Genomic DNA, 218406 nt, shown 5'->3' on the forward strand with positions numbered 1-218406 from the left:
TCCTGGACGAACAGGTGCTGACCGGCGGCATAGCGTTCTACCTTGCAGCCGCCGAACAGCAGATCGAACTGGCGCGGATCGATCCGCGCCAGACGCGGCAGGGTGCTCCTGTCGTCTGCGCTGGCCGTGGACATGGTGCGATTCCGCCTCTCGTTAAGCGGAAATTGTATGACAAGTGCATGCTCGATCAAGGCCTGGTCTCCTTTCGTGGCGACTACGGCAACACACGACGGCCTTTGGGAGATCGAGCGCCAGACGTGCGCTGCCGGCATCGAATTTAGCCGGCAACTTTCCTTGCAACGGGATCGGAGCACGCTGGCGGACGCGAACCGATCTGCGAAACGCCGTCCGCGCGCGTGGCGGGAGGTGACCGACGCGCGCGAACAGCAAATCTGAAAATGGCTAGGTGATCGAAACTCCCTGCCGAGGACCGACCCACTTTCAGGCCCGGAAGCCATTCGAGCCCGTGCATTTGAAGCAGAAGCCAGTGCCACCCGGTGCGATATCTGTGCGCGAAGTCGGCCCGGCGTATGTGAAGGCGATCACAGAAGCGCTTGCCGGCCGGCGCGATTGTCATTTGCCGAATGTATGTTGCAGCCGCCAAGCATATTGGCGCGGAAATACAATCGGCCCAGTTTCCTAGTTGGCAAACAGATCGATCGAAGCATGGTTTGGGACTTGGCTTGACTGAGGTTGACAGTCCACGCCATGGTTTCCACTTCCGAGGAGGGGCACGCCATGGCGAGGAGACTCCTTATCAAGGTTCGTGGTGATGGCGCCGGGATCGCAGCCCGAAGGCGGTCGCTCGGTATCGGAGGAATCGATGCCGAACCGATCCTGACGGTGCCGCCCGGTGCTGCCGGCGCCGACTTCGGGGCCGCGGCGGACCGTGGCGCGACGTGGCTGCGGCTTTCCCCCAAGGCAGCGGACTCGGACAATCCCTGGGACGATGCCCACGAACTCTTCGCCCGCGGCGGAGATTCAGCGGCTGGCGATATCCTGGCGATCGAACCCGACATGGTTCAGCAATGGGACTATAGGAACGGCGGCGGCGACCGCGGCATGGCGGCGAGCGCCAGCCCGGTCTGCGCATTCGACGACCAGGACCCAAGCGGCAGGCAGGCGACGGTGCCGGGCGTGGTTGCCTGGAACGCTGGCCCGACCTTCAGCCAGTTCGCGGCTGCCCGCAGCAAGGTCGGCGCCAAGCAGTCCAACATTATCATCGCCCATCTCGATACCGGTTTCGATCCTGGCCACCGCACCTTGCCGAGCGGGCTTCTCGCAGCCAAGCAGCGCAATTTCGTCGACGACGGCACCGGGCCGAACAACGCGACCGATCATGCGCCTGCCGGCACGCTCACCAGCAATCGCGGCCATGGAACCGGCACGCTCAGCCTGCTTGCCGGCAACAAGCTCGACGGCACGTCGCCGCATTGGCCGGGCTTCACCGATTTCGTCGGCGGCGCCCCGCAGACCAATATCCTGCCGGTCCGCATCGCCGACTGGGTGGTGCGGCTGACGACGGGCACGATGGTGCAAGGCATCGACTATGCGCGCCAGCAAGGCGCCCAGCTATTGTCGATGAGCATGGGCGGCCTCGCTTCGCAGGCTCTCGTCGATGCCGTCAACCTCGCTTACGACAGCGGCGTGGTGATGGTCACGGCGGCCGGCAACAATTTTACCATCACGCCGCGCAGCATCGTCTATCCAGCCCGCTATAACCGCGTGCTGGCGGCTTGCGGCGTGATGGGAGACGGCCGCGCCTATGCCGGCCTCGACCTTGGCACCATGCAAGGCAATTACGGTCCCGCCTCGAAGATGAAGACGGCGCTCGGCGCCTATACGCCGAATGTGCCCTGGGCGGAGATCGACTGCGCCAAGGTCGTCGACATGGACGGCAACGGCACATCGGCGGCGACGCCCCAGGTCGCCGCAGCGGCGGCGCTTTGGCTGGCCGAGCACTGGGACGTCGTTAAGAATTATTCGCAGCCCTGGATGCGCGTCGAGGCCGTGCGCTTCGCGCTGTTCAAGGCGGCGCAGAAATCGACGCCGAAGATGAGCGCAGCCGAGACGCTGGAGAAGATCGGGCAAGGGGTGGTGCGCGCCTTCGATGCGCTGGCAATCGCCCCGCCGGCGGAGAACCAGCTGCAGAAACTGCCGCCGGCGACCTATACGTGGAGCTGGCTCGATCTCTTGACCGGCGGCAACTCGCTTGCGGCCCAGTCGCCCGCTGCGTTGCAACGGCAGAGGATGCTGGGGCTGGAGCTGATGCAGATGGCGCAGAGCACGGTCGCCGTCGACCAGGCAATCGCCGATCCCGACGGCGACCCGGCCGCCATTTCGGCCGCGGCGCGCAACCGCTATCTCGAAGCCGCTCTCGACGAAGGCAATCCGTCGAAACCGCTCAGAGCCTTTCTCGAAGGGCTGCTGGGCAGGGCCGGCGCCAGGCCGGTGCCGGTCGCCGCTCCCGCGGCAAGCCCGGCGCCGATCAAGCGCAAGCCGCGTCCGTTGCCGCCGCCGCAGCGGCGCCTGCGCATCTACGCGCTCGACCCTTCGGTCGCCAAGCGGCTGGACTCGGTGTCGGTCTACCAGGCGACGCTTTCGGTTCCCTGGGACGACGAACCGTCGGCCGTCAAGCCGTTGGCGCCGGGCCCTATCGGCGAATATCTCGAAGTGGTCGATGTCGATCCGGCCTCCGACCGCGTCTACGACCCGGTCGACCTCAACGACAAGGTGCTTCTGGCGCAGGACGGCCTGGCGCCTTCGGAAGGCAATCCCAAGTTCCACCAGCAGATGGTCTATGCGGTCGCCATGACCACGATCGGCCATTTCGAGCGCGCGCTCGGGCGGCGGGCGCTGTGGGCGCCGCATTATTCGCAAAGCCCCGGCCGCAACGGCGACATGGCGGTGAAAGCGCATTATGTGCCGCGCTTGCGCATCTATCCGCACGCGCTGCGCGCCGAGAACGCTTATTACAGCCCGGAAAAGAAGGCGCTGCTGTTCGGCTATTTCCCGGCGACCGGCAATGAGGGCGACGTCACCACGCCCGGGACGACGGTGTTTTCCTGCCTGTCCAGCGATATCATTGCGCACGAGATGTCGCATGCGCTGCTCGACGGGCTGCATCGCCGCTTCCAGGAAGCGTCCAATCCGGACGTTCCTGCCTTTCATGAGGCCTTTGCCGACATCGTCGCGCTGTTCCAGCATTTTACGCTGAAGGAGCTGGTGAATTTCGAGATCGGCAAGGCAAGGGGCGATGTGTCGGCGGCCTCGCTGCTTTCCGGCATCGCCAGGCAGTTCGGCGAGGGCAGCGGAAGGGCAGGGCCGTTGCGTGAATATGGCGGCGCCGGCATGGCCGACCTCGACTATGACAAGACGTTCGAGGCGCATGACCGCGGCTCCATCCTCGTCTTCGCCGTCTACCAGGCGTTCATCGCCATCGCCGACCGCCGCACCGACGATCTGATCCAGCTTGCCACCGGCGGCACAGGCATACTGCCGGCGGGCACCTTGCATCCGAGCCTTGTCGAGCGGCTGACCGACGAGGTCGCCAAGACCGCCAGGCAGATGCTGACCATGTGCATCCGCGCGCTCGATTATTGCCCGGCCGTCGATATCACCTTCGGCGAGTATCTGCGGGCGCTGATCACCGCCGACCGCGATGCCTATCCCGACGATCCGCTGCACTATCGCCTGGCGTTCCTGGAATCCTTCCGCAAATGGAAGCTCCTGCCGCGCGACGTGCGCACCATTTCGGAAGAGACGCTCGCCTGGAGCGCGCCGGAAGATCCTTCGCCTCCCTGGCTGAAGGGCTTGCTTGCCAAGATCGATCTCGGCTGGAACCAGAAGCTGAAGCGCTCCGAGATCTTCGCCCTCAACGACAGGAACCGCTACGCGCTGTGGAAGGCGATGCACAAGGCCTTCGCCTCCAATCCGGACCTCTACAAGCAGTTCGGCCTGCTGCCCGATCTGCCGCGCTACAACGAGGACGGCACGGTCATGCACCAGCCGAAGAAAGGCGAGACGACCTTCGACATCTACAGCGTGCGCCCGACGCGGCGCGTCGAGCCGGACGGCTCATTCCGCGTCGAGGTGGTCGCCGTCATCCAGCAGCGGATACCCATCGCCTTCGACGGCACGCCGGCGCCGCAAGGCGTCAACAGGGGCGACGGCTTCTTCTGGTTCCGCGGCGGTGCCACGATCATCATCGATCCGCGCGAAGGCTTTGAGGAGATCCGCTACTCGATCATCAAGAACACCGGCAGCGCGGACCGGCAGAAGCGGCAGGCCGGGACGATGGCGGCAAACTACCTGTCGCCCTTGCGAGCACTCTATTTCGGTGGCGAGGTGTCGGAACCCTTCGCTCTGCTGCACGCCAGCGACGGAGACGATGATCATGTCTAGAAGGCCAGCGACAAGGAGAAGGCCTGCGGGGGCGGCTCCCGCGGCAGCGCTCGCATCGGCCGTCACGGTCCGGCACTATTGCCAGGGCATCGGCGACTGCCACCTGCTTACTTTCACGAAGCCGGACGGCTCGCCCTTTCGCATGCTGATCGACTGCGGCATCCACGTCTCGATCGCCGGCGGCCCGGCGCTTGTCGCAGACATCGTTGCCGATCTCAAGAAACAGACCGGCGGCAGGATCGATGTGCTTGTCATCACCCATGAGCACTGGGACCATGTTTCGGGGTTCCTGACGGCAAAGGACCTGTTCAAGGACTTTGTCGTCGGCGACGTCTGGATGGCGTGGAGCGAAAATCCCGCGGACACTGAGGCCGTTGAACTCGACAAGTTCAAGGGCCAGGCGCTGGCGGCGCTGCAGGGCGTCGGCCAAAAGCTGGACGGCATCCAGGGGCTCAGTCCTTACATGGCGGGCGTCCGCGACGGGCTGCAGTCCGTGCTCGGCTTCCAATTCGGCGCCGCCGGTGAGCGGGTGCGCTCGGCGCGCGATGCCGCGGCAAAGTTGTCCGCAAAACCATCGCCCACCTATTTCGAGCCCGGCGGTCCGCCGCAATCGATCGCGGAACTGCCCAATCTTCGGATTTATGTGCTCGGGCCGCCGCGCGACAAGGCGGCGCTCCGGCTGGAGGAAAAGGCGAGCGAGATGTTTCCGCTTGCGAGCGGCGGACCGTTCGCGCGGGCGCTCGCATCCGGGCTCAGGATGAATCAAGACGACGATCCAACCTTTGTGGACGAACTCAGTCCCTTCGAACGCAATATCGGCACGCCGCTGTCGGCGGCGCTGAACGGCGACAAAGGCAGCGATCCGGCCGTCGATATCGGCGCCTTTACACGCAAGCATTATTCCGGACCGGTCTCCGGCGCGGCCTCGATGGAGGATCGCGACCAGTCGTGGCGCCGCATCGACGCAGACTGGATGGGGATCGCCGCCGACCTTGCCATGCAGCTCGATCGCGGCGTCAACAACACCAGCCTGGTGCTCGCCTTCGAGTTCATCGACAGCGGCCGGGTGGTCCTGTTTCCGGGTGACGCCCAGATCGGCAATTGGCTGAGCTGGAAGGACCTGAAATGGCCGGTGGGGCAGGGCACCGTCACGTCGGCCGACCTTCTGGCTCGCACGGTCTATCTCAAGGTCGCGCATCACGGCAGCCAGAACGCCACGCCGGAAAAACAGGGGTTCGACCTGCTGACCAGCGCCGACCTGTCGGCCTTCATCCCCACCAACAAGGTGGATGCGGTAAAAGTGCACTGGGGCGAGATGCCCTATGACGGCATCCTGACCGCGCTCGAGACAAGGACGAAGGGCCGCGTCATCCGCGCCGATGATCCGTGGCTGGCCGACGCCAACGGCAAGCCGGCTTTTGCCGCGCCGTTCGGCTCGATCCAGGCCGTGCGCAGCGCACCGCGCGATCCGGCCCGGGGACCGGGTGGGCTGTGGGTCGAGGTGGATCTGGTCTGAGGCGTGGGCTTCGCTACTCGGCCGATTGCGAAAAGTCGAAACCCGGTCTATGGAGCGAGCGGCTGAATGAGGGCGGCCACCCAACGCATTCCTTTGCTACAAGGTCGCCCCATGCCCGATGAATTCTCGCGCATCATCGCCTTTCTTGCCGTGGTCATGGCCCTGCTGTTTGCCGGGCTGCATTTCCACCAAGGCCATATCATTGCCACGCTCTATTTCATGACCGGCGCTATTCTGGTGACGGCCGTGACGCGCATGAATGTGAGGAGAGGGCTGATTTGAGCAGCCATCCGGGCGCCGGTTATCCGCTGGTGCGCATTCAGGGAGTTCGTCGAGGCCAGATCATCCAACTCCATCAGAGAGTTGGATGGTGGGCGATGCAGGGATTGAACCTGCGACCCCACCCGTGTGAAGGGTGTGCTCTCCCGCTGAGCTAATCGCCCGCCTGTGGCCCGAAGGCCGAAGCGAGCCGCGATATAAGGGAGGCGGGTGCGCGAAGTCAAGGCAATGTGCCGACGTTCTCTTGGGGATCGATTTCGTGGCTCCGATCGCGTTGCGCCAAGGCTCAGCGCGCCGCCGCAATCAGTCGCTCAGCCAGATCGGGCGTCAGCGTGTCGAAATGCGAGATCACCAGCGTCGGCTCGAACTCGCGCACATGGCGGTCGGTGTAGCCGAAATCGACGGCTACGACGGGAATGCCGGCCGCTTTGGCGGTGTCGATGTCGGTTTGCGAATCGCCGACCATCAGGGCGTTGTGCGGGTCGCCGCCGGCCAGCCTGATCGTCTCGGTCAGGTGACGCGGGTCGGGCTTGCGGAAGGCGAAAGTGTCCTGGCCGCAGATCGCCGCGAAGTACTTTTCCAGGCCGAGCGCGCCGATCAGCGCCACCGAATTGGCTTCATATTTGTTGGTGCAGACCGCCATCATGTAGCCGGCGGCCTGCAAGCGGTCGAGCGCCGCGACGACGCCGGGGTAGGGGCGCGACTTGCCTGGAATGTTGATCGTGTAGTGGTCGAGGAAAAGCTTCAGCAGCCGGTCATGCTCTTCCGCCACCAGCGCCTTGTTCTGCGCCGCATGCGCGCGCTCGATCATGACGCGGCCGCCATGGCCGACGAAGCGCCTGAAGCCGGTCTCGTCGACTGCCGCAAGTTCGCCGGCCGCCAGGCTGTGGTTGAGGCTGTCGAGCAGGTCCGGCGCGGTGTCGATGAGCGTCCCGTCGAGGTCGAACACGATGATCGGTCGAGTCATGGTCAATTCCTGCGGCGATTGAAATGCCGCAGCCGATACAAGCTGCGCGGTGGTCAAGCAAGCAGCCTCTATCGGTCCACAGGCAGAGCCTTTGACGGGGCAGGCAAAAATGCTAGGAGGCGCGCCAAACCAGCGAAATCGGGATAACAGCGGCATGGATGCAAGGCAGTTGAAGGTCGAGGCCGCGCGCGCGGCGCTCGCCCATGTCGGCAGCGGCATGCGGCTCGGCATCGGCACCGGCACGACCGCCGACGAGTTCGTCCGGCTGCTGGCCGAGAAGGTCGCGACCGGGCTTGCCGTCATCGGCGTGCCCACGTCCGAGCGCACCGCGGCACTCTGCCGCGAGCTCGGCGTGCCGCTGTCGACGCTGGAGGAAACGCCCGAGCTCGACCTCACCATTGACGGCGCCGACGAGATCGACCCGGCACTGACGCTGATCAAGGGCGGCGGCGGGGCGCTCCTGCGCGAAAAGATCGTCGCGGCGGCGTCCCAGCGCATGATCGTGATCGCCGACCAGTCCAAGATGGTCGAGACCCTCGGCCGTTTCCCGCTGCCGATCGAGGTCAACAAGTTCGGCCTGCGCGCCACCGAGATCGCGGTCGCAGCGGCGGCGGCAAGCCTCGGCCTTGCCGGCCCGGTGACATTGAGGATGACGGGGGGGCAGCCATTTGTTACAGACGGCGGCCACTTTATCCTCGATGCATCTTTTGGCCGCATTCCGGATACAAGAGCGCTTTCGAATGCTCTCTTCGCCATTCCAGGTGTTGTCGAGCACGGTCTATTCATCGGGCTGGCGTCAACGGCCATCATCGCCGGCGGCGACGGCATCCAAACCGTCCATGCCGCCCGAAAACCAGGGAGTTCTATCGACCATGATGTTGCATAAACGGGTTCGCCGCCTTTCGACGCTTCTGGCAGCCTCAGCCGTCCTTGCGCTGTCCTCGCCGGCGTTTTCGCAGGATATCAGCGAATCGCACCTCAAGGCCGCGCGGGCCGCAGTTGTGGCTATCCACGCCACGGACCCGTTCGACAACATCCTGCCGCAGGCGGCGGCCGCGCTTGAGAATCAGCTGATCCAGAAGAACCCCGACATGCAGGAACTGATCGGCAAGACCGTCACCGAGAAGGCGATCGGCCTCGCTTCGCGGCGCGCCGACCTCGAGAAGGAGGCGGCGCTTGCCTACGCCAAGGTATTCTCCGAGAAGGACCTCAACGACATCGCCGCGTTCTACAGCTCGGATGCCGGCAAGAAGCTGCTCGATAGCGGCCCGGCGGTCACGCGCGACCTCGTGAAGGCGGCCGACATCTGGCAGAACGGCGTCGCCCGCGACCTCGCCCAGCAGGTCGGTGAAACGCTTGCCGCCGCAGCCAAGGCCGCGGCTCCGGCCAAGCCCGCGCAGGATGCGACCGCTCCCGCCGACGGCTCCGCTCCGGCCGACAACCAGGCACCTGCCGACGGTTCGGCTCCGGCCGACAATTCGCAGAACTGATCGCTTCAGCCGGTCACGGCCGCTGGACCAGAAGAGCCCGGGTTTCCCGGGCTTTTCTTTTGGCCCCTGGCAGCCTACCTCTGGCTCGTTCTTCTCATGCTACAGGAGCCCATCCGATGGCCGGTTACGACTACGATCTCTTCGTCATCGGCGGCGGCTCCGGCGGGGTGAGGGCGGCTCGCGTGGCTGCCTCGCTCGGCAAGCGCGTCGCCATCGCCGAGGAGTATCGCTACGGCGGCACCTGCGTCATCCGCGGCTGCGTGCCGAAGAAGCTCTATGTCTATGCCTCCCAGTTCCCCGAACATTTCGCCGATGCCGCCGGCTATGGCTGGACGGTGCCCGAGGCAAGCTTCGACTGGCCGACGCTGGTCGCCAACAAGGACAAGGAGATCGCCAGGCTGGAGGCGATCTACAAGAAGAATGTCGAGGGCGCGGGCGGCGAGGCCTTCCACTCGCGCGCCGTGCTCGTGGACAAGCACGCCGTCTATCTGACTGCCGAGGACCGCACCGTCACCGCCGACCAGATCCTGATCGCCACCGGCGGCAGGCCGGCGCCGCATCCGGCGCTTTCCGGCCATGAATATTGCATCTTCTCCAACGAAGCTTTCGACCTCAAGGAGCTGCCAAAGGCGATCATGATCGAGGGCGGCGGCTACATTGCCGTCGAATTCGCCAATATTTTCCATGGGCTCGGCGTGGAAACCACGCTTGTCTATCGCGGCCAGGAAATCCTCAGCCGTTTCGACATGGACCTTCGCCGTTCGCTGCACGAGACCATGGAGAAGAAGGGGATCAGGATCATCTGCCACGCGGTTTCCGAGTGGGTGCGCAAGAACCCGGCCGGCCGGCTGGACGTATTGCTCTCCGGCGGCCAGACGCTGACGGTCGACCAGGTCATGCTGGCCATCGGCCGCATCCCGAATACCGAGAACATGGGGCTTGAAGGTGTCGGCGTGGAACTCGGCAAGACCGGCGCGATCGTTGTCGATAAATATTCCCGCACCAATATCGACAACATCTGGGCGATCGGCGACGTCACCCACCGCGTGCAACTGACGCCGGTGGCCATCCACGAGGCGATGTGTTTCATCGAGACCGCCTTCAAGGGCAACCCGACATCGCCGGACCACGACACCATCCCGACAGCCGTGTTCTCGCAGCCGGAGATCGGCACCGTCGGCCTGTCCGAGGATGAGGCGGTCAAGCGGTTCCCGGACATCGAGGTCTATCGTGCCTCCTTCCGCCCGATGCGGCACACGCTTTCGGGCCGCGACGAGAAGATGCTGATGAAGCTGGTAGTCGACGGCGCCACGAGAAAGGTGCTCGGCGCCCACATTCTGGGGCCGGACGCCGGCGAGATGGCGCAGCTTCTCGGCATTCCGCTGAAGGCAGGGCTGACCAAGGAGGATTTCGACCGCACCATGGCCGTCCATCCGACCGCGGCGGAGGAGCTCGTCACCATGTATAAGCCGACCTACCGCGTGAAGGACGGCGAGCGGGTTTAAGGCCAAGTCGAGAAGCGCGCCGCCGGCGATACCCGCGGCGGTGAAGTTATTGGTTAGAGCAAGGTGCCGCGCAGGATCACCAGCGCCACCGAGAAGTAGATGACCAGCCCCGTGACGTCGACGAGCGTGGCGACGAACGGCGCCGAGGCGCTGGCCGGATCGAAGCCGATGCGCTTCAACGCGAAAGGCAGCATCGAGCCCGACAGCGAGCCGAAGGTGACGATGCCGATCAGCGCCGCGCCCACGGTCGCCGCGATCAGCATCCAGTGCGGGCCGTAGTCGTGGAAGCCGAAATATTGCCAGAGCGCGATGCGGCAGATGCCGACCATGCCGAGGATGGAGCCGAGCACCAGCCCGGTCGGCAGCTCGCGCAGCGCCACCCGCCACCAGTCGCGCAGGCCGATCTCGCGCAGCGCCAGCGCGCGGATCACCAGCGAGGTGGCCTGCGAGCCGGAATTGCCACCCGAGCTCATGATCAGCGGGATGAAGAGGGTGAGCACGATCGCCTTCTCCAGCTCGCCTTCATAGCTCTGCATGGCGTTCGCCGTCAGCATCTCGCTGAGGAACAGCGCGCAGAGCCATCCGGCCCGCTTCTGGATCATGGCGAGGAAGCCCATCTTCATATAGGGCTCGTCCAGCGCCTCCATGCCGCCGAAACGATGCACGTGCTCGGTCGTTTCCTCGACCATGGTGTCGATGATGTCGTCGATGGTGACGATGCCGAGGATCTTGCCGTGATCCACAACCGGCACGGCGAGCAGGTCGTATTTGGAGATCGTCTGCGCCAGCGTTTCGCGATCGGTCAGCGGCGTGACCGTCACCGGCATGCGGTCCGGCGCCACGGACAGGATCGAGTCCTCCGGCTCGCCGGTGATCAGCCTGCGCAGACCCGTCGCCCGCAGCAGGAGCTGCGTCTCCGGATCGGTGATGTAGATGGCATAGACGGTCTCGCGGGTGCGCTCGACCTTGCGGATGTAGTCGAGCGTGCGGCCGACGGTCCAGTCCGACGGCACGCTGACGAACTCCGTCGTCATGATCGAGGCGGCGCTCTCTTCGGGATAGCCGAGAATGGAGAGCAGCGTTGCGCGCAGCGACGGAGCAAGCGCGCCAAGCAATTCCGAACGCGCAGGCTCGTCGAGCTCGCGCAGAATGTCGGCGGCGCGGTCGACCGACATGGCGGTCAACAGCTTGCCCGCCTTGGCGCGCGGCAGGGCTTCGGCGAGCTCAGGCGCGCTTTCGAGCTCCGGCTGGTCGAAGATTTCGACCAGCCGCTCGAACGGAACCGCGCAGAGCAGCTCGATGGCCGTCTCACGGGGTTCGCGGTTGAGGGCTTCGACGACGTCGGCGACGTGATCGTTGGCAAGAACACGGGCGACGGCGATCGCTTCGTCGTCCAATACGGGTACGAATTCGTTCATGGCTCACTCCTTGCCGTCCGGCAGGACGTGAGCCGTCAGGTCACGTCAAGGCGGACGGCGGTTGCGTTCGACTGCGACTGTCGCCAGGCATGGCGGGTTGACCTTTCTGCTCGCGGGTTAGAGTGCTGCGAGCGGGCGCAACATAAGTGCGCGTCTTGCCGAGTCAATCGTGGAGAGCGCTGAAAGTAAGCGAACGGATGCCGGATCGCGAGACTGTGATCGATCACGGCCGGTGCCGCCACCAGCGGACCGCACAAAGGCTTGGTATGACTGCTATTTCTGCTTCAGCCGCCGGAAGCGCAGCCATCTGTCCTCGGCCGGCCGAGGCTGCTGCGCGAGGATGGTCGTGAGCTCGCGCGGCAGGCTTGGGGCGAGAGGCTTCTTGGTCGCGACGCCGTCGGTGATCGCGACGACGCTGTGGTAGAACTCCTCCCCGGAGAGCGAGCGCGGCGGCACGGCCTCGTGCATCACGCTGATCACCGTCACATGGGGGCAATTGGCCTTGATGGCTTCATGGAAGGCGATCTTGCCCTCGGGATCGAGCGCGCCGGTTGCCTCGTCGAGGAACAGCAGCCCGGGCTGCCGAAGGATGATGCGGGCGACCACCAGCTTCTGCTTCTGGCCGCCGGACAGGACCTGATCCCAGATCTTGCCCTCGCGGGTCTCATCGGTCAGGTGCCCGATGAATTCGCCGAGGCCCGCCTTGTGCAGCGCCGCCGCCACCTGCATGTCGCTGTGCTCGTTTTCCGACCCCGGCAGGCAGACTAGCTGCTTCAGCGAAACCTGCTGCAGCTTGACCTCCTGGGCGGCATAGAAGCTCGTCACCCCTTCCGGGAACACGATAGTGCCGCGGCCATAGGGCCACAGGCCGTTGATCGCCTTGATCAGCGAGGTCTTGCCGCAACCGGACTCACCCTTGAGGAAGGTCCATTCGCCACGACGGAAGCGCAGGTTGGCGGCGCTGAGGAAGGGCGTTGCGTCCTCGCCCTGGTGCGCCAGCTCGAGCTTCTGGATGGTCAGGCCGAACACCGGATTCTGCGTGGCATAGCTGAAGTCGGAGCGGCCGGTCTGGCGATAGAACTCCTGCGGCTGCTGGACATTCTCGATGGCGTTGGCGAGCTCGGTCACGCGCTGGCTGTTGGCTCTGAGCGTGGCGATCGCGGGCATCACATGGATGAACCACGAACATTGGCTGATCAGCTGCGCGACCATTTCCGAGCCGGTTATGTAGCCTTTGAGGTCGAAGCCGTTGTGGATGAACGGCACGAGACCGGGGCCGTAAGAGACGATGCGGGCGCCGATGAAATTGTAGATCAGCTCGAACGACATGTAGCTGGTGTTGACGACGTTCAGCCGACCCCATGTCTTGTCGATGTCGACGTAGAGCTTGTCGTGCATTGCCTTCTGCACATCCTCGCCGTGCGAGGCGGCAACATGGAAGCTGCGGCGCAGGAAGGTCGTCAATTCGCCGCGATAGCTGCCCTCGGCCTGCTGCATGCGGATGTTGAGACGTTCGAGCAGTCCGCCGAGCTTCACCGCGATCCAGGTGTTGAGCGGCACGTAGGTGGCGACCGCCAGGAAGGCGAGCACGGCGCTGCCATAGCCGCCGAGAAACTCCAGCCCTTTGACCTCCACGGAGGCCCCAATGAGATTCTCGCCGACGAAATAGAGCGAGGTCGCGACGCCCAGCACGCCCATGGCGAGGCCGATCGCGCCGCCGGTCATGTCCTTGATCGATTCCTGGATGCGCTGGTCGATGTTGTCGGGAGCGACGATACCGCCGGCTACCGAGCCGTGCTGAGCATGGAAATGGGTATGGTTGCCGTCGAGCAGCGCCTGGTTGAACTGGTTGTTCAGCCAGCCACGCCATTTGCGATGCAATGTGGCGGAGACGAGATTGCGCACGCCGGTGAAACCGGCGTCCTTGAGCACCACCAGCAGCATCAATATGCCGGCATTGGTCAGAAGCGACTGCAGCGGATTGGTGTTGGCTGCGTCGTGGAAGAAGGCGATCGAATTGACCAGCTCGCCCGATGCCATGGCAAACCACACGCCGGCCTTGCTGGAGAGCGCCGTCAGCAGCGCGATGACGAGGGTGAGGGTCCAGGCTTCCTTCCACCGGTCGGAGAACCAGTAGGCTCGCATCAGCCCCCAGAATGTACGCATCGACGATACCGGCGTCAGGTACGAGGGCCTTGCCGCCTCGCTGAATGTTTGCTCCGGTACTGTACGTCGCGGTCTACCGACCCGAATCACGATCCCGCCCAAACCTTTCTTGTTTTGTTACATATGGTAACACCAATTGATCATTTTCCATTAATTTTCTGCCCCCGAATGTGAACAGGGTTACCCGCCGTGGCATGAGGGCAACAGAACGGAGCCGCGAGAGGGACACCTCGGGTGCGAATTTTGTGTTTTATTCCAGCGGGTTGAGTGGGCATTTCAAGGATGGCGCCAGCTTTCCCTTAGGGAAAGTGAAAACACGGTTTCGTGAACGAAAATGCCGTGCGGGCCGGGCGGTTTCACGACCGGCAACGATCGAAAAAGGCTGAAAAGCGTCGTGCCTTCATCCTCTTTCCGGCTTGTCCGATCCCCCCTCGCGAAGCTCGTGAACGCTCGGGAATGAACTCGGCGACGGCATTGGTTTTTCCTGTCGCCACCGCCGCGCGGCCGAACGGCATTTGACAATTCTTGCCCCTCGGGATGGACTCTCAGCAGCGATTTGGCTCGCATCGAGGGGGATCGGAATGTCTGCACGCATATTTTCAGCCGCGGTGCTCGCGGCCTTCGCCTGGCTGCCGCAGGCACATGCCGGCAATCGGCTGCATCTACACGCCGAAAGGCGGCACCAGCACCTACCAGCCGCGGGACGGCGGACCAGAGCTTTCCTGTTCCCGTGTCGAGCCGAGCTATGTAACGGTGATCCTGGGGCCGAAGGGACCGGCGACGCTTATCAAGAACCCCGGCGAGCAGGGCTGCTGCAGTGACGCCACCAAGCTTGGCTACGGCAACAGCTGGAGCAAGGGGTCATTCACTTGCCTCTCTTCGACGAAAGGATTGACCTGCACGAGCAGCAGCGGCCACGGTTTCTTCGTCAGCAAGGCGAGGGTGACGGTAAAATAGGAGCGCTGTTTTAACGCAATTCCGGACGGAAAACCGTTTCACACTTTTTCTGGAATTGCTTTAGCCCGCCGTTTCCAATTCGCCGCGTGCCTTGGCCTGGGCGACTTGGCGGATGGCGTCGGCAAGCGTGTCGGCGTCTTGCGCGCCCATCACGGCATATTTGCCTTCGAGCAGGAAGCAAGGCACGCCGGTGATGCCCATGCGCGAGGCGGTGGCGATCTCGTTGCGCACGGCCTCGACATCGGCGTCGGTGGGCAGCAGCGTCTCGACCACCGAAGCGTCCATGCCGGCCTCGCGGGCCGCCTCGACCAGCACGGCATGGTCGCCGAGATTGGCGCCTTCCTCGAAATTCAGCTGGAAGAGCCGGCGCACCAGCCGGTTCTGCACGTCCTCGCCGGCCGCACCCGCCCAGCGTATGGCGCGGTGCGCGTCCAGCGTGTTGGCCGCGACCTTGATGGCGCCGAAGGCGAAACGGATACCTTCCGCCTCGCCGAGCGGTTCTATGCGCGCATGGATCTGACGGATGCGCTCCTCGCTGCCGAACTTGCCCAGCATGTATTCGCGGCGATCCATGCCGCCTTGCGGGATGGTCGGATCGAGCTGGAAGGGCCGCCAGCGCACGTGCACGTCGACATCGCCGACGGCGGCAATCGCCGTATCCAGCCGCTTCTGGCCGATGAAGCACCAGGGGCAGACGACGTCGGACACCACATCGACGGTGATGGAGTTCTCGGCGCTCATACTCGTCTCCTTGCTTGATCCGTGTCGGGCAGGGTTTCGTCAGTTGGGCTTTCGCCACCATGTCGGCAGCTGATAGCCGAATATGGGGGTCTTTTGCGGATGTTCCAGGTAGCTCCAGTAAGCGAGCCACTGCTGCGTGTTGTATTGCATGGGGACGATGTAGTTGCCGGAGATCAGCAGCCGGTCGAGAACGCGCACCGCAGCGACATAGTCTTCCTTGGCGCGGGCGTTCAGCATCGCTTTGATCGCCGCGTCGACGGCGGGATCGGCAACACCGGCGAGATTGAATGACCCTTCCTGCCTGGCGGCAACCGATCCCCAGCGCCCGACCTGCTCGCTGCCGGGCGACAGCGAATTGTTGAAGCCGCTTGTGCCGATCAGGACTTCGAAGTCGAACCGCTGCTTGCGCGACTGGATCTGGTCGCCGTCGAGGCTGCGGATGGTGACATCGATGCCGATCTTCTCCAGCGTGCGCTGATAGAGGGCCGCAAGCCGCTCCTCGTCCTGCGACGACGTCATGATCTCGAAGCCGAAGGGATTGCCTTCAGGATCGAGCATCCGCCCATCCTCCACGTGATAGCCGGCACCTTTCAGGAGCTCGAAGGCTGCCCGCAGCACCTTGCGATCCTGGCCGGAGCCGTCGGTGACCGGCGGCCGCCAGGTGCCGTCCATCACCTCGGCTGGCACGCGGCCGGGGTAAGGGGCAAGCAGCGCCTTCTCGCGGTCGTCAGCCTGATGGCCGAGCGCGGACAGCTCGGAGTTCTGCCAAAAGCTCATGGTGCGGTTGAACTTCCCGGCGAACAGGTTCTTGTTCGCCCACTCGAAGTCGTAGAGCATGCCGAGCGCGCGCCGCACGACCGGATTGGAAAACTTCAGCAGCCTGGTGTTGAACAGGAAGCCCGTCACCACGGGCGGGATGCCGGTGTCGAAAAATTCCTGCTTCACCTCACCCTTGCGGAACGCCGGGAAGTCGATATCGCGGTCGCGCTTGACCGGATCGGTCTCGTCGTCGAGCGCGCAGATGCCCTTCTTGAACGCCTCCGTCTTGGCGTTGGCGTTGAGAAAATACTCGATGGTGATCTGATCGAAATTGTCGAAGCCGCGCTTCGAGGGGACATCCTTGCCCCAGTAATCGGGATTGCGCTTAAAGACGATGCGCTGTCCGGGCTGTACCTTGTCCACGGTATAGGGGCCGCTGCCGACCAGCGGCTTCAGCGTGGTCTTGTCGAAGGTGTCCTTGTCGAAGGCGTGCTTCGGGATGATCGGCGTCAGCGCGATGATCAGCGGGAATTCGCGATTGGCCTTGTCGTTGAAGGTAAACTTCACGCTGTGGTCGCCGGTCTTTTCCAGCTTGGCGATCATGCTCATGCGATCGCTGTAGGGTGGGCGGCCCTTGTCGGTGAAGACATCGTAGGTGAACAGCACGTCCTCCGGCGTCACCGGCTGGCCGTCCGACCATTTGGCCTTGGGATTGAGATGGAACTCGATGCTCTTGCGCTCGGGATCCATGTCGGCGCTGTCGGCGAGCAGGCCGTAGAGGCTGAACGGCTCGTTGTAATTGCGCTGCATCAGCGGCTCGAAGACAAGGTTGCCGTAGACCGTGTCGATCATGCCGCGCGCTGTGGTGCGCAGGCTCTTCAGGATGAAGGGATTGAGATTGTCGAAACTGCCGACGACGCAATAGGTGACGCTGCCGCCCTTCGGCGCATCGGGATTGACGTAGTCGAAATGCGAATAGTCGGCAGGCAGCGCCGGCTCGCCCTGCATGGCGATGCCGTGCTTCGGTTCCGACAAGGCCGGAAGCAGCGAGAGGGCCAGTAACGAGGTCGCGGCAATCAGCCGAACGAGAACGCGGTCCATGACCGTCTCCTTGCCGGGCGGTTTTGTGATTCGGCACGCACCCTAGAGCATTTCGCCCGCCGATTGAATCGGCGCGCGCCGGTGGAAATGGGTTCAACCAATGCATCGCCGATCGAGGCTCGTCCAGGGAGGAGAAACCAGGAAGAAATCGCGGAAACCGGGCTGGATTCGGCGTCGCTGGCAGTGTAACACGCGCTCCGAAGTCATGCTGTTGCCTCATTTGGGCAACAGGTAGCGGGACCACGCGGCACGAAGAAGCCGGTTCCCCGGGATCATTTGAGAGGAAAGTGCACCATATGACGAGCAACGCGTATCGCCTTTCGGTGCTGGCCGCAGGCGTGGTCGGCGTTCTGGGCGCCGGGCTTTTCACCGCCTCGGCGCAGCAGCAGCCGCAGATTCCGCAAGGCTGGTTCAAGGCCTGCACCAAGCAGGAAGACGTCGACATCTGCAACGTGCAGAACATCGTCACCGCCGGCAACGGCCAGCTCGTCACCGGCGTCAGCCTGATCGAGCTCAAGGGCAAGGTGAACCGCAAGGTGTTCCAGGTGACGGTGCCGACCGGCCGCCTCATTCCCCCAGGCATCGGCCTGCAGATCGACGGCGGCAAGGCGCAGAAGCTCGACTATGTGATCTGCTTCCCTGATCGTTGCGTGGCCGAAGTGCCGCTGAGCGACCAACTCGTCGCGTCCTTCAAGAAGGGCCAGGCGATCAGCCTCACTTCGATCAACTTCCAGAACCAGCCGAACCCGATCAAGGTCGCGCTGACCGGCTTCAGCGGCGCCTATGACGGCCCGCCGCTGCAGCAGTCCGACATCGAGGACCGGCAGAAGAAGCTGCAGGACTTCGTCGCCAAGAACAACCAGGACTTCGCCAAGAAGCTCAAGGAAGAGCAGGACAAGGCGAAGACCGCCAACTGATCGCCGGAGCGTTTTCTCCAGCACACAAAAAAGCGGGGCATGCGCCCCGCTTTTTTGTTGCCGCCCGTCCGGCCGTCAGTGCTTCGAATGGCGTTTCGGCTCGTAGCGCCCGTCGGGCAGCTTGTCGAACATCTCGCCGATCTGCGGATGCCGCACCGGCTCGCCCGACCGGTCCTCGAGCAGGTTCTGCTCGGACACGTAGGCGATGTACTCGGTCTCGGAATTCTCTGCGAGAAGGTGATAGAAAGGCTGGTCCTTGCGCGGACGCATATCCGCTGGGATCGCTTCATACCATTCTTCGGTGTTGGCGAATTGCGGATCGACGTCGAAGATCACGCCGCGGAAGGGAAACAGCCGGTGGCGAACCACCTGTCCGATCGCGAATTTGGCCGTTTTCATCGCATTCACCATCTACAGCGCCGCGCGTCCTTTTGGACGCGCAAAGGACGCTGTAGCGCTTTGCTTTGCGCATGATCCTTTCCGAAAATCGATTCCGATTTTCGGGGTCATGCGCTGGACCCGAGGCGCCGTCAGTGGCTTGCGCGCAGGGCGCCTAAGGTCTTGAATTTACACGTCGCGCAGCCAAAAAACGACCCCGACTTTCGGCTTGGTACCATTGGCGCAGACGTTGCCCCAATTCAATGCCGCAGCGCTGCCTTATAGCCAAGCTACGAACCGGCAAACGCAATGGTTTCGCGACTGGAAACCGCGAAGTCCAAATGTATCGCCTTAGCGCGCGGCCTGTTTCCTGAAGCCGCCGGCGAGCGCGCGAAAACCGCTGCCCGGCCGCAGGCCTTCGCGCATGAAGAAGGCGCGCAGCGGCGCGAAGCTGCCCAGCACGTTGAGGCCGGCGCTGCGCGCCAGCTGCGCCGGCAGCATGTCCGACAGCAGCGACATGTTGAGCAGGTTCACCGCGCTGCTGCGCGCCAGGATGTCGGGACGGCGCCTCGTATCATAGGCGGCGAGGCTCAGCCTTGACCCAGGATCGTCGCGGTTTTCGCTGGCGATTCCAACCAGATCGTCGATATCCCTGATGCCGAGATTGAGGCCCTGCGCTCCGATTGGCGGGAAAACATGCGCCGCTTCGCCGACCAGCGCCACACGGTTTTGCGCGAAGCGGCCGGGCGAGGCCGCCGACAGCGGGTAGACCTGGCGGCCGGGCTCGACCGAAACGCGGCCGAGCATCGACTGCATCTGTTCCTCGACACGGACGGAGAGCGTGGCGTCGTCGAGCGCCGCGAGTTCCTGCGCGGTTTCCGGCTTTACCACCCAGACCAGGCTGGAACGCCTGCCCGGCAGCGGCACCTGCGTGAACGGCCCGGTCTCGGTGTGGAATTCGGTCGAGATGAAGCCATGCTCGCTGCGATGGCTGAAATTGAGAACGAGCGCTGACTGAGGATAGGGGCGAGCGGAGGCTTTGATGCCGGCTGCGTCGCGTGCCGGCGACAGGCGACCGTCGGCGGCGACCGCCAGCAACGCGGAGATCTCGCTGCCGTCGCCAAGTATGGCATGCGCCTTGTCGGCCTCGAGCCGCCACGTATCGACCATCGACTTTCGCCACTCGATGCCGGCATGAGCGGCAACAGCCTTGGCTAATGCCGCGATCAGGACCTTGTTGGGCAGATTGAGTCCGAACTGCTCCTCGCCGATCTCGCTGGCGCGGAAGGTGACGGTCGGGCTGCGGATCAGCCGGCGCGTCGCGTCGACGATGCGCATCACTTTCAGCGGCGCGGCCTGCGGCCTTAGCTCGTCCAGCACGCCCAGCCGGTCGAGCACCTTGAGGGCAGGGTTCATGAGAGCGGTGGTGCGGCCATCGCTGGTCGTGGCCTCGGGGCCGGCCAATGTCACGGCAAAGCCTGCCTCGGCGAAGCCGAGTGCCGCGATCAGTCCGGCCGGGCCGCTGCCGGCAACCAATATGCGGGCTTTGTCGTTCTGCTCCACGCCAGGCTTCCACGATGATGGGCGGCCATCGGCCTCTATGCGATATAGGGCAGGTCGGCGGGGTTGATCAACGCGGCGATTCGGCCCATTCGATTGCCATGACCGGCAAGGAGCACGATTTCAGCCATCTCGATCGCGCCGGCCGCGCCACGGCGGGACTCGCGCGCAGCCCGCGCCTTGCCGTGACGCTCACCATTGGCGCGGGCATCGCGCTGGCCTGGTTCGTCCTCGCGGCCATGGCGATTCGCGGCGCCGAAAGCCGCCTCGCCGGCGGTGCTCCGGGCGATGCGCTGCTCAAAGACCTGCCGCGATTGCCGCTGCCGGATTTCCTCGATCGCTTTTTCGCTTTGTGCCTTGCGCCGGCACCGCTCTCAGGCTCGGTGGGTGTACAGGCGCCGGCGCTCGTCCTGATGTGGTTCCTGATGGCGGTGGCGGCGATGCTGCCTTCGGCGGCGCCTATGATCCGCACCTATTGCGAGATTGCCGATACCGCCCGGGTCAAGGGCGAGTCCGTCGTCCATCCGCTGGTTCTGGTGGCGGGATACCTTGCGACCTGGCTTGCCGCCTCGGCGGCTTTTGCCGCGCTGACGCTCGCGGTCTATGGCTTTGCCGCCTCGGGGCGGATGCTCGATCCCGTCGTCGGGTTTGCCGGGGCCGGGGCACTCACGATCGCCGGCCTCTATCAGTTCAGTGGCTTGAAGCAGGCATGCCTGAAGAAATGCCGGAACCCGTTCTCGATCCTGTTCGCCAACTGGAGCGCGAAACCGGGCCGCATCTTTCACCTCGGGATGGAGCAGGGCGTCTGGTGCCTCGGCTGCTGCTGGGCGCTGATGCTGGTGATGTTTGCCGTTGGTGCCATGAACATCTTCTGGATGGCGCTGATCGGCCTGTTCACTTTGATCGAAAAACAGACCGCCGGCAGGGTGGTCAGCCGGGTTGCCGGTGCGATACTGCTTGTCTGGGCCGCTGCCCTGCTATTAGTTTCCGCGTAAGGGGAGAATTCGATGACCGACCAAAGCTGGGCGATGAAGGGAGAGCTGGTGCTCTCCTGCAATTGCACGGTTTTCTGCCCTTGCGTGCTGTCGCTCGGCAGCCACCCGCCGACCGAGGGCTATTGCCAGACCTGGGCTGGATTCCGCATCGATGCCGGCCATTTCGGCGAGGTCGACCTTTCCGGCCTCAATCTCGGCCTGATCATGGAAATCCCCGGCTATATGAGCCGCGGCAACTGGACCGCCGGCCTGTTCATCGACAAGCGCGCCTCGGTCTATGCGGTGAAGGCGCTGACCAAGATCTTCACCGGCAAAGCCGGCGGCACCACATCGCTGCTGTCGATCCTGGTCGGCAAATTCCTCGGCGTCGAGCAGGTGCCGATCACCTATGAGACGCGTGACAGGACGCGTATATTCCAGATACCGAAGATCATCGACGGCGCGGTGACGCCGATACCCGGCAAGGACCGCGAGAAGGACACCGTCATCACCAATTCCGAATACTGGATCGCGCCGGAAATCATCGTGGCGAAATCCGACAAGAGCAAGATGCGCGCCTTCGGCCGCAACTGGAATTTCGCCGGCCGTTCGGCCGAAATCTGCAAGCTGGATTGGCGAGGCCCGTGAGCAAGAACACAGCGGCCCGGAAAGCGGCCAAGAAGATCGCGGAGCACATACCGCTGCCGAAGAAGAAAGTGACGTGGCCGCAGGCGCGCGCTTTTTCCGTGCACCTGCTCACCGCGTCCGGGTCGTTCCTCGCCTTTCTGTCGCTGGTCGCGGCCAGCGAGGAGCGCTGGACGGCGATGTTCTGGTGGCTGGGGCTGGCGCTTTTTGTCGACGGCATCGACGGCCCGATCGCCAGGAAGCTCGAGGTCAAGGAGATCCTGCCGACATGGTCGGGCGAGCTCCTCGACAACATCATCGACTACGTGACCTACGTGCTCATTCCGGCCTTCGCGCTCTACCAGCGCGGCTTGATGGGCGAGAGGTTGTCGTTCCTGTCGGCGGCCATCATCGTGGTCTCCAGCGCGATCTATTATGCCGACACCGGCATGAAGACGAAGGAGAACTTCTTCAAGGGGTTCCCGGTCGTCTGGAACATGGTGGTGTTCACGCTCTTCATCATCGAGCCTGGGCAATGGGTTTCCTTCGCCGTGGTCGTGGTCGCTGGCGTCCTCACTTTCCTGCCGATCAACTTCATCCATCCGGTACGGGTCGTGCGGCTGAGGCCGATCAATCTCGGCATGACGCTGCTATGGTGCGCCTTCGGCGCGCTTGCATTGGCCCAGGCCGCACTTGCTTCGTTCTATGACAAGATCGGGGTTCTGAGCGAGCAGGTCAGTATCTTCACCAAGGCCGGCATTACGGTGACTGGGCTCTATCTCGCCTGCATCGGGGGCATCATGCAGATGTTCCCCAATCTTGGCGCCAAGAAATCCTGACCCTAGATCTAGCTTCCGTCCCTTCCCGAGAAAGTCGAGCGATGTCCAAGGCAATCCGCATTCACGCCCATGGCGGCCCCGAGGTCCTGACCTATGAGGATACCGATCCCGGCCAGCCGGGCGCCGGGCAGATCCTGATGAGGCACACCGCGATCGGCCTCAACTTCATCGACGTCTATCACCGCTCGGGTCTCTATCCGCCGCCCGGCGGGTTCCCGCTGATCCCGGGCGGCGAGGCGGCTGGCGTGGTTCTGGCCGTCGGCGCCGGCGTCGATTGGCTGAAGCCCGGCGACCGCATCGCCTATGCCGTCAATGTCGGCGCTTATTCCGAGGAACGCGTGATCGCCGCCGACCGCGTGGTGAAGGTGCCTGACGGGATCAGCAACGAGCAGGCGGCCGCCATGATGCTGAAAGGCATGACGGCGGAATATCTGCTGCGCCGCACTTATAAAGTGAAGGCCGGCGACACGATCCTCTACCATGCCGCAGCCGGCGGCGTCGGCCTGATCCTCGGCCAATGGGCGAAGCATCTCGGCGCAACCGTGATCGGCACGGCGAGCTCCGCCGACAAGATCGAGCTCGCCAAAGCGCATGGTTTCGACCATGTCATCAATTACAAGGAGCAGGATTTCGTCGCCGGCGTCGCGGCCATCACAGGCGGCCGGAAATGCGATGTCGTCTACGATTCCGTCGGCAACGACACGTTTCCCGCTTCGCTCGATTGCCTGAGGCCGCTCGGCATGTTCGTCAGCTTCGGCCAGTCGTCGGGGCCGATCCCGCCCTTCTCGATGTCGCTTCTGGCGCAGAAGGGCTCGCTCTTCGCAACCCGACCGACGATCTTCGTCTACAACGCCAGGCGAGAGGATCTGGTGGCGTCGGCTGAGGCGCTCTTCGATGTGGTGCTGAGCGGCGCCGTCGAGATCAAGATCAACCAGCGCTATGCGCTGAAGGACGCGGCCAAGGCGCAGTCCGATCTTGAGGGCCGCAAGACGACCGGCACAACCATCCTCATCCCCTAGAGCGCGTCGCGATCTTTCAGATTCGCTCCATGCGCTTTAGTTTTTGATTTCAAGCATGTCTTTATCCCGAAACCGGTTCCTACTTTCGGGAGACATGCTTTGAGCCGGCTGCCTTGTTTTTCAGCGCCTTGCCGCGCGCAAAGGCACGAGTTTGGCCGAAATGCCAAACAGTCTTTTCTGCACTCTCAATAGGTCTATCTTAGGTCTTGAGTTTCCGCTGGAATTCTTGAAGCTCTTTCAAGTTGGGTGCCGCTTTCCGGCGGGAGCCGGCCGCGCATACCATGCTTGCGGGAACACAGAACATATCCGGGTAACTGGATGGGAGGCACTGTGAGTGCAAATCATGACAGGGCGAACCTGCTCGAGGTTCGTGGCCTTACGAAGATTTTCGGCACGCTGACGGCGTGCGATCATATCGACCTCAACATCGCCAAGGGCGAGATCCACGCGCTGCTCGGCGAGAACGGCGCCGGCAAGTCGACGCTGGTCAAGATGCTGTTCGGTTCGCTGGAACCCAACTCGGGCGAGATTTTCTGGGACGGCAAGGCCGTCAGGATCACCAGCCCCGGTGTCGCCAAGAAGCTCGGCATCGGCATGGTCTTCCAGCATTTCTCGCTGTTCGAGGCGCTGACGGCGGCCGAGAACATCGCGCTCTCGCTGAACGACGGCTCGCCGATCAGCACCATTGCGGCGAAGGCGCGGGCGCTCTCCTACAGCTACGGCCTGCCGCTCGATCCGGAATCGCTGGTCGGCGATCTTTCCGTCGGCGAACGTCAGCGCATCGAGATCATCCGCTGCCTCTTGCAGACGCCGCAGCTCATCATCCTCGACGAGCCGACCTCGGTGCTGACGCCGCAGGAAGCCGACAAGCTGTTCGAGACGCTGGAGCGGCTTCGCGCTGAAGGCAAGTCGATCCTCTACATCTCGCACCGGCTGGAGGAGGTCAAACGCATCTGCGACCGCGCCACCGTGCTGCGCCACGGCAAGGTGGTCGGCCACTGCAATCCGCGCCAGGAGACGGCCGCATCGCTTGCCCGCATGATGGTCGGCAACGAGGTCAAGGCGGTGGTGCGCGCGCCGGCCGAAGGCATCGAGACCGCGCCGGCGCTGCTCGAAATCCGCGGCCTTACCCGCAAGCCGGCAACGCCTTTCGCCATTCCGCTCAAGAACGTCAATCTTTCCGTGCGCGCTGGCGAGGTGATCGGCATCGCCGGTGTCGCCGGCAACGGCCAGGGCGAGTTCTTCGAAGCCGTCTCCGGCGAGGTGCTGCAGCAGGATCCCGGTTCGGTGCGCATCCGCGGCAAGGATGCCGGCGCGCTCTCGATCACGGGCCGTCGGCTGATGGGCGCCGCCTTCGTGCCGGAGGAACGCCTCGGCCATGGCGCGGCGCCCCGGATGAAGCTTTCGGAGAACCTGCTTTTGTCGCGCCATGCCACCGACGGCAAGTCCTTCGTCGGCTCCGGCGGCATGGTCAAGAACGCCTCCGTCTACAGCGCCGCCCAACGCATCATCGCGGCGATGGACGTGCGCAAGAGCGCGCCGGACCCTGAGGCGGCGGCGCTTTCCGGCGGCAACCTGCAGAAATTCATCGTCGGCCGCGAGCTCGACCGCAAGCCGAGCGTCATGGTCGTCAACCAGCCGACCTGGGGTGTCGATGCCGGTGCTGCCGCCAATATCCGCCAGGCGCTGATCGAGCTTGCCCGCAGCGGCTCGGCGGTTCTCGTCATCAGCCAGGACCTCGACGAGTTGTTCGAACTGTCGGACGCGATCGCGGTCATGCACAACGGCGAATTGTCTGCGCCGCTGCCTATCGCCGAAGCCACCTTCGAAAAGATCGGCTTGCTGATGGGCGGTGCCGAGCCCGGCCACGCCGAACACACCATGGAGACGGCATGATGCGCCTCGAACTGGTCAAACGCCCGCAGCGCTCGGCGCTGTTTTCGGTGCTCTCGCCCTTCATCGCCTTCGCGATGACGATGATTGCCGGCGCCATCATGTTCGCCTTGCTCGGCGTCAATCCGTTCAACGCCTTCAATGTCTACTTTATTCAGCCGGTCAGCGAGGTCTGGCAGTTGCATGAACTGGCGATCAAGGCGGCGCCGCTCATCCTGATCGCGGTCGGCCTGTCGGTTTGCTACAAGGCCAACATCTGGAATATCGGGGCCGAGGGACAGTTTATCCTAGGCGGCATCTTCGGCTCGATCGTCCCGGTGCTGTTCCCCGACTTCGAAGGTCCGCTGGTGCTGCCGCTGATGCTGTTGCTCGGCATGCTCGGTGGTGCGCTCTACGCGGCCATCCCGGCGCTGCTCAAGACCCGCTTCAGCACCAACGAGATCCTGACCAGCCTTATGCTGGTCTATGTCGCGCGGTTATTCCTCGATTGGCTGGTGCGCGGACCCTGGCGCGACCCGCAGGGCCACGGCTTCCCGCAGACCATCCAGTTCGGCGATTCGGCCGTCCTGCCGGAACTGATGCCCGATGCCGGGCGCGCCAATTGGGGCTTCGTCTTCGCGCTGGTCGCGGCGATAGCGATCTGGCTGATGATGAGCCGCATGCTCAAGGGTTTCGAGGTCCGCGTGCTGGGCTCGAGCCCCAGGGCAGGGCGCTTCGCCGGCTTCGGCTTCAACAAGATGGTATTCTTCACCTTCCTGCTGTCCGGCGCATTAGCTGGTCTTGCCGGCATCTCGGAAGTGTCCGGCGCCATCGGCCAGCTGCAGCCGGTGATCTCGCCCGGCTATGGCTTCACCGCCATCATCGTCGCCTTCCTCGGACGGCTCAATCCGCTGGGCATCGTCGCCGCAGGCCTGGTGCTGGCGCTGACCTATCTCGGCGGCGAGGCGGTGCAGACCGCGCTCGGCATCTCCGACAAGATGGCGCAGGTGTTCCAGGGCATGCTTTTGTTCTTCGTGCTCGGCTGCGACACGCTCATTCAATACCGCATTCGTCTGGTCGGCTTTGCCGCGCCGAAACTCGAGGCAGCGCCCAAGCTGGAGGAGGCACGCTGATGGACATCACCGTCAACATCCTTTTAACCATCGCCACCGCGGCGACGCCCCTCCTGATCGCGGCGATCGGCGAACTGGTGGTCGAGCGTTCTGGCGTGCTCAACCTCGGCGTCGAAGGCATGATGATCATGGGCGCCGTCGGCGGCTTCGGCGCCGGCTATCTCACCGGATCGCCCTGGATCGGCCTGCTTGCCGCGATCATCGTCGGCGCGCTGTTCTCGCTGCTCTTCGCCGTCATGACGCTGTCCCTGGCTACCAACCAGGTGGCGACCGGCCTGTCGCTTACGCTGCTCGGCCTCGGTCTCTCCGGCATGATCGGCACCAGCTTCGTCGGCCAGCCGGGCGGCAGGCTGCCGAACCTCGACATCCCTGGCCTCAGCTCGACCCCGGTCGTCGGCAAGCTGATCTTCGGCCAGGATCCGGTGTTTTACATCTCGATCGCGCTCACTGCCGCGGTGATGTGGTTCCTGTTCAAGACGCGTACCGGCCTTACGCTCCGCTCGATCGGCGACAGCCACTCGTCGGCGCATGCGCTGGGCATCAAGGTCATCCGCTACCGCTATCTTGCGGTGATCTTCGGCGGCGCCTGTGCCGGTCTCGCCGGCGGACATCTGTCGCTGGTCTACACGCCGCAATGGGTCGAGAACATGAGCGCGGGACGCGGCTGGATCGCGTTGGCGTTGGTCGTCTTCGCTTCCTGGCGTCCGTGGAGGGTGCTGGCAGGCGCCTACATCTTCGGCGCCATCTGGGTTGGACAGCTTCACGTGCAAGCAATCAACCTTCAGGACTTCGTCAATGCACCGTGGGTGATCTACCAAGTTATCGCCTTCATAAAATCGTTCCCATCCCAACTGCTTTCTTCGCTGCCCTATCTGGCAACCATCGTGGTTCTCGTTCTAATCTCGCGCAACAAGCGGCTGACGATGATGAACACGCCGGCTTCGTTGGGGCAGCCATTCGTTCCGGATCGTTGACGACAATAAAAAAGACGGGAAGCTCCAAGGCTTAATTCAGAGAGGTAACACGATGAAAAAACTGCTTATTGCGCTGATGACCACAACCGCGGCCCTGTCGCTGGCGGCGACCGCCGAGGCGGCCGACAAGCTGAAGGCCTGCTGGGTTTATACCGGGCCGATCGGCGACTTCGGCTACTCCTACCAGCACGACCAGGGACGCCTCGAGGTGGAGAAGGCGCTCGGCGACAAAGTCCAGACCGCCTATCTCGAGAACGTCTCGGAAGGCCCCGACGCCGACCGCGCCTTCGAGCGCCTGGCGCGCGAGAAGTGCAAGATCATCTTCGGCACCTCGTTCGGCTTCATGGACGCCGAGGTGAAGGTCGCCAAGAAGTTCCCGAAGGTGATGTTCGAGCATGCCACCGGCTACAAGACCGGCGCCAATCTCGGCATCTACAACGCGCGCTTCTATGAAGGCCGTTATGTGCTCGGCCAGATCGCGGCCAAGGAATCGAAGAAGGGGCTGGCCGGCTACATCGTCTCGTTCCCGATCCCGGAAGTGGTGATGGGCATCAACTCCTTCATACTCGGCGCGCAGTCGGTCAATCCGGACTTCAAGGTCAAGATCGTGTGGGTGAACTCCTGGTTCGATCCGGGCAAGGAAGCCGACGCCGCCAAGGCGCTGTTCGACCAGGGCGCTGACATCATCGTCCAGCATACCGACTCCACCGCTGCCCTGCAGGTCGCCGAGGAGCGCAAGCTGCACGGCTTCGGCCAGTCCTCCGACATGATCAAGTTCGCGCCGAATGCGGCCTTGACCTCGCTCACCGACGAATGGGGCCCGTATTACATCAGCCGCGTCCAGGCCGCGCTCGACGGCACCTGGAAGCCGGACAATGTGTGGCTCGGCATCAAGGACGGCGCCGTGAAGCTCGCGCCATTCACCAACATGCCTGACGATGTCAAGGCCATGGCCGAGGCGACCTCGAAGAAGATCGCCGGCGGCTGGAACCCCTTCACCGGCCCGGTGTCCAAGCAGGACGGCTCGCCCTGGCTAAAGGACGGCGAGGTCGCCGACGACGGCACGCTGCTCGGCATGAATTTCTATGTCAAAGGCATCGACGACAAGCTGCCGCAGTAAGCGGCAACGAGTTTCGAACCGGAGAGGGCGCCTCGTGGGCGCCCTCATTCGTTTGCAAGGTCGATTGGCGAGATTTCCCTGCCCAAGGCCGAAGCTGATCTGGCGTTTTGCCAGTCGGCTAAAGATTGTTGTACGATCCTGCATGCCAAGTATTTAAGATAAGTCTCGCTCTATCTTTTTCCGAACTATAGTTTTTAATGGAACCGTCACAGCATTTGAACCCGGGTCCGTGACCGCTTTCACATACGTCGACGGCGTCTACTTCCATGTTTATCGCGCAAATCAGACGAAACCAGCTGGCGTGACAAGCGCCCGCAGAAGGGGGTCTTATGCAATTGAATAAAAAGCTTCTGGCAATCATCGGGAAACGATTTCCCGCCATCTACGATGTCATCCCGCGCGGACCGCAGGGTGGGCTTGCGCGGATTGCACTCAATCCGCAGCCGCTGCCGCCGCATGAACTGGGCGCAGCGGTTGCTGAGGAATTTGTCCGCCATGCTTGGGTGGCCGAACGAGGTGGGCTCGATATGAAGGCGCTGATAAGCGACCTTGACGACTGGTGTCCCACACGGCCGAAGATCCCGAAACTTCCCCCGTGGTGGGGACCGTTTCCGGAGCCGGAGCCGCGCCCCGAGTGGTTCGTCGACTACCATTTGGGATTTGCCGCACGGCTGTCTGCGGTCGCAACCGAGGGCACGCGCCTCGGTGAGACACTCGATCAGGTGATCGATCGTTCCCTGGCTGCAATCCAAACGGTGAAGCTCTGACGAAAGCCGCTGAAGCCGAGGGGCTGTCAAGAGCCTAAGGGCGCCGCAGGGCGCCCTTTCCATTCAAGACGTCTGCTTTCGCGCGGCTATCAGACCGCTGAGCCGTAGAGGTCGTAAGCGTCGGCGCGATCGACCTTGACGGTGACGATGTCACCGGCGCGCAGCGGGCGGCGTGACTGGATATGCACCGAGCCGTCGATCTCGGGCGCGTCGTATTTGGTGCGGCCCTTAGCCGAAGTGCCATGCGCTTCGTCGATCAGCACCGGCAGGCGCTTGCCTACCTTCTTGGCCAATTGCGTGGCCGAGATCTTCTGCTGGCGCTGCATGAAGCGGTGCCAGCGCGCTTCCTTGGTCTCCTGCGGTACTTGCTCCAGGCCGAGATCGTTGGAGCGCGCGCCTTTGACCGGCTCGTATTTGAAGCAGCCGGCGCGGTCGATTTTTGCTTCGTCCAGCCAGTCGAGCAGCATCTGGAAATCGTCTTCGGTTTCGCCCGGAAAGCCGACGATGAAGGTCGAACGGATGGCAAGGTCAGGGCAGACCTCGCGCCAGCCGCGGATGCGCTCCAGCGTCTTTTCGCCATGGGCGGGACGGCGCATGTTCTTCAGCACCTGCGGCGAGGCATGCTGGAAGGGGATATCGAGATAGGGGAGGATTTTTCCCTCCGCCATCAGCGGAATGACGTCGGCGACGTGCGGGTAAGGATACACATAATGCATGCGTATCCAGATGCCGAGCTTGCCGAGCTCCTCGGCGAGGTCGAGGAATTTCGCGCGCACCTCGCGGTCGCCGAACAGGCTCGTCTGGTATTTGATGTCGATGCCGTAGGCGCTGGTGTCCTGCGAGATGACGAGGATCTCCTTGACGCTGGCCTTGGCGAGCTTTTCGGCTTCGCGCAAAACGTCCGCCGCCGGCCGCGAGACGAGATCGCCACGCAGCGCCGGGATGATGCAGAAGGTGCAGCGGTTGTTGCAGCCTTCCGAAATCTTCAGATAGGCGTAGTGGCGCGGCGTGAGCTTCACGCCCTGTGGCGGCAGCAGATCGATATAGGGGTCGTGGCTGGGCGGCGCGGCCTCATGCACGGCCGCCATCACGCTCTCATAGGCCTGAGGCCCGGTGATCGCCAGCACATTGGGGTGCTTCTCGCGGATGACCTCCGGCTCGGCACCGAGGCAGCCGGTAACGATGACACGGCCGTTTTCGGAAAGGGCGGAGCCGATGGCGTTGAGCGACTCGTCGCGTGCGGAATCAAGGAAGCCGCAGGTGTTGACGACGACGAGGTCGGCCCCGTCATGCTTGCGGGCGATCTCGTAGCCTTCGGCGCGCAGCCGCGTGATGATGCGCTCGGAATCGACGAGCGCCTTCGGGCATCCAAGGCTGACGAAACTGACACGAGGGGCAGACATAAGGTTTTCCAGGCTTTTCGGGATCGGCGGCGCAATATCACACTAATTGCGGCATTGGTATGGGCTGGTCCTCGCTGCGGCAAAACGCGATGCGAAGGGCCGGCTCGTCGGCCGGCCGAAGCCGCTTCAGATGGCGGTGTCAGCTCACCGCATTGTTGACGTGCGGCCAGACTTCCATAGCACCGCGGTAGACCATGTCGAGAGCGACGTAGAGGATGATCGCCAGGCCGACATAGGCGATCCAGCGGTAACGGTGCAGCAGCCTGGCAATGAAGCTCGCGGCAAGGCCCATCAAGCCGATCGACAATACGAGCCCGATGACCAGCACCCAGAAATGATCCCGCGCCGCGCCTGCGACGGCCAGCACGTTGTCCAGCGACATCGACACGTCGGCGACGACGATCTGCAGCGCGGCCTGGCCAAGCGTCTTGCGCGGCGCCTTGCCGGCAATAGCCTTGTCGCTGTCGAGGTCGGAATTGGCCAGCGCCTCCGTGGCTTCTTGCTCGTCGGCTTGCGAGGTTCGCAGCTCGCGATACATCTTCCAGCAGACCCAAAGCAGCAGGATGCCGCCGGCCAGCAGCAGGCCGACGATGGCAAGCAGCTTGACCGTTACCGCCGCAAACAGGATGCGCAGCACCGTCGCCGCCAGCACGCCGATCAAGATTGCTCTCTTGCGCTGCTCGGCGGGCAGGCCAGCGGCCGCCAGCCCGATGACGATGGCATTGTCGCCCGCAAGCACCAGGTCGATGGCGATGACCTGAAGAAGAGCGCTCAGGCTTGCAGCGCTGAAAATATCCATCGTCTGGAAGCCCTTTGCTGTCCGCTGAGTGCTGATCGTCGAATGTCCCGACGCCCTAACGTGTATGGTTCCCGCGCGTCAAGAGAACAGCCGGAACAAGCCGTCGCAAGGCATCTGCTCCAGCGAAAATCTATTTGGACTTTTGCAAGCGAAGGCCGGCGCTGGGCCGCTAATCGAGGGCAATCCGTCAGTCGTAAAGATTGTATTTTGCCCAATCGGTTTCCGGGATCTCGTCACCGATCTTGTAGCGGAACTGCAGCACCTGCATGTGGTCGGGGGCGGTCTGGCATTTGAACTTCAGCCGGTACCATTGGCCCTTGCTGCGAAAGGCGGCGCCGGAGCTCTTGATCGCATCGGCGCTCATCTGCGGCGTGGCGAAGGCATAGGCCACCACACGGTCGGCCTTGAAGTTGTGATCGTCGTGGCTGATCCGGTCGAGAACCTCGGCGTCGCAACGCTGCTCGAGACGAGTCTGCGGATCAAGTTTCAGCAGGCCGGCGCGAAGCGCATTGTCCATCGCCTTGGCCGGCCAGGCCAGCGTCAGGGACGCCAAGACCATCAGGCAGAGCTTTTTCATGGGCGCGACAAGCACCATATTTTGTCTGAGAAATCAACCAAACGCACGCGCTTGTGAGATTGCTGCCGGCTTCGGCAGCGCCCGAGCTTGTCCCTTTGTCATCAAGGCGCGGCGGCTGTTGAGGACGCCATCATTGCCGACAGGAAGATGCTGCTTCGGCTTCCGGTACTACCCGAGAGCGCTCTCTGTAGGGTCCACGTCCGCTGCGGTCGCTTCGCCGGTTCCTGCATCCGGCGCCTGGCCATCGTCGGAACCGGTCGGAGGAAGCACCGTTACGTCCATTCGAGCGATCCGGGAAGCCGCTCGCCCTTGCGCATCCGGCTCACTGTCCCCCGTTTCCAAAACGGAGGCCTTCGCAAGATGGCCAACGCTTTCGGCGCTCTTGCCGGGAAAGGTTCCTTCGGATGGCGCCTGAGGTCTGAGATTACGCTGCACGGCGCCGGCATTTTGCTGGTTTCCAATGGGAGAGGTCATGGCTGCGCTCCAAGGTAGATGATCGCTGCCATTAGCACGGCTGGCTGGCGCCAGCCTTGCGGGCTTCAGCAATTGCTAATGAATTCGAGGCGCGCTGTATCTGGCGGAGGGAGTGGGATTCGAACCCACGGTGAACTTGCGCCCACGCCGGTTTTCAAGACCGGTGCCTTAAACCGCTCGGCCATCCCTCCATCGTGGTATTTCAACCACTTGGGATCATCGCTATCGGTCGCTTTTCAATTGGTGGGCGCCAAATTGGCGCCGCAGGCGTTCCCGACCGGTTCGCGCTTCTCCTGTAGTGCGGCGGTCAGGGTTGCGTCAACCGCTGCGGCGATGCCTTGCCGCTGTCAGGCGGAAGATGCGCATGGCCGGCTGCTTAGTCGGCCGGGTGTTCTTATGTCTGTGGCAGAAAAGTCACGCAGCTTGAATATGCAGCGCTTCAACTGCTGCGCGCTTACTACCCGGCTAAGCGAGGCGTACCGTCTTCCTCGGGTAAAGGGGACGCCCTGACCGCACACGTCTCATTTCCTCCCGAACTGCGCCCGCTACGGAAAACGTGGTGGGCGTCTTCTTGTCCCGCGACGGCGAGCCCGACGGGCAACGCCTCCGGCAGGGATCGAAAGCGCCTCCACTGTCGCGGCCAAGGTCCATCAAGCGATAGATAGTCAAGCGATGGATAATATGGATGAACCGAGTCATCCGTTCGGTCTAGGAAGTCCTTGAGAACGCTCATGCTAGACTCTGATTGGCGCAGGGAGTTCCGGCGCTGTGAGCGCCGGCTGGAAAATGGAAGTCCCCCCTCCAAAAAGCTGCCCCTCCATCCGGCGCTCATCTATGCAAGGCTCGCCTTCCTGGCAGGCCTCGCCATAATCTCGCCCGGTTCCGGCCATAATCGATTAACATCGTGATAAGCAATTCCTGCGCACAAAGGGATTGGGGATCAAGGTGTTGCTGGCATTCGCGGGCGCTTGGCTCCGAGTGATGGCGACGAGACTTTAGGGGACAATCGAAAACATGCAGACTTCGGCGCGCCCGCGTCTTCGTCGCGCTCCTGCCTTCGCGCTGTGCGCCCTCTCAGCGGTGCTGCTTGCCGCCTGCACCTCCACGCCGCAGCCGAAGTCAATGATCGACAAACGCCCGCGCTCCAAGGAGTATTTCGCCGAATCCGAATATGGCGTGAAGGCGAGCCCGCGCGTCGCCTTCATGCGGCGCGGCGGCGGCCGCGACCAGCTCGGCAAGCCCTATCAGGTTCGCGGCAAGTGGTACTATCCCAAGGAAGACAGGCACTACGCCAAGGTGGGGCTGGCCTCCTGGTATGGCGACGCCTTCCACGGCCGCCTGACCGCCAATGGCGAAGTCTACGACACGGCGCAACTGACGGCGGCGCACCCGACCATGCCGCTGCCGAGCTATGCCCGTGTTACCAATCTCGACACCGGCAGTTCGGTCATCGTGCGCGTCAACGACCGGGGCCCATACCATGAGGGCCGCATCATCGACGTCTCGGAACGCGCCGCGCAGATGCTCGACTATGGCAAGGTCGGCACCGCAAGGGTGAAGGTTGAATATGTCGGCCGGGCGCCGCTCGACGGCAATGACGACCAGTATCTGATGGCCTCCTACCATCCCGGGAACAGGCGGCCCGATCCGTCCGACGGTCTGCCGACCGGCGTGATGGTGGCCATGAACGGCCCGTCGCCCAGCCTGTCGATGAGTGATGCACCTCCAGCGGCGGTGCCGTTCCCCGGCCAGCTGACCAATTCGGGGCAGGCTTTTGCCGCGCAGCCCGGTCGGTCGGAGCAGCCGGTGCCTGCGGAGCAGCCGTCCATGTCAGCGCAGGTACCGGGCGCCAGCGACGTCGCTTTGCCGGATTTCGGGCCGATCGTGCCGGAGCGGCCGGAGTTCAGGCTGCCGCCGAACTCGCCCTTTGCCATGGCCTCGCTGTCCTACGCGGATGAGCGCATCAAGCGTGCCGACGTCTTCGCGGCCCTCGACGGCAGCGGCATGTCGCCGGCCGACATCCTGCAGTCGTGGAAGAAATCGAACCGCCAGGAACAGGCGCCGGCCGTGGACTATGTCGCGGCAGGCTCCTTCGACGATGCCGGTGAGGCAAAGCGCGTGGCGACGGCTCTCGAGCCGTTCGGCAGGACCGAAATCCAGCGCACCGAGCTCGACGGCAACGACTGGTACGCGGTCAACGTCTATCCGGATGGCCATGGCAGCATCGACGACCTGCTGCAGGCGGCCTGGTCGCACGGGGCACCGGACGCGTTAGTTGTGCGAAACTGATCAATTTCGCGAGCGCCGTTGATCCGGCGGAACGAACCCTGATAGCTTGGCCGGGCCAGTCCGGCTAATGGGTCGATACTTCATGCAGTTCCGCATTTTTCAGCCTTTCGCCGGATTCCTGGGATTGGTGCTGGTGCTGCTTTGCGTCGTCCAGGCGAGCGCGCAGCTTTTCGAGACCAAGGCGGCCCAGGCCTTCATGATCGATGCCGATACCGGCACCGTGCTTTTCGCCAAGGATGCCGACAAGCCGATTCCGCCGGCTTCCATGGCCAAGCTGATGACGATGGAGGTGGTCTTCAACGCCATCAAATCGAAGCGGATCACGCTCGACGACACTTTCGTGGTCAGCGAAAACGCCTGGCGCACCGGCGGCGCGCCGTCCGGAACCTCGACCATGTTCGCCAAGCTCAAGTCGGCAGTCCGCGTCGAGGATCTGATCCAGGGCGTGACCGTCCAGGCCGCCAATGACGGCTGCATCGTGCTTGCCGAAGGCATGGCGGGCTCGGAGGCGAATTTCGCCGCCCAGATGACGGAACGCGCCCGCGAGATCGGCCTCTCGAAATCGACCTTCGTCAATTCGACCGGGCTGCCGGCCGACGGCCAGCAGACGACGGTGCGGGAACTCACGATGCTGGCGCTGCACATCTGGCGCGACTATCCCGAGTTCTTCCGCTATTACGGCCAGCCCGATTTCACCTGGAACAAGATCTCCCAGAGGAACCGTAATCCGCTGCTCGTCATGGGCATCGATGCCGACGGCTTCGTGGCCGGGGCGAGCGAGTCCGCCGGCTTCGGCATTGTCGGCACGGTAAGCCACAACGGCATCCGCGTGATCGCGGCGATGAGCGGGCTGACGAGCGACCGGGAACGCTCCGAGGAGGCGCGCAAGCTGCTCGACTGGGGGTCGCGCTCCTTCCAGAAGACGGAGATTTTCGCCAAGGACGAGGTTGTCGGCGAAGCCGAGGTTTTTGGGGGCGCCAAATCCGGCGTGGCCTTGAAAGCCAAGGGGCCGGTGGACATCTTTTTGCCGATAGCCAATCGCGACAAGCTGACCGCCAGGATCGTCTATGAGGGTCCTGTGGCGGCGCCGGTGGAGGAGGGGCAACCGGTCGGGGAGCTGCGCGTTTGGATAGGCGACACGCTCAGCCAGCGGACGCCGCTTTTCGCCGCCGAGCCGGTGAAGGTCGGCACGCTGCCGCAGCGTGCGCTCGACGCCGCCAAGGAACTGGCTGTCGGCTGGCTGCGTCAGAAACATTTGTGATCGGGCAGGCTCGTGGACCTTTTGTCGGACGGGAGCTATGACAGCGGCCAGCACGGGCGAAGGCATTCTCGATTGGCGAGCGGATTTTTCATCACCTTCGAAGGCGGCGAAGGAGCCGGCAAGTCGACGCAGATCGAGCGGCTGGCGCGGCGCATGCGCGCCAAGAAGTACGAGGTTCTGGTGACGCGCGAGCCGGGCGGCTCGCCGGGCGCCGAGGCGGTGAGACATGTGCTTCTGTCCGGCGCCGCCGAACCCTTCGGCCCGAAGATGGAGGCCATCCTCTTCGCCGCCGCGCGCTCCGATCATGTCGAGCAGGTGATCCGGCCGGCGGTCGAACGCGGCACGATCGTGCTCTGCGACCGGTTCATCGATTCCTCGCGCGTCTATCAGGGCGTCACAGGCGGGCTCGATCCGGATTTCATGGAGGCGCTGGAAGCGGTCGCCATCAACGGCATGGTTCCCGACATGACGCTGATCTTCGATATCGATGCGGCCGAAGGGCTGAAACGCGCCGCGGCGCGCCGCGGCGCCGGCGACAGCGCCGATCGCTTCGAGAAGGAGACTTTAGCCATCCACCAGCGCCGGCGGGAGGCTTACCTGGCGATCGCCGAGGCGGAACCGGATCGCTGCATCGTCATCGATGCGTCGGCCGATCCCGAAACGGTGGAAAACGTCGTCACCGCGGCCGTGTTCGCGGTGCTGGAAAAGCGGATGCCGGCGCAAAGGAAGCAGACGGCGCCGGTATGATCTTCGAACGCATCGCCCCCGAACAGCATGACACGCTGGACGGCGTCCCCGAGCCGTCGGAGACACCGCGGCTTATCGGCCATGCGCAGGCAGCCGGCATGCTTGCCGCAGCCTACCGCGCCGGCAAGCTCCCGCACGCGTTGATCCTGGCCGGGCCGCACGGCATCGGCAAGGCGACGCTTGCCTTCCACCTGGCGCATCACCTTCTCAAACATCCGGATTTCGCGGCCGCGCCAGAAGCGCTTGCAATCCCCGATCCGGCATCGTCGCTGTTTCGCCAGATCGCCACCGGCGCGCATCCTTCGGTGCTGCATCTCACCCGTCCGGCTAACGACAAGACCAAGAGCTTCAAGACGGTGCTCACCGTCGACGAGATCCGCAAGGTCAGCCGCTTCCTGTCGATGACCTCGCATGACGGCAGCTACCGCGTCGTCATCGTCGACCCGGCCGACGACATGAACACCAATGCCGCCAATGCCTTGCTCAAGAATCTCGAGGAGCCGCCGGCGCGTACCTTGTTCATCCTCATCGTGCACGCGCCGGGCAGCCTTTTGCCGACGATACGGTCGCGTTGCCAGATGGTCCGGCTGACGCCGCTTGCGCCGGACGAATTGATGGCCGTGCTGGAAGGCATCGAGCCGCCACCGCCGGAGGATCCGGCGGCGCGCGCGGCACTGGCCGAGCGGGCAGGGGGCAGCGCCCGCAATGCGATCCTGCTTACCCAATATGGCGGGCTGGAAATCGCCGGCGCGCTCGATGCCCTGGTGGCTGCGCAGAAGCCCGACATTGCCGGCGCCCATCGCCTTGCCGAAGCCGTGGCCGGGCGCGACCAGGGGATCCAGTTCGATATCTTCAACCGCCGCGCGCTTGATCTTCTGTCGGCCGCCGCTAGCGAAGCGGCTATAGCCGGCGACCTCGCCAGGGCCAAAACGCTGTCCGAGGCTTGGCAGGAGGCGCTGAACACGGTATCTGAAGCCGAGACTTACAATCTCGACAAGAAGCAGCACGCCCTGACCATGATCGACCGCCTGAATTCTGTGATGCGAATGTGACGGCTTCTCTGGTGCATGCCGTTGCCCCAAAACCGGGGCCACTTTTGGGCGGCATGCAGCGGGATGGCAATCGCGATGCCGATAGTTTATCCACCGCCACAACTCACATTCAGACATTCATGACGGTTCATTCATGTCACGCGACACATTCTACATCACGACCGCGATCTCCTACCCGAACGGCAAGCCGCATATCGGCCATGCCTACGAACTGATCGCCACCGATGCACTTGCCCGCTTCCAGCGGCTCGAGGGGAAGGATGTCTACTTCCTGACTGGCACCGACGAGCACGGCATCAAGATGCTGCAGACGGCGCGCAAGGAAGGCATTTCGCCTCGCGAGCTCGCCAACCGCAACGCGGCCGAGTTCAAGCGCATGGCGAGCGCGCTCAACGCCTCCAACGACGATTTCATCCGCACCACCGAGGAGCGGCACTATGCTTCCTCGCAGGCGATATGGAAGGCGATGGCCGCCAATGGCGACATCTACAAGGGCGGCTATGCCGGCTGGTACTCGGTGCGCGACGAAGCCTATTACGACGAGGAGGAGACCGAGGTCCGGGCCGACAACGTCCGCTACGGGCCGCAGGGAACGCCCGTCGAATGGGTCGAGGAAGAGAGCTACTTCTTCCGGCTTTCGGCCTATCAGGACAAGCTCCTCGCGCTTTATGAAAGCCAGCCCGATTTCATTGGCCCGGCCGAGCGCCGCAACGAGGTGATGAGGTTCGTCAAGTCGGGCCTGAAGGACCTGTCGATCTCGCGCACCACCTTCGACTGGGGCGTGCCGGTGCCGGGCGACGAGAAGCATGTGATGTATGTGTGGGTCGACGCCTTGACAAATTACATCACCGGTATCGGCTATCCCGATGAAAATGCTGAGAAATGGCGTTTCTGGCCAGCGGACGCGCACATCATCGGCAAGGACATTGTGCGCTTCCACGCGATTTACTGGCCTGCCTTCCTGATGTCGGCGGGGATCCCGCTGCCGAAGCGCGTCTTCTGTCACGGCTTCCTGTTCAACCGCGGCGAGAAGATGTCGAAGTCGGTCGGCAACGTCATCGACCCGTTCACCATGGTCGAGCACTACGGCGTCGACCAGGTGCGCTACTTCTTCCTGCGCGAGGTGCCGTTCGGCCAGGACGGCAACTACAGCCACGAGGCGATCGTCAACCGCACCAATGCCGATCTTGCCAACGGGCTCGGCAATCTGGCGCAGCGCTCGCTGTCGATGATCGCCAAGAACTGCGGTGGCGCTGTGCCTAGGCGCGGCGAACTGGCCGAAGCCGACCGGTCGATCCTCGACCAGGCAGTGGAGGCGCTTGTCGTGGCGCGCAAGGCGATGGCGGAGCAGGGCATCCATCTGGCGCTGGCGGCGATCTTCGGCGTGGTGGCCGAAGCCGACCGCTACTTCGCGTCCCAGGAGCCATGGGCGCTGCGCAAGACCGATCCCGAGCGCATGGAAACGGTGCTGTGGACGACGGCCGAAATCGTGCGGCGGGTGGCGGTGCTCGGCCAGCCCTTTATTCCGGGATCGGCCGCGAAGCTGCTCGACCTATTGGCCGTGCCTGCGGACAAGCGCAATTTCGCGCATGTCCACGCGGAACATGCGCTCGTGCCCGGCACCGCCTTGCCGGCACCCGAGGGCGTGTTTCCGCGTTACGTCGAGCAGGACGCAAAAGCCTGATGCTTGTCGACAGCCACTGCCATCTCGACTTTCCGGACTTCGCCGAGGAGCGGGCGGCCATCGTCGCCCGCGCTCTCGCCGCCGGGGTCGGCCGCATGGTGACGATCTCGACACGCGTGAAGCGCTTTCAGCAAATCCTTGAAATCGCCGAAACTTTCAGCGAGGTCTATTGCTCGGTCGGCACGCACCCGCACCAGGCAGCGGAAGAACTCGACGTGACCGCCGACGAACTGGTGCGGCTTTCCGGCCATGCGAAGGTGGTGGCGATCGGCGAAGCCGGACTGGACTATTTCTATGACCGCGCGCCGCGCGAGGCGCAGGCGCAAGGCTTCCGCACCCACATCGCCGCCGCGCGACGCACCGGCCTTCCGCTGGTCATCCATTCGCGCGACGCCGACGACGACATGGCGGCGATCCTCGAGGAAGAGACAGGGAAGGGCGTCTTTCCCTTCATCCTGCATTGTTTTTCGTCAGGGCGCAGGCTGGCCGAGGTCGGCGTGGCGCTGGGCGGTTATGTCTCCTTCTCGGGCATCCTGACCTTCAAGAACTCGACCGAGCTGCGGGCGATTGCCGCCGACGTGCCGCGCGAGCGGCTGCTGGTCGAGACCGACGCGCCGTACCTTGCGCCGATCCCGCATCGCGGCAAACGCAACGAGCCAGCCTATGTCGCGAATACGGCCAAGGTGCTGGCGGAGACGATCGGCGTCAGCGAGGCGGAGATCGCCGACATCACCACCGAAAACGTCTTCCGGCTGTTCACCAAGATGCCGCGTCCGGACATGGCGGCCGCCTGAGACATGAGCGACCGGCTGCGCCTCACCATTCTTGGCTGCGGCTCGTCGCCCGGCACGCCGCGCATCACCGGTGATTGGGGCAATTGCGATCCAAGCAATCCGAGGAACCGGCGCATGCGCACGGCGGCCCTGGTCGAGCGGATCGCCTCCGATGGCACCCGCACTACGGTCGTCATCGACACCGGACCGGATTTCCGCGAGCAGATGCTGCTCGCTTCGGTCAAACGCATCGACGCAGTGGTCTATACGCATCCGCATGCCGACCATATCCACGGCATCGACGATCTGCGCGGCTTCGTGCTCGAGCAGCGCCGCCGCATCGACATCCACGCCGACCAGCCGACCATGCTGCGGCTGCGCCACGCATTCGGCTATTGCTTCGAGACGCCGCCCGGCAGTTCCTATCCGCCGATCGTCGACGCCCATATCATCGATCATGGCAGACCGGTGACGATCGAAGGCGAGGGGGGTCCCCTCACCCTTGAGCCGCTGCCGCAGATCCACGGCGATATCATCTCGCTGGGCTTCCGCATCGGCGGGCTCGCTTATTGCCCAGATATCAGCGACTTCCCGGCTGCCACCGCCGAGCGGCTGCGCGACCTCGACACGCTGGTGATCGACGCGCTGCAGTACAACACCCATCCGAGCCATCTGTCGCTCGGCGAGGCGCTGGACTGGATCGAGAAGCTTGCGCCGAAAAACGCCGTGCTGACGCATATGCACGTGCCGCTGGATTATGCCGCCGTGATGGCCGAGACGCCGGACCATGTGGTGCCGGCCTATGACGGCATGGTGATCGAAATTCCTTGTGAATCAGGGCAATAGGCGCGCCTTTTCATCAAGAGACTGTCTTGGTTCCGAGCAGCGTCACCAACGTCCCGATCGGCACCATTGAAGTGCGCCCGGTTATCCTGCAGCGTCGCCGAACAGCGGCGCGATGCCATAGCGTTCGACGTTGGCGCCGGCATGCAGATCTGCGGCTGGCATTTCAGTTCCATAATCTATCTTATGCGACTTTTTGCTGCAGCATCTATGTCTCAACCGGCACAAACGGATGACGGGCCTCATCTCGTTGGGCGATGTCGCGCTGAAGGCCGAAAGTGCGATCCTCGCGCCGCTTGCCAAAATCGCCGCACGCGACGCTGAACGGCACTTGCGAGCCGCCTGAGGTTTTCAGGGGCGCTTTGCGACGAATGGGCTGGAGTGGCATGCGTGAACGGAACCCGGCATGCCGCCCCAAATATCTGCGATCGCATCGCAAAGCTTGGCTTTCGTACCCCTGTCCGCGCGATATGACAGCTTGTTCCCTCGGACTCGGATTAGCTTGAACAATCAGGCGGCCTTGAGATTCTGCAGCACCTTCTCGAAGGCATCTTTGACCGGCTTGGAAACGTCGGTCGCCGCTTTGGTAGTGAGTTCCTGAAATTCCTTAGCTTGCTCGACACCCATTTCGACGCGCTTGCGCAGGAAGGTTGTCTGCAACTCAAAAACTTCCGGCAGCGACTTCGCACGGACCAGAGCTTCGGCGTGCGAGAAATCAGCTTCGGCATTGGCGCGCAATGCGGCGATCATCTTCAGCGACAGCTCGTTGCCGACCGATTTCGCGGTTTCGGCGGTCGACTCAAGCGCCTTCCGGGCGTCTTCAGCGCCCGATTGGAATTTCGCAAGAGCTTCTTTCGACTGCTCCACGCCCTTTTCGGCGACTGCACGAAGTTGATCGGTGGCCTTGCCAGCGTCGACTGCCGGAAATTCGGCGGTTTCGGTGGGCTTGTCGGTGGTCTTGGACATTTCCTATCCTTCCGGTTGACGATGTGTCTCGCCCGCGCCCCAGAACAGCGAGCCTAGTATGTGGCAGCATTACCTGCAGTGCAACATTTTGTTGCGGCGCAATATATTTATATTTGAAACTGGGCTTTCCTACACCCTCCAGAAGAAAACAGGGCACGAGGGGAGCCAATCATCTGGCAACGCAGCGAAGGGATATGGCTAGGACGTCCGTGATGCGCGTCGAGATCATGCAGGAGGCAATCTCCCTGCCCCATGGCACTTTCGGCAAGCGTTACGCCGACGCATCGGTGGCGACACGGCGTCCTTACGGCATTCACATCATCGCTGCCAGAACGGCAACTTGGCGATCTCTTCCTCCACCTGCCGTCTCGTCAAACCGATATCGTCGATCAGATGCGGATTGTCCCTTGATATGCGCTTGAGTTCCCAGCGAAAGTGCGTCTGTTCGCGCCAGCTTGCGACAGCGCTTCGCAAGGCCGCGAGGCTGTAGCGCCGAGGCGACGTTCGCGACCTTACGGCCCTTCCCGCGCACGCTGACTGATGCGGCGCCGAGGCAAAGGTATCGTTCATGACAACCTCCTGATGGTTGAGTGCCCGGAGGCCTTCGACCTGAAAGAGGTTGAATTGTGCAGGATGCGAACAGCGCCGTAATTAAGGCCGTCCAAATAGTTCTCAAAACTTCCAAATGGGCTTCAGCGGTTCATCGTTTCACGCAAACGACGAACCGCCTTATCTCTTTGTTTTCACGCAATTCCAGGCGGAAAACCGTTTCGCACTTTTCCTGGAATTGCTCTATAGATGCGCCGCATGCAGGGATCGCGCTTTGCCTTTGGCCCGTACGTGCTTGATTCATCCGCGGGAACGCTTCTTCGGAACGATGTCCCCGTGGCCGCGGGCTATCGCGGGCTGAAGCTCCTTGCCGCGCTCGTAGAACGTCCCGGCGAAATCTTGGCCAAGGCCGAGCTGATGGACGCGGCATGGCCGGGCACCGCCGTCGAGGAAGGCAACCTCACCGTCCAGATCGCGCAGCTCAGAAAACTGCTCGGACCGGCCGCCGACGGCAGTGAATGGATCGCCACGGTTCCGCGCGTCGGCTACCGCTTCACTGGCGCCATCGAGCAGCTCGGCGACGCGAAGCGAAAATCTTTACCGCTACCCGGCAAGCCATCGATAGCCGTGCTGCCCTTCGTCAATTTCAGCAACGATCCCGAACAGGCATCCTTCGCGGACGGGTTGACCGAAGACCTGATCACCGACCTGTCCAGGAATGCGGGCCTGTTCGTCATCGCGCGCAACTCGGTCTTCGCCTACAAGGGAAAGGCGATGGACGTGCGGGCGATCGCCGAGGATCTCGGCGTGCGCTATTTGCTCGAAGGCAGCGCGCGCCGCGCCGCGGGGCGCGTGCGCATCAACGCGCAGCTGGTCGACGCGGTGAGCGGCGAACATCTGTGGGCGGAACGCTTCGATCGCAGCCTGGAAGATATCTTCGCCGTCCAGGACGAGGTGACGGCCAAGATCGTCGAGGCGTTGCTCGGCAGGCTGCGCGCATCGCCGCCACGCAACCGGCCCAAAAATCTCGAGGCCTATGATCTGTGCGTGCGGGCGCGCAAGCTGATCGACGATTCGCCACAGACGGCGCGGGAAGCGCATCTGATGCTGACGCGCGCGGTCTCGCTCGATCCGGACTACGCCGAGGCCCATCGCTGGCTTGCCATGAACCACTGGATGGGCTGGGTGCATTGGGGTGAACCCATTGAGACCAACCGTAGCGTCGCCCTGGAACTGGCGCACAAGGCCGTGGCGATCGATCCCAACGATGCAGGCTGCCGCTGGGTGCTGGCCAACTTGCTTGCCTATGAGCGTCGCTTCGACGAGGCCGATGCGGAATTCGCCAGGGCAATCGAGCTCGACCCGAACGATGCCGACATCTGGGCGACGATATCAGACATTGAGGTTCTGGCCGGCCAGATCGAGGAAAGCCTCGAGCACATTCGCAAGGCGTTCCGGCTGAACCCTTATCCGCCAAGCTGGTACTATCTGACACTCGGCCAGGCGCAGTATGCGGCCGGCGAATACGAAGCTGCCGTCGAGACCCTACGCCGGGACGAGACCTATCGCACCAGCTCACGCCGTTTCCTGGCGGCGAGCCTTGCCCAACTCGGCCGGCTCGACGAGGCGCGCTCGGAGGTCGACCTGTTCCTTGTCGCCAACCCGCACTTCACAACCAGCCACTGGGTCTGGACCGAACCGTTTCGTGACGACGCGACGCTTGAGCATTTCGTCGACGGCTTTCGCAAGGCAGGACTTCCGGAGTGACGGCCGGCTTGACCTGGCAGTAGGTCATTCGATCCGAAAGCTGCCGGTGCCCCCTACTCCTCAGAGCGACCCGTGACTTCACGATCGCGTTCGTATCGTCTCGTGAGCGGAAACGGCGGCAGCCAGGATTCGCGGCGGATGGTCCAGAGTTCGTAGGTTGGCGTCAGTTGGTCAGGCGCGTCCAGAGATCCCAGGTGCACTTCGATCTCGTCCGCCGTGCGCGCAAAAACCGAGGAGCCGCAACGCGGACAGAAAAACCGTCCGGCATAGTCGCGTGTCTCGCCCCCGATGGTCACCGCTTCCTGAGGGAACACCGCGGCAGCGTAAAAGAGCGCACCATGATGCTTGCGGCAGTCGAGGCAATGGCAGACGCCGACCCGGTATGGACGACCCGACGCCACAAATCGGACATTGCCGCACAGGCAACCGCCCGGGAACCGGTCCATGCTGCGTCTCCTTCCAAAATCAATCGGTTGGAACGTCTACAACGAACCGCGTCGAGCCGTCCATGAAAGCCGCCCCGCTTGCGTGGCTCGCAAACCGAGTTGCATAACTCGTCTCATGGCTGCCGGAATCTCTGAGCGGATATCCGCTTTCGTCGAAGCGCTTCCGTTGAAACCGGGACTTCGTGTCCTGGAGATCGGATGCGGCCCCGGCGTTGCCGCTCGCGCTGTCGCTCGCCGTATCGGCGACGGCTTCATTCTGGCGATCGATCGTTCCGAAAAAGCAATCCGATTGGCGCGCGCGGGATCGGCCGACGAGATGGCTTTGGGCTGTCTCGATTTCAGGCATGCAGCAATCGAGAACTTCGCATTGAGGTCCGGCGATGCCCTCTTCGATATCGCCTTTGCCATGCGGGTCGGCGCGCTCGACGGGCGTCATCCCGAGGCTGGCCGGGCGGCACTGACGCGCATCAAGGCTGCCCTGAAGCCAGGTGGCCGGCTCTTCATCGACGGCGGCGATCCATTGAAGGAGATCGATTTGGTCCGTGGCTTGCCGTCCTAGAAAAATCCATCGAGAAACGCCGCCGTCCTATCCGAGACGCCGACGATCTTGTTCGTCGCCTGGCGATAGAATTTGAAGTTGAGCTCGGTCTCGGGCCGACCGTCCTTCCAATCCTTGAACCGCTTGAGCTCGTCTCTGCCCAATCGCCGCGCGGCCAATGCGGTGCGGCGGATGGAAACGCTGACGCGCGGCGTCTGCCGTTCGAGATCAGGCCTTCTGGGAATGATCTCGGATGACGTGACGATGCCGCGCGCGACAAGCCCCTGCCCGCCTTCATTCTCGCTGGCGAAAACGAAGATGGTGTCGCCTTCGGCGATTTGCTTGCCGCCATACATGGTTTTCTGGGCGACGAATGAGAACGTCTCGGCCTGCGGATCCTGGACCTCGGCCTTGATCGCAAAGGCCATGCCTCACGGCTCCTGGCCGATGCCGATCCGGTAGGACAGCATGCGCTTCGCGCCCGGCTCGATCAGCATCACGCCCGGCTTGTCGGCAAAATCGCCGTCGAAATCGATCGGGCTTGCGATGCCGTGCCAGGGCTCGATGCACAGAAACGGCGCGCCGCCGGGCTTGGACCAGATGCCCAATTCGTTGAATCCCTGCCACGACATCTCGATCGCTGGCCCCCGCCCGGCGGCATAACGCACGCTGGTGCTGGTCGGCCGGTCCAGGATGACGGCGTCGTCATCGAACAGCCGCTCGGAGAGCGCAAGCGTCTTGCCTTCCACGGGCGTTGGCTGCGGGGTCGGCAGCACCAGCCCGTCTTTCAGGCGGCGGATCGGCGCGGGCTCATTGTCGGCAAAGGTCAGCCGATAGGCTTCCTTGGGCAATTCCGGCAGCAGCGGCCAGTTGAAGGCCGGGTGAGCGCCGATCGAGGCCGGCAGCATCTCATGGCCTGTGTTGGTGACCTCGAAAGTCACGCCAAGCCGGCGAGATGCCAGGCTGTAGCTTATCGCCAGCCGGAAAGCGAAGGGGTAGTGGATGCGGGTTTCGGCATCGTCGGTCAGGACCAGCGTGCAGGAGGAAGGCCCCTGCTCCGTCCAGTCAAAGCGCCTGTCGCGGGCGAAGCCGTGCTGCGTCATCGGGTAGTTTTGCCCGCGATAGCGCAACTGGTCGCCCTTGAGCCGGCCGACGATCGGAAACAGAACCGGAGAATGACGGCGCCAGGCGGGGCCCGCCTGCCACAGAAGCTCTGTTCCCTCAGCGTCGCGCAAGGAGACCAGCTCGGCCCCCTGCCCGACGACGGTTGCCGAGATGCCGTCACCGTGGAGTGTCAGGCTATCCTGTTCCATGCGACCTCGCGGCTGGCTCGTGTGCCCGGCAGGCTAGCAAAAGGCCGCGCGCGAACTCAAGGGCAGCGAGCTATCCCGCGCTTCACGCTTTCAAGACGAACGATCTACGTCCCCGCCCTGTCCAAAAAAAGTGGCCGGAGATTGCCCTCCGGCCACGCCAAGGTCACCAGCGTTGCCTGCTGCGGTCTGGACTATTCACGCTCGCCGGTGAAGTTCAGCAGCTGGAAGATGTTGATGAAGTTCAGGGCGGAACGCTGCTCTTCCGGCAGCGCCAGGAAGGCTTCGCGCACCTGCGAAAGGTGCACCGAATGGTCCTGAGATGCCGCCACACTTTGATCGGCGAGACGGCCGGCCTGCTCTATGCGCGCCGCCTCGGACCGGCGCGAGCGCAAGCGGTCGATGAAGATGTTGTGGACGATCGCCAAGAGCCAGGCGCGCAGGTTGCCGCCCGCGCGAAAGGTGCTGCGCCGCTCGTAAGCGCGCACCAGCGCATCGTGGACCAGATCCTCGGCATCGGCGCTGTCGCGAGTCAGCGAGCGCGCGTAGCGCCGCAGCGACCCCAACTGCCCGACGATATCGAAGCGTGCCATCGACCGTTTCATGCCCTGCTTACGGAGCATGTGGGGATTTTAATCCCTGCCTGCCGTTTCTTTTGCGATCCGGCAGACGTCGCCTTGTCCAAGCGAGTGGGCATCCGGAGGAAACCGCTGGCTAAGCGCGGCCGATTTGCGTATCACTCCGCCGCCATTGGAGCCTGATCGATGTTCGAGACCCTGCAGCCCGCGCCCGCCGACAAGATCCTTGCCTTGATCGGCCTCTATCGCGCCGATACGCGCCCCGGCAAGGTCGATCTCGGCGTCGGTGTCTATAAGGACCGCGACGGCAGGACGCCGGTGATGCGCGCCGTGCGCGAGGCCGAGAAGCGGCTGCTCGCCAGCCAGGACACCAAGACCTATCTCGGCCTTGCCGGCGATACCGGCTTCAATACCGCGATGATCAAGCTCGCCTTCGGCGAGAAGGCCGACCTTTCGCGCATCCGCGCGGCGCAAGCGCCGGGCGGTTCGGGCGCGCTCCGGCTGGTGGCTGAGCTTCTGCAGCGTACCCGTCCCGACTCGACGGTCTGGCTCTCCGACCCGACCTGGCCGAACCATCTGCCGGTTATGCGCGCCGCCGGCCTTAAGGTGCGCGACTATCCCTATTTCGACGCCGCTTCCGGCGCCGTCCGCTTCGACGACATGCTGGCGGCGCTCAAGACAGCCAACAGCGGCGATGCCGTGCTGTTGCATGGCTGCTGCCATAACCCGACCGGCGCTAATCTCGACGTCGCGCAGTGGGCCAAGGTCGCTGGCGTGGTTGTGGAGCGCGGCCTGCTGCCCTTCGTCGATATCGCCTATCAGGGTTTTGGCGAAGGCCTCGACGCCGACGCTGCCGGCCTGCGGCTGCTGGCAGACAAGGTGCCGGAGATGGTCGTCGCCTCGAGCTGTTCGAAGAATTTTGCCGTCTATCGCGACCGCGTCGGCGCGGCGATGATCGTGGCCAAGGACGGCGCGCAGGCGGATGTGGCGATGAGCCAGATGCTGGCCGCGGCGCGCGCGCTCTACTCGATGCCGCCGGACCATGGCGCTGCCGCCGTGCGCATCGTGCTCGAAGACGCCGCCCTGAAGAAGGATTGGGAGACCGAACTCGAGGAAATGCGGCTGCGCATGCTGAGGCTGCGCGTCGCCTTCGCCGAAGCGTTGCGCCGGCAGTCCAACTCCGACCGCTTCGATTTCGTCGCCAGCCATCGCGGCATGTTCTCCCGCCTTGGGTTGACGGAAGCGCAGGTCGAGCGGCTGCGCACCGACCACGCCGTCTACATGGTGGGCGACAGCCGCATCAACGTCGCCGGTCTGCCCGAGGACGGATTGGACGATCTCGCCAAGGCGATCGTCTCGGTTCTCGACTGAGCGTCCGCGCAACTGTGGACAATAGGCTTTTGCCCGTTGGCGGGATTGGTCGCCTGCCGCTGCGCGCGCTAGGGTTTGTTGCATGAAACCCTCGAAGGACATTTCGCGGCTGATCGAGATCATGGCGGCGCTGCGGGCACCGAAAACCGGTTGCCCCTGGGACATCGAGCAGAATTTTTCCACCATCGCGCCCTACACGATCGAGGAAGCCTATGAGGTGGCGGACGCGATCGCGCGCGGCGATTTCGACGATCTGCGCGAAGAACTGGGCGACCTCTTGCTGCAGGTCGTCTACCACGCGCAAATGGCCGAGGAAGCCGGCGAGTTCGCCTTCGGCGATGTCGTCGAAGCCATCACCACCAAGATGATCCGCCGCCATCCGCACGTCTTCGGCGACGAGAAGGCGCGCAGCGCCGGCATGGCCAAGGGCATGTGGGAGAAGATCAAGGCGGCTGAGAAGGCAGACAAGCGCAGCGCCCGCATCGCGCGCGGCCTCGACCCGGAAGATCACGGCAAAGGCTATCTAGACAGCGTGCCGGTGGCGCTCCCTGCCCTGACCCGCGCGCTGAAGCTGCAGGAGAAGGCTGCCCGCGTCGGCTTCGACTGGAGCGAGGCGGCACCGATCCTCGACAAGATAGAGGAAGAGATCGGCGAATTGCGCGAGGCGCTCGCCAAGGGCGACGCTGCACCCATCAGGGACGAGTTCGGCGACATGCTGTTTGCCATCGTCAATCTCGGTCGCCACCTCAAGCTCGATTCCGAAGCCTCGCTCAGCGGCACCAACGAGAAATTCCGCTCGCGCTTCCACTATGTCGAGCAGGCGCTCGAGGCTTCCGGCCGTTCTCTGGAGAAGGCGACGCTGGATGAGATGGAAGCGCTCTGGCAGCAGGCCAAAAGCGCAAAATAAGTGTCTGTTCTACGCAATTCCGGACGGAAAACCGCTACACACTTTTCCTGGAATTGCTTCGTGGCTTAGCCGTGGCTTCTGCGGTGCAGTCGGCTCTCGATCTCCTGGCGGGCGCTGTGCGTCGCCGTCAGCGAGATGGTGACGCTGCCGTCTTCATTGTCGGTTCGCGAAACGACATCGCCGTTGCGGTATAGCCAATTGACCTGGCCGAGTTCTGCGGGCCTCAGCGTCACCGTCATGGTTTCCAGCTCGCCCGATACCCTGGTCTCGATAAGCGCCTTCAGCGCGTCGATCCCCTCGCCGGTCGCAGCCGATATCGCGATCGGCGGCGCCTTGCCGCCGGCGCTCTCGGCAAGCAGGCGCTCGCGATTGCCTTCGTCGAGCAGGTCGATCTTGTTCCACACCTCGATCACGCGGCTGGTGTCCGCGGCATCGACGCCGAGATCGCCGAGGATGCGCTCGACATCCTCGGCTTGCGCGGCAGTGTCGGGATCGGAAATGTCGCGCAGATGCAGCACCAGATCGGCCTCGACGACCTCTTCGAGCGTCGCCCGGAAGGCTGCGACCAGATGCGTCGGCAGGTCCGAGATGAAGCCGACCGTGTCCGACAGGATGATAGGCGTGCCGTGCGGCAGGCGCACGCGGCGCAATGTCGGGTCGAGCGTGGCGAACAGCATGTCCTCGGCCAGCACCCCTGCCCCGGTCAGCCGGTTGAACAGCGTCGACTTTCCGGCATTGGTGTAGCCGACGATCGCCACAACCGGGAACGGTACCTTCTTGCGCTTGGCGCGATGCAGGTCGCGGGTTCGGCGAACCGTCTCCAGCTCGTGCTTCAGCTTGGTGATCTTGTCCTGCAGGATGCGCCGGTCCGATTCGATCTGCGTTTCGCCGGGACCGCCGAGGAAACCGGCGCCGCCGCGTTGCCGTTCGAGGTGGGTCCAGCTCCGTACCAGCCGGCCCTTCTGGTAGTTGAGATGCGCCAGCTCGACCTGGAGGGTACCTTCCTTGGTCCTGGCGCGCTCGCCGAAGATCTCGAGGATCAGCCCGGTGCGATCGAGCACCTTGGCGTTCAGTTCCTTTTCGAGATTGCGCTGCTGCACGGGCGTCAGCGGATGGTCGACGATGACCAGCTCCGCCTTGCGCTCCTTCACGATGTCGGCGAACTCCGCCACCTTGCCGCTGCCGAGCAGCGTTGCCGGCCGCGGATCGGCAACCGTCACCACCGCGGTATGGACCGGATCGAGATCGATGGCGCTGGCAAGCCCGACCGCCTCGTCGTGGCGGGCATCCGCCGAGCGACTCAGGCGCGGGCGGCTCGAATCATCGTCGCCGCGCGGCTGACGCGTAAGCACCGGCACAATGACAACAGCCCGGGTCGGATCCTTGGCTTCCGGCCCGAGTTGGTGTCCTTGTTTCCCGCGAACGCTGCGGTCCGCGTCCTTCTCACGTGCCAATCAGGCGCCCTGGCTTTCCTCGCCATCGAACATCTGAACCGGCTGGCTCGGCATGATCGTGGAAATGGCGTGCTTATAGACGAGCTGGGAATGCCCGTCGCGCCGCAACAATACACAGAAATTGTCGAACGAAGTGACGACGCCGGTCAGCTTCACGCCGTTGATGAGGAAGATGGTAAGTGGATTTTTGCTCTTGCGAACTGAATTCAGGAACAGGTCCTGAAGGTTTTGCGATCGTTCCGCCATTGTTTTTGTCTTTCGCCGATCCCCTTCGGTCTGCGGGCCAGTGCGCCAAATTACGCGGCACCTGTCAAGCGCGCAAACCCCCTCTTGCCGCCTAAACGACAAGCAGAACGAGATAGTTGAGGTTCATTCCACCTTTGCGGTTATCAGGCTGGACTTTTTTCCGCAATGTCAAAAAATGCCTGCCGCAACGAAAGTGTCATAGAGCCGGGGTGGCCATTTGCGATCGGAGCGCCGTCGATTTCGACGACGGGCATGGCGATTGTGGTCGCGGAACTGATGAAAGCCTCGCGCGCGGCCTTGGCCTCGGCAACCGAAAACCCGCGCTCCTCGATCTTCAAACCGAGCTTGGCGGCGACATCGAACAAGGTGGTGCGCGTGATGCCGCGCAGGATGCCGTGCTCGGCTGGCCGCGTCACCAGAACGCCGTCGCGGGTGATGATCCATGCGTTGGACGAACCACCTTCCTTGACTGTGCCATCAGCGTCAACGAACCAGGCCTCCTGGGCACCGGCCTCCTTGGCCTTCTGCTTGGCGAGCACATTGGGCAAAAGACCCGTGCTCTTGATGTCGACGCGCTCCCAGCGGTTCTCCGCGACGGTGATGACCTTGATGCCGGTCTCGACCCGCTTGGCGGCAGCAGCGGGGTCGGCCTTGCGGGCGGTTATTACCAGCGACGATTTGATGTCGGCCGATGGGAAAAAGAATTCACGGCTGGCGACGCCGCGCGTCACCTGGACATAGACCAGGCCGTTGACGACATGGTTGCGGCGTACGACCTCGCGCAGAAGCATCGGCAGGACGCCTTCCGAGACGGGCCAAGCGATCGACAATTCCTTCAGCGAGCGCTTGAGCCGGGCCAGATGGCGCGGCATGTCGACGATATAGCCGCGCGCCACCTCGCAGACCTCGTAGACGCCGTCGGCGAACTGGTAGCCGCGATCCTCGATATGGACGCTGGCTTCGGCATGGGCGACGTAGCGCCCGTTGACATAGGCAATGCGCGGCATGGGCTACCTCAGGGAAATGTCCGGCTTTCTTAGGCGATTCCCGCCGCTGCCGTAATGAACAATCGCGTGGGCCAACCGGCCCTGGGAGTTTTACGCAATTCCGGGCGGAAGGCACGGCGAAGCCGCCGAGCCTAACCGCGGCGCACTTTTGCTGGAATTGCTTTTAAACACCGAGCGACTTCAGCTTGCGGTGCAAGGCGGAGCGCTCCATGCCGATGAATTCGGCCGTCTTCGAGATGTTGCCGCCGAAGCGGTTGATCTGGGCGATCAGATAGTCCTTCTCGAACTGCTCGCGCGCCTCGCGCAGCGGCAGCGCCATGATGTGCTGGTCCGACTGGTTCGGCGTGCGCGGCATGACGTCGCCGATCTCGGAGGGCAGAAGGTCGGCGGTGATTGGCGCGTCGGCTTCACCGCCGCGCGCCAGGATCATCAGCCGCTCGACATTGTTGCGCAGCTGGCGCACGTTCCCCGGCCAGTTGTGCGCCTGCAGCACGGCTAAAGCGTCGTCACCGATGCGGCGCGGCTTGATTCCGGCCTGGCGGGCGATCTGCTTCATGAAATTGTCGACGAGATAGGGAATATCCTCGCGCCGCTCGGCGAGACCCGGCACCATGACGGGAACCACCGCCAGGCGATGATAGAGGTCCTCGCGGAAACGGCCGTCGGCAATCATCGCCTCCAGGTTTTGCGCCGTCGAGGAGATGATGCGGACGTCGACCTTGACCCGCTTGGTGCCGCCTACCCGCTCGAACTGTTGCTCGACCAGCACGCGCAGGATCTTGTTCTGGGTCTCGCGCGGCATGTCGGCCACTTCATCGATGTAGAGGATGCCGCGATGCGCCTCCTCCAGCGCGCCGACCTTGCGCTCGGTGCCGTTCGATTCGGTGCCGAACAGCTCGATCTCCATGCGTTCCGGCGTGATAGTAGCGGCGCTCAGCGTCACGAACGGTCCCGTTTTGCGCGCCGACAAGGCGTGAATGGCGCGCGCCGTCAGTTCCTTGCCGGAGCCGGACGGACCGATGATCATGATGCGGCTGTTGGTCGGCGCGACGCGCTCGATGGTTTGCCGCAACTGGCTCATGGCCGACGACATGCCAATCAGGTCGAAAGTCTCGCCGCTGCGCAGCTTGAGGTCGGAGACCTCGCGCCGCAGTTTGGAGGTTTCCAGCGCGCGCTCGGCGACCAGGATGAGACGGTCGGCTTTGAACGGCTTCTCGATGAAGTCATAGGCGCCGCGCCGAATGGCCGACACCGCCGTTTCGATATTGCCGTGGCCGGAGATCATCACCACCGGCATGTTCGGATGCATCGTCTTGATCTCGTCGAGCAGCGCCAAGCCGTCGAGACGCGAGCCCTGCAGCCAGATGTCGAGGAAAATCAGCCGAGGCGCGCGATCGGCAATCGCCGCAAGCGCGCTGTCGGCATCGTGTGCCGTGCGGGTTTCGTGACCTTCGTCGCTCAGGATACCAGCGACCAGTTCGCGGATGTCTTCCTCGTCATCGACGATGAGAATGTCAGACGCCATTACCGACCTTTTCAGCTTCTCGTTCGTGTTCATTGCGGCCTTCGCCGCGTGGCGGCGCGGCAACGACCGCCGCCGGCGGCAGGATGATCGAGATCATCGCGCCCCGGCCGCCGTGGAAATCCGGCGGCGCGTCGTGCAATTCGAGCCGGCCGCCATGGTCCTCCACGATCTTCTTGACGATAGCGAGGCCAAGGCCGGTGCCTTTTTCGCGCGTCGTCATATAGGGCTCGAGCAATCTCTGCCGATTCTCTCGCGGCAGCCCTTTGCCATTGTCGATTACGTCGATTCTTATGGCGCCATCTTGGCGCCCGGCTTGAATCCGGATTGTGCCGTCGGAACGGTCTCGCGCATCAAGTCCGTCGATAGCCTCGGCGGCGTTCTTGATGACGTTGCCGAAGGCTTGCGCCATCAGGCGGCTGTCGAACGTGCCCTTGAGCGGCTCGTTGCCGAAATCGCGCTGGAAAGCAATGTCGGAACGGCTGACTTCTACCAGGAACGAGGCCTCGCGCAGCGATTCGCGCAGGTCTATCAGCTTCATCTCCGGCTTCGGCATGCGGGCGAAGGCCGAGAATTCGTCGACCATGCGGCCGATGTCCTCGACCTGGCGGATGATGGTGTCGGTGCACTGGTCGAAGACCTCGCGATCCTCGGTGATGACCTTGCCGTAACGGCGTCTGATGCGCTCGGCCGAGAGCTGGATCGGCGTCAGGGGATTCTTGATCTCGTGGGCAATGCGCCGCGCCACATCCGCCCAGGCCGAAGAGCGCTGCGCCTGCACGAGATCGGTGATGTCGTCGACGGTGACGACATAGGATTTTTCCTCCGAGCCATCGTCTCCGGCCTCGACGGTGATCTGGACATTGAAAGTCCGTTCCATGCCGGCGCGGAAGAAAGTCACCTGCTCGCGATAGACCGGCTTGCCGGATTGGCGCCCGATCTCGAAGACGCGGCCGACATGCGGCAGGACGGCCGACAGGTTCTGTCCGAGCGCGGCACTTGCCGAGATCGCCAGCATCGTTTCGGCCGAGCGATTGGCGATGGTGATGATGCCGTAAGGATCGACGCCGATGACGCCCGCGGTCACGCCGGCCAGCACCGCCTCCGAGAATCGCCGCCGCTCGTCGATCAGGTCTTTGGCCGACAACAGCTCATTACGCTGCGACTTGAGCTCGAGGATCATGTTGTTGAAGGTGTCGCCGAGCGAAGCGACGTCTCCGTCGGACTGGCGCACAGGGACGGCGACGTCCAGATTGCCGGTCGCCACCTCGTCGGCCGCGCCGATCAGCTGGCGGATCGGCCGGACAATGCGGTCCGCCACGGCAATGCCGGTCCAGATCGCCGACAGGATGACAATAAGGGTCAGCGACAGATAGGGCAGCGCGAAGGCTACCTGGGACGTCCGACGGTTGTCCTCGAGGTTGCGGTATTCGTCGGTGTTGGATTTGACGATCTGGCGCGCCCTGATCACCTCGGGGTCGACCAAGCGGATCGTATAAAGGTAAAGGCCCTCGATCTCGCGCAGCTTGACGATGGCGCCCATGATGTTGCGCGTGCGCGGCTCGATCAGCACCGGCTTGCCGTCGGCGGCCGTCTCGACAGCGCCCGGCGGCGGCTCCGGCATTGCGAAGTCGGCGTCGGTCTTGGCGCTCATGACAAAGGAGCCGTCAGGCTTGATCAGCGCCGCGTGCGCCAGTCCGCGGCCAACAGCCTCCTTGTTCATGAGATCGAGGAAGCCGGTCCGATCGAGGCCGTAGAGCGTGCGTGAGGCATCGAGGTCGTAGGCCATCGACAGGGTCGTGCCCTGCAGGTTGCGGGCATTTTCCTGGACATAGGCATCGGCGATCGACAGCGACGAATTGACGATCGTCTTGGTGCGAATCTCGAACCAGCGGTCGAGGCCGACATCGAGCGTGATCGAGGCGATGATCGCCACCATGATCGCCGGGATGGCGGCGACCAGCGCAAACATGGCGACGATTCGCACATGCAGGCGCGAGGCCGCACGGCCGTGCTTGCGGGCCATGACGATACGGCGGATCTCGCGGCTGATCAGGGCGATCAGGAACAGGACGAAGACGGCATTGAGCGCGATCAGCGCCCAAGTGGCGTCGGCGTTCGGCGCGATGGGGGTCGCGCCGACAAGGATGGCGAACGAGATCGCAGCCGTGATCATCGCGCCGACTATCGCGACCACGCCAGGCAGTGCGAGCAGCCGGCGGCCGTCGCGAACGCCGGCCCGGCTGAAAAGCGGTTGGTTCAATGTCGGAGCCTCAGCAGCCATATCGCCGTCTAGAGTCGGTCATTGCGCCGGATGTATGCAACGCATTGTGGCGATTATGCAACAAGTGTGGCCAGGACGGAAATCTTCCCCGGCTCATTCACGCAAAAGCACAAAGCCGGCGACCCAATGCCGCGGAAACGAGGCGGCCCGGCGACGCGATGGCTCGCGTCACTTCCCCGGTCGCGTCCGTCGCAAGCTGCGCGGCGTCTGCCCAATCTCGCGGCGCATCCAATGCGCCAGATGCGACTGATGCGCGAAACCTGTCAGGTAGGCCACTTCGCTGGTGCTGAGGTCGCTTTCCAGAATCAGGGAGCGGGCGCGCTCAACGCGGCGTCGCAGCACATAGCGGTGAAGGGTCGTGCCGGTCGCCGCCTTGAACCATGTCCTGAGATGCGAGCTGCTGGCGTTGGCGATGCGGCTCAGCGTGTCGATCGTGAGCGGTTCGGAAAGATGGGCGTCGACATAGTCCAGGACGCGCTTAAGCTGCGCGTCCGACAGCCGGACCGTTCGATCCGTCTCCAAATCGTCGAGACCAAGCAGCCGCACCGCAAGTGCGACGCCGACACTTTCGGCGAACAGCGTTCCGCCCGGCGAGCCTGCCTTTTGGTCGGTCTCAAGTGCCCGGACGAGGTATTCGATACGTTCGTCCCGAAGCAGGTGCCGTGTGTCGAAACGGCGCGCCCTTATATCGCCTTCGATCTCCGAAGCCACGCCCTCAAGCATGGCGGGCGACAGGCGAACCTCCTTTGTATCGAATGAGGTTTCGGCCTCGAACCCGCCCTCCTGTCCCGCGGGCACGAAATCAATGTCACCGGTGCGCCGTAAGAAATATCGTCCGGCGTCATTGCAATAGGAACGCGTCGCCGCGCTGGCATGGACCATGATGCGGTGATGATCCATTCGCGGCAGCCGGTGGGTGCCTGCTTCGATATGCCGGGAAGCGATCGATATGCCAGCCGAGGCCCGGGCCGAAGCAAACTGCGGATACATGCGAAACATGCCTCGAAATCATGGCAGAACCTGCCCAACATTTGGCGGTTCCTGCGCGATTTTCAATGCCGAAGCCCCTTAGACCTGCGCCTCGTTTGCCAACGCAAAGAGGTTCATATGAGTTACTATGTCGTCGTCGGAGCAGGCCCGGTCGGCCGGGAGACGGCTCGCCTGCTTGGGGAGCAAGGGCATGACGTCGTCCTCACAAGCAGGAGCGTCAGCGATATCGATTTGCCCGGCGTCCGCGCGATGCAGGCGGACGCCACCGATGCCGCCGCACTCTCGCGCATCAGCCGGGGCGCGGATGCCATCTTCATGTGTGCCATGGCGCCCTACCACCGGTGGCCGACCGACTTCTTTCCGATCGTCGACGGCACAGTGCGCGCGGCGGAAGCCGTCGATGCGAAGATCATCCTGCTTGGAAATCTCTACAGCTATGGTGAGAACGCCGACAGTCCCCTCCGTTCAGACCTGCCTCTCGACCCGACATCGAGGAAGGGCACTGTCCGGACGATAATGTGGCAGCGTGTATCTCGCGCCAATGTGCCGGCCATCGAGGTGCGCTCCAGCGACTATCTGGGGTATGGCGCGGTCACCTACTTCTCGCTTCTCGCGCTGCCGTCCGTCGTTGAAGGAAAGCCTGTCGCCTTCTTGGGAGACCTCGATGCCGATCATGCCTGGGCTTTCATCAAGGACGCCGCCCGGACGCTCGTCGCGTCAGCCTTCTACACGGGCGAATGGGGGCGAGCCTTCCATGTCCCGTCGCAATACGCTTCGCCCCGCGACCTTGTCCGCCGAACCGCGGCAATGCTCGGAAGAGAGGTCGCGCCAATGCGCTGCTACTCCGTTGCCGAGATGGAAGCCCTCGGCATGCATGAGCTCGTGGAAATGCAATATCTCTTCGATCGCCCGCTGCTGGTCGATTCTTCCGACACCGAGCATCTCCTTGGCGTGAAGGCCAGCAGCCTTGACGTGATGATCGCGGATACCGTCAGAGACTATCTCTGAACCAATTATATGGAATGGGAATGAAGCGTTCCGCCCGTCGACCGGCGGGCGGAACAAACGAGACGGGCCGGCAAAGCACCTGGCCGGTATCGAAGGCCTAGACCTGTCTAGAGGATTTGTAGACGTTGACGCCGAGCTCGCGGATCTTCTTGCGCAGCGTGTTGCGGTTCAGGCCCAGAAGCTCGGCCGCCTTGATCTGATTGCCGCGCGTCGCGGTCATCGAGGCCAGCACCAGCGGATATTCGACCTCTGCGAGGATGCGCTGGTAGAGTCCGGAGGGCGGGAGTTCGCCGGCAAAAGATGCAAAATAGCGCTGCAGGAAATGCTCGACCGCCTGGCCGATCGACAGATCGTCGGGCATCAGCGCGCCGCCGTCCGGCACGACAGGCCTTTCGCCGGTCTTGAGCTCTGCCTCGATGATCTCGGCCGAAATCTCGTCCTGCGAATAGAGCGCGGCCAGCCTGCGCACCAGGTTTTCCAGCTCGCGCACGTTGCCGGGCCAGGGATAGCGCTTCATCAGCTCGATGCCGCCCGCGGAAATGCGCTTGGTCTGCAGGCCTTCGCTGGCACCCTGCTTGAAGAAGTGCCTGACGAGGTCTGGAACGTCCTCGGAGCGCTCGCGCAGCGCCGGGAGTCTCAGTGGCACGACATTCAGGCGGTAGAACAGGTCCTCGCGAAACAGCCCCTGGTTGATCAGCGTCCGCAAATCCTTGTTGGTGGCGGCGACGATGCGCACGTCGGTCTTGATCGGCGTGCGGCCGCCGACGGTCGTGTATTCGCCCTGCTGCAGGACGCGCAGCAGGCGCGTCTGCGCCTCCATCGGCATGTCGCCGATCTCGTCGAGGAACAGCGTGCCGCCTTCGGCCTGCTCGAAGCGGCCGGTGGAGCGGTTCTGGGCGCCGGTGAAAGCGCCCTTCTCATGGCCGAACAGCTCCGATTCAATCAGGTCGCGCGGGATCGCCGCCATGTTGATGGCCACGAACGGCCCGCCGCGGCGGCGTCCGTATTCGTGCAACGCGCGCGCCACCAGTTCCTTGCCGGTGCCGGACTCGCCGCTGATCATCACCGTCAGGTCGGTCTGCATCATGCGCGCCAGCATGCGGTAGATGTCCTGCATGGCGGCCGAGCGGCCGACCAACGGCATCGTCTCCGGCTGCTCGTCGGCGCGCGAATCGAGCTTCGGCCGCTTCGGCTCGGCCAGCGCCCGGTTGACGATGTTGAGCAGCTCGGTGAGGTCGAAGGGCTTCGGCAGGTATTCGTAGGCGCCCGTCTCGGAAGCGCGGATGGCGGTCATGAAGGTGTTCTGCGCGCTCATGACGATAACCGGCAGCTCCGGCCGCGCCTTCTTGATGCGCGGCAGCATGTCGAAGGCGTTCTCGTCCGGCATCACCACATCGGTGATAACGAGATCGCCCTCGCCGGCCGCCACCCAGCGCCACAGCGTCGAGGCGTTCGAAGTCACGCGCACCTCATGGCCGACGCGCGACAGCGCCTGGTTGAGCACGGTGCGGATGGCCGCATCGTCGTCGGCGACGAGAATATTGCCGCGAGCGGTCATTTGCGGTCTCCTTCTGCTTCGTCGCCGGCGCCGGGCGAAGTCTCCTTCCAGGCCGGCATCAGGACGCGGAACGTGGTTCCGCGCGGCGTCGCATCGCATTCGATGATGCCGCCGTGCTCGCCGACGATCTTGGCGACCAGCGCCAGCCCAAGGCCCGAGCCGTTCGGCTTGGTGGTGATGAACGGATCGAACAGGATCGGCAGGATGTCCTCGGAAACGCCAGGACCGTTGTCATGCACGCAGAATTCGAGCGGCAGCGAGACTCGGTCCTGCGTTCCCGGCACGGAAACGCGGATGCCCGGCCGGAACGCCGTCGAGAGCACGATCTCGCCCTGCGGGTCGGCACCGATCGCCTCGGCGGCATTCTTGACCAGATTGAGGAACACCTGGATCAGCTGGTCTCGGTTGGCAAAGACCGGAGGCAATGAAGGATCATACTCCTCCAAGATCTTGATTTTTTTCGCAAATCCGTTCTTTGCGATCGCCTTCACATGGTCGAGCACAACGTGGATGTTGACGGGGAAGCGCTCGATCGGCCGCTCATCGGAAAACACTTCCATGCGGTCGACCAGCGAGACGATACGGTCGGTCTCGTCGGTGATCAGGCGGGTGAGTGCCCGGTCCTCGTCGGAAGCCGACAGCTCGAGCAACTGCGCGGCGCCGCGGATGCCCGAGAGCGGGTTCTTGATCTCGTGCGCCAGCATGGCCGCAAGGCCGGTGACCGAGCGCGCGGCGCCCCGGTGCGTCATCTGGCGGTCGATCTTGTCGGCCATCGACCGTTCCTGGAACATCACCACGACCGAGCCCGGAAACTCGGTCACCGGCGCGACATAGAGGTCGACCATCTTCTCGATGCCGAGGCGCGGCGAGGAGATATCGACGCGGTATTCGTTGACCGGCGCGTGGCGCTCGCGCACCTGATCGACCAGCGTCAGCAGTGGACTGCCGAATGGCACCAGCTTGGACAGCGTGTTGCGGGCAAGCATGGTCGCGCTGGAGCGGAAGAAATCCTCGGCATCGGCATTGGCGAAAGTGATGAAGCCGTCGGGATCGACCATGATCACCGGGCGGCGGATGGTGTTCAGCACGATGTTGGCGGCGTCCGCCATGTCGGCTGCCTGGGGGACGCTCGCCGTCATGCCGCGCTCCGCAATTCGGGCGATGTCACGCCGTCGTAGAACGCGCCACGCAGCCCTGCGATGACCTTGGCCGGTTCGAACGAAGTGAGAATTTGCTTGCGCTGCTCGGTGGAAACACCGGCCGCGTGGCGGTCGAGATACCAGCCGAGATGCTTGCGCGCCTGGCGCAGTCCGCTTTCGATGCCGTAGAGCGAGAGCATGTCTTCGTAGTGGCCGACGACGTAGTCGGCGAGAGCTTGCGACGTTTGGGGAATGTCGTGCGCCGATGTACCGGCGGCGATGCTGCCGGCGATCCACGGCGCGCCGTAATGGGCGCGGCCGATCATCACCGCATCGGCGCCGGACTGATCGAGGATGGTCGCCGCTTCTTCCGGCGAACCGACATCGCCATTGGCCACCACCGGGATCGAGACCGCCTGCTTGACGCGCGCGATGGCGCGCCAGTCGGCCTTGCCCTGGTAGAATTGGCAGCGCGTGCGGCCATGCACGGTCACCATCTTCACGCCGGCCTGCTCGGCGCGGCGCGCCAGCATCGGCGCGTTGAGCGCGCTTTCGTCCCAGCCAAGCCGCATTTTTACCGTCACCGGAACCTCGACCGCGCCGACCACCGCTTCAACCAGCGACAGCGCGTGATCGAGATCGCGCATCAGCGCCGAGCCGGCATAACCGCCCGTCACCTTCTTCGCCGGGCAGCCCATGTTGATGTCGATGATGTCGGCGCCCTCGCCCGCCGCGATTCGCGCGCCTTCGGCCATGTGCACGGCCTCGCGGCCGGCAAGCTGCACCATATGGACGGGCAGGCCTGAATGGCGGATGCGCAGGTCGCAGCCCGCCCTGCCCCTGGCCAATTCACCGCTCGCCACCATTTCCGACACGACCAGCCCGGCGCCATGCGCATGGGCGCGCTGCCGGAACGGCTCGTCGGTGATGCCCGACATCGGCGCGAGGAACACGCGGTTGCGAATCCTCACGCCGCCGAGATCGAGCGGCGAAGCCAATGTGGTCAACTCAGGCATGCACAAAAACCAAGCATGTTCGATTGCTGCACATTGTCTAGCCAGATGCAAGCCGTTGTGCAACGCGCAATGACGTCACATTAAGGCGCATTTTGGAAAATGCTGGCCTTCCCTTCGAGCCGCGACTAAGCCTCTCGGCATGACTGATGCAAGTGCAAATCGGGCTTCGGATGAGGACGGCAAGGTCGGCGTGGTTATCGTCGCCGCCGGACGCGGCGCGCGCGCCGGACAGGCCGACGGGCCGAAGCAGTATCAGCGCATCGGCGGCCGCGCGGTGATCGCGCATACGCTGGAGACGTTTCTTTCACATCCAAGAATTGGCCCCGTGGTCGTGGCGATCCACGCCGACGACGCCGAGCTCTTCGAGCGCGCGGCGGGAGCGCATGCCAAGCGTGTTTTCGCGGTCACCGGCGGCTCGTCCCGTCAGGCTTCCGTCCGGCTCGGGCTGCTGGCGCTTAGAGAGAGAGCGCCGGCAAAGGTGCTGGTGCATGATGCGGTGCGCCCATTCCTGGATGTCGGGCTCATCGATCGCACCATCGATGCCATCGGCGAGCGCCAGGGCGCGCTGCCCGCGCTGCCCGTGGCCGACACGCTCAAACGGGAATCCGCAACCGGCATGATCGAGGAGACCGTATCGAGAGCCGGCCTGCACGCCGCGCAGACGCCGCAAGGCTTTCCGTTCTGGCCGCTGCTGGCGGCGCACGAGAAGGCGCATCACCTCGGCAAAACCGACGAGTTCACCGACGACGCGGCCATCGCCGAATGGGCGCATATTCCGGTCAAGATCGTCACCGGCTCGCCGGACAACGTCAAACTCACCTGGGCAAGGGATATAGCGATGGCCGACCAGCGGCTCTCCAATGCGCTGCCGCGCTTTCCGGACATCCGCACCGGCAATGGCTACGATGTGCACGCTTTCGAGCCCGGCGACCATGTCACGCTGTGCGGTGTCGCCATCCCCTACGATCGGAAACTGTCCGGCCATTCGGACGCCGATGTCGGGCTTCATGCTCTTACCGATGCGCTGCTCGCCACCTGCGGCGCCGGCGACATCGGCACGCATTTCCCGCCATCGGACCCACAATGGAAGGGTGCAGCCTCGAAGATCTTCGTCGAGCATGCGGCGAAGCTGGTGCGCGAGCGCGGCGGGCGCATCGCCAATGCCGACATCACGCTGATCTGCGAGGCGCCGCGCGTCGGGCCGCATCGCGAGGCGATGACGGCGGCGCTGGCGGCGATGCTCGGCATCGCGCCGGAGCGTATTTCGATCAAGGCGACGACCAACGAGAAGCTCGGCTTTGTCGGGCGCGGTGAAGGCATTGCGGCGATCGCCACTGCCAGCGTCGTCTATCCGGGAGACGTGCCGGCATGAGCAACGCAGAACTCGCCAACGCCCTGCTCCAGGCCTGCCAGCAGCGCGGCATCATGCTGGCGACCGCTGAAAGCTGCACCGGCGGCATGATCATTGCAGCGCTCACCGACATTGCCGGCTCTTCCGCCGTGGTCGACCGTGGCTTCATCACCTATTCCAACGCAGCCAAGATGGACATGCTCGGCGTCTCTGCCGCGACGCTTGAGGCGCATGGCGCGGTCTCGCGCGAGACGGTCAACGAAATGGCGGCGGGGGCGCTGACGCATTCGCGCGCGAGCCTTTCGCTTGCCGTCACCGGCATTGCCGGTCCAAGCGGCGGCTCGCCGGAGAAGCCGGTCGGACTCGTCTGGTTCGGGATAGCACTTGCCGGCCAACCAGTTGCCGTCGAGCACCAGCTGTTCGGCCATAAGGGTCGTGAATTCATCCGCCACGAGACGGTTCGGCATGCATTGCAGCTAGCGCTGCGCGCGCTTGGGGAAAGTTAGGCCGGCTTCGCGCGGTAGATCACGTCGGCGCGCTTCTCGAAGGCCTCCGAGAACATGCGGAAGGCGCGGTCGAACATCGTGCCCATCAACGCGCCGAGGATGCGGCTCTTGAACTCGTAGTCGATGAAGAAGTGGACCTCGCAGCCCCCTTCGGCCGGGTCGAAGCGCCAGATATTGCTCAGATATTTGAATGGGCCGTCGATGTATTTGACGTCGATGGCGTTCTGGTCGGGCTTGAGCAGCACCTGCGTCGTGAACGTCTCGCGGATCGCCTTGTAGCCGATGCTCATGTCGGCGACGAGGATGGTGCGGCCGTCGCGCTGCTTGCGCGAGCGCACCGTCAGCGCCTCGCAAAGCGGCAGGAATTGCGGGTAAGCCTCGATGTCCGCCACCAGCGCGAACATCTTTTCCGGCGGATGAGCGACGCGGCGGGTGGCTTCGAATTTCGGCATTTAGACGTCAGTTGGCTTTCTTGAGCTGCGCCTCGCGCGCCGCGCGCAGCCTGGCGAAATCCTCGCCGGCATGATGCGAGGAGCGCGTCAGCGGGCTCGACGCCACCAGCAGGAAGCCTTTGGTCTTGCCGATCGTCTCATAGGACTTGAACTCGTCCGGCGTGATGAAGCGGATCACCGGGTGGTGCTTCTTCGAAGGCTGCAGATACTGGCCGATGGTCATGAAGTCGACATTGGCCGAGCGCAGATCGTCCATCAGCTGGAGCACCTCGTTCCGCTCCTCGCCGAGGCCGACCATGATACCGGACTTGGTGAAGATCGACGGATCGAGTTCCTTCACGCGCTGCAGCAGCCGGATCGAATGGAAATAGCGGGCGCCCGGCCGAACCGTCAGGTAGTTCGACGGCACGGTTTCCAGATTGTGGTTGAAGACGTCGGGCTTGGCCGCCACGACGACCTCCAGCGCGCCGTCCTTGCGCAGGAAGTCGGGTGTCAGGATCTCGATGGTCGTCGACGGTGTCGCCGCGCGGATGGCGTGTATGACGTCGGCAAAATGCTGAGCGCCGCCGTCGGCAAGGTCGTCGCGGTCGACCGAGGTGATGACGACATGGCTGAGACCCATCTGCTTGACCGCATGAGCGACGCGCGCCGGCTCGTCCGGATCGAGCGCGGTCGGGATGCCGGTGGCGACATTGCAAAAGGCGCAGGCGCGCGTGCAGATCTCGCCCATGATCATGAAGGTGGCGTGCTTCTTGTCCCAGCATTCGCCGATATTCGGGCAGCCGGCCTCCTCGCACACCGTCACCAGCTTGTGCGACTTCACGATCTCGCGCGTCTCGGCATAGCCCTTCGAAACCGGCGCCTTGACGCGGATCCAGTCCGGCTTGCGCAGCACTTCCTGGTCCGGCCTGTGCGCCTTTTCGGGATGCCGCGGGCGCGGCGCGTTGGCGATCGTGTCGAGAACAGTGACCATTTCAAACCCTTCGCGGCCGCCGCGTCGCGGCCGCCTGTCTGCGTCATCTAGGACTTTTCGGGACAAAGAAAAAGGCCGCGCCGGCGCATGCCGCCACGGCCATTTTCGCATAGCGATGTTCGCTGGGTCTCAGCGCCTTACCAGCCGGCCGACAAAGATCAGCAGGCAGGCGCCGATGAAACCGGTGATCAGATAGGCGAACCAGCCGACGCCGAAGGCCTCGATATTGAGGGCGCGCAGGATTGCGTTCAGCACCACCGCGCCGGCGATGCCCAGGATGATGTTCATGAAGATACCGGTGTTGCTCTTCATGACCATCTCGGCAAGCCATCCGGCCAAGCCGCCGATGATGATGGCTGCAATCCAGCCCACGCCATTCACGTCCATATGCCAATTCCTCCTCGATAAGGTGAAAATGCATCCGGATACGAACCGCCTTGACCTCAAAGTCTTCCGGCTGCCGCGTCTGAGTCTCGCCCACCCAATCTATCATGCGTTCAAAGCGCGGCCATAGGCGTCGAGCACGCTTTCCTTCATCATCTCCGACAGCGTCGGATGCGGGAAGATCGTGTGCATCAGCTCTTCCTCGGTGGTCTCGAGATTCATCGCCACGACGAAGCCCTGGATGAGCTCGGTCACCTCGGCGCCGATCATATGCGCGCCGAGAAGCTGCCCGGTCTTCTTGTCGAAGATGGTCTTGATGAAGCCCTGGTCCTCGCCGAGCGCGATGGCCTTGCCGTTGGCGCCGAACTGGAAGCGGCCGACACGGATGTCCTTGCCTTCGGCCTTGGCCTTGGCTTCGGTCAGGCCGACCGAGGCGACCTGCGGGCTGCAATAGGTGCAGCCGGGGATCTTCAATTTGTCGATGGCATGCACGCCCGGGAAATTGGCGATCTTCTCGATGCAGATCACGCCCTCATGCTCGGCCTTGTGCGCGAGCATGGGCGGCCCGGCGACGTCGCCGATGGCATAGATGCCCGGCACATTGGTCTTGCCGTAGCCGTCGACGACGACGCAGCCGCGATCCGTCTTCACGCCGAGCGCCTCGAGGCCGAGGCCCTCGATGTTGCCCTGGACGCCGACGGCCGAGATCATGCGATCTGCGGTGAACTTCTCGACCTTGCCGTCCTTCATCTCGACATGGGCGGTGACCGAGTTGGCGCCCTTCTCGACCTTGGTCACCTTGGCTTCGAGCAGGATCTTCATACCCTGCTTCTCGAACTGTTTTTGCGCGAATTTCGAGACCTCGGCGTCCTCGACCGGTATCACCGCCGGCAGCAATTCGACGACGGTCACCTCGGCGCCCATGGTGCGGTAGAAGGAGGCGAACTCGATGCCGATGGCGCCCGAGCCCATCACGAGCAGCGACTTCGGCATCTCCTTCGGAACCATCGCCTCGAAATAGGTCCAGATCAGCTTGCCGTCCGGCTCGATTCCGGGCAGCGCGCGCGGCCTGGCGCCAGTCGCCAGGATGATGTGCTTGGCGGTATAGGTGCCCTCGCCCTTGACGCCTTTCGGCACGGGCGGCTGCGGCTCCATCGGCTTCTTGGCGGTCTTGGACACGACGATCTCGCCCGGTTTCGAGAGTTTCGCTTCACCCCAGATGACGTCGACCTTGTTCTTCTTCATCAGGAAGGCGACGCCGCCATTCAGCCTGAGCGATACTTTTCGCGAGCGGTCGACGACAGCGGCCGTGTCGGGGCTGACCTTGCCGTCGAGCTTCAGGCCGTAATCCTTGAGGTGATCCGAATTGTGCATGATCTCGGCCGAGCGCAGCAGCGCCTTGGTCGGGATGCAGCCCCAGTTTAGGCAGATGCCGCCCAGATGCTCGCGCTCGACGATCGCCGTCTTGAAGCCGAGCTGGGCGGAACGCACCGCGGTGACATAGCCGCCGGGGCCTGAGCCGATGATGATGACGTCGTAGTTCTCAGCCACGGGTTTCTCCCTGATCTTTCCGGGGGTTAGAGTGAGAGCATCACGCGCACGAGCGGGGCCAGCGCGTGGCCGATCCGCCGCGTGTTTTCGGCATCGAGATGGACACCGTCGAGCGGCGTGGTCGTCGCTACGCTACCGGCATCGAAGAAGCCGCAGCCGGCTTCGTCGGCAAGCGCGGAATATTGCGGCGCCAGCCGCTTCGAGGCGTCGTCGCCGCCGGCGAACATTTCCTTGAACTCGGCATTGTCGGTGCGCGTCACCGCGGGCGGCGCGACAACGAGGATCTGCGGCGCCGGCCAGTCGAACGGATAGTCGTGGCCGCGCACGATATCGATCAGGCGCTGTATGCCCTGCTTGGCGGCGACCGGATTGCCGTGGATCCACGGCTTCATGTCGTTGGCGCCGAGCATGAAAATGATCAGGTCGAGCGGGGCGTGTGTCGTGAGGATCGTCGGCAGCATTCTCGCGCCGTTGCGGTCGGCTCCGGCGAGGTGATCGTCAAAGGCGGTGGTGCGGCCGTTCAGCCCCTCGGCAATGACCTCGATACCGTCGCCCAGCGCCGCCTTGAGCACGCTCGGCCAGCGGTCCTCCAGCGCATGGCGGCCGAGGCTGGCGGCGTCGTAGCCCCAGGTCAGCGAGTCGCCATAGCAGAGAATTGTCTTCATGCGCTTGCCCCACCCCTGCCGAACCCTGCCGCTGAGCGCTTGAGCCGCCAGCGCACGAACAGCCATTGCACGATGATCGCCACGATGCCCGGCAGGATCAGCCCGGCAACGATCGAAAGGTCGCTCGCGGTCGCCCGGTTCTCGGCCGGCACCGAAAACGTCCAGCCGGCCAGCGCGATCAGGAGGGCCCCGAAAATCGCTAGCAGCCACCACAGCATCCGGTCGACCGCCCGGACCGGCTCGGCACGGAACTGGACCAGGAAGAAGGCGACCGTCACGACGATGATGATCATCACCGTCGCGGCGAAGACCAGAATGTATTCCTCGGTCGCGCCGGTAAGCACGGCCAGTTCTTGAACGACCAGCCCGCCGGCCAGACCGGAAAGAATGAAGGCGAAAAGGCTGGTGAAGAATTTCCGCACCGCCTTTTCCCTTCCTTACACCAGCATGCCCATCGGGTTTTCGATGATGCGCTTGAAGGCGCCGAGCAGTTCCGCGCCAAGCGCGCCGTCGACGGCGCGGTGATCGGTCGACAGCGTCACCGACATCACGGTGGCTATCTTGATCTCGCCTTTCTTCACCACCGCGCGCTCTTCGCCCGCGCCGACCGCAAGGATCGTCGCATGCGGCGGGTTGATGACGGCGGCAAAGTCCTTGACGCCGAACATGCCAAGATTGGAGACCGCCGTCGTGCCGCCCTGATATTCCTCGGGCTTCAGCTTGCGGCTGCGGGCGCGGCTCGCCAGATCCTTCATCTCGTTGGAGATGGTGGACAGCGTCTTTTCGTCGGCGCGGCGGATGATCGGCGTGATCAGGCCGCCGGGGATCGAGACGGCAACGCCGACATCGGCGTGCTTGTGCTTGACCATGGCGTTGTCGGTCCAGGAGGCGTTGGCGTCCGGCACCGCCATCAGCGCCATCGCCATCGCCTTGATCACCATGTCGTTGACCGAGAGCTTGTAGGCGGGAACCTCGCCCTTCTCGGTCTTCTTCATTGGCGCCGCCGCATTGAGCTGCGTGCGCAGCGCCAAGAGCGCGTCGAGCTCGCAGTCGAGCGTCAGGTAGAAATGCGGAATGGTGCTCTTGGCTTCGACCAGGCGGCGCGCGATGGTCTTGCGCATATTGTCGTGCGGGACGAGCTCATAGGAACCCTCGGCGAACAGTTTCAGCACCTGATCGTCAGACATCGGCTTCGGCGCGGGGGCCGGAGCGGCCGGCGGCGCACCTGGCGCCTTGGCGGCGGCAGGAGCCTTCGCTCCGCCGGACGAGATTGCCGCCTCGACATCGGCCTTCACCACGCGGCCATGCGGGCCGGAACCGGTCAGCGCCCCGACGTCGACGCCGGCATCCTTGGCGATGCGGCGGGCAAGCGGCGAGGCGAACACGCGCTCGCCGCCGGCATGGCCGTTGGCGACCGGAGCTGGTTCGGCTTTCGCCGGCGCAGGCGCCGCGGTTGCCGCCGGCTTCGGCGCTTCCTTGGGCGCTTCTGCCTTCGGAGCCTCCGCTTTCGGAGCTTCCGCCTTGGGCACAGCACCGCCGTCGGCTTTTGCCGCGGCACTGGCATCCTCGCCTTCACCGGCCAGGACGGCGATCACCGCGTTGACCTTGACGCCTTCGGTGCCCGCCGGAACGACCAGCTTGGCAACCGTGCCCTCATCGACGGCCTCGACTTCCATCGTCGCCTTGTCGGTCTCGATCTCGGCGATCACATCGCCAGGCGAAACCTTGTCACCCTCCTTGACCAGCCATTTGGCGAGATTGCCCTCCTCCATCGTGGGCGACAGGGCCGGCATGGTGATGTTGATTGGCATGTTGTCCTCCCGACCGGCTCAGCGATAGGTGACGGCTTTGACCGCCTCGACGACCTCGCCGACATTGGGCAGGGCAAGCTTTTCGAGGTTGGCCGCATAAGGCATCGGCACGTCCTTGCCGGCGATGGTGATGACCGGCGCATCGAGGAAGTCGAAGGCGCGCTGCGACACCTGGCTGGCGATATGGTCGCCGACCGAGCTCTGCGGGAAACCTTCTTCCACCACCACCAGCCGGTTGGTCTTCTTCACCGAGGCAATGATGGTGTCGAAGTCGAGCGGGCGGACGGTCCTGAGATCGATGATCTCGGCATCGATGCCCATGCCGCGCAGCTCGGCTTCCGCCTTGACCGCATAGGTCATGCCGATGCCGAAGGAGACGATGGTGACGTCCTTGCCCTGCTTGTGGACCCGCGCCTTGCCGATCGGCAGCACGAAATCATCGAGCTTCGGCACGTCGAAGGACTGGCCGTAGAGGATCTCGTTCTCCAGGAAGATGACCGGGTTGGGGTCGCGGATCGCCGCCTTGAGCAGGCCCTTGGCGTCGGCTGCCGTGTAAGGCATCACCACCTTCAGACCAGGAATGTGGCTGTACCAGGCGGCATAGCACTGCGAGTGCTGCGCGGCGACTCGTGCGGCTGCCCCGTTCGGGCCGCGGAACACGATCGGCGCGCCCATCTGGCCGCCGGACATATAGAGCGTCTTGGCGGCCGAGTTGATGATCTGGTCGATCGCCTGCATGGCGAAGTTGAAGGTCATGAACTCGACGATCGGCTTCAGGCCGGCCATCGCGGCACCGACGCCGACGCCGGCAAAGCCGTGCTCGGTGATCGGCGTGTCGACGACGCGCCGGGGACCGAATTCCTGCAGCAGGCCTTGCGTGATCTTGTAGGCGCCCTGGTATTCGGCCACCTCCTCGCCCATGACGAAGACGTCGCCGTCGCGGCGCATTTCCTCGGCCATTGCGTCGCGGAGCGCCTCGCGTACGGTGGTCGAAACCATCTCGGTGCCGGCGGGGATATCCGGATCGGCAGGGACTTCCGTCTTCGGGGCGGCAGCGACGGGTGCCGGAGCCTCGTCCTTGGCCGCAGCGGGCGCCGGTGCCGGCGCTGCCGCCTCAGCCTTGGCAGGCTCTTCGCCGATGCCTTCGCCGGCCTTGTCGACGTCTTCGCCGTCGACGGCAAGCACCGCGATCACCGCGTTGACCTTGACACCTTCGGTGCCGGCGGGGACCACGATCTTGGCGAGCGTGCCTTCGTCCACGGCCTCGACTTCCATCGTTGCCTTGTCGGTTTCGATCTCGGCGATGACGTCACCGGCGACGACCTTGTCGCCTTCGTTCTTCAACCACTTGGAAAGATTGCCCTCTTCCATCGTCGGCGAGAGCGCGGGCATGAGAATTTCGATCGGCATGTCCTTGCCTCCCCTTAAAGCAGCACGTCGGTCCAGAGCTCGGACGGATCCGGCTCGGCGTCGTTCTGGGCGAATTCGGCGGCATCGGCGACGACGTCGCGGACCTCCTTGTCGATGGCCTTGAGCTCTTCTTCGCTCGCCCACTTCTTGTCCATCAGACGGACCCTGACCTGCTCGATCGGATCGTGCTCGGAGCGCATCTTCTGCACTTCTTCCTTGGACCGGTATTTTGCCGGATCGGACATCGAGTGGCCGCGATAGCGGTAGGTCTGCATCTCGAGGATCAGCGGGCCGTTGCCGGCGCGGCACCATTCGGTGGCGACATCGCCGGCGGCCTTGACGGCGCGCACATCCATGCCGTCGACCTGGATGCCGGGAATCTTGAAGGAAGCGCCGCGGTTGGAGAAGTCGGTCTCGGCGGACGAACGCGACACCGACGTGCCCATGGCGTAGCGGTTGTTCTCGATGATGTAGATCACCGGCAGCTTCCACAGCGAGGCCATGTTGAAGCTTTCGTAGACCTGGCCCTGGTTGGCGGCGCCGTCACCGAAATAGGTCAGCGAAACGTTCTTGTTGTCGCGGTAGCGGTTGGCGAAGGCAAGACCGGTGCCGAGCGACACCTGCGCGCCGACGATGCCGTGGCCACCGTAGAAATGCTTCTCCTTGGAGAACATGTGCATGGAGCCGCCTTTGCCCTTCGACAGGCCGCCGCGGCGCCCGGTGAGCTCGGCCATGACGCCGCGCGGCGACAATTCCATCGCCAGCATGTGGCCGTGGTCGCGATAGGCGGTGATCATCTGGTCGCCCTCGATGAGCGCCATCTTCATGCCTGTGACGACGGCCTCCTGGCCGATATAGAGGTGGCAGAAGCCGCCGATGAAGCCCATGCCGTAGAGCTGGCCGGCCTTCTCCTCGAAGCGGCGGATGAGCAGCATGTGCCGGTAGGCGGCAAGCTCTTCTTCCTTGGTGAATTCGGCTGGCTTGGGGGTGGAGAGGCCCGACGATTTGCCGTCGGATTTGGATTTTGATCTGGCAGGCGCTTTTCTGGCGGCGGTGGCCATGCATCACTCCCTGTTGGCGTCTCTTTGCGGACATTCAGGGAGAGCGACCGTCTCCCCACCGATTTGAGGAAGGCTAACACGCAGGGATGCATTGCGCCATGCTGAAAAATGCATGGCTGGCATGCATCTAAGCGATTAGAATCATTGCAAATAAGTACGATTAACCGAAATTCGGTTATTTTGCCGAGGCGGGCAGCATGATGGTGATTTCGTCTGGCTGGGACAGATTGAGCGCCTTTCGGGCCTGCTCGTCAAGCATGTCCTTCTCCAGCGTGCCTTCATGCATGAGCTCAACACGGCGTTCGAAGTCGATCCGGCGCGCCTTGACAGCGTCGAGTTGAGCCTGGAGTTCGGCCGCCTGGGCCTGCAGTCGATATTTGGAGTAGATGCCGAACTCGCCGTGATAGGCATGAAAGCCGAAATAGGTGAGAAACAGCACGCAGAGCGACGGTACGATCAGCCTGCCGGTGTTTCTCTGCTTGTGCTGACGTGTCCACATGACCCGAACCCTTTAAGGCCGCGAGCGTAAGCGGCTATGAGTCGTATTTCGCCCGATTGTGCTTAATGGACGGTTACGGACCGTGGACTTGGCGAGCGGGAACGGCCAGGCCCGGCAGATCGCATCCCGTCGTCAACGCGTTTGTGATCCCGGCGTGCGAGAAAGAAGTTGATCCTGGCCAAAATTGATATATGCATACGCTATGCAACAATTGGAAGCCAACAAGCTCGGCGCGCTCGGCGCCATGATTCGCGATAGGACGGAAGCGTCCTTGCGAGAGCTTTCACCGAGCGCAGCGGCGGTGCTGTCGATGCTGCATTTCAAGCCGGGGCTGACGACGACGGAACTCGCTGAAATTGTCGGCGTCAGTCAACCGACCGCTGTGCGTTTGATCGACGGGCTGGAACGGCAAGCGCTGATTGTGCGTGGCAAACCGAAAGGTCGTGTCACGCCGCTGACGCTGACGGAGAGCGGCCGCGCCCAGGTCAGGCAGATGCAAGCTCTCCGGCTCGCCATGCTCGACGGACTGCTGTCCGCACTGCATCCGGACGAGCGGCAGCGCTTTGTTTCCATGCTGGATAAGATCCTTGCCGGCGCGACGACTTCCCGCGCCTTCGCCAGGACAACGTGTCGTCTCTGCGAGCATGACCTTTGCGGCGCTGAGGTTTGCCCGATCGGCTGTCGCGCTGCCGAAATCGAGAAAGAGGAGAGCGAGCGATGATCATTTCTTACGCTGGGCATTCGCCGGCGATCGATGCCGATGCGTGGGTCGCCCCGGACGCCACTGTCTGCGGCGATGTCGTCATCGGTGCCGGCAGCCGGGTCATGCATGGCGCCCGCCTTGTGGCGGAGGCCGGCGGCTCGATCCGCATTGGCCGCAACTGTATCGTGTTGGAGAATGCGGTGATCCGCGCCACAGCACGCCACCCTTGCACGATAGGGAACTATTGCGTCGTGGGCCCCAATAGCCACGTGGTTGGCGCAGAAGTCGCAGATGAGGTTTTCATCGCTACCGGCGCGGCGGTTTTCCATGGTGCGCACATTGAGCGCGGATCGGAGGTTCGCATCAATGGCACCGTTCACCTGCGTACCCGCCTCGAGACTGGCACGGTCGTGCCAATCGGTTGGATCGCGGTTGGCGATCCGGCCCGGATCCTGCCTCCGGACCAGCACGAGGCGATCTGGTCACAGCAGAAACCGCTCGATTTCCCAGGCTTCGTCTACGGCGTCGACCGAAGCCTTCCCGATGTGATGCAGAAAATAACGGGAAGCCTCTCGGCGGCGCTGGGCGTGCATCGTGCGGAAAGCGTGTGAGCGGCGGCAGGTCTTCCACAGGACCGGTGCATGCCGCCAAAAGCCTGGCGGCGACATGCATCTGACCTCAAGGTGCGCCGCCTGAGGTCGTGCGACGCTTCCTGGCGGGCTGGACGAATGATCTGCCCGTTACGTTCCCTGGAAATTGCTCAGGATCAGCCTTTGATCACCGAATTGCCGGCGTAGCGCGCCTGCTTGCCGAGCTCCTCCTCGATGCGGATGAGCTGGTTGTACTTGGCCATGCGGTCGGAGCGCGACAGTGAGCCGGTCTTGATCTGCCCGCAATTGGTGGCGACAGCGAGGTCGGCAATGGTCGAATCCTCGGTTTCGCCCGAACGGTGCGACATGACGGCCGTGTAGCCTGCCTTGTGCGCGGTCTCGACGGCGTCGAGTGTCTCGGTCAGCGAGCCGATCTGGTTGACCTTGACCAGGATCGAGTTGGCGACGCCCATCCGGATGCCGTCACGCAGCCGCGCCGTGTTGGTGACGAAGAGATCGTCGCCGACGAGCTGGGTCTTCTTGCCGATCAGGTCGGTCAGGATCTTCCAACCCTCCCAGTCGTCCTCGGCAAGGCCGTCCTCGATGGTGATGATCGGATAGTCGGAAGCGAGCTTGGCGAGGTATTTTGCCTGCGCTTTCGGATCGCGCGTCTTCTTCTCGCCCTCATAGACATAATTGCCGTCCTTGAAGAACTCGGTCGCGGCGCAGTCGAGGCCGAGCGCCACGTCCTCGCCCGGCTTGAAGCCAGCCTTCTCGATCGATTCCATGATGAAATCGAGGGCCGACGGCGCGCTCTTCAGGTTGGGGGCGAAGCCGCCCTCGTCGCCGACATTGGTGTTGTGGCCGGCGTCCTTCAGCTTCTTACGAAGCGTGTGGAAGATCTCCGAGCCCCAGCGCACGCCGTCGCGCAGCGTCGGCGCGCCGACCGGCAGGATCATGAATTCCTGAAAGTCGATCGGGTTGTCGGCATGCGCGCCGCCATTGATGATGTTCATCATCGGCACCGGCAGGATGTGCGCCTTGGTGCCGCCGACATAGCGGTAGAGCGGCAGGCCGGCGGCTTCCGCGGCAGCCTTGGCGACGGCCAGCGACACGCCGAGGATGGCGTTGGCGCCGAGGCGGCTCTTGTTCGGCGTGCCGTCGAGCTCGATCATCGTCTGGTCGATATGGATCTGGTTCTCGGCTTCCATGCCGCCGATCGCCTCGAACAGTTCGCCGTTCACAGCTTCTACGGCCCGCTGGACACCCTTGCCGAGATAGCGCGGCCCGCCGTCACGCAGCTCGACCGCCTCATGCGCGCCGGTCGAGGCGCCTGACGGCACCGCGGCGCGGCCCATCGAGCCGTCTTCCAGCACCACGTCGACCTCGACGGTCGGATTTCCACGGCTGTCCAGGATTTCACGCCCGACAATGTCGATGATTGCGGTCATTTGCGATGTCCCCGATTGATCGATTGAAGCGTCGCGCCCCTCTTAGCCAAAGCACCGCAAAAGGCAATCGGGCCCTCCGCAATTATTGCTGGCGACAAGAGTCACGAAGCGCAAATTTCTGTCATCATAAGTCATGCGCATGACCGGCCCTTCTGATCTATGGTCGTGTTCGCGCGGGGCGAAACAGGAGGAGTTTCGCCATGTCCCAGTTGAGCGGTATCGTGAGTTTGTTCCTGATCGCGGCGGCGTTCCTGACGTCCTGTGACAGCCAGAAGCCCCAGCAAAGCTCGATGGAGCTTTCTACTCTCCGCGCGGCGGAGTAGAGGTCCAGAAACACAAAGGCCCCCAGAATTTCCGGGGGCCTTTCGATTCCGACCTGCTGACTTGCCGATCAATGCCAGTAGGGCTTTACGTGGTAGTACTGGAAGGACGCATCGCGTGCCGCCTCGCCGTCGGCGCCGGTCAGCTCGTCGATTGAATAGGCCGGGGCGGCCTTGAGCTGTTCCTTGGTGAAAGGCACGACGTAGCCGCCCTTGTCCACGTCATAGTCGAGGGTAGCCCACGGGATGGCGTGATATTTCTCGCCCATGCCGAGGAAACCGCCGAAACCGATGACAGCGAACATGATGCCGTTAGACATCTTGTCGAGCATGACATCCTCGACGCTGCCGATGCTGTCGCCTGCGGTATTGTAGACCGACGTGCCGATGACGCGCGAGGCGGCAATGGCTTCGGTATGCCCAGACGGGGTAGTCATGGTGGTGCTCCTCTCGGTTGATGCCTGTTTGGACAATGAGGGGAGCGGGCGAAGGTTCCAGACTTTCGGCCGGCAGGCTGAACCTAGTCGGTGAGGATGAAGGTCACCTTCATATTGACCCGGTAGGCAGCGATCTTGCCGTCCTCGACGACGATCTTCTGGTCCTGGATCCAAGCGCCCTCCAAATTCTTCAGGGTCTTTGCGGCACGCGCAATGCCCTGCTCGATCGCGTCCTGAAAGCTTTTCGTGGACGACGACGTGATTTCGGTGACGCGGGCGACAGACATAGCTTCCTCCTGCCAAGACGCTCAGTTGCGGAAGCGAGCGTACAGCCGGCGGTTGACAGCGACAAGCCAGAGAGGTTGCGGGCATGTTGCCATTGTCAGCCGGCCGCACTGCATGGCAGTGTCGTGTCAGGGGAGACAGGAATGAGCGCAAGGCGCGGTCGGCGGCAGGCTACGGTGCAAACACCGGCGCCAATGGCTGACGCCAACGCCGCCAATGCCTTCAGCGCCTATTTCTTTGCCGGCGCCATGGGCCTGATCGGCCTATCGATCGTCTGGTATTTCGAGCTTCCGCTCAATTTCGACGTCACCGATCGCGAATTCAACCCGCTGACCTTCATCCCGGTCGTCTTCGTGCTCATCGCGCTCTACTCGCTGCTGAAGGCGATCCGCGACACGTTGCGGGTTCGCAAGTTCGGCACGACGACATTGGTCTGCGGGCCCGCAATCGCCGGCAGGAGCTTCGCAGGTTCGCTGCGATCAAGCCGCGATCTGGCCCCGGACGGCGACTACAGGGTGCAACTAAGATGCATCCGCACCTATCGGGTCGGCGGGCCGGTCGTAGTCGCCAGCGGCACGCAAAGGTCGACCTACAAGGACGAGCTCAGGTGGCAGGAAACGGTCGTCGTGCCGAGCGTGTCGATCCAGTCGAGCGTAGGCATTCCCTTCGCCTTCCAGATACCGCCCGATGCGCTGGCCTCCAAAGGACCGCCGATCTATGAGCGGGTGCATGGCAATGTGCGATGGATCCTGACCGTCAGCGCCCCCATGCGAGGGCTGGACTACTATGCCGCCTTCGCAATCGACATGCATGGTGCCGGCCGCAGCGAATGACGGGGACTTTGACTAGCGCCCCTTGGCGACGCGGTCGAAAGCCATCAGCTTTTCCAGCAAGGCCGGCATGTCCTTGAGAGGCACCATGTTGGGGCCGTCGGAAGAGGTCGAGTTGTCCGGATCATGGTGGGTCTCGATGAACACCCCGGCAACGCCGACGGCGACGGCAGCACAAGCCAGCGTCGCGACGAAGCGCCGTTCACCGCCGGAGGAGCCGCCCTGCCCGCCCGGCTGCTGCACGGAATGGGTGGCGTCGAAAATCACCGGCGCGCCGATCTCGGCCATGATCGGCAGCGCGCGCATGTCCGACACAAGCGTGTTGTAGCCGAACGAGGCGCCACGTTCGGTGGTCAGCACGTTGAGGTTGCCGGAGCCGGTGATCTTGGCGACGACATTCTTCATGTCCCATGGCGCCAGGAACTGGCCCTTCTTGACATTGACGACCTTGCCGGTTCGTGCCGCGGCGACAAGCATGTCGGTCTGTCGCGACAGAAAAGCCGGGATCTGCAGGACGTCGACATGCGGTGCAACGATCGCGCATTGCTCCTCGGTGTGGACGTCCGTCAGCACGGGGATGGAAAACGTCTTGCGCAGATCGTCGAAAATGGGCATCGCCGCATCGAGGCCGGCGCCGCGCGTCGCCGACAGCGAGGTGCGGTTGGCCTTGTCGTAGCTGGTCTTATAGACGAGGCCGATGCCCAGCCGTTCGGTCAGGTCCTTCAGCGCGCCGGCCATGTCGAAGGCGTGCTGGCGCGATTCGAGCTGGCAGGGGCCGGCGATCAGCGACAGGGGCCCATTGTTGGCGAAGACGACCTTGCCGACGGTTACCGATGCATTAGGCGCCAGGGGCTCGCTCATGGGATCTCCCGAAAGATGAAGGCCGCGCCCTGACCGGGCGCCGGCGGCACGACGATATCGTTGCCGCTCATGTTGTGTTCGATTGCGTTGGCTGCAAGCAGATGCGCGGCATCGGCTGTGCTGCGGGTCGACAAAACGATGGCTGCAAAACGCAGGTCCGAAGCGCCCCCTGCCGGAATACCGAAGCGGAAGGCAAATGAATCAGGTGTCAGGATGGTGAGGGTCGCGTTGGGCAATTCAATCTTGTCGCTTTGCTTTGCATCCTCGCCGGCAGCGGTCGACACCAGCCCGGCCTGGCTCGAAGGCCTGTCGCTGACAGCGACGATCTCGACGATGCCGGTCACCCCGTTGGCATGCGCCTGCAAGGCGGTGCGGTCGATCTTCGGCGCGTTGATGCGCTGGCAGGCGAACAGGAATGCATCCGTTGCCTTTCTATCGGCCACGAACGCCAGTTTGAACGACGCCGTGTCACTTTTGCCCGCGGTGTCGGTGAAGGCGCGCGAAAAGCTCAGCATATTCCCGGCCGACAGCCCGGCTTCGACATAGCGCGCGTGGTCGGCATCGGCATCGGCCGTCCCGAACACGGCAGCGGAAAAGCCCTCGTCGCCAAGCCTGCTGCGGTAAAGGCGGTCGCGCGCGACGAAGACGTTGCCTTCGCTTATCGCCAGATCCGCCGTTTTTTCATCGCCGACCGCCAACGGCTCCAGATAGGTGCCGTCGGCGAAAAAGACGCAGGCGTTCTCGGTCCCGAATGGATGGACGCCGGTCGGCGCGACGACGAAGCCGAGCGATGAGAGGCGCTGCCTTGCGACATCGAGGCTCCGCGTGGGCAGAACGAGATGGTCGAGCGGATGGGGCGAAGTTTTGATCATACCGGCGCGGTGTGCCCCATTCCGGAAGCTGGTTCAAGGCCCGGCAGCCAAGGCATCGATGGAGGAGCGGACTGCCGTTGGTTCAGGCGGCGGCCACGACGTCGGCCGAATAGCGCAGCTCGCGCAATGGTTTCACCTTGCTGGTGGTCTCCGCATAGGTCGGATGCGCCTTGTAGGCGGCGAGTGCTGCTTCGTCCTCGAACTCGGCATAGACGACCACGTCGATCGCGTTGGAGAACAGATCGACCTTGGTGTTGAGCGTCACCTCGAAGTGTTTCGAGTGCGGAATCTTGCCCAGCGCCTGCAGGCCGCACCGCACGGCCTCCACATCTTCCTTGCGCTTTACGCTGAAGAAAACGATGTGCCGGATCAATCCAGCCTCCTTGATCGACGGATGAGCGCGTTTTTTGTGGGAGCAGGGTCGTCGCGTCAACCCGCAACGATGTCGCGCCCGCCGTCCAGGCGGTGTCGGACCTCAGGCCGCGCCGGTGACGTAGCGCACGATGCGCGACATCTCCCTGACGGTCGCATCGAGATAGTAGCCGTGGTTGTAGAGGCCATCCCAGATCAGGAAGAAGGTGATGGCGACGATGACGATCACATAACGCATGGCTAAAACTAACGCATGTCACCAGCCGGAACCAGAGCGCCTCGGCGGCAATTCCCCGGGGTCACCGTTTTTTGCGCTGTCATGTGTTCCCAGCGGTTCGATGCATCAGCCGCGGCAGGCGCTGCCGGCGGAATCGAACCTTCGCCGGCTTCGCACTGACCGCAGGCCGAGCTTCAAAGGGTGATGCGGCATTTGGCAAATCCCGCCTCGCCCTCGCCGGCCGGCTCGATTTTCAGGGACTTCACCTCGGTGATAAAATCCTTCGCCCTGGGCCCGGTCTCGAAGACGACGCTGGTACCTGCCAGTGGCGCGAATGACCAGTTGCCGTCCGCCGACGGGTTGATCGTGCCTTCGCTGACGACGTAACGCACGATCACGTCGCGGTTGGTATCCGGCGCCTCGTAGATGATCTTGGAAGCGTTGATGTCGGGGAAATTGCCGCCGCCGCCGGCGCGGTAATTGTTGGTGGCGACGACGAATTTCGCCGCCGGATCAATCGGTTTGCCGTCGAACCTCAGGTCCACGATGCGGCTGGAGCCGGCATTGGCGATGCCGCCCTTGGAATCGTATTTGGGTGGCTGCGACAGGTCGATCCGGTAGGTGACGCCGTCGATGACGTCGAAATTATAGGACGGGAAATCGGTGTTGATCAGCGGCTGGTCCGCCTTGCCCGGCTCGATCCTGTTGAAGATGCCGGCCGACATTTCCAACCATTCCTTCACCTGCGCGCCGGTGATCTCCACCGCCCGCACCGTGTTCGGATAGAGGTAGAGGTCAGCGACGTTCTTTATGGCGATGTCGCCGATCGGAACGTCGGTGTAATAGTCGGCGCCGTTGCGGCCGCCGGCCTTGAAGGGCGCAGCCGCCAAAAGCAACGGCACATCCTTCCACTCAGTGCTCTTCAATATGTCCTTGAGGTACCAGCTCTGCGCCTGATTGACGATCTGCACCGACGGATCATCGGCGACCAAGGCGAAATAGGAGTAGAGCGGCGCGGACGTCTTGCCGACGGGGCGGCGGACATAGGCGAGCGTCGCCTCATGATCCTGTTCGAGCGCGGCTATGATGCGCTTGTCGTCGCCGACTGTCGCCTTGTTCTTGTTGTCGACGCGCTCGTAGATCGGCCGCGCTTCGGAGGTGGCCGAGACGACCCGCCATTTCGAGCCGTCGCGCTCCAGCAAAAGATCGATCACGCCCATATGCGAGCCCCAGAAGCCACCCATCACCGCCGGCTTGCCTTGCAGCGTGCCCTTCCCGGTATCCACGCCGTCCAGCGCCTGGAAGTCCTTCTTGCCGGGGAAGACGAGGTGCTGGTGCCCGGTGAAGACCGCGTCGATGCCTTCGACGCCGGCGACGAAGAAGGAGGCGTTCTCCATCATGTCGCCCTGATTGATATCGATGCCGGAATGCGAGAGCGCAATGACGATGTCGGCGCCCTCCTCCCTGATCTGCGGCACCCAGGCCTTGGCCGCCTCGACGATGTCGCGCGTCTTCACATTGCCTTCGAGGTTCTTCAGGTCCCAGACCATGATCTGGGGCGGCACGAAGCCGATGACGCCGATCCTGATCGGCTGCTCGGCGCCCGCGCCGTCCTTGATCTTCTTGTCAAGGATGACATAGGGCTTGAGATAGAGCTTGTCGTCGCGCGGGCTGGCGGCAAGCGTGGTGCCGCGGATCAGGTTCGCGCACACGAAGGGGAAATTGGCGCCGGCCAGCACCTTGTCCAAGAAGGACAGGCCGTAGTTGAATTCGTGGTTGCCGAGCGTCGAGCATTCATAGCCGAGCAGGTTCATGCCCTTCATGACCGGATGCAGGTCGCCGTCTTTCATGCCCTTCTCATAGCGATGTAATCGCCCATCGGATTGCCCTGCAGCAAGTCGCCATTGTCGATCAGCATCGCATTGGTGGCTTCCTTGCGCACCGCGTCGATCAGCGAGGCCGTGCGCGACAGGCCCATCGTGTCGTTCGCTTTGTCGGCGTAGTAATCATAAGGCAGCAGGTTCACATGGATGTCGGTGGTTTCCATGATCCTGAGATGCGCTTGATTGGCCGCGGCGCGGGCTGAGAAAGGATGCAGCATGATCAGCGCCCCGGTGGCGGCGGTACCGGCCAGGAACGAGCGGCGAGTAACGAGCGGTTGTGACATTGCTTTCCTGCTCTATGACAACGCGACAACCCCTGCCCCTGGGCGCCCGAGCATGGCGTCGAAGGCGCTGTGAGTCCACCGTCTGCCGAGAGCCAGTTGATCACGACAAGGTGACGCGTCGATGAAAGAGATGCGGCGAGCAATCAGCCTTTGTCGTTATCGCCTTGGGTGATCAGCCGAGCGCTGCGCTGTCCTGTGAAATATATCCATAGCCAGCTAAGCGACACCGCGAGACGGTTGCGGAAATCGATCAGGAAATAGATGTGGGCGATGCCCCAAAGCCACCAGGCGAGCCAGCCGGTGAGCTTGATCCAGCCGAAATCGATCGCGGCGGCGCGCTTGCCGATGGTTGCGAGATCGCCGTCATGCCGGTAGCGGAACGGACGCGGTGCTGTCTCGCCGCCAAGCCGCGCCCTGATGGTCGCGGCGACATGCTTGCCCTGCTGCTTGGCCGCGGGTGCGACGCCCGGCACCGGTTTTCCATCTGGCCGCAACAAATGCGCCGTGTCGCCGATGACGAAGATCTCGGGGCTGCCCGGCACCGTGAGATCGGGCTCGACCAGCACCCTGCCCGCCCGGTCGGCCGACGCTCCCAGCCATTCCGCCGCAGGCGAAGCGGCAACGCCGGCCGCCCATAGGATCGTCTTTGCCCGCAGATGCGCGCCGCCGAAGACGACGCCCTCGGCATCGAGTTGCGTGACGGCGCGGCCAAGCTCGACCGATACGCCAAGCCGCTCCAGCGCTTTCTGGGCGTAGGCCGAGAGCTCCGGCGCGAAATTGGCGAGGATCCGGTCTCCGGCTTCGATCAGCACAACGCGCGCCTGCCGCGTGTCGATGTTGCGGAATTCGCCGCGCAGCGTGTCATGCGCAAGCTCGACAATGGTGCCGGCGAGCTCCACGCCGGTTGGTCCGCCGCCGACTATGACCAGCGTCAGCAAGGCCTGGCGTTTGGCAGGATCGGTCTCGCGCTCAGCCCCTTCGAAAGCGAGCAGGATGCGGCGCCGGATCGTGGTGGCATCCTCGAGCGTCTTCAACCCGGGTGCGAAAGGCTCCCATTCGTCATGGCCGAAATAGGCATGGCGCGCGCCGGTGGCGAGCACCAGCGTGTCGTAGGCGACCGAGCTGCCATCCTCCAGCAGAACACGCTTGCCGGCGCGGTCGACGCCGGTGACTGTGCCCAGAAGCGTCGTCACGTCCTTGCGCTTGCGCAGCAGATGACGGATTGGCCAGGCAATCTCCGAAGTCGCCAGCGAGGTGGTCGCCACCTGGTAAAGCAGCGGCTGGAACAGATGATGGTTGCGCCTGTCGATCATGGTGATGCGCACCGGTGCGCCGGCCAGCGCACGGGTGAGTTCGAGACCGCCGAACCCCGCGCCGATGACAACGACATGATGCTTGGCTTCGTCCATTTTCAGTCACCTCGCCAAACCAACTCGACTGCCTGGATGTAAGCATTTTTGTGCACTGCAACAATATCACTGCTGGCCACACCCCTGCCCGGGAGTCGTCGCCTAGTGTCGTGAATGCACATGTTGCTCCGGAAACGCCGGGTATAGCGTGGAGCAAAATGATAGGAGCGGAGCATGACTGACAACAGCGATGACGAAGGCCCGGCCCAATACGCCTCGCCGCCTTGTTTCATGCACGAGCTCGACCCGACCTATCAGATGCCGCTGTCCGACTGGACCGATGTCAGGCGCTGGCGCAAGGCGGAGCGCGAACGGCTCATCGGCGCGCGGCTTGCGGTTTCGGCCGATGCGCGCGCGGCAATGTCACAGCGGATTGCAGAGAGCCTCGACGCTCTGATCGGCGACGTTTCCGGTCGCATGGTCAGCCTCTACTGGCCGTTCCGCGGCGAGCCCGACCTGCGCGGCTGGATGGCGTCGATCAATGCGCGCGGCGGCCGCACGGCGCTGCCCGTCGTCATAGAGAAAGGCCGGCCTCTGATCTTCCGCGCCTACGCGCCTGGCGATCGGCTCGAGAAAGGCGTCTGGAACATCCCGATCCCGGCCGAGGGCGATCCGGTACTGCCGGACATCGTCATCTCCCCGATGGTCGGCATCGCTCCCGGCAACTACCGGCTAGGCTATGGCGGTGGCTTCTACGATCGCACGCTGGCCGCCATGCCGTTCAGGCCGCTGGTGATCGGCGTTGGCTACGAATTGCAGCGCATCCCCACCATCTACCCGCAGCCGCATGATATCCCGATGACGACCGTGGTGACGGAGGCCGTTGCAGGCAAGTGATGGTTAGGCCATTTCCGGCCTCAACCCGACCGCCGTCCGGTCGATGATCTCGCGCAGCGCAAAGGACGAATTGATCTTCGTCACATGCGGCATGGCCGACAGCCATTCCTTGTGAATGCGCTCATAGTCGGCGAGGTCTTTTGCCGCGATGCGCAGGATATAGTCGTATTCGCCCGACATCAGATGGCAGGAAAGCACGTTCGGGCAGCGTTTGATCGCCGCCTCGAAATCCGACAGCGTCTTCTCGAATTGCCCCGACAGCGATATATGGACGATCGCCGTCATCTGATGGCCGAGCGCGGCATTCGACAGCCGCGCGTGGTAGCCGCGGATGGTTCCGGATTTCTCCAGATTGTCCAGCCTGCGCGAGCACGCCGACTGCGACAGCCCAACCTTCTCGGCCAGCGCCGCATTGGGTATCCGGCCATCCTTCTGCAAAGTCTCCAGAATGGCGATATCAATCCTGTCGAGCGGCATTTTTCGTGATTCCTGCGAATTTTTTTGGAATTTGCGCAACAATTATCGAAGATTGCGGCCTGCCGCAAGCGCATTCGCAAACACATACGGAACGATTCATGCTTCACTGCGTCTCATGCATGTCGCACTAGACCGCGCGGCGGTTTTGAGGCTGGCGGCATGCCCGGAAATGTCAGGGAGAGCGCCCTTTCAAGGGCCGGACAGGAGAAGAAAATGCGCGTCGGCTGCCCCAAGGAAATCAAGAACCATGAATACCGCGTCGGCCTGACGCCCGGCTCGGTCCGCGAATATGTCGCGCACGGCCACGAAGTGCTGGTCGAGACCGGCGCCGGCGCCGGCATCGGCGCCGACGACAACGCCTATCGCGCCGCCGGCGCCACCATCGCCAAGACGGCCGCCGACGTGTTCGCCAAGTCGGACATGATCGTCAAGGTCAAGGAGCCGCAGCCCAGTGAGTGGGTGCAGCTGCGCGACGGCCAGATCCTCTACACCTACCTCCATCTCGCTCCCGATCCGGAGCAGACCAAGGGCCTGCTCGCTTCGGGCGTCACCGCTGTCGCCTATGAGACGGTGACCGACGACCGTGGCGGTCTGCCGTTGCTGGCGCCGATGTCGGAAGTCGCCGGCCGCCTGTCGATCCAGGCCGGCGCGACCGCGCTGCAGAAGGCCAATGGCGGCCGCGGCGTGCTGCTCGGCGGCGTGCCCGGCGTGCTGCCCGGCAAGGTCACCGTGCTCGGCGGCGGCGTTGTCGGCCTGCATGCGGCCAAGATGGCTGCCGGCCTCGGCGCCGACGTCACCATAATCGACCGCTCTATCCCGCGCCTGCGCCAGCTCGACGACATTTTTGGCGGCCGCGTGCACACCCGTTACTCGACCGTCGAGGCGCTGGAGGAGGAATGCTTCTCCGCCGACATCGTCGTCGGCGCCGTGCTGATCCCGGGCGCCGCAGCGCCCAAGCTCGTCACCCGCGAAATGCTCTCGGGTATGAAGAAGGGCTCGGTGCTTGTCGACGTCGCCATCGACCAGGGCGGCTGCTTCGAGACCTCGCATGCCACGACGCATGCCGACCCGACCTACGAGGTCGATGGCGTCATCCACTACTGCGTCGCCAACATGCCGGGCGCGGTGCCGGTCACCTCGGCGCACGCGCTCAACAACGCCACCCTGCATCATGGCCTGCAACTCGCCGACAAGGGCCTGAAGGCGCTGGTCGACGACCACCACCTGCGCAATGGCCTCAATGTCCACAAGGGCAAGATCACCAACCGCGCCGTCGCCGAAGCGCTCGGCTACGAAATGGTCGAGCCGAAAGCGGTGCTTGCCGCCTGATAGCAGTTATTTATTTTACGCAATTCCGGACGGAAAACCGCCACACACTTTTCCTGGAATTGCTCTGGACAAGAGTTTCCTCCTGTCGCGCCCGCCGGCTCTCCGGCGGGCGCTTTCTTTTCTTGTGTGGGGAAGCTGGTTCTTGCGCGAGAAATCCGGGCAACAAAAAAGCGGAGCCAGAGCCCCGCTTCCTCGGTGTTGCGATGTGCCGCCGGTCCATCCGCGGTCGACAATCGATCAACGACTACCTTTTAGCGCGGTTATACGACGGGAATACGACAGCGTTACTGCCGCTCACGCGAATTCGTGATGCTGGCCGCCACCAAAATGTGCTGTGTGAAGCGTTTCACATTCGACGCTCGGGAAAAATGCCTAGACACCACCGGCCTGCTTGGCGATTTCGCCAATGGCTTCTGTCGCAGGCTTTTTCCCAACTGCCCGCCAGACTATCGGCGGGCATCTTTTTTTCCCGTCATGCGCGCTCGATGCGGCACTGGTAGCAATTGTTTCGCGCCGAGCGGACATGGATGTAGGCGATGTCCTTGCGTTCGAACAAAGTCTTTGCGCGGGCCGCGATATCGCCGGTGGGGATGACGGCGCCGCTGCCGTAGACGATGCGGTCGTCCTTGCCATAGCCGCGCACGATGTAGTCGCTGCTTGCGAGCATCTCCGGCAGCGCATCGACTTCAGCGGCGCGCTTGCATTCGTCCGCATGCAGGAAGATCGGCCCGGTCTCGGCGTAAGGCTGGAGCTCCGGGAATGGGCGATAGGCGAGGATGAGATAACCCTCGCCGGCGGCAACGTTCTTCATGCAATGCCGGCACGGCACGCCGTCGCCGTCGGAAATCCGTCGTTCGGGCGTGTGGCCGTAGGCGTCGGGCCCGCCCCGCTGCAGGGCGCGCACGGCTTCGGTCGGCAAGGCTTTGAACTGGATGCTCATGGCGAAATCTCCGGTGTCGTTGACCGGAAACTATGCGCGCACGATCGCGCCTCCCACCCGATTCCTGCCAAGCGGTCCGTGCGCGTCGCTGCATGGAAAGAGCCCGGCTTCACTGAAACCCGCGCTCTTCAAACCGTCGACCGGTTTGCGTCAGCGCACGAAATCGTCGAAGCGGCGCAGCGTCACGCGGCGGTTGCGCCAGTTCTCCTGCTGGGTCGGCACCAGCAGAATTCCTCGCCGTAGCCGACCGTCTCCATCGCATAGGCCGGCACGCCGAACTCCCGCGCCAGCGTGCGCTTCAGCGACGCGGCGCGGCGCTCGGACAGGATCTGGTTCGATTCGAACGAGCCGACCGCGTCGGTATGGCCCTCGATCAGGATGCGGGCGCCGCGGTCGCGTCGCAGGATGCGATGGAGCGCGTCGGCGATGATCTCGACCTTGCCGTATTGCGAAGGGGAAATGGCGGCCGAGCCGAATTCGAAATTGATCGACTGGATGTCGATCGAACGCGCCATGCGTCTCAGGTCCGGCCGCCGCTTGAACTCGCGGATGGTGACGCGCTCGTTGGGGCGCAGCTTCACCTTGGGAGCCGCCTCGAGCTGCCGCTCGATGGTCGCGGCCGAAGGCGTGGTCGCCTGCGCAAAGCCAAGGCTCGGCATGGCAAATGCCGCAATCATCGCCACGGCAAATGTACGTCGGGTCAGCATGTCTTCGTCTCCTTCAGGCCTCGGCCGTTGTTGCTGGCCGAACCATGACAAAGACAGTCTGAAGCGCTGATGAACGGCCAATTCATTCAAGAAGAACAAGAAGACTATGGCCGCATGACGCTTGCCGAGCGCTCGGCGAAGGTCATCGGGTGCACGACTTCCTTCTTCTGCGCAACCGGCGTGAAGCCGAGCTTCTGGTAAAGCGGTAGCGCTGCCGGATGGTCCAGCGTGCAGGTCTGCACCGTGACGCGCTTCGGCTCATACGACCACGCAGCCGAGATAGCCGCCCCCAGGAACCAGCGGCCAATGCCTTGGCCGTGCGCATGTTCCATCATGCCGAAATAGGCGAGTTCCACTTCCTCCGGCAGGTGCGGCTTGAGGTCGAAGAAGCCGGCCGGAGAGCCGTCGAGGTAAAGCACCCTGATATCGCGGTCCTCACGATGCAGGCCGGCGGCCAGTTCCTCGTCGCTCAGTCTCAGCACATTGACCCAGTGCCATTTGCGCCCGACGCGATCCATCAGGTAGCGGTAGAAATGCAGCGGGATGTCCTTGGTCTTCAGCAGCGCGATCTGGCGGTTGTACGGCAGCGGCGGCGAGGCGGCCGGCGGCGCATGCATTTCGAGGAATGTGACCGTGACGTCGATATCCTTCGGCACACCGTTTTCCATCGTCGTCATTCCTTGCCCGTCACCACGGGGGTATCGCTGAGCCCGCCCCATTCGGTCCATGAGCCGTCGTAAAGCCTGTTGTCGGTATGGCCAAGCGTCTCCAGCGCCAGCGTGATCGCCGCCGCGGTGATGCCCGATCCGCATGAGGTCACGACCGGTTTCGAAAGATCGATGCCGGCACCCTCGATGACCTTGCGCAAGCGGTCTTTGGGCAGCAATTCGCCATTCTCGGCAAGCGCGGCGATCGGAACATTGTGAGCGCCCGGCATATGGCCGGAACGGACGCCGGGACGCGGCTCCGGATCGGTTCCGGCGAAACGCCCGGGAGAGCGCGCATCGGCGATCTGGCTTTCCCCGCTTCCGGCGATCCTGCGCATTTCGTCGAGGCTGACGACCCGCCCTGCATCGAAATCGGTATAAAAGACGCAAGGCGCCGTTCTGGTCGGCTCCGCCGTCACCGGCCGGCCTTCCGCCTTCCAGCGGTCGAAGCCGCCGCCCAAGATGTAGACCTGGAAGACGCCCATGACGCGGAACATCCACCAGGCGCGCGGCGCTGAAAACAGGCCAGGGCCGTCATAGACGACGATGGTGTCGTCGGCCGAAACGCCCATGGAGCCGACATATTGGGCGAAGTACTGGGGCGACGCCAATGTGTGCGGCAGCGTGGAATCCGGATCCGAAACGGCGTCCTGATCGAGAAAGCGGGCACCGGGAATATGGGCGGCGGCGTATTCGGCCTGCGCGTTGCGCTGCTGCGCCGGCAGGTACCACGAGGCGTCGATGATGGTGAGTCCTGGCGTTCCCAGCCGCTTCTCGAGCCAGTCCGCGTCAACGATGAAAGGGCTGTCTTCGGCCATTTTCCTGCTCCTGCCCGCCTCTCGCGACGCTTGCTCGTCTTGCCCGTCAATTCGCCGGCATCGGTCCGAAGCGGATGCGGAAGCGCCGGTTCTCGCGCCCCTTCTTCTCGATCTTGCCGATATGGATCTCGCCGACCTCGCCGGTGCTCTTCACGTGAGTGCCGCCGCAGGGCTGGCTGTCGATCGAGGCATTCTCGCCGATGCAGACGAGGCGGATCTTGCCGGTGCCGACGGGCGGCCGCACGTTCTTCGATTTCACAAGCCCGGGATTGGCCGAAAGTTCCTCGTCGGTGATCAGCCGCGTGAAGATCGGATGGTCGGCGCGCACAAGCTCCATCAACCGCGCCGTCACGTCCTCCTTGGTGAAGCCGGCATCGGGAATGTCGAAATCGACGCGGCTGTCATCCTCGGCGACCGCTGCCCCGGTAATCGGAAACGGACAGACGACAGTGAGCAGATGGCAAGCGGCGTGCATGCGCATCAGAAGATGCCGCCGCTCCCAGTCGATGGCGAGCTTCAGCGTTTCGCCGACTGTCGGCAACGCCTGTTCGGGCGTCGGCACATGGATGATCTCGTCCTTGGTCTCGCCGGTGATGGTCGCGGTGATCGCGATGCGGTTGCCGTCGGCGCGTTCGAACAGGCCGGTATCGCCGGGTTGCCCGCCCGACGTGGCGTAGAAGATGGTCCGATCAAGAAGGATGCCGCCGCGGTCGTTGATGGCGACGACTTGCGCATCCGCCGTCTTCAGATAGGCGTCGTCGCGAAACAGCGCTTCTGTCCTCTGCGCCATCACGCCACCTTTTCGAACGGCACCGAGATGTCGGCCTTTTCTTCCATCCAGCCCGGCACCGGCAGGTTCTTGCCGCGCAGGAACTCGGGATTGAACAGCTTGGATTGATAGCGCGTGCCGTAGTCGGCGAGGATTGTCACGATGGTATGGCCGGGGCCAAGTTCGCGCGCCAGCCGGATCGCGCCGGCGATGTTGATGCCCGTCGAGCCGCCGACGCAGAGCCCCTCTTCCTGGATCAGATCGAAGATAATCGGCAGCGCCTCCTCATCCGGGATCTGGTAGGAGAAGTCCGGCGTGAAGCCTTCGAGATTGGCGGTGATGCGCCCCTGGCCGATGCCTTCGGTGATCGAGCTGCCGTCGGATTTCAGCTCGCCGCTGGTGTAGAAGCTGTAGAGCGCTGCGCCGAGCGGATCGGCGAGCGCGATCTTGACGTCTTTGCTCTTGGCCTTGAGCCCGATCGCAACGCCGGCGAGCGTGCCGCCGGAGCCGACGGCCGACACGAAGCCGTCGACCTTGCCGCCGGTCTGGGTCCAGATCTCCTCAGCCGTCGTGCGGATATGGCCGTCGCGGTTTGCGACATTGTCGAACTGGTTCGCCCAGATCGCGCCGTTCGGTTCCGAGCGCGCCAGCTGCTCTGCGAGCCGCCCCGACAGCTTCACGTAGTTGTTGGGGTTCTTGTAAGGCACGGCCGGTACTTCGATCAGCTCGGCTCCCAGGATCTTGATCGTGTCCTTCTTCTCCTGGCTCTGCGTATCCGGGATGACGATGACGGTCCGGTAGCCGAGCGCCTTGGCGACCAAGGTCAGGCCGATACCGGTGTTGCCGGCGGTCCCTTCGACGATGACGCCGCCCGGCCGCAGCAACCCCCGCTGTTCGGCGTCCCTGATGATGAAGAGGCCTGCACGATCCTTGACTGACTGCCCCGGATTCATGAATTCGGCCTTGCCCAGGATCTCGCAGCCGGTCGCGTCCGAAGCCTTGTTGAGCCGGATCAAGGGGGTGTTGCCGATCGCTTCGATCACATTACGGGGCATGAGGATTCCTTTATGCGTGCGGCGAGACCCTAGAAACCGGAAGCCGCGGTTTCAAGGCAAGATTTTGCCTGGTCCAGTCGCATTCCGGACGCTGCAATGCTCGCGACCATTTCAACCATGCACCCAAAAGCGCTCTTTTCATCCCATTTCTTCGCCGCTAGAGCACTAATGCTTTGCGCGTCCGACCGGACGCGCAAAGCTGTAGGATTATAATCTGGCGCATGATTCCTTTCCGAAAACCGGTACCGGTTTTCGGGGTCATGCGCCGACCCAGACAATTCGCAGGGCTTTCAATGACACTCTACCGGGCCAACCCGAAAGACGGTGTCGCCTGGATCACGGGCGGCAGCAGCGGCCTCGGCCGGGCGCTGGCCAAGGACCTCGCACGGCAGGGCTATACCGTGGCGGTGACGGCGCTGCCGAGTGACCCAGCCGACACGCTGCTGGTCGAGACGGCCCAGATGACCGGCCATGTGAAATCATTCCCCTGCGACGTGACCGACGAAGAAGGGATGGCGCGGACGGCCGCCGCGATCGAGAACGAGATGGGGCCGATCGTGCTCGCCGTCTTCAACGCCGGCAACTACATCGCCACTCCCGGCGAGCACCTGGTGGTGCGCGATTTTCATCGTTCCTTCGCCGTCAATTATTTCGGCATCGTCAACGGCCTGGTGCCCGTGGTCGACTACATGCGCACACGGGGGCGCGGGCATGTTGTCCTGGTCGGATCGGTCACGGCCTATTCCGGCTGGCCGACCACCGCGGCTTATGGCGGCACCAAGGCGGCGATCAACATCCTGGCGGAATCGCTGAAATACGATTTCGACAAGATGAACATCCGTATCCAGGTGATCAATCCGGGATTCGTCGACACGCCGCTGACGGAAAAGAATACGTTGCCCATGCCAAGCCTGATGCCTGTGCAACGTGCATCGCGCCGCATGGCGCGCGGCATCAGGAAAGGCGGCTTCGAAGTCACTTTCCCCTATCACATTAGCTGGCCTTTGAAGCTGCTTAGTCTGCTGCCGCGTCCGATTGGTCGCCTCGTCATCAGCCTGACGACCAGCTGGAAGGCGCGGCCGCTGTTTTTCGATCGCAAGACACCGAGCGAGACGAGCGCATCATCGGACAATGCGAAATAAGCCCGGCGAACTGCGATTGCCTGCCGGCGGATGCGGCCATAGGTTGAGAATTGTTGCTTGGAGTCGGCGATGGGGCGACGGATCTTGCTTGCGGTATTGGGTCTCGCCCTCATCTTGGTCGCCGGTTTCGTTCTCGGCCCACGCGTGGCCGTCGACACGACGATCCGTTTCGATCCTTCGGTGATCGGCGACGATCCGCAGGCCTATCTGGCGCATGAAGAAGCGGCTGTGCCCAATATCCGCGACGGGCTGGACAAGGAGATCATCTGGGCGAACCCGATGGTTCACGCCAAGACGAAGCTTGCGATCGTCTACATCCACGGCTTTTCGGCGTCGAAGGGAGAGGTCCGCCCGCTGCCGGACGACGTCGCCGACGCGCTCGACGCCAATCTCTTCTACACGCGCCTGACCGGCCACGGGCAGGACGGTGCGGCCATGGCCAAAGGCAGCGTCAATGCCTGGATCAACGACTATGAGGAGGCGCTGGCGATCGGCCGCGCCATCGGTGACAAGGTGATCGTCATCGCCACCTCGACCGGCGGCTCGCTGGCGACATGGGCCGCAACCCAGCCGGGCGCCTCTGACGGCGTCGCAGCAATCGCATTCATCTCGCCGAATTTCGGCGTCAAGGCGTCCGGCGCCGAGTTGCTCACCATGCCCTGGGGCAGAGAGATCGCCGAGCTTGTCGGCGGCAAGGAGCGCAGCTTTCCGCCGCGCAACGCGCTGCACGAAAAATTCTGGACCACGAAATATCCGATGGCGGCGACGCTGCCGATGGCCGCACTCACCGATCTCGCCTATGGCGCGCAGGTCGAGAAAGCGACCGTCCCTGCCCTGTTCATCTTCTCCGATGCCGACAAGGTGGTGCGGCCCGACCGCACGCGCGAGATCGCCGGCCGCTGGGGAGGCGCCCACGAGCTGGTGCCGGTCGACGATACGGGCGACCGGGACAATCACGTCATTGCCGGCGATGCGCTGTCGCCGCAGACCACGGCCTTTCTTACCGAGCGGATCGTGGTGTGGGTGAAGGCGTTGATGCAGCAACAATCAGGCCAGTGAAACGAGAAACGGCCGGAGCGCTGCCCCGGCCGTGTCGTCTTTCGGTTCCTGGTGAAACTCAAAGATGGAACTTAAGCGGCCCGGTTCGCCGGCCGCTTGCCGCCGAAGCGGCGCTTGTTGTTGCCCTTGAAGCGCTTGAAGCCGTCAGGCTTGCGCTCGCCATTCGGCTTGGCGGCCATGGGGCGTTCGCCCTGCGGCTTCGGCGCGAATTGGCGCTCGCCATTGGGCTTGCCGCCGAAACGCTTCTTGCCGCTGTCGCCGCTGCCGGGCCGGCGGCCGTCACGGCGCCCGCCATGATGCTCGCGGTCATTGGCCGGCTCGAAATGACGCTCGGTCCTTTCCTTCGGATCGCGCTGCGGATCGGGGCTGCCGAGATGATCTGCGACAACCGGCAGCTTCATGCGGATGATGCGCTCGACCTGCCTCAGCTTGCCGTTTTCCGAGGGATCGCAAAGCGTGATCGCAATGCCGTCCCTGCCGTTGCGGCCGGTGCGGCCGATGCGGTGGACATAGCTTTCCGCCTCGTCCGGCAGGTCGAAGTTCACGACATGGCTGATACCGGGCACGTCGATGCCGCGCGCGGCGATATCGGTTGCGACCAGGATGCGCACCGAACCGTCGCGGAAATCGTTGAGCGCCTTCTGGCGGGCGTTTTGCGACTTGTTGCCGTGGATGACGGCGGCGTTGAAACCGTCGCGGGCAAGGTCCTTGGTGACGCGGTCTGCGCCGTGCTTGGTGCGCGAAAACACGATCACCGAGCGCATCGCCTCGTCGGCCAGCATTTTCGACAGCACCTGGCGCTTCTGCTTGGTGCGCGCGAGCACCACGCTCTGCACGATCTCGGCCGCCGTTGTGCTCTGCGGCGAGACCTCGATGCGGACCGGATCCTTCAGCAGGCCCTTGGCGAGCTCAGCGATCTCGTTCGGCATGGTAGCCGAGAACAGCGCGGTCTGGCGGTCCGGCGCGGTCGCCTTGGCGATGCGCTTGACGTCGTTGATGAAGCCCATGTCGAGCATGCGGTCGCCCTCGTCGAGCACCAGCCATTTGGTGTCGGCAAGGATGAGGTCGCCCTCGCGCACGAGATCGGTCAGGCGACCCGGCGTAGCGATCAGGATGTCGACGCCGGGGCCGATCTTCTTCACCTGGCTGTAACGGGAGACACCGCCGAGCACGAGCGCGGTCGAGATATGCGCGCCCTTGGCGAGCAGCTTGATCGTCTCCTCGATCTGCACGGCGAGCTCGCGCGTCGGCGCCAGGATCAGCGCGCGCGCCGTCTTCGGCCGGCGCTTGGTGCCGAGCCCGATGATCTTCGACAGGATCGGCAGCGCGAAGGCCGCCGTCTTGCCCGAACCGGTCTGGGCGATGCCGAATATGTCGCGGCCTTCGAGCTGCGGCGGGATCGCTTGAGACTGGATCGGCTTCGGTTCGGTGAAGCCTGCGATGTTGGCGGCCTTGAGCAGCGCGCCGGTGATTCCGAGGGCGGCGAAACCGTTCTGTTCCGCCTGGTTTTCGTTGGTCAAAATAATCTTCTTTCACGCGGCCCTGTGGCCGCAAACAGCGACGGCGGCAGGGCGCAACCTGCCGTCGAAAAATTGTGAGGAAACGACAAGGCGGCGGACCGGATGTCCGCGCGGCTGCGCTGTCGTGCCCGCGAGCTTCATGCCGCGGGGCTTTTTCGCCACCTTGTCGACTGCCGGACAGAGGGGCCGACTTGCCGTAAAGAGGGAAAACAGACGCAACCAGTCTCAATGCATGGAGAAAGCCGGTCAGTTCCGGCCCAAGCGCCTATGCCGCAGCATATGGCCGAGTCCGGCCCGAAATGCAAGAGGTCATGTTGCAATGCAGCATAACAGCGACCGAAAAGCGCCGCTTGCGCTCGGCTCCCCTCGCGATTACCACAAATCACCTTTCCTTTTTGGGGGTAGCGATGAAAGACGTGCTGAAGGAACTCGAGCGCCGCCGCGAGATCGCCCGCATGGGCGGCGGCAAGGAGCGGATCGAGGCTCAGCACAAGAAAGGCAAGCTCACCGCCCGCGAGCGCATCGAGGTGTTCCTCGACGAGGGCTCGTTCGAGGAGTTCGACATGTATGTCGAGCACCGCTCGACTGATTTCGGCATGGAGAAGACCAAGATCGCCGGCGACGGGGTCGTCACCGGCTGGGGCACCGTCAATGGGCGTCCTGTCTATCTGTTCGCCAAGGATTTCACCGTGTTCGGCGGCTCGCTGTCGGAGGCTCATGCCGAGAAGGTGGTCAAGGTTCAGGAGATGGCGCTGCGCAACCGCGCGCCGATCATCGGCCTCTACGATGCCGGCGGCGCCCGCATCCAGGAGGGCGTGGCGGCGCTCGGCGGCTATGCCGAGATTTTCCAGCGCAACGTGCTTGCCTCCGGCGTCATTCCGCAGATTTCGCTGATCATGGGCCCTTGCGCAGGCGGCGACGTCTATTCGCCGGCGATGACCGATTTCATCTTCATGGTGCGCGACACCTCCTACATGTTCGTCACCGGGCCGGATGTAGTGAAGACGGTGACCAACGAGACCGTGACGGCCGAAAGCCTCGGCGGCGCCACGGTGCACACGACAAGGTCCTCGATCGCCGACGGCGCCTATGACAACGACGTCGAGGCGCTGCTGCAGATGCGGCGGCTGGTGGATCTGTTGCCGGCATCCAACACCGCCGAGATCCCCGAGATCGAATGCTATCAGTCGGTGACGGATCACGACATGTCGCTCGATCGGCTGATCCCCGACAACGCCAACAAGCCCTACGACATCAAGGAACTGATCCTGAAGGTCGTCGACGAGGGCGACTTCTTCGAGATCCAGGCGAGCTTCGCCAAGAACATCGTCACCGGCTTCGGCCGCGTCGATGGTCGCACCGTCGGCTTCGTCGCCAACCAGCCGATGGTGCTGGCCGGCGTGCTCGATTCCGACGCCAGCCGCAAGGCGGCGCGCTTCGTTCGCTTCTGTGATTGCTTCTCGATCCCGATCGTCACTTTCGTCGACGTTCCGGGCTTCCTGCCCGGCACTGCGCAGGAATATGGCGGGCTGATCAAGCATGGCGCGAAACTGCTCTTCGCCTATGCCGAGGCCACCGTGCCGAAGATCACCGTGATCACCCGCAAGGCCTATGGCGGGGCCTATGACGTCATGGCGTCAAAGCACCTGCGCGGCGACATGAACTATGCCTGGCCGACCGCGCAGATCGCGGTGATGGGCGCAAGGGGCGCGGTCGAAATCATCTACCGCAAGGATATCGGCAACGCGGAAAAGATCGCGGCCCACACAAAGGCTTACGAGGATCGCTTCCTGTCGCCCTTCGTCGCGGCCGAGCGCGGCTATGTCGATGAAGTCATCATGCCGCACTCGACCCGCCGCCGTGTCGCGCGTGCACTGCGCATGCTGCGCAACAAGGATATGCAGAACCCCTGGAAGAAGCACGACAACATTCCGCTGTGAGGCGGCGATGTCACGACTGATCCTTCTGGCCGGTGAGCGTTTCGGCAGGTTTGCCGTCCTTATTTTTGCCTTTCCCCTCTTCATCCCGCTTCTCATCTGGCGCAGCGAGTTGGTTGCAGAGCGAGTCCGCCACTTCGACGGCGAATGGACGTCGAGGGTTGCCGACCACCTGGATCGGTAGAACTTGTTGGCCAAGCCGGCCGCCGGCACTTGGAACTCTGCCCCACCCAACCCGTCGCAGGAGGTTGACAACTAGCAACCTCTAATCACATTAATGTGATGGGCAGTAATGAAATGCTAATAACCCTTGCAACAAAGGGCGTTATTCCGTGCAAAGGCTATGGCGGGATAGAGCGTCAAGTCGACTGGCTGGCCACTGAACTGGTCAGGCAGGGCCACCGTGTCGTCCTCGTGGCTGGCCCTGGATCGTCACATCCATTGTGCGAGGTGCGGCATGCGGCGAGCGATGCCGAATGCCGCGCGGCGATCCCGCCGGAAACCCAGATCGTCCACCTTCACGCGTGGAAGATCGAGGTTCCTTTCCCAACCCTCAACACCGAACGCGGCCATTTGCCGAACTATCCGCGGCCGCAACCGAACTGGAGCTTCATCAGCGCCCGGCACGCCCAACTGCATGGTCGCAAGACTTTCGTCCACAACGGATTTCCGGTGGATGACTATCGGCTTGGCAAATCGAAGAACGATCGCCTCCTTTTCATGGCGGCCATTGCGCGCGCCGGAAAGGGCCTGAACCGCGCCGTCGACCTTGCCAGCAAATTCGACTTTGCCCTCGATATCGCCGGCGGCTCGCGGTGGAAGCTGCTGGGCCGAAGCCAGACCCGCCGCGAGGGTGTCTTCTTCAAAAGCCTTTCGCGCCGCTATCGCTTCAACGGCGTCGTCGACGGCGAGGAGAAGCTGCGTCTGCTCGGCGCGGCGAAGGCCTTCCTCAATCCGATCGCCTGGGAAGAGCCCTTCGGCAATGCGCCGGTGGAGGCCATGCTGTGCGGCACGCCCGTTTTGACCACCGCGCGTGGCGCCTTGCCGGAGACGGTGGACGCGGACACGGGCCGGTTCTTCGAGAGCGACGAGGAGTTCGCCCGCGGCCTTGCCGAGATCGCAGATCTGTGCCCACACAAATGCCGTGAATCGGCCGCCGACAGGTTCCCGATCGCGAAAGCCGCGAAGGCTTATCTGGAACTCTATGCCCGTATCCTTGATGGCGAAGCGCTTCCGTGACAAGGAACCGGCGTGCTTGCCGCTCGCGGCGACTGTGTCGGATCGAAAAGGTATCGCGCGTTGCGTCCCATTCTAGTGTTCTGCTTGCCGGCGATCGGCGACTTCATCCGTTGCCATTCGGCAGTTCAGATCATAGCCGAGACGTTTCCCGGGCACCCGATCGATGTCATCACCTCGCCGCTCGCCGCGCCGCTGGCGCGATTGATGCCGCTTGTCCGGAAGGCTTGGACCGTCGAAAAGCATTGGAACCCCGGTCTCAGGGAGCGGGCGCGGCTGGCGCGCGAACTCCGCCGGGAGAACTATCAGGCAGCCTATCTGCTCACCAGCAGCACCAAGGCGGCCTTTGTGCCGTGGCTGGCGGGCATTCCCGAGCGCATTGGCTATCCGCGCGAGTTCCAGTTCGGCATCGTCAACCGGTTGCCGGCCGGATGGCCGAAAACCTTCGTGGCTTTCGGCCCGCGCAAGACACGGCTTGTCGAACAGGTCTGTGCAATAGCTCTCCTCGGCAAGCAGCCTGCCGAGGAAAAGCAGCTGCCTGCTCCGCGATTGGCGGTATCCGCCGAAGACGTTGAAAGCTGGCGCCGGCGCAACGGGATCGACCCGGCAAGGCCGGTGCTTTGCCTCTATACGTCCGACTTCGAGAACATGCGCTCCTGGCCGCCGGAGCGCTTCGTCTCGATCGCACGACATCATATCGAACGGGGCTGGTCCGTCTGGCTTGTCGGCGGTCCGCGCGAACGAAAGGCTGCGGCCCAGATTCGCGCCTCGTTGCCTGAGGCGATCGACTTCACCTCGACGCCGGACATTGCGGAAGCTATGCAGCAGATTGCTGCCTCCACCGCCTTTCTCGGCGTTGATGGTGGTATCTCCCATGCAGCCGGCGCCTTGGGTGTTCCAAGCGTGCTCATCTTCGGCTCGAACCGATCCTACGTGCACGGACCCGTGAACGAGCAGGTAACCTTCATCGAGCCGCCGATTTCTACACCGAGCTGGATTGTGAACACGCGCGGCATCAGCGAGCAGAGCGTGCTCGAGGCGCTCACGACAACGGTCAGGAAATACCCCCGGTCGGCATGACCGTTTATTCTTCCGCTGCGGCGCCAAAACCCACGCTTATGCCCGCACGGGCGGTCTTCGCCCATGGCGTCGCATGGTTGTCGATGCGCATCTGGAACAAGAAGTAGGTCGGCGAGCAGCGACGCGGTAGGCGGCGCACCTCGCCGCAGCCCGCTTCCCCGCCGGGGCCTGCGAAATCGCGCCGGTCGAGCCGGTTGACGACGCCGACCAGTCGGAAGCGCGCCGCATCGGTCTTCAGCCAGCGCATGTCGATGATGCGGCCGACATTGCCGTCGGTCACTTCATAGAGCGTCCTCCCGCCGGCCTTCATCTCAGCGCGCAGCGCGGCGACATCGGCGGCCACGGTCTCGACGATCGCATGATAGGCCGGCGCCCATCGTAGAGTGTTTTCAGGTCGTCCTTGCCGCTGACGCCAAAATGCCGGCGAAGTCGAAGCCCTTGGCGTCGAGCCTGGCGAGCACCTGCGGATCGTCGACGATGGTGACCGGGCGGTCGGTGGCATGCGCCGTCTGAGCCAGGAATGCGTCCATGATGATAGCCGCGACAAGGAAAACCAGCCGCTTCATCTCGCGGTGCTCTCCATCAGCTCGCGCAGCACCGGCACCATCGCCAGCGGCAGATCATCCGCGATCAGGCCGGGTCCGAACCGGCTGCCGGCTTCGGCGTGTATCCACACGGCCGCGCAGGCCGCCTCGAACGCCGGCATGCCCTGCGCCAGCAGCCCGGCGACGATGCCCGCCAGCACGTCGCCGGAGCCCGCGGTGGCAAGCCATGGCGCGCCGTTACTGTTGATCGCGGCGCGGCCATCCGGCGCGGCGATAACCGTATCGGCCCCCTTATAGATGACGATGGCGTTGGCCAGTGCCGCCGCCGCACGCGCCTTGGCGAGTTTCGAAAGCGCCTTGTCGTCCGCCATGTCAGGGAACAGCCGGCCGAATTCACCCTCATGCGGCGTCATCACCAGCGCCGGAGCGCCGGATCCGTGGGCCGCCTGGAACAGTGTCTCAGGCTCGTCGCGAAACGAGGTGATGCCGTCAGCGTCGAGCACCAGCCCTTCAACGCCGGAGTCCTGCGCTTGCCCGGCGCCGAGCAGCGCAAGCGCGAAATCGCGCGCCTTTTCGCCGATGCCAAACCCCGGGCCGAGCACAAAGGACGAGGGGCGACGATCGGTGAGGAATGCTCCGAGATCGACAACCGCATCGACCTTGCGCAGCATGATCGAGGTCAGATGCGCGGCGTTCACCTGCATGGCGTTCGCCGGCGAAAGCACGGTCACCGCCCCTGCCCCGCTGCGAGCGGCCGCCAGCGCCGTCAGGCGCGCGGCACCTGTCGCCGACGGCCCGCCGGAAAAGATGCTGGCGTGGCCACGCCGGTATTTATGCGCATCGACAGCTGGGACCGGAAAGGCAGGCAGCCAGAGCGCCGGCACATTATCGAAGGTTCGCGGCGCGATCCGGGCGATGATGCCGTCGCCGATGCCTATGTCTGCAAGCACGATCTCGCCGCATTGCCCGCGGCCGGGCAAAAGCAGATGCCCCGGCTTCTTTCGCGCGAAGGTCACGGTAACGGCTCCGCGAAATGCGCTGCCGAGGATGGCGCCGCTTTCGCCGGAAACGCCGGAAGGCAGATCTATGGCGACGACCGGCAAGCCAAGATCCGTCGAGATCCGGATCGCCCTGGCGGCGTCGCCCGCCGTGGCTTTCGAGAGCCCCGCTCCGTACAGTGCGTCGACCACGAGCGAGCCTGTTTCGGCTGCGAAGGCGGATAGAGGTTTGGGCTCCAGCGGGCAATCGGCTGCCGCCAACGCGGCATCGCTGCCCGCCCGTGGCTCACCCGATTCCCACAACGCAACGTTGACACCGCTTTCCTGGAGCAAGCGCGCCACGACGTAGCCGTCGCCGCCATTGTTGCCGGGGCCGCACAGCACGTGCATCCGTTTGGCCGCCGGGTAACGCGCCAGCACCACGGCCGCGACGGCCTCGCCGGCGCGTTGCATCAATCCGTAGCCGTCGAGCGGACCTTCCGCAATCGCCAGCCGGTCTGCTTCGGCCATCTCGGCCGGCGAAAGAAGTTCATTGCGCATGGGATTGCCGATCTCCATCCGATCAAGCATTGTCCGATTTGCGGTTCGAAGCAAACGGCGACGGCCGAACACCACCCCAAAGCGGCGGCGCCTGGAGGGGCATCTGCCTGCAAATTACGCTATCTGCTCAATTTTTGCGCAGACGGATGGAGGAGCGATGTATAGGCTTTGGGCGTCGATGACGCATCCAATGCAGCGGATGACGCGAATTTGCATTCGGGTGCGGCATGGCATCTGAATCGCCCGACACCGTCTCCAACCACCGGAAATTGGCACGCTTCGTGCTTGATGGAGGCGCAAGCGGGGCACACAACCCGTCTCTTTGGCAGTGGAGGCCATTTTCTAGATGAAAAAGATCGAAGCGATCATCAAGCCATTCAAGCTGGACGAAGTGAAGGAAGCGCTTCAGGAGGCCGGGCTGCAGGGCATCACCGTCACTGAAGCCAAAGGCTTCGGCCGGCAGAAAGGCCATACCGAGCTCTATCGGGGCGCCGAATATGTCGTCGACTTCCTGCCCAAGGTGAAGATCGAGGTCGTGCTCGGCGACGACGCGGTCGAAGGCGCCATCGAAGCCATACGCAAGGCGGCGCAGACCGGCCGCATCGGCGACGGCAAGATCTTCGTCTCCAACATCGAGGAAGTCGTGCGCATCCGCACCGGCGAGACCGGGATGGATGCTGTCTGACACCCCTCCCCACCCTTCCTCTTTCCTGAACCGTCATCATCAAAAAACGTCATCACACAGGGATACATGACATGACGACAGCCAAAGACATCATGAAGCAGATCAAGGACAACGACGTTAAGTTCGTCGACCTGCGCTTCACCGATCCGAGGGGCAAGCTGCAGCATGTGACGATGGATGTCGTCGAGGTCGAGGAAGACATGTTCGCCGACGGCGTCATGTTCGACGGTTCCTCGATCGCCGGCTGGAAGGCGATCAACGAGTCCGACATGGTGCTGATGCCGGACACCGATACCGTCCATATGGATCCGTTCTTTGCCCAGTCGACCATGGTCATCCTGTGCGACATTCTCGATCCGGTCTCCGGCGAGGCCTACAACCGCGACCCGCGCGGCACCGCCAAGAAGGCCGAGGCCTACATGAAGTCGGAAGGCATCGGCGACACGGTCTATGTCGGTCCGGAAGCCGAGTTCTTCGTGTTCGACGACGTCAAGTACAAGGTCGACCCCTACAACACCGGATTCCGCCTTGACTCGACCGAGCTGCCGTCCAACGACGACACCGACTACGAGACCGGCAACCTCGGCCATCGTCCGCGCATCAAGGGCGGCTATTTCCCTGTGCCGCCGGTCGACTCCTGCCAGGACATGCGTTCCGAGATGCTGACCGTGCTCGCCGAGATGGGCGTGCGTGTCGAAAAGCACCACCATGAGGTCGCCGCCGCCCAGCACGAACTCGGCATCAAGTTCGACACGCTGGTGCGCAACGCCGACAAGATGCTGATCTACAAGTATGTCGTGCACCAGGTCGCCAATGCCTATGGCAAGACGGCCACCTTCATGCCGAAGCCGGTGTTCGGCGACAACGGCTCGGGCATGCACGTCCACCAGTCGATCTGGAAGGGCGGCAAGCCGACCTTCGCCGGCAACGAATATGCCGGCCTGTCGGAGACCTGCCTGTTCTATATCGGCGGCATCATCAAGCATGCCAAGGCGATCAACGCCTTCACCAACCCGCTCACCAACTCCTACAAACGTCTGGTGCCGGGTTATGAAGCGCCGGTGCTGCTCGCCTATTCGGCGCGCAACCGCTCGGCCTCCTGCCGCATTCCGTTCGGCTCGTCGCCGAAGTCGAAACGCGTCGAGGTCCGCTTCCCCGATCCGGGCGCGAACCCCTATCTCGGCTTCGCCGCGATGCTGATGGCCGGCCTCGACGGCATCAAGAACAAGATCCATCCCGGACAGCCGATGGACAAGGATCTCTACGACCTGCCGCCGAAGGAGCTGAAGAAGATCCCGACCGTCTGCGGCTCGCTGCGCGAGGCGCTGCAGAGCCTCGACAAGGACCGCGGCTTCCTGAAGGCCGGCGGCGTCTTCGACGACGATCAGATCGACTCCTACATCGAGCTGAAGATGGCGGAAGTCATGCGCTTCGAAATGACCCCGCATCCGGTCGAGTACGACATGTACTACTCGGTCTAAGTGACTGCATTCCCGACAAAAAAGAACCCCGGCGAAAGCCGGGGTTCTCGCATGGACAGACGCTCGGAGGGCTGAAGTCTATCCCGCAAGCTCGTCGGGGCCGTGCAGAGTCCAATCGGCGCGCCGCGACAGGAACAGCATGTAGTAGATTGCCGCGACGACCATGATCGCCAAAGTCGCGATCAGGCTCGGGCGACCGAAGGCGGCGTCGAACAGGTTCTGGTAGGCGACGTAGATCAGCGCCAGGAAAGCGAGGATCGCCGGCACCGGGAACAGCGGCATGCGGTAGTGGCCGCCCGAGGTCGTGCCGTTGCGGCGGCCGGCGAAGACGGCGACGCAAAGCAGTGCGTAGATCACCACCAGCGAGGTGCCGCTGACGACCAGCAGAAGGTTGAGGTCGATGAAGCAGGCGAGCGCTGCCAGCACCGCGACCACGATGGTGGCGACCCATGGCGATGCATAGCTGCCGTGGACTGACGCGACCGCGTTGTTGATCGGCCCGAACCAGGTCTTGTCGCGGCCGGAGCTGAACAGGAGCCGCGCTGCCTGCAGGATGATGGCGATGACGGCGTTGAAGATGGCCACCGCGATCGCCAGGCTGATCGCCACAGTCAGCCAATGGCCGCCGCGCGCCTCGAGGAAGTACTCGATCTTCTGGGGTGCTGAGAGCAGGCCGAGGAGATCCGGCGCGCCGAGCAGCACGGCGGTGAGCGGAATGAGTTCGGCGGCAACCGTGATCACCAGCGCCCAGAGCACCACCTTGCCGATGTTGCGCCTGGCGTCGTGCGTCTCCTCGCCGAAATAAGCGGCCGCGCCGTAGCCGTTGTAAGCGAAGAGCGACACGGCGGTGGACGCCAGGATGATGGCGGCGGAGGCCGGAACCAGCGTGTTGGTCGTGGCGTCGAGCAGTTGCGACGCGGTGAACAGGCTGGAGATCGGCCGCTCGACATTGGCAAAGCCCAGGCCGGTCAGGATCAGCAGCGCCAGCATTTCGATGCCAAGGAAGATGCCGGTGACCAGGGCGTTCAGTTTGATGCGCATGGCGGCAACGATGCCGGCCAGCGCGATCGTCGCCACGCCGACCCATTGCGGGCTGAGATTGGGAATGAGGACGCCGAGATAGGTGCCGACGCCGAGCGCGATGACGGCGACGATCAAGACGATCGACACGAACACCAGCACCAGCGTGACGAAGCCCCAGAAGCGGCCGAGCGTGCGGCCGATCATGGTGTATTCGCCGCCGGCCATCGGATAGGCGGACGAAAGCTCGGCATAGACGAAGGCCATGAACAGGCCGATGACGGCCGCAATTACGAAGCTCAGGAACGAGCCGGTGCCGGCCAAAGCAATGACGCCCGGCACGATGATGAAAACGGACGAGGCCGGCGTCACCGCGGAAAGCACGATCATCAGCGTGCCCAACGCATTCAGTGCCCGGTCCAGACCCTTGGTGCCGGACGCGGTCTTGTCGACGGTCGCCGTGGCGGCTTCGTTTGTGGACATTTTCCTCCCCTTTTTTTTAATTAGATAAAAATTACTATCCGCAACGGAACCTATCCGCGTCGACACATATCGTCAACAAATATGCCATATACCGACTTGCAAAAAATCACTCACCAGTTTTAATTGAATCAAATTCAGGAAATGAAATGGGCAGACCCAAGACACAGACCGATCGCCGCCTGACGCTGGTCGCGGCAGCGGAATCGATGATCGCCAAGCGCGGCCTCGCCGGCGTCACCTTGCGCGACGTCGCCAACGAGGCGGGCATGAGCTCGAGCGCCCTGCTCTACTACTATCCGGGCCTCAAGGAGCTTCTGGACGACGTGCAGACAAAGGCTGTCGAGCGCTTCTGCACGCAACGCGCCGCGGCGGTCGCCGCGATCGCCGATCCGCGGGCGCGGCTGAAGACGATGCTTGAAAGCGGCCTGCCGACCGACCCCGACGACCAGCTTTGCCGGCTTCTTCTGGAGCTCGGCGCCTATTCGCGCTCGGATGCCAGCTACGCCGCCCGCCACATCACTTTGTTCGAGCGCCAGGTGGCGATCTATGTCGGCATTCTCGAAGCCGGCGCCGCCACCGGCATCTTCAAGCTCAACGTCGCCAGCGAGGTCATCGCCCGCAGCCTGGTTGTGCTGGAAGACGGGCTTGGCCTCCATCTCGTCAACGTGGTGCCGGCCGTCGACCATGTTTCGGCGCTGACGATCCTCACCAGCTACGCCGAGCTTGCGACCGGCTGCAGTCTTCGCTGAGCCGGCTTTCTTCAACGGAGCATTTTCAGCATGGACCAACGAGCAGCCTCGACCACGACGCCTACCGGCAAGACGCGCGCACGGGGCCTCGGCATTCCCCTGCCCGGCACGCCGGGCCCGGCAAACGCCATCACCGACGTCGAGGGCGTGCTCGTCGGCTATTCGACCCTCGTCAAGGGCGAAGGCAGGCTCAGCCTTGGCCACGGGCCGGTCCGCACCGGCGTCACCGCGATCCTGCCGCTCGGCCGCGACGGCGTCGGCACCGCTTGCGCAGCCGGCTATCATTCCTTCAACGGCAATGGCGAGATGACCGGCGCCTCATGGCTGGAGGAAGCCGGCAGCCTCAACATGCCGATCCTGATCACCAACACGCATGCGGTGGGTCCCTGCCATCGCGGGGTCGTCGACTGGGTGGCGCGCAACAAGCCTGAGGTCGCCACCCAATGGCTGCTGCCGGTGGTGGCCGAGACCTGGGACGGGTATCTCAACGACATCAACGGCTCGCATGTCACCGTCGACCACGCGATCGAGGCGATCGCCAATGCGGCCGGCGGCGCCATCGAGGAAGGCTCGGTCGGCGGCGGCACCGGCATGAACTGCTATGCCTTCAAGGGCGGGTCAGGCAGCGCGTCGCGAATCGTCGATTACGGCCATCGCTGCTATACGGTCGGCGTCTTCCTGCAGGCCAATTTCGGCTCGCGCCAGGAGATCAGCATCGCCGGCGTGCCGCTGGGGCATGAGCTCGCGGCCGACAATCCGATGGAAGCCTATTTCAGCGGCGGACCGACGGGCGCCGGCTCCTGCATCGGCATCGTCGCCACCGACGCGCCGCTGCTGCCCGGCCAATGCAAGGCGCTCGCCCGTCGCGTGCCGCTCGGCCTGGCACGCACCGGCACCGCCGGTTCGCATTTTTCCGGCGATATTTTTCTCGCTTTCTCGACCGCCAATCGCGATGCGCTCAACGGTCGCTTTCCGAAGGGCGCGCCGACGGAGCAGAGCTACAGCCGTATGGAGTTCATTCCCTGGGGCCGCATGGACGATTTCTACACCGCTGTGGTCCAGGCCGCCGAGGAGGCCGTACTCAACGCGCTGACCGCCAACACCGACATGATCGGCCGCGACGGCAACCGCAGCCCTGCCCTGCCGCATGCCAAGGTGGTGGCGGCGCTCAAATCGCGTGGCTTGATCGCCGGCTGACGGCAGCGCGGCGACCGGTCTCGAATGCAATCTCCATGCAAAAAAGCCCCGGCGTTCTCCCGCCGGGGCTTTTTGTCATTCACGTCACGCCGCGGGCGTGCGGGCCCGCGGCGTGAAAGAGATCAGGCCGCAGCCGAAACGGCAGCGGTCGGAACCTGCGAGATCGTCTTCAGGACCTGCGAGGCGATCTGGTAGGGGTCGCCCTGCGAGTTCGGGCGACGGTCTTCCAGATAGCCCTTGTAGTCGTTCTTGACGAAGGAATGCGGCACGCGGATCGAGGCGCCGCGGTCGGCGACGCCGTAGGAGAACTTGTTCCACGGCGCGGTCTCGTGCTTGCCGGTCAGGCGCTTGTCGTTGTCCGGGCCGTAGACGGCGATGTGGTCCATCAGGTTCTTGTCGAACTGCGCCATCAGCGCCTCGAAATAAGCCTTGCCGCCAACCTCGCGCATGTAGGCGGTCGAGAAGTTGCAATGCATGCCCGAGCCGTTCCAGTCGGTGTCGCCGAGCGGCTTGCAGTGGAACTCGATGTCGATGCCGTATTTCTCAGTCAGGCGCTGCAGCAGATAGCGGGCCATCCACATCTGGTCAGCGGCCTTCTTGGAGCCTTTACCGAAGATCTGGAACTCCCACTGGCCCTTGGCCACTTCGGCGTTGATGCCTTCGTGATTGATGCCGGCGGCAAGGCACTGGTCGAGATGCTCCTCGACGATCTGGCGCGCCACCGAGCCGACGTTCTTGTAGCCGACGCCGGTGTAATAAGGCCCTTGCGGGGCCGGATAGCCGGTCTCGGGGAAGCCGAGCGGACGGCCATCCTTGTAGAAGAAATATTCCTGCTCGAAGCCGAACCAGGCGCCTTCGTCGTCCAGGATGGTGGCGCGCTTGTTGGAGACATGCGGCGTCACGCCATCCGGCATCATCACTTCGCAAAGCACCAGCACGCCGTTGGTGCGGGCCGGATCCGGGTACACGGCAACGGGCTTCAGCACGCAGTCGGAGCTATGGCCCTCGGCCTGGTTCGTGGAGGAGCCGTCGAAGCCCCACAGCGGCAGCTGCTCGAGCGTCGGGAACTCGGCAAATTCCTTGATCTGGGTCTTGCCGCGCAGGCTGGGGGTCGGGACGTATCCGTCGAGCCAGATATACTCGAGCTTGTATTTGGTCATTCTAGAGCCTCTCGTTGCTTGATCACCGCCAAACGGTGGCGACGCATGGCCGGGTCGAGCCGGCCTGCCGAACCGTTAAAATGCAATTCGTGTGCCACTCGGGAACCGGTGGGTGCGGCAAAATGGTCACGAGATCGTATGGAATGCGCTGAGCCGCCTCAGCGCTGCGCTGAGATCAATCAGAACCGAAATATGCATAAATACTAGGCAAATATTGATCTTTTTATGGGCATATTGCCTAAATGAATCGCAGAACCTACATTGCCGGAAAGATGAATCGAAAAGCTCGTGAAGAAGAAAGGAGACCGGCAATGGAGATCGTCTCCACCCGTCCCACGGCCAAAATTCTGATGTTCCCGCTTGCAGGCCGCGCGTCTGCCTCAAATTTAGGCGCAAAGGCCAAGTTCGCGGCAGAGCTTGCCTCGCTGCGCAATACGTACGCCGATTTCGACGGCTGGTACCACGAGGCGGCGGTCGAGGAAGAGAACCAGCGCAAGAGCTGACCTCCTCCTGCAACGCTTTTGCATGAAAAAGCCCGGCGTGATCGCTCACGCCGGGCTTTCTCATTGGCAGACGGCCGATCGGCTACTGCTTCGCGTGCAGGTCGGTGCCGAGCGTGTCCCTGACGAAGATCATGCCGATGACGAGCGACATCGCCGCGATCACCACCGGGTACCAGAGGCCGTAATAGATGTCGCCCTTATAGGCGCTGAACGCGAACACCGTCGCCGGCAGCAGGCCACCGAACCAGCCATTGCCGATATGGTAGGGCAGCGACATGCCGGTATAGCGGATGCGGGTCGGGAACATCTCGACCAGGATCGCGGCGATCGGCCCGTAGACCATCGTCACGAACACCACCAGGATGAACAGGATGCCGATGGTCATCGGCCAGTTGATGGCTGCCGGATCGGCAAACATGGCGAAGGGACCGCCACCGGGGATGTTGTAAACGGTGATCTCCGACGCGCCGGCCGCCTCGTCCTTGGTCAGCAGCTTGTCGGCGACCGCCTTGTCGGCCGGAACCGTCGTCTTCTCGCCGCCGCGGATCGCCGCGGCGTCGAGCTTCAGTTCCGGATTGGCCGCGATAAAGGCGTCGAGCTTCTGGTCCGGCACCTTGGCGGCGGCGCGCTTCAGCGGATAGCCGCCGTCCTGCAGCGACGTGTTCACCGCCTTCTGGAAGACGGCCTCCTTGGCCTTGGCCTGGTCGCCGGCGGCGACGGCATCATAAGATTCCACCGTCTCGTTGCCGATCTTGACCGTGGCCGCCGCGCCAGGTGCTGCCGTCGAGACGACGTCGTAAGGCACCGAGTTCTTGGTCAGGAACGAGGTCGCGATATCGCAGGATGTCGTGAACTTCGCCGTGCCGACCGGGTTGAACTGGAACCTGCAGTCGCCAGGCGCTGCCGTCACCGTCGCGCGCGTGTTCTGCTGCGCGGTGGCCAAAGCCGGGTTGGCGGCCCAGGTCAGCGCCTTGAACAGCGGGAAGGTGCAGACAATACCAAGCGCAAGTCCGGCCATGATGATCGGCTTGCGGCCGATCTTGTCGGACAGCCAGCCGAACACGACGAAGAAGATCGAGCCGACGGCCAGCGCGATGGCGATCATGATGTTGACCGACTGCGCGTCGACCTTCAGCACGTTCTGCAGGAAGAACAGCGCGTAGAACTGGCCATTGTACCAGATCACGGCTTGGCCGGCGGTGAGGCCGAGCAGCGCCAAAAGCGCGATCTTGGCGTTCTTCCACTGGCCGAAGGCTTCAGACAGCGGCGCCTTGGAGCCTTTGCCCTCTTCCTTCATGCGCTGGAAGGTCGGCGACTCCGAGAGCGACAGCCGAATCCAGATCGAGACGGCGAGCAGCAGGAATGAGACGATGAAGGGAATGCGCCAGCCCCAGGACGCGTAGGTTTCCTTGCTGAGCGAACTCTGGACGATCAGGATGACGATCAGCGACAGGAACAGACCGAGTGTCGCCGTGGTCTGGATCCAGGAGGTGTAGTAGCCGCGGCGATCGTCCGGCGCGTGCTCGGCGACATAGGTCGCCGCACCGCCATACTCGCCGCCGAGCGCCAGGCCCTGCAGCATGCGGAGCCCGATCAGGATCACGGGTGCCGCGATGCCCCAGCTGGCGTAGCCGGGCAGCAGGCCGACCAGGAAGGTCGACAGGCCCATGATCGTCATGGTGACGAGGAAGGTGTATTTGCGTCCGACAAGGTCGCCGAGGCGGCCGAACACCAGCGCGCCGAACGGGCGGACGAGGAAGCCAGCGGCAAAGGCCAGCAGCGCGAAGATGTTGCGCGTCGCCTCGGGGATGGTCGGGCTGAAGAAGGTCGCGCCGATGAAGGCAGCCAGCGAGCCGTAAAGATAGAAATCGTACCATTCGAAAACGGTGCCGAGCGAGGAGGCGAAGATGACCTTCTTCTCCTCCCGCGTCATGCCGCGGCTTGTTCTGCCGACGGTCGAAGCCATTACCATTGCTATATCCTCCCGTGGATCCCGTCTGTCCTCGATGGCTGCGCGCCACCGTCCGCAACTCGTCCGGACACGGACTCAAAAAACGCAACCAACGAAGGAAAAAATGGCAGAAAGCGCCGACAAAAGGCAGCAAGACGATGGGATTATGACTTTCGTATTAGGTGCAATGCGAAAGCGGAGCGCGGCACTTGGGGTGTCTCATCTCTGGTGGATCTTCGATCCACTCGAAGTTCTTTACGCAATTGTGGACGGAAGACCGCCGCGCACGCTTCCTGGAATTGCTTTCTTTTCTTATGCAATTCCGGACGGAAACCGCTGCGCACTTTTCCTGGAATTGCTTTAGGCTTGCAGCGCTTCAAGCAGACTGACCGCCGCCATCATGTCGCGCTTGCGGGCGGAGCGGCGCGCGACCGCTTCGGCATCCTGGCCCCAATGCTCGATCTGCCAGTCCTCGTCGACATGGCCGGCGGCCCATGCTTCCTCGCCGTCGAGCTCGCCGAAATCGACGGCTAAAGCCAGCAGCGCCGAGCCGGTCAGCGAGGTCATGACATGGATCGCGGCCAGACGCTGCGGCTCGGCGCGCTGGGCAAGATGGGCGCCAAGTACGGCGATCGTCTCGCGCGGCTGCTCGACATGGATGACACCCTCGGCAAGGTTGAAGCGCGCGCCGAGGCTGCTCCTCGCCCAATCGAGGACGGGGTCCCAAAGCCTGTTCTGCCGATCGATCAACCCTTGCGGGCCGTCCGCCCGGTAGCAGAGCAGGTCTGACGACGCGAAACGCAGGACATCTTCCAGCACCGCTTGCGGGTCGCTGGCGACGCCATCGACAGTCGTGTTGGCAAGGCGCATGACCGGCATGGTCACGGGGTCGATGACCTCGCTCTGCGCGGAAAACTCGTCAGCCACCAGCCTCGCGGCTTTTTCGGTCGGCAGCACCAGCAGCGACTTTCCCGGCGTGCGGACCGGCCTGCCGTCGAGATGGACGGCAAAACCGCCTTCGACCGGCTCGACCGAAACGGCTTTGTAGAAGCGCTTCGGCAGCGGCGTCTTCATCTGGATCTGGGCGCGGCGCACCGGATCGGGATCGGAAAGCTGCTTTCCCGCTTCGAGGTCGTTGAGGATGTCGCGCATGTCCAACTCCTTACACTGTGGGCTGCCTGCGCGCCGGGCGGTTGACGATGATCAGCCCGGCAGCGATCAGCCCGAGCGCCAGAAAAATCCTGATCGTCAGCGGCTCGCCCAACAGCACCGCGCCGCACAGAACGCCGAACACCGGCGACAAGAAGGCGAAGCTCGACAGGCCTGCGGCCGGGTAGCGTGTGAGCAGCCAGAACCACAAAACATAGGTGAAGGCGACGACATAGAAAGACTGGAACATCAAAGCCAATGTCGGCAATGCAGCGATCTCGCGGATCGGCGGGCCGGCGAAAGGCAGCACCATGGCGCCGACGACGGCGGCGCCCGCCAGTTGATAGAGCAGGAGCTTCTCGGCGCTGGTCGCGATCAGCTTCGACCGCTTGATGATGATGCTGGTCAACGCCCAGAGGATGCCCGACCCGAGGCTGAGCAGATCGCCCGACAGTGTCGCGTCACTGCCGCCGAAGATGCCGTCGGAGAACACGGCCAGCAGACCGCAGAAGGCAAGCACGAGGCCGCCAAGCTTGCGTGCGTTGATGCGCTCGCCAAGCAGAAAATGGCCGCCGATCAAGACCCAGAACGGCATGGTGTTGACCAGGAGCGTGTTGCGGGCGACGGTCGTGTATTCCAGCCCGATATAGAGAAACAAGAACTCGACGCCGAAGAGCACGCCGACGACACTGCCTGCAGTCAGCGTCCCGTCCGCTTCAAACAGCTTGATGCCGCGCAGCCGGCACCAGCCGAGAACGCAGAGCCCGCCAATGATCGAGCGCGCAATCGACACGAACACCGGATCGTAACCGGCATAGGAAATCTTGGCGGCGACGTAGTTCAGCCCCCAGGACAGCGTCAGCCCGACCATCATGGCCGCCGCCGTCAGGTCGACCGCATCGCGGCGGTCGAGCGTATCGACGGCTTGGCTCAATTGTCGTCCTCCGCGCTCTGCTCGTCGAAGCCGAGCAGGTTCCAGCTCTGGCGCATATGCGGCGGCATCGGCGCCATCACGTCGATGACGCCCTGGTCGGGATGCGGGATGACGATGCGGCGCGCATGCAGATGCAGGCGGTTCTGGATGCCGCCCGGAAATTCCCAGTTGGTGTCGGCCTCGAAATATTTGGGATCGCCGATGATCGGGCAGCCGATATGGGCGGCGTGGACGCGCAGCTGGTGGGTGCGGCCGGTGTAAGGTTCCATCTCCAGCCAGGACAGCGACTGCGCCGCCTGCTCGACGACGCGGTAATAGGAAACGGCGTGGTCGGCGCCCTTCTCGCCATGCTTGGCAATGCGCACGCGGTCGCCGTCAGGCGTCGCCTCCTTGACCAGCCAGGTCGAGATCTTGTCTTCGCGCTTCGGCGGCACGCCTTTGACCAGCGCCCAGTAGGTCTTCTTGGTCTCGCGCGCCCGGAAGGCTTCCGACAACTTCATCGCGGCAAGGCGGGTGCGGGCAACGACCAGCACGCCGGAAGTGTCGCGGTCGAGCCGGTGGACAAGGCGCGGCTTCTCGCCCTTCTGGTTGCGCCAGGCCTCCAGCATGTCGTCGACATTGCGTGTGACGCCGGAGCCGCCCTGGACGGCCAAGCCCGCCGGCTTGTTGAAGACGAAGACTTTCGGGTCCTCGTGCAACAACATCTTGGCCAGCACATCCGCATCGCCCTGGTTGCGGATCGAATGGCCGGTGAGCGGGGCATCGCCCTTCTTGTCGACCTCGAGCGGCGGGATGCGCACGGTCTGTCCGGGCTCGACGCGCGTGTCGGCCTTCACCCGGCCGCCGTCGACGCGGACCTGGCCCGAGCGCAAGAGCTTCTGCAGATGGCCGAAGCCGAGGCCCGGATAATGGACCTTGAACCAGCGATCGAGCCGCATGCCCGCCTCGCCGGCCTCCACCGTGATCTGTTCAACACCTGCCATGACTTCGCTTTTCCGTTCGAAAGCGGCGCCATAGCACTAAGGCAGGCATCTTGCGAGCCAAAGGCCCAACAAAGCGCGAAGATTACCCCAATCGTCGCGGACTGATGGAACCAATCAGTTGTCGGAAGACGGCGCCTGCACGGCGCAGACCGTCGAGCGCGTCAGGAACCGTTTTTCACGGCCATTGTCGAGCGAGAACATGCCGCCCCTGCCCGGCACGACGTCGATGATGAGGTCCGTATGCTTCCAGGCCTCGAATTGCGAGGCGCTGATATAGACCGGCGTGTCGCCGATCTCGCCCAGCTTCACGTCGTTGTCGCCGACGATGAACTCGCCGCGCGGATAGCACATCGGCGAGGACCCGTCGCAGCAGCCGCCGGACTGGTGGAACAGCACCGGACCGTGATCGGCGATGATCTCAGCTAGCAGCGCCTCGGCCTCCGGGGTGGCCGAGACCTTGCCTAAGGATATCTTGTCCATCAGGACCTCCTTCGAGAGTGGGAGGGCACGACAGGCGTGCCCTCCCGCCTACCGCCCGGGAGGATCAGAAGAAGCCCAGCTTCTTCGGGCTGTAGCTGACCAGCATGTTCTTGGTCTGCTGGTAGTGGTCGAGCATCATCTTGTGCGTCTCGCGGCCGATGCCGGACTGCTTGTAACCGCCGAAAGCGGCGTGCGCGGGATAGGCGTGGTAGCAGTTTGTCCAGACTCGGCCGGCCTGGATGGCGCGGCCGAAGCGATAGCAGCGGTTCGCATCGCGGCTCCAGATGCCGGCGCCTAGGCCGTAAAGCGTGTCGTTTGCGATCGACAGCGCCTCGTCATCATCCTTGAAGGTGGTCACCGACACCACCGGGCCGAAAATCTCCTCCTGGAAGATGCGCATCTTGTTGTTGCCCTTGAACACGGTCGGCTTGACGTAATAGCCGCCGGCAAGGTCGCCCGGCAGATGGTTCTGCTCGCCGCCGGTGAGCACCTCGGCCCCTTCCTCGCGGCCGATGTCGAAGTAGGACAGGATTTTCTCCAGTTGCTCGCTCGAGGCCTGCGCGCCGATCATGGTGGCCGGATCGAGCGGGTCGCCCTGAACGATCGCCTCGACACGCCTCAAGGCGCGGTCGATGAACTTGTCGTAGATCTTCTCATGCACCAGCGCGCGGCTGGGGCACGTGCAGACCTCGCCCTGGTTGAGGGCGAACATGACGAAGCCCTCGATCGCCTTGTCGAAGAAGTCGTCATCCTCTTCCGTCACGTCCTGGAAGAAGATGTTGGGCGACTTGCCGCCGAGCTCCAGCGTCACCGGGATCAGGTTCTGCGAGGCATATTGCATGATCAGCCGGCCCGTCGTCGTCTCGCCGGTGAAGGCGATCTTGGCGATGCGGTTCGACGATGCCAGCGGTTTGCCGGCCTCGAGGCCAAAACCGTTGACGATGTTGAGCACGCCTTCCGGCAGAAGGTCGCCAATGAGGTCGGCCCAGAGCATGATCGTTGCCGGCGTCTGCTCGGCCGGCTTCAGCACCACGCAATTGCCGGCGGCGAGCGCGGGCGCCAGCTTCCAGCAGGCCATCAGCAGCGGAAAATTCCAGGGAATGATCTGGCCGACGACGCCGAGCGGCTCGTGGAAATGGTAGGCAACGGTGTCGTGGTCGATCTCGGAGATCGAGCCTTCCTGGCTGCGGAGCACGCCGGCGAAATAGCGGAAATGGTCGATGGCCAAAGGAAGGTCCGCCGCGGTCGTTTCGCGGATCGGCTTGCCGTTGTCCCAGGTCTCGGCAAGCGCCAACAGGTCGAGGTTCTCTTCCATGCGGTCGGCGATGCGATTGAGGGTCAGGGCGCGCTCCGCCGGGCTGGTCCTGCCCCAGGCATCCTTGGCCTTGTGCGCGGCATCGAGCGCTGCCTCGACGTCCGTCGCATCCGAGCGGGCGATCTCGCCCAGCGGACGGCCCGTAACCGGCGAGATGTTCTCGAAATACTTGCCGGAGTGCGGCGCCATCCATTTGCCGCCGATGAAGTTGTCGTAACGCTTGGCGAAGGGAACCTTGGCCGTGCGCGAAAATTCCACCTTGTTCATCACTTCCTCCCGAAGAAGCACGCCGCGGGATGCTGCGCGTCAGAAGGAAAGGGTTGCGGACGGGGTTCGGTTTGTCAGCCCGGGGCCGAGCGATTGCGACCGCCGGGTGTCGCAGAACTGCGACAGGTCAGATCATCAAATCAATGCGGGCGGCGGATGCTGAACCGGGCGAGCTTGCGATGCAGCGTCGCGCGCGAAATGCCGAGGTTTTGGGCGGCCGCCGAGACATTGCCGCCGGCGCGCGCCATCGCCCGCTGCAGCGCACCGCGCTCGGCATCGTCGAGGTCTTCCGCCTTAGCGGGATCGCCAAGGATATCGGCAGCCAGCAAGCCCTTGGCCAGGGTTTCGCGCGTTATGCCGAGCGCAAGGCGCACGGAGCGCGTCGCGCCGATCACCAGATCGTCCGAGTCGACGGCGATGAGCGCGCCGGCGCTGCGCTCGGCGACTGGGGCCAGGAGGATGCGGGCGCCGGAAAACACCATGCGGAAATTCTCGGCCTCGATGCGCCGCGCGGCATCGCCTACGGCAACGGCGATGAGCTGGACGAAGCCCTCCGTCAGGTCCGAGCGGCATGACGAGACGTCAAGCGCGGCGGCCAGATTGCCTTCGTGGTCATAGACTGGAGCCGTGGTGCAACTGAGGAGCGTGTTGCGGGAAAAGAAATGCTGGTCGCGGTGAATGGTCAACGCCCGCTGATCGGCAATGCAGGTGCCGATGCCGTTGGTGCCTTCGCTGTCCTCGCTCCAGACCGTGCCGGTCCACAGGCCCCATTCATCGAACGTCTCGTCATCGGCGACGGCGCCCCGCCGCTCCACCGGAATGCCGTCGCGGTCCGCCAGCATCACGCAGCAGCCGACGCCGCCGACCGCAAGATAAAGCCGGTTGAGGCTCGCCTCGGCGGCGCGGATCATTTGCTCCATGCGCTGCCGGGCGTCCCGCAGTTCGCCTTCAGTCAGCCGCCTTGGCGCCTTGCGTTCGGCGGGATCGAGATGGTGCAACTGCAGCGAGCGCCGCCATGAGGCGACCAGTGCCGAATGGGCCGCGTCGCTCCCGGCGATCGAGGCCTGGATATGATCCGCATGCACGGCCGATTGCCGTCCGATCAACCTAATCCTCCCGGGTGAGCGGAACCTCCTTCCGCTCCGTCGTTATGTTCACAGGAACATAACCGACACCTAGAGTTCTAAAGGTTGTGGTCCGCCAACGCCATAGGACGTTGGTTTAAGACGAGCTTCGGCCGAAGCTCCGGAGCCCCTACGGATCAGTTGGCCGGCGCCTTCTTCTGCTTGGACGAGCCGATCATCTTCCAGTTCTTGTAGAACATGGAATTGATGCGCTCGACGCTCACCGAGACGATGGCGAGAAGGCCGGCGATGAGGCCGGGGAATGGCGACGGACGGATGATGTCCATGAACACGCAGTAACGGCGCCCGTCATACTCGTTGACCGAACGGTGCAGCAGCGTGTCGTCAAAAATGTAGAGCGGATTGTCGTGCCAGTAATTCCTGGCGTTATTGCACTCAACGAAAATCTCGGCCTTCACCGGCAACAGATTGTAGAGGATGCGCAGGCTGAGCCGAAGAGGCCCGAAATGCCAGGACGTCGATTCCTTGCCCCTGAAGACCGAGACCGCGATGGTCTTGATGTATTTGAAGTCCTTGTTGAATTCCGCGACGTTGTCGATCTTGTGCTTGCCGTACCACTGATAGACATACATGCCGCGCCGGCCGGTGCCGAAATTGGCGTCGATATCGGCTATGATCTCGTCCTTGCGAGCCTTGAAGACGTCGAGAACCTCGTTGACCTCGCGCTGATAGTCTGCAGGAAACTGCTCCAGCTTCCATACGCCCGGGTTCCGGTAGCAAAGCAGGTCGACCAAAAGATTGAACGGCGACAGCAGCCAGGTGAAGATGCCGTTGCCGAGGAAATAGCCGCGGAACAAGGACAGATCCCTGTTCGTGTTGCGCAGCACGTCGATCAGACCGCAGACGATCCAGATCGTCGTCAGGATCGGGATGAAGTAAAAGCCGAGCGCGAGAAGCGGGACTGCGATCGTAGCCTGACGAAGGGTCTTACGGGTTTGCTTTGTCATAGTCTTTCGCGCGGGAGCGCGATCCTGTTCGCATGAGCCAAATCACGGCGACCCCCGTCAGCCGTGCGCCTTAATAGGATTTTTCCCACTGCTGCACAATCTGGATCAGGTTTGCCCACTCACGATTGCACCGGCATTTCGACTTTGATCGTCGTGCAGCGAAGCCGTCGGCCCGCCTGGCTGCGCAGCCGCTACTCCCGCTCTTTGCGCAGCTTTGCCCAGTAGTCCAGCCGCTTGCGGATATCGCGCTCGAAGCCGCGCTCCGGCGGATCGTAGAAATTGTGGCGGCCCATCTTTTCCGGGAAATAGTCCTGGCCGGAAAAGGCGTCGGGCTCGTCGTGGTCGTAGCGGTAGCCGGCGCCGTAATCCTCCTCTTTCATCAGCTTGGTCGGCGCGTTGAGGATGTGTTTGGGCGGCAGCAGCGAGCCGAACTCCTTGGCCGCTGCAGTCGCTGCCTTGAAGGCGGTGTAGACGGCGTTCGATTTCGGTGCCGTGGCGAGATAGACGGCGGCCTCGGCGAAGGCGAGCTCGCCCTCGGGAGAGCCGAGATAGTCATAGGCGTCCTTGGCGGCATTGGCGATGACCAGCGCCTGCGGATCGGCAAGCCCGATATCCTCCACCGCCATGCGCACCAGCCGGCGGCCGAGATAGAGCGGATCCTCGCCGGCGTCGAACATGCGGGCTAGATAGTAGAGCGCGGCGTCCGGGTCCGAGCCGCGCACCGATTTGTGCAAAGCCGAGATCAGATTGTAGTGGCCGTCCTGCCCTTTGTCGTAGATCGGCGCGCGGCGCTGGATGACGCGCTGCAGGCCCTCCGGCCCAAACACTTCGCGGGGCTTGGCGGCGCGCCAGACTTCCTCGGCGAGCGTCAGCGAGGCCCGGCCGTCGCCGTCGCTCATGCGGATCAGCATGGCGCGTGCCTCGTCATCGAGAGGCAGCGCCCTGCCCTCGGTCTCTTCAGCCCGCGCCAACAGTTTGGCGATGCTCTCCTCACCGAGTGAACGGAACACCAGGACACGCGCGCGGGACAAAAGCGCGGCGTTCAGCTCGAAGGATGGATTCTCTGTTGTAGCGCCGACCAGCACCACGGTACCGTCCTCCATGACGGGCAAGAAACCGTCCTGCTGAGCGCGATTGAAACGATGGATCTCGTCGACGAAGAGCAGCGTTTGCCGGCCGTTGGCGCGGCGCAGTTTTGCTGCCTCGAACACCTTCTTCAGGTCGGCGACGCCTGAAAACACCGCCGAGATCTGCTCGAAGGCAAGATGGGTCTCGCCCGCCAGCAGCCGCGCCACCGTCGTCTTGCCAGTACCGGGCGGACCCCAGAAGATCATCGAGCCGAGCGTGCCGGAATCGATCAGGCGCGTCAGCGCGCCGTCGGGTCCGGTCAGGTGCTCCTGGCCGACGACCTCGCCAAGGTTCTTCGGGCGCAAGCGGTCGGCCAGCGGCCGGCCTGGCGGCGCCTTCTCTGGTTCATCGGAACTGAACAGATCGGCCATGCTTGTCTTTTGGTTGGAGCGCGATCTTCAGAGATGGGAAGATCGCCTCAATAACGCAACACCTGGCGCAGTGTCTGCCCGCCGCGCTCCACGGTAAAGCGCCACCAGCGCGTATCCTGCTGAGCAATCTGTGCCAGGATCGCCGCCGTGTCGATGCTCGTGCCGTTCACCTCGCGCACTATATCGCCGGGCTGGAAGCCGAAATCGGCGGCCGGGGAATCGCGATTGATGTCGACCACGGTGACGCCCTTCAAATCGGTGCGCAGGCCGAGCCGCTGGGCGAGACGCGGCGACAATTCCGCCACCTTGGCACCGGCGAAGGGGCTTCGGCCATGCAGCGTCACCTCGGTCGGCTTGGCGCCTTCCGGCGCGCGCTCCAGCGCAATTTCCTGCGTCGCCTGCTGGCCTTTGCTCAGCACGGCGAAGGTCGCCTTGGAGCCGATCGACAACGTGGCCATGCGGTAGTCCAGCGCCTCGATGCTTTCGACCGGCGTGTTGTTGAGCGACAGCACGACATCGCCGGGCTTGATGCCGGCCTTGCCGGCGGGTCCCGCCGCATCGACCGACGAGACCAGCGCGCCGGTTGGCTTTTCCATGCCGAGCGATTCCGCGATCTGCGGCGTCACCGCCTCGAACTCGGCGCCGATATAGGGCCGCTCGAAGAAGTCGAGGCCGGCCTTGGCGGCGTCGGCGAAGGCGCGAACCATGTTCGACGGAATGGCGAAGCCGATGCCGATCGAGCCGCCGCTACGGCTATAGATCGCCGTGTTGATGCCGACCAGCTGGCCGCCCATGTTGATCAGCGCGCCGCCGGAATTGCCGGGATTGATGGCGGCATCGGTCTGGATGAAGTAGCCCGAATCCGAAACGCCGATATGGCTGCGCGCAAGCGCCGAAACAATGCCGCTGGTGGTGGTCTGGCCGACGCCGAAGGGGTTACCGATGGCCAGCACCAGGTCGCCGACCTCGAGCGCGTCGGAATCGCCGATGGCGATCACCGGAAACGGCTTGTCGGCCGCGATCTTGAGCACGGCGAGATCGAGCGTCTCGTCCTTGAGCATCACCTTGCTGGTGAATTCGCGCCCGTCGGCGGTCGCGACCTTCACCTCGTCGGCGTCCTTGATGACATGGTAGTTGGTGACGATGACGCCGCTCGGATCGACCAGCACACCGGAGCCGAGTGAGGATTGAGCGCGCGGCTGCGCGCGGCCGAAGAACTCCTCGAAGAAGGGATCGCCTTCGAAGGGGGACGTCACCTTGGCGGTCTGTGAAGCATAGACGTTGACCACGGCGGGCGCCGTCTGCTTGACCAGCGGCGCGAAGGAAAGCTGCACTTCCTCGCGGCCGAACGGCACGCGCTTGTCCGGGCCGGAGGTGGCGTTCTCGCCCTCGACACCGTGCAGCAGATCGGTCAGCACATCGGAGAGGCCAGGGTCGGCTGGCTTGGCGGCGTCCTCAGCCAATGCATGTCTCACTGCCGGTGCCGCGGCGAAAGCGGCAAGCGTGCAAACCGCAATGAGAAACAGCCGTTTGAAGTGCATTCCGAATCCTCCAGATCAGGCGCCATTGTCCCGACGATTGTGCAGAATGAAAGGCTAATGCACGGAAATCAGGCACTTGTCGCGCAAAAGCATGAGCTTGCCCGCGAAAATCCGCTCGCGCCGAAGCTCCGCCTTCAAAATGCAAAAGGGGCCCGCAGGCCCCTCGCAATCTCTTCCTAAGCCGAGGCCTTACGCGGCCGCGGCTTCCTCGTTGCCGCCTTCGGCCTCGAGGCGGGCGCGGTCGGCGGCGCCCTTGGCCGAGGTGTCGCGGTCGACGAATTCGATGACCGCCATCGCGGCATTGTCACCGTGGCGGAAGCCCGCCTTCATGATGCGCAGGTAACCGCCGTTGCGGTTGGCGTACCGCGGCGCAATCGTCTCGAACAGGCGCTTGACGACGCCCTCATTGCCGATCTGCGCGATCACCTGGCGGCGGGCGTGCAGGTCGCCGCGCTTGCCGAGCGTCACCAGCTTCTCGACGATCGGACGCAGGTCCTTCGCCTTCGGCAGAGTGGTGACGATCTGCTCGTGCTCGATCAGAGACACGGCGAGGTTGGCGAACATCGACTTGCGGTGGCTTACGCTGCGGGCGAAGCGACGGCCCTTGAAACCGTGGCGCATGGCTCTTTTCCTTCTTCAGTTGTTCAAGAGGCCACGGCCTCTGATGGTTTTCCGCATGACCGTCGGATCGAGCGGCTCGCGCCGCCGATCCTTGGAATTCATGCTCAATATTGGTCTTCGTAACGTTTTGCGAGGTCTTCGATGTTTTCCGGCGGCCAGTCCGGCACTTCCATGCCGAGGTGCAGGCCCATCGCCGCCAGCACTTCCTTGATCTCGTTCAGCGACTTGCGGCCGAAGTTCGGGGTGCGCAGCATCTCGGCTTCGGTCTTCTGGATCAGGTCGCCGATATAGACGATGTTGTCGTTCTTCAGGCAGTTGGCCGAACGCACCGAAAGCTCGAGCTCGTCGACCTTCTTGAGCAGCGCCGGGTTGAAGGCGAGCTCGGTGACGGCCTCGGTGGCGACTTCCTTCTGCGGCTCGTCGAAGTTGACGAACAGGCTGAGCTGATCCTGCAGGATGCGGGCGGCGAAAGCCACAGCGTCCTCGCCCGAGATCGAACCGTCGGTCTCGATCGTCATGGTCAGCTTGTCATAGTCGAGAACCTGGCCCTCGCGGGTGTTCTCGACCTTATAGGAGACCTTCTTGACCGGCGAGTAGAGGCTGTCGACCGGGATCAGGCCGATCGGCGCGTCCTCGGCGCGGTTGCGCTCGGCCGGCACATAGCCCTTGCCGGTGTCGACGGTGAACTCCATGCGGATCTCCGCACCCTCGTCCAGCGTGCAGATGACGTGGTCGGGGTTGAGGATCTCGACGTCGCCGACGGTCTGGATGTCGCCGGAGAGCACGGCACCCGGGCCCTGCTTGCGCACGACCATGCGCTTGGGACCATCGCCTTCCATGCGGATGGCGATTTCCTTGATGTTGAGCACGATATCGGTCACGTCCTCGCGCACGCCGGCGATGGACGAGAACTCGTGCAGCACGCCGTCGATCTGCACGGCGGTGACGGCCGCGCCGCGCAGCGAAGACAGAAGCACGCGCCGCAGCGCGTTGCCGAGGGTAAGGCCGAAGCCGCGTTCGAGCGGCTCGGCCACCAGCGTGGTCAGCGTCTTCTTCTTCGACGAGAACTCGATCTTGTTCGGCTTGATCAGTTCCTGCCAGTTTTTCTGGATCATTGTGTCTTCCTTCCTTTGACCCGCCACCATCCAATCGTGGCGGGCAGCCTGGAATTGCCGTGGAGGAGCGCCTCGGCGCTCACGCGGCGTTCAAAAATATTAGACGCGGCGCTTCTTGCGCGGGCGGCAGCCATTGTGCGGGATCGGCGTCACGTCACGGATCGAGGTGATGGTGAAGCCGGCTGCCTGCAGGGCGCGCAGCGCCGATTCGCGACCGGAGCCGGGTCCGCAGACCTCGACCTCGAGCATGCGCATGCCGTGTTCCTGGGCCTTCTTGGCAACGTCCTCAGCAGCCATCTGGGCGGCGAACGGGGTCGACTTGCGCGAACCCTTGAAGCCCTGGGCGCCGGCCGACGACCAGGCAATCGAATTGCCCTGCGCGTCGGTGATGGTGATCATCGTGTTGTTGAAGGTCGAATTGACGTGGGCAACGCCCGACGAGATGTTCTTGCGTTCGCGACGGCGAACACGAGCGGCTTCCTTGGCCATGGTAGTCCTTTCAGTTGATCTCTACACCGCCGTAATGCCAGCGGCTCCACCTTTGAGAGCGAGTAGTGAGTAGGGAATAGCGAATAGGGACCCCTACTCGCTAATAGCTACTCGCTATTCGCTCATTACTTCTTCTTGCCGGCGATCGCCTTGGCCGGGCCCTTGCGGGTGCGCGCATTGGTATGCGTGCGCTGGCCGCGGACCGGCAGCGAGCGGCGGTGACGCAGGCCGCGATAGCAGCCGAGGTCCATGAGCCGCTTGATGTTCATCGAGACTTCGCGGCGCAGGTCGCCTTCGACCTGGTAGTCGCGGTCGATCGTCTCGCGGATCTGCAGCACTTCCGCGTCGGTCAGCTGATTGACGCGGCGGTCAGCCGGGATGCCGACCTTGTCGACGATCTCCTGGGCAAACTTCTTGCCGATGCCGTGAATGTACTGAAGCGCAATGACGACGCGCTTGTTGGTCGGAATGTTGACGCCGGCTATACGAGCCATTTCTTCTCATCTCCATATGGGCCGGACAAGCCGGCGCGATCTAAGTTGCCCCGCGTCCGGTGGAGGCCGGCCCTTGCGGGAGTTTCCTGGTTCAAAACGACTGCCCTGCCCTTGCGGGCAAGCAAAGTCCATGCCTGACAGGAAGACGGGCCGCCATACCCCAACGGCTCCTTCCAGTCAAGCGCAATCTCTGCTTGTCGGAACGGCCTACTTCGCCGTCGCCGCCAGCACGCCCTCGATCTCCGCGGTCACCGCGTCGATGCTGGCCATGCCGTCGACGGTCTTCAGCCTGCCTTTGGCATAATAGTAGCCTGTCAGCGGCGCCGTCTTCTTGTAGTATTCGCGCAGGCGCTCCTCGAACACCGCCGGATTGTCGTCCTTGCGCACCGGCTGGCCGGCGGCCTTGGCGTCCTCGGCCCGCTTGACGATTCGCCCGACCAGCGCCTTGTCGTCGACGACGAGCTCGATGACGCTGTCCAGCGCGATGTTGCGCTCCGAAAGCATCGCTTCCACGGCGTCGGCCTGCACCAGCGTGCGCGGATACCCGTCGAGGATGAAGCCTCTGGCGCAATCGGGCTGGTCGATCCGCTCGGCGACGATCGCGTTGACGATCGCGTCGGAGACCAGCTCACCGGCATCCATCACCGCCTTGGCCCGCTTGCCGACCTCGGTTCCGGCTTGGACGGCGGCACGCAGCATGTCACCCGTCGAAAGCTGGGGTATGCCGTGTTTGTCTACCAGTCTTTGTGCTTGCGTCCCCTTGCCCGCTCCTGGCGGCCCAAGCAATATCAGCCTCATCTGCTCCTCTTCCCCCCGCGCAACTTCGACTTCTTGATCAGGCCCTCATACTGGTGCGCGATCAGGTGACCCTGAATCTGCGCCACCGTGTCGAGCGTGACACTGACCACGATCAGAAGCGATGTGCCACCGAGGTAGAAAGGTACGCCAGTCGCTGAAATCAGGAACTCAGGCAGCAGACACACCAGCACCAGGTAGACAGCGCCGATGACGGTGATACGCGTCAGAACATAGTCGATATATTCGGCGGTGCGCTCGCCCGGCCGGTAGCCAGGGATGAAGCCGGAATGCTTCTTGAGCTGGTCGGCCGTATCCTTCGGGTTGAAGACGATCGCCGTGTAGAAGAAGGCGAAGAAGATGATCATCGCCGCGTAGAACGCCATGTAGAGCGGCTGGCCGTGACCGAGCGAGGCCAGAACCGTGCTTGCCCAGGCCGGCAGGTTGGTCGTCTGCGAGAAACCGGCGACCGTTGCCGGCAGAAGCAGCAGCGACGAAGCGAAGATCGGCGGGATGACGCCCGAGGTGTTGAGCTTCAGCGGCAGGTGCGAGGTATCGCCCTGGAACATGCGGTTGCCGACCTGTCGCTTCGGATACTGGATGAGCAGGCGCCGCTGGGCTCGCTCGAAGAAGACGATGACGCCGATGACGACAACGGCGAGCACGATGATCGCCAGAATGAGGCTGGTGGACAGTGCGCCGGTGCGGCCGAGTTCCAGCGTGCCGGAAATGGCGCGCGGCAGGCCGGCGACGATGCCCGAGAAGATGATCAGCGAAATGCCGTTGCCGATGCCGCGCGCGGTGATCTGCTCGCCGAGCCACATCAGGAACATGGTGCCGCCGACCAACGTGACCACCGTCGAGATGCGGAAGAACATGCCGGGATCGTTGACGATGCCGTTGCCGCCCTCGAGGCCGATCGAAATGCCGTAGGCCTGCACCAGGGCGAGCAGCACGGTGCCGTAGCGCGTGTACTGGTTGATGATCTTGCGGCCCTGCTCGCCTTCCTTCTTCAGCGATTCCAGCGAGGGGATGACCGAGGTCATCAGCTGCATGATGATGGAGGCGGAGATGTAGGGCATGATGCCGAGCGCGAAGATCGCCATGCGCTGCACGGCGCCGCCGGCGAACATGTTGAACATGCCGAGCACGCCCTTGCTCTGCGAGGAGAAGGCGTGCGCGAAAGCGTCGGGATTGATGCCGGGAAGCGGGATGTAGGTGCCGAGGCGGTAGACGAGCAGCGCGCCGATGGTGAACCAGATGCGCTTCTTCAGATCCTCGGCCTTGGCGAAGGCCGCAAAATTCAGATTTGAGGCTAGTTGTTCAGCAGCCGAAGCCATGCCTGATTCTCCGCTAGATCACGCTCGATGCCCGCAGCTCAGGCGGCGCGTGTCACCGAAGCCCACGAGATAAGCTCCGGACCGTCAACATGCAAGCGGCCGCGTTGACGCGGCCGCCTAATTGATCAGATCAGAACGCGGATGGGCGGCAAAAACGAAGTCATTCCCGCCGGTCGCGCTTCAAATCGCCGTTACTCGGCGGCGGCCGCTTCCGGCAGCTTCACCGAACCGCCGGCCTTCTCGATCTTCTCGATCGCGGCCTTCGAGGCGCCGGCGACGTCGAAGTTGAGCTTGGCCTTGAGCTCGCCATCGGAGAGCACGCGCACGCCGTCCTTGGCGCGGCGGATGACGCCGGCAGCGATCAGGGCCTCGGCCGTCACGGTTTCCTTGGCGTCGAGCTTCTTGGCGTCGATGGCAGCCTGGATGCGGGCGAGCGACACGACGGTGAAGCTCTTGCCGAACAGGTTGTTGAAGCCGCGCTTCGGCAGGCGCCGGTAGAGCGGCATCTGGCCGCCCTCGAAGCCGTTGATGGCGACGCCGGAGCGCGCCTTCTGGCCCTTGACGCCGCGACCGGCGGTCTTGCCCGAGCCGGAGCCGATGCCGCGACCGAGGCGCTTCCTGGAGTGCGTGGCGCCGTCCTTGTCACGCAGATCGTTGAGTTTCATATTTCTTCTCCTGCGCTTCCGTTCAGGCCTCGTCCACGACGCGGACGAGGTGCTGGACGGCGGCGATCATGCCGCGCACCGAAGGGGTATCTTCCAGCGTGCGCCGCTTGTGCATCTTGTTGAGGCCGAGGCCGACCAGCGTCGCGCGCTGCTCCTTCGGCCGGCGGATCGGCGAACCGATCTGCTCGACGGTGATGGTCTTGGTAGCTTTCTTGGCCATGGTCGAAATCCCTGGTCAGCGTCGACTATTCTTCAGCCGCGACGGCGGTGCCGCGGCGGGCCTGAAGGGTCGAGTACTTGATGCCGCGCGCAGCAGCCACATCCTTCGGATGCATCTGGCTCTTCAGCGCGTCGAAGGTGGCGCGAACCATGTTGTAGGGGTTCGACGACCCCATCGACTTGGCGACCACGTCATGCATGCCGAGCGTTTCGAAGACAGCGCGCATCGGGCCGCCCGCGATGATGCCGGTACCCTGCTTGGCGGCGCGCAGCAGAACGCGTCCGGCGCCCCAGCGGCCCTCGACGTCGTGATGCAGCGTGCGGCCCGAGCGCAGCGGCACGAAGATCATGTCGCGCTTGGCCGACTCGGTCGCCTTGCGGATCGCCTCCGGCACTTCACGCGCCTTGCCGTGGCCGAAGCCGACGCGGCCCTTCTGGTCGCCGACGACGACGAGCGCGGCAAAGCCGAAGCGACGGCCGCCCTTCACCACCTTGGCGACGCGGTTGATGTGAACGAGCTTGTCCACGAAGCCGTCGTCGCGCTCTTCACGCTCACGTTCGCGGCCGCGGCCGCCTTCCCTACGTTCCTGTGCCATATCCTAGTCCTTGTTCTTTTCCGGAAGCACGGGGTTGCTGTTTGCCGGAGCCTCTATTGGACGCCGGCGGTTAAAAATCAGAAACTGAGACCGCCTTCGCGGGCAGCCTCGGCCAGCGCCTTGACGCGGCCGTGATAGATGTACGGGCCGCGGTCGAAGACGACTTCCTTGACGCCGGCCTTCGAAGCGCGCTCAGCGATGAGCTTGCCGACGGCGGCGGCGGCAGCGGTGTCGGCGCCGGTCTTGAGCGAACCCTTGAGGTCCTTCTCCAGGGTCGAGGCGGCGGCCAGCGTGTGGCCCTTCGCGTCGTCGATGACCTGGACGTAGATGTGCTTCGAGGTGCGGTGCACCGAAAGCCGCGGACGCTCGCCGGCGACCTTCTTCAGCTGACGGCGCACGCGCTGCGCGCGGCGCTGGGTGGTTTCCTTGGGACTAGCCATAATGTCTGTTCCTTGCCTTCAGAAAACGGGGGCAACCCTGTGCGGTAGGCCAAGCCTCCCGCGGCCGCTCCCCGCGGCGTTACACTTCTCTGGCTTGGTCCTTTCCGAAAAGTCTGCAACTTTTCGGGGCCAAGCCTATTACTTCTTCTTGCCTTCCTTGCGGACGATCCGCTCGTCGGCATAGCGCACGCCCTTGCCCTTATAAGGCTCCGGACCGCGATATTCGCGGATCTCGGCGGCGACCTGGCCGACCTGCTGCTTGTCGATGCCCGACACCGTGATTTCGGTCGGCTTCGGCACGGCGATCGTGATGCCCTGCGGGGTCTCATAGACCACGTCGTGGCTGAAGCCGAGCGCGAGCTGCAGGTTCTTGCCCTGCATGGCGGCGCGGTAGCCGACGCCGGTGATCTCGAGCTTCTTCTCGAAGCCGTCCTTCACGCCCTGCAGGATGTTAACGATCTGCGTGCGCGACATGCCCCATTTGGAACGGGCGGTCTTGGTCTGGTCGCGCGGCTCGACCGAAATCTCGGCGCCTTCCATCTTGACCAGCACTTCGTCGTTCACCACGAACTTCAGCTCGCCCTTGGGGCCCTTCGCCGTCACGGTCTGGCCGTTGACGGTCGCGGTCACGCCCTGGGGCAGCGAAACGGGTTTCTTTCCGATACGAGACATTTTGTTGTCCTCGTCACTTCTTTCGTTTCAGGTTCCAGTTCCCGGGCGCGATCCCGAGAACCGAAGCCCATTTCTCAATGTCATGCCGGATCAGAAGATCTGGCAGAGGATCTCGCCACCGACATTCTGCTCGCGCGCTTCGTGGTCGGCCATGACGCCCTTCGGCGTCGAAAGGATGGCGATGCCGAGGCCGTTGGCGACCTGCGGGATCGACTTGGCCGAGACATAGACGCGGCGGCCGGGCTTCGAGACGCGCTCGATTTCGCGCACGACCGGAGCACCGTCGAAATACTTCAGCTCGATCTCGATTTCCGACTTGCCGTTCTCGAAGTCGGTCTGGCTGTAGTCGCGAATATAGCCTTCCGACTTCAGCACTTCGAGGACGCGGGCGCGCAGACGCGAGGCCGGAGTCGAGACGCTCGACTTCTTGCGGCCATAGGCGTTGCGGATGCGGGTCAGCATATCGCCGAGAGGATCGCTCAATGACATCTCAGTGTCTCCTTACCAGCTCGACTTGACCAGGCCCGGGATCTGGCCGTTGTTGCCCAGATCGCGAAGCGCGATACGCGAAAGCTTGAGCTTGCGATAGTAGGCGCGCGGACGGCCAGTGACTTCGCAGCGGTTGCGGATACGGATCTTGGCCGAGTTGCGCGGCAGCGCCGAAAGCTTCAACTGGGCGCGGAAACGCTCTTCCATCGGCTTGGACTGATCCATGACGATGTCCTTGAGCGCCTTGCGCTTGGCGGCGTACTGGCCGGCAAGCTTGCGGCGCCGGTTGTTCTTCTCGACTGAGCTGGTCTTTGCCATTTCAGATTTTTCCTTTTTCGCTGCCGTTACTGGCGGAAGGGGAAGTTGAAGGCCTTGAGCAGCGCCCTGGCCTCGTCGTCCGTCTTCGCCGTCGTACAAACGATGACGTCCATGCCCCAGACCTGATCAACCTTGTCGTAGTTGATCTCCGGGAACACGATGTGCTCCTTGATGCCCATGGCGTAGTTGCCACGGCCATCAAAGCTCTTCGGGTTCAGTCCGCGGAAGTCGCGAACGCGCGGCAGCGCGATGTTCACGAGGCGGTCGAGGAACTCGTACATGCGTTCCTTGCGCAGCGTGACCTTGGCGCCGATCGGCATGTTCTCGCGCACCTTGAAGCCCGCGATCGAGTTGCGGGCGCGGGTGACGACGGCCTTCTGGCCGGCGATCAGCGCGAGGTCCTCGGCCGCGACCGAGGGCTTCTTGGAATCGCCGGTCGCCTCGCCGACGCCCATGTTCAGCACGATCTTGTCGATGCGCGGAACCTGCATCTCATTGTCGTAGCCGAACTGCTCCTGCAGCGCCTTGCGGATGGTCTCCTGATAGACCTTCTTGAGGCGTGGCTCGTTCTTGGCAGTTGCCTGCTTGGTTTCAGCCTTAGCCATTGATGACTTCTCCCGAACGCTTGGCGACGCGCACCTTCTTGCCGTCCTTCTGGATGGTGAAGCCGACGCGGGTCGGCTTGCCGTCCTTGGGGTCGGCCAGCGCGATGTTCGACAGGTGGATCGGCGCTTCCTTGGTGATGATCCCGCCCTCTTGGGACTGGGTCTGCTTCTGGTGACGGCGAATGAGGTTCACGCCGCGAACGAGCGCGGTGTCTTCCTTCGGCTGCACCGACAGGACTTCGCCCGAACGGCCCTTGTCCTTGCCGGCAAGCACGACAACCTTGTCGCCTTTTCTGATCTTTTGCATTGGTCCGGCTCCTTACAGCACTTCAGGCGCGAGCGAGATGATCTTCATGTGGTTCTTGGCGCGAAGCTCGCGCGGAACCGGCCCGAAGATACGCGTGCCGATCGGTTCTTTCTTGTTGTCGACGAGAACGGCCGCGTTCTTGTCGAAACGGATCACGCTGCCGTCCGGGCGGCGGATGTCCTTGGCCGTGCGAACCACGACCGCCTTCATCACGTCGCCCTTCTTAACGCGGCCGCGCGGGATCGCTTCCTTGATCGACACCACGATGATGTCGCCGACGGAGGCATACTTCCGCTTCGAGCCGCCCAGCACCTTGATGCACATGACACGACGGGCGCCGGAGTTGTCCGCGACGTCGAGGTTTGTTTGCATCTGAATCATGACTGGCCGCCTTCTTCTTTTCTAACGGGACGGGCTCGAAGCCCCTCCCCGGTCTGTCCAAAATTCGTTTGTTTACGCCTGGTCCGAGGTGACGACGATCCAGCGCTTGTCCTTCGAAATCGGCTTCGATTCCTGGATGAACACCTGGTCGCCGACCTTGTGGGCGTTGTTCTCGTCATGCGCCTTGTACTTCTTGGTCAGGCGCACGGTCTTCTTCATCACGGGATGCGTGAAGCGCCGCTCGACCTTGACGACGACCGTCTTCTCGTTCTTGTCGCTGACGACGGTGCCCTGCAGAATGCGCTTTGGCATGGTCTTAACCCTTCTTGGCCGCGGCTTTTTCCGCGGCGATGGTCTTGATGCGCGCAATGTCCCTGCGGACCTGCTTCACGCGCGCGGTCTTTTCGAGCTGGCCGGTGGCCTTCTGGAAGCGCAGGTTGAACTGCTCCTTCTTCAGGCTGGCCAGGTCGTCGGTCAGCTGATCCTGGGTCTTGGTCCGGATGTCTTCGGCTTTCATGGTTCAGCCCGTCCTTATTCTGCGATGCGCTGTACGAAGCGCGTCTTGACCGAGAGCTTGGCGGCGCCGAGGCGCAGCGCCTCACGCGCGGTCTCCTCGCTGACGCCGTCGATCTCGAACATGATGCGGCCAGGCTTGACGCGCGCCGCCCAATAGTCGACGGCGCCCTTGCCCTTACCCATGCGCACTTCGGTCGGCTTCGAGGTGACCGGCAGATCCGGGAACACCCGGATCCAGACGCGGCCGGCGCGCTTCATCTCGCGAGTGATCGCGCGGCGGGCCGCCTCGATCTCGCGCGCGGTGACGCGGTTCGGCTCAAGCGCCTTCAGCCCGAAACCGCCGAAATCCAGATTGGTGCCGCCCTTGGCGGTACCGTGGATACGGCCCTTGAACTGCTTGCGGAACTTTGTGCGCTTTGGCTGCAGCATCGTTCTAACTCCAAATTCTCAAATGTCTCAGGCGTTCTCGCGACGACGACCGCGCTCGCGCTCGCCGGCGGCACCTGCATGATCGCCCTCGGTGGCGCGACGCTCGGAGGCCATCGGGTCATGCTCGAGGATCTCGCCCTTGAACACCCACACTTTGACGCCGCAGATGCCGTAAGCCGTGTTCGCCTCGGCAACGCCGTAGTCGACGTCGGCGCGCAGCGTGTGCAGCGGCACGCGGCCTTCGCGGTACCACTCCATGCGCGCGATTTCGGCGCCGCCGAGACGGCCGGAGCAGTTGATGCGGATGCCTTCGGCGCCGAGACGCATGGCCGACTGAACGGCACGCTTCATGGCGCGGCGGAACGCGATGCGGCGCTCGAGCTGCTGGGCGATCGACTGGGCGATCAGCGTGGCGTCGATTTCCGGCTTGCGCACTTCAACGATGTTGAGGTGCGTCTCGGACTTCGTCATCTCCATCAGCTTCTTGCGAAGCTTCTCGATGTCGGCGCCCTTCTTGCCGATGATGAGGCCCGGACGCGCGGCATGGATGGTGACGCGGCACTTCTTGTGCGGACGCTCGATCACGACCTTGGAGATCGCGGCCTGCTTGAGTTCCTTCTCAAGATACTTGCGGATCTTGATGTCCTCATGCAGCAGCTGGCCGTACTCGCCGGTGTTCGCGAACCAGCGCGAATCCCAGGTGCGGTTGATGCCGAGACGCAGCCCGATCGGATTGACTTTCTGGCCCATTATGCGGCCTCCCCTTTTTCCTCGACTTCACGAACGACGATCGTGAGGTGCGAGAACGGCTTCTCGATACGGCTGGCGCGACCGCGGCCACGAGCGTGGAAGCGCTTCATGACGATCGACTTGCCGACATAGGCTTCCGCCACGATCAGCGCGTCGACATCCAGGTCGTGATTGTTTTCCGCGTTGGCGATCGCCGACTCCAGCGTCTTCTTGACCGTGCCGGAAATCCGCTTGGCCGAGAATTCGAGGTCGGAAAGCGCTGTCGCGACCTTCTTGCCGCGGATCAGCGCGGCAACCAGGTTCAGCTTCTGCGGGCTGATACGGATCGTGCGCAGAACGGCGCGCGCCTCGTTGTCAGCAAGCCTGCGCGGAGCTTTGGCCTTGCCCATGATTACTTCCTCTTCGCCTTCTTATCCGCGCCGTGACCGTAATAGGTCCGGGTCGGAGCGAATTCACCGAACTTGTGACCGACCATGTCCTCGTTCACCGAGACCGGGACATGCTTCTGGCCGTTGTAGACACCGAAGGTGAAGCCGACGAACTGCGGCAGGATGGTGGAGCGACGGCTCCACATCTTGATCACCTCATTGCGACCGCCTTCACGAACCTTGTCCACCTTCTTGAGAAGGTAGCCGTCGATGAAGGGGCCTTTCCAAATCGAACGAGTCACTTGGCGTTACCTCTTCTTAGCTCTTGCGCTGATGGCGCGAGCGCACGATGAACTTGTCGGTCGCCTTGTTGGACCGCGTCTTCTTGCCCTTGGTCGGCTTGCCCCAGGGCGAAACCGGATGACGGCCACCCGAGGTGCGGCCTTCACCACCGCCGTGCGGATGATCGACCGGGTTCATGGCCACGCCGCGATTGTGCGGACGCTTGCCGCGCCACACCGTGCGGCCGGCCTTGCCGTCGTTGATGTTGCCGTGGTCGGGGTTCGACACGGCGCCAACGGTGGCCATGCAAGAGCCGTGCACCACGCGTTGCTCACCCGAGTTGAGGCGCAGGATCGCCATGCCCTGGTCGCGGCCGACGAGCTGGGCGTAACCGCCCGCCGAACGGGCGACCTGGCCGCCCTTGCCCGGCTTCAGCTCGATGTTGTGGACGATCGTGCCGACCGGCATCGAAGCCAGCGGCATCGCGTTGCCCGGCTTCACGTCGACCGCTTCGCCGGCCACGATCTTGTCGCCGGCAGCCAGACGCTGCGGCGCCAGGATGTAGGACAGCTCGCCGTCGTCATACTTGATCAGCGCGATGAAGGCGGTGCGGTTCGGATCGTATTCGATACGCTCGACCGTGCCGACGACATCGTACTTCTTACGCTTGAAGTCGATGATGCGGTACGAACGCTTGTGACCGCCGCCGATGAAGCGGGCCGTGATGCGGCCGTAATTGTTGCGGCCGCCCGACTTGGTCAGGCCTTCGGTCAGACCCTTGACGGGCTTGCCCTTGTAGAGGCCCGAGCGGTCGACGATGACCAGCTGGCGGGTGCTCGGCGTTACCGGGTTGAATTTCTTGAGTGCCATTGTCCTGTCCTCGCGGCCTTGCTCAGAGACCCGTCGCGACGTCGATCGACTGGCCGTCGGCCAGCGTCACAACCGCCTTCTTGACGTCGCCCTGGCGGCCAACCGTGCCGCGGAAGCGCTTGATCTTGCCCTTGCGGACGAGCGTGTTCACGGCGGTAACCTTGACGCCGAAGAGAGCTTCCACGGCAGCCTTGATTTCCGGCTTCGACGCCTTCTTGGCGACGTTGAAGACGACCTGGTTCTGCTCGGAAGCCATGGTCGACTTTTCGGTGATCGCCGGCGAGACGATCACGTCGTAGTGACGAAGGTCGGTCATTTGAAGCGCTCCTCGAGAGCCTCGACGGCGGCCTTCGAAAGGACCAGCGTGCCGCGGCGCAGAATGTCGTAGACGTTGATGCCCTGGATTGGCAGCACGTCGATGTTGGGAATGTTGGTCGCCGCCAGCTTGAAGTTCTGGTCGAGCTCGGCGCCGCCGATCACCAGGGCATTGGTGAGCCCGAGCGTCTCGAGGCTCGCCGCCAGTGCCTTGGTCTTGGCCTCGGCGAGCTTCAGCTCGTCGACGATGATCAGCGAGGCGCTCTTGGCCTTGGCCGAGAGAGCATGCTTCAAGCCCAGCGCGCGCACCTTCTTCGGCAGCTCGTGCTCATGGCTGCGCACGACCGGGCCGTGCGCCTTGCCACCGCCGCGGAACTGCGGAGCGCGAGCCGAATGGTGACGGGCGCGGCCCGTACCCTTCTGCTTGTACATCTTGGCGCCGGTGCGCGCGATCTCGGCGCGGCCCTTGGCCTTGTGCGTGCCCTGCTGCTTCTTGGCGAGCTGCCAGCGCACGACGCGCTGCAGGATGTCCTCGCGCGGGTCAAGGCCGAAAATCTCCTCGGAGAGTTTCACCTTGCCGGCGTCCTTGCCGCCGAGCGTTGTGATCTTGAGGTCCATTATTCCGCTCCCTCGGTGGCCGGGGCTTCGTTCTTGGCGTTGGCAGCGCGGAGCGCGGCGGGCTTCGGCGCATTGGCCGGCAGCGCAACCTTGGCCGCGTCGCGAACCAGGATCCAGGCGCCCTTGACGCCCGGAACGGCGCCACGGATCAGGATCAGGCCGCGGTCGGCATCGGTCGAGACGACCTCGACATTCTGCGTGGTGACGCGGACGTCACCCATGTGGCCGGCCATCTTCTTGCCCTTGAACACCTTGCCGGGGTCCTGGCGCTGACCGGTCGAGCCGTGCGTGCGGTGCGAGACCGAGTTACCGTGCGTGGCGCGGCCACCACCCATGTTGTGCCGCTTGATCACGCCCTGGAAACCCTTGCCGGTCGAGGTGCCGGTGACGTCGACCTTCTGGCCGGCGACAAAGTGCTCGACGGTGAGCTCGGCGCCGACGTCGATCATGTTGTCGGCGGAGACGCGGAACTCGGCAAGCTTCGCCTTCGGCTCGACGGAGGCGGCGGCGAAATGGCCGCGCATCGCCTTCGACGTGTTCTTCACCTTGGCAAGGCCAACGCCGAGCTGGACGGCGGTGTAGCCGTTCTTCTCCTGCGTGCGCTGCGCCACGACCTGGCAGTTCTCCATCTGGAGAACGGTGACGGGAACGTGTTCCCCGGCATCGTTGTAGATGCGGGTCATTCCCACCTTCTTTGCAATCACACCTGAACGCATCGGTTCAATTCCTTTAGAGTTCCCTGTCGGGGCTGACGCCCCTCCACGCCTCTTGTTCCTTCAGAGTTCCGGGTCGCCCCGCCCTCTTGTTCCTTAGAGCTTGATCTCGACGTCGACACCGGCGGCCAGATCGAGCTTCATCAGAGCGTCGACGGTCTGCGGGGTCGGATCGACGATGTCGAGCAGCCGCTTGTGGGTGCGCATCTCGAACTGCTCGCGGCTCTTCTTGTCGACATGTGGCGACCGGTTGACCGTGAACTTTTCGATCCGCGTCGGCAGCGGAATGGGGCCGCGGACGTTGGCGCCGGTGCGCTTGGCGGTCGACACGATTTCGCGCGTCGAGGCGTCGAGCACCCGGTGGTCAAACGCCTTAAGGCGGATGCGGATATTCTGTCCGTTCATGCGTCAATTCCTTGTTCTGGCGCGGCGCGGGCAGCCCGCGCCCGCGACAGATCCGTTTCGTCCAATTACTCTTTGATGGTGACGACGATGCCGGCACCGACGGTGCGGCCGCCTTCACGGATGGCGAAGCGCAGCTTCTCTTCCATCGCGATCGGCACAATCAGCTCGACGTCGACCGTGATGTTGTCGCCAGGCATCACCATCTCGGTGCCGGCCGGCAGCGTCACGATGCCCGTCACGTCGGTCGTGCGGAAGTAGAACTGCGGACGGTAGTTGGTGAAGAACGGCGTGTGACGGCCGCCCTCGTCCTTGGTCAGGATGTAGGCTTCGGCCACGAACTTCTTGTGCGGCTTCACCGAGCCCGGCTTGGCCAGAACCTGGCCGCGCTCCACGCCCTCACGGTCGATGCCGCGCAGCAGCGCGCCGATGTTGTCGCCGGCCTGGCCCTGGTCGAGCAGCTTGCGGAACATTTCGACGCCCGTGCAGGTGGTCTTGGCCGTCGGACGGATGCCGACGATCTCCAGTTCCTCGCCGACCTTGACCACGCCGCGCTCGACGCGGCCGGTCACCACCGTGCCGCGGCCCGAGATCGAGAACACGTCCTCGATCGGCATCAGGAACGGCTTGTCCAGCGGACGAACCGGCGTCGGGATATAGGCGTCGACCTGAGCCATCAGCTCGCGGATCGCATCCTCGCCGATGGTCTTGTTGGAGTCCTCAAGCGCTGCCAGCGCCGAGCCCTTGACGATCGGAATGTCGTCGCCGGGGAACTCGTTCTTGGTGAGCAGCTCGCGAACCTCGAGCTCGACCAGTTCGAGAAGCTCGGCGTCGTCGACCTGGTCGACCTTGTTCAAAAACACCACGATCGAGGGCACGCCGACCTGACGGGCAAGCAGAATGTGCTCGCGGGTCTGCGGCATCGGGCCGTCGGCGGCCGAAACCACCAGGATCGCGCCGTCCATCTGCGCGGCGCCGGTGATCATGTTCTTCACATAGTCGGCGTGGCCGGGGCAGTCGACGTGGGCATAGTGACGGTTGGCCGTCTCGTACTCGACATGCGCCGTCGAGATCGTGATGCCGCGCGCCTTCTCTTCCGGCGCCGCGTCGATCTGGTCATAGCGCTTGTATTCGCCAAAATACTTCGTGATCGCCGCCGTCAGCGACGTCTTGCCATGATCGACGTGGCCGATCGTGCCAATGTTCACATGCGGCTTGGTGCGCTCGAATTTACCTTTTGCCATAGTCTCTTTCCTTGGGCGGCCTGGACCTTCAGTTCAGTCGAATGCGGGGCGATTAGCGACAACGGCCGAAAAACACAAGTGCCTTGTGGCTGAGCGTTCCTTCGCTCGACCCGAACCAACGATCCGATTTCAGGGATATAGCGCGGATATAGGATCGCGACAGGCGAATTCAAACGGTCGCGGCTTGACCGCCCGGCGACCTCATCGACAGGCTGGCGCGGATAGACGCCCGATCAGCCGGAACTGGCCCATTGCCGCCGCGACACGCCTCTGATTTCTTCGGCAAATGCACTTCATCCCGGCAAATATCCGTGGTCCGCTGTTCATGATCGTCTCGACGGGATCCTACCTCGTCAACGACACGATGATGAAGCTCGCGACCGCAGGGCTGCCGCCTTATGAGGTGCTGCTGCTGCGCGGCGCGGCCGCCACGCTCTGGGGCATGCCGCTGCTTTTCATGCTGGGCTACGGCAGGCAGATCCCGCTGCTTTTCGAGCGCAAGGTGCTGCGCCGGAACCTTTGCGAACTGGCTGCGATCCTCTGCTACGTCGTGGCTTTGGCCAACATGCAGATCGCCGATTCGACGGCGCTCGGGCAGATCACGCCGCTTATCGTGCTGGTCGGTTCCTCGATCCTGTTCGGCGAAAAGATCGGCGCCGCGCGCATGGCGCTGATCGGCCTCGGTTTTGTCGGCGCCGTCATGGTGGCGCAGCCGACCATGCTGGGCATATCGGTCTACGCCCTGCTGGCGCTGGGCAATGCGGCCTTCGCCGCCGTGCGCGACCTCGCCGGACGTAAGGTGGGCGCCGAAGTGCCCGGCATGATCGTCGCCATCTCAGCTGTCCTGGTGGTGCTGGTCGGGTCAGGGGCGGCACATCTTGCGTCCGAGCAATGGGTGATGCCGGAGGGCCACCATCTGCTGCTGATTGCAGGCGCCGGCCTGTTCCTGATCTTCGGCCATTTCTTTATCTTCATGGCCTATCGCGTCGGGCCGACCAGCGCGGTGGCGCCCTTCTTCTATTGCTTCACCGTCTGGGCGGTGATCTCCGGCCTGCTGGTGTTCGGCCAATTCCCGAACGCGCTCGCCGTCTGCGGTATCCTGCTGGTCATCGGCAGCGGCCTGGCCATCGTCTCGCTGGACGAAAGGCGTCGCCGTCTGGCGGTTGTCGCCTGAGGCTGCCGGATCGCTCCGATCCAATGCCCAATATGCCGTTGTCGCGATCGCACGCCGCGACCGCCCAAATTTGACGATCGACCGCGGCCGGACCGGCCGCGGGTTCCGTCTTCTACAGCGTGCGCTTGCCGCTGATCTGGTGGTAGGCCCAGAGCACGACGACCGAGCCGATGACGGCGACGATCAGGCTCCAGATGTTGAGGCCGGTGACGCCCGATGCGCCGAAGGCGCTGAAGATCACCCCGCCGACAATGGCGCCGACGATGCCGAGCACGATGTCCATGATCATGCCCTGGCCGGACTTGTTGACGATCTTGCTGCCGATGAAGCCGGCGACGACGCCGAGGATAATCCAGCTGATGATGCCCATTTTTTCCCTCCAATCCCCGCCGGGCCAATCATTTTCATATGATTGTCAAAAGCTCAAGACAGCTTGAAATTCCCCCCGGTTGCGCCATTCTGGCGCCGGGGCGGACTTGATAGGAGATCCACGATGGGCCTTTTTGACAACGCCGTCCCCGGCGGCAACATCACCAAACCCCTGATGATCGCGCTCGGCGCGCTGCTGGTCGGCAAGATGCTGAGCGGCAGGAGCGAGGAACAGCCGGCGGCTCCGCAAGCCCCCGCGCCGACACCGGCAGGAACCTCCGCCGATGGCGGCCTGCTCGGCGGTCTGGGCGGCCTGCTCGACAAGCTCAAGGACGCCGGCCACGGCAATGTCGCCGATTCCTGGGTCGGCACCGGCCAGAACCAGCCGATCAACGCCAACGATCTCGGCGCCGCGATCGGACCGCAGGTCATTCGCGAAATCGCGCAGCGGACGGGTTTGAACGAACAGGAGCTGCTGCAGCAACTGTCGGTGGCGTTGCCCGGCATCGTCGACAAGCTGACGCCGAACGGCCAGATCCCGCAACAGCATCAGGTCGCCTCGGCCTTCAACAGCTAGGGGCAGGGACCAAAAGGGAATGCCCATTCCCGCTTCACCTCGAAATCGATTGCATTTTCGCATCACTGACAGTACAGGAAACCAATTGCAAAGTGCAATCGGTTTTCGAGGTGAACAATGATGCTGCAAAACAAGGTGGCGATCGTCTACGGCGGCGGCGGCGCAATAGGCGGGGCTGTTGCCCGCGCTTTTGCCAAAGAGGGAGCCGAACTTTTCCTCGCTGGCCGAACAAAGGAAAAGCTGGATGCGGTCGCAGATGACATTCGTAGCGTAGGCGGTCGCGCCGAGGTTTCTGTAATCGACGCCCTCAACGAGAGGGAGGTCGCACTGCATTCAGCGCGGGTTGCTGCCAAGGCGGGCGGGATTGACATCGCGTTCAACGGACTTGGCATAAATCATGTGCAGGGCGTCCTTCTCACCGATTTGTCGGCGGCAGACTTCCTTCATCCGATCACGGCGTACGCGACGGCATACTTCATCACTGCCCGAGCCGTGACGCCGCACATGGCGTCTCGGGGCTCGGGCGTTATCATGATGCCATCGACACCGGGTGCTCGAATGCCCGGCACAGGATTTCTCGGCTACGGAGTTTCCTGTGCCGCCACGGAGGGCATGACACGGCTGCTGGCCGCGGAACTCGCTCCGGCCGGGATCCGGGTCGTGTGCATACGGTCGCACGCAATTCCAGAGGCTGCGACCATGGGCTCTCACTCCCGCGATGTGTTCGGGCCTGTCGCCCGAAGCGCAGGCATCAGCCTCGAGGAATTGATGGAGGGAGCAGCGGCAGGAACGTTGCTGAGGCAGCTTCCCACTCTTGATCAGGTGGCGAATGCCGCCGTATTCGCTGCCTCAGCGCATGCGGCGTCAATGACCGGGGCCGTCATCAATCTCACCGGCGGCGCGGTGGTAGACTAAATTTCCTCCGACCAGCGCAATTCAGCGAATGTCTCAGTAATCCCAAAACTCACGACATGGCGAATTTCAGGATTACCGCGACTATAGCTGGCTAGTTCCCATCAGACGCGCTGAAGCGCGTCGGCCCTGCGAGGAAGATTGCCGATGACACAAGTGCTCATTGAAGCCACCATGTCGCTGGACGGTTTCATGGCCGGCCCCAACGTCAGCGTCGCGCACCCGATGGGTGAGGGCGGCCTGCGGCTGCACGAGTGGCTGTTCAACAGCTCGTCCAGCCCGATCGACGCCGAAGCCGAGGGCGACAGCCACGAGGCAACGGGCGCGGTGGTGCTGGGCCGACGCACTTTCGACGTCGGCTACGGGGTGTGGAACGACACGCCATTCGCGACCCCGTGCTTCGTGCTCACCCACGCCCCGCTGGAGCCGCGGGTCGAGAAGAGCGGCACGTTCACGTTCGTCACCGGCGTGAAGGACGCCTACGCGCAGGCCGTCGCCGCGGCCGGGGACAAGGTAGTGCGGCTGATGGGCGCCGAGGTGTCCCAGCACTTCCTCAAGGCCGGGCTCATCGACGAGATCCGGGTGCAGATCGCGCCCGTGATGCTCGGTTCCGGCACGCGCCTTTTCGAGCACCTCGGCGCAAAGCACATCGAGCTGGAGCAGTTGGGGGCGGTCCAGTCGCCGTACGTCACCCACCTGCGCTACCGCCCGAAGCCGTGACCCGACCTCTCCTGGGGCGGTCGGCCTTCCCCTTGCCGGGCCGGCCCCAGGAAGAGCAACCTCGACGAAGACATTGCTCGATGCCAGCGGCTGCGATCCGGCATGGACTCGCCTTCGCCTCGGGCGACCGCAAGCGTTATGGCACTTTTGAATACGCTGCGCGCCAAGGCGCGTGGCGTTTTCGTGCGAACGGCGATGCGGATGGAAATCTGGAGCGGGTAGCGGGAATCGAACCCGCATATTCAGCTTGGAAGGCTGCTGCTCTACCACTGAGCTATACCCGCCTGCGACAGCATCGGAAAACAGCGGCACACTTCCGGTGCTTTTCGTTTCAGGGCTTCCGGGCCGGCAGTGGTGGAGAGGGTTGGATTCGAACCAACGTAGGCTAAGCCAACGGATTTACAGTCCGTCCCCTTTAACCACTCGGGCACCTCTCCAGTCTGCCGCCGGAGCCATGCAACGAGGCATTCGCGCCGATCCGGAGCCCGAGTAAGGATCTTCTCCGAAATCAGCGATGCGCCTTATGGCGGCAAGGCCGGTGGGTGTCAACCGGCGTGACCAGGGTTTTTCGAGGATGTTCGGTATTCGTCGTGGCAGCCCATATCCTTAGCCGGACGGGACGGCTATAGAGGCCGGCATGAGCGACAGCAAAAGCAACAAACCGGGCACTCCGAAAGATACCCACTACGCCAAGCTGAGGCGCGCGCATCGCGACCAGAAGGCCGGCGGCGCGCCGGCATTCCGGCCGCGCCAGCCGGTGCCGCCGGGCGAAGGCCCCACCGATGGGCTGGTGCGGCTCTATGGCCTGCATACGGTGCGGGCGGCGCTCGACAATCCGCGGCGCAAGATCAGAAAGATGCTGGTGACGCGAAACGCCGCCGAGCGTCTGGCGATCGGCGATCTTGCCGCCCTGCCCTTCAAGGCCGAGCTGGTCGAGCCGAAGGATATCGACAGGATCACCGGATCGGATGCCGTGCATCAGGGCGTAATGATCGAGGCCGAGCCGCTGAAGCCCAAGCGTTTGGATGCGCTTGGCGACACGAGGCTGGTGCTGGTGCTCGACCAGATCACCGACCCGCACAATGTCGGCGCGATCCTGCGTTCGGCCGTCGCCTTCGGCGCCGGTGCGTTGATCACCACGGCCCGCCACAGCCCGCAGGAATCGGGCGTGCTGGCGAAATCCGCTTCCGGCGCGCTGGAGCATATCGACCAGATCGAGGTGAAGAACCTCGCCGATGCGCTCGGCCAATTGCACGAGGCCGGTTTCCGGACGATCGGGCTCGATTCCGAGGGACCGGCCGAACTGGAGAAAACATTCGCCGGCGACAGGATCGCCCTGGTGCTGGGCGCCGAAGGCAAGGGCCTGCGCCAGAAGACGCGTGAGACAGTGACCGCGCTCGCCCGCCTCGACATGCCCGGAGCGATCAGATCGCTCAACGTGTCGAACGCGGCGGCGGTGAGCCTTTATGCGGCGAGGAAATTCCTGGCGAATAGCGAATAGCGAATAGCGAATAGCGAATAGCGAATAGCGAATAGCGAATAGCGAATAGCGAATATTCGGGACACGATGCCTTCGGGCATGCAACCCCTATTCGCTACTCCCTATTCGCTATTCGCTACTAGGCCACTTCGTGTCCCGCCATCCGCTCCAGCGCCCTGACCAGCGCCGAGTGGTCTTCCTTCGCACCGCCATTGGCGGCGCAGGAGTTGAACAGCTGCTGCGTTGTCGAGGTGTTTGGCAGCGCAACGCCGAGCGATTTCGCGCCTTCCAGCGCCAGGTTCAGGTCCTTCTGATGCAGCTCGATGCGGAAGCCCGGCGCGAAGGTGCGCTTGATCATGCGCTCGCCATGCACTTCGAGGATGCGGGAAGCGGCAAGTCCGCCCATCAGCGCCTGCCTGACCTTCGCCGGATCGGCGCCGGCCTTCGATGCAAAGACCAGAGCTTCGCCGACCGCTTCGATGGTGAGCGCTACAACGATCTGGTTGGCGACCTTGGTCGTCTGGCCGACGCCGTTCGGGCCGACCAAAGTGATGTTCTTGCCCATTTTTTCGAACACGGGCTTGGCGCGCTCGAAGGCCTTTTCCTCGCCACCGACCATGATGGTGAGCGAAGCCGCCTTGGCGCCGACCTCGCCGCCCGACACCGGCGCGTCGAGATAATCGCAGCCGAGATCGTTGATTTTTTTGGCGAATTCCTTGGTGGCGATCGGCGAGATCGAACTCATATCGATGACGAGCTTGCCTTTCGAGAGACCTGAAGCAACGCCGTTCTCGCCGAACAGCACATCGGCGACCTGAGGTGTGTCCGGCACCATGGTGATGATGATGTCGGCTGTCTTGGCCACGGCGTTGTGGCCGGTGACGATCTTCAGCCCTTTGGCGACGAGGTCTGACGGCGGCTTCGAGCGATGGTCGCTGGTAACGACCGCATAGCCGGCGTCGAGCAGATGCCCCGCCATCGGCGCGCCCATGATGCCCAATCCGATGAAGCCGATGGTTTCCATTGGTGTTCTCCGAATTCTGAGGCGCCCCCTCATCCGGCCCTTCGGGCCACCTTCTCCCGGCGGGGAGAAGAGGTAGGCGCCAGCGTTGACGATCTCTTCTCCCCTCGGGGAGAAGGTGGCCGCGCAGCGGCCGGATGAGGGGGCCTTGGCTCTTAAGCCGCCGCGCTTCCCTGCCCGGCGAATTGCCGCAACCAGCCAAGCCCTGCCTCCGTGCCGGCCTTCGGCTTGTATTCGGCGCCGATCCAGCCGGGATAGCCGAGCCGGTCGATGTGCTCGTAGAGGAAGGGATAGTTGATCTCGCCCGTCCCCGGCTCGTGACGGCCGGGATTGTCCGCAAGCTGGATATGCGCGATGCGGCCGAGGTTTGCCTCGATGGTGCGGGCGAGATCCCCCTCCATGATCTGCATGTGATAGATGTCGTATTGCAGGAACACGTTTTTCGAGCCGATGCGGTCGATCAGCGCCAGCGCCTGGTCGGTGTGGTTCAGGAAGAAGCCGGGGATGTCGCGGGTGTTGATCGGCTCGATCAGCAATTTGATGCCGGCCTGCTCCAGCTTCTCGGCCGCGAAAGCAAGGTTTTCGGCAAAGACGTTCTCGAGTACGGCGCGATCGGCGCCTTGCGGCGCGATGCCGGCAAGGCAGTTGATCTGCTCGCAGCCCAGCGCATGCGCGTAAGAGATCGCTTTGGCGACGCCCTGGCGGAATTCCGGCACCCGGTCGGGCAGCACGGCGATGCCGCGTTCGCCCTTCGCCCAGTCGCCCGCCGGCAGGTTGAAAAGAACCTGTGTCAGGCCGTTCTTCTTGAGCCGAGCGGCGACGACGTCGGGCGCATGGTCGTAGGGGCCGATATATTCCACGCCCTTGAAGCCAGCGCGGGCAGCGGCATCGAAACGGTCGAGGAATTCGTGCTCGCCGAAGAGCATCGAGAGATTGGCTGAAAAACGCGGCATTCTTTTCTCCTTCTTTCCGCTATGCCCTAGTCCAGCATCATGATGGCCGTCGGAGCATCCTCGTTGCGTTCGGCAAGCTCCTCGAATTCGGTGATCTTGTCGATTTCCGTGCCCATGGAAATGTTGGTGACGCGCTCGAGGATAAATTCGAGAACGACCGGAACCTGGTGCTCCTTCATCAGCCGCTGCGCTTCCTTGAAAGCGCCGGCGAACTCTTCCGGCTTGCGCACGCGGACCGCCTTGCAGCCCATCGCCTCGGCAACCGCGACATGGTCGACGCCGTAGCCGGCTTCGGGATCGTTTGCCCGGTTGACGTTCTCGAAGGCAAGGCTCACCTCGTAGTCCATCGAGAAGCCGCGCTGCGACTGGCGGATCAGGCCGAGATAGGCGTTGTTCACGACGACATGGATGTAGGGCAGCTTGTGCTGCGCGCCGACCGCCAGTTCCTCGATCATGAACTGGAAGTCGTAGTCGCCGGAGAGCGCGACGATGGCACGATCGGGATCCGCGGCGCGCACGCCGAGTGCCGCAGGCAGCGTCCAGCCGAGCGGGCCGGCCTGGCCGCAATTGATCCAGTTGCGCGGCTTGTAGACATGCAGGAACTGCGCGCCGGCGATCTGCGACAGGCCAATCGTGGTGACATAGGTGGTGTCGCGAGCGAAGGCCTTGTTCATCTCCTCATAGACGCGCTGCGGCTTCAACGGCACCTGTTCGAAATGCGTCTTGCGCTTCATCGTCTTCTTGCGCTGCTGGCATTCCTTGGCCCAGCCCGACCAGTCGCGCAGCTTGCCGGCCGTGCGCCATTCGGTGGCGACGTCGAGCAAAATCTTCAGCGCAGCGCCGGCATCCGAGACGATGCCGAGGTCCGGCGCGAAGACGCGGCCGATCTGGGTGGGCTCGATGTCGACATGGATGAACTTTTTTCCCTTGGTGTAGACGTCGACTGAACCGGTGTGGCGGTTGGCCCAGCGGTTGCCGATGCCGAAGACAAAGTCGGCTTCAAGCATCGTCGCGTTGCCGTAGCGGTGCGAGGTCTGCAGGCCGCACATCCCAGCCATCAGTCGGTGGTCGTCGGGGATCGCGCCCCAGCCCATCAGCGTCGGGATGACCGGCACACCGGTGACCTCGGCGAACTCGATCAACAGATCGGAGGCATCGGCGTTGATGATGCCGCCGCCGGCGACGATCAGCGGCTTTTCCGCCTGGTTGAGCATCGAAAGCGCCTTTTCGGCCTGGGCGCGCGTCATCGCCGGCTTGAACACCGAAAGCGGCTCATAGGCGTCGATGTCGAACTCGATTTCGGCGAGTTGCACATCGACCGGCAGGTCGATCAAAACCGGTCCAGGCCGCGAGGAGCGCATCAGGTGGAACGCCTTCTGCAGCGCCATCGGCACGAGGTAAGGCTCCATGACCGTGACCGCCCATTTGGCGACAGGTGCGGCGATCGCGGCGATATCGACGGCTTGGAAATCCTCCTTGTTGAGACGGGCGCGCGGTGCCTGCCCGGTGATGCAGAGGATCGGGATGGAATCCGCCGAGGCCGAATAAAGGCCGGTGATCATGTCGGTGCCGGCAGGCCCGGAGGTGCCGATGCAGAGCCCGATATTGCCGGCCTTGGCGCGGGTAAAACCTTCGGCCATGTGCGAGGCGCCCTCGACATGACGGGCGAGAACGTGGCGGATGGTGCCCCTTGCCTTCAGCGCCGAATAGAGCGGGTTGATCGCCGCGCCCGGCACGCCGAAGGCATTGGTGATGCCCTCCTTTTCAAGAATGAGAACCGCAGCGTCGACAGCGCGCATCCTGGCCATGTCCAGCCTCCACTTCGTTGGTTGGCTTGAGAATGCCAGCGCGCCTCCGATTTTTCAATTTTTTCAGAATGTTTTTTCATTTCTAGAAAATGGCTCTTATGCACTGATTCTACTCGACTTTTTGTTTTCCAGAAAATCCCTTTCGGAGACCAGTGAAAAACTTTTTCATTGCGCCCGGCCGGAAATCGGCCAGAATGTGCGCATGGAAACCACGGAAAAACGCCAGCGCGGGCGGCCGCGCGCCTTCAACGGCCCGTCTGAAGCGGCCTCGGTGCAATCGCTCGACCGGGCGCTACGCATCCTGGCGATTGTGGCGGAAGGCAGCGGCCTGTCGTTGAGCGAGATTGCGGCGCGCAGTGGCATTGCCGCCTCCACCGCCTACCGCATGCTGACGACGCTGGAAAACCACGGCATGGTCGAGTTCGATACGACCGACCAGTTGTGGTCGATCGGCGTCGAGACCTACCGCATGGGCGCGGCCTTCCTGCGCCGCCGCAAACTGGTCGACCGTGCCCGTATCGTCATGCAGGAACTGATGGAAAAGACCGGCGAGACCGCTAATCTCGGCGTCGCCGAGGATGATTGCGTGGTCTTCGTCAGCCAGGTCGAAACGCATCAGGCGATCCGCGCCTTCTTCCGGCCGGGCACGCGCAGCTCCTTCCACGCTTCCGGAATCGGTAAGGCGGTGCTCGCGCATCTCGAGCCGGAGCGGGTCGCCGCCATCCTGCGCAAGGCGGGCCTGCAGCGCTACACCGACAGGACGCTGTCCGACATTTCGGCGCTCGCCCATGACCTCGCGACCATCAAGCATCGCGGCTGGTCGGTCGACGATGAGGAACGCCATCCCGGCATGCGCTGCGTGGCTGCCGCTATCTTCAACGAGTTCGGCGAGCCGATCGGCGGTGTTTCGGTCTCCGGTCCGACGGTGCGGGTCACGCCTGAGCGGCTGGCCGAGATCGGCCCGCTGGTGCGCGATGCCGCGGCCGAGGTGACCAAGATGATCGGCGGCGTGAAAGCCTACTGACTACGAACGTTCCTATTTGCGCATGATCCTTTCCGAGCCGGAGGTCAGCGAAGCAAAAATCGAGGCCAATCTTCGGGATCATGCGCCCGGCAGGGCGCTCTTGGCCGCAATGTCGAAGAAATCGAGCAGGATCGCCAGCCCGACACCGCTTGCCGTGAACACGAGTCCGGTGATGAAGATGCGGTTGGCGCGCGCATAGATCGGCCGCTGCAGCGACTTCACGTCGAGCAGCATGGCCAGCGCGCGCATTTGCAGCGCGATGCCGACGAGGATCGGTACCACCGCGAGCAGATGATAGGTTTGCCACGGGATCGGGTTGGCAGCCCAGTGGGTGATGAAGCCCAGCGAAAACGCCAGCAGAATGCCGACGGCGGTGACCGTGCCGTTGCGAAAAACCGGCTCGATCAGGTCTTCCTTCGGATCCGGATTGTCCAAGGCTCCCTCCCCCAGTTGACCGTCGAGGACCAGACTAAACGTTCGCAAAATCGCTGTACACCGGTGGCTGCATCAGGCTGGCCGTCTTGCCGCGGCGTTCGAATGCATGCGAAAGGGCACGGATGCGGAAAACGGTTCTACTCTTGCTCGCCGCTTCACTTTGCGGATGCGTGGCGGCGGCACCCCGACCGGATGCCGGCAGCCAGCGCGTCAATTCCATTCCTGTCTCGCCCATTCCGATCTCACTTGCCCTGGAGGAGATCATCACCACCGGCGTCCGCCAGCGCCTGCAGGATCCAGCGGCCGCCAAATTCGGGACGATGCTGGCTGGCGAGCGGACGCTGAACGGCCGCCAGGAGATCGTGGTCTGCGGCTACGTTACTCCAAGGAAGGCTTCCGACGCCACTGACGCCGACAAGCCCTTCCTTGCCAAGATTTACCCCGATGCAGGAAGCAGCTTCGAACTGGTCGCGATGGGCGACGAGACGCAGAATGGCGGAGTTGTCGTTGCCGACGCCAGCCGCAGCGCCGGACTGCCGATCGAGCCTAGGACTCCATAGCGATCGACGAGAAAGGGGCCGCGAGGCCCCTCTTCCGGTTGCTGAGACGGTCGCCTTTAGAGGCGGCAATAGTGCGGATAGCCGTCGTAGCCGATATAGGTGTCCGAGCCCGGATCGTAGCTGGAATAGCGGGCCATGCAGCGGCGGACATGCCAAGAACCGTCGTAGCCGTCTTCGACATAGACCGTGCGCGGCTGCTGCTGGGCGAGCAGGCTGCCGAGGACGAAGCCGCCGACGCCGGCGGCGATGCCGATGCCGAGCTCGCGGCGGTGATGGTGGTCGGAGGCGGCCGAAGGCTGAACGGTGCCTGCCAGCGTGCCGGCAGCGACGGTGGTGGCGATGAGGGTCGAAACGAGCGTGCGCTTGAACATGATGATCTCCTTGGTTTCGTGACCGAGGCGATCCATCCGCCTCTTGACCGTCTGTCGTCGCGGCCAAGAAAAAGGTTCGAAGGCTTTTTCAGATTTTTTTCGAGCAGCCGGCAAACGGCTCGTCTGGGTCCTTCGACTGAGGCGGCATTCGCCTCTGGAGATCAGTCCGCGCGGCGCGGAAGAAGGTTCTAGCGCTAAGCGAATAGCGAGTAGCCAATAGGGATCCGCGAAATATCAAAATCCGCAACCCGGGGAATCGAGCTTCCCTGTTCGCTACTCGCTATTCCCTGTTCGCTGCCCTCACCCCATCCCAGTGATGTGCCTCAGCCAGAAAGCCAGCGCGATGAAGCCGATGATGGTGGTGACGCCGGTCCAGTCGATATTGGCCTTCTTCAGATCGCTGACGGCCTTCACCAGGAGCAGCCAGGTCACGACGATGAGCGGCAGGATGATGACAAATCTGATCATGCGGCACCCCGTTCGATGCGATTGCACCGACAAAGATGTAGGAAGCGTCGCGCCGCTTTTCAGCATGTACAGGACTGGTGCCCCCGGCAGGGATCGAACCCGCGACCTTCGGTTTACAAAACCGCTGCTCTACCAGCTGAGCTACAAGGGCACGGCGCTCCGGTAGCACATCTGATGCGCCAGTAAAGACAAAACTCTGTTTAAGGTTGCTAATGGACCGCGCGGCTCGGCCGGCAGAGTTGCGAACCGCAGGGCGTCATACTGATCGCTCGTTCGACGCTAATGTCCCGCGCGACAAACCGTTCGGCCGTAGATTGCGCGACGCGTCGAATATGCGGCATCGTCGGCGGCTGCTTACGAAGGAAGTTCATCCCGCCATTTGATAGCCTCCATCTCGACGCGGACCGCGTCCGGAACGTCGATGACCTGATGGACGTCGAACTGGAACGCCGGGAAGGTCGAACACATTTTGTGGACTACCAGCGGGTCATCTGCCTCGAGTAGCATGCTTCCGCCCCATTGGCCCACTCGCGCCACGAAGGCATGCACCTTGACTTCGCTGGGTATTTCCCAGTGCTGGAAGATTTTCAGGATGCGCTTTTGGGCATTCTCGTATTCGATCGCCGATCCCTGTGGCCGCTCATTCCAATTGACCAGGTATTTCATAATCTCCTCCGTCTCGGGTGACCGCGAAACCCGAGCGGCATTGTAGCCCCCGAGGCGGACTTTCGATCGTCTCCTCGTCTGCTCCAATAGAGGTAGGCATCACGCCACGAAGGTGGGAGCACTGCCTGCAAGGCCCATTGCCACTATATTTCGGGCAGATGCTATTTCCGGCAGGATGCTGCCATGTCGCGAACGCTGATCGTCGTTGGTCTCAGCATAGTTGCCGTAGGCCTGTTGTGGCCCTGGGTGACCCGGACCGGTCTTGGCAGGCTGCCAGGCGATATCGTGATCGAGCGTGAGAACTTCAGGCTCTACGTTCCTATCACCACGGGAATACTGATCAGTGTCGTGCTGTCGGCAATCCTATGGCTGATCAACCGTTAAGGACGCTGCGGCTGCGGTGAGCCATTCTTCCCCGCGCCCTGTATCGCCTCACACCCCGATCGCCGCCACCAGCACGCGGTTCTGCCTTCGTATCGCCGCGCGCAGCTCCGGTATCATCGCCTCGTCGCGCTTCACGAACTCGATGAACATCATGTTCATGTTGTTGAAGATGAGCTCGCCGACCGCCGGCCCGTCGGTGTCGGCGCGCACGAGGCCGATCTCCTGTAACCGCGCGATCAGGGCGCTTATTTGTTCGGTGAGCGCGCGGTCGAGCGCGGTATAGGCCATGCCGAAAGGGCTGTCTGGCAGTTGCGTCGAGATCGCCATCGCCTGCCGCCACATCTCCTTGCTCAGGTAATTCAGCGAGTGCTCGATATAGATGCCGATCAGTGTGTCCAGCGCATCGCCGACATTGGCCGGCGGGCTGGCGACCACCCCTCGCCCGGCATTCAGCACCTCGTTGACTTCCATGGAGACGATGGCGCCGAGGATGTCGCCCTTGTTCTGGTAGTAGTTGTAGATGGTGCCGATCGACACTTCCGCCTGCGCGGCGATCGCCTCGATCTTGGCGCCCTCATAGCCGGCCTCGCGGAACAGCGAGGTGGCCGCATCGATGATGCGGCGGTGCCGGTCCGCCTTTTGTCTTTCGCGCAATCCGCTCATATCGGCCTCTTTGCCACAAAATCATAATTGACTCAATTTTAGAATTGGTTCAACTTTTCTCCCAACAAGCCAGCAAGGCAGGGAGAACACTCGATGACCGTCAATGCCCGGAATCCGCTTTCCACCCTGAAGTCCCGTCTCGGAGCCGCCTGCGCCGCCGCGGCGCTGCTGCTAGCAGCCGGCGGCGCTCAAGCCGCTGATCTCAACGCGCTGATCTGGTGCGATCATTCCGACCCGACGCTGCTGCAGCCCTTCGAGGAAGCCAACAACGTCAAGGTCAACGTCAAAGAATTCGAGGGCACCGGCGCAGGGCTCGCCATCGTTGACCAGTCGCAGCCGGGCGACTGGGATGTGATGGTGATCGATTCCATCGACGTGCCGCGCGGCGTCGAGAAGGGCCTGTTCGAGCCGCTGCCGGAGGACAAACTGCCCTTCGCCGACCTCTTCCCGGAAGTGAAGATGGACAAGTCGACCATCGTCGACGGCAAGCGCTACGGCATCACCGAAAAGTTCGGCTACAACACGATCGGCTTCAACAAGACCAAGGTCGATCCGGCCGACATGCAGTCGCTGACCTCGCTCACCAGCGATAAATACAAGGGCAAGATCGCGATCTACGACTACTACCTGCCGGTCATCGGCATGGCCGCCTTGGCCATCGGCAAGAAGACCGCCGATCTCACCGAGGCCGACCTTCCCGCCCTCAAGGCCGAACTGCTCAAGATGAAGGCCAACGCCAAGCTGGTCGGCGAAGTCACCGCCAGCCAGACCGCCTTGGCCACCGGCGAGGTGGACGTCCTCGTCGGCGGCGGCGAATGGGTGACGGCGGGGCTTGCCAAGGAGAACCCGGCGCTCGACTTCTCGATCCCGAAAGAGGGTGCTGTACTGTGGTCGCAGTCGCTCGCCATGTTCAAGGATTCCAAGAACAAGGACATGGCGCTGAAGTTCATCCAGTACATCATGAGCCCGGAAGGCCAGGCGCGCCTTGCCACCTCCTCCTGCTATTGGGGCATGCCGGCGAACAAGACCGCTGCGCTGAGCGACGAGCAGAAGAAGATCCTGCGCTTCGACGAGCAGCCCGGCTTCCTCGCCCGCGCCCAGGCCTATCCGGCGCCGAACGCCGATCTCGACAAGAAGATGCAAGACATGTGGACCGAAATGCTGCAGGCGCAGTAGTCGGCCGATGAGCGTTTCCGAAAGCAACTCGCGTGCCCTGCCCTGGTCGCTGGTCACGCCGGCGCTGGCATGGACGCTGCTCTTCTTCGTGCTGCCCTTCATCGCCATGGGGCTGTCGAGCCTCACGGCGCATGAAGGCGGTGGGTTCACCCTCGCCAATTACAGCCAGTTCTTCACCGATCCCTCCTACTGGCGGGCAATGGTGAACTCGCTGGAGGTGACGGCGATCGTCACCGTCATCTCGATCCTGCTCGCCTACCCCTTCGCCTGGATCCTGGCCGAGATGGTCCCGGACCGCTGGCAGCGGTTGGCGCTGATGCTGGCCGTGCTGCCGTTCTGGACGTCCTACGTCGTGCGCTCCTATTCCTGGCTGCTGGTTCTGGCGCAGAACGGCGTCATCAACCGCGCGCTGACCGGCATCGGCCTGACCGCCGAGCCGCTGCAGCTCGCCAATACGCGTTTCGCCACCGTGACCGGCTTCGTGCACTTCTTCGTCATGCTCTTGACGCTGACGATCTTCGCCAATCTCAAGCAGCTCAGCCCGAGCTACCGCAAGGCCGCCGCCGATCTCGGCGCCGGACCGGTGCGCACCTTCCTGCATGTCGTGCTGCCGCTCACCCTGCCCGGCATCATGGTCGGCGCCTTCCTCACCTTCGTGCTCTGCATCGGCGACTACATCACGCCGCAGATCCTCGGCGGCAACAACGAGCTGGTCATGCCGCAGTTGGTGATGATGCAGATCGGCCGGCGCGGCGATTTCCCGCTGGCTTCCGCGCTGTCGATCATCCTGATGGCCGTCGTCACCATCGCCTATCTCGCCTGCGCGCGCTGGCTGAAGATCGAGCGGGCCTGACCATGCTCGCCATCGTCCGCATCGCCGCCTGGCTCTACGCCATCGCCGTCTACGGCTTCATCTTCCTGCCGGTGGTCGTGCTGGTGCTGTTCTCGCTGCAGGCGACCTCCTTCCCGATCCCGCCCTTCACCGGCCCGTCGCTGCGGTGGTACCAGGCCGTTCTGTCCGACACGCGGCTCACCTCGGCGCTGGCCAATTCGCTGCTTGTAGCGGTGTTGTCCTCGCTCGCTTCCGTCACGCTCGGCTTCCTCTCGGCCTGGGGGTTCGCGCGCTTCGTGCTGCCGGGCTCGGCGCTGCTGCGCGGGCTGATCACGCTTCCGCTCACCGTCAGCTACCTGATCATCGGCATGGGCCTGCTGGTGCTGTTCAACTGGGCCGGCGTGCCGAAGTCACTGCTTGCCGCCGGCATCGGCCATGTGGTGATCAACCTGCCGCTCTGCTTCGCCATCATCTACAGCCAGATGGGCGACCACCAGATCAACATCGAGCGCGCCGCCCGCGACCTCGGTGCGCCTGAGTGGAAGGTGCTGCTGATGATCACCGTGCCGGTGATGGCGCCGGCGATATTTGCCGGCTTGTTCCTGTCGATGACCTTCTCCTGGGACGAGTTCGTCATCTCCTTCCTGCTCACGCGTTTCGAGACGACGCTCCCCGTCGAGATCTGGAACCTCTTGCGTTCCGGCCTCAATCCCAAGACCAATGCCGTCGGCTCGCTGGTCTTTGCCGTCTCCATCGTCTTGGTGGTGTTTTTCGAATTGACCCTGCTGCGGAGAAGGCCGGCATGAGCGCGCCCCTCGTCGACATCCGCAACGTCTCGCATCGCTTCGGCCAGCTTCCGGTGCTGAAGAATGTCTCGCTCGCGATCGAGCCCGGCAGCTACACGATCCTGCTCGGGCCGTCCGGCTCCGGCAAGACGACGCTGCTTTCGATCCTCGGCGGCTTCGTCACGCCCAGCGAAGGCAAGGTGTTCATCCGCGGCGAAGACTGCACCTCCCTGCCGCCGGCCAAGCGCCCGACGACGACGGTGTTCCAGGACTATGCGCTGTTCCCCCATATGAGTGTCGGCAGCAATGTCGGCTTCGGCCTGCGCATGCAGGGCGTCGACGGCGCGAGGCGGGCGGCGAAGGCGCACGAGGCGCTTGCCCTCGTCGGGCTGGCGGCCGCGTTCGACAAGAAGCCGCATCAGCTCTCCGGAGGCCAGCGACAGCGCGTGGCGCTCGCCCGCGCGCTGGTCATCGAGCCGGCGGTGCTTTTGCTCGACGAGCCGCTCGGCGCGCTCGATCTCAAATTGCGCCGGCAGATGCAGGACGAGCTGAAGGCAATCCAGAAGCGCGTCGGCACCGCCTTCGTCCATGTCACCCACGACCAGGAAGAAGCGATGGCGCTGGCCGACCATTGCGTGGTGATGAATGACGGCTGCATCGAGGACGAAGGACCGCCCGAACGGGTCTATGCGCGGCCGAAGACCCGCTTCTCCGCCACCTTCATGGGCGAAAGCACCATCCTTGCCGGCAAGGTCGGCGATTCCCGGGACGGGCGCGTCACGGTTACGACGGAACTCGGACCGATCTCGCTGCTCGGTACGTCGCCGGCTGGTGCGTCTCTCACGCTCGCCATCCGGCCCGAGCACCTCGTCCTTGGCGAAGCGAAGGGCGACGTCGCGCTGGGCACCGCCAAAGTCGGCGACGTGGTGTTCCAGGGCAGCTTCAAGCGCGTGCTGGCCGCCTCGACGCAAGATCCTGCGCTGCAGTTCATCGCCAAGGCTCCCGCTTCGGCGATCGTCCAGGCAGGCGACACGATCATGGTTTCATGCAACGCTGGCGACATCATCCTGCTGGCGGACTGAATATGAGCATGCTTCCGGTCATCGAGGCTCCGGACTGGTACGAGACCATCCGCATGGGCGAGGACGTCACGTTCATCCATGAGCCATGGATAAAGCCGTTCTTCCGCTGCAGCATCTGGCACGTGCGCGGCCGCGACCGCGATCTTTTGTTCGATACCGGCCTCGGTCATTTCAGCCTGCGGCGCCACGTGCCGTTGGTCACCGAGCGCAAACTGGTCTGCGTCGCCAGCCACACGCATTTCGACCACATCGGCTGCCACCACGAATTTCCGGATCGCTGCGTGCATTCCGCCGAGGCCGAAATCCTCGCCGATCCGCGCAACGAATGGACGGTCGCCGACCGCTATGCGACAGACGATATGTTCGACGGCATGCCTGAGGGTTGGGATATGGCCAGCTACCGCGTCCTGCCCGCGCCTGCCGACCGGCTGCTCGAGCATGGCGACGTGGTCGATCTCGGCGATCGTGCCTTCGAAGTCATCCACACGCCTGGACATTCGCCCGGCGGCATCGCGCTCTACGAGAAGAAGACTGGCATCCTCTTGTCCGGCGACATCGTCTATGACGGGCCGCTGATCGACGACGTCTACCACTCCGACATCGACGATTATGTGAAAACGTTGCTTGCCATGCGCGACATCGATGTCTCGGTCGTGCATGGCGGCCATTTCCCAAGCTTCGGCAAGGTGCGCTATCGCCAGCTCATCGACGAGTATCTGGCGCACAAGCGCAAGGCCGGATGCCACCTGGCGCCGAGCCGCTGAACGATCACAGACAAACGTGATTGTGGCTTAGAGCGCCCTTTGCGGACAGGGCATTCCGGCGGCGTCGCCGCAGCGGGAGGCCGCCGGCTGCGGCCGCTGGCTCATCTCTTCCGAATGACGCACCAGTTCGGCGAACATGAGGGCGAAACTTCCCATCATCAGGAAGACTATGATCAGGCGTGTTACCGGCAATAGACAGGTCTCTCGACTGGCTAGCCCCCGCCAACCCATCCACTGCGGGCTAACATGACCGATCCGGCTTTACGAGTGTTTAAGCTCCGTCTTAACCATGGCGGTCATCACATTCGTTGCATGCCTGTCATGAAGCGCGAGCGCACCCCCCTGTCTGCACCGTCCGGCATGCCGCCCTTTGCAGATGCGGACGGCGCATGCTACGCCGTCGCCCGCGGCCAGCAGGCGGTCGCGGTCGCCGTTCGGGATCCATGAGCAAAGAAACCAGCCGTTTCGCCTTCGTCTCTTCCGACACCGACGACGCCCGCGCGGCGTTGGAGACCTTGTCGGCGCGCTATGGGCAAATACCTGTTGCCGAGGCGGAGATCGTCATCGCGCTCGGTGGCGATGGTTTCCTGCTGCAGACGCTGCGCGACACGATGAGCACGGGCAAGAAGGTCTACGGGATGAACCGTGGCACCATCGGCTTCCTGATGAACGAATATCGCGCCGGCGGCCTCGAGGAGCGTATTTCGAGAGCGGTATCCGAGACGATCCGCCCGCTGGAGATGCAGGCGGTGACGCACGAGGGCGAAACGATCTCGGCGCTCGCGATCAACGAAGTGGCGCTTTGGCGCCAGTCCTATCAGACGGCCAAAATCCGCATCACCGTCGACGAGCAGGTGCGGCTGGAGGAGCTGAACTGCGACGGCGTGATGATCGCAACGCCCGCCGGTTCGACAGCCTACAATCTGTCGGCGCACGGGCCGATCCTTCCGCTCGACGCGCCGCTTTTGGCGCTGACGCCGGTGAGCCCCTTCCGGCCCCGGCGCTGGCGCGGCGCGCTGCTCTCCAACAAAGCGACCGTGCGCTTCGACATATTGGAGTCGGAAAAGCGCCCGGTGAACGCCGCCGCCGATCACACCGAGGTCAAGGCGATTGCCTCGGTCACGGTGCGGGAATCGCCGACCGCGACCGCGACGCTGCTGTTCGACCCCAACCATTCATGGAACGAGCGTATTCTTGCCGAGCAATTCCGCTATTGAGCCGGCGCAAGACAATAGCCCCGATTAAGCGTCGCGATTAAGGTTAGTCTTCACAATTGCCGGATTTGCGGCCGTTTCTGTTGACAAATCGCGGACTTGCGCCTAACTGCAACCGCGATCTTGCAGGCGCGCAGCGCTTGCCGCAACGTGTGTTGCGATTTTCCCGAACCAGCCGAAGACAGCCATCACTTGTCCGCAGACACCCAGACCGCTCAAGAAGCGTTGACGTTCACAGACCTCGGCCTCTCGCCGAAGGTCCTCTCCGCAGTCACCGATGCCGGCTACACCAAGCCGACCCCGATCCAGTCCGGCGCCATTCCGCATGCGCTGCTCGGCAAGGATGTGCTGGGCATTGCCCAGACAGGCACCGGCAAGACCGCTTCCTTCGTGCTGCCGATGCTGACCCGGCTGGAAAAGGGCCGTGCACGTGCCCGCATGCCGCGCACGCTGATCCTCGAGCCGACACGCGAGCTCGCCGCGCAGGTCGAAGAGAACTTCGTCAAATACGGCAAGAACCACAAGCTCAACATCGCGCTGCTGATCGGCGGCGTCTCCTTCGAGGAGCAGGACAAGAAGCTGGAGCGCGGCGCAGATGTGCTGATCGCCACGCCCGGCCGACTGCTCGACCACCGCGAGCGCGGCAAGCTGTTACTCAACGGCGTCGAGATCCTCGTCATCGACGAGGCCGACCGCATGCTCGACATGGGTTTCATCCCCGATATCGAGCGTATCTGCGAGATGATCCCGTTCACGCGCCAGACGCTGTTCTTCTCGGCGACCATGCCGCCGGAAATCACCAAGCTCACCGAGAAATTCCTGCACGCGCCTGTGCGCGTCGAGGTCTCCAGGGCCGCCTCCACCGCGACCAGCATCACGCAACGCCTGGTGAAGTCAGGCTCGAAGCCGTGGGAAAAGCGCGAGACGCTGCGCAACCTGATGAACGCCGAGAGCGATGGGCTGAAGAACGCCATCATCTTCTGCAACCGCAAGGTCGAAGTATCGGAGCTTTTCCGCTCGTTGCTGAAGCATGATTTCGATGCCGGCGCCCTGCACGGCGACATGGACCAGCGCGCCCGCATGCAGATGCTCGCCAATTTCCGCGACGGCAAGCTGCGCTACCTCGTCGCCTCCGACGTCGCCGCCCGCGGCCTCGACATTCCGGACGTCAGCCATGTCTTCAACTACGACGTGCCGATCCACGCCGAGGATTACGTCCATCGCATCGGCCGCACCGGCCGGGCCGGCCGCTCCGGAAAATCCTTCACCATCGCGACGCGTGCCGACACGAAGTATGTCGACGCCATCGAAAAGCTGATCGGCGCCAAGATCGAATGGCATGACGGCGACCTGTCGACCGTCACTGAGAGCGAAGGCGAGGATGCACCCCGCCGTGGCCGTGGCGCGCCACGCCGCGCCGGCCGCAAGGACGAGGACCGCAAGGGCCGGGGCGAGCGCAAGAAAGGTGCGGACCGCCACGCAAGGCATGACGAGGCGCCGGAGACGCCGCGCGAAGAACAGCCGGTCGCCGAGGTTGCCGACATCGCCGAGCGCCGCGCCCGCAAGGACGCGATCTGCTCCGAGAACGACCGCAACAAGGGTTCCGCCAACCGCAACGAGCAGCGCGGGGATACCCGTCCTCACCGCGACCGCCGCCATCGCCAGGAGGAAGACGACGCGACAGTCGGCTTTGGCGACGACGTGCCCGCCTTCATGCGGATCGTCGCAAAAGTCTGACCTTCACACAGCGTCGGCAGAAGCGAAGACGGCCCCGAACGGGGCCGTTTCTTTGCTATCGCTTCGCTTGAAGGATTCAGCCAAGCACTTTTCCCGGATTTGTCCCGCTGCCGCTTACATCGGTCCCGGCATCATCTTGGTCGGTTTCTCTAGCATCGGAAACTCGGCCTTGTTACACGTCACCTTCGGGTTCGTCGGACTGAACATGCCGTTCGGGTTGTCCCTGAACAGCCAGGCGTGAAGATCGTAATGCACGAACTCCTTCGGGATCAGCGGATAGTGCCCCTCCATCGGCCCCATGAATTTCTGGCCAAATAGCGTAGGGACTTCCTTGACGTCCGGCGTCAGCGGCACCAGCCATTCCACCCCGACCAGTTTCAAGCCTTTCTTGGTCGGCTCGTAGATGAGGACGTTGGGTTTCATCGGGTCGAGCTTCTTGCCGACACTTGGGACGTTGACGAAATGGACGCCCATGGCGCCCTTCGGATAGTCCATCGTGCCGGGTATCTTCTCGCCAGAGAAGTAGACGCAGCCTTCAGTCGACAGATAGAGGTCGCGGATGGCGGCCTGATAGTCCTCATATTTGGCCAGCGATTTTTTCAAGGCTTCGATGTCGGCTTTGTTGGCCTCCTCGGCCTGAGCCGTGGCGGCGCCAAGCCACGCGCCCAAGAGGCCAGTCAAAACGAGGACGCCGCAGCGCCCAAGGCGAGCCGTTCTTGTCATGCATTCCTCCCAGACTTCTATTCTGGCCGTGCAAGACCGAGGCGGAAAAATGTCGATTGCGCGGCCGGTTACCGCCTCATCCCCTCTGGAACAGCGTCGATGCTAGTCCTTTCCAAGGTTCTGGAAAAGTATCAATTAGAGCAAGCTAATGACCTAAGACTTTTGACCTAAAGCGCGCCGCACAGGAAATGGATTCAGGCGACGCGCTTTAAGTCTTCATTTCGATGCACGTCGTCTCCCCAAACCGCTGCGCACTTTTGCGCGACATGCGTCGATTCGAGGTCGCGCCAATAGAAACGGCCCCTTCCGGAGCCGTTTTGCTTGTTGCTTCGCTGAAAGCGTGTTTTGCTCAGGTGAGCGGCGAAAGCTGGATCTCGACGCGCCGGTTCTGGGCGCGGCCCTGGGCGGTCGCGTTGGACGCGATCGGGCGCGTCTTGCCGAAGCCGGTGACGGCGAAGCGGCGGGAATCGACGCCCTGGCCGGAGAGGTAGTTGGCGACGGCCAGCGCGCGGCGCTGCGACAGGTCGAAATTGTGCTCGTCGCCGCCGGTCGAGTCGGTGTGGCCGAAGACGTCGACCGTGGTCTGGCGGAACTTGTTCAACACCAGCGCCACCGAATTCAGCACCGGGTAGAAGCCCGGCTTCACCGCGTCCTGGTCGACGTTGAAAGTGATGTCGGACGGCATGTTGAGGATGATCTGGTCGCCGCTGCGGGTGACGCTGACGCCGGTGCCCTGCAGCTGGCGGCGCAGTTCCGCTTCGTTCTGGTCCATCGTCGCGCCGATCGCGCCGCCGGCGAGCGCGCCGATGCCCGCGCCGATCAGCGCGTTGCGGCGGTCATTGCCGCCGGCCAGCAGACCAAGGCTGGCACCCGCCAAAGCACCAAGGCCGGCGCCGGCCGCGGTGTTGGAGATCTTCTGGTCGCCGGTATACGGATCGGTGGTGGTGCAGGCGCTCACGAGCACAGCCGTCGCCACGACGACGAGCACGGTCTTCTTCATAAGATGGTCCCTCTCCAAATCGCGGCCATTGCAGCCGCGCCAAATCAGCCCTTCCGCACGCGTTGTACCATGAATTGCGGCAAAAAGCGGAACGGCAAAGCATTGCTACCAGAGGTTCTTGCCGTCGATCACCACCACTTCGACCTTGTCGAGGTCGAAATCGTCGAACAGGCGGGAGTTGACGCTGATCTTCGGGTTGTCGAAGTCGGGCTGACCCGTCGACCAGTCCGGGGTTTCGGTGAACGTGCCGCAGCCGCAAGTGGCGCAAAAGCCATGCTTGATGGTTTTCGAGCCCCAGCGATAGAAGGAGACGTTTTCAGGCGGGCTGGTGAGCTTGAATTGCGACGGGACGTAATAAGCCCAGAGCGACCCGCGCTTGGAGCAGAATGAGCACGTGCACTGCGTCACCGTCCGCGGCGCCTCGGACACTTCGAAAGTCGTAGCCTTGCAGTGGCAGCTTCCCTTGATGGTCATGGACGTCACCTCTCCGTTGTCCGCCGCCCGCCCGCGCAAGTTCCAGAGCAACCCCTGCGGAACTTCTCCAGCAGCAAGGCAACATAAAGAAGTGGTCCTGACAACCGTCTGTCAGCAAGGCTCGGCACGTTGATCGCCGCGGTCGAGGCCCCGCGTGCTTTCGAGCGCTACCCGTCCAGCGGCGGTCGGCGCCTAATAAGAGCGCGGAGGTACGAACAGGCAAATTGTCTTGCCAGCATCGAGACCCGCCTGATGCGCGCACCAGTGGAATTCACCGTCCGGGCTGTCCTTGACACGCTTGTCGGTCATGGGAACGACCTCACCGGTGTCGGCGATGACATAGCCCTCGGGTTTCTCCAGAACCTCGCCCGTATGAGCCGTGCGGCAATCATAATTAGCGCAGCAGGCAAACGGATAGCTCCAGCCTTGCGGCAGCGCCGCCGTGGGTTTGGCGTCGTGCGCGACGGCGGTCGCGGTCAGCATCACCATCCCGACAGTGGCCAACAGGGAAAACAGGAGTCGGCCGGCCGGGCGAACGGCTTGGGCCGATCTTGACTTGGCAGCAGACATCGAAGCGTTCCTTTCGAGCATCAAGCGTTTTTTCGCTTGCCCGTTCCCGGAACGTGTCTTCCCAGTGGCCGGATCGTCAGTCGCAGATGTGCCGCGTCCGGCCATACATGCTTCTATCCCCCAGTCCGAATGCTGGGCTGATTCCTTGGCCGGCGCAAGAAGTGGGCGCGCCCTTCGGATCGCACCGGGGTTCAGCATCGGCCACAGAAAAGGGTGCGCCGACTTGCTTAATGAGAATTAAACGACAAGCCTGCGACCAGGGTGCCTAAGAACGAAATTCTGCCGACGGAAGTTCCGGCCGTCAGCCGGTGACATGTTCACGATATTGCGGCAGGTCGTCCGTAATCGTGAACCATGGCGCCTTGGAACCGACGAAGATGTGTGCATTTGGGCGAATGCTCGGATCGTCCATCAACGTCCCCATGGCAACGTGGACGTAGGCACCCTCCCGCACCAATGAATAGAGCAGCGAGCCGCATTGCCCGCAATGCGCGTCATGGCCGAAGGCATCGCCATAGATCAGCAAGCTGTCGTCTCCCGCGGTGAGGCGAAACTTGTCGCGCTCGATGCCCGCAAAGGGCTTGAAGGCCGACCCCGTAGTGCGACGGCAGTTCGAGCAATGGCAATTCGCCGCGTAGGCGAATTCATCGGCCACCTCGTAGCGGACCGTGCCGCAGAAGCATTTTCCGGCAAGCGTGCGGGCACCTGCCTTTTCCGGATTTGCCAAGGTCTCTCTCCCTGCCGGTCGCCACCCGCCGGAAAGTTTCGGAATGCCCTAAAGCGCGTCGCGCTGAAACGGATTCAGGCGACGCGCTTTAAATCTTTCTTTTTATGCATGTCGTTTTCGCAAAACCGCTGCACAGTTTTGCGCGACATGCATCAATCGAGGTCGGCCACCGCCTCGCCTGCGCCGCCCTCGATGCGATGCGACAGCGAGGCCTCCATGAACTCGTCGAGGTCGCCGTCGAGCACGCTTGACGGGCTGGTGTTTTCGACGCCGGTGCGCAGATCCTTCACCAGCTGATAGGGCTGCAGCACATAAGATCGGATCTGGTGGCCCCAGCCGATGTCGCTTTTCGACGCCTCGGTTGCGTTCGCCACGGCCTCGCGCTTCTTCAGCTCTTCCTCGTAGAGCCGGGAGCGCAGCATCTCCCAGGCCTTGGCCCGGTTCTTGTGCTGCGAGCGTTCGGCCTGGCAGGCAACCGCGATGCCGGTCGCGAGATGGGTGATGCGAACCGCCGAGTCGGTCGTGTTGACGTGCTGACCGCCCGAGCCGGACGAACGATAGGTGTCGATGCGCACGTCGGACTCGGAAACGTTGATCTCGATCGTGTCGTCGATGACGGGATAGACCCAAACGCTGGCGAAGGAGGTGTGGCGGCGCGCGTTGCTGTCATAAGGCGAGATGCGCACCAAGCGGTGGACGCCGGATTCCGTCTTCAGCCAGCCATAGGCGTTGTGGCCCTTGATCAGCACGGTGGCCGACTTGATGCCGGCCTCTTCGCCTTCATGGACTTCCAGCACCTCGACCTTGAAGCGGCGCCGCTCGGCCCAGCGCGTGTACATGCGCAAGAGCATCGAGGCCCAGTCCTGGCTCTCGGTGCCGCCGGCGCCGGCATGGATTTCCAGATAGGTGTCGTTGGCGTCGGCTTCACCCGACAGCAGGGTCTCGACCTGGCGGGCCTTGGCCTCGCCCTGCATCGAACGCAGCGCCGCTTCGGCTTCGGCGACGACACCCTCGTCGCCCTCTTCCTCGCCAAGCTCGATCAGGCCGATATTGTCATCGAGCGCCTGGGTCAGCCCTTTGACCGCCGCGATGCCTTCATCGAGGCTCTGGCGCTCCCGCATCAGCTTCTGGGCTTCGATAGGATCGTTCCAGAGGCTGGAATCTTCGGCGCGCGAGTTCAGGTACTCAAGCCGCTTGATGGCCTGATCCCAGTCAAAGATGCCTCCTCAGCAGGGTTATCGCCTGCCTGATCTCGTCGACAATGTTGAGCGTTTCCGCGCGCATGGGTCTTCGTTCTGTCCTGTTCTTCTCGTTCTTTTCGGAGTCGGCGCGATACATAGGCACGGCACCGCCGCCTGTAAAGCGAAATGGGCCGCTAGACCATGATCCCGAAAAGTGGATACCGGTTTTCGGAAAAGATCATGGTCAAACAAAAAGATAGCCGGCCCATTTCGAATTGAAACGCTGCTAGTAGAGCCCGCCGCCGCCGTCCTGGATGGCCTGATTGGCCTGCGGCGACAGAGCGCCGCCGGCACCGTTGGAGCCGTCCGCGCCCATGCCGATGACCCAATAGCTGTCGGCCGGGCCGGTGCCGGGCTTGAACGCCTCGATGATGGTGTTGGGGTCGCCCTCGGCCGCGCGCATGCCGGTCTTGCGGTTGATCGCGATCAGCTTCATGCCTTCCGGAACCTGGAAGTCGACATTGGGCGTGCCGTCGAGCGCGACGCGCATGAAGTCCTTGAAGATCGGCGCGGCGAGGCCGCCGCCGGTGGCGCCCTTGCCGAGGCCGCGCGGCGTGTCGTAGCCCATGTAGAGACCGACGACGAGGTTCGGCGTGAAGCCGATGAACCAGGCGTCCTTCTCGTCATTGGTTGTGCCGGTCTTGCCGGCGATATGACGGCCGAGCTCGGCGATGGTGGCGCCGGTGCCGCGCTGCACCACGCCTTCCATCATCGAAGTGATCTGATAGGCGGTCATCGGATCGAGCACCTGCTCGGAATTGTCGACCAGTTCCGGCTCGACCTGGTTCTTCCATTCGGTGGCGTTGCAGCCCTCGCAGCCGCGTTCGTCCTGCTTGAACACGGTCTTGCCGTAGCGATCCTGGATGCGGTCGATCAGCGACGGTTTGATCGACTTGCCGCCATTGGCCATGATCGAATAGGCGGACACCATGCGCATCACCGTCGTCTCACCGGAGCCCAGAGCCATCGGCAGGTATGGCGCAAGATGATCGTAGACGCCGAAGCGTTCGGCATATTCCACGACCAGCTTCATGCCCATGTCGTTGGCGAGCCGCACCGTCATCAGGTTTCGCGACTTCTCGATGCCCGAGCGCAAGGTGGCCGGGCCGGCGACCGTGCCGTCATAGTTCTTCGGCGTCCAGGTCGTGTTGCCGCTCTGGATGGTGATCGGGCCGTCCATGATCACGGAAGCCGGCGTGTAGCCGTTGTCGAGTGCCGCCGAATAGACGATCGGCTTGAACGAGGAGCCGGGCTGGCGCATCGCCTGCGTGGCGCGGTTGAACTCCGACTGCGCGTAGGAGAAGCCGCCGACCATGGCCAGCACGCGGCCGGTATGCGGGTCCATAGCGACCAGGCCGCCTTCGACCTCGGGCACCTGGCGCAGACTGTAGGTATTGTCGGAGCCGTCGTTCTTCTGCACGAAGATGACGTCGCCGGGCTCAAGCACTTCCGCCGGCGCTTTCGCCCGGACGGACTTGCCGTTGACGAAATGGCGCATGGCGAAGCCCATGTCGTCCTTCCTGACGCTTCCCTCAACGCGGTCCTTGACGAGGTCGCCAGAAACCTGGCGCGCCGGCTGGATGCCGATGGTCAGCCCATCGGCAGAACTGTCGAGCACGACGGCCAGCGTCCACTCCGGCACGTCCTCCAGCCCCTTGACCGCACCGAGCGGAACGCCCCAGTCGCCGGAAATGTCGATATGGGTCACCGGTCCGCGATAGCCGCGGAGCATGTCGTATTTCAGCAGCCCGTTCTGCATCGACTTGCGGGCGATCAACTGAATCTTCGGATCGAGCGTCGTGCGCACCGACAGGCCGCCCTCATAGAGCGCGTTCTCGCCGTAGCGGGCGATGATCTGGCGGCGCACCTCCTCGGTGAAAAACTCGCCGGCGAACAGATAGGAGCCGTTGCGGCGCGGCGTTACGCCGAGCGGCTCGGCCTTGGCCTTGGCGCCTTCCTCGCGCGTGACGTAGCCGTTCTCGACCATCTGATCGATGACCCAGTTGCGGCGCTCGAGCGCCCGGTCGGCATGCTTGAAGGGATGATAATTGTTGGGGCCCTTGGGCAGCGACGCGAGGTAAGCGGCTTCTGCGACTGTGAGTTCGTTGACCGACTTGTCGAAATAGGTGAGCGCGGCGCCGGCAACGCCGTAGGCGCCGAAGCCGAAGAATATCTCGTTAAGATAGAGCTCGAGGATGCGGTCCTTCGAATAGGCCTGCTCGATGCGGAAGGCCAGGATCATCTCCTTGATCTTGCGCTCATAGGTCTGGTCGGAGGTGAGCAGGAAGTTCTTTGCCACCTGTTGGGTGATCGTCGAGGCGCCTACCTGGCGCCTGCCGGAGCCGAAATTCTGCAGATTGACGATGATGGCGCGGCCAAGGCCGGTGATATCGATGCCGGGGTGATTGTAGAAGTTCTTGTCCTCGGCCGACATGAAGGCGGCCTTGACGCGGTCCGGGATGGCCTGGATCGGCAGATACAGGCGCCGCTCGCGGGCGTATTCGGCCATCAGCGAGCCATCCGAGGCATGGATGCGCGTCGTCACCGGCGGCTCGTATTTGGCCAGGACTTCGTAGTCGGGCAGGTCCTTCGTCAGATGGCTGATATAGATGGCAAGGCCGGCAGCGACCAGCAGCGCCAGCGTCGTGCCGATGCCGAAGAAATAGCCGATGAGACGAATCATGCCCGCTCCAGTCCGAGGTTCGGGATTTTCCTAAACGAAGCCGACAGTCGCGCAAGCTTCACGGGGCGGTCCCAATCCGCAATGGAAAACCCATGTCGCGACCATGTGGACAAAATACGGCAGCGCGAAGTTTCAGGACTCGGTCCGCCAATAATAACGCCACGTGTTGTCGTCGCGCAACGCTGCTTTAGGTTGTGTGACGGCTCAAGGTTGTGGGCGGGTGCAGTCCCCGTCAGCCACCAGCCCTGGCTCCTGCCTTCGCCGCGGCAAACAGGGCAACGGCGTTGGTTATGCTCTGGGCCGCTTTGCCGCGCCAGTCGGCGCTGAGCAGCTGCGCCTCGTCCTTATTGTTGGAGAGATAGCCAAGCTCGACCAGCACGGAGGGAACGTCCGGCGCCTTCAGCACCTTGAAGCTCGCCGAGCGCTGCGGATTGTTGATCAGGCCGACGCTGGTCGACAGCTGGCCGACCAGCGTGTGGGCGAAGCTCATCGAAAAGCCGTGCGTCTCTCGGCGGATCAAGTCGATCAGGATGTCAGTGACCTCCTTGTTGTCGTCCTCGATCTTCATGCCGGCGAACTGGTCGGACAGGTTTTCGCGATCGGCCTGCGCCTGAGCCTCGGGATCGGAAGCCTTGTCGGAGAATGTGTAGACCGTGGCGCCTCGGAGGCCCTTGACGGCGATCGTGTCGGCATGGATGGAAATCAAAAGATCGGCTTCGTGCTGGCGGGCGATGCGCACGCGTTCGTCGAGCGGCAAGTACACGTCATTGTCCCGCGTCATGTACACATCGTACTTGCCGACAGCAGCCAGCTTGTCGCGCAATTCCGTGGCGAAGGCGAGCGTAACATTCTTCTCCACCGTGCCGCCCGTGCTCTCCGCGCCGCCGTCGACACCGCCATGGCCGGGATCGATGACCACGGTGAAGCGATGCCCGGGCGCGGAGACCGGTCCGGTGCCGACGCGGCCACCCTTGTCGGTGGAAACGGTCGAGCCGGTCGTCAGCGACTGGTTGGCCAAAGCCTCGTCGAATTCGCGTTCCGACGCGGCCGACATGTCGATGGCGATGCGATAGCCGCTGCCGTCGTCATTCTTGAGTACATCGAGCTTGTCGACGGCGAACGGCCCCCTGCCGGTGAGGATCAGCCGCGAGCCCTCACCCTGATCGCCGTAGCGAACGGCGCGCACCAGGCCGCGCGGCTTCACGTCCTTTGCGTTGAGGGCGAATCGCGTGCGCGGCAGATCGACGACAAGGCGGTTGGGTCCGCGCAGCAGGAACCACTTCAGGTCCGGTTCGTGATCGAAGGTCATGACGATCCGCATCTTGGTGGCGTCGCCGGCCATCTTGTAGCCGGTTGCGCCAAGAAGCCCGTCGGCCCGCGAGGCGGAGGTCAGGCCAAGCAGGATCGCCAGCAGGAAAAGGGCCCTTGCCATGAGCCGGAGATGCCCGGCGGCGCCACGCCACTTGTCTGCGGTGCCTGCCAGTCCCATCTCTTTGTCCGTCGCTCCCGGTTTGGCGCGCCTCGCGGCGGCTTGTTTTGCAGATGGGCCTGTCTGGCGGCCAACTCGATTAACGATTGGTATCCAGAGAAGGTTAACCAAGCCTTTTCAAGCGGTGGATGGAGCGCGATCTTCCCCAACGGAAGCGCTTTTTGCCGGCATCCGAAATCGGGGTTGCCTTCCACCCCGCCAAATCATAAAAGCGACATTGGATCACTGCAATCCAGGAACCGCCCGCCTCCGCAGTTTCCCCCAAGGGGTAAGATGTGAAGGCGCTTCCAGGTTTCAGGTGATCGCGACGATTTTCGCAGGCGTGCTCCCGTGGCGGGGGAATCACCTGCGCGATGAAAACGGCCGGGATGTCCCGTGCCGGCTCTGTGTGAGCAAATAAGCTGGTCCGGCCAAGCCCGGGCTTTGGTTCAAAAGGTTCTGCTGGGTGCCGATGGCTTCAAGCGCAATCATGGAAAGGTCCGCATCGAACCGCGCCATTGTGGCTGCGGGCGGCACCGCCATCGCGTTGAAGCTCCGGCCGGCGGACAGTCAATTATCCGGCATCCACACAAATCCAGGCACAAAGCGGCGGGGCCTGCCTCGCCAGCTGCGGCTGATGGCTGCCGGGAGGAAACGAAATAATGCCCAACAAGATGCTGATAGACGCCTCCCACCCGGAGGAAACACGCGTTGTTGTCGTTCGCGGTAACCGCATCGAAGAATTCGACTTTGAATCCCAGGACAAGAAGCAGCTCAAAGGAAACATCTATCTCGCCCGCGTAACCCGCGTCGAACCTTCCCTTCAGGCAGCCTTTGTCGAGTATGGCGGCAACCGTCACGGTTTTCTCGCCTTCAGTGAAATTCACCCCGACTACTACCAGATCCCGGTCGCCGACCGTCAGGCCTTGCTGCGCGCCGAAGCGCAGGAGGCCGAGGACGAGGACGACGAGGAGGCTGAGGGCGGCGAGGAGCAGCAGGCGCGCGATCGCGGCGGCCGCCGCAGCCGTCGGCGCGGCGGCAGGAACCGCGACCGCGCCGAGCAGAAGCGCGGCGCCGATGCGGCCGGCTCCGAGGAAACCAACGAAAACCCTGAAGAGATAGCGGCTTCCAGCGCTTCCGTTAGTGAGCCCGGCGACGCAGCCGATGCCACGACGGAGGCCGTCGACACAGTCTCCGAGACCGTCGAGGCCGTGACCGAGGCAGCCGGCGAAGACGAGCACGAGGCTCCCGAGGCCAGCAGCGAGACCGCCGAAAGCGAAGCCGCCGAGCATGCGGATAACAAGCCGTCCGAGGGCGGCCCTAGCTCAATGGCTGCAAGCGTCGACGCCGATGTGATTTCGGAAGCGGTGCCGCAGACCGAATCCGACAGCGAGGTCGCTCCGGCCAGCGAAGCGGCCCCCAGCGACAATGATCGCGGCATGCTCGAAGAGGTTTCGTCCGCGCATTCGGACGAGCACGAGATCGAATCGGTCGGCGCCGAGGATGCTCTGGAAGAGGTCCGCAACCGCCGCAAGCCGGTCCGCCGCCAGTATAAGATCCAGGAGGTCATCAAGCGCCGCCAGATCCTGCTGGTCCAGGTCGTCAAGGAAGAGCGCGGCAACAAGGGCGCGGCGCTGACCACCTATCTCTCGCTCGCCGGCCGTTATTCGGTGCTGATGCCGAACACCGCGCGTGGCGGCGGCATCTCGCGCAAGATCACCAACGCCCAGGACCGCAAGCGGCTGAAAGAGGTCGTCGCCGACCTCGAGGTGCCGCAGGGCATGGGCGTGATCCTGCGCACCGCCGGCGAAAGCCGCACCAAGGCCGAGATCAAGCGCGACTACGAATATCTGATGCGGCTCTGGGAGAATGTCCGCAGCCTGACGCTGCAGTCCACGGCCCCTGCCCTGGTCTATGAAGAAGGCAGCCTGATCAAGCGCTCGGTGCGCGATCTCTATAACAAGGACATCGACGAGATCCTGGTCTCCGGCGACGACGGCTATCGCGAGGCCAAGGACTTCATGCGCATGCTGATGCCGAGCCATGCCAAGGTGGTGCAGCCCTATCGCGACACAACGCCGATCTTCGTGCGCAACGGTATCGAGGCGCAGCTCGACCGCATGCTGCAGCCGCAGGTGACGCTGAAGAGCGGCGGCTACATCATCATCAACCAGACCGAGGCGCTGGTCTCGATCGACGTCAACTCCGGCCGCTCCACCAAGGAGCATTCGATCGAGGACACCGCGCTCCACACCAATCTGGAGGCCGCCGAGGAAGTCGCCCGGCAGCTGAGGCTGCGCGACCTTGCCGGCCTGATCGTCATCGACTTCATCGACATGGAGGAGAACCGCAACAACCGCTCCGTCGAAAAGCGGCTGAAGGATCACCTCAAGAACGATCGTGCCCGCATCCAGGTCGGCCGCATCTCGCATTTCGGCCTGATGGAGATGTCGCGCCAGCGTATCCGCGCCAGCGTGCTGGAATCGACGATGAAGCCCTGCCCGCATTGCGGCGGCACCGGCCATGTGCGTTCCGACTCTTCGGTGGCGCTGATGGTGGTGCGGGCAATCGAGGAGTTCCTGCTCAAGGATTCGCGCAGCCATATCATCGTGCGCACGCCGGCCGCGACCGCGCTCTATGTGCTCAACCACAAGCGCGCCAACCTGGTCGAGCTCGAGGCCCGCTTCGGCCTGACCATCACGCTCGAAGCCGACGAGACGCTGGGTGCGCAGCACTACGCGATCTTCCGCGGCTCGGTGGCGGAGAAGCCGGAAGGCTTTGTCGAGGTGCGCAGCCTGCCGACTTATGTCGAGCCGGAAGAGCCCGAGGACGAGATCGTCGTCGAGGAAGAAGAAGAGGTCTCGGTCCAGGCCGAACAGCCGCGCCATGCGCAGCAGGGACAGCACCAGCTGCGGTCCGAGGATGGCGAAGGCGGCCGCAAGCGCCGCAAGCGCCGGCGTCGGCGCGGCGGCAAGGATCGCGACCGTGAACACCAGGCCCCTGGCGATGCCGTTTCGGCCCCCGCGCCGGCGGATGCCGCGGCGACGCCAGGCGAAGCAACGGCCGAGGTGACGGCTGAAGCACCGGCCGAGGTGGAAGCGGCCGAAGAAGGTCAGGGCAAGAAGCGCCGCCGCGGCAAGCGCGGCGGCAAGCGCAATCGCCGCGAGGAAGGCGAAATCGCCGCCGATGCCGACACCGGCGATGGTCTCGAAGGCGAAGTAACGGACGTCGAAGCTCCCGAAGGCGCGCCGCCGGTCGCGGTAGCCGAGGGGCAGGCCGCGCCCTCGCCCGCCAATGACGATGCTCCAGAGACCGAGAAGCCGAAGAAGCCGCGCCGTTCGCGAGCAAAGAAGGCCGCCGAGGAGACGGTCGCCGAGAAAGCGCCCGAGCCGGCGGCGGAATCTTCCGCTGAACCCGTGAACGCCGAACCCGTGGCCGCCGAACCGGAGCTGGCAGTCGCCGCTTCTGCTCCGGCTGAGGCCGCGGTGCCTGTCAATGCGCATCCGACGCGGCGCAAGCCCCAGTCGATCGACGCGCCGGTCGTCCCCGTCGTTTCGTCCAGCGTCAGCGACGAGGCCAAGACCGAAGAAAAGCCGAAGCGCGCCGGCTGGTGGCAGCGGAAAGGCTTTTTCTAAGATTTTCAGCCGTTTAGGTTGATCTTTTAACAAAATCCCGCGCTATCCGGCGCGGGATTTTTCGTTTTCAGGCACTTCCGGTCTGGGTGGCAGAACCCGCGGTTCAAGGCGCGAAGATCGACCAGTTCATCATCCTGGCGAGCTTCTCAAGCGCGATCGAGCCGAGCTTGGAGTTGCCGTTCTCGTTGAGGCCGGGCGACCAGACGGCGAGCGAGGCAACGCCCGGCACGATGCCAAGGATGCCGCCGCCGACGCCGCTCTTTCCCGGAATGCCGACGCGGAAGGCGAAGTCGCCGGAGCCGTCATAGTGGCCGCAGGTCAGCATCAGCGCGCCGATGCGGCGCGCCCGCTCGGTCGACACGACCGAATGCCCCGTCGCCGGATTCCGGCCGCCGTTGGCGAGGAAGCGGCCGGCCATGGCGAGTTGCCGGCAGCTCATGGCGATGGCGCAATGATGAAAGTAGACGCCCAAGGCCAGCTCCGGTTCGTGATGGAGATTGCCAAAGGATTTCATGTAGTTGGCCAGAGCGAAATTGCGGTAGCCGGTGGCGCGCTCGGAAGCCGCGACCTCGCGGTCGATGATGATCGTATCGTCGTCGGCCAGGAACTGGACGAAGCGCAGGATCTCGCCGATCGCCTCGCGCGGCTGATGGCCGGCAAGCAGGACGTCGGAGACGACGATCGCCCCGGCATTGATGAACGGATTGCGTGGAATGCCGTTCTCATGCTCCAGCTGGACGATCGAATTGAACGGGTTGCCTGAGGGCTCGCGGCCGACGCGCTGCCACAGCGCGTCGCCGACCTTGCCCAGCGCCAACGTGAGGGTGAACACCTTCGAGACGCTCTGGATCGAAAACGGCTGATCGGCATCGCCGGCAAGGATGACGCGCCCGTCATTGGTCACGGCGGCAATGCCGAATTTCTGCGGATCGACCTTGCCGAGTTGCGGGATGTAGGTGGCGACATTGCCGCGATCGCTGCGCTCCGCCATTTCGGCCGCCACTTCGGCCAACGCTTGTTCGAGTTCCGGCATGGCGCTATTTCAGCCAGCGTTCGATGCGCGCCAGCGCCTCGACCATGTCATCGTGGCTGCCGGCATAGGAAAAGCGCATGGTGCGGTGGCCCTGCAGCGGATCGAAGTCGCGGCCGGGCGTGGCCGCCACATGCGCCTCGGCCAGCATCTTGCGCGCGAAGGCCATGCTGTCATTGGTGTGCCGGGTGACGTCGCAGAAGGCATAGAATGCGCCGTCCATCGGTGCGGCGAGCGCAAAGCCGAGCTCCGGCAGCCGCTTCATCAAAAGGTCGCGGTTCCAGGCGTAGCGCGCCTTCACCGCTTCTAGCTCTTGCGTGGCCTTGAAGGCTTCGATCGCCGCAATCTGCGACAGCTCCGGCGGCGAGATGTAGAGACTCTGGGCGATGCGCTCGACCGGCCGCACCAGCTCTTCCGGCAGCACCATCCAGCCGATGCGCCAGCCGGTCATGCAGTAGTATTTCGAAAACGAGTTGATCACCGTCACGCCGGCGCCATAGGCCAATGCGCTGACATCGGGCGCGGCATAGGCCAGCCGGTGGTAGATCTCGTCAGAAATCACCGCGATGCCAAGCTCCTCGGCCGTCTTTACCAGCGCCGCAAGCTCGTCCGCCGGGATCACCGCGCCGGTCGGATTGGCCGGGCTGGCAAACAGCACGCCTTTCAACGGCTTGTCGCGATGCGCGTTCTTCAGGTGTTCGGCGTGCAGATAGGCGTCCGATCCAAGCTCGATCTCAACAATCTCGATGCCGAGCGCGGCCATGATGTTGCGATAGGCGGGATAGCCGGGCGCCGCGATGGCGACGCGGTCGCCGGGATCGAACATCGCCAGGAAAGCCAGGTTGAAGGCAGCGGACGAGCCGGTGGTGACGGCGATACGGGCCGGCGCGACATCGATCCCGTAATGCTCGCCATAGTGCGCGGCGATCGCCTTGCGCAGCTCCGCCAGGCCCAGAGCGTCGGTATAACCGATGCGGCCGTGCTTTAGAGCCAGGGCCGCGGCTTCGCGGACGCCGGCCGGCGCCGGATCCGACGGCTGGCCGACCGCCATCGACACCACGGGAACGCCGGTGGCCTTCAGCCGGTTGGCTTCGGCCAGAATATCCATGGCGTGGAACGGCTCGACCTCGCCGCGGCGTGAAAGCGAAACGACCATCTGACCTCTTTCAGCCTGCCTTTGGTTGGCAAAAATCCACAGGCAAAGCAACGCTCGCTTGCCTTGGAGCTGCCGCGGTTCGACGGCAGCGCCGCACAAATGCCCGATTGATGTGGGGATCACAAGCGCGCAGGAAGTTATCGGCGCCGACTTTTCATCCTTCGCCCGCTCGTCTACCAGTGGACCTGTCATGTGGAGCCGACCCCGAACGATGATTGACAGATCGACCGCGATAGGGCGAACCGCGCGCGGATTCGCGACACTCCTGCTTGCAGCCGCAGTCGCGGTATCCGCCTCCGTGAACGCTTTCGCGCAAGGCGTGCCTGTGGTGCGCGACGCCGAGATCGAAGCATTGGTGCGCGACTATGCCCGGCCGATCTTCAAGGCGGCAGGCCTCGCCAATGACGGCATCGATATCGTTCTCGTCAACGACCAGAGTTTCAACGCCTTCGTGACGGGCCGCCGCCTGTTCATCAACACCGGCGCGCTGGTGACGGCCGAAACGCCGAACGAGATCATCGGCGTCATCGCGCACGAAGCCGGCCATATCGCAGGCGGCCATCAGCAGAAGCTGCGCGACCAACTCGACCGCGCCAAGACCATGGCCATCATCGCCACGCTGCTCGGTGCGGGCGCGATGGTCGCAGGCGCCACCACCAAAAGCCGCGGCCTTGCCGGCGCGGGCATGGGCGTTGCCGCCGGCGGCGGCGAGATGGCACAGCGCAGCATCCTTGCCTATCAGCGCGGCGAAGAAATCACCGCCGACCGCTCGGCGATCACCTATCTCAACGCCACCGGCCAGTCCGGCATGGGTATGCTGAAGACCTTCGCCCGCTTCCAGAGTGCGCTGTCGCTGTCGGGCACCCAGCTCGATCCCTACCGGATCAGCCATCCGATGCCGCAGGAGCGCATCGCCAACCTCGAAGTGCTGGTCAAGGCGAGCCCGTACGTCAACCAGGTCGACCCGCCGGCGCTGCAGCAGCGGCATGACATGATGCGCATCAAGATCGCCGCCTATATGCAGGGCCAGGCGGCCGTGGCGCGGCTGATGCGCAAGAACCCTACCGGCATCGCCTCGCGCTATGGCGACGCGCAGCAGACCTATCTCTATGGCAATCCGGGCGCAGCGCTGACCAAGACGGCGGCACTGATCAAGGAACAGCCGAAGAACCCGTATTTCCAGGAATTGCGCGGCGACATCCTGATGAAGGTCAACAAGCCCAAGGATGCCGCGGATGCCTATGCCAAGGCCGTCAGCCTCGATCCGGCGCGATCCGGGCTGCTGATGGTCTCGCTGGGGCAGGCGCTGATGGCGGTCGGCACGCCGGATTCGGTAAAGAAGGCGGTGACGCAGCTCAACAACGGAATCGGCCGCGACAAGGAGAATGCGGAAGCCTATCGCTACCTGGCGCAAGCCTATGGCGAATTGGGGCAAATCCCGGCTGCCGATCTCGCGACCGCCGAAGGCCATTTCTATTCGGCCGACTACAAGAATGCGAAGATCTTCGCCATGCGCGCTCAACAGAAGCTGAAGCGCGGCGAGCCAGGCTGGCTTCGCGCGCAGGATATCATAAACTACACGCCATCGAACAAACTCAAATGAACCTCCCGGCCGTGCGCGGCGACTAGAGAGACCGGGACAGGCAGAAGGACATAATCATGAACAAGGCAATCCTGCTCGGCAGCGCCGGCGTGGCGGTAGCGCTCGGCATGCTGGCATTCGGCTTCGTGGCAGGAAGCCCGCAGGCCGCGAAAGCCGACACGACGCAGGCCATCCAACTGGCCTCCGCCGACACCAAGATCGACCGCAAGGAGGTCGAAGGCATCATCCGCGACTATCTCTTGAAGAATCCGGAGGTCCTGCTCGAGGTTCAGGACGCGCTCGAGGCCAAGCAGAAGGAAGAGCAGCGGCTCGCCGCGCTCGGCGTCATCAAGGACGCGAAGGACGAGATCTTCAATTCCACCTTCGACGGCGTCGTCGGCAACCCCAAGGGCAAGGTCACCATCGTCGAGTTCTATGACTACAATTGCGGCTTCTGCAAACGCGCCATCGAAGACATGAAGGCGCTGACCAAGGCCGATCCGGATCTGCGCTTCGTGCTCAAGGAATTCCCGATCCTCAGCCCCGATTCACAAAAGGCCAGCGTGGTCTCGATGGCCTTCCACTTGATGATGCCGGAGAAATACGGCGAGTTCCACACCGCGCTGCTCGGCGGCCAGGGCCGCGCCACCGAATCGACCGCCATGAAGGTCGCGCTTTCGCTCGGCGCCGACGAGGCGAAGCTGCGCGAGAAGATGAAGGATCCGAGCATCAACGAGGCGCTCTCGCGGACCTACGATCTCGCCACCAAACTGTCGATCACCGGCACGCCGTCCTATGTGGTCGGCAACGAGGTAGTGTTCGGCGCGCTCGGACAGCAGGTCCTGGCGGAAAAGATCGAGCAGGCCAAGAGCGCGCTATAGTTCGTTACGGGTTGCGACAACAGGCGGGTTTTCCGCCTGTTGTGGACAGCGAAAGAACGCACTTGCGCTCTTTTCGCCGGCGGCTATGCCCATTATAGAGGTCCGGCGCGCCGGCTGGTGGCCGAGCGCCGAAGAGGTCGGCATATTGAAAACGATTTTCGTCCTGAACGGTCCCAATCTCAATGCGCTCGGCAAGCGCGAGCCGGGCATCTATGGCGGCAAGACGCTTGCCGCCATCGCCGAGGATTGCAAGGCCGCGGGCGCGGCGCTCGGGCTGGAGATCGATTTTCGCCAGTCCAATCATGAGGGCGACCTCGTCGACTGGATCCAGGAGGCCGGCGACAAGGCCGCCGGCATCGTCATCAATCCTGGCGCCTACAGCCACACCTCGATCGCCATCCACGACGCCATCCGAGCCATCGCGCCGCTGCCCGTCGCTGAAGTCCATCTTTCCAATATCCACGCGCGGGAGCCTTTCCGCCACGTCTCCATGGTCTCGCCGGTCGCTGTCGGCATGATCTGCGGGTTCGGGCCACTCGGCTACACGCTTGCGCTGCAGGCACTGGCGGCACGCCTGTGACCGGCTCCCAAACAGAAGGCTCGAAAATGTCGATAAAGAAGAACGGTGTTGACCAGCAGCTGATCCGCGATCTGGCGGGCATACTGAACGACACCAACCTGACCGAGATCGAGGTCGAGCTCGGCGACCTGAAGGTGCGCGTGTCGCGCCAGTCGCAGGCCGTCCACGCGGTCGCCGCTCCGCTTCCCATGCCCGCCGCCGCGGTTGCCGCGCCGGCGGCGGCTGTCCCGGCGGCGGCAGCCGATCCTGCCAAGAACGCCGTGCCCTCGCCGATGGTCGGCACCGCCTATCTGGCGCCGTCGCCCGACGCCAAGCCGTTCGTCGAGATCGGCCAGACAGTGAAGGAAGGCCAGACGCTGCTCATCATCGAAGCGATGAAGACGATGAACCAGATTCCCTCGCCGCGCGCCGGCACGGTGACGGCGATCCTGATCGAGGACGCCCAGCCGGTCGAATACGGCATGCCGCTCGTGGTCATCGAGTAGAGCCGGGAACAGCGGCAGATGTTCCAAAAAATCCTCATCGCCAATCGCGGCGAAATCGCGCTCCGGGTGCTGCGCGCCTGCAAGGAGCTCGGCATCCAGACGGTGGTGGTCCATTCGACGGCCGATTCCGACGCCATGCATGTGCGGCTTGCCGACGAGAGCGTCTGCATCGGCCCGCCGCCGTCGCGCGAAAGCTATCTCAACATCCATCAGATCGTCGCCGCCTGCGAGATCACCGGCGCCGACGCCGTGCATCCGGGCTACGGCTTCCTGTCGGAAAACGCCAAGTTCGCCGATATCCTCGCCGCCCACAACATCACCTTCATCGGCCCGTCGGGCGACCATATCCGCATCATGGGCGACAAGATCGAGGCCAAGCGCACGGCAAAGCGGCTTGGCATTCCGGTGGTGCCCGGTTCCGACGGCGCGATCAGCGACGACAAGGAAGCGAAACGCGTTGCCGCCGAGATCGGCTATCCGGTCATCATCAAGGCTTCGGCTGGCGGCGGCGGCCGCGGCATGAAGGTGGCTCGCACGGAAGCCGACCTCGAGGTGGCGCTGCAGACGGCAAAATCCGAAGCCGGCGCCGCCTTCGGCGACGACGCCGTCTACATCGAGAAATATCTGGAGAAGCCGCGCCATATCGAACTGCAGGTTTTCGGCGACGGTGCCGGCCACGGCGTGCATTTCGGCGAGCGCGACTGCTCGCTGCAGCGCCGCCATCAGAAGGTGTGGGAAGAGGCCAACTCCCCCGCCCTCAATGCCGAGGAGCGTGCGCGCATCGGCGGCATCTGCGCCAAGGCGATCGCCGATCTCGGCTATTCCGGCGCCGGCACCATCGAATTCCTCTATGAGAACGGCGAATTCTATTTCATCGAGATGAACACCCGCCTGCAGGTCGAGCATCCGGTGACCGAAGCGATCACCGGCATCGACCTCGTGCATGAGCAGATCCGCGTCGCCTCCGGCGGCGGGCTGTCGGTCAGGCAGGAAGACATCAAGTTCAACGGCCACGCCATCGAGTGCCGCATCAATGCCGAGGATCCGCGCACCTTCACGCCTTCGCCCGGCACGATCACGCATTTCCACACGCCCGGCGGCCTCGGCATCCGCGTCGATTCCGGCGTCTATTCCGGCTACAGGATCCCGCCCTATTACGACAGCCTGATCGGCAAGCTGATCGTGCATGGGCGCAACCGCGTCGAATGCATGATGCGGCTGCGCCGGGCGCTCGACGAATTCGTCGTCGACGGCATCAAGACGACGCTGCCGCTGTTCCGCGATCTCGTCGGCAATCCGGATATCGCCAATGGCGACTACGACATCCACTGGCTGGAAGAATATCTGGCCAAGGAGGATTAAAGCATGCCTCCCGAAAACGGGAACCGGTTCGGGGCAAAGGCATGCGTGAAAATCAAAAACCTAACCTAAAGCGCATGGAGCGGATCTGAAAGATCGCGACGCGCTTTAAGTCTTTGTTTTGATGCATGTCGTTCCCCCAAAACCGCTGCGCACTTTTGGGCGACATGCATTAGGCTCTTGCGGTTATAATGGCGCAATGACTCGTCCGTACGCGCCCGGCTATCGCATTCCGACCGACCTGCTGCTGAAAGCCTATGCGTCGGGCGTATTCCCGATGGCCGAGAGCGCGACCGACCCGGAAGTATTCTGGGTGCGGCCGGAAACGCGCGGCATCATTCCGCTCGACGGTTTTCACACGCCGCGCAGCCTGAAGAAGACGATCCGCAGGCATCCTTTCGACATCCGCTACGATTTCGATTTCGAGGCGACGATCGACGGCTGCGCCGAAAAGCGCGACGAGCGCCGCTCGACCTGGATCAATGCGCCGATCCGCGAAGCCTATGTCGAGCTCCACCGGCTGGGCCACTGCCATTCCGTCGAGGCGTGGCGCGAGGGCCGATTGGTCGGCGGCCTCTATGGCGTTTCGCTCGGGCGCGTCTTCTTCGGCGAAAGCATGTTCGCCCGGGAAACCGACGCCTCGAAGACCTGCCTCTATTATCTCGTCGAGCGGCTGAACGGACGCCGCTTCGCACTGCTCGACACGCAGTTCACCACCGAGCACCTCAAGCGCTTCGGCGCAATCGACGTGCCGCGCAGCCGGTACGAGAAGATGCTGGCTGAGGCCTTGAAGGGCGACGCGATTTTTTATCCCTAGCGTCCAAAGCCGTCAGGCGCTGGCTGATGTCTCGATCGGCGTCTGGGCGTGGAACATCATCTTCCATCCGTCGGCACGATGGACGTAGCCGGTACTGACGAGAGCCGCATAGGGCTCGCCGTTTTCCCGCGTCGCTTGAGCCTCATAGGTAAGCATGACGATATCGCTGCCTGGCTCGACCATGCCTTTCAGCCGGATGTCGAGATCGCGCCAGCGATTGGGCTTGCTCGCGGTCCCGGCCAACTCGGCATTGGTCATCGCCTTCGCCATCTCCGGAAAGGCGACGAGGCACTCCACGTCCGCATGGGCCACGAAGTAATGGGAATCGCCGGTCCAGAACCCTTTCTCGATATCGAGAAGCTCTTTCTTGCTGGCGGTGATCGGCCTGATCTTTGCCATCGAAACCTCCCGTCGCTATCGCCGTCTACCAACGGATAGCGAAAACGAGGGTTCCGGGTCAGTTCTGGTCCGTGGTGTCGGCACCGTCCGCTGAGGGCGCTGCGTCCGGCTCCGGCGCAGCTTCGGCCGGCTGCTCGGGCGCAGGCGCCTTCGGCTTGGCGGCATTCGTCTTCGGCTTGCCCGTGTCGGCCTTGGCGGCGGTCGGCGGCGGCACGTCCGACTTCTGCTTGCAGCCTTTCAGCCAGACGTCATAGACGGCGTGCTCGACAGCGTTGAGGCCGGGGCTTTCGGCGAACATCCAGCCGGTGAAGATGCGGCGGATCTTGCGGTCGAGCGTGATCTCGTCGACCTCGACGAAGGAATCGGTCTTCGGCTGTTCGGTCTCGGGCCGCGAGTAGCAGACGCGCGGCGTCACCTGCAGGGCGCCGAACTGCACGGTCTCGTCGATATAGACGTCGAAGGTGATGATGCGGCCGGTGATCTTGTCGATGCCGGCGAATTCGGCGACCGGGTTGGTGATGCGGTCGGAGACCGCGGGCGCCGCCGGCGCCTGGGCAGCGGCGAACGTGGGTGTCGAGGCGGCCAGAACGGACGCTGCCGCGAACAGTCCCGTCGAAAGGCGGATCAGAGCCGTTGCACGCAATTCCGGACGGAAAACCGCTGCGCACTTTTCCTGGAATTGCTCGAAGAAGCTCATGCAAGGATACCGGTGGTTGCGCCCGGGTGATTCTTTCAATCGCCCAAGGCTAGTTATGGCTGCGATATCAGCAAGCAGCTAAACGCCAATTGTGGCGACAAAGGACCGAAAAACGCAGTTACGAACCGGGCGTCCAGGCGTCGTAGTCGCCGGTCACCTGCGGGCGATGCTGATTGGTCAGGATGGAACCCTGCGGGCGATAGGCGCCGGGCGTTCCAGTGAGGTTCGGCCGATGCGGCTTCTGCCACTCGCGAGCCTTGTAGCTCTCGCTCGAGGGCGGCGTATCGACGCGATGATGGATCCAGCCATGCCAGCCGGGGGGAATCTTCGAGGCTTCGGAATAGTCGCGATAGATGACCCAGCGGCGGGTGCGGCCTTCCGAATCGATGCCGCCTTCGTAGTAGACGTTGCCGGCTTCGTCCTCGCCGACCTTCTTGCCGAAGCGCCAGGTGTGGAAGCGCGTGCCCAGCGTCTGGCTGTTCCACCAGGTGAAAAACTGCAGCAGGAAAGTCTTCATCCAAATCCTCGTGGCGGCAGCGGCCGCGCTGTTTCCTGCTTATGGCGTCAGGTCATCGCGAAGGCAAGGGTTTTGCCGTGCCCGCGATGTAAATGCTTCGTGCGCTAAAGCGCGTCGCACTGAAACCGATTCAGGCGACGCGCTTTAGTTTTGTTTTTATGCATGTCGTTCTCGCAAAACCGCTGCACACTTTTGCGCGACATGCATTAATCGATACACGCGCGGAGATGTCGCCACCTCGGCTTGCCAAGCGTTGCCTGTGTTTCTAAAGCAAGCGGGCGCTTGGCCCGCGCCGGTTGAGGGAGGTGACGATTGGCCCCAGAACGATCCACCGGCAATCGGATCGGCGCCGAAGACATTCGCCGCCGGAAAGGGGGCGTGCCGATTGTCTGCCTCACCGCCTATACTTATCCGATAGCCCGCATGCTCGATCCGCATGTCGATCTGCTTCTGGTCGGCGACAGCGTCGCCATGGTGCTGCATGGCCATGCCACGACGCTCGGCGCCTCGCTGGAGATGATGATCGTGCATGGACAGGCGGTGATGCGCGGCTCGACAAAAGCCTGCGTCGTCGTCGACATGCCCGCGGGCAGCTACGAGGCCTCCCCGGCGGAGGCCGTCGCCTCGGCAAGGCGCATCGTCGGCGAGACCGGGTGCCAGGCGGTGAAGCTCGAGGGCGGCGTCGCCGTAGCCGCGCAGATCGCGGCGATTGTCGCCGAAGGCATACCGGTTATGGGCCATATCGGCCTGCAGCCGCAATCCGTGGAAAAGGATGGCGGCTACAAGATCAAGGGCCGGACCGAGGAAAACATTGCCGCTCTCTTTCGTGACGCCGAAGCGGTCGAAAAGGCCGGCGCCTTCTCGGTGGTCATCGAGGGCACGGTGGAGGCCGTGGCTTCCGACCTCACCCGCCATATCGCGATCCCGACCATCGGCATCGGCGCCAGCGGCGACTGCGACGGCCAGATCCTGGTCATCGACGACATGATCGGCATGACCGTCGACCGGGTGCCGAAATTCGTCAAGGAATACGCGAACCTGCGCGACACCATTGCGAATGCGGCGGCGCGTTACGCCGCCGAGGTGCGCAGCCGCGCATTTCCTGGGCAGGATCACGTCTTTTCGGCGGCATCGGGCAAGGACCAGGCATGAGCGGACCAATCGTTGTCGACAGCGTCGCGGCGCTTCGCGCGCAGATCCGGGAGTGGCGCCGGGATGGCCTCACGATCGCCATGGTGCCGACCATGGGCGCCCTTCATGACGGCCACATCTCGCTGGTCAGGATCGCGCTCGAACGGGCTGCACGCTGCGTCGTCTCGATCTTCGTCAATCCGAGGCAGTTCGCGCCGACCGAGGACCTGGACAAATATCCGCGCCAATTGGCCCGCGATCTCGACAGGCTGCGGGAAGCAGGCGCGCATCTCGCCTTCACGCCGAGCGTGGCGGAAATGTACCGGCCCGGCTTTGCCACCAAAATCTCGGTCGGCGGGCCTTCCTCCGGCCTGGAAACGGATTTCCGGCCGACCTTCTTCGACGGCGTCGCCACGGTGGTGGCCAAGCTTTTCCTGCAGGCCGCGCCCGACTGCGCAGTGTTCGGCGAGAAGGATTATCAGCAGCTTTGCGTTGTCAGGCAGCTTTGCGGCGACCTCGATCTGCCGGTCGAGATCATCGGCGCGCCGACGGTGCGCGACGCGCATGGCCTCGCCATGTCGTCCCGCAACGCCTATCTCGGCGAGGCCGAGCTCGCCATCGCGCGCAAGCTCAACGCGGTTTTGCGTCAAACCGCGGCGGAACTGGCCTCCGGCGCGGATGAGGCAAGGATCACGAGCGATGCCGCGGAAGCGCTCGTCCGGGCGGGTTTCCGAAAGGTCGACTACGTCGCCGCGCGGGAGGCCGTGACGCTCGGCTCCTGGCGGCGCGACCGCAACGGCCGCCTGCTCGCGGCGGTCTGGCTCGGCACCACCAGGCTGATCGACAATGTGGAAATCCCTTCCGCCTGACTGAAGGATACGATCAATCCAAAGGGTGCAGCGCAGCCGGACACAACCGCCGGACGACCTACGCCAGCCACTTCTCCAAGATCAGCGCCGATATCCCCGAACCGCCGCCACAATCCGCTGTCCTGCCCGTCGGCCGGAACCCATTCGCCTCGTAGAAGGCGATCGCCGGAGCATTCACCTCTTCCACTTCCAGACGCAGCGTCCGCGCTTCCGGGAAGCTGGCCTCGACCTCGTCGAGCAACAATCGGCCGATCCCTTGCCGCTGACAGTCCGGATGCACGTAGAGCTGGTTCAAGAGGACGATTTTCGGGTCCGTGGTGGCAGAAGCGAAAGCCATGCCGCCGATGCGCTTGCCATCGTCGGCGACCAGGAATTCCGAATTGGGGCGCGTCAGCCGCGCCCTGAGCGAGGCGATCGAGTGCCAGTCGTCCGTGATTTCAGCGACCCGCCTGGCGCCATAGACGGCATCATAAGTGGCATGCCACGTCTCGACCAGCAACGCACGGACGGCAGCGAGATCGCGTTCGCTCGCCGTCCGCACAAACATCGCTAACCCTCGATGCCGAGCTTGGCCTTGACCAGCTCGTTGACCGCCTGCGGGTTCGCCTTGCCGCCAGTCGCCTTCATCACCTGGCCGACGAACCAGCCGGCCATGGTCGGCTTGGCACGCGCCTGCTCGACCTTGTCCGGGTTTGCGGCGATGACCTCGTCGACTGCCTTCTCGATGGCGCCGGTGTCGGTCACCTGCTTCATGCCGCGGCTTTCGACAAGCTGGCGCGGATCGCCGCCCTCGTTCCAGACGATCTCGAACAGGTCCTTGGCGATCTTGCCGGAGATGGTGCCTTCCTTGATGAGATCGATGACGGCGCCCAACTGATCGGGCGAAACCGGAGCGCTTTCAATATCTTTACCGGCCTTGTTGAGAGCACCCAACAGGTCGTTGATGACCCAGTTGGCGGCAAGCTTGCCGTCGCGCCCCGAGGCCACCTTCTCGAAATAATCGGCGACCGGCTTTTCCGACACCAATACCGAGGCGTCGTAGGTCGAGAGGCCGAGCGAGCCGATCAGCCGCGCCTTCTTGTCGTCCGGCAGTTCCGGCAGATGCTGCGCCAGATCATCGACATAGGCCTGGTCGAATTCCAGCGGCAGCAAGTCGGGATCCGGGAAGTAGCGGTAGTCATGCGCCTCTTCCTTGGAGCGCATCGAGCGCGTCTCGCCCTTGTTCGGATCGAACAGGCGGGTCTCCTGCTCGATCGCGCCGCCGTCTTCCAGGATGGCGATCTGCCGACGCGCCTCGGATTCGATGGCCTGGCCGATGAAGCGGATCGAGTTGACGTTCTTGATCTCGCAGCGCGTGCCGAAGGCGCCACCCGGGCGGCGCACCGAAACGTTGACGTCGGCGCGCAGCGAGCCCTCGTCCATGTTGCCGTCGCAGGTGCCGAGATAGCGCATGATGGTGCGCAGCTTGCTGACATAGGCCTTGGCCTCGTCGGCGGAGCGCATGTCGGGCTTGGAGACGATCTCCATCAGCGCCACGCCGGACCGGTTGAGGTCGACATGGGACATGGTCGGATGCTGGTCGTGCATCGACTTGCCGGCATCCTGTTCCAGATGCAGGCGCTCGATGCCGACCTCGATGTCCTCGAACTCGCCCTGCCGATCCGGCCCGACGGAGACGATCACCTTGCCCTCGCCGACGATCGGCTGCTTGTACTGCGAGATCTGGTAGCCCTGCGGCAGGTCCGGATAGAAGTAGTTCTTCCGGTCGAAGACCGACTTGTGGTTGATCGCGGCCTTCAAGCCCAACCCGGTGCGGATCGCCTGCTTGACGCATTCCTCGTTGATCACCGGCAGCATACCGGGCATTGCTGCGTCGACCAGGCTGACATTGGCATTGGGCGCCGCGCCGAAAGAGGTCGACGCGCCGGAGAAGAGCTTTGCCTCGGACGTCACTTGCGCATGCACTTCGAGACCGATGATGATTTCCCAGTCGCCGGTGGCGCCGGCGATCAGGCGTTTCGGGTCGGGCGTGCGGGTATCGATGATGCTCATGGAGGCCTGCGTATCTAGAAGTCGCGGTTATGCGTAGACGCATAATTTGGTGAGCAACTTCGCTAGTGCAAACAGCCCGGCGAGACAAGCGCAAAGCCGCGCGCTGGCCTTTTCCGCCACCTTCGCCTATAGGTCATCCATCCCAATGGAGAGTGGATGTCCACTTACGCTCAGTCCCGGTAAGGCCCTGACCTCGTAGCGAGGCAGGGCAGAAAACCCGAAACCCCGTGCCGCAAACTCTTGCGGCGGCGGCTTTTTTGTTTTCCCGGGAATTCTACACAATGGACATTTCGCGCAGCGCATGACCCCGAAAATCGGAATCGATTTTCGGAAAGGATCATGCGCCAAACTAAAGTGCCACAGCGTCCTTTTGCGCGTCCAAGAGGACGCGCGGCGCTGTGGGGAACAGCGCATCCTGCACCTGCTCGCGCAAGGCGGGCGCATCGAAATAGAAAAGACGAGAAGAAGATCGCTTCGGTCCAATGCTTGACCCGTGACGGTTGGCGTTATCCGGGCGTCGATCTCGATCTGTTTCGGAAACTAAAACGGAAGAAGGCGGTTTCGTCGTCAGGGGGCGGACCGTATCGCATCACGAGGCGCGGGCTGGAACTCGTCCGCGCCGAGTTGGACAATCGGTAGACGCCGCTGAAGTCCGCCGGCCGCCGGAGCGGGACAGCATTGCAGCTATGCTGCCCCGCTCCAGCTGTTTTTTCCCACGCAATTCCCGACGGAAAACCGCTGCGCACTTTTCCTGGAATTGCTCTAACGGCCGGCGGCACCATCCTCGCCTCAAGCAGTGGCGATATAGGCCCGGATCTCCTCGGCCTCGCGCTCGACATCCTCGATGCGGCGCTTGACCACGTCGCCGATGGAGACGATCCCGTCGAGCATGCCGTCCTTCTCCACCGGCAGGTGGCGGAAGCGGCCTTTGGTCATGATCTCCATGACCTCGTTGACCGTATGGTTCTCGTTGCAGATCTTGACCTTGGGCGTCATGGCCGAACGGACCGGTATGTCGAGCGCGGCCGCGCCCTCCCTGGCAATCACCCGCACGATGTCGCGCTCGGAAAGTATGCCGACGATCTTGCGGTCGCCATTGGTGATGACCAGCGCACCGATCCGATGCTCGGTCAGGATCCGGATGGCCTCGCTCAGCTTTTCATTAGGCCCGAGCGTGAACACGTCATGGCCCTTGCTTTCAAGAATTGCCTTAACCGTCATGGCGTCCTCCTCAGCCTTGCTCGCCGGCTCCTGCCCGACCGGCTTTCCGGCCCCAGCGCCCTTAGGAAGACGCTGGGTGCTTAAAGCGTGCCGCAGCGCGCTTTAAGGCTTTGTTTTGATGCATGTCGCTCTCCCAAAACCGCTTCGCACTTTTGGGCGACATGCATGGCAACATCGTGCGCCGTGATTGGTTGCATTTCAAGTATGATGCGGGCTATTCAGCCGGCATGGGGCGGTCGAAAAAGCGCAGGCCGAAGAAGCCGGCGACAAAGCCGCCGATATGGGCTTCCCAGGCGATCTGTCCGTCGATACCCGGCGCGAAGCCGAGCAGACCGGTGGCGAGGTTGATCACCATCCAGACGCCGAGAAAGGTCATGACGCCGCGCGAACGCAGCACGATTGCGATCGGTAACGGCTCGCCGGCGAAGGCCGCACGGCCGGACGAACGGTCGATGCGGAAACCGTAGCGCGCCGCCGCTCCCATCATTCCCGAGATCGCGCCCGAAGCACCGACCAGCGGCATCTCGCCATAAGGGTGCATTGCCCAGAACAGCGCGACCGAAGCCAGCCCGGTCACGGCGTAGAACACCGCAAACCGGGTCGCGCCGAAACGATTGGCCAGCGGTGAGCCGAAAGCGGCAAGCCAGACCATGTTGATGGCGATATGGGCAAAGGTCCCATGCATGAAGGCATAGGTGAAGGGGCGCGTGAACAGGAACCAGTCGAAGCCGTACTGCCCGGTATAGAGCACCGGAATGAAGGCGCCGTCATAGAGCAGCGTCATTTGCTGATCGTCGTTCAGCGCATATTGCTGCAGCAGGAAGACGATCGCGCAAATTGCGATCACCGCCAGCACCGCCGGCGGCAGGTTGAACACCGGCTCGCGGCGTGGCTTCGGCGCCTCTTCGTCGGGCCGCGGTTCAGGTTCAGTCGGGCTTACCGGTTCGCTCATGCGCCTCTTGCTGCTGGCTGGAAGACTCGATTTTCGGCCGAGCATGTAGTTCACGCCCGATCGAATCACAAACCGCGAATCGCCCCAGGCTGAATCGAATAGGGGGCCGAATCGACAGGGAGCGCGAATCAAAAAGAAGCCGTTCAGGGCTTCCCCTGAACGGCCGGTCGAGTCCCCTATTCCCCGTAAACTCTTGACTGAAGTGCTGCCGATCGTTGCGAAACGACCGTTTTGGAGTGGTTTTTGGTGTGCCACAGGCCTCGCCGACGCGCAACGTAAACCAATTCTTAACCTTAACGGCCCCGAGGCGTGAACAAACGTTAACGATACTGGCACGCATCCTGCTCCGCACCGCATGAAGGTCATCGGAGGGCACCCTGTCTGTTCGCCGATGGGACAGAAAAAAGGCAGATTGCCGGAGCGGAATGGAAATGAATCAGAACGGATCAATCACGCTGTTCCAATATTGGAACCAACTGCGTGATGGCCGCCCTGCCCCGAAACGTTCGGAAGTGGAGCCGGCGGACATCAAGTCGCTCTTGGCGGACACGTTCATCCTGGAGCGCGACACACGGGGCGAAGCCGTATTCCGGCTGGCCGGCACCAGGCTTTGCGCCTATTACGGCCGCGAGCTCAAGGGGTTCTCCTTCCCCTCGCTCTGGCGCGAGAGGGACCAGCGGCTTATGTCGCGGCTCATCCACGGCGTCTTCGACCAGAAATCGGTGCTGCTTCTGACCTATGAAGGATTCAGCCGAAACGGCCGCTCCAACAAGTTCGAGCTGCTTGCGCTGCCGCTCGACGGCGGCGTCGAGAACCCTCGCTGCCTCGGCATCGTCAGTGCCGCGGATAGACCGTTCTGGCTGGGTGCCGACCCGCTCGCCGATGCGCTGATCGACGCGATCCGGGTCATCGATCCCGAGAAGGAGCCGATGTTCCTGAAAAACCGGCCCGCGATCGATGTTCCGTCGCTCGTGCCGACGGAATTCGACGCGCCTGAGACCATTTCGGCGCTCGGCCGCGCGCGCCGGATCCGGCATCTCGTCGTCTTCGACGGCGGGCGAAACGAGTAAGGCGGATCGCGGGCTAATTTAACCCTGATCAAACCCCGCTTCTGCCTTGCGCGAGCGTCCGATCCCCCGGCCTTTTGATGCCGGCTTTTTCCCCTTTGTTAACCTGCTTTGCTGTAGCTTTTTCCGGTGAAATTCCTCGCATCGTCGCGCGGAATGCCAACGGGGTGTAGGCAGTCATGAGGTCAGCGGCGGCAGACTACGCGCCGTCCCGTGTGGAGCGGCGCAATTTTCAGCGTGTCCGGGTGAAAATCTACGGACGCTTCATGCTGGAGGACCGCACAGAGCATGCATGCCAGGTGATCGACATGTCGCCAGGCAATGTCGCCTTGCGCACGGATCGCGTCGGCATGCCGGGCGAAAAGGTCATTGCCTATATCGACCACATCGGGCGCATCGAGGGCGTCGTGACACGCACCTCGCAGGACGGTTTCGCCATGACCGTCATTGCTTCGGACCGCAAGAAGGACAAGCTCGCCGCCCAGCTCACCTGGCTTGCCAACAAGCATGAGCTCGACCTGCCTGAAGACCGACGCCACGAACGCGTCGCGCCGCGCAATCCGATGAGCGTGCTGCAGCTCACCGACGGGCGCCAGTATCAGTGCCGCATCATCGACTTGTCGCTCTCGGGCGCGGCGATCGAGATAGACGTCAAGCCGGCGATCGGCGTGCAGGTCATGCTGGGGACGATGCGCGGCCAGGTGGTGCGACACTTCGAGGACGGCGTCGCCATCGAATTCGCCGTCATCCAGCGACCGGAGACATTGGATTCGGAATTCAACGCGCCGCGATCCTGATCGCCGCATAACTCAAAGACGCAGCAAACCGGCCACCGATGGCCGGTTTTTTGTTGGCCGGATCGGCGCGTTTTCGCAACCGCGCGGCATGCCGAGAACGTCTCGATAGAACCGGCGACGCCGGGCAAAACCTCAACAATCCGAAATCGAGATAGTTCAAATTTTATATTTATTCTACGGGCGTTTTACTCAATATCTACTTCGGGTTTTTGCGTCAAATAAATCCCAACGTGGCACAGTCTCTCTCAAACGGGGAGACTACCATAATGAAAATGATGAGGGGCAAGCTGTTGCTCTTGGCAATGGCGATGCAGCTTTCCGCCTGGGGGACGGCAAGCGCTGGACCGGTGTTCATGCACACGGGTGGTCGCACCACCCAGCCGGTCGGCCACTATGAATTCTGTCAGCGTATTCCGGTCGAATGCAACGAGAGGACGGCGAAAGGGTCCCCGGTCGAGCTGACGCGCAGGCTGTGGGCGACGATGATCAGCGTCAACAATTCGGTCAACACCCGCGTCAAGCCGCGCACCGACATGGAGATCTACGGGGTCGAGGAATACTGGGCCTATCCCGACAATGGCGTTGGCGACTGCGAGGACTATGCGCTGGAAAAGCGCCGCGAACTGATGGCCGCCGGTGTCCCCGCCGGCGACCTCTTGATGACGGTCGTGCGCCAGCCGAACGGCGACGGGCATGCGGTGCTGACGGTGCGCACCAGCCTCGGCGAATTCATCCTCGACAATCTCGAGCCGAAAGTGCTCGCCTGGAACGACACGGTCTACACCTACCTCAAACGTCAATCGACCGAGAATTCAGGCGTTTGGGTTTCGATCAACGACGGCCGCGAGGACGCCGTCGCCAGCGTCCGCTAGGACGCCGGTCGCATGTCGCCCAACAGCGCGCAGCGGTGTTGGGACATGCACAAAGAAATTGAGCACGTCGCGTTCGCGCGGCGTGCTTAGGGAAAAGCCCGGTCGAGTCCCCACCCTCCCCGTCCCCAACGACCGGGTTTTAGGAGCCGGCCCTGTCCCCGGGCCGGCTCCGCCTTTTCTGGCCATGCCCATCGGCGACTCCGCCGTAGTCCGGCTGGCCTTCCCCGATCGCGACGAATGGGAGCAATATGGCCGTTCATTTCGGATGGAAGGCGATGCTGGAAATCCCCAACGACCGCTGTGGGCGCGCCAAGCTGTTCAAGGCCATAGACGACGCCTTCAAGGCGGGCGACTTCGAGGCGCTTGGCAAGGCGCTCGGCGGCTCGGCGCGCTGGTTCGACGAGAAAATGCCGTTCGAGCTCGGCCTTGGCCATCCGCTGGAATACGCGATCTATTGGAGTCCAGCCGCCTTCATCACCACGCTGCTCGATGCCGGCTCGAACCCGAACTACGAGGACCACGCCGGCTTTCCTTCGATCATCGCCGCGCTGTCCACCGAGCGGCCGGACAGGCTGGAGATCGTCCGGACCCTGATCGAACATAGCGCAGATCCGAATATGCGCGGCGTGAACGACTGGACGCCTCTGCATTATGCTGTGGCTCAGCGCGATGCCGAGGCGATCCGCCTGCTGCTGGCGTCGGGTGCGGATCCGTCGCTCAGGACGCGCATCGATGACTGTGAGACCGCCCTCGAAGGCGCGGACCAAGCCGGTTTCGAAGCGGGAGCTTCGCTGCTGCGCGAGGCACTGTCCCGGCGCGGTTAAGCCGGCGGCAGGCCGTGGCGCGTAACGCCGGCTCTCAGGCGTTCTTCAATCCGGCTTTGAAGCGTTTGGCATTGGCGACATAGTGCGCGGCCGAGACGCGCAGCCTCTCGATCGCCGCGTCGTCCAGCGCCCGTATCACCTTGGCGGGTGAGCCGACGATCAGGGAGTTGTCCGGGAAGACCTTGTTTTCCGTCACCAGCGCGCCGGCGCCGACCAGCGAATTCCTGCCGATCTTCGCCCCGTTGAGCACGACGGCGCCCATGCCGATCAGGCTGTTGTCGCCGACCGTGCAGCCGTGCAGCAGCGCGCGATGACCGATGGTGCAGCCCTGGCCGATGGTAAGCGGATAGCCCGGATCGGTGTGCATGACCGTATGTTCCTGCACATTGGTGTCGGCGCCGATCGTGATCGGCTCACCGTCGCCGCGGATGACGACGCCGAACCAGAAGCCGGCATTGCGGCCTATACGGATATCACCGATCAGCGTGGCGTCGGGCGCCACCCAGTTGGTTTCGGCATCCTCGAATTGAGGCGCTTTCCCATCGATCGCATAGATCGGCATTTTTTCGTCTCCGATTCGTCTCAAGCCGAGAATTCGGCAGAGCCTAAAGCAGTTCTCCCGAAAGTGTGCAGCGGTTTCGGGACAAATACATGCTCAAAATCAAAGACCTAAAGACCCGTTGCCCATGAGGCAATGGTGATCAGCACAACGCCGAGCGCCAGCGCCCAGGCCACGGCCGTGCAGCCGCACGAAAGCAGCGCCAGCGTGCCGATGCGCCCCTCGCGCCGGGCAGCCAGCGCATCATTGGCGAGCATGAACGGTCCGGCGCAGGCGGTCGCCGCAAGCGAGCGCACGATATGAGCAGGCGACACATAGGGCTCGGCGAAGGCCAGTCGCCGGCCGGAGAGGATTTCCATGGCCGAGCCGGCGAGGCCGCAAGCCGTCAGGCCGACCGCAAAAGCATAGAGAGGGAGCAACAACATGGGATCCATCTTTACCAACCGTTTACCATGAGACCGCACAGTCGTGCCGACGCGCTGCAAGAGCCATGCCGCGCGAGCTGTGCCACCTGAGGACAGGTGAGCGGATCGGGGACCGCGATGAGAGAGGCAACTGCCGCCAGCCCGGAGTTCGAGGTCGTCGACTCGACCTTGATGAAGCGGGTGTTCTACGCCTTCGCGGCGCTCGCCCTGCTCTCGGTAGCCATCAGCGTCGGCGGCAAATGGCTCGGCCGATCGATCGCCATGGCCGGCTATACCGACGACACGACGGTCCGACAGGTCGTCATCGGCAACAACGTGATCTCCGTGCCGGCCAACTTCATCCGCTTCGACCAGGCCAGGCGTGACGGCATAGCCTCGCGCCTCGACCTCTATCTGCGCTATCCCGAGATGGACGGCTACAGCGCCGCCGCACGCGACGACTTCAACCACACCTCGACCAAGAAGATCATCTTCCTGTCGTTCGAGCCGCGGATGATGTCGCGCGACATGAGCGGCCGCTTCGCGCCGATCTACAGCGCCCTGATCGTCAAGCCGGGCACGCCCGGGCCGGGCGGGACGACGCTCTACGGCTTCACCGAGAAGTCAGGCTATCTCAATGAGGTGCTGGCGGTCGCCGAGCGGCCGGGAAAAGACCCGTTCGTCGCCCGCTGCCTTGCCGGCCCGAGCGCCGAAGAATCGCTGGCGCCCTGCGAACGCGACATCCAGGTCGGCGACGATCTCAGCCTCACTTACCGTTTCCCGCGCGAGTTCCTCGGAAATTGGCAGGCGCTCGACGCCGCGATCGCCGCCAAGGTGGCAAGCATATTGAAGACGGGACACTAGAGCGCGGCGCCGAAGCCCTTCACACGCCACCGTTTGCCTGCCTGGCTCAACGCATCGGCTCGACGGGCGCCAAGATACGGTCTGGCATCGGGCCGACAAGGCGCGCTATTGGTCGAACATGATGCCAGACTATCTCACCTTCGACCCCGCCAGCCGCCGCCTGCGGCTCGATCCGCACGAGCCCGCCTTCGTCCAGAACCCCTATGAGGCCTATGCCTTCCTGCACGGCACATCGAACGCCTTCTTCTGGGAAGACTACGGCTTCTGGTGTTTTGGCGGCTTCGACGACGTCAGCCGCCTGCTGCGCGACCGCCGCTTCGGCCGCCAGAACCCGGCCGGCATTCCCGACAGCCGCGACATCGGTGACGACCGCTCGCACCTCACCGCCTTCGACGCGATCGAGGCGAATTCCATGCTGGAGCTCGAGCCGCCGGTGCACACCAGGCTGCGGACGCTGGTCAATCGCGCCTTCGTCTCGCGCCAGGTCGAACGGCTGAGGCCACGCATCGAGGTGTTGGCCAATGAGCTGATCGACCGTTTCGAGCCGGGGGGCGTCGACCTTCTGCCCGCCTACGCCTCGCCTTTGCCGATCACCATCATCGCCGAGATGCTCGTCGTTCCGGTCGAGATGGGGCCGCAACTGCTCGACTGGTCGCATCAGATGGTCGCCATGTACATGCATGGGCGCACGCGCGAGACCGAGGAGACGGCGAACCGCGCGGCGCGCGATTTCGCGGCTTTCCTGCGCGGCTATGTCGGCGAGCGGCGCAAGAAGCCTGGCGACGACCTGTTGTCACTTCTGATCGAAGCCCAGGACAACGGTCAAAAGCTTTCCGAGGACGAGCTGGTCTCGTCGGCGATCCTTTTGCTCAACGCCGGCCACGAAGCCACCGTGCACCAGACAGGCAATGCCGTGCGCTCCATTCTGGGGCAAGGCGGCGATCCGCGCCGCTTCTTCGAAACGCCTGAGAGAAGCGTCGCAGCGGTCGAGGAATGCCTGCGCTTCGACGCGCCGCTGCATATGTTCCTGCGCTACGCCTACGAGGAAATCGAAGTTTCACCGGGCATTTTGGTCAAGCCCGGCGAGATGGTCGCGCTGCTGCTCGGCATGGCCAATCACGACCCGCTGGCGTTCGCCGGACCGGCCACATTCAACCCGGCGCGCTCCGACCAGAAGAACGTCTCCTTCGGCGCCGGCATCCATTTCTGTATCGGCGCGCCGCTGGCGAGGCTTGAGCTGCAGGTGTCGCTGAAAGCGCTGTTCGAGCGTCTGCCGAAGCTTCGTCTGGCAGAGGAGCCACACTTTCGCGACACATATCACTTCCACGGGCTGGAGAAGCTCGCGGTGACTTTGTGAAGACAACACGAAATGAGATTCGCCTTCCTGCAGGAACCTCCCTTCTGCTTCACAGATGATTCCGGCAAGCTCGGCGGTTGCGACGCAAAGCTCGCCGAGAAGATTTGCCAGGTGCTCGAGCTGGAGGATTTCTCGCCGATCGAGACAGATTTCGCCGAACTTCTGCCCGGATTGTCCAACGGCCACTGGGACATGACGACCGGCCTGTTCATCTCGGATGAGCGCAGACAGTTCGTGGATTTTACCCGACCGATCTGGTCGTTGCCGGACGGACTGATGGTCGCAAAGGACAATCCGCTAGGATTGAGGGGCTACCGCTCCTTCACCCGGCATCCTTCAGCGATACTGGCCGTGATCTCGGACCAGATTCAGCATCAAACAGCGCTGCAGAACGGCGTTCCACCCGAACGGGTCAGGATATTCGCGACGCAGGCAGAGGCAGCGGAGGCCGTGGCGAGGGGCACGGTCCAGGCCTATGCCAGCGTCGCCATGGCGCATCGCGGCTACATTGCCCGGCGGCCTGATGCGTCGCTCGACGTTGTCGACGTACCGGCATCCGAGAGGCAGCCTGCCGCCGGCGCCTTCGCACTGGCCAAGGGCAATGCCGCGCTTCGCGATCAAGTGGATCGTTGCCTGGGCGATCTGCTCGGGAGTCCCTGGCACCGAACGCTGATGGCAGGCTTCGGGTTTGGCGGTGCCGATGTGGACCGCCTGCTCTGAAACCCGCTATCTAAAGCCGGATCACATATTCCTTCCGCGTCGTCTCGAGCACTTCCCAAGTGCCCTTGAAGCCTGGCCGCAGCAAGAAGCTGTCGCCTGCCTTGACGGTGCGTGCTTCGCCGCCGTCCTCGGCGATCACCGAAACGCCTGACAGGATGTGGCAGAACTCCCATTCGTCGTAGACGATGCGCCATTTGCCCGGCGTCGCTTCCCAGATGCCGGCATAAAGGCCGCCGTCGCGCTCCTCGACATTCCAGGTGCGGAATTTCGGATCGCCGGAGATCACGCGGTCCGGGGCCGGCGCGCCGGCCTCCGGCTCGACGCTTTCGATATTCACGGCAAGGAAGGCCGACATCGGATCAGACCTTATCTAGCGCCTGTTCAAGGTCGGCGACGATGTCGTTGACATCCTCGATGCCGATCGACAGCCGAACGGTGTCCGGCCCGGCGCCGGCCTTGACCTTCTGCTCGTCGGACAACTGGCGGTGCGTGGTCGATGCGGGGTGGATGACCAGCGATTTGGTATCGCCGACATTGGCCAGATGCGAGAACAGTTCCAGCGCCTCGACGAACTTCACGCCGGCCTCGTAGCCGCCCTTGAGGCCGAAGGTGAACACGGCGCCTGCGCCCTGCGGCGAGTATTTCTTCTGCAGCGCATTGTTCTTATCGCTCGGCAGTCCGGGATAGTTCACCCACGCGACTTTCGGATGGTTCGAAAGCCAGGCCGCGACGCTGACCGCGTTGTCGCAATGGCGCTGCATCCTGAGCGGCAGCGTTTCCAGGCCGGTCAGGATCAGGAAGGCGTTGAAGGGCGAGATCGCCGGGCCGATGTCGCGCAGGCCGAGCACGCGGGCGGCAATGGCGAAAGCGAAGTTACCGAAGGTCTCGTGCAGCACGAGGCCCCCATATTCAGGGCGCGGCTCCGACAGCATTGGATATTTTCCCGACTTCGACCAGTCGAAGGTGCCGCCATCGACGATGGCGCCGCCGATCGAATTGCCGTGGCCGCCGATGAACTTGGTCAGCGAATGCACCACGATGTCGGCGCCGTGCTCGATCGGCCGCACCAGATAGGGCGAGGCCAGCGTGTTGTCGACAATCAGCGGCAGGGCGTGCCTGCGGGCGATGTCGCCGATCTTCTCGATGTCGACGAAGATGCCACCCGGATTGGCGAGGCTCTCGATGAAGATCGCCTTGGTCTTGTCGTCGATCTGGCTCTCGAAGGTCGAGATGTCGTTGGTATCGGCCCAGCGGACCTCCCAGCCAAAATTCTTGAAGGCATGGCCGAACTGGTTGATCGAGCCGCCATAAAGCTTTGTCGCAGATACGAAATTGTCACCCGGCTGCATCAGATTGTGGAAGACGATGACCTGCGCGGCGTGGCCCGAAGCGACGGCAAGCGCGGCGGTGCCACCCTCGAGGGCGGCGATGCGTTCCTCCAGAACCGCCTGGGTCGGGTTCATGATGCGGGTGTAGATGTTGCCGAAGGCCTTCAGCCCGAACAGCGAGGCGGCATGGTCGGCGTCATCGAAGACATAAGACGTGGTCTGGTAGATCGGCGTGGCGCGCGCGCCGGTCGCGGGATCCGGCTTGGCGCCGGCATGGACGGCGAGCGTGTTGAAACCGGGCGTACGGGTCATCGAAACCTTCCTCTCCAGATCTTTCGAAATCGCCGGGCATTCTTGGCGAAGCGCGGTCGTGAATGCAAAGTAGAAAATGCCTTTCGGCGTGCGATCTGCGGCGAACGTCCGGAAAAATCCATCTCTTCCCGGAATAATTTTGCGCGGCTGGTTATCGGCCTATTTCTGCCGCACGCCAAAACTCTGGAAGCCCTGGCGCATCAAGGGCTTCTTCGACGACAGCACGCCGGAATTGACGCCGGTCCAGCCGATCTCGCCCGACAGCTTGCCGTATTCGATCTTGGGGCAGCGGTTCATCACCACCTTGATGCCGGCGGCCTCGGCGCGGGCGGCTGCCTCGTCATGGCGAACGCCGAGCTGCATCCAGACGACCTTGGGCAGCGGATCGAGCTTCAGCACCTGGTCGATGATGCCCGGCACAGCGGCCGAGCCGCGAAAAATGTCGATCATGTCGACCGGATGCGGCAGATCGGCCAGGCTGGCATAGACCGTCTGCCCCAGGATCTGCTTGCCGGCATGACCGGGATTGATCGGCAACACCGAAAACCCCTTGGCGAGCAAATATTTCAGCACGAAATAGCTCGGCCGCACGTCGTTGGGCGAGGCGCCGACCATGGCGATCGTCTTCACCGAGTTCAGGATATCGGCGATGTAGGTGTTGTCGTAAGCGTCGTGATTCATGGCTCGTCCTCATACAGCGCTTCGGCGAGAAAGGCAGCCGGATCGCTGCAGAAGTCGCGCATCATGCGAAAATGATCGGTGTCTTGGAAATCGGTCGGATCGAGGCCGAAGCGGCTGATGCGGAAGAGCCGCGCGTTCGGGCAGGCCATCAGCAATGGCGAATGCGTGGCCATGATCACCTGCGCGGTACCGGAATGCTCCATGCGCTGTAGCAGCTTCAACAATTCTATCTGGCGCGTCGGCGAAAGCGCGCTTTCGGGCTCGTCGAGGATGTAGATGCCTTGCCGGCGGCAGCGCTCCTCGAAGAAGCGGATGAAGCCTTCGCCATGCGACCATGACAGGAAATCAGGTGGCGGCGGCTTGAACGGATCCTCAAGCGCCACCTTATCAAGGTAGCGCGCGACCGAATAGAAAGACTCCGCACGAAAGAACCAGCCTGCGGTGACCTTCGGCAGCCAGTGGCCGCGTAGCGTGCCGGCAAGCGATGCACCGCTCTTATCGATAGCGATGGAATGATCGACCGGCATGTAACCCTTGCCGCCGCCCGCCTCGTCATAGCCGGCCAGCGCGCCTATGGCTTCGAGCAGCGTCGATTTGCCGGTGCCGTTCTCGCCGACGATGATGGTGATGGCCGAAGTGAACTCGAACTCGAATTCGCGATCCCGGAAGATCGGCAGGTTCCAGGGGTACTGGTCCCAATCCGCGACCCGGGACGGCTCGAGCAGGATGCGCCTGAGATAGGGCGCCTTCAGCCGCGTCAATTGCTTACGGGTAGCCAAGTGGGACCCTCAACGATGGAAAAGCGCCGATGCATTCCCGGGCCCAATTATTCGTCGGTCCATTCCGGCTTGCGCTTGCCGATGAAGGCACCGATACCTTCCTCGGCGTCGCGCGCCAGCATGTTTTCCACCATCACGCGGCCGGTATAGGCATAGGCGTCGGCCAGCCCCATCTCGGCCTGGGCGTAGAACGCTTCCTTGCCGGTCTTGACCACCAAAGACGATTTGGAAGCAATAGTTTGCGCATATTTGTTGACAATCTGAGCCAGATATTCGCGCGGCACGATCCGGTTGACGAGGCCGAATTCCTTGGCCGTCGCCGCATCAATCGTCTCGCCGGTGAGCAGCATTTCCATCGCCTGCTTGCGCGACACGTTGCGTGACAGCGCCACCATCGGCGTCGAGCAGAACAAGCCGATGTTGACGCCTGGTGTGCAGAAGGTCGCCTCATGCGAGGCAATGGCAAGATCGCAACTTGCGACGAGCTGCAGGCCGGCGGCGGTCGCCAGGCCATCGACCTCGGCGATCACTGGCTTCGGGTGGCGCACGATCGTCTGCATCAGATTTGCGCAGGCAGCGAATGTCTTTTCGAAAAAGGCCCTGCCGCGGTCCGGTTCAGCGCGATGCGCGGTCATTTCCTTGAGGTCATGGCCGGCGCAAAACACCTTGCCGGACGCCGCCAGGACGATGACGCGCACGGACTTGTCGGCTTTCACACGATCGAACTCCGCCTGCAGCGCGGCCATCGTCGCCAGGGAGAGCGCGTTGGCGGGCGGGCTGGCAAGTGTCAAGCGCAGAACGCCCTTGTCCCGGCCGGCGAGAACGGGGCCGTCGGCGACGGCGGGCTTGATGGCGACAACTTCAGCCACTTGTAAAACCTCCCGGGTCAGCGCTCGCGGCTCATGGAGCAACAGAACTAACACGCTGCCGGTTGAAGAACAGCCGCAGGGCGTGTTTTCTCCGTCGCACCGTTTGGTCCAGGCGTGCCTGGAACTTGCCAACTCATATAGGAAGCCGCCGATGCCAGCCCAAAGCAATCTGAAGCCGCTGCTCACGGCGGTCGAAGTCAACGCGCTGATGGCAAGCGTCTATCCGCAGCTCAACGAGCGGTTCACGTCCTATGAGGCGCTGGACGTGTTTCCGGGCGGCTGCACGGTGCGGCTCAATGCCGACGAGCGGCACCTGCGTCCGGGCGGCACGGTTTCTGGTCCGTCGCTGTTCACGCTGGCCGATATCGGCGGCTATGTCTGCGTGCTCAGCCACGCCGGGCCGGACGCGCTTTCGGTGACCACCAATCTCAACATCAATTTTGTCCGCAAGGCCGGGGCCGGGCCGATCGACGGCCATTGCCGGATCCTGAAACTCGGCAAAAGCCTGATGGTGTTCGACATCGACATCGTCGCCGGGCCGGATAGGCACACCGTGGCGCATGCGACCGGCACCTATTCGATCCCGCCGAAGCGAGCCTCACCCTAACAATTGATATCACGATGGGATGTGTATATATATGCGCATAGGTGATCTTTGATCGAGCGCGATAGCCGCCGCATCATAAAACGCTTGAAGGATGAAGGCTTCGAATTGATTTCGGTTCGGGGCTCACATCACAAATTCCGGAAAGGCGCTGTTGTGCTTGTCGTTCCGCATCCCGAGAAGGACTTGCCAGTCGGCACCGCTCGCGCGATCGCCAAGCAGGCAGGCTGGATTAAGACGACCTAGATTGCGCGCGGAGGCCGAAATGAAGAGTTACTTCGCACTGGTCGAAAAGGATGCGGACAGCGCGTTTGGCGTTCGCTTTCCCGACATCCCCGGCTGCTTCTCGGCTGCGGATGCAGCAGCGGATATCGTGCCGAATGCAGTGGAAGCCCTGCAGCTTTGGGCCGAGGATATGCCTGTCCCCGAGCCATCGAGCCACGAGGCGATCGTATCGCGCCCGGAAATCCGTGCTGCCCTTGCCGAGGGAGCATATCTGGTCTCGGTACCGCTGATCGACAATGACAGTGCCGTGGTCAGAGCCAACGTGACGTTCGAACGCGGCGTCTTGCGCGCGATCGATGCCGCGGCACGCGAGCGCGGTATCACGAGGTCGGCATTTCTCTCGAGCGCCGCCCGCAAGGAAATCGAGGCCAAGCACTAAAAACAGCAAAGCTCCCTCGCGGCCGAAACGTTAGCCGAATTGCCGACGTCGACTATTTGTCCGCCGGCGGTCCCAGGATCTGCAAGACCGTCTCGCGGATGAGGTGACGCAAGTTCGCAGGCTTGTCGAGGTGGCTGGCGATCAGCAGTCCGTCGCCGGCAACGGTGAGGATATCGGCTATTGTTTCCGGATCCGGGTTGCCGTCGGCGACAAGCAGACCGCGTAGGAATTCGTGCTTCCAGCGCCTGTGCTCACCTATCGCCTGCCTCACAGGATGGCCCGGATCGGGATATTCGGCGGCGGCGTTGAGAAACGGGCAGCCGCGATAGCCTGGCTGAGCGGCTGCATCCGCGACAAGGTCGAAGACAGCCAAGATGGCGTCCCGCGCCGGTCGCTTGCCGATGCCGTCGATCGCGGCTCTCCCCAGCCGGCTTTGGTTCTGGACATAGGCGCGGACGAGTTCGTCCTTGGCCGGAAAATATTTGTAGAACGTGGCCTTCGCCACGCCTGCCTCCGCGATGATCCGATCAATGCCGACCGCGTGCACGCCCTCGGCATAGAAGAGCTTCGTCGCCGTATCCAGAACGCGATTGCGCGCAGAGCTCTCCCGGCCGATGTCAGTGATGTCAGCAGCGTTGCCCGCCATCCCGAATATCCTTTGACGTACCCCTTTTTCCGGCCTACAGACAGATTTGTCTAGTAGACAGATTTGTCTACCCTACAAGAGGTGCCAAAGATGGGATCAGTTATCAGGGAAATGATCGTCGATGCATCGCCGGAAAGCGTCTGGCGGACCGTTGGCAACTTTGCCGAGGGACCACGACTGACGACGCCGGACATCTTCGTGGACTGTCGTCTGGTCGAGCCCGACTTGCGGCAGATGACCTTTGCCGGCGGCAAGGTCGTGCATGAGAGGCTGATTGCCCGCGACGAGCAGGCACGCCGGATCGTCTGGGCATGGGAAGGCGAAGAGGTCAGGCATGACAACACCTCCATGCAGGTCTTTGCTGAAAACAATGGGCGCAGCCGGCTGGTGTGGATCCATGACACCGCGCCGGACGAGCTCTGCGGCTGGCTCGCAGCCGCAATGGACCAGCTTGCGCCCGAGATTCGCCGCTCGCTCGAAGCAGCCAGCTGACGGCCTGTTCTATCGGAGGCGTTCCGGTCATCGGCCGGAGCGCCTTTCCTTTGTGGTAAAATAATACCGTATACTCAAACCATTGTTTTTGCTTGACTTTGGTCGCCAGCAGAGATTTCACTCGCCTTGACGCAAGCAGCGCCCTCGCCTATAAGCCCACCCGAAGCAGCGGCCCGCAACGGCCGCCGTTTTGTTATTGACGGATGGCTTTAGCCGCTCCGTCAATCCAAGCAACAAGAAACGCTTTCCTTGTCCTTCGCGGATGGGGAAGGTCCAACCGAGAGCAAAACCATGGCTACCTTTTCGCAGAAGCCTGCGGATGTGGTGAAGAAGTGGGTGCTGATCGACGCCGAAGGTCTCGTCGTCGGCCGCCTCGCCACTGTCATCGCCAATCATCTGCGCGGCAAGCACAAGCCCACCTTCACCCCGCATGTCGATGATGGCGACAACGTCATCGTCATCAACGCCGACAAGGTGGTGTTCACCGGCAAGAAGTACACCGACAAGGTCTACTACTGGCACACCGGCCACCCCGGCGGCATCAAGGAGCGCACCGCGCGCCAGCTGCTCGAGGGCCGCTTCCCCGAGCGCGTCGTCGAGAAGGCCGTCGAGCGCATGATCCCGCGCGGTCCGCTTGGCCGTCGCCAGATGAAGAATCTCCGCGTCTACGCAGGCGCTGAACATCCGCACGCCGCCCAGCAGCCCGTCACGCTCGACGTGGCCAAGCTGAACTCCAAGAACAAGAGGGCCTCGTAATGGCTGAGCTTTCCTCGCTCGCAGAACTCGGGACTGTCACGACCGCCGCGCAGCCGGCCGCGCCCGTCCACGTCCAGAAGCTCGACAAGTCGGGCCGCGCCTATGCCACCGGCAAGCGCAAGAACGCTATCGCGCGCGTCTGGGTGAAGCCGGGCTCCGGCAAGATCACCGTCAACGACAAGGAATTCGCGACCTATTTCGCGCGTCCCGTGCTGCAGATGATCCTCAACCAGCCGATCGTCGCGGCGAACCGCGCCGGCCAGTACGACATCGTCGCCACCGTCATCGGCGGTGGCCTCTCCGGCCAGGCGGGCGCCGTTCGTCACGGCATCTCGAAGGCGCTGACCTACTACGAGCCGGCGCTGCGCTCGGTGCTCAAGAAGGGCGGCTTCCTGACCCGCGACAGCCGCGTGGTCGAGCGCAAGAAGTACGGCAAGGCGAAGGCCCGCCGCAGCTTCCAGTTCTCGAAGCGCTAAGCGATACGATATCCAAGCTCTTCGAAAGGCCGCCTCCGGGCGGCCTTTTTGTTTTTATTGCCAGCGACCGACCGGCGTCTTGATGTAGTCGATGAAAGCGCGCAGCGGCGCCGGCACCAGCCGCCGGCCGGGATAATAGAGGAACGGCCCGGAAAATTCCTGCCACCACGGCTCCAGCACAGGTTCGAGCACGCCGCTCTCGAAATGCGGGCGTACCCAGTCCTCGAAGAGCCAGAGAATGCCGACGCCGGCGATGGCCGCATCGATGGCGAGATCGACGCCTCCACCGATGCTGACGACCAATGGCCCCGTGGGATCGACCCGCACCACCTCGCCGTCGCGCTCGAACTCCCAGGGCGTCATGACCCCGCTCGGGAAGCGGCCGCGCACGCAGGCATGGCCAAGCAGGTCGCGCGGGTGCTGCGGCCGACCGTGCCGGTCAAGGTAGGACGGCGCGGCGGAGGTCGTGAAACGCTGCGCGCGCGGCCCGATCGGCACCGCGATCATGTCCTGCTCCAGCCGCTCGTCATAGCGGATTCCGGCGTCGCAGCCGGCCACCAGCAGATCGATAAAGTTCTCCTCGGCGATCACCTCCAGGCGAATGGCGGGATAGGCCGCGAGAAATCCCGGAACGATTTTGGGCAGCACCAGCCGCGAGGCGCTTATCGGCACGTTGAGGCGCAAGGTTCCGGCGGGCCGGTCGCGAAAGCCGTTCACCACATCGAGTGCGGCTTCGACCTCGCCCAATGCGGGGCCGAGCCGCGCCAGCAGGCCGGCACCAGCCTCGGTCAAAGCGACGCTGCGCGTCGTGCGGTTGAAGAGCCTAACACCGAGCTGGGTTTCCAGGCGGCGGATGGCTTCACTGAGCGCGGACGCACTGCCCGCCGTGGCACGGGCGCCTTCGCGAAAGCCACCGGCGCGCGCCACCGCCATGAACGCCTGGAGATCGTTGAGTTCAGCCGCCATTGTCCTAAATTCCGCACAAGCTGTCCCGATTATAGGCGATTATCGAAACAGCGACCATGCCCTATCTCCGTCGTCGACAGCGAAGGAGAACCACGATGTCCAGCGTAGACAAATCCGGCACTTACAAACTCGGCGACCGCTCGGTCCACCGCCTCGGCTACGGCGCTATGCAGCTTGCGGGCAAAGGCGTGTTCGGTCCGCCCAAAGATCATGACGCAGCCGTCGCCGTGCTGCGCGAAGCGGTGGCGCAAGGCGCGAACCACATCGACACCAGCGATTATTACGGGCCGTACGTCACCAACAAGCTGATCCGCGAGGCGCTGGCACCCTACCCCGACGATCTCACCATCGTCACCAAGATCGGCGCCCGTCGCGGCGAAGACGCCTCCTGGCTGCCGGCCTTCACAGCCGATGAACTCGAGCAGGCAGTGCACGACAACCTTCGCAATCTTGGCCTCGAGGTGATGGACGTCGTCAATTTGCGCATCATGTTCGGGGTGCATGGTCCGGCGGAAGGCTCCATCGAGGCGCAGGTCACCAAGCTTGCCGAGTTGCAACGCAAAGGCCTCGTGCGCCATATCGGCTTGAGCAACGTCACCCGCACCCAAATCGCGGAAGGTCGAAAAATCTGCGAGATCGTCTGCGTGCAGAACCAGTACAATCTGGCGCACAGGCAAGACGACGCGTTGATCGATGAGCTTGCCCGTGACGGCATCGCCTATGTGCCGTTCTTCCCGCTCGGCGGCTTCAGCCCGCTGCAATCCTCGACCTTGTCCGGCGTCGCGGAGCGGCTCGGCGCGACGCCGATGCAGGTCGCGCTGGCGTGGTTGTTGCGACGTTCGCCCAACATCCTGCTGATCCCCGGTACGTCGTCGGTCGAGCATCTGCGGGAGAATCTTGCGGCGGCGGAACTGGAATTGTCGGCGGAGGTGTTGAGCGAATTGGATGGGGTGGCGAAGGCTGCTTGATGCGCGATTGGCTAATCTCCCCCTTGCGGGGAGATTAATCGCTCCAGCCCCGCGCTAGTTGATGCTCGCCGTATGCGCCGGCTCAACCGGCTGACTGTCTGTGGTGTAAGGCACGCGGAAACCGTTCGCAGCCAGCCATGAGATCGCCGCTTTCGGCTCGTCGGTCTGGATGATCGTGGCGCCGCGGTCGACCCAGAAACCCCAGGCTTCGCGCGGCAGGCTGGCGGCCACCGCCAGTTCGTCGCCACGGCCGCCGGCGAGGAAGCCGCCCGGCTTGTTGACGACGGCGTAAGTGTCGGCCCAGAGGTGCCAGTCACCTCGGATCGCCGTCGCCCGCATGCGGGTGCCGAACAGCTGTCCGCCATTTGCGGTCAGCGTCTCGGCGCCAGCGCGCCAATTGATCAGCTCGATAGCGCGTGGCGCGAACGCCTTGTCGACCTCACCGGCAAAGCTTGCGTCATGCACCGCATCATCGGCGAGGATCGGCATGAACTGGAAACCGCCGCCCGCCTGGGCAAGCGCTGTCCTGGCGGCATCGATGCGCTGGCGGTTCCAGAGGTTCTCCTTGACGATCACCTGATCGGACATGCCGAGATCGCGGGCAATCGCGATCATGCCGGGCAGATCCGTAACCTCCAGCTTGTTGTCGAGGTTGATCAGGATCCTGTCCTTGGTCCTAAGCAGCATCTCGCGCAGCGACGATACCGCCTCGTCGGTCACCGCCCCCGTGCCCGCGATCACCAGCCGGCATTTCTTCAGCTCGGCCAGCGTAAAGGTATCCACCTCGCCCTTGCAGGTGGTGGTGCGGTCGAGCCAGCTGTCATGCATGATGACGAACTCGCCGTCTTTCGACCGCCTGACGTCGACCTCGACGATCTCGGCGCCTATCGCGATCGAGCCCTCGACGGCGGCAAGCGAATTCTCGGCATAGAGCGTCTTGCCGGCCTGCATGCTGCCGGCGCGGTGCGCGGCTATCATCACATGGTCGCGCCATTGGTTGGCGTGCTCGAAGCGGTCGAGGATTTGGGCAGCGCGCGTCTCGCCGGCTAAGCTTTGGCCGGACAAGGCCGCAAGCGCGGCGGACAGAAGGAGGCTCAGCCAGAGTGTTCGCATCGGGGAATCGCTCCGTTCCGGGTCGGGACCCGGTTAGGCGATGCCCATGACAGGGCGGTGAACGAAGCCGGCTAGCGGTTTGGTCAAATCCGCTTGGAAAGGCGGCGGAACCAGGCCAGCGCCGGCATCTCGACGAAGCGCCAGGTGAGCCAGGAGGCGACGATGACGGCAATCAACATCGCCATGATCGCCGCGAAGCCGATCCATGGCGAGCCAATGCCGAAGCCGATCACCTGGTCGCCGCGTAGGGTCATGTCGCCGACGATGCCAAGCCCGAGCTTGCGCTCGATCAGCCCGCCGACATTGATCATGCGCGCCTGAACGAAAATGTGGACCATGTAGATCGAATAGGAGAGCGAGCCGAGCAGCAGCATCGGCCGGCTCGAGAGCAGCACACTGATCAAACCGCCCTCATGCGCGAAGAGGTAGAGCGCCAGCGCAAAGACGACGGGTGCCGCAATGCCGGCGTCGTTCGTCCCGGCGACCGAAACGAACATGCCGATCACCGCGATCATGGCGAGCTCGGCCAGCGTCCAGGCGACGCGCCCTGCCCCGCCGGCAAGCGCCTGTCGCGCCTCTGCAATGGAATCATGCTGAAACCAGGCGAGCAGCGCGCCAAGCGAGAAGCCGTAAAGGCAGCGGATGAAGCCGAAATCGAAGGACACGTCCATATGACGGGTCGAAAAGGCAAGCAGGAAGAAAGGCGCCGTCACGGCCGCGGCGACGAACCATATCCAGGCGCGCCGGCCGGTCGCGAACACCACGCCGGCAAACAGCAGATAGGTGAAGAATTCGGCCGAGATGCTCCAGCTTGGCGCATTCCAGCTCAGATGATTTTCGACGCCCATGCCCTGCAGCAGGAAGAGATTGGCAACGAGGCTTTTCAGATCGAAGCCGCCGCTGAAGGGCGCGGCACCGGTTCCATGAAGGGCCGGGAGCGCAAGCCGCACAAGCTCGAAAGCGACGAAAGCGGCGAGCATCAGGACATGCAGCGGGTAGATGCGGCCGAAGCGCACCAGCGCGAAACGGGCAACCTCATCTGTCTCGTCCAGGCGGCTGCCGTAGGAGCTGGCGATGACGAAGCCGGACAGCACGAAGAAGAAGTCGACGAACAGATAGGAGCCGCCGACAAAGGCGCTCTGCGAGATCATCGAGCTGGTCGGGAAATGGAACAGCGCCACCAAGAGCGCGCAGATGCCGCGCCAGGAATCGAGCACCAGGAAGCGCTCGCCGGCCACCGTGCCGGTCCGGATCGCAGCCGGCGGCGGCGCGAGGTTGATCAAGGCGGCCTCGGTCATAATGATACAAGTCCTGTGTTGCCGTGGCACTCGCCGAGCGCCATTCCGTCTCCGCAAGCTGTGACTGGCATGTTGCGTGCCGGTTCTGTAGTTGTGGCTGCCCGATGACAACCGAGGACCAGTAATGGCGAACAATGAGATCGACCACGCCTTCACCGCCCGCTCCAAGACGGGCGCGTCGTTCGAGCCGACCTATGCCGGCGCGCTGTCGTTCATGCGGCGCAGATATACGAAGGACGTGAAGGGCGCGGACGTCGTCGTGTGGGGCATTCCCTTTGACGCCGCGGTCACCAACCGGCCGGGCGCGCGCTTCGGGCCGCAGGCGATTCGTCGCGCCTCGGCGATCCTCGACAACGATCCGCAATATCCGTTCTCGCGCGACCTGTTCGAGCGGCTCGCGGTTGTCGACTACGGCGATTGCCTGCTCGACAGCGGCAACCATCAGAAGACGCCCGGCACGATCGAGCGCGAGGCGGCCAAGATCCTGAAATCCGGCGCCTTCCTTTTGACGCTCGGCGGCGACCATTTCGTCACCTGGCCGCTGCTCAAGGCCCATGCCGCGATCCATGGGCCGCTGGCGCTGGTGCAGTTCGACGCGCACCAGGACACCTGGCCGGACGACGGCAAACGCATCGACCACGGCTCCTTCGTTGCCCGCGCAGTGAGGGAAGGCATCATCGACCCCGACCGCTCGATCCAGATCGGCATTCGCACCCATGCGCCCGACACGTTCGGCATCAAAATCCTCTACGGCCATGAGGTCGAGGAAATGCGCGCCTCCGACATCGCCTATGCGATCGTCGAGCGCACCGGCGGCCGAAAGACCTATCTGACCTTCGATATCGATTGCCTCGACCCGGCCTTCGCGCCCGGCACCGGCACGCCCGTGGCCGGCGGCCCGTCATCGGCCAAGATGCTTTCGACGCTGCGCCAGCTCGGGCAGGTCGATATCGTCGGCGCCGACGTCGTCGAGGTTGCGCCGGCCTATGATCATGCCGATATTACGGCGATCGCCGGATCGATCATTGCCATGCATTATCTTGGCCTGGTGGCCGAACGGAAGGCGCGGCTCGAAGACCTGAACAACGGCACGCATGCCGTTCTACATAACGCTAACGGCATATAGTCTTGAAATCGCAAGGAATTTGGTAACCGATGAAACCGAAAATCTTCATTGACGGCGAGCATGGCACGACAGGCCTGCAGATCAGGGCGCTGCTGGCCGACCGCGGCGATCTGGAGATCATCTCCATTCCCGCCGACCGCCGCAAGGAAGCCGCGGCCAGGGCTGAATTCCTCAACGCCGCTGATGTCGCGATCCTCTGCCTGCCCGACGCCGCCGCCAAGGAAAGCGTGTCGCTGATCGAGAACGACAGGACCAAGGTCATCGACGCCTCGACCGCGCACCGCGTGGCCGCGGGCTGGGAATATGGCTTTGCCGAAATGGACAAGGATCAGGCGAAAAAGATCGCCAGCGCAAAACGCATCGCAAACCCCGGCTGCTGGCCGCAAGGCCCGATCGCGACGCTGCGGCCGCTGGTCTCCGCCGGTCTCTTGCCCGCCGACTTCCCGGTCACCGTCAACGGCATCTCCGGTTATTCCGGCGGCGGCCGGCCGATGATCGAGGACTATGTCGGCAAGGGCGAGGATGCGCCCGAGTTCCTGCCCTATGGCCTGACGCTGCAGCACAAGCATGTGCCGGAGCTCAGAACCTATGCGAAGCTGTCGCACGATCCGATCATGCAGCCGGCGGTCGGCAATTTCGCGCAAGGCATGATCACCGTGGTGCCGCTGCAGCTCGGCGGACTCGACCGCGTGCCGACGGGCGCCGAGCTGCATGCGGCGATCGCCGACCATTACGCCTCTATCGACGGCGGCGTGGTCGAGGTCGCGCCCTACACGCATATGGAGCGCATGCCGGAGATCGACCCGGAGGTCTATAACGGCACCAACCGGATGAAGGTCTATGTGTTCGCCAATGACGAGCGGGCGCAGGCGCTGCTGCTCGCCGTCTACGACAATCTTGGCAAGGGTGCTTCCGGGGCCGCCGTGCAGAACCTGGACCTGATGCTCGGCATCAAGCACTGAGCGATAATGCAGGCATTCTCTGAGCGCTGGAAGGTCAGTCGCCGCGCGCGATCCTCGACCATGCGATCGCCTATGGCTGCCTGTCGGCCGCTTGGCACCGCGAGGACCGCAGCGCTGTCGATGAAAGCCGCGAACTTTCGGTAGCCGAGGCGATCAGGAAGGTTTGCCTCAGCCTCTGACGGCGATCTCGTTCGGCAGCGGATAAGCGCCCTTGGTGCCGCGCCAATGCGCGGCGGCAAAGCCGAGCACGATCAGCGCGAAACCTTGGTGGGTCAGCGCCATGTGCAGCGGCGCCTGCATCAAGAGCGTGCCGATGCCGATCGAGGCCTGCAGCATCACCAGGAGGAACAGAAGCGTGGCGCGACGGGCATGGGTGGTGCCTGGCCGGCGCCGCCATGTCGCGATCATATGCCAGAGCGCCACCACAAAGAGTGCGTAGGCGCCGAGCCGGTGCACGAACTGCACCGTCTTCGGATTCTCGAAGAAATTCAGCCAGGCGGGTTTCAGCAGCAGGAGATCGGCCGGGATCACCTTGCCGTCCATCAGCGGCCAGGTGTTGTAGGAGAGGCCGGCGTGAAGGCCGGCGACCAGCCCACCGAGATAGATCTGGATCAGCGCCAGAAGCACGATGAAGCCCGCGAGCCGCTGTGTCGAGCGGTCGGCGGCCGGCTCCGAATGCGGCGCAAGGCCCCGGGCAACCACCATGGTCGCGGTGAAGATCAGCGCCGCGATCGTCAGATGCGTCGCCAGCCGGTACTGGCTGACCGAGACGCGGTCGACCAGCCCGGAAGCCACCATCCACCAGCCGATGGCGCCTTGCAGACCGCCGAGCAACAGGATGCCTAAAAGCTTCGGCCCGAGGCCGCGTTCGATGCGGCGCGTCGCCCAGAAGAACAGCAGCGGCAGGGCGAAGACGACGCCGACACTGCGGGCGAGGATGCGGTGCACCCATTCCCACCAGAAGATCGACTTGAAGGCCTCGATGCTCATGCCGTCGTTGATCTCCGTATATTGGGGGATCTGCTGGTAGCGCTGGAACTCCTCCTGCCACTCGGCATCGTTGAGCGGCGGGATGACGCCGTGGATCGGCTGCCACTCGGTGATCGACAGGCCGGAACCGGTAAGCCGAGTGGCGCCGCCGACCAGCACCAGCGCGAACAACACGAGCACGACGAAATACAGCCAGCCGCGCACCAGCGCGCGGTTGTGGAGATCGCGGTCGCGGGCGGCATACGGGGCCGTGGCGGTGATGGCAGCCATGGGACTTTCCCGGCAGTTGAAACGCTGGGATTGGTGAACCATGGCCGCCTCGCTGGCAAGGCCGGACAGCGCGGCACGCCGTCGCGCCGGCCCGCAACGGTTGCGCGCGCTCCTCAATCGGCCTAAGCGAGGCGGGTCAACGGGACCGCGACATGCCCATTCGCCTGAAAAAGCTGATCGGAACCATCCTGCTGGTGGCGCTGGTCATCGTCTACGCGCTGATCGCTTCGGCCATCGCGGTCACCAGGCTCGCCGAATACGGCGCGACCGCGCATTTCCTGTTCTTCCTGCTCAGCGGCCTGCTCTGGGTGCTGCCGGCGATGGGCATCATCAAATGGCTGATCATCGAACCGCCTCAGAAGGGCTGAAGCGCGTTGGAGCGGTTCCGCGTTTGTGGAAGCGCCGACCCGCTCCAAACATTTGTTTTTGCGCAATTCCGGACGGAAAACCGCTGCGCACTTTTCCCGGAATTGCTTCAGATGGTGACGACCATCTTGCCGGCATTGGCGAGCGGCGTGGTCACGCCCGACAGCATCGTGCGGATATGGGCGACGCTCTGGTAGCGGCCGTTGACGGAGATGCGCGGCAGCGCATGCAGGAAGCCGGCATGCTCGGCTCTCAGCACGCCGTGCCGGGTCGTCACCGCCGAAACATAGCCGGCATCGCGGGCAAAACCCACCTCGCGGCAGCCGACAGCGCTGGCATAGCCGTAGGGGTAAGCGAAATGGCGCGGTTCCAGCCCGAGTTTTTCCTTGAGAATGCGGCGGACGTCGACGATCTCGCGGCGCGCGTCCACCTCTGCAAGCCGCTTGAGGTTGCGGTGATTGATGGTATGCGCGCCGATCGTCACCAGAGGATGCGCGGCCATCGCGCGGATCTCGTCCCAGTTCATCAGCGTGCCGGGGCGGCCCGTGCCGAGCTCGATGCCATTCGAGCGCGCCAAGTCGCGCAGCGCAATGCCCTGCTCTTCTTCGGGGACTTCAAGCGTCAACCAGGCGTTCAGCCGCGCGATAGCCTGGATCTTTCTGCCGGGTGTCGAGCAATCGATAACCGTCGATCCTCTCGCCGTCTTCAGCGCCAGGCGTGAGCTGGTGTCGACGATATCCTCAACGACGTTCCACCACAGGTCGACGGCACCGTCGATCAGGCCTGGCGCAACATAGATGGTGATCGGCGCACCGTGCTTCTCCAGCACCGGCAGCGCTTCCGTCATATTGTCGCGATAGGCATCGTCCGCGGTGATGGTGGCGAACTGGCCGTGTTTGCCGCCCGCCTCGATGCGCTCGATCGCTTCGTCCAGGCTGACGAAGGCATAGCCCCTTCCCTTCATGTCGGCGACCAGCTTGTCGAGGAAGGCAGGGGCGATGTTCAGATGGCGGTTGACGCTGTTCGGCTTCTCGGGCGTGGCGGTCACGCGATGCAGCATCAGGATGGCGCCGATGCCGCCGACAAACGGCTTCGCCAGCGGAGCGAGGCCGGTGTAGCGGGCAACGTTCAAGGCCAGTTTGCGGATCGCCTCGCCCCCGTCGATCATTCCTTCACCTTTTACGCCTAGGCTCATCAAGCACGACTTGCGCCTATGCGAACCCCAGGTTGCAACCAATACGTCTTAAGGATTGAGGGATGGTTGACGCCGCCGCGTCATTTGACGGCAATCGGGTCGCGGCCAACGAAGCCTCGGCGCGGGCGCCTGCCTCGAGCCAGGGCCATTTGACGGCGGCGGTGAGCGACGGCGCTGGTCTTGCTGACTATTCGGCATTTTGTGCTTCGGCGCTGTTTGCCCCGGCGCAGAGCGCGTCCTGGGTGCGCAACTGGGCGGCCGAGACCAAGGCCAACATGGCGGTCGCCACGCTGAATGTCGAAGGCCGGCCGGCGCTTTCGCTAGCGCTGGAAATCGTGCGAAGCGGTCCGTTCCGTGTCGCTCGTTTCGCCGGCGGACGTCACGCCAACGGCAACTTCCCCGCAGCCGACCCGCGGCTTTTGCCCGCCATCGACGGACCGGCGCTCCGCTCGTTGTTCTCGGCAATCGCCAAGGCGCGGCCGGACATCGACCTGGTTTCGCTGGAACGGCTGTTGCCCGATCTCGACGGCGCCGCCAATCCGCTAGCCGCGCTGCCCAATTTTCAGAGCCCGAACCTTGCGCTCGCGGTCGATCTCGATGGGGGGTTCGACGCGCTGCTCACCCGCGCGAGCGGCAAGCGCAAGCGCAAGAAGCATCGCTCGCAGACGCGCAAGTTCGAGGCCGTCGGCAGCTTCCGCCGCATCGAGGCGCGCACGCGCGAGGAGGTCGACAGGCTGCTCGGCGCCTTCTTCGATATGAAGGAGGTGCGCTTCGCCAAGATGGGCATCGCCAACGTCTTCGGCGATGAAGGGGTGCGCGCCTTCTTCAGGGCGTTGTTCGCCGGCGCGCTTGCCGAGGAAAGGCCGTCCTTCCTGCTGCATGGCCTGGAGGTAGCGGGGAAACTTCGCGCTGTTACTGGCTCCAGCCACTCAGGCAAGCGCCTGATCTGCGAGTTCGGCGCGATCGCCGAGGACGATCTCGCCTTCACCAGCCCCGGCGATTTCCTGTTCTTCGACAATATCCAGGAAGCCTGCGAGCAAGGCTTCGACGTCTACGACTTCTCGGTCGGCGACGAGCCCTACAAGCGGCTCTGGTGCGACATCGAGGTCCAGCATTTCGAAGTGCTGGCGCCGCTGACGCTGAAGGGCAGGACGCTGGCCTTGGGGCTCCGCCAAGGCGCGCGGGCCAAGGCCTTCATCAAGAACAATCCGACGGTCTGGAAACTGACCAAGATGCTGCGCCGGAAGGCGGCCGGACAAGCGGCAGCGCCTGCCGCAGCCGAGGACGACAGCTAGTCGCACAATCGCCCTCGATATCCCGGTTGGTACCGGGCAAGCAGGGTCGAGACTTGAATGGCCTTGAGCGGAACCTATCGATAGCCGAGAGGTTTTCGCACTCAGAAGGAGAACGGCCATGGCTAAGTGCGACCAGTGCGGCAATGACTACGACAAGGCATTCCTGGTGAACATGGGCGGGCAAACCTACACATTTGACAGCTTCGAGTGCGCGATCCAGAAGCTCGCGCCGACCTGCCCTCATTGCAAAGTACGGATCATGGGGCACGGCGTCGAGCAGGGCGATATCATCTATTGCTGCGCGCATTGCGCCGGGCAGGAAGGCGCCAACGATCTGACCGACCGCGCGCCCTGACATCCGCGATCCTCTTGCACGTCCAGGGCCATGCGAGAACGCTTTCCAAGTAGCGCCCTGAGCACGACCCTGAGCAGTCGTTCGAGCCTCAGCTACGCCGCCTGGACGATCTCGACCAGTTCGACGTCGAACACCAGATCCTTGCCGGCCAACGGATGATTGCCGTCGAGCTTGACGCTGGCGTCGTCAACGCCGACGACCGTTACTTGCATGGGGCGCCCCTCGGCAGTGCGGGCCTGCAATTGGGTGCCAACATCGATGTTGATATTTTCCGGCACGCTGGCGCGAGCGATGGTCACGACTGCTTCGGGGCGATGCGGGCCATAGGCGGCATCGGCGGGAACGGTGACGGTGCTTTTCGTGCCGACCTCCATGCCCTCGACATGGGTTTCGAGGCCGGGAATTACCTGTCCTTCACCCAGCGTGAATTGCAGCGGTTCACTGCCGGAAGAATCGAATTGAGTGCCGTCGGTCAGACGTCCGGTATAGTTGATGCGTACAGTGTCGCCATTCTTGGCCTGTGTCATAGCAACCATCCTTTTGGGAGTTTTTGAGGGACCGGCCTTAAGTTCACGGTCCCGCTCTCGATCATCCACGCATGAAGGTGCGCGGCGCGAAACGCTATAACTAGGTGCCCTGCTGCCGATGTAAAGTGCTGGAGCGGCCGAGAAATGCCAGGTCCGGTTTCGCAGCTAAGGACTGTCATGACGACAGCGACTGAACCGTGCTCGATTCGCCGCTGCCCTGATCTCTTCCCGGTACCTCGGGCCGATCCTTGGCAAGCGTTGCGGCGGCGCGGACGAGCCCGATTGGCGCCTTATGCAGCCGAGCGACGCCCCGGCAACGGGTGTCCCGGCTCATGGCCGACCGGGGTCACCAGCGTGACATCCGGGTAGCCGTTCTCGATCAGTTTCACCGCCGCCTGCGTCACCTCATCGTCGGCTTCGAGCATCGACAGGAAGACTTCGGTGCCGTCGCCGACGAGGCGACTGATGCCTTGCGCATCGGCCGGACCGCATTCGACCACGACGAGGTCGTAAGCCGTGGTCAGCGACTGCATGATGATCGGCAGCCGGTCGGCCGCGCGCATGGCGCGAACCGGATCGGCAGTGCCGACCGGAACGACATGCGCGTCCGAATAGAGATCGGGATGGATGACGTCGCTGAACTGTGCTTCGGAGGCGAGGAGATTGGTGATGCCGGGGAACAGCCCGCTGTCCAGCATCGGGCGAGAGGCGGCGCCAGAGGCGGTGAGATCGAGCAAGAGCACGCGCAGGCCCGCATCCGACACCTCGCGCGCCACCAACACGGCGGTAGCGGCAGCCTCATCGCCTTCCGGGGACACGAAGATGGCGCGCGCGGCACCCGAGGCGATCAGCTTTTCCGCCGCCTTGTCGACATCGATCTCGCCCAGCCTGGACTGCCACGACCGAGACGCTTCCGCCTCTACTGGCTCTGCTGGCTCGGCGTCCGCTGCCATGGCTGCGCCCTGCCCGATCCGATGGTCGGCGACCGGATCGTCGCTCTGTTCGTCCTCGGCTTCGGCAGCCGCCGGCTCGGTGCGCGCCACCGGCATCGCCACCTGCTCGATCGGCTCGAAGCGGGCGCCGGCGGCCGGGCGCATGGCGCGCCCGGAGAACAGTTCCTTCAGAAGCGTGCCGATCGCCATCAACAGCAGCGACGCGGCCGCCGCGGCGCCCGTGATCGGACCGATCTTCGGGAAATAGGGTTCCGTCGGCACCTGCACCTTCGAAAGCAGCCGGGCATCCACCGGCAGATAGTTGCGGTCCGCGCGCGAGGCGGCCTCGCGGTAGCTCGCCATATAGGATTCGAGCTGCTGGCGCTGGGCATTGGCGTCGCGCTGCAGCGCATCGAGCTCGACCTGCTGCTCGCCGGCGCGGGCCGAGGCGGCTTTCAGCGTGTTGACCTCCGCGACAAGCTGGTCCTCGCGAGCCTTGGCCGTCTGCGCCTGGGTCGCCAATCCCTTCAGGATCTTCTGCGCTTCGTTGCGGATCTGATCGTTGAGATCGGCAAGCTGCGACTTCAGCGCCCGGATGCGCGGATGGTTGTCCAGCAAGGTCGTCGACAGATCGGCAATGTTGGTCCTCAGTTCCACCTGGCGCTCGAGCAAGCGCTGGATCAATTCGGAGGACAGAACTTCCGGCACGCTGTCGAGCGAGCCGCCGTTCTGCAGCGCCTTGCGCACGCTGTCGGCGGTCGCCTCGGCGGCCGCGCGATTGGCGCGCACGCGCGAAAGCTCGGTCGACAGTTCGGAGAGCTGCTGAGTCGCGAGCACCGAATTGTTGCCGCCCATCAAGAGGTCGGATTGCGCGCGGTAGGCGGCAACCTTGGCTTCCGCCTCCTTCACCCGATTCTGCAGATCGGTGATTTCCGGGCCAAGGAAGCCTGTGGCGGCGGTGTTCGATTCCTTCTTCGCGTTGCCCTTGGAGGCAAGGTAGGCCTGCGCGATGGCGTCCGCGACCTGCGCGGCAAGCTTTGGATCCTTCGAGGAGAACTCGACCGCAATAACGCGAGATTTTTCAACGCCGTAGACGTTGAGCTTATCGTGCATGGCCTTGAGCACGCGCTCTTCCGGCGGAATGTCGAAGGGATCGCTCTTCAAGCCGACGAGAACGAGGGCGCGACTGAGCGCCGACATCTTCAGCGTCTCGTCGAATTCGGGCAATTTCTCCAGGTTGAGGTCCGCCGCGACCTTCTTGAGGATATCGGGGGACGATATGATCTGGACCTCGGTGGCCACCGCCTCCTCGTCGGTCGCCGGCTTGTCGTCGTTGGTTGTGCCGGCCGGCCGCGTGAAGATCGATTCGCGCGACCCGATCTCAAGCTTGGCCACTGCCTTATATTGCGGCGTGGCCAGCCAGGCGAAAGCAAAGGCCAGCCCGGTTACGAAAAGCGTGACGAGAACAATGCGCAGCCAATTCCTCGCCAGGCCGGCGAAGAGCTGCCTCAGATCGACATCGACATCTGCGGCCGCGGACTGAACGGACATGCATCCTGCTCCGGAACTTTGAGTCGAGGATGGACCGTAAACAACTATGGTAACTCAGCCGTTAAGATCAGGATGCGTACTTATTAGAATGCACTCAAAGAACATCGGGCGAAAGCAATAGAACAATTGGTTTTTTTGCCGGACGTCGCCGAGTCCAGGCGCAGTCCTTTACCGGCCATTAACCCTAACAGGATGATAACGGACGCACTTCCTGGGGTGGCCGCGGCACTGGCGGCGAGAGCGACGAAGGTTCGTTTCCGATCATGAAAAGCACTGCTCATCTCTTGCGCGCCATGCTTGCCCTGTCGCTGCTTACCGGTTGTTCCAGCTACCGCCCGACACCGGCCGCCTTTCATGAAGTGCTCGACCAGCCTTACAGACTCGGGGCCGGCGACCGCATCCGTGTCACCGTGTTCGAGCAGGACGGGCTGACCAACACCTACAGCGTCGACCAGTCCGGCTACATCTCCTTCCCGCTCGTCGGCGCGGTGCCGGCGCGCGGCCACACCGCCCAGCAGCTGGAAAAGGAGATTGCCGACAAATTGCGCCAGGGATATCTGCGCGATCCTGATGTCTCGGTCGAGATCGACCGCTACCGGCCGATCTTCGTCATGGGCGAGGTCGGTGCCGCGGGGCAGTATTCCTATGTGCCGGGATTGACTGTGCAGAAGGCGATCGCGATTGCCGGCGGCTTCACGCCGCGGGCCAACCAGGAAAGCGTCGACATCACCCGCGATATCAACGGCAAGGTCATGACCGGCAGGGTGCAGACATCCGACCCGCTCCTGCCCGGCGACACCGTCTACGTCCGCGAACGCCTGTTCTGAACATCAACGTGGCGGCAAATCTCCGCATCGTCCACTGCTTCCGCTCACCTGTCGGGGGGATCTTCCGGCATGTGCGCGACCTGACCGAGGCGCAGGTCGCCGCCGGCCATTCCGTGGGCATCGTCTGCGATTCGACGACGGGCGGCGCCTATGAGGAGCGGCTGTTCGACGCGATGAAGGAGAGCCTGGCACTCGGCATCCATCGCACGCCAATGCAGCGCCATATCGGGCCGGGCGACCTCGCGGCGGCCTGGCGCACATATGGGATCATCAAGGAATTGCGGCCGGACGTGCTGCACGGGCACGGCGCCAAGGGTGGCGCCTATGCCCGGCTGTTCGGCTCACTGTTGCGGGTTTCAAGGTCTCGCGTGGCCCGCCTTTATTCGCCGCATGGCGGCTCGCTGCACTATGACGAAACGACGGCGACCGGAAAGCTGTTCTTCGCGCTGGAGCGTTTTATGGCGCGCTTCACCGACTGCCTACTGTTCGTTTCCGACTATGAGCGGAAAACCTATCGCCGGAAGGTCGGCGAGCCGCCTATCCCCAACAGGCTGGTCTATAACGGCCTGCGCGCCGTCGAGTTCGAACCGGTGGCGACGGCGGCTGATACCGCCGATCTCTTATACATCGGCATGATGCGCGATCTCAAAGGCCCGGACATCTTTATCGATGCGGTGGCGCAGGCAGGCAGCGAGCTCGGCCGCCCGATGAGCGCGGTGATGGTCGGCAGCGGCGACGACCTGCCACGCTACCACGCCCAGGTGGAGCGACTCGGACTGAAGGGCCATGTCCGTTTCCTGCCACCGATGGCGGCCAGGGAAGCTTTCGCCCTGGCCGAGCTGATCGTCGTCCCGTCCCGCGCGGAAGCGATGCCCTACATCGTGCTCGAGGCGCTGGCGGCCGGCATGCCGATGATTGCCACTGCCGTGGGCGGCATTCCCGAGATCTTCGGCGAAGACTCCCCTGCCCTGATCCGGCCGGATGCCGGCCAACTTGCCGATAGGCTCCGAACGGCTCTCGACGATCCCGGCGCCTATCGCAAGCTGATGCCGCAGGGCGTTGAGTTGAAGGCGCGATTCGGCGCCGACGTCATGGCGGCCGAGATCGAGAAGGCTTATTTCGCGGCGCTAAAGATTTAGAATTTGCTAATTGACTATGCCGGTGAGAAGACCGCCAGTCGTCACAAGCAACAACACGCATTCAAAACCATCGGTTGTTTCAAGGCTTTCTTAGCTCTCTTTTGCTATTCACTCGCGCGAAGTTCGCGGACAATCCCATGAATGAGATCGACCCCGCGCACCGCTTTTCCATGGATGCGGTGCGCAAATTCGACGGCCCGGCCGAAGGTCAAGTGCCCAGCGGCATCAATGACGTCGCGCGCCAGGTCGCTTCGCAGTACCGGCGCGATACGATGTCGCCGATCATGGTCAGCGGCGTGCTGCGCATGGTCGAATTCGCGGTGCTGTTCCTTTCGGGGCTCGGCCTCTATTTCTACTATGTCGGCTTCTTCAACTACCTCGCCTGGCAGTATCCGCTGTCGATCGCGGCAGCCTCGTTCCTGGCGGTCGTGCTGCTCGACGTCACCGACAGCTACCAGATTGCGGCGCTGATGCGCCCTGTCGCCAATTTCGGCCGCGTGCTGCTCGTCTGGGCCGGCACCTTCGCGCTGATGGCGCTCACCGCCTTCGCCATGAAGGCCTCCGAGGACTATTCGCGCCTGCTGTTCGGCACCTGGTTCGTGGTCGGTTTCGTGCTGGTCTTCGTCCTGAGGCTCGTGATGTCCAGTTTGATCAGGCGCTGGGCGCGCGACGGGCGCATGGAGCGCCGCGCCGTCATCGTCGGCGGCGGCAAGTCGGCCGAAATGCTGATCCGTTCGGTCGAGAAGCAGCCCTACAACGACATCCGCATCTGCGGCATCTTCGACGACCGCGGCGACAAGCGCTCGCCGCCCATCGTCGCCGGCTATCCGAAGCTCGGCACCATCTCCGAGCTGATCGAATTCGCCCGCATCGCCCGCATCGACATGCTGATCGTGTCGCTCCCGCTGACCGCCGAATCGCGCGTGCTGCAGCTCCTGAAGAAGCTCTGGGTGCTACCGGTCGACATCCGGCTGTCAGCGCATTCGAATGCGCTGCAGTTCCGGCCACGCGCGTATTCCTACATCGGCTCGGTGCCGATGCTCGACATCTTCGACAAGCCGATCAACGACTGGGACTCGGTCGCCAAGCGCAGCTTCGACATCATCTTCTCGCTTGTCGGCATCATCCTCTTCTCGCCGGTGATGCTGGCCACCGCGATCGCCATCAAGCTCGACAGCAAGGGTCCGGTGCTGTTCAAGCAGAAGCGGCACGGCTTCAACAACGAGATCATCGAGGTCTACAAGTTCCGCTCGATGTATGCCGACAGGTCGGACCCGACCGCCAAGCAGACTGTGACCAAGAACGATCCGCGCGTCACCCGCGTCGGCCGCTTCATCCGCAAGACCTCGATCGACGAGCTGCCGCAGTTCTTCAACTCGCTGCTCGGCTCGCTGTCGCTGGTCGGGCCGCGTCCGCATGCGATCGCCGCCCAGTCGCACAACCTGCTCTACAACGAGGTGGTCGACGGTTATTTCGCGCGTCACAAGGTGAAGCCCGGCGTAACCGGCTGGGCACAGATCAACGGCTGGCGCGGCGAGATGGACACCAATGAAAAGATCCGCATGCGCACCGAGTACG

229 protein-coding genes, 5 tRNA genes and 5 pseudogenes (2 of these 239 only partly in view) are annotated in these 218406 nt (G+C 63.4%); 98 read left to right on the plus strand and 141 right to left on the minus strand.

The window, feature by feature from the left end; genetic code table 11:
- Window positions 1-134 carry the 5' end (the start) of a Crp/Fnr family transcriptional regulator gene (locus RFN30_RS05720; protein WP_320261165.1) on the minus strand. It extends 553 nt beyond the left edge of the window, so 134 of the gene's 687 nt are visible here — the first part of the coding sequence; it begins with the start codon at window positions 132-134; its stop codon lies off the left edge, out of view.
- Between the two features lie 604 nt (window positions 135-738).
- On the opposite strand from RFN30_RS05720, the gene RFN30_RS05725 reads away from it, so the two are divergent.
- From RFN30_RS05725 to RFN30_RS05735, 3 genes are all read left to right on the plus strand, one after another.
- Complete coding sequence (locus tag RFN30_RS05725) at window positions 739-4404, plus strand: S8 family serine peptidase (protein ID WP_320261166.1); 3666 nt, start codon at window positions 739-741, stop codon at window positions 4402-4404.
- Window positions 4397-5920: an MBL fold metallo-hydrolase gene (locus tag RFN30_RS05730; protein WP_320261167.1), complete on the plus strand. Its 1524-nt coding sequence runs from the start codon at window positions 4397-4399 to the stop codon at window positions 5918-5920. Before RFN30_RS05725 ends, RFN30_RS05730 begins: the two co-directional genes overlap by 8 nt.
- A gap of 66 nt (window positions 5921-5986) precedes the next feature.
- The gene (locus RFN30_RS05735) at window positions 5987-6202 is read left to right on the plus strand and encodes a hypothetical protein (RefSeq protein WP_320261168.1); all 216 of its coding nucleotides are present in this window, start codon (window positions 5987-5989) and stop codon (window positions 6200-6202) included.
- A gap of 86 nt (window positions 6203-6288) precedes the next feature.
- Here RFN30_RS05735 and RFN30_RS05740 read toward each other — a convergent pair.
- Both RFN30_RS05740 and RFN30_RS05745 read right to left on the minus strand, forming a co-directional pair.
- Window positions 6289-6363: transfer RNA gene (locus RFN30_RS05740), tRNA-Val, on the minus strand.
- A gap of 122 nt (window positions 6364-6485) precedes the next feature.
- On the minus strand, window positions 6486-7166 hold the full coding sequence (locus RFN30_RS05745) for a phosphoglycolate phosphatase (RefSeq protein WP_320261169.1): 681 nt from the start codon (window positions 7164-7166) through the stop codon (window positions 6486-6488).
- Window positions 7167-7320: 154 nt separating this feature from the next.
- Between RFN30_RS05745 and rpiA the strand changes: the two genes are divergently transcribed.
- From rpiA to gor, 3 genes are all read left to right on the plus strand, one after another.
- Window positions 7321-8052 carry a ribose-5-phosphate isomerase RpiA gene (gene rpiA / locus RFN30_RS05750; RefSeq protein WP_320261170.1) on the plus strand — a complete coding sequence of 244 codons (732 nt, stop codon included), beginning with the start codon at window positions 7321-7323 and terminating at the stop codon, window positions 8050-8052.
- Entirely contained in the window at window positions 8039-8656 is a 618-nt protein-coding gene (locus tag RFN30_RS05755) for a DUF2059 domain-containing protein (protein WP_320261171.1), read from the plus strand. Before rpiA ends, RFN30_RS05755 begins: the two co-directional genes overlap by 14 nt.
- 116 nt (window positions 8657-8772) lie before the next feature.
- The gene (gene gor, locus RFN30_RS05760) at window positions 8773-10161 is read left to right on the plus strand and encodes a glutathione-disulfide reductase (protein ID WP_320261172.1); all 1389 of its coding nucleotides are present in this window, start codon (window positions 8773-8775) and stop codon (window positions 10159-10161) included.
- A 53-nt stretch (window positions 10162-10214) separates the two neighbouring features.
- Here gor and mgtE read toward each other — a convergent pair whose 3' ends face one another.
- Entirely contained in the window at window positions 10215-11579 is a 1365-nt protein-coding gene (gene mgtE / locus RFN30_RS05765) for a magnesium transporter (RefSeq protein WP_320261173.1), read from the minus strand.
- A gap of 273 nt (window positions 11580-11852) precedes the next feature.
- Window positions 11853-13745, minus strand: a complete 1893-nt coding sequence (locus RFN30_RS05770; RefSeq protein ID WP_320261174.1) for an ABC transporter ATP-binding protein/permease — start codon at window positions 13743-13745, stop codon at window positions 11853-11855.
- Window positions 13746-14069: 324 nt separating this feature from the next.
- Between RFN30_RS05770 and RFN30_RS05775 the strand changes: the two genes are divergently transcribed.
- Together RFN30_RS05775 and RFN30_RS05780 are read left to right on the plus strand one after the other, a co-directional pair.
- A complete protein-coding gene (locus tag RFN30_RS05775) occupies window positions 14070-14264 on the plus strand; it encodes a hypothetical protein (protein WP_320261175.1) in 195 nt (64 codons plus the stop codon).
- Between the two features lie 123 nt (window positions 14265-14387).
- On the plus strand, window positions 14388-14702 hold the full coding sequence (locus RFN30_RS05780) for a hypothetical protein (protein ID WP_320261176.1): 315 nt from the start codon (window positions 14388-14390) through the stop codon (window positions 14700-14702).
- A gap of 60 nt (window positions 14703-14762) precedes the next feature.
- On the opposite strand, the gene RFN30_RS05785 is transcribed toward RFN30_RS05780, so the two are convergent.
- Together RFN30_RS05785 and RFN30_RS05790 are read right to left on the minus strand one after the other, a co-directional pair.
- Window positions 14763-15443, minus strand: coding sequence for a DsbA family oxidoreductase (locus RFN30_RS05785; protein ID WP_320261177.1), 681 nt, complete (start codon window positions 15441-15443; stop codon window positions 14763-14765).
- 39 nt (window positions 15444-15482) lie between these two features.
- Window positions 15483-17303, minus strand: a complete 1821-nt coding sequence (locus tag RFN30_RS05790; protein ID WP_320261178.1) for an extracellular solute-binding protein — start codon at window positions 17301-17303, stop codon at window positions 15483-15485.
- A 296-nt stretch (window positions 17304-17599) separates the two neighbouring features.
- Here RFN30_RS05790 and RFN30_RS05795 point away from each other — a divergent pair, with 296 nt between their 5' ends.
- Window positions 17600-18220 carry an invasion associated locus B family protein gene (locus tag RFN30_RS05795; RefSeq protein WP_430694627.1) on the plus strand — a complete coding sequence of 207 codons (621 nt, stop codon included), beginning with the start codon at window positions 17600-17602 and terminating at the stop codon, window positions 18218-18220.
- Between the two features lie 75 nt (window positions 18221-18295).
- Here RFN30_RS05795 and hspQ read toward each other — a convergent pair whose 3' ends face one another.
- Both hspQ and RFN30_RS05805 read right to left on the minus strand, forming a co-directional pair.
- On the minus strand, window positions 18296-18619 hold the full coding sequence (gene hspQ / locus RFN30_RS05800; protein WP_320261180.1) for a heat shock protein HspQ: 324 nt from the start codon (window positions 18617-18619) through the stop codon (window positions 18296-18298).
- 330 nt (window positions 18620-18949) lie between these two features.
- Window positions 18950-20161, minus strand: coding sequence for a UbiH/UbiF family hydroxylase (locus RFN30_RS05805; protein WP_320261181.1), 1212 nt, complete (start codon window positions 20159-20161; stop codon window positions 18950-18952).
- A gap of 98 nt (window positions 20162-20259) precedes the next feature.
- Between RFN30_RS05805 and RFN30_RS05810 the strand changes: the two genes are divergently transcribed.
- The 9 genes from RFN30_RS05810 to RFN30_RS05850 all read left to right on the plus strand — a co-directional run bounded on the left by RFN30_RS05810 (window position 20260) and on the right by RFN30_RS05850 (window position 29480).
- The gene (locus RFN30_RS05810) at window positions 20260-21153 is read left to right on the plus strand and encodes a DUF2182 domain-containing protein (RefSeq protein ID WP_320261182.1); all 894 of its coding nucleotides are present in this window, start codon (window positions 20260-20262) and stop codon (window positions 21151-21153) included.
- A gap of 12 nt (window positions 21154-21165) precedes the next feature.
- Window positions 21166-21780, plus strand: a complete 615-nt coding sequence (locus RFN30_RS05815; protein WP_320261183.1) for a DUF1326 domain-containing protein — start codon at window positions 21166-21168, stop codon at window positions 21778-21780.
- On the plus strand, window positions 21777-22595 hold the full coding sequence (gene pcsA / locus RFN30_RS05820) for a phosphatidylcholine synthase (protein ID WP_320261184.1): 819 nt from the start codon (window positions 21777-21779) through the stop codon (window positions 22593-22595). The genes RFN30_RS05815 and pcsA overlap by 4 nt, the downstream gene beginning before the upstream one ends.
- Window positions 22596-22636: 41 nt before the next feature.
- A complete protein-coding gene (locus tag RFN30_RS05825; RefSeq protein ID WP_320261185.1) occupies window positions 22637-23614 on the plus strand; it encodes a quinone oxidoreductase family protein in 978 nt (325 codons plus the stop codon).
- 318 nt (window positions 23615-23932) lie between these two features.
- Window positions 23933-25510, plus strand: a complete 1578-nt coding sequence (locus RFN30_RS05830) for an ABC transporter ATP-binding protein (protein WP_320261186.1) — start codon at window positions 23933-23935, stop codon at window positions 25508-25510.
- Window positions 25507-26619, plus strand: a complete 1113-nt coding sequence (locus RFN30_RS05835) for an ABC transporter permease (protein ID WP_320261187.1) — start codon at window positions 25507-25509, stop codon at window positions 26617-26619. The genes RFN30_RS05830 and RFN30_RS05835 overlap by 4 nt, the downstream gene beginning before the upstream one ends.
- Entirely contained in the window at window positions 26619-27593 is a 975-nt protein-coding gene (locus RFN30_RS05840; protein WP_320261188.1) for an ABC transporter permease, read from the plus strand. The genes RFN30_RS05835 and RFN30_RS05840 overlap by 1 nt, the downstream gene beginning before the upstream one ends.
- A 52-nt stretch (window positions 27594-27645) precedes the next feature.
- The gene (locus RFN30_RS05845) at window positions 27646-28713 is read left to right on the plus strand and encodes a BMP family ABC transporter substrate-binding protein (protein ID WP_320261189.1); all 1068 of its coding nucleotides are present in this window, start codon (window positions 27646-27648) and stop codon (window positions 28711-28713) included.
- Between the two features lie 329 nt (window positions 28714-29042).
- Window positions 29043-29480, plus strand: a complete 438-nt coding sequence (locus RFN30_RS05850; protein WP_320261190.1) for a hypothetical protein — start codon at window positions 29043-29045, stop codon at window positions 29478-29480.
- Window positions 29481-29569: 89 nt separating this feature from the next.
- Here the strand turns inward: RFN30_RS05850 and rimO are convergent, their stop codons facing one another.
- From rimO to RFN30_RS05870, 4 genes are all read right to left on the minus strand, one after another.
- The gene (gene rimO / locus RFN30_RS05855; protein ID WP_320261191.1) at window positions 29570-30883 is read right to left on the minus strand and encodes a 30S ribosomal protein S12 methylthiotransferase RimO; all 1314 of its coding nucleotides are present in this window, start codon (window positions 30881-30883) and stop codon (window positions 29570-29572) included.
- Between the two features lie 139 nt (window positions 30884-31022).
- A complete protein-coding gene (locus RFN30_RS05860) occupies window positions 31023-31682 on the minus strand; it encodes a TerC family protein (protein ID WP_320261192.1) in 660 nt (219 codons plus the stop codon).
- A 187-nt stretch (window positions 31683-31869) separates the two neighbouring features.
- Window positions 31870-32277, minus strand: a complete 408-nt coding sequence (locus RFN30_RS05865) for a DUF930 domain-containing protein (RefSeq protein ID WP_320261193.1) — start codon at window positions 32275-32277, stop codon at window positions 31870-31872.
- A 557-nt stretch (window positions 32278-32834) separates the two neighbouring features.
- Window positions 32835-32924 (minus strand) — tRNA-Ser (locus RFN30_RS05870).
- 823 nt (window positions 32925-33747) lie between these two features.
- Between RFN30_RS05870 and RFN30_RS05875 the strand changes: the two genes are divergently transcribed.
- From RFN30_RS05875 to RFN30_RS05905, 7 genes are all read left to right on the plus strand, one after another.
- Entirely contained in the window at window positions 33748-35022 is a 1275-nt protein-coding gene (locus RFN30_RS05875; protein WP_320261194.1) for a septal ring lytic transglycosylase RlpA family protein, read from the plus strand.
- An 82-nt stretch (window positions 35023-35104) separates the two neighbouring features.
- Window positions 35105-36283 (plus strand): D-alanyl-D-alanine carboxypeptidase family protein, encoded by a 1179-nt coding sequence (locus RFN30_RS05880; protein WP_320261195.1) that lies wholly within the window; start codon window positions 35105-35107, stop codon window positions 36281-36283.
- Window positions 36284-36355: 72 nt separating this feature from the next.
- On the plus strand, window positions 36356-37030 hold the full coding sequence (gene tmk, locus RFN30_RS05885; RefSeq protein WP_320261196.1) for a dTMP kinase: 675 nt from the start codon (window positions 36356-36358) through the stop codon (window positions 37028-37030).
- On the plus strand, window positions 37027-38082 hold the full coding sequence (locus RFN30_RS05890; RefSeq protein WP_320261197.1) for a DNA polymerase III subunit delta': 1056 nt from the start codon (window positions 37027-37029) through the stop codon (window positions 38080-38082). The genes tmk and RFN30_RS05890 overlap by 4 nt, the downstream gene beginning before the upstream one ends.
- Before the next feature lie 133 nt (window positions 38083-38215).
- The gene (gene metG / locus RFN30_RS05895; protein WP_320261198.1) at window positions 38216-39766 is read left to right on the plus strand and encodes a methionine--tRNA ligase; all 1551 of its coding nucleotides are present in this window, start codon (window positions 38216-38218) and stop codon (window positions 39764-39766) included.
- Window positions 39766-40560: a TatD family hydrolase gene (locus tag RFN30_RS05900; protein ID WP_320261199.1), complete on the plus strand. Its 795-nt coding sequence runs from the start codon at window positions 39766-39768 to the stop codon at window positions 40558-40560. Before metG ends, RFN30_RS05900 begins: the two co-directional genes overlap by 1 nt.
- A gap of 3 nt (window positions 40561-40563) precedes the next feature.
- Complete coding sequence (locus RFN30_RS05905) at window positions 40564-41385, plus strand: MBL fold metallo-hydrolase (protein ID WP_320261200.1); 822 nt, start codon at window positions 40564-40566, stop codon at window positions 41383-41385.
- Window positions 41386-41892: 507 nt separating this feature from the next.
- Here the strand turns inward: RFN30_RS05905 and RFN30_RS05910 are convergent.
- The gene (locus tag RFN30_RS05910; protein ID WP_320261201.1) at window positions 41893-42348 is read right to left on the minus strand and encodes a phasin; all 456 of its coding nucleotides are present in this window, start codon (window positions 42346-42348) and stop codon (window positions 41893-41895) included.
- A 798-nt stretch (window positions 42349-43146) separates the two neighbouring features.
- Between RFN30_RS05910 and RFN30_RS05920 the strand changes: the two genes are divergently transcribed.
- Complete coding sequence (locus tag RFN30_RS05920; RefSeq protein ID WP_320261203.1) at window positions 43147-44664, plus strand: winged helix-turn-helix domain-containing tetratricopeptide repeat protein; 1518 nt, start codon at window positions 43147-43149, stop codon at window positions 44662-44664.
- 53 nt (window positions 44665-44717) lie between these two features.
- Here RFN30_RS05920 and RFN30_RS05925 read toward each other — a convergent pair whose 3' ends face one another.
- Entirely contained in the window at window positions 44718-45110 is a 393-nt protein-coding gene (locus tag RFN30_RS05925; RefSeq protein ID WP_320261204.1) for a GFA family protein, read from the minus strand.
- Between RFN30_RS05925 and RFN30_RS05930 the strand changes: the two genes are divergently transcribed.
- The gene (locus tag RFN30_RS05930) at window positions 45109-45669 is read left to right on the plus strand and encodes a class I SAM-dependent methyltransferase (RefSeq protein ID WP_320261205.1); all 561 of its coding nucleotides are present in this window, start codon (window positions 45109-45111) and stop codon (window positions 45667-45669) included. The genes RFN30_RS05925 and RFN30_RS05930 overlap by 2 nt on opposite strands.
- On the opposite strand, the gene RFN30_RS05935 is transcribed toward RFN30_RS05930, so the two are convergent.
- The 3 genes and pseudogenes from RFN30_RS05935 to RFN30_RS05945 form a co-directional block, all read right to left on the minus strand.
- Entirely contained in the window at window positions 45666-46076 is a 411-nt protein-coding gene (locus tag RFN30_RS05935; protein ID WP_320261206.1) for a hypothetical protein, read from the minus strand. The two genes, RFN30_RS05930 and RFN30_RS05935, sit on opposite strands and share 4 nt — an antisense overlap.
- Window positions 46077-46079: 3 nt before the next feature.
- Window positions 46080-46961 (minus strand): aldose 1-epimerase family protein, encoded by an 882-nt coding sequence (locus tag RFN30_RS05940; protein WP_320261207.1) that lies wholly within the window; start codon window positions 46959-46961, stop codon window positions 46080-46082.
- A gap of 227 nt (window positions 46962-47188) precedes the next feature.
- A pseudogene (locus RFN30_RS05945) lies at window positions 47189-47581 on the minus strand (sigma-70 family RNA polymerase sigma factor); the annotation flags it as partial.
- A 141-nt stretch (window positions 47582-47722) separates the two neighbouring features.
- Between RFN30_RS05945 and RFN30_RS05950 the strand changes: the two are divergent.
- Window positions 47723-48907 carry an amino acid aminotransferase gene (locus RFN30_RS05950; protein WP_320261208.1) on the plus strand — a complete coding sequence of 395 codons (1185 nt, stop codon included), beginning with the start codon at window positions 47723-47725 and terminating at the stop codon, window positions 48905-48907.
- An 82-nt stretch (window positions 48908-48989) separates the two neighbouring features.
- A complete protein-coding gene (mazG, locus tag RFN30_RS05955) occupies window positions 48990-49814 on the plus strand; it encodes a nucleoside triphosphate pyrophosphohydrolase (RefSeq protein ID WP_320261209.1) in 825 nt (274 codons plus the stop codon).
- A gap of 65 nt (window positions 49815-49879) precedes the next feature.
- On the opposite strand, the gene hflX is transcribed toward mazG, so the two are convergent.
- The 6 genes from hflX to RFN30_RS05985 form a co-directional block, all read right to left on the minus strand.
- Window positions 49880-51268 (minus strand): GTPase HflX, encoded by a 1389-nt coding sequence (gene hflX / locus RFN30_RS05960; protein ID WP_320261210.1) that lies wholly within the window; start codon window positions 51266-51268, stop codon window positions 49880-49882.
- The gene (gene hfq, locus RFN30_RS05965) at window positions 51269-51514 is read right to left on the minus strand and encodes an RNA chaperone Hfq (RefSeq protein ID WP_006202172.1); all 246 of its coding nucleotides are present in this window, start codon (window positions 51512-51514) and stop codon (window positions 51269-51271) included.
- A 143-nt stretch (window positions 51515-51657) separates the two neighbouring features.
- A complete protein-coding gene (locus tag RFN30_RS05970; RefSeq protein WP_320261211.1) occupies window positions 51658-52521 on the minus strand; it encodes a D-amino-acid transaminase in 864 nt (287 codons plus the stop codon).
- A gap of 163 nt (window positions 52522-52684) precedes the next feature.
- Entirely contained in the window at window positions 52685-54046 is a 1362-nt protein-coding gene (gene ntrX / locus RFN30_RS05975; RefSeq protein ID WP_320261212.1) for a nitrogen assimilation response regulator NtrX, read from the minus strand.
- Window positions 54036-56327 carry a sensor histidine kinase NtrY-like gene (locus tag RFN30_RS05980; RefSeq protein WP_320261213.1) on the minus strand — a complete coding sequence of 764 codons (2292 nt, stop codon included), beginning with the start codon at window positions 56325-56327 and terminating at the stop codon, window positions 54036-54038. Before RFN30_RS05980 ends, ntrX begins: the two co-directional genes overlap by 11 nt.
- 168 nt (window positions 56328-56495) lie before the next feature.
- Window positions 56496-57209 (minus strand): AraC family transcriptional regulator, encoded by a 714-nt coding sequence (locus RFN30_RS05985; RefSeq protein ID WP_320261214.1) that lies wholly within the window; start codon window positions 57207-57209, stop codon window positions 56496-56498.
- On the opposite strand from RFN30_RS05985, the gene RFN30_RS05990 reads away from it, so the two are divergent.
- Entirely contained in the window at window positions 57201-58325 is a 1125-nt protein-coding gene (locus RFN30_RS05990) for an NAD-dependent epimerase/dehydratase family protein (protein WP_320261215.1), read from the plus strand. The genes RFN30_RS05985 and RFN30_RS05990 overlap by 9 nt on opposite strands.
- A gap of 97 nt (window positions 58326-58422) precedes the next feature.
- Here the strand turns inward: RFN30_RS05990 and ntrC are convergent, their stop codons facing one another.
- The 3 genes from ntrC to dusB are packed head-to-tail and all read right to left on the minus strand — an operon-like array spanning window position 58423 to window position 62038.
- On the minus strand, window positions 58423-59883 hold the full coding sequence (gene ntrC / locus RFN30_RS05995) for a nitrogen regulation protein NR(I) (RefSeq protein WP_320261216.1): 1461 nt from the start codon (window positions 59881-59883) through the stop codon (window positions 58423-58425).
- A complete protein-coding gene (locus RFN30_RS06000; RefSeq protein ID WP_320261217.1) occupies window positions 59880-61022 on the minus strand; it encodes a two-component system sensor histidine kinase NtrB in 1143 nt (380 codons plus the stop codon). Before RFN30_RS06000 ends, ntrC begins: the two co-directional genes overlap by 4 nt.
- Window positions 61019-62038 (minus strand): tRNA dihydrouridine synthase DusB, encoded by a 1020-nt coding sequence (gene dusB, locus RFN30_RS06005; RefSeq protein WP_320261218.1) that lies wholly within the window; start codon window positions 62036-62038, stop codon window positions 61019-61021. Before dusB ends, RFN30_RS06000 begins: the two co-directional genes overlap by 4 nt.
- A gap of 139 nt (window positions 62039-62177) precedes the next feature.
- Here dusB and RFN30_RS06010 point away from each other — a divergent pair, with 139 nt between their 5' ends.
- Both RFN30_RS06010 and RFN30_RS06015 read left to right on the plus strand, forming a co-directional pair.
- Window positions 62178-63410: a bifunctional 2-C-methyl-D-erythritol 4-phosphate cytidylyltransferase/2-C-methyl-D-erythritol 2,4-cyclodiphosphate synthase gene (locus tag RFN30_RS06010; protein WP_320261219.1), complete on the plus strand. Its 1233-nt coding sequence runs from the start codon at window positions 62178-62180 to the stop codon at window positions 63408-63410.
- The gene (locus RFN30_RS06015; protein WP_320261220.1) at window positions 63407-63895 is read left to right on the plus strand and encodes a CinA family protein; all 489 of its coding nucleotides are present in this window, start codon (window positions 63407-63409) and stop codon (window positions 63893-63895) included. The genes RFN30_RS06010 and RFN30_RS06015 overlap by 4 nt, the downstream gene beginning before the upstream one ends.
- Here the strand turns inward: RFN30_RS06015 and RFN30_RS06020 are convergent.
- The 10 genes from RFN30_RS06020 to RFN30_RS06065 form a co-directional block, all read right to left on the minus strand.
- Window positions 63892-64347, minus strand: a complete 456-nt coding sequence (locus tag RFN30_RS06020; protein ID WP_320261221.1) for a type II toxin-antitoxin system RatA family toxin — start codon at window positions 64345-64347, stop codon at window positions 63892-63894. The two genes, RFN30_RS06015 and RFN30_RS06020, sit on opposite strands and share 4 nt — an antisense overlap.
- 7 nt (window positions 64348-64354) lie before the next feature.
- Window positions 64355-65320: a lipoyl synthase gene (gene lipA / locus RFN30_RS06025; protein ID WP_320261222.1), complete on the minus strand. Its 966-nt coding sequence runs from the start codon at window positions 65318-65320 to the stop codon at window positions 64355-64357.
- 129 nt (window positions 65321-65449) lie between these two features.
- A complete protein-coding gene (locus RFN30_RS06030; protein WP_320261223.1) occupies window positions 65450-65707 on the minus strand; it encodes a GlsB/YeaQ/YmgE family stress response membrane protein in 258 nt (85 codons plus the stop codon).
- Between the two features lie 102 nt (window positions 65708-65809).
- Complete coding sequence (lpdA, locus tag RFN30_RS06035) at window positions 65810-67255, minus strand: dihydrolipoyl dehydrogenase (protein WP_320261224.1); 1446 nt, start codon at window positions 67253-67255, stop codon at window positions 65810-65812.
- 26 nt (window positions 67256-67281) lie between these two features.
- A complete protein-coding gene (locus RFN30_RS06040) occupies window positions 67282-67920 on the minus strand; it encodes an SGNH/GDSL hydrolase family protein (RefSeq protein WP_320261225.1) in 639 nt (212 codons plus the stop codon).
- Window positions 67917-68342 carry a hypothetical protein gene (locus RFN30_RS06045; RefSeq protein ID WP_320261226.1) on the minus strand — a complete coding sequence of 142 codons (426 nt, stop codon included), beginning with the start codon at window positions 68340-68342 and terminating at the stop codon, window positions 67917-67919. The genes RFN30_RS06040 and RFN30_RS06045 overlap by 4 nt, the downstream gene beginning before the upstream one ends.
- Window positions 68343-68357: 15 nt before the next feature.
- Entirely contained in the window at window positions 68358-69731 is a 1374-nt protein-coding gene (locus RFN30_RS06050; RefSeq protein ID WP_320261227.1) for a pyruvate dehydrogenase complex dihydrolipoamide acetyltransferase, read from the minus strand.
- A gap of 18 nt (window positions 69732-69749) precedes the next feature.
- The gene (locus RFN30_RS06055) at window positions 69750-71141 is read right to left on the minus strand and encodes a pyruvate dehydrogenase complex E1 component subunit beta (protein WP_320261228.1); all 1392 of its coding nucleotides are present in this window, start codon (window positions 71139-71141) and stop codon (window positions 69750-69752) included.
- A gap of 14 nt (window positions 71142-71155) precedes the next feature.
- Window positions 71156-72202, minus strand: coding sequence for a pyruvate dehydrogenase (acetyl-transferring) E1 component subunit alpha (pdhA, locus tag RFN30_RS06060; protein WP_320261229.1), 1047 nt, complete (start codon window positions 72200-72202; stop codon window positions 71156-71158).
- A gap of 175 nt (window positions 72203-72377) precedes the next feature.
- Complete coding sequence (locus RFN30_RS06065; RefSeq protein ID WP_320261230.1) at window positions 72378-72701, minus strand: FtsB family cell division protein; 324 nt, start codon at window positions 72699-72701, stop codon at window positions 72378-72380.
- Between the two features lie 202 nt (window positions 72702-72903).
- Between RFN30_RS06065 and RFN30_RS06070 the strand changes: the two genes are divergently transcribed.
- Both RFN30_RS06070 and RFN30_RS06075 read left to right on the plus strand, forming a co-directional pair.
- Window positions 72904-73422 (plus strand): MarR family winged helix-turn-helix transcriptional regulator, encoded by a 519-nt coding sequence (locus RFN30_RS06070; RefSeq protein ID WP_320261231.1) that lies wholly within the window; start codon window positions 72904-72906, stop codon window positions 73420-73422.
- The gene (locus RFN30_RS06075) at window positions 73419-74015 is read left to right on the plus strand and encodes a gamma carbonic anhydrase family protein (protein ID WP_320261232.1); all 597 of its coding nucleotides are present in this window, start codon (window positions 73419-73421) and stop codon (window positions 74013-74015) included. The genes RFN30_RS06070 and RFN30_RS06075 overlap by 4 nt, the downstream gene beginning before the upstream one ends.
- A gap of 155 nt (window positions 74016-74170) precedes the next feature.
- Here RFN30_RS06075 and eno read toward each other — a convergent pair whose 3' ends face one another.
- Complete coding sequence (gene eno, locus RFN30_RS06080) at window positions 74171-75445, minus strand: phosphopyruvate hydratase (protein WP_320261233.1); 1275 nt, start codon at window positions 75443-75445, stop codon at window positions 74171-74173.
- A 200-nt stretch (window positions 75446-75645) separates the two neighbouring features.
- Between eno and RFN30_RS06085 the strand changes: the two genes are divergently transcribed.
- Window positions 75646-75768, plus strand: coding sequence for a hypothetical protein (locus tag RFN30_RS06085; RefSeq protein ID WP_278077365.1), 123 nt, complete (start codon window positions 75646-75648; stop codon window positions 75766-75768).
- A 68-nt stretch (window positions 75769-75836) separates the two neighbouring features.
- Here RFN30_RS06085 and RFN30_RS06090 read toward each other — a convergent pair whose 3' ends face one another.
- Both RFN30_RS06090 and RFN30_RS06095 read right to left on the minus strand, forming a co-directional pair.
- Window positions 75837-76202, minus strand: coding sequence for a PRC-barrel domain-containing protein (locus tag RFN30_RS06090; RefSeq protein WP_320261234.1), 366 nt, complete (start codon window positions 76200-76202; stop codon window positions 75837-75839).
- 83 nt (window positions 76203-76285) lie between these two features.
- Window positions 76286-76489, minus strand: coding sequence for a dodecin family protein (locus RFN30_RS06095; RefSeq protein WP_320261235.1), 204 nt, complete (start codon window positions 76487-76489; stop codon window positions 76286-76288).
- A 141-nt stretch (window positions 76490-76630) separates the two neighbouring features.
- Here RFN30_RS06095 and RFN30_RS06100 point away from each other — a divergent pair, with 141 nt between their 5' ends.
- Complete coding sequence (locus RFN30_RS06100; protein WP_320261236.1) at window positions 76631-77320, plus strand: hypothetical protein; 690 nt, start codon at window positions 76631-76633, stop codon at window positions 77318-77320.
- 12 nt (window positions 77321-77332) lie between these two features.
- On the opposite strand, the gene kdsA is transcribed toward RFN30_RS06100, so the two are convergent.
- The 6 genes and pseudogenes from kdsA to RFN30_RS06130 form a co-directional block, all read right to left on the minus strand.
- The gene (kdsA, locus tag RFN30_RS06105; RefSeq protein WP_320261237.1) at window positions 77333-78178 is read right to left on the minus strand and encodes a 3-deoxy-8-phosphooctulonate synthase; all 846 of its coding nucleotides are present in this window, start codon (window positions 78176-78178) and stop codon (window positions 77333-77335) included.
- Entirely contained in the window at window positions 78175-79050 is an 876-nt protein-coding gene (locus RFN30_RS06110; protein WP_320261238.1) for a VOC family protein, read from the minus strand. The genes kdsA and RFN30_RS06110 overlap by 4 nt, the downstream gene beginning before the upstream one ends.
- A gap of 82 nt (window positions 79051-79132) precedes the next feature.
- Window positions 79133-79423 carry a Dabb family protein gene (locus RFN30_RS06115; RefSeq protein ID WP_320261239.1) on the minus strand — a complete coding sequence of 97 codons (291 nt, stop codon included), beginning with the start codon at window positions 79421-79423 and terminating at the stop codon, window positions 79133-79135.
- A 102-nt stretch (window positions 79424-79525) separates the two neighbouring features.
- On the minus strand, window positions 79526-79660 hold the full coding sequence (locus tag RFN30_RS06120; RefSeq protein WP_278077372.1) for a hypothetical protein: 135 nt from the start codon (window positions 79658-79660) through the stop codon (window positions 79526-79528).
- Between the two features lie 173 nt (window positions 79661-79833).
- Window positions 79834-81806, minus strand: a pseudogene (locus RFN30_RS06125) (bifunctional 2',3'-cyclic-nucleotide 2'-phosphodiesterase/3'-nucleotidase).
- A gap of 143 nt (window positions 81807-81949) precedes the next feature.
- Window positions 81950-83215, minus strand: coding sequence for an NAD(P)/FAD-dependent oxidoreductase (locus RFN30_RS06130; RefSeq protein WP_320261240.1), 1266 nt, complete (start codon window positions 83213-83215; stop codon window positions 81950-81952).
- Window positions 83216-83389: 174 nt separating this feature from the next.
- On the opposite strand from RFN30_RS06130, the gene RFN30_RS06135 reads away from it, so the two are divergent.
- Window positions 83390-84052, plus strand: a complete 663-nt coding sequence (locus RFN30_RS06135) for a 5-formyltetrahydrofolate cyclo-ligase (RefSeq protein ID WP_320261241.1) — start codon at window positions 83390-83392, stop codon at window positions 84050-84052.
- A 3-nt stretch (window positions 84053-84055) separates the two neighbouring features.
- On the opposite strand, the gene RFN30_RS06140 is transcribed toward RFN30_RS06135, so the two are convergent.
- Window positions 84056-84529, minus strand: a complete 474-nt coding sequence (locus tag RFN30_RS06140) for an Lrp/AsnC family transcriptional regulator (RefSeq protein ID WP_040970412.1) — start codon at window positions 84527-84529, stop codon at window positions 84056-84058.
- Between the two features lie 213 nt (window positions 84530-84742).
- On the opposite strand from RFN30_RS06140, the gene ald reads away from it, so the two are divergent.
- The gene (gene ald, locus RFN30_RS06145; RefSeq protein ID WP_320261242.1) at window positions 84743-85858 is read left to right on the plus strand and encodes an alanine dehydrogenase; all 1116 of its coding nucleotides are present in this window, start codon (window positions 84743-84745) and stop codon (window positions 85856-85858) included.
- Window positions 85859-86330: 472 nt separating this feature from the next.
- On the opposite strand, the gene RFN30_RS06150 is transcribed toward ald, so the two are convergent.
- The 6 genes and pseudogenes from RFN30_RS06150 to RFN30_RS06175 all read right to left on the minus strand — a co-directional run bounded on the left by RFN30_RS06150 (window position 86331) and on the right by RFN30_RS06175 (window position 90854).
- A complete protein-coding gene (locus RFN30_RS06150) occupies window positions 86331-86798 on the minus strand; it encodes a DUF1203 domain-containing protein (RefSeq protein ID WP_320261243.1) in 468 nt (155 codons plus the stop codon).
- Window positions 86799-86948: 150 nt separating this feature from the next.
- Window positions 86949-87505 (minus strand): annotated as a pseudogene (locus RFN30_RS06155) (OmpA family protein).
- A 104-nt stretch (window positions 87506-87609) separates the two neighbouring features.
- Window positions 87610-88173, minus strand: coding sequence for a GNAT family N-acetyltransferase (locus tag RFN30_RS06160; protein WP_320261244.1), 564 nt, complete (start codon window positions 88171-88173; stop codon window positions 87610-87612).
- Between the two features lie 5 nt (window positions 88174-88178).
- Window positions 88179-89030 carry a 3-mercaptopyruvate sulfurtransferase gene (gene sseA / locus RFN30_RS06165; RefSeq protein WP_320261245.1) on the minus strand — a complete coding sequence of 284 codons (852 nt, stop codon included), beginning with the start codon at window positions 89028-89030 and terminating at the stop codon, window positions 88179-88181.
- Window positions 89031-89076: 46 nt separating this feature from the next.
- Entirely contained in the window at window positions 89077-89820 is a 744-nt protein-coding gene (locus RFN30_RS06170; RefSeq protein ID WP_320261246.1) for an alanyl-tRNA editing protein, read from the minus strand.
- The gene (locus tag RFN30_RS06175; RefSeq protein ID WP_320261247.1) at window positions 89820-90854 is read right to left on the minus strand and encodes a cysteine synthase A; all 1035 of its coding nucleotides are present in this window, start codon (window positions 90852-90854) and stop codon (window positions 89820-89822) included. The genes RFN30_RS06170 and RFN30_RS06175 overlap by 1 nt, the downstream gene beginning before the upstream one ends.
- A gap of 293 nt (window positions 90855-91147) precedes the next feature.
- On the opposite strand from RFN30_RS06175, the gene RFN30_RS06180 reads away from it, so the two are divergent.
- The gene (locus RFN30_RS06180; RefSeq protein WP_320261248.1) at window positions 91148-91996 is read left to right on the plus strand and encodes an SDR family oxidoreductase; all 849 of its coding nucleotides are present in this window, start codon (window positions 91148-91150) and stop codon (window positions 91994-91996) included.
- 69 nt (window positions 91997-92065) lie between these two features.
- Window positions 92066-93055, plus strand: coding sequence for an alpha/beta hydrolase (locus tag RFN30_RS06185; protein ID WP_320261249.1), 990 nt, complete (start codon window positions 92066-92068; stop codon window positions 93053-93055).
- Window positions 93056-93126: 71 nt separating this feature from the next.
- Here the strand turns inward: RFN30_RS06185 and RFN30_RS06190 are convergent, their stop codons facing one another.
- Window positions 93127-94575 carry a DEAD/DEAH box helicase gene (locus RFN30_RS06190; RefSeq protein ID WP_320261250.1) on the minus strand — a complete coding sequence of 483 codons (1449 nt, stop codon included), beginning with the start codon at window positions 94573-94575 and terminating at the stop codon, window positions 93127-93129.
- A gap of 407 nt (window positions 94576-94982) precedes the next feature.
- Between RFN30_RS06190 and RFN30_RS06195 the strand changes: the two genes are divergently transcribed.
- From RFN30_RS06195 to waaF, 4 genes are all read left to right on the plus strand, one after another.
- A complete protein-coding gene (locus RFN30_RS06195; protein ID WP_320261251.1) occupies window positions 94983-96515 on the plus strand; it encodes an acyl-CoA carboxylase subunit beta in 1533 nt (510 codons plus the stop codon).
- Window positions 96516-96522: 7 nt separating this feature from the next.
- Window positions 96523-96696, plus strand: a complete 174-nt coding sequence (locus RFN30_RS06200) for a hypothetical protein (RefSeq protein ID WP_320261252.1) — start codon at window positions 96523-96525, stop codon at window positions 96694-96696.
- Window positions 96697-96962: 266 nt separating this feature from the next.
- Entirely contained in the window at window positions 96963-97751 is a 789-nt protein-coding gene (locus RFN30_RS06205; RefSeq protein WP_320261547.1) for a glycosyltransferase, read from the plus strand.
- A gap of 60 nt (window positions 97752-97811) precedes the next feature.
- The gene (gene waaF, locus RFN30_RS06210; protein ID WP_320261253.1) at window positions 97812-98828 is read left to right on the plus strand and encodes a lipopolysaccharide heptosyltransferase II; all 1017 of its coding nucleotides are present in this window, start codon (window positions 97812-97814) and stop codon (window positions 98826-98828) included.
- A 4-nt stretch (window positions 98829-98832) separates the two neighbouring features.
- Here the strand turns inward: waaF and RFN30_RS06215 are convergent, their stop codons facing one another.
- The 3 genes from RFN30_RS06215 to RFN30_RS06225 are packed head-to-tail and all read right to left on the minus strand — an operon-like array spanning window position 98833 to window position 100911.
- The gene (locus RFN30_RS06215; protein ID WP_320261254.1) at window positions 98833-99171 is read right to left on the minus strand and encodes a hypothetical protein; all 339 of its coding nucleotides are present in this window, start codon (window positions 99169-99171) and stop codon (window positions 98833-98835) included.
- A 46-nt stretch (window positions 99172-99217) separates the two neighbouring features.
- Window positions 99218-99394, minus strand: coding sequence for a hypothetical protein (locus tag RFN30_RS06220; RefSeq protein WP_320261255.1), 177 nt, complete (start codon window positions 99392-99394; stop codon window positions 99218-99220).
- Window positions 99391-100911 (minus strand): NAD(P)H-hydrate dehydratase, encoded by a 1521-nt coding sequence (locus tag RFN30_RS06225; protein ID WP_320261256.1) that lies wholly within the window; start codon window positions 100909-100911, stop codon window positions 99391-99393. The genes RFN30_RS06220 and RFN30_RS06225 overlap by 4 nt, the downstream gene beginning before the upstream one ends.
- A gap of 346 nt (window positions 100912-101257) precedes the next feature.
- Here RFN30_RS06225 and RFN30_RS06230 point away from each other — a divergent pair, with 346 nt between their 5' ends.
- Both RFN30_RS06230 and glnA read left to right on the plus strand, forming a co-directional pair.
- On the plus strand, window positions 101258-101596 hold the full coding sequence (locus RFN30_RS06230; protein WP_006205430.1) for a P-II family nitrogen regulator: 339 nt from the start codon (window positions 101258-101260) through the stop codon (window positions 101594-101596).
- Between the two features lie 71 nt (window positions 101597-101667).
- Window positions 101668-103077, plus strand: a complete 1410-nt coding sequence (gene glnA / locus RFN30_RS06235; protein WP_126100258.1) for a type I glutamate--ammonia ligase — start codon at window positions 101668-101670, stop codon at window positions 103075-103077.
- Window positions 103078-103155: 78 nt separating this feature from the next.
- Here glnA and RFN30_RS06240 read toward each other — a convergent pair whose 3' ends face one another.
- Window positions 103156-104580, minus strand: a complete 1425-nt coding sequence (locus RFN30_RS06240; RefSeq protein ID WP_320261257.1) for an APC family permease — start codon at window positions 104578-104580, stop codon at window positions 103156-103158.
- A 146-nt stretch (window positions 104581-104726) separates the two neighbouring features.
- Between RFN30_RS06240 and RFN30_RS06245 the strand changes: the two genes are divergently transcribed.
- Window positions 104727-105329, plus strand: a complete 603-nt coding sequence (locus tag RFN30_RS06245) for a TetR/AcrR family transcriptional regulator (RefSeq protein ID WP_320261258.1) — start codon at window positions 104727-104729, stop codon at window positions 105327-105329.
- 30 nt (window positions 105330-105359) lie between these two features.
- The gene (locus RFN30_RS06250; protein ID WP_320261259.1) at window positions 105360-106526 is read left to right on the plus strand and encodes a DmpA family aminopeptidase; all 1167 of its coding nucleotides are present in this window, start codon (window positions 105360-105362) and stop codon (window positions 106524-106526) included.
- Window positions 106527-106648: 122 nt separating this feature from the next.
- Here the strand turns inward: RFN30_RS06250 and RFN30_RS06255 are convergent, their stop codons facing one another.
- Window positions 106649-107686: a glutamine synthetase beta-grasp domain-containing protein gene (locus RFN30_RS06255; protein ID WP_127858203.1), complete on the minus strand. Its 1038-nt coding sequence runs from the start codon at window positions 107684-107686 to the stop codon at window positions 106649-106651.
- 311 nt (window positions 107687-107997) lie between these two features.
- Between RFN30_RS06255 and RFN30_RS06260 the strand changes: the two genes are divergently transcribed.
- Window positions 107998-108189, plus strand: coding sequence for a DUF2735 domain-containing protein (locus RFN30_RS06260; protein ID WP_320261260.1), 192 nt, complete (start codon window positions 107998-108000; stop codon window positions 108187-108189).
- Window positions 108190-108271: 82 nt separating this feature from the next.
- Here the strand turns inward: RFN30_RS06260 and RFN30_RS06265 are convergent, their stop codons facing one another.
- The gene (locus tag RFN30_RS06265; RefSeq protein WP_320261261.1) at window positions 108272-110161 is read right to left on the minus strand and encodes an MFS transporter; all 1890 of its coding nucleotides are present in this window, start codon (window positions 110159-110161) and stop codon (window positions 108272-108274) included.
- Between RFN30_RS06265 and RFN30_RS06270 the strand changes: the two genes are divergently transcribed.
- Window positions 110097-110504 (plus strand): hypothetical protein, encoded by a 408-nt coding sequence (locus RFN30_RS06270; protein WP_320261560.1) that lies wholly within the window; start codon window positions 110097-110099, stop codon window positions 110502-110504. The genes RFN30_RS06265 and RFN30_RS06270 overlap by 65 nt on opposite strands.
- Here the strand turns inward: RFN30_RS06270 and RFN30_RS06275 are convergent.
- The 37 genes from RFN30_RS06275 to tuf form a co-directional block, all read right to left on the minus strand.
- Window positions 110501-111292, minus strand: coding sequence for an ATP12 family chaperone protein (locus RFN30_RS06275; RefSeq protein WP_320261262.1), 792 nt, complete (start codon window positions 111290-111292; stop codon window positions 110501-110503). The two genes, RFN30_RS06270 and RFN30_RS06275, sit on opposite strands and share 4 nt — an antisense overlap.
- A gap of 10 nt (window positions 111293-111302) precedes the next feature.
- Entirely contained in the window at window positions 111303-112163 is an 861-nt protein-coding gene (locus RFN30_RS06280; protein WP_320261548.1) for a DMT family transporter, read from the minus strand.
- Between the two features lie 56 nt (window positions 112164-112219).
- Window positions 112220-113206: an RluA family pseudouridine synthase gene (locus RFN30_RS06285; protein WP_320261263.1), complete on the minus strand. Its 987-nt coding sequence runs from the start codon at window positions 113204-113206 to the stop codon at window positions 112220-112222.
- A gap of 114 nt (window positions 113207-113320) precedes the next feature.
- A complete protein-coding gene (locus tag RFN30_RS06290; RefSeq protein WP_320261264.1) occupies window positions 113321-113686 on the minus strand; it encodes a DUF779 domain-containing protein in 366 nt (121 codons plus the stop codon).
- A 64-nt stretch (window positions 113687-113750) separates the two neighbouring features.
- On the minus strand, window positions 113751-115268 hold the full coding sequence (gene adh, locus RFN30_RS06295) for an aldehyde dehydrogenase (protein ID WP_320261265.1): 1518 nt from the start codon (window positions 115266-115268) through the stop codon (window positions 113751-113753).
- A gap of 140 nt (window positions 115269-115408) precedes the next feature.
- Window positions 115409-116374 carry a helix-turn-helix domain-containing protein gene (locus RFN30_RS06300; protein ID WP_320261266.1) on the minus strand — a complete coding sequence of 322 codons (966 nt, stop codon included), beginning with the start codon at window positions 116372-116374 and terminating at the stop codon, window positions 115409-115411.
- Window positions 116375-116529: 155 nt separating this feature from the next.
- The gene (locus RFN30_RS06305) at window positions 116530-117360 is read right to left on the minus strand and encodes an aspartyl/asparaginyl beta-hydroxylase domain-containing protein (RefSeq protein WP_320261267.1); all 831 of its coding nucleotides are present in this window, start codon (window positions 117358-117360) and stop codon (window positions 116530-116532) included.
- 191 nt (window positions 117361-117551) lie between these two features.
- Window positions 117552-118859, minus strand: a complete 1308-nt coding sequence (locus RFN30_RS06310; protein WP_320261268.1) for a replication-associated recombination protein A — start codon at window positions 118857-118859, stop codon at window positions 117552-117554.
- A gap of 47 nt (window positions 118860-118906) precedes the next feature.
- Entirely contained in the window at window positions 118907-120400 is a 1494-nt protein-coding gene (locus RFN30_RS06315; protein ID WP_320261269.1) for a DegQ family serine endoprotease, read from the minus strand.
- 189 nt (window positions 120401-120589) lie between these two features.
- Window positions 120590-121021: a 50S ribosomal protein L17 gene (rplQ, locus tag RFN30_RS06320; protein WP_320261270.1), complete on the minus strand. Its 432-nt coding sequence runs from the start codon at window positions 121019-121021 to the stop codon at window positions 120590-120592.
- 104 nt (window positions 121022-121125) lie between these two features.
- A complete protein-coding gene (locus RFN30_RS06325; protein WP_292117213.1) occupies window positions 121126-122136 on the minus strand; it encodes a DNA-directed RNA polymerase subunit alpha in 1011 nt (336 codons plus the stop codon).
- A gap of 99 nt (window positions 122137-122235) precedes the next feature.
- The gene (gene rpsK / locus RFN30_RS06330) at window positions 122236-122625 is read right to left on the minus strand and encodes a 30S ribosomal protein S11 (RefSeq protein ID WP_006205444.1); all 390 of its coding nucleotides are present in this window, start codon (window positions 122623-122625) and stop codon (window positions 122236-122238) included.
- Between the two features lie 125 nt (window positions 122626-122750).
- Entirely contained in the window at window positions 122751-123119 is a 369-nt protein-coding gene (gene rpsM / locus RFN30_RS06335; protein ID WP_027170351.1) for a 30S ribosomal protein S13, read from the minus strand.
- Window positions 123120-123326: 207 nt separating this feature from the next.
- Window positions 123327-123917 (minus strand): adenylate kinase, encoded by a 591-nt coding sequence (locus RFN30_RS06340; RefSeq protein ID WP_320261271.1) that lies wholly within the window; start codon window positions 123915-123917, stop codon window positions 123327-123329.
- A complete protein-coding gene (gene secY / locus RFN30_RS06345; RefSeq protein ID WP_278077411.1) occupies window positions 123914-125254 on the minus strand; it encodes a preprotein translocase subunit SecY in 1341 nt (446 codons plus the stop codon). Before secY ends, RFN30_RS06340 begins: the two co-directional genes overlap by 4 nt.
- 191 nt (window positions 125255-125445) lie before the next feature.
- On the minus strand, window positions 125446-125919 hold the full coding sequence (gene rplO / locus RFN30_RS06350; protein WP_320261272.1) for a 50S ribosomal protein L15: 474 nt from the start codon (window positions 125917-125919) through the stop codon (window positions 125446-125448).
- Window positions 125920-125941: 22 nt separating this feature from the next.
- A complete protein-coding gene (rpmD, locus tag RFN30_RS06355) occupies window positions 125942-126139 on the minus strand; it encodes a 50S ribosomal protein L30 (protein ID WP_027170355.1) in 198 nt (65 codons plus the stop codon).
- A gap of 25 nt (window positions 126140-126164) precedes the next feature.
- Window positions 126165-126734, minus strand: coding sequence for a 30S ribosomal protein S5 (rpsE, locus tag RFN30_RS06360; protein ID WP_040970386.1), 570 nt, complete (start codon window positions 126732-126734; stop codon window positions 126165-126167).
- Between the two features lie 77 nt (window positions 126735-126811).
- The gene (gene rplR / locus RFN30_RS06365; RefSeq protein WP_278077413.1) at window positions 126812-127174 is read right to left on the minus strand and encodes a 50S ribosomal protein L18; all 363 of its coding nucleotides are present in this window, start codon (window positions 127172-127174) and stop codon (window positions 126812-126814) included.
- Window positions 127175-127312: 138 nt separating this feature from the next.
- Entirely contained in the window at window positions 127313-127846 is a 534-nt protein-coding gene (gene rplF / locus RFN30_RS06370) for a 50S ribosomal protein L6 (RefSeq protein ID WP_320261273.1), read from the minus strand.
- Window positions 127847-127936: 90 nt separating this feature from the next.
- Entirely contained in the window at window positions 127937-128335 is a 399-nt protein-coding gene (gene rpsH, locus RFN30_RS06375; RefSeq protein WP_042642201.1) for a 30S ribosomal protein S8, read from the minus strand.
- A gap of 12 nt (window positions 128336-128347) precedes the next feature.
- Window positions 128348-128653: a 30S ribosomal protein S14 gene (gene rpsN, locus RFN30_RS06380; protein WP_059188495.1), complete on the minus strand. Its 306-nt coding sequence runs from the start codon at window positions 128651-128653 to the stop codon at window positions 128348-128350.
- Window positions 128654-128679: 26 nt separating this feature from the next.
- Window positions 128680-129258, minus strand: coding sequence for a 50S ribosomal protein L5 (rplE, locus tag RFN30_RS06385; protein WP_059188494.1), 579 nt, complete (start codon window positions 129256-129258; stop codon window positions 128680-128682).
- The gene (gene rplX / locus RFN30_RS06390; RefSeq protein ID WP_126054440.1) at window positions 129251-129565 is read right to left on the minus strand and encodes a 50S ribosomal protein L24; all 315 of its coding nucleotides are present in this window, start codon (window positions 129563-129565) and stop codon (window positions 129251-129253) included. The genes rplE and rplX overlap by 8 nt, the downstream gene beginning before the upstream one ends.
- A 12-nt stretch (window positions 129566-129577) precedes the next feature.
- Entirely contained in the window at window positions 129578-129946 is a 369-nt protein-coding gene (gene rplN / locus RFN30_RS06395; RefSeq protein WP_006205457.1) for a 50S ribosomal protein L14, read from the minus strand.
- A gap of 72 nt (window positions 129947-130018) precedes the next feature.
- Complete coding sequence (gene rpsQ, locus RFN30_RS06400) at window positions 130019-130258, minus strand: 30S ribosomal protein S17 (protein WP_059188492.1); 240 nt, start codon at window positions 130256-130258, stop codon at window positions 130019-130021.
- A 4-nt stretch (window positions 130259-130262) separates the two neighbouring features.
- Window positions 130263-130463 (minus strand): 50S ribosomal protein L29, encoded by a 201-nt coding sequence (gene rpmC, locus RFN30_RS06405; protein WP_095807484.1) that lies wholly within the window; start codon window positions 130461-130463, stop codon window positions 130263-130265.
- 14 nt (window positions 130464-130477) lie between these two features.
- Window positions 130478-130891, minus strand: coding sequence for a 50S ribosomal protein L16 (rplP, locus tag RFN30_RS06410; RefSeq protein WP_027170364.1), 414 nt, complete (start codon window positions 130889-130891; stop codon window positions 130478-130480).
- Between the two features lie 27 nt (window positions 130892-130918).
- Window positions 130919-131641 (minus strand): 30S ribosomal protein S3, encoded by a 723-nt coding sequence (rpsC, locus tag RFN30_RS06415; RefSeq protein WP_126084115.1) that lies wholly within the window; start codon window positions 131639-131641, stop codon window positions 130919-130921.
- Complete coding sequence (gene rplV, locus RFN30_RS06420; protein WP_006205462.1) at window positions 131641-132030, minus strand: 50S ribosomal protein L22; 390 nt, start codon at window positions 132028-132030, stop codon at window positions 131641-131643. The genes rpsC and rplV overlap by 1 nt, the downstream gene beginning before the upstream one ends.
- Window positions 132031-132032: 2 nt before the next feature.
- Entirely contained in the window at window positions 132033-132311 is a 279-nt protein-coding gene (gene rpsS / locus RFN30_RS06425) for a 30S ribosomal protein S19 (RefSeq protein ID WP_006205463.1), read from the minus strand.
- 16 nt (window positions 132312-132327) lie between these two features.
- Window positions 132328-133161: a 50S ribosomal protein L2 gene (gene rplB, locus RFN30_RS06430; RefSeq protein ID WP_040970375.1), complete on the minus strand. Its 834-nt coding sequence runs from the start codon at window positions 133159-133161 to the stop codon at window positions 132328-132330.
- Between the two features lie 22 nt (window positions 133162-133183).
- Window positions 133184-133477 (minus strand): 50S ribosomal protein L23, encoded by a 294-nt coding sequence (locus RFN30_RS06435; RefSeq protein ID WP_040983033.1) that lies wholly within the window; start codon window positions 133475-133477, stop codon window positions 133184-133186.
- Window positions 133474-134094 (minus strand): 50S ribosomal protein L4, encoded by a 621-nt coding sequence (rplD, locus tag RFN30_RS06440; RefSeq protein WP_126094109.1) that lies wholly within the window; start codon window positions 134092-134094, stop codon window positions 133474-133476. The genes RFN30_RS06435 and rplD overlap by 4 nt, the downstream gene beginning before the upstream one ends.
- Window positions 134094-134810, minus strand: a complete 717-nt coding sequence (gene rplC / locus RFN30_RS06445; protein WP_320261274.1) for a 50S ribosomal protein L3 — start codon at window positions 134808-134810, stop codon at window positions 134094-134096. The genes rplD and rplC overlap by 1 nt, the downstream gene beginning before the upstream one ends.
- A 93-nt stretch (window positions 134811-134903) precedes the next feature.
- Window positions 134904-135212 (minus strand): 30S ribosomal protein S10, encoded by a 309-nt coding sequence (rpsJ, locus tag RFN30_RS06450; RefSeq protein WP_006205468.1) that lies wholly within the window; start codon window positions 135210-135212, stop codon window positions 134904-134906.
- A gap of 65 nt (window positions 135213-135277) precedes the next feature.
- Window positions 135278-136453 carry an elongation factor Tu gene (tuf, locus tag RFN30_RS06455; RefSeq protein ID WP_066989565.1) on the minus strand — a complete coding sequence of 392 codons (1176 nt, stop codon included), beginning with the start codon at window positions 136451-136453 and terminating at the stop codon, window positions 135278-135280.
- A 286-nt stretch (window positions 136454-136739) separates the two neighbouring features.
- Here tuf and RFN30_RS06460 point away from each other — a divergent pair, with 286 nt between their 5' ends.
- The gene (locus RFN30_RS06460; protein WP_320261275.1) at window positions 136740-137627 is read left to right on the plus strand and encodes a DMT family transporter; all 888 of its coding nucleotides are present in this window, start codon (window positions 136740-136742) and stop codon (window positions 137625-137627) included.
- Between the two features lie 112 nt (window positions 137628-137739).
- Here the strand turns inward: RFN30_RS06460 and RFN30_RS06465 are convergent, their stop codons facing one another.
- Window positions 137740-137997 carry a GlsB/YeaQ/YmgE family stress response membrane protein gene (locus RFN30_RS06465; RefSeq protein ID WP_320261276.1) on the minus strand — a complete coding sequence of 86 codons (258 nt, stop codon included), beginning with the start codon at window positions 137995-137997 and terminating at the stop codon, window positions 137740-137742.
- A 123-nt stretch (window positions 137998-138120) separates the two neighbouring features.
- Between RFN30_RS06465 and RFN30_RS06470 the strand changes: the two genes are divergently transcribed.
- The 3 genes from RFN30_RS06470 (at window position 138121) to RFN30_RS06480 (ending at window position 140205) form a co-directional block, all read left to right on the plus strand.
- Window positions 138121-138573 carry a YidB family protein gene (locus RFN30_RS06470; protein WP_320261277.1) on the plus strand — a complete coding sequence of 151 codons (453 nt, stop codon included), beginning with the start codon at window positions 138121-138123 and terminating at the stop codon, window positions 138571-138573.
- 117 nt (window positions 138574-138690) lie between these two features.
- Window positions 138691-139488 carry an SDR family NAD(P)-dependent oxidoreductase gene (locus RFN30_RS06475; RefSeq protein WP_320261278.1) on the plus strand — a complete coding sequence of 266 codons (798 nt, stop codon included), beginning with the start codon at window positions 138691-138693 and terminating at the stop codon, window positions 139486-139488.
- Window positions 139489-139632: 144 nt separating this feature from the next.
- Window positions 139633-140205, plus strand: coding sequence for a dihydrofolate reductase family protein (locus tag RFN30_RS06480; RefSeq protein ID WP_320261279.1), 573 nt, complete (start codon window positions 139633-139635; stop codon window positions 140203-140205).
- A 210-nt stretch (window positions 140206-140415) separates the two neighbouring features.
- Here RFN30_RS06480 and RFN30_RS06485 read toward each other — a convergent pair.
- Window positions 140416-140489, minus strand: a tRNA-Gly gene (locus RFN30_RS06485).
- Window positions 140490-140557: 68 nt separating this feature from the next.
- Window positions 140558-140642 (minus strand) — tRNA-Tyr (locus tag RFN30_RS06490).
- Window positions 140643-140842: 200 nt separating this feature from the next.
- On the opposite strand from RFN30_RS06490, the gene RFN30_RS06495 reads away from it, so the two are divergent.
- The gene (locus tag RFN30_RS06495; RefSeq protein WP_320261280.1) at window positions 140843-141706 is read left to right on the plus strand and encodes a TrmH family RNA methyltransferase; all 864 of its coding nucleotides are present in this window, start codon (window positions 140843-140845) and stop codon (window positions 141704-141706) included.
- 118 nt (window positions 141707-141824) lie between these two features.
- Here RFN30_RS06495 and RFN30_RS06500 read toward each other — a convergent pair whose 3' ends face one another.
- From RFN30_RS06500 to gcl, 3 genes are all read right to left on the minus strand, one after another.
- Window positions 141825-142709, minus strand: a complete 885-nt coding sequence (locus RFN30_RS06500; RefSeq protein ID WP_320261281.1) for a 2-hydroxy-3-oxopropionate reductase — start codon at window positions 142707-142709, stop codon at window positions 141825-141827.
- A 152-nt stretch (window positions 142710-142861) separates the two neighbouring features.
- Entirely contained in the window at window positions 142862-143659 is a 798-nt protein-coding gene (hyi, locus tag RFN30_RS06505) for a hydroxypyruvate isomerase (protein WP_320261282.1), read from the minus strand.
- Window positions 143660-143685: 26 nt separating this feature from the next.
- Window positions 143686-145467 carry a glyoxylate carboligase gene (gcl, locus tag RFN30_RS06510; protein WP_320261283.1) on the minus strand — a complete coding sequence of 594 codons (1782 nt, stop codon included), beginning with the start codon at window positions 145465-145467 and terminating at the stop codon, window positions 143686-143688.
- A 202-nt stretch (window positions 145468-145669) separates the two neighbouring features.
- Here gcl and bhcR point away from each other — a divergent pair, with 202 nt between their 5' ends.
- Entirely contained in the window at window positions 145670-146491 is an 822-nt protein-coding gene (gene bhcR / locus RFN30_RS06515) for an HTH-type transcriptional regulator BhcR (RefSeq protein ID WP_320261284.1), read from the plus strand.
- Between the two features lie 78 nt (window positions 146492-146569).
- Here bhcR and RFN30_RS06520 read toward each other — a convergent pair whose 3' ends face one another.
- The gene (locus RFN30_RS06520) at window positions 146570-146926 is read right to left on the minus strand and encodes a hypothetical protein (RefSeq protein WP_320261285.1); all 357 of its coding nucleotides are present in this window, start codon (window positions 146924-146926) and stop codon (window positions 146570-146572) included.
- Window positions 146927-147048: 122 nt separating this feature from the next.
- On the opposite strand from RFN30_RS06520, the gene RFN30_RS06525 reads away from it, so the two are divergent.
- Entirely contained in the window at window positions 147049-147486 is a 438-nt protein-coding gene (locus RFN30_RS06525; RefSeq protein ID WP_320261286.1) for a hypothetical protein, read from the plus strand.
- Window positions 147487-147542: 56 nt separating this feature from the next.
- Here RFN30_RS06525 and RFN30_RS06530 read toward each other — a convergent pair whose 3' ends face one another.
- From RFN30_RS06530 to RFN30_RS06545, 4 genes are all read right to left on the minus strand, one after another.
- A complete protein-coding gene (locus RFN30_RS06530) occupies window positions 147543-147857 on the minus strand; it encodes a BA14K family protein (protein WP_320261287.1) in 315 nt (104 codons plus the stop codon).
- A gap of 300 nt (window positions 147858-148157) precedes the next feature.
- Window positions 148158-148325, minus strand: a complete 168-nt coding sequence (locus RFN30_RS06535; RefSeq protein ID WP_320261288.1) for a hypothetical protein — start codon at window positions 148323-148325, stop codon at window positions 148158-148160.
- A 75-nt stretch (window positions 148326-148400) separates the two neighbouring features.
- Window positions 148401-148476, minus strand: a tRNA-Thr gene (locus tag RFN30_RS06540).
- A gap of 203 nt (window positions 148477-148679) precedes the next feature.
- A complete protein-coding gene (locus RFN30_RS06545) occupies window positions 148680-148991 on the minus strand; it encodes a DUF3303 domain-containing protein (protein WP_320261289.1) in 312 nt (103 codons plus the stop codon).
- Between the two features lie 183 nt (window positions 148992-149174).
- Between RFN30_RS06545 and RFN30_RS06550 the strand changes: the two genes are divergently transcribed.
- On the plus strand, window positions 149175-149375 hold the full coding sequence (locus tag RFN30_RS06550) for a DUF2905 domain-containing protein (RefSeq protein WP_320261290.1): 201 nt from the start codon (window positions 149175-149177) through the stop codon (window positions 149373-149375).
- Between the two features lie 48 nt (window positions 149376-149423).
- Here RFN30_RS06550 and RFN30_RS06555 read toward each other — a convergent pair whose 3' ends face one another.
- Window positions 149424-150038, minus strand: a complete 615-nt coding sequence (locus RFN30_RS06555) for a TetR/AcrR family transcriptional regulator (RefSeq protein WP_320261291.1) — start codon at window positions 150036-150038, stop codon at window positions 149424-149426.
- A 93-nt stretch (window positions 150039-150131) separates the two neighbouring features.
- Between RFN30_RS06555 and RFN30_RS06560 the strand changes: the two genes are divergently transcribed.
- The 7 genes from RFN30_RS06560 to RFN30_RS06590 all read left to right on the plus strand — a co-directional run bounded on the left by RFN30_RS06560 (window position 150132) and on the right by RFN30_RS06590 (window position 157628).
- The gene (locus RFN30_RS06560; RefSeq protein WP_320261292.1) at window positions 150132-151214 is read left to right on the plus strand and encodes a polyamine ABC transporter substrate-binding protein; all 1083 of its coding nucleotides are present in this window, start codon (window positions 150132-150134) and stop codon (window positions 151212-151214) included.
- Window positions 151215-151221: 7 nt separating this feature from the next.
- Window positions 151222-152067, plus strand: coding sequence for an ABC transporter permease (locus RFN30_RS06565; protein WP_320261293.1), 846 nt, complete (start codon window positions 151222-151224; stop codon window positions 152065-152067).
- A gap of 2 nt (window positions 152068-152069) precedes the next feature.
- Window positions 152070-152852, plus strand: coding sequence for an ABC transporter permease (locus RFN30_RS06570; protein WP_320261294.1), 783 nt, complete (start codon window positions 152070-152072; stop codon window positions 152850-152852).
- A complete protein-coding gene (locus tag RFN30_RS06575; protein WP_320261295.1) occupies window positions 152849-153913 on the plus strand; it encodes an ABC transporter ATP-binding protein in 1065 nt (354 codons plus the stop codon). The genes RFN30_RS06570 and RFN30_RS06575 overlap by 4 nt, the downstream gene beginning before the upstream one ends.
- A gap of 2 nt (window positions 153914-153915) precedes the next feature.
- On the plus strand, window positions 153916-154677 hold the full coding sequence (locus tag RFN30_RS06580) for an MBL fold metallo-hydrolase (RefSeq protein WP_320261296.1): 762 nt from the start codon (window positions 153916-153918) through the stop codon (window positions 154675-154677).
- A 443-nt stretch (window positions 154678-155120) separates the two neighbouring features.
- Window positions 155121-155894: an NAD kinase gene (locus RFN30_RS06585; protein WP_320261297.1), complete on the plus strand. Its 774-nt coding sequence runs from the start codon at window positions 155121-155123 to the stop codon at window positions 155892-155894.
- 189 nt (window positions 155895-156083) lie between these two features.
- A complete protein-coding gene (locus RFN30_RS06590) occupies window positions 156084-157628 on the plus strand; it encodes a DEAD/DEAH box helicase (protein ID WP_320261298.1) in 1545 nt (514 codons plus the stop codon).
- 114 nt (window positions 157629-157742) lie between these two features.
- Here the strand turns inward: RFN30_RS06590 and RFN30_RS06595 are convergent, their stop codons facing one another.
- From RFN30_RS06595 to RFN30_RS06630, 8 genes are all read right to left on the minus strand, one after another.
- Window positions 157743-158351, minus strand: coding sequence for a hypothetical protein (locus RFN30_RS06595; protein ID WP_320261299.1), 609 nt, complete (start codon window positions 158349-158351; stop codon window positions 157743-157745).
- A gap of 349 nt (window positions 158352-158700) precedes the next feature.
- A complete protein-coding gene (locus RFN30_RS06600; RefSeq protein ID WP_126094149.1) occupies window positions 158701-159351 on the minus strand; it encodes a YiaD family glycine zipper/OmpA-like lipoprotein in 651 nt (216 codons plus the stop codon).
- Window positions 159352-159456: 105 nt separating this feature from the next.
- Window positions 159457-159825 (minus strand): GFA family protein, encoded by a 369-nt coding sequence (locus RFN30_RS06605; RefSeq protein WP_320261300.1) that lies wholly within the window; start codon window positions 159823-159825, stop codon window positions 159457-159459.
- A gap of 192 nt (window positions 159826-160017) precedes the next feature.
- On the minus strand, window positions 160018-160395 hold the full coding sequence (locus tag RFN30_RS06610; protein WP_320261301.1) for a hypothetical protein: 378 nt from the start codon (window positions 160393-160395) through the stop codon (window positions 160018-160020).
- Between the two features lie 301 nt (window positions 160396-160696).
- A complete protein-coding gene (locus RFN30_RS06615; protein WP_320261302.1) occupies window positions 160697-161122 on the minus strand; it encodes a GFA family protein in 426 nt (141 codons plus the stop codon).
- A 152-nt stretch (window positions 161123-161274) separates the two neighbouring features.
- A protein-coding gene (prfB, locus tag RFN30_RS06620) for a peptide chain release factor 2 (RefSeq protein ID WP_320261303.1) occupies window positions 161275-162406 on the minus strand; the annotation gives its coding sequence in 2 pieces (ribosomal slippage) (window positions 161275-162339 and window positions 162341-162406; 1131 coding nt in all).
- Window positions 162407-162589: 183 nt separating this feature from the next.
- Entirely contained in the window at window positions 162590-165046 is a 2457-nt protein-coding gene (locus tag RFN30_RS06625) for a penicillin-binding protein 1A (protein WP_320261304.1), read from the minus strand.
- 232 nt (window positions 165047-165278) lie between these two features.
- Window positions 165279-166535, minus strand: a complete 1257-nt coding sequence (locus RFN30_RS06630; protein ID WP_320261305.1) for an N-acetylmuramoyl-L-alanine amidase — start codon at window positions 166533-166535, stop codon at window positions 165279-165281.
- A gap of 641 nt (window positions 166536-167176) precedes the next feature.
- Between RFN30_RS06630 and RFN30_RS06635 the strand changes: the two genes are divergently transcribed.
- Window positions 167177-170149: an Rne/Rng family ribonuclease gene (locus RFN30_RS06635; RefSeq protein WP_320261307.1), complete on the plus strand. Its 2973-nt coding sequence runs from the start codon at window positions 167177-167179 to the stop codon at window positions 170147-170149.
- 103 nt (window positions 170150-170252) lie between these two features.
- Here RFN30_RS06635 and RFN30_RS06640 read toward each other — a convergent pair whose 3' ends face one another.
- Window positions 170253-171182, minus strand: coding sequence for a glutaminase (locus RFN30_RS06640; protein WP_320261308.1), 930 nt, complete (start codon window positions 171180-171182; stop codon window positions 170253-170255).
- 4 nt (window positions 171183-171186) lie between these two features.
- Complete coding sequence (locus tag RFN30_RS06645) at window positions 171187-172335, minus strand: pyridoxal phosphate-dependent aminotransferase (RefSeq protein WP_320261309.1); 1149 nt, start codon at window positions 172333-172335, stop codon at window positions 171187-171189.
- A 190-nt stretch (window positions 172336-172525) separates the two neighbouring features.
- Here RFN30_RS06645 and RFN30_RS06650 point away from each other — a divergent pair, with 190 nt between their 5' ends.
- The 6 genes from RFN30_RS06650 (at window position 172526) to aat (ending at window position 178039) form a co-directional block, all read left to right on the plus strand.
- Window positions 172526-173938, plus strand: coding sequence for a M48 family metalloprotease (locus RFN30_RS06650; RefSeq protein ID WP_320261310.1), 1413 nt, complete (start codon window positions 172526-172528; stop codon window positions 173936-173938).
- Window positions 173939-173994: 56 nt separating this feature from the next.
- A complete protein-coding gene (locus RFN30_RS06655) occupies window positions 173995-174798 on the plus strand; it encodes a DsbA family protein (RefSeq protein ID WP_320261311.1) in 804 nt (267 codons plus the stop codon).
- A gap of 145 nt (window positions 174799-174943) precedes the next feature.
- Entirely contained in the window at window positions 174944-175378 is a 435-nt protein-coding gene (aroQ, locus tag RFN30_RS06660) for a type II 3-dehydroquinate dehydratase (protein WP_149801995.1), read from the plus strand.
- Window positions 175379-175404: 26 nt separating this feature from the next.
- Window positions 175405-175863 (plus strand): acetyl-CoA carboxylase biotin carboxyl carrier protein, encoded by a 459-nt coding sequence (gene accB, locus RFN30_RS06665; RefSeq protein WP_320261312.1) that lies wholly within the window; start codon window positions 175405-175407, stop codon window positions 175861-175863.
- Between the two features lie 18 nt (window positions 175864-175881).
- Complete coding sequence (accC, locus tag RFN30_RS06670; protein WP_320261313.1) at window positions 175882-177225, plus strand: acetyl-CoA carboxylase biotin carboxylase subunit; 1344 nt, start codon at window positions 175882-175884, stop codon at window positions 177223-177225.
- A 196-nt stretch (window positions 177226-177421) separates the two neighbouring features.
- Window positions 177422-178039 carry a leucyl/phenylalanyl-tRNA--protein transferase gene (gene aat, locus RFN30_RS06675; RefSeq protein WP_320261314.1) on the plus strand — a complete coding sequence of 206 codons (618 nt, stop codon included), beginning with the start codon at window positions 177422-177424 and terminating at the stop codon, window positions 178037-178039.
- Window positions 178040-178051: 12 nt separating this feature from the next.
- Here aat and RFN30_RS06680 read toward each other — a convergent pair whose 3' ends face one another.
- The 3 genes from RFN30_RS06680 to RFN30_RS06690 form a co-directional block, all read right to left on the minus strand.
- Window positions 178052-178438, minus strand: coding sequence for a hypothetical protein (locus RFN30_RS06680; protein WP_320261315.1), 387 nt, complete (start codon window positions 178436-178438; stop codon window positions 178052-178054).
- A 58-nt stretch (window positions 178439-178496) separates the two neighbouring features.
- Complete coding sequence (locus tag RFN30_RS06685; protein WP_320261316.1) at window positions 178497-179135, minus strand: DUF2155 domain-containing protein; 639 nt, start codon at window positions 179133-179135, stop codon at window positions 178497-178499.
- A 118-nt stretch (window positions 179136-179253) separates the two neighbouring features.
- Window positions 179254-179652, minus strand: coding sequence for an NADH:ubiquinone oxidoreductase subunit NDUFA12 (locus RFN30_RS06690; RefSeq protein WP_320261317.1), 399 nt, complete (start codon window positions 179650-179652; stop codon window positions 179254-179256).
- A 312-nt stretch (window positions 179653-179964) separates the two neighbouring features.
- Between RFN30_RS06690 and panB the strand changes: the two genes are divergently transcribed.
- Together panB and panC are read left to right on the plus strand one after the other, a co-directional pair.
- Complete coding sequence (panB, locus tag RFN30_RS06695) at window positions 179965-180804, plus strand: 3-methyl-2-oxobutanoate hydroxymethyltransferase (protein ID WP_320261318.1); 840 nt, start codon at window positions 179965-179967, stop codon at window positions 180802-180804.
- Window positions 180801-181652 carry a pantoate--beta-alanine ligase gene (panC, locus tag RFN30_RS06700; RefSeq protein WP_320261319.1) on the plus strand — a complete coding sequence of 284 codons (852 nt, stop codon included), beginning with the start codon at window positions 180801-180803 and terminating at the stop codon, window positions 181650-181652. Before panB ends, panC begins: the two co-directional genes overlap by 4 nt.
- Before the next feature lie 58 nt (window positions 181653-181710).
- On the opposite strand, the gene RFN30_RS06705 is transcribed toward panC, so the two are convergent.
- Entirely contained in the window at window positions 181711-182199 is a 489-nt protein-coding gene (locus RFN30_RS06705; RefSeq protein WP_320261320.1) for a GNAT family N-acetyltransferase, read from the minus strand.
- Between the two features lie 2 nt (window positions 182200-182201).
- A complete protein-coding gene (gene gatB / locus RFN30_RS06710; RefSeq protein ID WP_320261321.1) occupies window positions 182202-183704 on the minus strand; it encodes an Asp-tRNA(Asn)/Glu-tRNA(Gln) amidotransferase subunit GatB in 1503 nt (500 codons plus the stop codon).
- Between the two features lie 370 nt (window positions 183705-184074).
- Between gatB and RFN30_RS06715 the strand changes: the two are divergent.
- Window positions 184075-184343, plus strand: a pseudogene (locus RFN30_RS06715) (YjhX family toxin).
- A gap of 150 nt (window positions 184344-184493) precedes the next feature.
- On the opposite strand, the gene RFN30_RS06720 reads toward RFN30_RS06715, so the two are convergent.
- Window positions 184494-184925, minus strand: coding sequence for a CBS domain-containing protein (locus tag RFN30_RS06720; protein WP_320261322.1), 432 nt, complete (start codon window positions 184923-184925; stop codon window positions 184494-184496).
- A 214-nt stretch (window positions 184926-185139) separates the two neighbouring features.
- A complete protein-coding gene (locus tag RFN30_RS06725) occupies window positions 185140-185877 on the minus strand; it encodes a rhomboid family intramembrane serine protease (protein WP_320261323.1) in 738 nt (245 codons plus the stop codon).
- 431 nt (window positions 185878-186308) lie between these two features.
- Between RFN30_RS06725 and RFN30_RS06730 the strand changes: the two genes are divergently transcribed.
- From RFN30_RS06730 to RFN30_RS06745, 4 genes are all read left to right on the plus strand, one after another.
- On the plus strand, window positions 186309-186947 hold the full coding sequence (locus tag RFN30_RS06730) for a PAS domain-containing protein (protein WP_320261324.1): 639 nt from the start codon (window positions 186309-186311) through the stop codon (window positions 186945-186947).
- A 176-nt stretch (window positions 186948-187123) separates the two neighbouring features.
- The gene (locus RFN30_RS06735) at window positions 187124-187741 is read left to right on the plus strand and encodes a PilZ domain-containing protein (RefSeq protein WP_320261325.1); all 618 of its coding nucleotides are present in this window, start codon (window positions 187124-187126) and stop codon (window positions 187739-187741) included.
- A gap of 266 nt (window positions 187742-188007) precedes the next feature.
- Complete coding sequence (locus tag RFN30_RS06740; RefSeq protein ID WP_320261326.1) at window positions 188008-188613, plus strand: transglutaminase-like cysteine peptidase; 606 nt, start codon at window positions 188008-188010, stop codon at window positions 188611-188613.
- A 248-nt stretch (window positions 188614-188861) separates the two neighbouring features.
- Window positions 188862-189437, plus strand: coding sequence for an ankyrin repeat domain-containing protein (locus RFN30_RS06745; protein ID WP_320261327.1), 576 nt, complete (start codon window positions 188862-188864; stop codon window positions 189435-189437).
- A gap of 34 nt (window positions 189438-189471) precedes the next feature.
- On the opposite strand, the gene RFN30_RS06750 is transcribed toward RFN30_RS06745, so the two are convergent.
- Both RFN30_RS06750 and RFN30_RS06755 read right to left on the minus strand, forming a co-directional pair.
- On the minus strand, window positions 189472-189999 hold the full coding sequence (locus tag RFN30_RS06750; protein WP_320261328.1) for a gamma carbonic anhydrase family protein: 528 nt from the start codon (window positions 189997-189999) through the stop codon (window positions 189472-189474).
- A gap of 107 nt (window positions 190000-190106) precedes the next feature.
- The gene (locus tag RFN30_RS06755; RefSeq protein ID WP_430698708.1) at window positions 190107-190421 is read right to left on the minus strand and encodes a DUF6949 family protein; all 315 of its coding nucleotides are present in this window, start codon (window positions 190419-190421) and stop codon (window positions 190107-190109) included.
- A 117-nt stretch (window positions 190422-190538) separates the two neighbouring features.
- On the opposite strand from RFN30_RS06755, the gene RFN30_RS06760 reads away from it, so the two are divergent.
- From RFN30_RS06760 to RFN30_RS06770, 3 genes are all read left to right on the plus strand, one after another.
- Window positions 190539-191264 carry a hypothetical protein gene (locus RFN30_RS06760; RefSeq protein WP_320261330.1) on the plus strand — a complete coding sequence of 242 codons (726 nt, stop codon included), beginning with the start codon at window positions 190539-190541 and terminating at the stop codon, window positions 191262-191264.
- A 118-nt stretch (window positions 191265-191382) separates the two neighbouring features.
- On the plus strand, window positions 191383-192621 hold the full coding sequence (locus RFN30_RS06765) for a cytochrome P450 (protein WP_320261331.1): 1239 nt from the start codon (window positions 191383-191385) through the stop codon (window positions 192619-192621).
- 12 nt (window positions 192622-192633) lie between these two features.
- On the plus strand, window positions 192634-193341 hold the full coding sequence (locus RFN30_RS06770) for a transporter substrate-binding domain-containing protein (RefSeq protein ID WP_320261332.1): 708 nt from the start codon (window positions 192634-192636) through the stop codon (window positions 193339-193341).
- A gap of 10 nt (window positions 193342-193351) precedes the next feature.
- Here the strand turns inward: RFN30_RS06770 and RFN30_RS06775 are convergent, their stop codons facing one another.
- The 5 genes from RFN30_RS06775 to RFN30_RS06795 all read right to left on the minus strand — a co-directional run bounded on the left by RFN30_RS06775 (window position 193352) and on the right by RFN30_RS06795 (window position 197310).
- The gene (locus RFN30_RS06775) at window positions 193352-193696 is read right to left on the minus strand and encodes a cupin domain-containing protein (protein WP_320261333.1); all 345 of its coding nucleotides are present in this window, start codon (window positions 193694-193696) and stop codon (window positions 193352-193354) included.
- Window positions 193697-193700: 4 nt separating this feature from the next.
- Complete coding sequence (locus RFN30_RS06780; protein ID WP_320261334.1) at window positions 193701-194981, minus strand: O-acetylhomoserine aminocarboxypropyltransferase; 1281 nt, start codon at window positions 194979-194981, stop codon at window positions 193701-193703.
- Window positions 194982-195140: 159 nt separating this feature from the next.
- Window positions 195141-195662, minus strand: coding sequence for a CoA-binding protein (locus tag RFN30_RS06785; protein ID WP_320261335.1), 522 nt, complete (start codon window positions 195660-195662; stop codon window positions 195141-195143).
- Window positions 195659-196441, minus strand: a complete 783-nt coding sequence (locus tag RFN30_RS06790) for an AAA family ATPase (protein ID WP_320261336.1) — start codon at window positions 196439-196441, stop codon at window positions 195659-195661. Before RFN30_RS06790 ends, RFN30_RS06785 begins: the two co-directional genes overlap by 4 nt.
- A gap of 47 nt (window positions 196442-196488) precedes the next feature.
- Window positions 196489-197310: an enoyl-CoA hydratase gene (locus RFN30_RS06795; protein ID WP_320261337.1), complete on the minus strand. Its 822-nt coding sequence runs from the start codon at window positions 197308-197310 to the stop codon at window positions 196489-196491.
- 151 nt (window positions 197311-197461) lie between these two features.
- Here RFN30_RS06795 and RFN30_RS06800 point away from each other — a divergent pair, with 151 nt between their 5' ends.
- The 3 genes from RFN30_RS06800 to RFN30_RS06810 are packed head-to-tail and all read left to right on the plus strand — an operon-like array spanning window position 197462 to window position 198578.
- Window positions 197462-197917, plus strand: coding sequence for a PaaI family thioesterase (locus tag RFN30_RS06800; protein ID WP_320261338.1), 456 nt, complete (start codon window positions 197462-197464; stop codon window positions 197915-197917).
- A gap of 51 nt (window positions 197918-197968) precedes the next feature.
- A complete protein-coding gene (locus RFN30_RS06805) occupies window positions 197969-198160 on the plus strand; it encodes a type II toxin-antitoxin system HicA family toxin (protein WP_320261549.1) in 192 nt (63 codons plus the stop codon).
- Window positions 198161-198179: 19 nt separating this feature from the next.
- A complete protein-coding gene (locus RFN30_RS06810; protein WP_320261550.1) occupies window positions 198180-198578 on the plus strand; it encodes a type II toxin-antitoxin system HicB family antitoxin in 399 nt (132 codons plus the stop codon).
- Between the two features lie 52 nt (window positions 198579-198630).
- Here RFN30_RS06810 and RFN30_RS06815 read toward each other — a convergent pair whose 3' ends face one another.
- On the minus strand, window positions 198631-199224 hold the full coding sequence (locus tag RFN30_RS06815) for a TetR/AcrR family transcriptional regulator (protein WP_320261339.1): 594 nt from the start codon (window positions 199222-199224) through the stop codon (window positions 198631-198633).
- Window positions 199225-199314: 90 nt separating this feature from the next.
- Here RFN30_RS06815 and RFN30_RS06820 point away from each other — a divergent pair, with 90 nt between their 5' ends.
- From RFN30_RS06820 to rpsI, 3 genes are all read left to right on the plus strand, one after another.
- The gene (locus RFN30_RS06820) at window positions 199315-199716 is read left to right on the plus strand and encodes an SRPBCC family protein (RefSeq protein WP_320261340.1); all 402 of its coding nucleotides are present in this window, start codon (window positions 199315-199317) and stop codon (window positions 199714-199716) included.
- A gap of 291 nt (window positions 199717-200007) precedes the next feature.
- Window positions 200008-200472 (plus strand): 50S ribosomal protein L13, encoded by a 465-nt coding sequence (rplM, locus tag RFN30_RS06825; RefSeq protein WP_059184834.1) that lies wholly within the window; start codon window positions 200008-200010, stop codon window positions 200470-200472.
- A complete protein-coding gene (gene rpsI, locus RFN30_RS06830; protein WP_320261341.1) occupies window positions 200472-200948 on the plus strand; it encodes a 30S ribosomal protein S9 in 477 nt (158 codons plus the stop codon). The genes rplM and rpsI overlap by 1 nt, the downstream gene beginning before the upstream one ends.
- A gap of 54 nt (window positions 200949-201002) precedes the next feature.
- Here the strand turns inward: rpsI and RFN30_RS06835 are convergent, their stop codons facing one another.
- Window positions 201003-201914 carry a LysR family transcriptional regulator gene (locus RFN30_RS06835; RefSeq protein ID WP_320261342.1) on the minus strand — a complete coding sequence of 304 codons (912 nt, stop codon included), beginning with the start codon at window positions 201912-201914 and terminating at the stop codon, window positions 201003-201005.
- A 95-nt stretch (window positions 201915-202009) separates the two neighbouring features.
- On the opposite strand from RFN30_RS06835, the gene RFN30_RS06840 reads away from it, so the two are divergent.
- Window positions 202010-202882 (plus strand): aldo/keto reductase family oxidoreductase, encoded by an 873-nt coding sequence (locus RFN30_RS06840; protein WP_320261343.1) that lies wholly within the window; start codon window positions 202010-202012, stop codon window positions 202880-202882.
- 54 nt (window positions 202883-202936) lie between these two features.
- Here the strand turns inward: RFN30_RS06840 and RFN30_RS06845 are convergent, their stop codons facing one another.
- Both RFN30_RS06845 and RFN30_RS06850 read right to left on the minus strand, forming a co-directional pair.
- Window positions 202937-203995, minus strand: coding sequence for a glycerophosphodiester phosphodiesterase family protein (locus RFN30_RS06845; protein ID WP_320261344.1), 1059 nt, complete (start codon window positions 203993-203995; stop codon window positions 202937-202939).
- An 83-nt stretch (window positions 203996-204078) separates the two neighbouring features.
- Window positions 204079-205293 carry an acyltransferase family protein gene (locus tag RFN30_RS06850; protein WP_320261345.1) on the minus strand — a complete coding sequence of 405 codons (1215 nt, stop codon included), beginning with the start codon at window positions 205291-205293 and terminating at the stop codon, window positions 204079-204081.
- Window positions 205294-205417: 124 nt separating this feature from the next.
- Between RFN30_RS06850 and speB the strand changes: the two genes are divergently transcribed.
- From speB to RFN30_RS06865, 3 genes and pseudogenes are all read left to right on the plus strand, one after another.
- Complete coding sequence (gene speB, locus RFN30_RS06855) at window positions 205418-206419, plus strand: agmatinase (RefSeq protein ID WP_320261346.1); 1002 nt, start codon at window positions 205418-205420, stop codon at window positions 206417-206419.
- Window positions 206420-206448: 29 nt separating this feature from the next.
- Entirely contained in the window at window positions 206449-207381 is a 933-nt protein-coding gene (argC, locus tag RFN30_RS06860) for an N-acetyl-gamma-glutamyl-phosphate reductase (protein ID WP_320261347.1), read from the plus strand.
- A 32-nt stretch (window positions 207382-207413) separates the two neighbouring features.
- Window positions 207414-207560 (plus strand): annotated as a pseudogene (locus tag RFN30_RS06865) (3'-kinase); the annotation flags it as partial.
- Here RFN30_RS06865 and RFN30_RS06870 read toward each other — a convergent pair.
- Window positions 207550-208641 carry a COX15/CtaA family protein gene (locus RFN30_RS06870; protein ID WP_320261348.1) on the minus strand — a complete coding sequence of 364 codons (1092 nt, stop codon included), beginning with the start codon at window positions 208639-208641 and terminating at the stop codon, window positions 207550-207552. The pseudogene RFN30_RS06865 and the gene RFN30_RS06870 overlap by 11 nt on opposite strands.
- 152 nt (window positions 208642-208793) lie before the next feature.
- Between RFN30_RS06870 and RFN30_RS06875 the strand changes: the two genes are divergently transcribed.
- On the plus strand, window positions 208794-209009 hold the full coding sequence (locus RFN30_RS06875) for a DUF2842 domain-containing protein (protein ID WP_320261349.1): 216 nt from the start codon (window positions 208794-208796) through the stop codon (window positions 209007-209009).
- 107 nt (window positions 209010-209116) lie between these two features.
- Here RFN30_RS06875 and RFN30_RS06880 read toward each other — a convergent pair whose 3' ends face one another.
- On the minus strand, window positions 209117-210175 hold the full coding sequence (locus RFN30_RS06880; RefSeq protein WP_320261350.1) for a polysaccharide deacetylase family protein: 1059 nt from the start codon (window positions 210173-210175) through the stop codon (window positions 209117-209119).
- Window positions 210176-210264: 89 nt separating this feature from the next.
- Between RFN30_RS06880 and RFN30_RS06885 the strand changes: the two genes are divergently transcribed.
- Window positions 210265-211497 (plus strand): GNAT family N-acetyltransferase, encoded by a 1233-nt coding sequence (locus tag RFN30_RS06885; RefSeq protein WP_320261351.1) that lies wholly within the window; start codon window positions 210265-210267, stop codon window positions 211495-211497.
- A 118-nt stretch (window positions 211498-211615) separates the two neighbouring features.
- Entirely contained in the window at window positions 211616-211852 is a 237-nt protein-coding gene (locus RFN30_RS06890; RefSeq protein WP_320261352.1) for a metallothionein, read from the plus strand.
- A gap of 92 nt (window positions 211853-211944) precedes the next feature.
- Here the strand turns inward: RFN30_RS06890 and RFN30_RS06895 are convergent, their stop codons facing one another.
- Together RFN30_RS06895 and RFN30_RS06900 are read right to left on the minus strand one after the other, a co-directional pair.
- Entirely contained in the window at window positions 211945-212379 is a 435-nt protein-coding gene (locus RFN30_RS06895; RefSeq protein WP_320261353.1) for an FKBP-type peptidyl-prolyl cis-trans isomerase, read from the minus strand.
- Between the two features lie 290 nt (window positions 212380-212669).
- On the minus strand, window positions 212670-214862 hold the full coding sequence (locus RFN30_RS06900) for a GumC family protein (protein ID WP_320261354.1): 2193 nt from the start codon (window positions 214860-214862) through the stop codon (window positions 212670-212672).
- Window positions 214863-215125: 263 nt separating this feature from the next.
- Here RFN30_RS06900 and RFN30_RS06905 point away from each other — a divergent pair, with 263 nt between their 5' ends.
- The 3 genes from RFN30_RS06905 to RFN30_RS06915 all read left to right on the plus strand — a co-directional run.
- Complete coding sequence (locus tag RFN30_RS06905; protein ID WP_320261355.1) at window positions 215126-215689, plus strand: polysaccharide biosynthesis/export family protein; 564 nt, start codon at window positions 215126-215128, stop codon at window positions 215687-215689.
- Between the two features lie 8 nt (window positions 215690-215697).
- On the plus strand, window positions 215698-216828 hold the full coding sequence (locus tag RFN30_RS06910; RefSeq protein WP_320261356.1) for a glycosyltransferase: 1131 nt from the start codon (window positions 215698-215700) through the stop codon (window positions 216826-216828).
- Between the two features lie 137 nt (window positions 216829-216965).
- A protein-coding gene (locus tag RFN30_RS06915) for an undecaprenyl-phosphate glucose phosphotransferase (RefSeq protein ID WP_320261357.1) crosses the window boundary here: on the plus strand, window positions 216966-218406 show its 5' portion. It continues 95 nt past the right edge of the window; 1441 of the gene's 1536 nt are visible here — the first part of the coding sequence; it begins with the start codon at window positions 216966-216968; its stop codon lies beyond the right edge, outside the window.

Origin of the sequence: Mesorhizobium dulcispinae, assembly GCF_033977345.1 — a bacterium.
In the GTDB taxonomy this organism is placed as follows: domain Bacteria; phylum Pseudomonadota; class Alphaproteobacteria; order Rhizobiales; family Rhizobiaceae; genus Mesorhizobium; species Mesorhizobium dulcispinae.

Excerpts from the sequence above, each read along its gene's own strand:
- RFN30_RS06735 (WP_320261325.1), top strand. The coding sequence starts at position 187,124 with ATGAGGTCAGCGGCGGCAGACTACGCGCCGTCCCGTGTGGAGCGGCGC.
- RFN30_RS06810 (WP_320261550.1), top strand. The coding sequence starts at position 198,180 with ATGAAGAGTTACTTCGCACTGGTCGAAAAGGATGCGGACAGCGCGTTT.
- RFN30_RS05890 (WP_320261197.1), top strand. The coding sequence starts at position 37,027 with ATGATCTTCGAACGCATCGCCCCCGAACAGCATGACACGCTGGACGGC.
- RFN30_RS06585 (WP_320261297.1), top strand. The coding sequence starts at position 155,121 with ATGAGCAAAGAAACCAGCCGTTTCGCCTTCGTCTCTTCCGACACCGAC.
- rpmD (WP_027170355.1), bottom strand. The coding sequence starts at position 126,139 with ATGGCCAAGAAAGCTACCAAGACCATCACCGTCGAGCAGATCGGTTCG.
- ntrX (WP_320261212.1), bottom strand. The coding sequence starts at position 54,046 with ATGGCGTCTGACATTCTCATCGTCGATGACGAGGAAGACATCCGCGAA.
- RFN30_RS06870 (WP_320261348.1), bottom strand. The coding sequence starts at position 208,641 with ATGGCTGCCATCACCGCCACGGCCCCGTATGCCGCCCGCGACCGCGAT.
- RFN30_RS06740 (WP_320261326.1), top strand. The coding sequence starts at position 188,008 with ATGAAAATGATGAGGGGCAAGCTGTTGCTCTTGGCAATGGCGATGCAG.
- RFN30_RS05830 (WP_320261186.1), top strand. The coding sequence starts at position 23,933 with ATGGGAGGCACTGTGAGTGCAAATCATGACAGGGCGAACCTGCTCGAG.
- RFN30_RS06625 (WP_320261304.1), bottom strand. The coding sequence starts at position 165,046 with ATGATTCGTCTCATCGGCTATTTCTTCGGCATCGGCACGACGCTGGCG.
- RFN30_RS05950 (WP_320261208.1), top strand. The coding sequence starts at position 47,723 with ATGTTCGAGACCCTGCAGCCCGCGCCCGCCGACAAGATCCTTGCCTTG.
- RFN30_RS06885 (WP_320261351.1), top strand. The coding sequence starts at position 210,265 with ATGGTTGACGCCGCCGCGTCATTTGACGGCAATCGGGTCGCGGCCAAC.
- RFN30_RS06905 (WP_320261355.1), top strand. The coding sequence starts at position 215,126 with ATGAAAAGCACTGCTCATCTCTTGCGCGCCATGCTTGCCCTGTCGCTG.
- RFN30_RS06265 (WP_320261261.1), bottom strand. The coding sequence starts at position 110,161 with ATGGTAATGGCTTCGACCGTCGGCAGAACAAGCCGCGGCATGACGCGG.
- RFN30_RS06630 (WP_320261305.1), bottom strand. The coding sequence starts at position 166,535 with ATGGGACTGGCAGGCACCGCAGACAAGTGGCGTGGCGCCGCCGGGCAT.
- RFN30_RS06705 (WP_320261320.1), bottom strand. The coding sequence starts at position 182,199 with ATGTTTGTGCGGACGGCGAGCGAACGCGATCTCGCTGCCGTCCGTGCG.
- RFN30_RS05880 (WP_320261195.1), top strand. The coding sequence starts at position 35,105 with ATGCAGTTCCGCATTTTTCAGCCTTTCGCCGGATTCCTGGGATTGGTG.
- RFN30_RS06600 (WP_126094149.1), bottom strand. The coding sequence starts at position 159,351 with ATGAAGAAGACCGTGCTCGTCGTCGTGGCGACGGCTGTGCTCGTGAGC.
- ald (WP_320261242.1), top strand. The coding sequence starts at position 84,743 with ATGCGCGTCGGCTGCCCCAAGGAAATCAAGAACCATGAATACCGCGTC.
- RFN30_RS06770 (WP_320261332.1), top strand. The coding sequence starts at position 192,634 with ATGAGATTCGCCTTCCTGCAGGAACCTCCCTTCTGCTTCACAGATGAT.
- RFN30_RS06170 (WP_320261246.1), bottom strand. The coding sequence starts at position 89,820 with ATGGCGCAGAGGACAGAAGCGCTGTTTCGCGACGACGCCTATCTGAAG.
- eno (WP_320261233.1), bottom strand. The coding sequence starts at position 75,445 with ATGACCGCAATCATCGACATTGTCGGGCGTGAAATCCTGGACAGCCGT.
- RFN30_RS06495 (WP_320261280.1), top strand. The coding sequence starts at position 140,843 with ATGAGCGACAGCAAAAGCAACAAACCGGGCACTCCGAAAGATACCCAC.
- RFN30_RS06435 (WP_040983033.1), bottom strand. The coding sequence starts at position 133,477 with ATGACCGACCTTCGTCACTACGACGTGATCGTCTCGCCGGCGATCACC.
- rpmC (WP_095807484.1), bottom strand. The coding sequence starts at position 130,463 with ATGAAAGCCGAAGACATCCGGACCAAGACCCAGGATCAGCTGACCGAC.
- RFN30_RS06325 (WP_292117213.1), bottom strand. The coding sequence starts at position 122,136 with ATGATCCAGAAAAACTGGCAGGAACTGATCAAGCCGAACAAGATCGAG.
- RFN30_RS06720 (WP_320261322.1), bottom strand. The coding sequence starts at position 184,925 with ATGACGGTTAAGGCAATTCTTGAAAGCAAGGGCCATGACGTGTTCACG.
- RFN30_RS06835 (WP_320261342.1), bottom strand. The coding sequence starts at position 201,914 with ATGGCGGCTGAACTCAACGATCTCCAGGCGTTCATGGCGGTGGCGCGC.
- RFN30_RS06270 (WP_320261560.1), top strand. The coding sequence starts at position 110,097 with ATGACCTTCTTCTCCTCCCGCGTCATGCCGCGGCTTGTTCTGCCGACG.
- RFN30_RS05900 (WP_320261199.1), top strand. The coding sequence starts at position 39,766 with ATGCTTGTCGACAGCCACTGCCATCTCGACTTTCCGGACTTCGCCGAG.
- speB (WP_320261346.1), top strand. The coding sequence starts at position 205,418 with ATGGCGAACAATGAGATCGACCACGCCTTCACCGCCCGCTCCAAGACG.
- RFN30_RS06645 (WP_320261309.1), bottom strand. The coding sequence starts at position 172,335 with ATGGTCGTTTCGCTTTCACGCCGCGGCGAGGTCGAGCCGTTCCACGCC.
- RFN30_RS06650 (WP_320261310.1), top strand. The coding sequence starts at position 172,526 with ATGTGGAGCCGACCCCGAACGATGATTGACAGATCGACCGCGATAGGG.
- RFN30_RS05825 (WP_320261185.1), top strand. The coding sequence starts at position 22,637 with ATGTCCAAGGCAATCCGCATTCACGCCCATGGCGGCCCCGAGGTCCTG.
- hfq (WP_006202172.1), bottom strand. The coding sequence starts at position 51,514 with ATGGCGGAACGATCGCAAAACCTTCAGGACCTGTTCCTGAATTCAGTT.
- RFN30_RS06030 (WP_320261223.1), bottom strand. The coding sequence starts at position 65,707 with ATGGACGTGAATGGCGTGGGCTGGATTGCAGCCATCATCATCGGCGGC.
- RFN30_RS06820 (WP_320261340.1), top strand. The coding sequence starts at position 199,315 with ATGGGATCAGTTATCAGGGAAATGATCGTCGATGCATCGCCGGAAAGC.
- RFN30_RS06755 (WP_430698708.1), bottom strand. The coding sequence starts at position 190,421 with ATGTTGTTGCTCCCTCTCTATGCTTTTGCGGTCGGCCTGACGGCTTGC.
- RFN30_RS06750 (WP_320261328.1), bottom strand. The coding sequence starts at position 189,999 with ATGCCGATCTATGCGATCGATGGGAAAGCGCCTCAATTCGAGGATGCC.
- rplV (WP_006205462.1), bottom strand. The coding sequence starts at position 132,030 with ATGGGCAAGGCCAAAGCTCCGCGCAGGCTTGCTGACAACGAGGCGCGC.
- RFN30_RS05790 (WP_320261178.1), bottom strand. The coding sequence starts at position 17,303 with ATGGACCGCGTTCTCGTTCGGCTGATTGCCGCGACCTCGTTACTGGCC.
- RFN30_RS06065 (WP_320261230.1), bottom strand. The coding sequence starts at position 72,701 with ATGTGGACACGTCAGCACAAGCAGAGAAACACCGGCAGGCTGATCGTA.
- RFN30_RS06010 (WP_320261219.1), top strand. The coding sequence starts at position 62,178 with ATGACTGATGCAAGTGCAAATCGGGCTTCGGATGAGGACGGCAAGGTC.
- bhcR (WP_320261284.1), top strand. The coding sequence starts at position 145,670 with ATGGAAACCACGGAAAAACGCCAGCGCGGGCGGCCGCGCGCCTTCAAC.
- RFN30_RS06555 (WP_320261291.1), bottom strand. The coding sequence starts at position 150,038 with ATGAGCGGATTGCGCGAAAGACAAAAGGCGGACCGGCACCGCCGCATC.
- RFN30_RS06725 (WP_320261323.1), bottom strand. The coding sequence starts at position 185,877 with ATGAGCGAACCGGTAAGCCCGACTGAACCTGAACCGCGGCCCGACGAA.
- RFN30_RS05985 (WP_320261214.1), bottom strand. The coding sequence starts at position 57,209 with ATGGTCCATGCCAGCGCGGCGACGCGTTCCTATTGCAATGACGCCGGA.
- RFN30_RS06640 (WP_320261308.1), bottom strand. The coding sequence starts at position 171,182 with ATGCCGGAACTCGAACAAGCGTTGGCCGAAGTGGCGGCCGAAATGGCG.
- RFN30_RS06900 (WP_320261354.1), bottom strand. The coding sequence starts at position 214,862 with ATGTCCGTTCAGTCCGCGGCCGCAGATGTCGATGTCGATCTGAGGCAG.
- RFN30_RS06140 (WP_040970412.1), bottom strand. The coding sequence starts at position 84,529 with ATGCCGCTCGACAGGATTGATATCGCCATTCTGGAGACTTTGCAGAAG.
- rplX (WP_126054440.1), bottom strand. The coding sequence starts at position 129,565 with ATGCAAAAGATCAGAAAAGGCGACAAGGTTGTCGTGCTTGCCGGCAAG.
- RFN30_RS06255 (WP_127858203.1), bottom strand. The coding sequence starts at position 107,686 with ATGACCAAATACAAGCTCGAGTATATCTGGCTCGACGGATACGTCCCG.
- tuf (WP_066989565.1), bottom strand. The coding sequence starts at position 136,453 with ATGGCAAAAGGTAAATTCGAGCGCACCAAGCCGCATGTGAACATTGGC.
- RFN30_RS06070 (WP_320261231.1), top strand. The coding sequence starts at position 72,904 with ATGCAACAATTGGAAGCCAACAAGCTCGGCGCGCTCGGCGCCATGATT.
- rplE (WP_059188494.1), bottom strand. The coding sequence starts at position 129,258 with ATGGCTAAGGCTGAAACCAAGCAGGCAACTGCCAAGAACGAGCCACGC.
- accC (WP_320261313.1), top strand. The coding sequence starts at position 175,882 with ATGTTCCAAAAAATCCTCATCGCCAATCGCGGCGAAATCGCGCTCCGG.
- RFN30_RS05935 (WP_320261206.1), bottom strand. The coding sequence starts at position 46,076 with ATGGCCTTTGCGATCAAGGCCGAGGTCCAGGATCCGCAGGCCGAGACG.
- rpsJ (WP_006205468.1), bottom strand. The coding sequence starts at position 135,212 with ATGAACGGACAGAATATCCGCATCCGCCTTAAGGCGTTTGACCACCGG.
- rplD (WP_126094109.1), bottom strand. The coding sequence starts at position 134,094 with ATGGACCTCAAGATCACAACGCTCGGCGGCAAGGACGCCGGCAAGGTG.
- RFN30_RS06655 (WP_320261311.1), top strand. The coding sequence starts at position 173,995 with ATGAACAAGGCAATCCTGCTCGGCAGCGCCGGCGTGGCGGTAGCGCTC.
- RFN30_RS06220 (WP_320261255.1), bottom strand. The coding sequence starts at position 99,394 with ATGAAGCGGCTGGTTTTCCTTGTCGCGGCTATCATCATGGACGCATTC.
- rpsQ (WP_059188492.1), bottom strand. The coding sequence starts at position 130,258 with ATGCCAAAGCGCATTCTGCAGGGCACCGTCGTCAGCGACAAGAACGAG.
- RFN30_RS06890 (WP_320261352.1), top strand. The coding sequence starts at position 211,616 with ATGGCTAAGTGCGACCAGTGCGGCAATGACTACGACAAGGCATTCCTG.
- RFN30_RS05845 (WP_320261189.1), top strand. The coding sequence starts at position 27,646 with ATGAAAAAACTGCTTATTGCGCTGATGACCACAACCGCGGCCCTGTCG.
- rplQ (WP_320261270.1), bottom strand. The coding sequence starts at position 121,021 with ATGCGCCACGGTTTCAAGGGCCGTCGCTTCGCCCGCAGCGTAAGCCAC.
- RFN30_RS06765 (WP_320261331.1), top strand. The coding sequence starts at position 191,383 with ATGATGCCAGACTATCTCACCTTCGACCCCGCCAGCCGCCGCCTGCGG.
- RFN30_RS05835 (WP_320261187.1), top strand. The coding sequence starts at position 25,507 with ATGATGCGCCTCGAACTGGTCAAACGCCCGCAGCGCTCGGCGCTGTTT.
- RFN30_RS06745 (WP_320261327.1), top strand. The coding sequence starts at position 188,862 with ATGGCCGTTCATTTCGGATGGAAGGCGATGCTGGAAATCCCCAACGAC.
- RFN30_RS06460 (WP_320261275.1), top strand. The coding sequence starts at position 136,740 with ATGCACTTCATCCCGGCAAATATCCGTGGTCCGCTGTTCATGATCGTC.
- rpsE (WP_040970386.1), bottom strand. The coding sequence starts at position 126,734 with ATGGCACAGGAACGTAGGGAAGGCGGCCGCGGCCGCGAACGTGAGCGT.
- RFN30_RS06570 (WP_320261294.1), top strand. The coding sequence starts at position 152,070 with ATGCTCGCCATCGTCCGCATCGCCGCCTGGCTCTACGCCATCGCCGTC.
- RFN30_RS05920 (WP_320261203.1), top strand. The coding sequence starts at position 43,147 with ATGCGCCGCATGCAGGGATCGCGCTTTGCCTTTGGCCCGTACGTGCTT.
- RFN30_RS06580 (WP_320261296.1), top strand. The coding sequence starts at position 153,916 with ATGAGCATGCTTCCGGTCATCGAGGCTCCGGACTGGTACGAGACCATC.
- metG (WP_320261198.1), top strand. The coding sequence starts at position 38,216 with ATGTCACGCGACACATTCTACATCACGACCGCGATCTCCTACCCGAAC.
- RFN30_RS06315 (WP_320261269.1), bottom strand. The coding sequence starts at position 120,400 with ATGCACTTCAAACGGCTGTTTCTCATTGCGGTTTGCACGCTTGCCGCT.
- gor (WP_320261172.1), top strand. The coding sequence starts at position 8,773 with ATGGCCGGTTACGACTACGATCTCTTCGTCATCGGCGGCGGCTCCGGC.
- RFN30_RS05780 (WP_320261176.1), top strand. The coding sequence starts at position 14,388 with ATGCCGGCAATCGGCTGCATCTACACGCCGAAAGGCGGCACCAGCACC.
- RFN30_RS06635 (WP_320261307.1), top strand. The coding sequence starts at position 167,177 with ATGCCCAACAAGATGCTGATAGACGCCTCCCACCCGGAGGAAACACGC.
- RFN30_RS06475 (WP_320261278.1), top strand. The coding sequence starts at position 138,691 with ATGATGCTGCAAAACAAGGTGGCGATCGTCTACGGCGGCGGCGGCGCA.
- RFN30_RS06575 (WP_320261295.1), top strand. The coding sequence starts at position 152,849 with ATGAGCGCGCCCCTCGTCGACATCCGCAACGTCTCGCATCGCTTCGGC.
- accB (WP_320261312.1), top strand. The coding sequence starts at position 175,405 with ATGTCGATAAAGAAGAACGGTGTTGACCAGCAGCTGATCCGCGATCTG.
- RFN30_RS05850 (WP_320261190.1), top strand. The coding sequence starts at position 29,043 with ATGCAATTGAATAAAAAGCTTCTGGCAATCATCGGGAAACGATTTCCC.
- RFN30_RS06880 (WP_320261350.1), bottom strand. The coding sequence starts at position 210,175 with ATGATCGACGGGGGCGAGGCGATCCGCAAACTGGCCTTGAACGTTGCC.
- rpsH (WP_042642201.1), bottom strand. The coding sequence starts at position 128,335 with ATGTCATTGAGCGATCCTCTCGGCGATATGCTGACCCGCATCCGCAAC.
- RFN30_RS06470 (WP_320261277.1), top strand. The coding sequence starts at position 138,121 with ATGGGCCTTTTTGACAACGCCGTCCCCGGCGGCAACATCACCAAACCC.
- RFN30_RS05770 (WP_320261174.1), bottom strand. The coding sequence starts at position 13,745 with ATGCGTACATTCTGGGGGCTGATGCGAGCCTACTGGTTCTCCGACCGG.
- rplF (WP_320261273.1), bottom strand. The coding sequence starts at position 127,846 with ATGTCTCGTATCGGAAAGAAACCCGTTTCGCTGCCCCAGGGCGTGACC.
- RFN30_RS06525 (WP_320261286.1), top strand. The coding sequence starts at position 147,049 with ATGCGGAAAACGGTTCTACTCTTGCTCGCCGCTTCACTTTGCGGATGC.
- RFN30_RS06340 (WP_320261271.1), bottom strand. The coding sequence starts at position 123,917 with ATGAGGCTGATATTGCTTGGGCCGCCAGGAGCGGGCAAGGGGACGCAA.
- RFN30_RS06250 (WP_320261259.1), top strand. The coding sequence starts at position 105,360 with ATGGACCAACGAGCAGCCTCGACCACGACGCCTACCGGCAAGACGCGC.
- RFN30_RS06530 (WP_320261287.1), bottom strand. The coding sequence starts at position 147,857 with ATGTTCAAGCGCACGCTCGTTTCGACCCTCATCGCCACCACCGTCGCT.
- pdhA (WP_320261229.1), bottom strand. The coding sequence starts at position 72,202 with ATGGCCACCGCCGCCAGAAAAGCGCCTGCCAGATCAAAATCCAAATCC.
- RFN30_RS06610 (WP_320261301.1), bottom strand. The coding sequence starts at position 160,395 with ATGTCTGCTGCCAAGTCAAGATCGGCCCAAGCCGTTCGCCCGGCCGGC.
- RFN30_RS06095 (WP_320261235.1), bottom strand. The coding sequence starts at position 76,489 with ATGTCTGTCGCCCGCGTCACCGAAATCACGTCGTCGTCCACGAAAAGC.
- rpsK (WP_006205444.1), bottom strand. The coding sequence starts at position 122,625 with ATGGCCAAGGAAGCCGCTCGTGTTCGCCGTCGCGAACGCAAGAACATC.
- RFN30_RS05735 (WP_320261168.1), top strand. The coding sequence starts at position 5,987 with ATGAGGGCGGCCACCCAACGCATTCCTTTGCTACAAGGTCGCCCCATG.
- RFN30_RS06225 (WP_320261256.1), bottom strand. The coding sequence starts at position 100,911 with ATGCGCAATGAACTTCTTTCGCCGGCCGAGATGGCCGAAGCAGACCGG.
- RFN30_RS06310 (WP_320261268.1), bottom strand. The coding sequence starts at position 118,859 with ATGGCCGATCTGTTCAGTTCCGATGAACCAGAGAAGGCGCCGCCAGGC.
- RFN30_RS06120 (WP_278077372.1), bottom strand. The coding sequence starts at position 79,660 with ATGCGTTATGTGATCGTCATCGTCGCCATCACCTTCTTCCTGATCTGG.
- aat (WP_320261314.1), top strand. The coding sequence starts at position 177,422 with ATGACTCGTCCGTACGCGCCCGGCTATCGCATTCCGACCGACCTGCTG.
- RFN30_RS05755 (WP_320261171.1), top strand. The coding sequence starts at position 8,039 with ATGATGTTGCATAAACGGGTTCGCCGCCTTTCGACGCTTCTGGCAGCC.
- RFN30_RS06130 (WP_320261240.1), bottom strand. The coding sequence starts at position 83,215 with ATGGACGAAGCCAAGCATCATGTCGTTGTCATCGGCGCGGGGTTCGGC.
- RFN30_RS06780 (WP_320261334.1), bottom strand. The coding sequence starts at position 194,981 with ATGACCCGTACGCCCGGTTTCAACACGCTCGCCGTCCATGCCGGCGCC.
- lipA (WP_320261222.1), bottom strand. The coding sequence starts at position 65,320 with ATGGTCACTGTTCTCGACACGATCGCCAACGCGCCGCGCCCGCGGCAT.
- RFN30_RS06090 (WP_320261234.1), bottom strand. The coding sequence starts at position 76,202 with ATGACTACCCCGTCTGGGCATACCGAAGCCATTGCCGCCTCGCGCGTC.
- RFN30_RS06875 (WP_320261349.1), top strand. The coding sequence starts at position 208,794 with ATGCCCATTCGCCTGAAAAAGCTGATCGGAACCATCCTGCTGGTGGCG.
- argC (WP_320261347.1), top strand. The coding sequence starts at position 206,449 with ATGAAACCGAAAATCTTCATTGACGGCGAGCATGGCACGACAGGCCTG.
- RFN30_RS06285 (WP_320261263.1), bottom strand. The coding sequence starts at position 113,206 with ATGGCAGGTGTTGAACAGATCACGGTGGAGGCCGGCGAGGCGGGCATG.
- rplB (WP_040970375.1), bottom strand. The coding sequence starts at position 133,161 with ATGGCACTCAAGAAATTCAACCCGGTAACGCCGAGCACCCGCCAGCTG.
- hyi (WP_320261282.1), bottom strand. The coding sequence starts at position 143,659 with ATGCCGCGTTTTTCAGCCAATCTCTCGATGCTCTTCGGCGAGCACGAA.
- RFN30_RS06175 (WP_320261247.1), bottom strand. The coding sequence starts at position 90,854 with ATGCCCCGTAATGTGATCGAAGCGATCGGCAACACCCCCTTGATCCGG.
- RFN30_RS05815 (WP_320261183.1), top strand. The coding sequence starts at position 21,166 with ATGACCGACCAAAGCTGGGCGATGAAGGGAGAGCTGGTGCTCTCCTGC.
- RFN30_RS06730 (WP_320261324.1), top strand. The coding sequence starts at position 186,309 with ATGAATCAGAACGGATCAATCACGCTGTTCCAATATTGGAACCAACTG.
- RFN30_RS06800 (WP_320261338.1), top strand. The coding sequence starts at position 197,462 with ATGCCAGCCCAAAGCAATCTGAAGCCGCTGCTCACGGCGGTCGAAGTC.
- RFN30_RS05925 (WP_320261204.1), bottom strand. The coding sequence starts at position 45,110 with ATGGACCGGTTCCCGGGCGGTTGCCTGTGCGGCAATGTCCGATTTGTG.
- rpsN (WP_059188495.1), bottom strand. The coding sequence starts at position 128,653 with ATGGCAAAGACCAGCTCAGTCGAGAAGAACAACCGGCGCCGCAAGCTT.
- RFN30_RS06160 (WP_320261244.1), bottom strand. The coding sequence starts at position 88,173 with ATGGAAAACGGTGTGCCGAAGGATATCGACGTCACGGTCACATTCCTC.
- RFN30_RS06605 (WP_320261300.1), bottom strand. The coding sequence starts at position 159,825 with ATGACCATCAAGGGAAGCTGCCACTGCAAGGCTACGACTTTCGAAGTG.
- RFN30_RS06100 (WP_320261236.1), top strand. The coding sequence starts at position 76,631 with ATGAGCGCAAGGCGCGGTCGGCGGCAGGCTACGGTGCAAACACCGGCG.
- RFN30_RS06690 (WP_320261317.1), bottom strand. The coding sequence starts at position 179,652 with ATGAAGACTTTCCTGCTGCAGTTTTTCACCTGGTGGAACAGCCAGACG.
- RFN30_RS05785 (WP_320261177.1), bottom strand. The coding sequence starts at position 15,443 with ATGAGCGCCGAGAACTCCATCACCGTCGATGTGGTGTCCGACGTCGTC.
- RFN30_RS06050 (WP_320261227.1), bottom strand. The coding sequence starts at position 69,731 with ATGCCAATCAACATCACCATGCCGGCCCTGTCGCCCACGATGGAGGAG.
- RFN30_RS06075 (WP_320261232.1), top strand. The coding sequence starts at position 73,419 with ATGATCATTTCTTACGCTGGGCATTCGCCGGCGATCGATGCCGATGCG.
- RFN30_RS06760 (WP_320261330.1), top strand. The coding sequence starts at position 190,539 with ATGAGAGAGGCAACTGCCGCCAGCCCGGAGTTCGAGGTCGTCGACTCG.
- glnA (WP_126100258.1), top strand. The coding sequence starts at position 101,668 with ATGACGACAGCCAAAGACATCATGAAGCAGATCAAGGACAACGACGTT.
- ntrC (WP_320261216.1), bottom strand. The coding sequence starts at position 59,883 with ATGACCGCTCGCGGCAATATTCTCGTCGCCGACGACGATGCGGCCATC.
- RFN30_RS06565 (WP_320261293.1), top strand. The coding sequence starts at position 151,222 with ATGAGCGTTTCCGAAAGCAACTCGCGTGCCCTGCCCTGGTCGCTGGTC.
- RFN30_RS06150 (WP_320261243.1), bottom strand. The coding sequence starts at position 86,798 with ATGAGCATCCAGTTCAAAGCCTTGCCGACCGAAGCCGTGCGCGCCCTG.
- sseA (WP_320261245.1), bottom strand. The coding sequence starts at position 89,030 with ATGGCCGAAGACAGCCCTTTCATCGTTGACGCGGACTGGCTCGAGAAG.
- RFN30_RS06785 (WP_320261335.1), bottom strand. The coding sequence starts at position 195,662 with ATGAATCACGACGCTTACGACAACACCTACATCGCCGATATCCTGAAC.
- RFN30_RS06480 (WP_320261279.1), top strand. The coding sequence starts at position 139,633 with ATGACACAAGTGCTCATTGAAGCCACCATGTCGCTGGACGGTTTCATG.
- rpsM (WP_027170351.1), bottom strand. The coding sequence starts at position 123,119 with ATGGCTCGTATAGCCGGCGTCAACATTCCGACCAACAAGCGCGTCGTC.
- RFN30_RS05910 (WP_320261201.1), bottom strand. The coding sequence starts at position 42,348 with ATGTCCAAGACCACCGACAAGCCCACCGAAACCGCCGAATTTCCGGCA.
- RFN30_RS06055 (WP_320261228.1), bottom strand. The coding sequence starts at position 71,141 with ATGCCGATCGAAATTCTCATGCCCGCGCTCTCGCCGACGATGGAAGAG.
- secY (WP_278077411.1), bottom strand. The coding sequence starts at position 125,254 with ATGGCTTCGGCTGCTGAACAACTAGCCTCAAATCTGAATTTTGCGGCC.
- gcl (WP_320261283.1), bottom strand. The coding sequence starts at position 145,467 with ATGGCCAGGATGCGCGCTGTCGACGCTGCGGTTCTCATTCTTGAAAAG.
- RFN30_RS05840 (WP_320261188.1), top strand. The coding sequence starts at position 26,619 with ATGGACATCACCGTCAACATCCTTTTAACCATCGCCACCGCGGCGACG.
- RFN30_RS05725 (WP_320261166.1), top strand. The coding sequence starts at position 739 with ATGGCGAGGAGACTCCTTATCAAGGTTCGTGGTGATGGCGCCGGGATC.
- RFN30_RS06550 (WP_320261290.1), top strand. The coding sequence starts at position 149,175 with ATGTCGCGAACGCTGATCGTCGTTGGTCTCAGCATAGTTGCCGTAGGC.
- rpiA (WP_320261170.1), top strand. The coding sequence starts at position 7,321 with ATGGATGCAAGGCAGTTGAAGGTCGAGGCCGCGCGCGCGGCGCTCGCC.
- RFN30_RS06305 (WP_320261267.1), bottom strand. The coding sequence starts at position 117,360 with ATGACAAAGCAAACCCGTAAGACCCTTCGTCAGGCTACGATCGCAGTC.
- RFN30_RS06110 (WP_320261238.1), bottom strand. The coding sequence starts at position 79,050 with ATGATCAAAACTTCGCCCCATCCGCTCGACCATCTCGTTCTGCCCACG.
- RFN30_RS05970 (WP_320261211.1), bottom strand. The coding sequence starts at position 52,521 with ATGCCGCGCATTGCCTATGTCAACGGGCGCTACGTCGCCCATGCCGAA.
- RFN30_RS05730 (WP_320261167.1), top strand. The coding sequence starts at position 4,397 with ATGTCTAGAAGGCCAGCGACAAGGAGAAGGCCTGCGGGGGCGGCTCCC.
- RFN30_RS06545 (WP_320261289.1), bottom strand. The coding sequence starts at position 148,991 with ATGAAATACCTGGTCAATTGGAATGAGCGGCCACAGGGATCGGCGATC.
- RFN30_RS05810 (WP_320261182.1), top strand. The coding sequence starts at position 20,260 with ATGACCGGCAAGGAGCACGATTTCAGCCATCTCGATCGCGCCGGCCGC.
- RFN30_RS06135 (WP_320261241.1), top strand. The coding sequence starts at position 83,390 with ATGACTGACAACAGCGATGACGAAGGCCCGGCCCAATACGCCTCGCCG.
- rplR (WP_278077413.1), bottom strand. The coding sequence starts at position 127,174 with ATGGCTAGTCCCAAGGAAACCACCCAGCGCCGCGCGCAGCGCGTGCGC.
- RFN30_RS06500 (WP_320261281.1), bottom strand. The coding sequence starts at position 142,709 with ATGGAAACCATCGGCTTCATCGGATTGGGCATCATGGGCGCGCCGATG.
- RFN30_RS06245 (WP_320261258.1), top strand. The coding sequence starts at position 104,727 with ATGGGCAGACCCAAGACACAGACCGATCGCCGCCTGACGCTGGTCGCG.
- RFN30_RS05990 (WP_320261215.1), top strand. The coding sequence starts at position 57,201 with ATGGACCATGATGCGGTGATGATCCATTCGCGGCAGCCGGTGGGTGCC.
- RFN30_RS06195 (WP_320261251.1), top strand. The coding sequence starts at position 94,983 with ATGAAAGACGTGCTGAAGGAACTCGAGCGCCGCCGCGAGATCGCCCGC.
- RFN30_RS06020 (WP_320261221.1), bottom strand. The coding sequence starts at position 64,347 with ATGCCGAAATTCGAAGCCACCCGCCGCGTCGCTCATCCGCCGGAAAAG.
- mazG (WP_320261209.1), top strand. The coding sequence starts at position 48,990 with ATGAAACCCTCGAAGGACATTTCGCGGCTGATCGAGATCATGGCGGCG.
- RFN30_RS06260 (WP_320261260.1), top strand. The coding sequence starts at position 107,998 with ATGGAGATCGTCTCCACCCGTCCCACGGCCAAAATTCTGATGTTCCCG.
- RFN30_RS06040 (WP_320261225.1), bottom strand. The coding sequence starts at position 67,920 with ATGAAGACAATTCTCTGCTATGGCGACTCGCTGACCTGGGGCTACGAC.
- RFN30_RS06895 (WP_320261353.1), bottom strand. The coding sequence starts at position 212,379 with ATGACACAGGCCAAGAATGGCGACACTGTACGCATCAACTATACCGGA.
- mgtE (WP_320261173.1), bottom strand. The coding sequence starts at position 11,579 with ATGAACGAATTCGTACCCGTATTGGACGACGAAGCGATCGCCGTCGCC.
- RFN30_RS06200 (WP_320261252.1), top strand. The coding sequence starts at position 96,523 with ATGTCACGACTGATCCTTCTGGCCGGTGAGCGTTTCGGCAGGTTTGCC.
- rimO (WP_320261191.1), bottom strand. The coding sequence starts at position 30,883 with ATGTCTGCCCCTCGTGTCAGTTTCGTCAGCCTTGGATGCCCGAAGGCG.
- RFN30_RS06000 (WP_320261217.1), bottom strand. The coding sequence starts at position 61,022 with ATGACGGCGAGCGTCCCCCAGGCAGCCGACATGGCGGACGCCGCCAAC.
- RFN30_RS05860 (WP_320261192.1), bottom strand. The coding sequence starts at position 31,682 with ATGGATATTTTCAGCGCTGCAAGCCTGAGCGCTCTTCTTCAGGTCATC.
- RFN30_RS06230 (WP_006205430.1), top strand. The coding sequence starts at position 101,258 with ATGAAAAAGATCGAAGCGATCATCAAGCCATTCAAGCTGGACGAAGTG.
- rpsC (WP_126084115.1), bottom strand. The coding sequence starts at position 131,641 with ATGGGCCAGAAAGTCAATCCGATCGGGCTGCGTCTCGGCATCAACCGC.
- RFN30_RS05865 (WP_320261193.1), bottom strand. The coding sequence starts at position 32,277 with ATGGTGCTTGTCGCGCCCATGAAAAAGCTCTGCCTGATGGTCTTGGCG.
- rplM (WP_059184834.1), top strand. The coding sequence starts at position 200,008 with ATGGCTACCTTTTCGCAGAAGCCTGCGGATGTGGTGAAGAAGTGGGTG.
- rplC (WP_320261274.1), bottom strand. The coding sequence starts at position 134,810 with ATGCGTTCAGGTGTGATTGCAAAGAAGGTGGGAATGACCCGCATCTAC.
- RFN30_RS06290 (WP_320261264.1), bottom strand. The coding sequence starts at position 113,686 with ATGGACAAGATATCCTTAGGCAAGGTCTCGGCCACCCCGGAGGCCGAG.
- RFN30_RS05795 (WP_430694627.1), top strand. The coding sequence starts at position 17,600 with ATGACGAGCAACGCGTATCGCCTTTCGGTGCTGGCCGCAGGCGTGGTC.
- RFN30_RS06680 (WP_320261315.1), bottom strand. The coding sequence starts at position 178,438 with ATGGCAAAGATCAGGCCGATCACCGCCAGCAAGAAAGAGCTTCTCGAT.
- RFN30_RS06845 (WP_320261344.1), bottom strand. The coding sequence starts at position 203,995 with ATGCGAACACTCTGGCTGAGCCTCCTTCTGTCCGCCGCGCTTGCGGCC.
- RFN30_RS06280 (WP_320261548.1), bottom strand. The coding sequence starts at position 112,163 with ATGATGGTCGGGCTGACGCTGTCCTGGGGGCTGAACTACGTCGCCGCC.
- RFN30_RS06465 (WP_320261276.1), bottom strand. The coding sequence starts at position 137,997 with ATGGGCATCATCAGCTGGATTATCCTCGGCGTCGTCGCCGGCTTCATC.
- hspQ (WP_320261180.1), bottom strand. The coding sequence starts at position 18,619 with ATGAAAACGGCCAAATTCGCGATCGGACAGGTGGTTCGCCACCGGCTG.
- RFN30_RS06840 (WP_320261343.1), top strand. The coding sequence starts at position 202,010 with ATGTCCAGCGTAGACAAATCCGGCACTTACAAACTCGGCGACCGCTCG.
- RFN30_RS05905 (WP_320261200.1), top strand. The coding sequence starts at position 40,564 with ATGAGCGACCGGCTGCGCCTCACCATTCTTGGCTGCGGCTCGTCGCCC.
- RFN30_RS06085 (WP_278077365.1), top strand. The coding sequence starts at position 75,646 with ATGTCCCAGTTGAGCGGTATCGTGAGTTTGTTCCTGATCGCGGCGGCG.
- RFN30_RS06240 (WP_320261257.1), bottom strand. The coding sequence starts at position 104,580 with ATGTCCACAAACGAAGCCGCCACGGCGACCGTCGACAAGACCGCGTCC.
- rplN (WP_006205457.1), bottom strand. The coding sequence starts at position 129,946 with ATGATTCAGATGCAAACAAACCTCGACGTCGCGGACAACTCCGGCGCC.
- RFN30_RS06560 (WP_320261292.1), top strand. The coding sequence starts at position 150,132 with ATGACCGTCAATGCCCGGAATCCGCTTTCCACCCTGAAGTCCCGTCTC.
- RFN30_RS06185 (WP_320261249.1), top strand. The coding sequence starts at position 92,066 with ATGGGGCGACGGATCTTGCTTGCGGTATTGGGTCTCGCCCTCATCTTG.
- RFN30_RS06775 (WP_320261333.1), bottom strand. The coding sequence starts at position 193,696 with ATGTCGGCCTTCCTTGCCGTGAATATCGAAAGCGTCGAGCCGGAGGCC.
- rplP (WP_027170364.1), bottom strand. The coding sequence starts at position 130,891 with ATGCTGCAGCCAAAGCGCACAAAGTTCCGCAAGCAGTTCAAGGGCCGT.
- dusB (WP_320261218.1), bottom strand. The coding sequence starts at position 62,038 with ATGCCTGAGTTGACCACATTGGCTTCGCCGCTCGATCTCGGCGGCGTG.
- kdsA (WP_320261237.1), bottom strand. The coding sequence starts at position 78,178 with ATGAGCGAGCCCCTGGCGCCTAATGCATCGGTAACCGTCGGCAAGGTC.
- RFN30_RS06595 (WP_320261299.1), bottom strand. The coding sequence starts at position 158,351 with ATGACAAGAACGGCTCGCCTTGGGCGCTGCGGCGTCCTCGTTTTGACT.
- RFN30_RS06015 (WP_320261220.1), top strand. The coding sequence starts at position 63,407 with ATGAGCAACGCAGAACTCGCCAACGCCCTGCTCCAGGCCTGCCAGCAG.
- RFN30_RS05940 (WP_320261207.1), bottom strand. The coding sequence starts at position 46,961 with ATGGAACAGGATAGCCTGACACTCCACGGTGACGGCATCTCGGCAACC.
- RFN30_RS05745 (WP_320261169.1), bottom strand. The coding sequence starts at position 7,166 with ATGACTCGACCGATCATCGTGTTCGACCTCGACGGGACGCTCATCGAC.
- RFN30_RS06535 (WP_320261288.1), bottom strand. The coding sequence starts at position 148,325 with ATGATCAGATTTGTCATCATCCTGCCGCTCATCGTCGTGACCTGGCTG.
- RFN30_RS05875 (WP_320261194.1), top strand. The coding sequence starts at position 33,748 with ATGCAGACTTCGGCGCGCCCGCGTCTTCGTCGCGCTCCTGCCTTCGCG.
- rpsI (WP_320261341.1), top strand. The coding sequence starts at position 200,472 with ATGGCTGAGCTTTCCTCGCTCGCAGAACTCGGGACTGTCACGACCGCC.
- adh (WP_320261265.1), bottom strand. The coding sequence starts at position 115,268 with ATGAACAAGGTGGAATTTTCGCGCACGGCCAAGGTTCCCTTCGCCAAG.
- RFN30_RS06180 (WP_320261248.1), top strand. The coding sequence starts at position 91,148 with ATGACACTCTACCGGGCCAACCCGAAAGACGGTGTCGCCTGGATCACG.
- rplO (WP_320261272.1), bottom strand. The coding sequence starts at position 125,919 with ATGAAACTCAACGATCTGCGTGACAAGGACGGCGCCACGCACTCCAGG.
- RFN30_RS06275 (WP_320261262.1), bottom strand. The coding sequence starts at position 111,292 with ATGCGCGACATCCTCAACGACCTCGAAGCGGGAAAGCAGCTTTCCGAT.
- RFN30_RS05980 (WP_320261213.1), bottom strand. The coding sequence starts at position 56,327 with ATGGCTGCTGAGGCTCCGACATTGAACCAACCGCTTTTCAGCCGGGCC.
- RFN30_RS06850 (WP_320261345.1), bottom strand. The coding sequence starts at position 205,293 with ATGACCGAGGCCGCCTTGATCAACCTCGCGCCGCCGCCGGCTGCGATC.
- RFN30_RS06815 (WP_320261339.1), bottom strand. The coding sequence starts at position 199,224 with ATGGCGGGCAACGCTGCTGACATCACTGACATCGGCCGGGAGAGCTCT.
- panC (WP_320261319.1), top strand. The coding sequence starts at position 180,801 with ATGAGCGGACCAATCGTTGTCGACAGCGTCGCGGCGCTTCGCGCGCAG.
- RFN30_RS05930 (WP_320261205.1), top strand. The coding sequence starts at position 45,109 with ATGCTGCGTCTCCTTCCAAAATCAATCGGTTGGAACGTCTACAACGAA.
- gatB (WP_320261321.1), bottom strand. The coding sequence starts at position 183,704 with ATGAGCATCATCGATACCCGCACGCCCGACCCGAAACGCCTGATCGCC.
- RFN30_RS06685 (WP_320261316.1), bottom strand. The coding sequence starts at position 179,135 with ATGAGCTTCTTCGAGCAATTCCAGGAAAAGTGCGCAGCGGTTTTCCGT.